Below are 226071 nucleotides of genomic sequence, written 5' to 3' on the forward strand. Positions count from 1 at the left end.
AATGAATACATGGCTCTGCGACAGAACCAGCTCATGACCGCGCTGGAGCAGGCAACCCAGGTCAGCTTGGCCGTGGGTGTCCTCGTCATTCTGGTTCTGGCCGGCTCGGCCCTGTTTTCGGTGCTCAGCATCGCCCGTCCAATCCGGCGCATCGGCGACGTGTTGCTGCAACTCGCCGGCGGCAACAAGGCCGTGGAGATTCCCTATACGGCCCGCGGCGACGAGGTCGGTGACAACGCCCGTGCCGCCCGCACCTTCAGGGACAATCTGATCCGCATCGAGCAGATGGAGGCCGAGCAGAAGGATCAGGAATCCGCAGCCGCCGCGCGGCGCAAGCAGGAAATGGTCCGGTTGGCCGGCGCGTTCGAGGATGCCGTGGGCGGCATCATCAATTCGGTTTCGGTGGCCTCGCAGCAGCTCGAATCCGCAGCCGGCACGTTGTCGGAGACGGCAGAAGAGACCGAGCAGCTTTCCGGAATGGTGGCCGCGGCTTCCGAGGAAGCCTCCGCCAACGTCGGAGCCGTAGCATCCGCCGCCGAGGAAATGAGCGCATCGGTCGTCGAGATCGGCCGTCAGGTCCATGATTCCAGCCGCATCGCCGGCGACGCCGTGAAGCAGGCCGAGCGCACCGACGCGCGAATCAACGAATTGCTCAAGGCCGCGGGCCGGATCGGCGACGTCGTCAAGTTGATCACCGCAATCGCGGAGCAGACCAACCTGTTGGCATTGAACGCCACCATCGAGGCGGCACGCGCCGGTGAATCCGGCCGCGGATTTGCCGTGGTGGCGAGCGAGGTCAAGGCGCTCGCGGCACAGACCGCACGCGCGACCGACGAGATCGGCGCACAGATCGCCGGCATGCAGACGGCGACGCAAGACTCCGTCGGCGCCATCAAGGAGATCGGCGCAACCATCTCCAGGATTTCCGACATCTCGACCACCATCGCGGCCACTGTCGAGGAGCAGGGTGCCGCGACGGCCGAGATAGCACGCAACGTCAGCGAAGCCGCCAAGGGCACGGTCGAAGTCGCAGACAAGATCGCCCAGGTCAGTCATGGCGCCAGCGCCACGGGTTCGGCTTCGACGCAGGTTCTCGCATCCGCGCGCTCACTCTCGACCGAGAGTGGCCGCCTCAAGAACGAGGTCGCAAAGTTCCTCGACACGGTGCGGGCCGCCTGAGGCGCCGCAAATCGCGCGGTCGACCTCAGGCCGGCCGCAAACCACTTTCTGACGCGTCAATCGACCAACGGCTTTGGGAGGCCCCCACGCCGAGCCCCCGCTCGCGCCTGGGTCAAACAAGGTAACTGGGGGACTAAGCGATGATCATCAGCATTGTCGGCGGCGGAGCAACCGGCATCACGATCTTGCGTCATCTGACGGAGCTCGCCGCATCAGAGCGAGACAACGGCAGGATCACCGGAATTCAGCTCTTCGATAAATCCGGCTTCGATGGCGGGGTCGCCTATCGCACGCAAAGCGACCGCCATCTGCTCAACATGAAGGCGTCGACGATGTCGATCCGCCCAGGCGACAGCGAGGAATTCCTGCGCTGGATTCGAGCCCGCGGCCTCACCTGCCACGGCAACAAGCATCTGCCGCGGATGGTCTACAGGGACTACCTCGACGCCGTGCGATTGGCCGCGATCGCGCAGTGCCGCAGCGCTGGTGTGCCGGTTCATGTCGAACATGCCGAAATTGTCCGCATGGGCTTCTCGCCGGGTCGCGATGTCCTGCTAACCACCAACCGCAACGTCACGCATATCTCGTCTGTGCTGATCCTCTGCACCGGTCACAACGCGCCCGACGATCACTACGGACTGGCGGGAAAGCCGAATTACATTCGCGATCCCTATGCCCACTTCACCTTCGCGGATCGCGAGGGCGTCGAGGTCGGCATCCTCGGAAGCGGACTCAGCGCGGTCGATACCGCGGCGGGGCTGGCCAAGACCCACCAGGCCGTCAGGATGACCTGCTTGTCCAGAAGCGGCCTGTTTCCCACGGTGCAGCCGGTGACGATCCCCGCGATCGCATACGACTTCCGCGAGGCCCTTGATCGCTATGTGACCAGCCGTGACCGGATCGAAGCGGACGCCTTTGCCGCCCGCCTGTCTGAGCTGCTGCTGGAGAACACCGGGATTCGCTGCGATCTGTCCTGCAGGAACATCGACGGCGATGCGCTGGCCGATCTCGAGCACAACATCGCGCGCGCCGAGACCGGCGAGCCCAACGTCTACTCCTATCTCGTCAGCGTCATCGACGTCATGTGCCGCGCCTGGAGCCGGATGAGCGATGCCGAGAAGACGCGCTTCATGAACGTCTACAATTCCGGCTGGCTTCGCAACCGTTCGGCGATGCCGCTGGAGAACGCGATCCGGATCCGCGACCTAATGCGGTCGGGCAGACTTTCCGCCCGCGCCCGGCTGCGCAACGTGACCGGCATGGGCGGCGGATTTCGCGCCATCCTGGGCGACGGCGACCATCGCGACGTCGACTACGTCATCGACGCAACAGGACCGTCCTACCGGCTGGACACCAGCCCGCTGTATCAGGATATGCAGCGGCAGGGGCTCATCGCGCTCGACGGGCTCGGCGGGATCCGCTGCGGCTACGACGACAGCCGCGTCCATGACCGCCACGGCACTCCGCATCCGAACGTCTACGCGGTCGGTGGCCCCACCAAGGGAACGCACTTCTATGCCGCCGCCGTCGACATCAACCTGCATCGCGCCGAAGGCGTGATCGATTCCATCCTCAACCCGAAAGGTTCGCAGATGAGCAGCCTCAAGACCTCCGTCGATGAAACCGACCGCCTCGCCGATCTGGTCCGCCGCGACCATCCTTCACTCGACTCGATGGTGCTGGCGATGGACGGCAAGTATCAGACGAGGCCGGCCGCGCTGGACGAGTTGATGTGGGAGGTGAGGGACTGCCTTGGCGAAGCGTTCCGGCACTGGTCTCCTGAGGACTTCCCGACGCTCTACTGCGCGTGGGGTCGCTGCCGCGTCGGCTCGACCGCGCTCACCAATCTGTTCGGCGTCGCCGGAATGCCTTCCTACTTCCAGCCGGTGAAGGTCGTCCTGCGCCATCGTCTCGTCGGGAATGCAGGCGAGCCCTGGGCCGTGCCGACGGCAGCGGAGCAGCCGCATATTTTCAGCAAGGAAATGGCCGGACCGTATGTGCTGGCCGAAAGCCTGTTCCTGCCGCTCCAGCCGCTGATCGAGGCCGGCTGGCCGGCGGAGAAGCTTCACATGATCATGCTCGACCGCGATCCGGCGAGCTCGCTCGCATCGTGGCTCGAGAAATGGTCGGACCGCGTTTCCGAGGACCGCCTGATCCAGAATTACGTGATCTCCACGCTGAACGCGCTTCGCGTCGAGAGCTATGCACGGGAGCACGGCGTGCCGGTCACGCGCTACGTCTATGAAGCCAGCAGGGATGCGACTGGATCGGTGCGAAAGCTGTTCGACCGGCTCGGCCTCGGCGCACGCTTCAGCGAAAGCGCCGTCACCGACTGGAAGGAGCGCGGACAGATCGAATCGAAGGGCTCGGGCGTCACCTTCCTCAGCGAGCCCAAGATCTACACCGTGGTCGGCCTCCACGGATCCGATACCGCCTATCGTTACCGCAGTCGCAAGACGGCGTCGCTCACCGACGCCCAGCTCGAGACGCTGGAGCGCTATCGCATTCACGACATGTACCGCGCCTCCGTCGACGCCTGCGTCCGCGACCTCTCGCTGGATGCCGACACCGCGGCGCGCCTGTTCGGCGATTGCATAGGCACAGCCGCATGATCGGCCAGACCGCCTCCACGATGGCGGCGACCCCGACGCGAACCGCGTCGGGGGACGCTGCCATGCCCGGTGCCGCCAGCCATCTTCGACGGCTGGAGGCGGAAAGCATCCACGTCCTGCGCGAGACGGTGGCCGAGTTCCGCAAGCCTGTGATGCTATATTCCATCGGCAAGGACTCCTCCGTGCTGCTGCATCTGGCGATGAAGGCATTTCATCCCGGCAAGCCGCCGTTTCCGCTGCTGCACGTCGACACGACCTGGAAGTTCCGCGAGATGATCGCGTTTCGCGACCAGCGCGCACGCGATCTCGGCCTCGATCTGATCGTCCATACCAACGACGATGGATTGAGCCAGGGCATCGATCCCTTCACCCACGGCTCTGCCCGCTACACCGACGTCATGAAGACGCAGGCATTGCGGCAGGCGCTGGACCTTCACGGCTTCGACGCCGCGATCGGAGGCGCGCGGCGCGACGAGGAGAAGTCGCGTGCCAAGGAGCGCGTGTTCTCGCACCGGAGCGTGGCGCATCGCTGGGATCCGAAGAACCAGCGGCCGGAGCTGTGGAGCCTTTACAATACGATGCTCGCGCCTGGCGAGAGCATGCGGGTGTTTCCGCTGTCGAACTGGACCGAGCTCGACGTCTGGGACTACATTTTGCTCGAGGACATCCCGATCGTTCCGCTCTATCTGGCAGCTCCGCGCCCGGTGGTCGAGCGCGACGGTGCGCTGATCATGGTGGACGATGAACGGATGCCGCTGCTTGCAGGCGAAGAGCCGCGATGGCGTTCCGTCAGGTTTCGCACTCTGGGCTGTTATCCCCTCAGCGGCGCGACCGTCTCGACGGCGGCAACTCTGCCCGAGATCGTGCGGGAGATGATGGCGTCACGCACCTCCGAACGGCAGGGCCGCATGATCGACCGGGACAGTCCCGCATCGATGGAGCGCAAGAAAGCGGAAGGCTACTTCTGATGTCCTATCACGAGGCTCCCACGATCGCCGCAACCGACGCGCCGCGGCTCGAACAGGACGATCGTCCGACGCTGCGTTTCGTCACCTGCGGCAGCGTCGACGACGGCAAGAGCACGCTGGTCGGCCGCCTGCTCTACGATTCGAAGACGCTCCTCGACGACCAGCTCGATGCGCTCGCCTCGGAAAGCAAAACGGCCGGCACCACCGGCGGCGATCTCGATTTCGCTCTGCTGGTCGACGGTTTGCAGGCCGAGCGCGAGCAGGGCATCACGATCGACGTCGCCTACCGGTTCTTCGCCACCAAGCTGCGCCGCTTCATCGTCGCCGACGCGCCCGGGCATGCGCAGTATACGCGCAACATGGCGACCGGCGCCTCTAACGCCGATCTCGCCGTGGTGCTGGTCGACGCTCGTAAGGGCGTGATCACGCAGACGCGGCGCCACAGCCACATCCTGTCGCTGCTCGGCATCCGCCACGTCGTGCTCGCCGTGAACAAGATGGATCTGATCGGCTTCGACGGGGACCGCTTCGCGGCCATCACCGCCGAATATCTGACCATGGCCGGTCAACTCGGGATCTCCCGGGTCCAGTGCATCCCCGTCGTTGCGCCCGACGGCGACAACATCGTCGCCGCCAGCGCGCGGATGCCCTGGTACACCGGGCCGACCGTCACGGCCTATCTGGAATCGGTGGACGTTGCCGGCGACGTCTCGCAGCGGCCGTTCCGGCTGCCGGTGCAATGGGTCAACCGACCTCATGCGGAGTTTCGCGGCTTCTGCGGGCGGATTGCCAGCGGCACGATCGCGATCGGCGAGAGCATCGCCGTGCAGCCATCGGGACGTCGCACGAAAGTCGCGCGCATCCTCACGCCTGGCGGCGAGCGCGACCGGGCTCTGGCAGGCGAATCGGTGACGCTCACTTTGGCGGACGAGATCGACGTCAGCCGCGGCGACGTGCTGACGGCGGGACCCGCGCCCCTGATCTCGGATCAACTGGCCGCCCATCTCGTCTGGTTCGATGACGAGGCCATGGTCGCGGGCCGGCGCTATTTGCTCAAATGCGGCACGGCCTCGATCGGCGCGGTGATCACGACGCTCAAGCACCGTATCGCCATCGACACCATGGCGCAGGAAAGCGCCGCCACACTCGACGCCAACCAGATCGGCTACGTCCATTTCAGCCTCGACCGCCCGCTGGTGTTCGAGGCCTACCGCGACGACCGCGGCATGGGCAGCTTCATTCTGATCGATCCGATCCGTCACCGCACGGCTGCCGCGGGAATGATAGATCTCTCGCTTCGCCGCGCCACGAACATTCATTGGCAGCGGCTTGCCGTCGACAAATCCGTGCGGGCGCGGCTGAAGCAGCAGCGGCCCTGCGTGCTCTGGTTCACGGGGCTCAGCGGTGCCGGCAAATCGACGATTGCCGATCACGTCGACCGCAGGCTTGCCGAACTCGGACGCCACGCCGCGCTGCTCGACGGCGACAATCTTCGGCACGGCATCAACCGCGACCTCGGCTTTTCCAACGCGGAGAGAATGGAGAACGTCCGGCGCGTCGCGGAGATCGCAGCGCTGTTCGTCGATGCCGGCATGATCGCGCTGGTCGCGCTGATCTCACCGTTCCGCAGCGAGCGCGAGCTGGCGCGCCACCGGCTCGAGGCGGGCGAGTTCATTGAGATCCATGTCGCGACCCCGCTCGCCGAATGCGAGCGCCGTGATCCGAAGGGACTCTATCGCAAGGCACGGGCGGGGGAGCTGAAGGGTTTCACCGGCATCGATGATCCCTACGAGGCACCGCAGGCGCCGGAGATCACCGTCGACACATCGGAACTGTCAACCGACGCAGCCTGCGAGCGCATCATCCGCTATCTCCGGGAGCATGATTATCTGTAGCGGCCGGGACCCGCCTCGTCCGGCATCATCCGGCCGATCCGGCACAGAGCTCAGAAGTCGGAAGCGATGCCCTTGCGTTCCCAATCGCCATAGCGGGTCGGCTCGGGTCCCTTTGGCCCCTGCAACTCCTTTGGCGCCGCCTGGCCGCCGCTTCTGGAATCGCCCTTGGCGTCGTCCCTGGTCTGGACCGCCGCAGCCTGCCGGCGCGCTTCGGCTTCGGCCAGCGCACGCTGGGCGGCCGGCGTGAGCTGCTTGCGATCGGGAACGGGAGGCTGGTCAGTCATGCTCGGCCTTCTAGCGCAGGACGGCCCGCGGCGCGACGCCCAATAACGCATTCCTGAAATTGCTCCGAAAGGGCTGAAAAACCCGGAAGTGATTCTTACATTTGGCATATTCGCGTGCCAGAGATCGCCTTCTCAAGGCATGCGCCCATTGCGGCGAACTGCCGCTCGCTCAGAACCTTGTTTCCGCATGCCATCTCAACGTTTCGCTCCTCCATCCGAAGTGCCCGGTCTTGCGGCGCGGCGGATTGCCGCCGACATCGTCGATGGCGTGCTGCAAAAGCACCGCACACTTGACGAGCAGCTCGACGGCAGCAGCGCCCATCCCGGACTGAAGACGCTCCCCGATCGCGACCGCGCGCTGATGCGGCGCCTCGTCGCCACGGTGCTGCGCCGGCTCGGCACGCTCGGCCATGTGCTGTCGCGCCTGCTCGACAAGGGCATTCCCTCCGATGCGCCGCGCGCGCAGAGCGCGCTGTTGATCGGTGCCGCCCAGATCCTCTGGATGGACGTGCCCGATCACGCCGCCGTCGATCTCTCCGTTCGCCTCGTGCAGTCCGATCGGCGCGCCGCGCGCTATGCCGGCCTCGTCAACGCCGTGCTGCGCCGCTGCGCGCGCGAGGGTAAGGCGCTGGTGGAAGAGGTTGCCGCGCAGTCGCTGGACCTGCCGCCCTGGATGCTCGCGCGCTGGAGCGCGCATTACGGCGAGACAGTCGCAAGGGACATGGCGCTCGCGCTCAGCCACGATCCTTCGCTTGATCTGACCGTGAAGTCGGACGCCGCGCAATGGGCGAGCCGGCTCCATGGCGAGGTGCTGCCGACCGGATCGGTGCGTACCGTGCTGCACGGCGCGGTGACCATGCTTCCCGGCTTCGCCGAAGGACAATGGTGGGTGCAGGACGCCGCCGCCGCGCTGCCGGCCCGGCTGTTCGGCGACATCAAGGACAAATCCATCGCCGATCTCTGCGCCGCTCCCGGCGGCAAGACCGCACAACTGGCCCTATCAGGCGCGCATGTCACGGCCATCGACCGCTCGCCCGCCCGGGTGGCGCGCCTGCGCGAGAATCTGACGCGGTTGTCGCTCCAGGCCGAGACCGTCATCGCCGACGCTGTGGAATGGGCCGGTCCGGCCAATGGTTTCGACGGCATCCTGATCGATGCGCCCTGCACCTCGACCGGGACGATTCGCCGCCACCCCGATGTATCCTGGCTCCGGCAGGAATCCGACATCGCCGCGATGACCGCGCTCCAGCAGCGGCTGCTGCAAAAATCGGTCTCGCTGCTCAAGCCCGGCGGGACGCTGGTCTACTGTACCTGCTCGCTGGAACCCGAAGAGGGCGAGCTTGCCGTAGCCGCCCTGCTGGCCGCAGAGTCCAGGCTTCGCCGGGTCCCGATCGACGCGTCCGAGGTCTCGGGGCTCAGCGAGATCGTCACCGCCGAGGGCGACTTGCGCACCCTGCCCAGCCATCTGCCGAACGCTGATCCCAAGCTCGGCGGGCTCGACGGATTTTTCGCGGCCCGGCTCGTTAAATCCTGATTTTGCACTGGATTTTGCAACCACGGCGCTGATTCGCGTCGTTCAAGGTGGTGTCGGCCGTCCGATTTTGGGATTAATAAGGATTCGTCGGAATCCTCTCCCCCACCAAGGCAAGGCGTGTCGGTCGCTCAACGCAGACGTATCTCGACGCTGGTGATGAACCGCTTCGCACGGAACATGCTCGCGCGCGCAAGCGGTGGTTCCGTCGTCCTGTCGCGGGTCTGGCCCGGTCGCACCGACCGGCTGATCATCGCGCCGCATGATCTGCGCACCGCGGATGCGACCCGCGCCGCCGAGATCTATGCCGGCCGCTTCGTCTTCGCCGGCAAGATCGTCAATTGCCACGGCCGCTCGATCTTCGATCTCGAGCCGCCGTCGGAGGATTGGGAGGTTGCGCTGCTCGGCTTCGGCTGGCTGCGCCATTTGCGCGCCGCCGACACCGCGCTGACGCGGGCCAATGCGCGCTCATTGGTCGAGGACTGGATCGCCAATCCTGCCAACAAGCGCCGTCCCGTCGCGCGGCGCGCCGACGTGCTGGCGCGGCGGGTGATCTCCCTGCTGTCGCAGGCGCCGCTGGTGCTCAACGACACCGACAACAAATTCTACCGCCGCTACCTGCGCGCGCTGGCGCGCGAAATCCGCCTCCTCCGCTACACCATGGTCAATATTCCCGACGGGGTGCCGAAGCTCCAGGTGTTGATCGCGCTGTGCTATGCGGCGCTGTGCCTCGCCAACCAGGCAAGTCACATCCGCAGCGCCTCGAAAAAGCTCTCGGACGAATTGCAGCGGCAGATCCTGCCCGATGGCGGCCATGTCTCGCGCAACCCGGGCGCCCTGATCGAGCTCTTGATCGACCTGTTGCCGCTGCGGCAGACCTTTGCCGCGCGCAACATCGCGCCGCCGCCGGCGCTGCTCAACGCGATCGACCGCATGATGCCGATGCTGCGCTTCTTCCGCCACGGCGACGGCAATTTCGCGCTGTTCAACGGCATGAGCGCGACGCCCTCGGACCTGCTCGCGACGCTGCTTGCCTACGACGACACCCACGGCGCACCGATGGCGAACATGCCGCATACCGGCTTCCAGCGCCTCGATGCCGGCCAAACCACTGTGATCATCGACACCGGCCCGCCGCCGGCGGCCGGCGTCAGCCACGACGCCCATGCCGGCTGCCTGTCATTCGAACTGTCCTCCGGCATCAGCCGCATCGTCACCAATTGCGGCATGCCGACCACCGGCCGCGACAATTGGCGGCCGTTCGCACGCGGGACCGCGGCGCATTCGACGCTGACCTATCACGACACCTCGTCATGCCAGTTCGTCGAGATGTCGGCGATGAAGCGGCTCTTGCACGGCGCTCCCGTCACCAGCGGGCCTGTCGAGGTCGAGAGCTATCGCGAAATCGTGCAGAACGGCACGCTGCTCACGATGTCGCATGACGGCTATCTCGCCAAATTCGGCGCGATCCACCGCCGCGTCCTGATGATCGACAATGACGGCGCGCGCATCGACGGCGAGGACACGCTCTCGCCGCCGCAGGGCGGGCGCTTCAAGGGCGCGGATGCCGATTTCGCAGTGCGCTTCCATTTGCACCCGGCGGTGAAAGCGAGCCGGTTGTCCGATGCCCGCGGTGTCATGCTGGTGCTGCCGAACCGCGACGTCTGGACCTTCGAGGCGCTCGACGACAAGGTGGACCTCGAGGACAGCGTGTTCCTGGCCGGCAATGACGGCCCGCGCCGCACCGCGCAGATCGTGATCCGCCAGGACGCGCGGCAGGCACCCTCGATCCGCTGGAGCTTCGTCCGCTCCACCGCCTCGCCGGCGATCACGAATGCCCGCAGAAATGCGCGGCGGGAGCCGGAACTTCCGCTGTAAACGCGGGCGATTCGGCCCATCTGATCGTTGTGAAAGCGACCGGAAACTGCTATCGAGCCCTCGCTCGCGCGACTGGCGACCTTGGATGGAGCACCATCGGGAAGCGTGGGACATAGCTGCCGCGCGCCTGGGCATTACTCCTTCAGACAGAGGATCTTGCTCATGACTGACCATCCCCGCCGCGTCACCCGCGCCCTTCTCTCCGTTTCCGACAAGACCGGCCTGATCGAGTTCGCAAAGGCGCTCGCCGCGCACGATGTCGAGCTGGTCTCGACCGGCGGCACTGCCAAAGCAATCGCCGCGGCCGGCCTCAAGGTGAAGGACGTCTCCGAGCTGACCGGCTTCCCCGAAATGATGGATGGCCGCGTCAAGACGCTGCATCCAAAGGTGCATGGCGGCCTGCTCGCGATCCGCGACAACAAGGACCATGCGGAAGCGATGAAGGCGCACGGCATCGCGCCAATCGATCTCCTCGTCGTCAATCTCTATCCGTTCGAGGCGACCGTCGACAAAGGCGCAGGCTTCGAGGATTGCATTGAGAACATTGACATCGGCGGCCCCGCGATGATTCGCGCCGCCGCGAAGAACCATGACGATGTGGCCGTCGTGGTCGAGGCTGAGGACTACAAGGCCGTGCTCGACGAGCTCGCCGCCAACAGCGGCGCAACCACGCTGAAATTGCGCCGGCGCCTTGCTGCCAAGGCTTACGCGCGCACGGCCGCCTATGACGCCGCGATCTCGAACTGGTTCAACCGCCAGCTCGAAATCGACGCACCTGATTTCCGCGCCTTCGGCGGCAGGCTGATCCAGTCGCTGCGCTATGGCGAGAATCCGCACCAGACCGCGGCGTTCTATGCGACGCCCGACAAGCGGCCGGGCGTCTCGACCGCGCGGCAGCTTCAAGGCAAGGAGCTCTCCTACAACAACATCAACGACACCGATGCCGCCTATGAATGCATCGGCGAGTTCGACGCCAAGCGCACCGCGGCCTGCGTCATCGTCAAGCATGCCAATCCCTGCGGCGTCGCCGAGGGCTCCGACCTCGTCAGCGCCTATCGCAAGGCGCTGGCCTGCGATTCCACCTCGGCCTTCGGCGGCATCATCGCGATGAACCGCGCGCTCGATGCCGACACCGCGCGCGAGATCACAAAGATCTTCACCGAGGTGATCATCGCGCCCGACGCCAGCGAGGAGGCGATCGCCATCATCGGCGCGCGCAAGAACCTTCGACTTCTGCTTGCCGGGAGCCTGCCCGATCCGCGCGCGCCCGGCCTCACCGCCAAGACGGTGGCAGGCGGTCTCCTCGTGCAGAGCCGCGACAACGCCGTGGTCGACGACATGACCTTCAAGATCGTGACCAAGCGTGCGCCAACCGATGCCGAGATGCGCGATCTGAAGTTCGCGTTCCGTGTGGCGAAGCACGTCAAGTCCAACACCATCATTTACGCCAAGGATCTCGCCACGGTCGGCATCGGTGCCGGCCAGATGAGCCGGGTGGATTCAGCGCGGATCGCCGCGCGCAAGGCCCAGGATGCGGCGGCTGAGCTGAAGCTCGCCGAGCCGCTCACCAAGGGCTCGGTGGTGGCGTCGGATGCGTTCTTCCCGTTCGCGGACGGCATGCTCGCCTGCATCGAGGCTGGCGCCACCGCCGTGGTGCAGCCCGGCGGCTCCATGCGCGACGACGAAGTGATCAAGGCCGCCAACGAACACGGCATCGCCATGGTGTTCACGGGCACACGGCACTTCAGGCACTAACTCTCACGAGAGAGCGTAGCCCGGACGGAGCGCAGCGAAATCCGGGCTACACGACTGCGGCTACTCCCGCACCCGCATCAACAGTCCCAGCCCCGCGACGAAGAACACCACGAGCACGGCCATGCCAGCCTTCTGGCTCGCCGTCACCGCGGTGATCACGCCGATGAGCAGCGGGCCGATGAACGAAGTCACTTTCCCCGTCAGTGCGAACAGACCGAAATACTGCGCGATGCGGTCCTTCGGTGCGAGACGGATCAGGAGCGTGCGTGAGGCGGCTTGCAGCGGACCACCGGCCGCTCCGATCAGGCACCCCAGCACCAGATAAGCGCGTTCGGCCGCAGCGGCGAACAATGCACCGCCGGGCGCGGGCGGCGCGACCTTGATGAAGAGGATCGAATCCTTGTCGACCAGCAGGATCGCCGCCACCGCCAGCAGCAGGATCAGCAGGCTGCCGGCGATCACGCGCTTCGGCCCGAGACGATCGTCCAGCTTGCCGCCAAGCCACGCGCCAAAGGCGCCGGCGATCGCGAGCATGATGCCAAACGTGCCGATCTGGATCGTGTGCCAGCCGAACGTGCCCGCGGCATAGATGCCGCCGAAGGCAAACAGTGACACCAGGCCGTCGGTGTAGATCATGTTCGCGAGCAGAAACGCGGCAAGCGATTTCTGCTTCGGCAGACCCCTGATCGATTGCTTCAGCTCCGACAGACCTTCGTGCAGCGCCTCGCGCACCGGACGCTTCGCCGGATAGTCCGGCGTGAACAGGAACATCGGCGTCACGAAAATGATGAACCAAAGCCCGGTCAACGGTCCCGCGGCGCGGTCGCCCTGACGGCTGACGGGGTCGAGCCCGAACAGAGGCGTGAAACCAAGCAGCGTGCGGCCGGTCTCGGGATTCGCGGCGAGCAGGCCGAGCACGATGATCAGGCTGACGATACCGCCGACATAACCCGTCGCCCAGCCGGTGCCGGAGAGCCGGCCGATACGCTCCGGCGGCACCAGGGTCGGCATCATCGCGTTGTTGAAGAGGGTGGCGAATTCCGCGCCGACGCTAGCGAGCGCGACCGCGGTGAGCAGCGGCGGAATGATCGAGGGATCGCCGGGCTTGCCGATCCACAGCGTGCAGGACGCCAGCACCAGAACTGCGCCAAATCCCGCGATCCACGGCTTCCTGCGGCCCGAAGCATCGGCAATAGCCCCTAGCACCGGCGACATCAGCGCGATCGCGAGGCCCGCGGCAGCCATCGCAAAACCCCACAGCGATTGGCCGATGGCGGGATTCGGCGCAATGCTGGTGGCGAAATAGGGCGCGAACACGAAGGTCGTGATCAGCGTGAAATAAGGCTGCGCCGCCCAGTCGAAGAAGATCCAGCTGACGACGGCGGCGCGCGGCGGATAGGTCCGCCGCGCCTCCACGCGCGCATCCGAGGCAATCGTCGTCATCGTCCAGGCCCCATCACGAACAGTTTTGCCTCTCTTGGCGCAAACCGTATAGCATTACCGTGACGCGTGTGAACTGGCTCGAAGCCACGGCGGAAGTTTGATGATGTCGTCTTTTTCGACACGGCGAACATTTTTCGCCTTCGTTGCCGCTCTGGCGTTCGGTCTCGCGAGCGCGGCCGCGCAGGACGCGCGGCGGGCTTATGTGCCGCCTGCGCTCGACACGGTGCATGCCGTTCCCGCCGAGCACGGCATGGTGGTGGCGCAGGAGAAAATCTCTGCGCAGGTCGGCGCCGACATCCTGCGGCGCGGCGGCAATGCCATCGATGCCGCGGTCGCGACCGGCTTTGCGATGGCCGTGACCTATCCGCGCGCCGGCAATATCGGCGGCGGCGGCTTCATGGTGATTCATTCCGCCGAACGCAACGAAGACATCACGATCGACTATCGCGAGACCGCGCCGGCTGCAACCACGCCGCAGATATTCCTCGGCGGCGACGGCAAGCCCGATGCGGCGAAGTCGCGGGACTCCGCGCTCGGCGTCGGGGTGCCCGGCACCGTCGCGGGTCTTGCGCTGGCCCTGGAAAAATATGGCTCGGGCCGGTTCACGCTGGCGCAACTGCTCGAGCCCGCGATCGCGCTCGCCCGCGATGGCTTCCTCGTCGGCGACGATATGGCCGACACGCTGCCGGGATGGCACCGGCGGCTGGTGCGCTGGCCCTCCTCGGCCGGGATCTTCTCGCGGCCCGATGGAACGCCGCTCGGCGAAGGCGACCGGCTGGTGCAGAGCGATCTCGCCGCAACGCTGTCGGCTGTCGCCGCACAGGGCCCGCGCGGATTCTATGAGGGGCCGGTTGCGGAAAAACTTGCCAAGGCGGTGGTTGACGCGGACGGCATCATGACGCCTGACGATCTCAAGTCCTATCAGGCGGTGATCCGTGCGCCGGTGCGCGGCACCTATCGCGGCTACGACATCGTGTCGATGCCGTTGCCGTCGTCCGGCGGCGTGGTGCTGGTGGAGACGCTCAATATCCTCGAAGGTTTTCAGCTGGCCGATCTGAAGCGGGGATCACCGGCCTCGCTGCATCTGCTGATCGAGGCCATGAAGCGCGCCTATGCGGACCGTGCGCGCTATCTCGGCGATCCCGCCTTCGTCAACGCACCGATCGGGACGCTCACCGCCAAAGACTACGCCGCCAAACTGCGGGCAACCATCTCCGCCGATCGCGCCACGCCATCGAAGCAGCTGGTGTCGAGCGCGACCTCGCCGCGTGAGGGCAGCAACACCACGCATTTTTCCGTCGTCGACGGCAGCGGCAACGCCGTCAGCAACACCTATACGCTGAACTTCAGCTACGGCGTCGGCCTCGTCGCCGACGGCACCGGCGTGCTGCTCAATAACGAGCTCGACGATTTCACCGCAGCGGTCGGCGCTTCCAATGCCTACGGCCTCGTCGGCTTCGAGCCCAATTTGCCCGGGCCCGGCAAGCGGCCGCTGTCCTCGATGTCACCGACCATCGTCCTGAAGGACGGCAAGCCGGTGCTGGTAACGGGCTCGCCCGGCGGCAGCCGCATCATCTCGACCGTGCTCCAGGTGATCGTCAACGTGCTCGATTACCAAATGGACGTTGCCGCCGCCGTGGCCGCACCGCGGTTGCATCATCAATGGTTACCGGACGAGGTGCGCGTCGAGCGCGGCTTTTCCGACAATGTCCTGTCCGAGCTGAAGGCGATGGACCACCTGATCGTCGAGCCGATGGGCCAGACCTCTGCCAATTCGATCGCGGTGACCGCCAACGGGCCGCTCGGCGCGCCGGATCCACGCACCCGAGGCGCGGAGGCGGCGGGGCAGTAGCTCTGACCCTGCATGGCACGAAGGCCGGCCCGTGCTTGCGCAGGCCGCCGCGCGTGCTACCACCGCCCGCATAATAAAATAAACTGCCGGGGAAGCGCACATGACCACGACCGATCCGACCGAGCGCATCGAACGCGCCGAGATCGAAGACACCAGCCTTCTCGCCTTTTATCGCGACATGAACACGCCCGAGCGGCGAACATTCTGGGCCTGCGCCGCGGGCTGGGCGCTCGACGGCATGGATTTCATGATCTACCCGCTGGTGATCGGCACCATTATCGCACTGTGGAAGGTCGATGCGGGATCGGCTGGCCTCGCCGGCACCGTGACGCTGCTGGCCTCCGCCATCGGCGGCTGGCTCGGCGGCTATCTCTCCGACCATATCGGCCGGGTCAGGACGCTCCAGATCACCATCATCTGGTTCTCGTTCTTCTCGCTGGTCTGCGCGGTCGTGCAGAATTTCGACCAGCTCCTGATCGCACGCGCGGTGCTGGGCCTCGGCTTCGGCGGCGAGTGGGCGGCGGGCGCCGTGCTGATGGGAAGCGATCCGGCCGCAATATCGTGGTCGCGCGGTCGGTTCGGTGCAATCGGGCTGGGCGGTGGGCTGGGGCCTCGCGGTGCTGTCGCAGGCGATCCTGTTCTCGGCTTTGCCGGCGGAGACGGCATGGCGCTGGATGTTCGTGATCGGCGCGCTGCCCGCACTGCTGGTGTTCTACATCCGCCGCTCCGTCACCGAGCCGGAGATCGCGGCCGAGGCCCGCGCCAGGCAGGCCGCAAGCGGCAATCGTCCGGCGCTCTGGGAGATTTTCGCGGGCCCGATCCTGAAGACCACGATTCTGGCCTCGCTGATGGCGACGGGCTGCCAAGGCGGCTATTACGCCGTCACCTTCTGGGTGCCGCAGTTTTTGACCAAGGAGCGGCATCTGTCGATCGTCGGCTCGACCGGCTATCTCTCGACGCTGATCATCGGCTCCTTCATCGGCTATCTCACCGGCGCTTGGCTCGCCGACCGGATCGGACGGCGCAATCTGTTCCTGATCTTCTCGATCGGCGCCATCGCGATTGTGCTGCTTTACACGCAGCTGCCGCTCACAAACGAAATCCTGTGGGTGCTCGGCTTCCCGCTCGGCTTTTTCGCCTCGGGCTATTTCTCCGGCGTCGGCGCATTCCTGACCGAACTTTATCCAACGCGACTGCGCGGCTCGGGCCAGGGCTTTTGCTACAATTTCGGTCGCGGCATCGGCGCGCTGTTTCCGTTCCTCGTCGGCTCGCTCTCGGCGACGACGTCACTCGCGAATGCGATCGCGATGTTTGCGGTGGTGGCCTACGCGCTGTTCTTCATCGCCGCCTTCGCGCTGCCGGAGACGCGCGGGCGGATATTGCACGCGGACTGAGGAGGCGGTGAGGAAACTTACCGCCCCACCTGATACGGCCCGCCCTTCTCGAGCGCTCTGGCGTACGCCGGGCGCGCGTGAATGCGCTCCAGGAATGCCATCGCCTTGGGATGGCCGAGTTCGAGCCCGCCACGCGCCTGGGCTGCTTCGAGCGGAAAGCTCATCTGGATGTCGGCCGCGGTGAACTCGCTGCCGGCGAACCACTCGTTCTTGCCGAGCTCGCCTTCCCAATAATCCATGTGTTGCTTGATCTGCGGATTGACCAGCGCAGTGAGCGCAGTGTTCGAGACCTTGCGCACCAGCGGGCGGAGCAACGCCGGCGCGCGTTTCGGCATCAGCGTGAACAGCAGCTTGAGCAGCAGCGGCTGCATCGCCGAGCCTTCCGCGTAGTGCAGCCAATAGGTGAAGCGCAGCCGCTCGGGTGTGTTCGGCCGCGGGACCAGCCGGCCGTTGCCGTAGGTGGCGATGAGATATTCGATGATCGCGCCTGACTCGGCGATGGTGTTGCCGTTGTCGGTAATGACAGGCGACTTGCCGAGCGGATGGATGGCACGGAGCTCCTTCGAGGCGCGCATGTCGGGCTGGCGCTGATAGCGCACAATCTCGTAGGGCACGCCCAGCTCCTCGAGCAGCCACAGCACGCGCTGCGAGCGGGAATTGTTGAGGTGATGAACGGTCAGCATCGCGTGGTCCCCAAGGCTATGCGTGGTGGCTAGGCGTGGTCGATCGGCCGCGCGTTCGTGCCAGCCCGGGAACACAATGTCGAGCCATCCGGTCGGATATTTTCACCCGGGTATATTGACGTGGATAATTTACCCGGGCATTAAAGGCGCCAGCGCAACCAATTATGGTAATGATTCCAATGCAGAAGATTTTCACCGCCTTCCAAGGGCAGCGGCGCCTGGTGTCCGGGCCGGCAGGCGAGGTCGCACTGATCGTCAAGCGAATGGCGGAGCGGCCGGACGAGACCATCATCATCTTCGAGGACGCCACGGGCCGATCGATCGATTTCGATCTGCGCGGCGGGGATCGCGAGGTGCTGGCGCGGTTGGCGAAGCTGATCCCGCCGCCAGTTGAGGAGACCGCAGCACCGAGCGAGCCGCGCGGCCGTGGTCGGCCAAGGCTCGGGGTGGTCGCGCGCGAGGTGACGCTGCTGCCGCGGCACTGGGAGTGGCTCAACACCCAGCCCGGCGGCGCTTCGGTCGCGCTGCGGAAACTTGTCGAAGAGGCGAGACGCGCGAGCGGCGACAAGGACCGTGAGCGGCAGGCACGCGATGCGGCCTATCACTTCATGTCGACCATGGCCGGCAATCTGCCGCAGTTCGAGGAAGCATCGCGCGCGCTGTTTGCCGATGACCGGCGGCGTTTCACCGAACTGATCGCAGGTTGGCCCGCTGACATCCGCGACCACATCGTCAAGCTCGCCTATAGCGACCGCGCTTAGGCGCGGCGCATTCTCAAGATATTATGACCATCATTAGACGGTGGACCTGTAGCGCACCCTGCGCCACAATGCCAAAAAGCGATGTCAGGGAGAACGATTTTGACCCGCACAGCCCCGCAGTTCCTGTTCGATTTCGGCAGCCCGAACGCCTATCTCAGTCATCTCGCGATCCCGGCGATCGAGCAGCGCATCGGCGTCAAGTTTGAATATGTGCCGATCCTGCTCGGCGGCATCTTCAAGTCGACCAACAACAAGTCGCCGGCCGAGACACTTGCCGGCATCAAGAACAAGCGCGAATTCCACGCTGTCGAGACCGAGCGCTTCATCAAGCGTTACAGCGTCCCGGCCTATGTCATGAATCCGTTCTTCCCCGTCAACACGCTGAACCTGATGCGCACGGCGATCGCGGCGCAGCTCGAAGGCGTGTTCGAGACCTATGTCGAGGCCGCCTTTCACCACATGTGGCGCGAGCCGAAGAAGATGGACGATCCTGAAATCGCGGCGAAGGCGCTGGCGTCCTCGGGCCTCGACGCCCAAAAACTGTTCGCCCGCGCGCAAGAGCCCGAAGTGAAGGGCAGGCTGATCAAGAATACCGAAGAGGCCGTCGCGCGCGGCGCGTTCGGCTCGCCGACCTTCTTCGTCGGCAACGAGATGTTCTTCGGCAAGGAGCAGTTGCGTGACGTCGAGGAGATGGTGTCGGGGAAGTAGCCCCCTCATTCTCCAGCGACAGAATGTGATCGCGGCAGCATTCTGGATTGCTTCGCTTCGCTCGCAATGACGACTATAGATAGACCGCCAAGAACAACTGTAAAAACTGCGACAAGCACAACAGCAAGAGCAACAAGGACAATCCCATGCGTATCCTCGTGGTCGGTGCCGGCGCCATTGGCGGGTATTTTGGTGGCAGGCTGTTGCAGGCTGGCCGGGACGTCACCTTCCTGGTCCGGCCGCGGCGCGCCAGCGAGCTCGCGAGCGCAGGCCTCGTCATCAAGAGTCCGAATGGCGACGTGACCTTGAAAAATCCACCGACCGTTCAGGCCGACGCGCTCAAGGACAAGTTCGACGTCGTGCTGCTCAGCTGCAAGGCCTTCGACCTGGACGACGCCATGGAGTCGTTCGCGGCAGCAGTCGGGCCGAACACCGCGATCATTCCCATGCTCAATGGCATGAAGCATCTCGACATCCTCGACGGCAAGTTCGGCAAGGAGTGCGTGCTCGGTGGCCTCTGCGCCATCGCCGCGACGCTGAACGAAAAGCGCGAGGTGGTGCAGCTCCAGCCGATGCAGTCGATCAATTACGGCGAGCGCGACGGCACGCTGTCGGATCGCGTCAAGGCAATCGACGAGGCCTTCAAGAGCGGTATCAATGGTGCGACGGCCAGCCAGAACATCATGCAGGACATGTGGGAGAAGTGGGTGTTCCTCTCCTCGCTGGCGGCGTCCACCAGCCTGATGCGCACCTCCGTCGGCAACATCCTCGCTGCCCCCGGCGGTAGGGATTTCCTGCTCGGCATGCTGGACGAGACCAGCGCAATCGCCACCGCGTCGGGCTACCCGCCGGGCGGACCGTTCTTCGAGCGCGTGAAGGGCAACCTCACCACCGAGGGCTCGCCGATGACGGCCTCGATGTTCCGCGACGTCAAGGCGGGCCTGCCGGTCGAAGCCGATCACGTCATCGGCGACCTCATCGCGCGCGCCGATGCGGCCAAGGTGCCGGTGCCGAAGCTGCGTATCGCGTACACGCATTTGAAAGCGTATGAGAAGCAGCGGGCGAGCTGACCGCAGCTTGCGCTATTTGAAGTACGCGAGGTAGTGCGAGACGGCCGTGATTTCCTCGTCGCTCATGTGGTAGGCGACATCGGCCATCGCAGCGCCTCCGCCGCCGACGCGCTGGCTGCTCTTGTAGTCGTGCAGCGCCTTGACCAGATATTCCTCGCGCTGTCCGGCGAGCCGCGCGATGGCCTTGGTGCCGGCAAAGCTCTCGGTATGGCATGAGGCGCAGCGGCGACCGACGGCAACTTGGGCGCCCTTTTTCGACAGCTCCGGATCTCCGTCTTCCGCTGCCTTCGGCGGCGTCAACGCCGCGAAATAGGCGCCGAGATTGCGGACGTCCTCGTTGGTGATTTCCTCGGCGATGGGCTGCATCTGGTCGTTCTTGCGCGAGCCGGCGCGAAAAAACACCAGCTGCCACTGGAGGAATTGATCGGGCTGGCCAGCGAGCGAGGGGATGTTCTCGGTCTGCGAGATGCCGTTCTCGCCGTGGCAGCCGGAGCAGACAGCGGCCTTCTCCTTGATCGCGGCATTGTCGGCGGCGCTTGTCGGGAGAGAACCGAGCGCGAGGAGCGCAACCACGCTGATTGCGTGCGAGATGAACTGCCGGCGCATGATGGGAATTCCGATCTATCGAACTCGTCGTTCCGGGGCGTGCGAAGCACGAGCTATGATGCGCAATTGCGCATCTGAGAATCCATAACCCTCGTTCGTGGCTATGGGTTCCGACTTGGGCGCAGGCGGGCGCAAGCCCGGAACGACAGCGCGCGAAATTGAAACGAGAAAGGCTGCGGTGCCCCTCGGCACCGCAGCCTCGTGTCATCGTATGCTATTTCTTGCTGTAGCTGATGCGGTAAATCGCGCCGGCCCAGTCGTCGGCGACGAGGATCGAGCCGTCCTTGGCGAGGATGATGTCGTCGGGACGGCCGAGATAGCCCTGGTCGCCCTCGATCCAGCCGGAGGCGAACACCTCCTGCTTGGCGTTCTTGCCGTCGGGCCCGACGATCACGCGCATGATGCGGCCGCCCTGGTACTTGTGACGATTCCAGGAGCCGTGCTCGGCGATCAGGATGTTGTTCTTGTACTCAGGCGGAAATTGATCGCCGGTATAGAACTTCATGCCGAGCGGAGCGACATGCGCGCCGAGGTTCAGCACCGGAGGCGTGAACTCCGAGCATTTGTGGCCCATCGCGAACTTCGTATCCGGCAGGTCACCCTGGTGGCAGTAGGGATAGCCGAAGTGCTCGCCGATCTTGCTGATCATGTTCAGCTTGTCCGAGGGCAGATCATCGCTGATCCAATCGCGGGCATTCTCGGTGAACCAGAACTTGCCGGTGCGCGGATCGACGTCGCCGCCGACCGAGTTGCGAACGCCGAGCGCGTAGATTTCCGCATTGCCGGTCTTGGGATCGACGCGACGGATCTGCGACACGCTGGTCGGGGGAATGCCGATGTTGAAGGGCGGTCCGAACGGAATGTAGAACCAGCCTTCCTTGTCGACCGCGATGTACTTCCAGCCATGCGCGGCATAGGACGGCATGTCGTCATAGACGACCTTGCCCTCGCCGAGATTGTCGAGCTTGCTTTCGACATCGTCGTACCGGATCAGCTTGTCGACCGCGATGACGTAGAGCGCACCGTCTTTTACGGCGAGACCCGTGGGCATGTTGAGGCCCTTCAGGATGGTCTTGACCTCCTTCTTGCCGTTGTTGTCCTTGATGGCATAGACGTTGCCGAGACCGAACGAGCCGACGAACAGCGTGCCCTTTTCACCCCAGGCCATCTGCCGCGCGGCCAGCACACCGGACGCGTAGACCTCCATCTTGAAGCCCGGTGGCAGCTTGACCTTCTTGACGATGTTGGCGAGCTCGGCGTCCGACGCGCCGGTCGGCGGACCCGACGGCGGCGCCAGCCCCTTCTGCGCCTCGGTCTCGTCGCCTAGGAACCAGTCGTCCGGCGGATGGGTCCAGAATTCCTTGGTGCCGGATTCGTATTTCTTCAACGGCTTGTTCTTGTCCTGCTGCTGTGCGTGACCGACGCTTGTCCCCGTGAGAAGGGCAACCGCTGCAAGCGCCAGGGCGGATTGAAAGACGGATTGAAAGACGGTTCGATGGAATTTCATCGCGTCACTCCCCTAAGGCAGCCATCAGGGCTGCACCTTTATTTTGTTTTGCTAGTCGAGAGGCGAAGTTTGGGTCTGTCGAGAGGCAGACGCAAAAAGGTTAGCACATCTGCGAGGGCTGAGAAGCGCGCCGCGTGCGCTGCAGTTGCGCGCAAAAAAAATTGAGACGGAATGTCAACGAAGGCAAACGCCGCGACGACAACGCTCTCGCTGCAGCGCGGAATCAAACGCGCGCTTGGCCAATTTTCAGGCAGCAGGGGGGGGCGGGAACAAAAAACGCGAAAACAACCCCATGCACAGTAGAAGCGCGCAGTCCGTTTTGCTCCCGGGCATTCCGGGTACACAATTGAGGCATCGAGCAAATTAGCAAAGGCGGCGATTACGGGGCGAGGGGATAGGGACCATCGCCAAACACCGTGTCATGATAGCCTTTCGACCCGACCTCACGCGCCAGCGTGCTGCGAAAATCGCGGCCATCGCGAAGGCAATTCAGGACGTGCGCGAAGTCGAATTCGGTCCGCCAGCCCAGCTCGCGCCGCGCGCGCTCGTTGACATAGACACGGTCGATCGCCGGGAATAGGCGCCAGCCGCGCGCCGCATAGAGCTCCGCACAATCCGGATAGAGCTTGCGCACCACTCTGGCCGCGTCGCGCGCCAGTGCCGCGAGATGGCGCGGCTCGAACGGGCTTGTCGCCGATACGATGTAGCGGGCAAACCCGATCTTCGGCGCACGCTCGGCGGCGAGCAGATGGGCGCTCACTGCGTCCGCGATATCGAGCCGGCGATAGAGCAACTCGTTGGCCTGTGCGTTCTCCGACGCGTAAGCCGACCGCATCGCCGGATCGTCATCCTCCTCCGGGAAGAAGCGCGAGGTCCTCAAGACCACGACAGGCAGGCCGTGCTCGCGACAGAACAGCTCGCATAGAGTCTCAGCCATCAGCTTGGTCGTGCCGTAGACGTTCTTCGGGATCGCCGGCAAGTCTTCGGTGACCCACACCGCGGTCTGTCCCGTCTCGGAGCGGAGCTGCGAGCCGAACGCGCTGGTGGTGCTGGTGAAGACAAAGCTGCGCACGCCGGCGGTCACCGCCGCCTCGAGCAGGTTGAGCGTGCCGGTGACGTTGGTGTCGATGAATTCTCGCTTGCTGTGGGTCGCCACATGCGGCTTGTGCAGCGTCGCGGTGTGGATCACCGCGGTGACACCGTCCATCTGGCGCCGCACGAAGTCGGGATCGACGATCGAGCCGACGGCATTGGTGAAGGGCGATGTCTTCAGATCGATCCCACGCACAGGCGATCCGCGCCCGCGGAGCGTGCGGAGAAGGGCCTCCCCGAGATGGCCCGCGCTGCCGGTGACCAGGATTGTCATTCGAGACCCAATGCAGCCGCCGGCGGCGTGGGAAACCACGTACCCGTCCGGCTCGGCTGGATGCTCTGGGAAAAATTGGAGCGGGCGAAGGGGCTCGAACCCTCGACCCCGACCTTGGCAAGGTCGTGCTCTACCACTGAGCTACACCCGCATCCTGTGTCGGTCGCATGACTGCGCCGGCAACGGCTGTCGTATGCCAAAAGCGGGCGCCGAATGCAACAGCTACCGGCGGCATAGATTCGCATCTTCCGGCCCAAATGGACCCCAACCGGGGTAAATTGGCCAAAAATGCCCTGGAACCACCGAATCGGCACGCACGGATTGAAATTCGGCCGTCCCGGCCCAATTTAGGGCCAACAGCGAAGCATATGAATTGGCGACGTGCTAAAGACCCGCCAATTCCAGACATCAGACGAGGGGATCCCGTGACGATCATCGACCAGGGTAACGGAGCAGCGGGACCGGCTGCCGCCGATCTGATCAAGGACACCACCACCCAGGCCTTCGTGAAGGACGTCATCGAGGAATCGAAGCGCCAGCCGGTGCTGATCGACTTCTGGGCGGAGTGGTGCGGTCCCTGCAAACAGCTCACGCCGTTGCTGGAAAAGGCGGTCAAGGCCGCCAAGGGCAAGGTCAAGCTGGTCAAGATGAACATCGACCAGCACCCGGCGATCCCGGGCCAGATGGGCATCCAGTCGATTCCGGCCGTGATCGCCTTCGTCGACGGCCAGCCGGCCGACGGCTTCATGGGCGCGGTGCCGGAGAGCCAGCTCACCGCCTTCATCGAGAAGCTGACCAAGGGCGTGACCGCGCCGGGTGAGCCGAATGTCGCGGAAATCCTGCAAGAGGCCGAGGCCGTGCTCGCCGAGGGCGATGCCGCTGCGGCCGCCCAGATCTACGCGGAAGTGCTGCAGCATGAATCGACCAACATCGCCGCCCTTGCCGGGCTCGCGAAATGCTACGCCGTCTCCGGTGCGATGGAGCAGGCCAAGCAGACGCTCGCCATGGTGCCGGAATCCAAGCGCAACGACCCCGCTGTGAAAGCCGTACAGACCGCGATCGATCTTGCCGAGCAGGCGGAGCAGCTCGGGCCGGTCGCCGAGCTGGAACAGAAAGTCGCCGCAAACCCGCTCGATCATCAGGCCCGATTCGACCTCGCGATCGCGCTCAACGCGCAAGGCAACCGGGCAGCGGCCACCGAGCAGCTGCTCGCGATCATCAAGCGCGACCGCAAATGGAACGACGACGGCGCCCGCAAGCAGCTCGTGCAGTTCTTCGAGGCCTGGGGCGGCACCGATGATGCAACCGTCGAGGGGCGCAAGCGGTTGTCGATCATCCTGTTTTCGTAAAGCGAGCTGGCAACGCCAGGGGGACCGGGCAGATGCCGATCAACATCGAATATCGCGGGCCCGCCGACCTTCCGGAGATTCTTCCGGTGTTTCCGCTGCCCGGCGCGCTGCTACTGCCGCGCGGGCAGATGCCGCTCAACATCTTCGAGCCGCGCTACCTCGAGATGATCGACGATGCCTTCCGCGACGGCCATCGCCTGATCGGCATGATCCAGCCGGACATCGCGCACTCGCCGAAGAATTCCGACAAGCCGGCGCTGTTCCGCGTCGGCTGTGTCGGCCGCATCACGCAGCTCGCCGAATCCGGCGACGGCCGCTACATCCTCGAGCTCACCGGCGTCTCGCGCTTCAAGGTGGTCGAGGAGCTCGACGTGCTCACCGCCTACCGGCAGTGCAAGGTGGATTTCTTCGCCTTCGTCGACGACTTCACGCCGCGCATGGGCGAGGACCAGGTCGATCGCGAAGCGCTGCTGGCGGTGCTGGCGGACTTTTTGAAAGCGAACAATCTCAAGGTCGACTGGGAGGGCGTCGAGAGCGCACCCAACGAAGCGCTCGTCAACGCACTGGCGATGATGTCGCCCTACGGCGTGGCCGAGAAGCAAGCGATGCTGGAAGCGCCGGACCTGAAGACCCGCGCCGAAATTCTGGTCGCGGTGACCGAGATGGACCTCGCCAAGAAGCGCACCAGCGGCGATCCGCCGTTGCAGTGATCGGTGCGGGCGTGCTTACGAGTGACCGCGGATGCGCTTGCGGCCGGTGATCATCGCGCGGATCAGGTTCTCGCGCTGGAGAAGCCCCATCAGCAGCACGCCCAGGACGTGCAGCACGACCAGGACGATGACCGCGTCCGATGAATAGTGGTGGGTGTCCTCGACCCACCAGACCCCGAAAAAAGTCACGGTCACCGACATCGCGCCTGATATCGTCGACACCGCGAGCGAGGCCAGCAGCGCCACCAGCATCAACGTGCCGGCGGGATTGAGCCCGATATAGCGGCCGGTGATGCCGCGGCGCAGATTCCAGAGATAGCCCGGTGCTGCCCGAAGCCGGACGCCGACCATGCGGAAGCGCGAATAGCGGCTTCCCCAAAAACCCCAGACCAGACGGAAGGCAAGAAGGCCGAGCACCGCATAGCCGACGATACGGTGGAGTCCGTCAAAGACGGTGGGCGTGAACCAGGCGGCCAGAACACAAGCCGCGAGCGCCCAATGCCAGAGGCGCAGCGGAAGGTCCCAGACCGCGACTGTCCGCGAAGCGGTTCGATCCGCGGGGGTCCGGTTGGACACCCCGCGCGCTTCCGGTACCGTTTCTTCGATCAAGCGAGGACCACCCTCAGGCGTAACTTTGCGCAAACCGCTTCGCGCGGTCTACTTGGCAATGGTGTGCTTCAGGCTGAGATCTTCGGGGCTGTAGAACAGCTCGTAAAGCTTGCCTTCCTTGACGCCGTAGACCTCGTAGCACGAACCTTCGATCTTGGAGCGCCGCACCTGATAGCCGAGTGCCTTGGCCTTGGCTTCGGCTTCGCCCGCCGGCTTCCATGACGCCTTGTCGAGCTTGGTGCAGTCCTTGAAACCATCGGCCATCGCAGCCGATCCGGTGCCAATCCCGATCGTCAGCGCAATGGCAACAACACGAATGACCTTCACGAACATCTCCTCTTCTGTCGTGCGCGCTGCGCCTGGTGCGCAGCGGGACCGAAGGAAGCAAAGCACATGATGAAGTCAATCGGGATCGGAGGCGGCTGCCTTTAGAGTTATTCTAACGATCCGAAAAAAATCAACGCTCTCCGTATGGAGCCCGCGTTTGCGGTGGCGCTGCGGCCTTACGCCTCACAGATGGGATGAGGCAATGATTGCGATAGGTCGCGCCTAGTAGCCGGCAACCGCCATGACGACGACGGCACTGAGCGCCATCCATCCAAAATGCCGGCCGCGCGTGGCCCAGGCGTTGGCGAAAGCAGAGAAGCCGAACACGCCGGCCATGGTGACCACGATCCAGTGGCGCGCCGGCTCCGATTGCATCCAAGGCGCCGCGATCAGGAGCACGCCACCGCCGACCCAGGCGACCGTCGAGGCCTGCCAGACCAGGCGGATCAGGGTGCGGAGCCGTTCCGGCTCGATGCGGGCGCGGGCAAAGACCTTGGTCTCGCCGAGAATGCCATGGATGACGGCCACGGCAATGGTCACGACGCCGGCACACTGAAGCAGGAGATCACGCACCGTCAAAGCTCCCTGAAGCTTCTCCATACAGTCATGTATGGTGGATAGGCGCTGGCCCGTCGCCTGTCAATACACTAATGTATGGTTTGACTCCGGAACGCGACATGACCGAACAGCTGACCGCCGACGACTGGATCAAAGAGGGCCTGAAGGCGCTCGCTAAAAGCGGCTTCACGGCCCTGAAGGCCGATCCACTGGCGAAAGCCATGGGCGTCTCACGCGGCAGCTTCTATTGGCATTTCGCCGATCTCGGCGCGTTCCACGCTGCCCTCTTGAAGCGCTGGCGCGAGATCGCGGCCGAGCGGATCATCGCCGACGTCGAGGCCGCCAGCGACGAGCCGCTGAAAGCGCTGCTGCGCAGGACTTTTGGCGCGCGGCTCGACCTCGAGCGCGCAGTGCGGAACTGGGCGGCCTTCGATGCGGCGGCGCAAACGGCGGTGCGTGCAATCGACCGGCGCAGGCTCGACTATATCGAGGAGCTGCTGAAGAAGCGCGGGCTCGAGACGGCGACTGCACGAGCCCGCGCGCAAATCCTGTACTGGACGTTTCTCGGCTTCGCCCTGTCGGACCCGCAATTGCCGGCCGCGCGGCTCCAGGGCCTGCTCGGCGAGATCCTGCGGATGGTGTCGGCCAAAGGGACCGCGATGGGCGGCCGCGATTTTCTGTGCTAGAGGCAATCCGATCGCCGGAGACCCCAATGAACGCGCCCACCGAACGCCCCGAAGCCAGCGTCGATCCCAAATTGCTGGAGATTCTGGTCTGCCCGCTGACCAAGGGCCCGCTGGAGTTCGATTCCGCAAAGCAGGAGCTGATCTCGCGCAGCGCCAAGCTGGCCTATCCGATCCGCGACGGCATCCCGATCATGCTGCCGGAAGAGGCGCGCAAGATCGATTGAGAATTGGCACGACGGCCGCGCCATAACCCCAGGGAGGGGTTATCGCGCGAAGCCGGTCACTCCGAGTCTTCGCAAAACTATTGCTGCGGCGTATGGGTCCCGGATCTGCGCTTCGCTTGTCCGGGACGACGGCGGAGTGTGGGGCGCCAGCTAGCGTCCCTCACAACGCCTCGCCCTTCAACAACCGCGGTATCTCACCGGTCAAACCGGCGGCCTGGCGGATGAAGAGGTTCTTCAGGGGCGGGGCGCGGTCGACGAGGCCGAGTCCGATGTCGCGGACGGTGCGCAGCAGCGTCGACTGGTTGGAGAACAGGAAGTTCAGCGAGTTGGTGGCAACGCCCATCGCCATCGTGTCGAAGCGGCGCCAGCGCTGGTAACGCTCGAGCACGTCGGCGCCGCCGATATCCATGCCGAGCCGAGCCGCATCGACGACGACCTCGGCCAGCGCGGCGACATCCTTCAGACCCATGTTGAGGCCCTGGCCCGCGATGGGGTGGATGACATGGGCGGAATCTCCGACCAGCGCGAGGCGCTCGGCGATGAAGGAGCGTGCAACGAAATAGGACAGCGGAAACGCGCGCGGCTTGTCGAGCGCCTTCAGCTCGCCGAGATGCAGGCCGAAGCGTTGCTCGAGCTCGCCGTGAAACTCCTCATCGCTCAATGCAATGATGCGGGCGGCTTCGCTGCGGCGCTCGGTCCATACCAGCGAGGAGCGCCTGCCTGAAAGCGGCAGGATCGCGAACGGACCCGCCGGCAGAAAATGCTCTTCGGCGCGCCCCTCGTGATCGCGTTCATGGCCGACGGTGACGACGATGCCTGACTGATCGTATTCCCAGCCATGGGTGGCGATGCCGGCGCGCTCGCGCAGCTTCGACTTCGCACCGTCGGCCGCGACCAGGAGGCTCGCCGCAATGACGCTGCCGTCACCGAGCGTCACGTCGATGCCCTCGGAACGCGCGTCGTAAGACGACACTGTGGTGGCGCGGAGATCGATGCCCTCGGCCTCGGCGCGCACCACCAGCGCATCGATGAGCCGGCGGTTCTCGATCATATGCGCGAACGGCTCGCCCGGCGCGACGTCGCCGGCGAAGTTGAGGAACGCCGGGCGGGTGGCGTCTTCCAGCTTCGAATCGGTGACGACCATGTCGAGGATCGGCTGCGCCTCGCCCCTGACGTCGTCCCAGGCGCCGATCGCCTCGAACAGGCGGCGGCAGGCAGCCACGATCGCGGTCGCGCGCGGGTCGCGGCTCGGCCGTGTGCTGAGCGCGGGGTCGGCGACGATGACGGGGATCTCGGGGCCGAGCCCCTGGCGCAGCGCCAGGGCCAGCGCAAGGCCCGCAAACGCGCCGCCACCGATGACAATGCTACCCTGTACCGACATACCCAATTCCCGGCTAAGTCTTCGCGTTTTCTTGGTCTTGCTACCAGACTTGAGGTGGGCGAAACAGTGCGGTGAAACAAGGGCGGAACGGCCTCATTCCGTCATTCCGGGGCGCGAGCGCGAACCCGGAATCCAGAGGTCGTCAGCTCGAGATTCCGGGTTCGCACTCCGTGCGCCCGGAATGACGAGGCATTTTGAAAGCACACCATGTCCAAAAGCCTGATCGACCTCATCTCGATCCTCGACCTCGAACAGCTCGAGGTGAATTTGTTTCGCGGCAACAGCCCGAAAACGAGCTGGCAGCGGGTGTTCGGCGGCCAGGTGATCGGGCAGGCGATGGTTGCGGCCTGCCGCACCGTCGAGGGCCGGCTGCCGCATTCGCTGCACTGCTACTTCATCCTGCCGGGCGATCCGCAGATCCCAATCATCTATCAGGTCGAACGCCTGCGCGACGGCAAGAGCTATTCGACCCGCCGCGTCACGGCGATCCAGCACGGCAACGCGATCTTCTCCATCATGGTATCATTCCACGCGGAGGAAGAGACCGCGTTCGATCATCAGGAGAAGATGCCCGACGTACCGCCGCCGGAAAAGCTCACGGCGGAAGAGGTCGCCAAGCAGCCGATGTTCAAGGAGATGCCGGAGTTCATCCGCCGCTACTATGAATCCGATCGGCCGATCGAGCTGCGCCCGGTCGAACTCGGCCGCTATTTCGGCCAGAAGATCGACGACGGCCGCATTCACGTCTGGATCAGGACCGCCGCGAAGCTTCCTGACGATCCGGCGCTGCACATGTGCGCGCTCGCTTACGCCTCGGACTTCTCGCTGCTGGATGCGATCATGGCGCGCTACGGCCGCACCCTGTTCGACAAGCGCATGATGCCGGCGAGCCTCGACCATGCGATGTGGTTTCATCGCCCGTTCCGCGCCGACGAATGGCTGCTCTACGCCCAGGATTCGCCGAGCGCGCAAGGCGGCCGCGGTTTGACCCGCGGCTCGATCTTCAAGCCTGACGGCACGCTGGTGGCTTCCGTCGCGCAGGAAGGCTCCGTGCGCGAACGGAGAGCCTAGGCGGCATAAGCGCGATCGATCGCGCTCATGCCTCTCGAGGTCATGCTCGGAGCGATTCTCGCGGAGCCAGGACAGTCTCCGACGCGAACCAGTTCATGATCCAGCGATACACCCACGGGATCGGGATAATGAAGCCGCAAAGGAATGCGGCCACGATACCCCGCCAGAGAATCCCGAGGCCGCTGCCGTTGAAGACGATCTCGCGCCGCGTGCCTTCGATGCTGCGGCAGAACCAGCGCATCTGGGCTGCGGCGACCCAGGCCCAGCCGATGATGGTGACGATGGAGATCGCAAACAGCAGGCTCCAGCCGACATAGGCCCAGACCGTGCCGGTGAAGCTCAGGCCGAGCGGCTGTCCGTTGGAGGCGAGGTTCGCGACCATCCATTTGATCAGGAGCCAGTAGAGAACGATCTGCGCGATGAACAGCAAATTGCTCAGCAACGGGGCGCCGATCAGGCTGATCGCGATCGCCAGAACGATGAAACCGAAAAACCAGGGCACCAGTGCCATTGCGCTGCCGGTGAAGCTGAGATTGGGCCGTCCGGGGACCTTCACGCAGGACACGATCCATTTCGTGTACCAGACGAACACCCACGGCACCGGGATGATGAAGCACATGCCGATCAGCATCACGATGCTGCGCCAGGTGAACTCGAGGATGCCGAAATCGACCGCCAGCGATCCTCCGCCGCCACCGTAACCTCCGGAGCCCATCATCGGCGGGCCGCCAGCCGGCATCATCGGGGGCGCACCGCCGCCGATCAGGCCGGGGATTTCGGCGGCCTTCTGCCAGCCGGCCATGCCTTCGGACCACACCAGCGTATCCGGGCGCACGATTCCCTGGGCGACGAGGTCGCGGAATTGCCCGTCCGGATAGGGCCCTTGCTGCTTGCCCTCGGATGCGTAGAACCAATTCGCCATGAAGCGTCCCCCTCAAACATAGTTTTGTACCGGCCGGGACACTTGGGTTCACCGCATCCATGCCAAAAACGCATTGTGGAGGATGAACGGCTGCCCTGTACAGAGGCGGCCATTCACATGACCCAACGTTTTTCCGCTTCAATCTGCAACTTTTTTATGCCATTTGCCCGGAAAGATGCCAGATTGACGCTGCGCCGGGGACATACGGCGCAACGCATCCCCGGGGAATAGGCCTGACCATGAAACTCGTCGTCGCGATCATCAAACCCTTCAAGCTCGATGAAGTCCGCCAGGCGCTGACGGCGATCGGCGTCCACGGCATGACCGTGACGGAGGTGAAGGGCTATGGCCGCCAGAAGGGCCATACCGAGATCTATCGCGGCGCCGAATATGTCGTGAATTTCCTGCCGAAGCTGCGCATCGAAATCGCGGTGGCCTCCGATATCGCCGAAAAGGCCGTCGCCGTGATCACCGCGACGGCGCGCACCGGCCAGATCGGCGACGGCAAGATCTTCGTCACGCCGATCGACCACGCGCTCCGCATCCGCACCGGCGAAACCGACAGCGACGCGCTCTAGATTTTTGTTTTGACACGTTTTCCTTACGCGAACCGGCATCCACTTCGCTCGAAAACGCGCTTCTTCTTCGATCGCACCGGGCAACGGCGCCACAGCGTGCGACGCAATCAATAGGCTGGGGGAAACGATATGGCGGGATTGTTGCGCCGCGCGGCTGCTATGGCCGCGCCGATCGGGTGTGTCTTGATCATGGCTTCGCCGGCGCGCGCCGCGGGCTCCGAGATCAACACCGCCGACACCGCCTGGATGATCGTCGCCACCGCGCTGGTGCTGATGATGACGATCCCGGGGCTCGCGCTGTTCTATTCCGGCATGGTGCGCAAGAAGAACGTGCTCGCCACCATGGCGCAAAGCCTCGCCGCAGTGACGATCATCTCCATTCTCTGGGTCGCGTTCGGCTATTCGCTGTGCTTCGTCGGCGACGGCCCGTGGATCGGCACGCTCGACCGCTGGTTCCTCGCCGGCATGACCATGGACAGCGTCAACCCGGCGGCGAAGACGATCCCGGAAGCGCTGTTCATGCTGTACCAGATGACGTTTGCGATCATCACGGTGGCGCTGGTCGCGGGCGCGGTCGCCGACCGCATGCGGTTCTCCGCCTATCTGCTGTTCTCCGTGGCCTGGTTCATCTTCGTCTACATTCCGCTGGCGCATTGGGTGTGGGGCGGCGGCTTCCTCGCCGGCATGGGCGTGCTGGATTTCGCCGGCGGCCTCGTCGTGCATCTGTCGGCCGGCACCGCTGGCCTCGTCGCGGCGAAGGTGATGGGACGCCGTCACGGCTACGGCACCGAAAATCTTTCGCCGTTCGATCTGTCGCTCGCGGTGATGGGCACCGGCCTGTTATGGGTCGGTTGGTTCGGTTTCAACGGCGGCTCGGCGGGCGCAGCCAATTCGCGCGCGGTGCTGGCGATCATCGCGACCCATCTCGCGGCCTGCTCCGGCGCGCTGACCTGGGCCGCGATCGAATGGTCGACGCGGCGCAAGCCGTCCGTGCTCGGCATGATCTCCGGTGCAGTGGCCGGCCTCGGCACCATCACGCCGGCCTCCGGATTCGTGGCGCCCTGGCACGGTATCGTCATCGGTGTGATCGCGGGCCTCGTCTGCTACTGGGCTTGCACCTGGCTGAAGCACCGCTTCAATTATGACGATTCGCTCGACGTGTTCGGGGTCCACGGCATCGGCGGGATGACCGGGACCCTGCTGGCCGGCGTGTTCGCAACCAGCGCCATCGGCGGCACCCCCGGCCTGCTCGAAGGCCATCCGCAACAGCTTCTGGTCCAGCTCTACGGGGTTGCCGTCACCTTCGTCTGGTCGGCGGGCGTGAGCTTCGTCCTGCTCAAGCTGGTCGGCCTGTTCGTACCCCTGCGCGTATCCCGTGAGCACGAGCTCGAAGGACTGGATATTTCGCAGCACGGCGAAGCGCTGCAGTAAGTTGCTGGCGAGTTGCTCGAGCCGCTGCCCAGCCTGAGGTCGTTTCGGGCTTGCGCGACACATAAGCATATGCTTATGTGTCGTCATGATCGAAGCAGACATCTTCAAGGCGCTGGCCGACCCGACGCGCCGAAAGGTCTTTGAAAAGCTCGCTGGCGGAAGCCTGAATGCCAGCGCTTTGCGCGATGGATTGGAGATCAGCCAGCCGGCGATGTCGCAGCATCTCGCAGTGCTGCGCGCGGCAGGCCTGGTGCGTGAACAACGGCAGGGCCGCTTTGTGAACTACGAGGTCGACCCGGACGGGATCGCCACCATCGGGACATGGCTTGCGCGCTACCGCGCCTACTGGCCGAAGCGCATGGATGCCCTCGCCGATCTCTTGAAGGAGATGGATCAATGAGCGACGCCGGGAAGCCTGATCCCTCCGACGCAGACTTGGCGCTCAAAGCAGACTTGGCGCTCGAAACAGATTTGGTGCTCGAATATGAATTCGATGCGCCGCCGGCCAAGGTCTGGCGCGCGGTGACCATTCCGGCCTTGCGCGAGCGCTGGCTGCCGGATTGCGATCTTGCGGGCGCCGAGCCGGAATCATCGATCCCAGGCCAAGAGGTGCGCTACCGGCTTCGCGATTCCGAACCGCCGTTTCGCGAAAGCCATGTCATCTTCCGGATCGAACCGAACGAGGACGGCAGCACCCGCTTCCGCATCATCCAGCAAGCCTGCGATGTCCGTATGAAGCTGCCGCAGCCGGCCAACAGCAATTGCTGCCTGATGCGCGCGGCCGCCTGACACCAACACCACTTCATCACCCGCAGGAATGGAGGTCGCCGATGCGCGACATGCTTCAGCTCGTCCCTATGGTCGTCGAACAATCCGCCCGCGGCGAACGATCCTTCGACATTTATTCGCGCCTGTTGCGCGAGCGCATCATCTTCCTCAACGGCGAGGTCAATGATGCGATGTCCGGACTGGTCTGCGCGCAGCTCCTGTTCCTGGAGGCGGAGAATCCGAACAAGCCGATCAATCTCTACATCAATTCCTATGGCGGCGTGGTCACCTCTGGCCTCGCGATGTACGACACCATGCAATTCATCAAGGCGCCGGTCCATACGCTGTGCATGGGCACCGCGCGCTCGATGGGCTCGTTCCTGCTGATGGCCGGCGAGCCCGGTCACCGCGCCGCCCTGCCCAATGCGAGCCTCCACGTGCATCAGCCGCTCGGCGGCTTTCAGGGCCAGGCGTCCGACATCCTGATCCATGCCACCGAGATGCAGGAAACCAAGCGACGCCTCATCCGGCTCTATGCGCAGCATTGCGGGCGCCCCGAGCCGGACGTGGAACGGACCCTGGACCGCGACCACTTCATGACCGCGCAGCAGGCGGTCGACTGGGGGCTGATCGACAAGGTGTTTGCGGAACGCAGCGCCGCCTGACCTTCGCCGTTAGGCCTCCGCCGCCGTCACCTTCCTCCGGTGGGCAAGTATCTGGTGGGCAAGCCGAGACTCGTCTTGCTCAAGACGTTCGCGCTGCCGGACATGGCCCGCACGGCAGAGCGCGCCAACGAGGCATCACCTTTAATTAGATACCTTTCGACTGCCCGACCCCTGGGCAACATTATGTCGGTAGCCTGTCGTGCCTGCGTTTTGAGCAGCCCTGACCACGTTTTGAGCGCGGCGTAATAGCGCACTGCACCGCAATAGGCGTCAAACGCGAAAACACCCGTTTTCATAGTCCGTTAGGCAACACGCCCGATCTGGCACGGCATTTGATTCTAGGGGTCGTGGCTGTGCCCGCGTAGTGAACTTTCTCCCTCGTGGCGAACCAGTCGAGAAGCGCCCGGCCACGTCCGGACCGGGCCAAGCGGGGATAGGACCATGAAAATTGTTATGGCGATTATCAAGCCATTCAAGCTGGAAGAAGTCCGTGACGCCCTGACCGCCATCGGCGTTCACGGTCTCACGGTGACGGAAGTCAAGGGATATGGCCGCCAGAAGGGCCATACGGAAATCTATCGCGGCGCCGAATATGCCGTGAGCTTCCTGCCCAAGATCAAGATCGAGGTCGCTGTCGCCTCCGACCAGGTCGACAAGACCATCGACGCCATCACGTCCGCCGCGAAAACGGGGCAGATCGGCGACGGCAAGATCTTCGTCATCAATCTCGACCATGCGGTTCGCATCCGCACCGGCGAGGCCGATGCTGCGGCCCTTTGATTTCGCGCTCAATCAGAATTCAATCAGGAGTAAATGAAATGACGTTTAAGCGTCCCTATGGCGCGGGATTGGCGGCTCTCGCAGTCGGCCTGTTCGCTGCGACCGCAGCCTATGCCGAGCCAACGGTCAACAAGGGAGACAACGCCTGGATGCTGACATCGACAGTGCTCGTGCTGTTGATGACGATCCCCGGCCTCGCGCTGTTCTACGGCGGCCTCGTCCGTTCCAAGAACATGCTCTCGGTCCTGATGCAGGTGTTCTACACCGTCTGCGTCGTCACCGTGATCTGGGCCGTGTACGGCTACAGCCTCACCTTCACCGGCGGCTCCGACTTCATCGGCGGCTTCTCCAAGGCCTTCATGATGGGCGTCACCACCGATTCGAAGGCTGCGACCTTCTCGGTCGACGCCAACATCTCGGAGCTCATCTATATGTGCTTCCAGATGACCTTCGCGGCGATCACGCCCGCCCTCATCGTCGGCGCCTTCGCCGAGCGCATGAAGTTCGCGGCCATCGCGCTCTTCATCCCGCTCTGGGTCACGCTGATCTACTTCCCGATCGCGCACATGGTCTGGTACTGGCCCGGCCCGGACATGATCCAGGACGCTGCCAAGGCTCTGGCTGCTGCGACTGACGCGGCGGCGAAGACCGCGGCGCAGGCCAAGCTCGACGAGATCAACGCCGACGCAGGCTGGATCTTCAAGAAGGGCGCGATCGACTTTGCGGGCGGCACCGTGGTGCACATCAACGCCGGCATCGCAGGTCTCGTCGGCGCCCTGCTGATCGGCAAGCGCGTCGGCTACGGCAAGGAGCTGATGGCTCCGCACTCGCTGACCATGTCGATGATCGGCGCCTCGCTGCTCTGGGTCGGCTGGTTCGGCTTCAACGCCGGCTCCAACCTCGAAGCCAACGGCGGCGCAGCCCTCGCCATGACCAACTCCTTCGTCGCCACCGCAGCCGCCGCGCTGTCGTGGATGTTCGCGGAGTGGATCATCAAGGGTCACCCGTCGGTGCTCGGCGTCATCTCCGGCGCTGTCGCGGGCCTCGTGGCCGTCACGCCTGCCGCCGGCTTCTCCGGCGTGATGGGTGCGATCGTCCTCGGCCTCGTGGTCGGCGTGGTCTGCCTGTTCTTCTGTACCGTCGTGAAGAACGCGCTCGGCTACGATGATAGCCTCGATGTGTTCGGCGTGCACTGCGTCGGCGGCATCGTCGGCGCCCTCGGCACCGGCATCCTCGTCAACCCGGCGCTCGGTGGTGCAGGCATCATCGACTACACCGCGATCCCGCCGAAGGTTGCCGATTACGACTTCGCAGCGCAGATGATCTCCCAGATCTGGGGCGTCGGCACCACGCTGGTGTGGTCGGGTATCGGTTCGGCGATCCTCTACAAGGTCGTCGATGTGATCGTTGGCCTCCGCGCCAATGTCGAAAGCGAGCGTGAAGGCCTCGATATCACCGAGCACACCGAGCGCGCCTACAACATGTAAGTCTCCTCCCGGGCGCGGCCTCCTCGGGAGCCGCGTCCACAACTACGGTTTGGGGCACATACCCGGCAATGTCCCGACCGTTGAGGGGCTCCAGCGCAAGTTGGAGCCCCTTTCTTTTTCATCCATCACGTGAAGAAAAAGATTGCCATTCCAGGCAGCCGGCGCAGAAATATCGACCACAACAAAACAACAACCGGGAGGTCGTCATGCGTTTGGAAGGCGGATGCTATTGCGGCGAAGTGCGCTATGTCGCCGAAGGCGAGCCGATGATGCAGGCGCAATGTCATTGTCGCGAGTGCCAGTACATCTCGGGCGGCGCGCCCAACACCTTCATCGCAATGCCGGCGGGCGGCTTCAGCTACATCACCGGGCAGCCCAAGCAGTTCAAGCGCAAGGACCTCGAACGCGCCGTCACGCGCGAATTCTGCGCTGAATGCGGCACCCACCTGGTGACCAGGGCTCCGGGACTGCCGGCCGCGATCCTGAAGGTCGGCACGCTGGACGATCCAAAACAGTTCCATCCGCAGATGGCGATCTACACCTGCGACATGCAGGACTTTCACGCGATCCCCTCGGGCATGGTGACGTTCGAGAAACTGCCGGCGCGCTAGGCGCGCCGCTGCAGCTGCCTGGAGGTCCGGCCCCCTCGACTCTTGTCGAGATGTGCGTCAACGCGGCCATGCATCCCGTTGTTATCCGGCCTCTTTATTCCTGCTCTGGACGGAGGCGGCGACCGATGGTTAATCGCGTCTTAACCTCGCCCTATCTATGGTGAACTGAACCGCTTCCCGCCGGCGCCCTGGTGACCGGCTGTTCCAAGAGTGCTGGCGTCCAGAATGGCTATGACCGCTTCATCCCGTGCGCCGCTGGAAGCTGGAAGCTCCGATAGCGAACGCTCTCCCTTCGTCCGGCTGAACGAGCTGCTGGCGCCGCATCAACCCGGCAAGCCCTTGATTTCGCTTGCGGTCGGCGAACCGCAGCATCCGGTGCCAGACTTCGTCGGCCCGGTGCTTGCCAAGCACATCGCCGATTTCGGCCGTTATCCCGCGAACAAGGGCACCGACCCGTTCCGCAAGGCAGCGGGCGCCTGGCTGTCGTCGCGGTTCAAGCTCCCGCGCACCCTCGACCCCGAGAACGAGATTCTCGTCCTCAACGGCAGCCGCGAGGGGCTGTTCCTCGCCGCGATCGCCGCTGCGCGCTATGTCGGCCCGCGTCCCGGCAAGCCGGCCATCCTGATGCCGAACCCGTTCTATCCGGTCTATGGCGCCGGAGCCGGCGCCGCGGCTTGCGAGCCGGTGTTTCTGCCGACCACCGCCGAAAACGGTTTCCTGCCCGATCTCGACGCCATCGACGAAGCGACGCTGGCGCGCACGGTGGCGTTCTATCTGGCGTCGCCCGCCAACCCGCAAGGCTCGGTCGCTTCGCCCGACTACTTCAGACGCCTGAAGCAGCTCGCGGATCGCTACGGCTTCGTCATTCTCAGCGACGAATGCTATTCGGAGATCTACACCCGCGAAGCACCGGGAAGTGCACTCGAATGCGCGGGCCCTGATTTCACCCGCGTGGTCGCGTTCCAATCGCTGTCGAAGCGCTCCAACCTGCCGGGCATGCGCGTCGGCTTCGCTGCCGGCGACAAAAAGTTCATCGGCATGTTCCTCGAGCTGCGCAACATCGCGGCGCCGCAGGTGCCGGTCCCGCTCCAGCATGTCGCGACCGTCGCTTACGGCGACGAGGCGCATGTCGAGGAGAACCGCAGGCTTTACCGGATCAAGTTCGATCTCGCCGACCAGATCATCGGCAATCGTTACGGCTATCGCCGGCCCGCCGCCGGCTTCTGCGTCTGGCTCAACACGTCGGAAATCGGCGACGACGTGTCTGTGTGTCTGAAACTCTTCAAGGAAGCAGGCGTGCGCGTGGTGCCCGGCAGCTATCTGGCACGGCTCCAGCCCGACGGCTTCAATCCCGGCGCAGGCTACATTCGCCTTGCGCTGGTGCAGGATGGCGAGACCACGGCGCAGGCGTTGCACCGCCTGGTCGAGACTCTGGGTTAGGCGGGGCCCATGAGCATGTCGGCGATCGAACGTGTCATTCCTCTGGTCGGCCATCTGCCGCCCTCGATCCGCGAGGGGCTGGCGCGGCGCGTGCGCGAGCTCAGCGGCCTCGGCCTGATCGCATTGTCCGGCGTCGCCTCGGCGGCGCTGATGACCTGGTCCGTGCAGGATCCCAGCCTCAGCCACGCAACGTCGCGGCCGATCCGCAACATTCTCGGCTATGCCGGCGCGATTGGCGCCGACCTTGCGATGCAGATCCTCGGGCTCGGCGCGATCATGCTGGTCCTGACGATCGCGATCTGGGGCTGGCGCATGCTGACCCATCGCCCGTTCGACCGCGAGGCGCTGCGGCTCGGCTCCTGGATTCTCTGCACGGTGATCGCAGCGGGCTTCGTCAGCTGCTCGCCGCATGGCGGCGCCTGGCCGTTGCCGACCGGGCTCGGCGGCGTGGTCGGTGATGCCTTGGTCCGCGCGCCCGCGGTGATTTTCGGACCAGCCGGGACGATCTACCGCATCGTGCTCGGCACGATCCTGTTCGCCGCAATGGCGGCGACCTTCCTGATCGCCTGCGGCCTTGGCGCACGCGAGCACGACGACGAGCTCGCGGAGATCGAGGATGACGACAAGCCGCTCGACCAGGACGAGGACAGCGATCGCGGTTCGGTGTCGCTGGGCTGGATGTTCCACGCATTGATGAGCACGAAGGCACGGCTGATCTGGTTGCTTGGCGCGGCCTACCGCTCGCTGGTCTCGAGCGGGCCGAAAACCAAGGCGGTTGCATTCAACCGCCACGAGCCGAATCTCGGTGGCGGCCGCGCGGCGCCCCCGATATCGCCGCAGTCGCAAGACGAGAACTACGGCGACGAGCACGAAGAAGACGACGAGGAGGAAGAGGAGGAGCCGGCCGCGCGCGCCCCGCGCAAGAAGGCTGCGCCCAAGGCCGCGGCCAAGAAATCCTCCGACAAGTTCGAGCTTCCGTCCGTGTCCGTGCTGGCCGCGCCGAAGGCCGGCGATCGCCAGCCGCTCAGCAAGGCCGAGCTGGAAACCAATTCGCGCGCACTCGAAGGCGTGCTGCAGGACTTCGGCGTACGCGGCGAGATCGTGAAGGCTCATCCGGGCCCGGTGGTCACGCTGTACGAACTGGAGCCGGCGCCCGGCATCAAGTCGTCGCGCGTGATCGGCCTTTCCGACGACATCGCCCGTTCGATGAGTGCGCTGTCGGCGCGCGTCGCCGTCGTGCCCGGCCGCAACGCCATCGGCATCGAGCTGCCGAACGCCCATCGCGAAAAAGTCTATCTGCGTGAGCTGCTGGTCGCCAAGGAGACCGTCGATTCGGTTGCGAAGCTGCCGCTCTGCCTCGGCAAGACCATCGGCGGCGACCCCGTCATCATCGACCTCGCACGCACGCCGCACATGCTGATCGCCGGCACCACCGGCTCCGGCAAATCGGTCGCCATCAACACCATGATCCTCAGCCTGGTCTACCGGCTACGCCCGGACCAGTGCCGGCTGATCATGGTCGATCCGAAGATGCTCGAACTCTCCGTCTATGACGGCATTCCCCATCTGCTCACGCCGGTCGTGACCGATCCGAAGAAGGCGGTGGTCGCGCTGAAATGGGCCGTGCGTGAGATGGAAGAGCGTTACAAGAACATGGCCAAGCTCGGTGTGCGCAACATCGACGGTTACAACACGCGCCTGCTCGAATTGAAGGCCAAGGGCGAAGAGCCGACGCGCACGGTGCACACCGGCTTCGACAAGGAGACCGGCAAGGCGATCTACGAGGAAGAGAAGCTCTCGCTCGACCCGCTGCCCTACATCGTCATCATCGTCGACGAAATGGCCGACCTGATGATGGTTGCCGGCAAGGACATCGAAGGCGCGGTGCAGCGCCTCGCGCAGATGGCGCGCGCCGCCGGCCTGCACGTGATCCTCGCGACGCAGCGTCCGTCGGTCGATGTCATCACCGGCACCATCAAGGCGAACTTCCCGACCCGCATCGCCTTCCAGGTGACGTCCAAGATCGACAGCCGCACCATCTTGGGCGAGATGGGCGCCGAGCAACTGCTCGGCCAGGGCGACATGCTCTACATGGCCGGCGGCGGCCGCATCAGCCGCGTGCACGGACCTTTTGCCTCCGACGAGGAAGTCGAGAAGGTGGTGCGCCACCTCAAGACGCAGGGACAGCCGGAATACCTCGAAGCCGTCACGGCCGAAGAGCCCACCGAGGACGAGGACGGCGCGGTGTTCGACGCTTCCGCCATGGGCGCGGATGGCGGCGGCGATCTGTTCTCGCAGGCCGTTGCGATCGTCAAGCGCGACCGCAAGGCCTCGACCAGCTACATCCAGCGCCGCCTGCAAATCGGCTATAACCGCGCCGCATCGCTGATGGAGCGCATGGAACTGGAAGGCATCGTCGGCCCCGCCAACCACGCCGGCAAGCGCGAGATTCTGGTCGAGGAAGAAGACAGTCATATGTGAGGCGAGCCGCCTCAAGCCGTCATTGCACGCAAAAACGTTATCTGCTTTTGGCCGAAATCACGCTAAAAGGGCGCCCAGCCACACAGGACGACGCGTTGATCAGACATCCGGACATTCGATTCGCTGCCATCATCGCTGCGCGTAGCGCGCGCGTGGCCAGCGTGATTCTCATCACCGCCGCGATGGTGAGCGCGGCGTCGTTCGCGCAGACCGTTCCCGTGCCGAAGCCCGCGCCGAAGGGCCGCGATGGCGGTCCGCCCTCGGGAGGACCGTCGATCACCGGCGCGACCCAGACGCCGCCGAACCCGGTGATTCCGGATCCGCGCCGCAACGTGCCGAGCAGCATTTTCCAGACTTTCGACGCCAACCAGAAGGCCCAAGCCGCCAAGGTCAGCGCCTACCTGTCGTCATTGTCGACGCTGGTCGGGAATTTCGTCCAGGTCGGTCCCGACGGCAGCAAGACGCAAGGCGATTTCTACATCCAGAAGCCTGGCAAGGTGCGCTTCGAATACGATGCGCCAAGCCCGATCGACATCGTCGCCGACGGCTCCTCGCTGGTGGTGCGCGACCGCAAGCTCGCGACGCAGGACGTCTATCCGCTGTCGCAGACGCCGCTGCGCTTCCTGCTGTCCGATCGCATCGACCTGATGAAGGACACCAACGTCGTCAACGTCTCGGCCGACGACGTCTTCGTCAGCGTCACCATCGAGGAGAAGCAGGCGCTGGTCGGCACCAGCCGCCTGATGCTGATGTTCGGCGCCAAGGACGGCCAGTTGAAGCAGTGGACCGTCACCGATCCGCAGGGCTACGACACCACGATCGCGGTCTATAATCTGGACGCGGGCAAGAAGCTCGATCCCGGCATGTTCAAGATCGACTTCACGAATTACGGCCAGTCGCCGGGTTGAGAACGTTGGTGCCGTACGCGGCAAAGGCGCGCTTGCGCCGTGCCCATCACCATCTCTCCTCCGCGCGATCGGCATGGTGGGCACGCTTCGCTTTGCCCACCCTACGAGACCTGTGGACACGCATTTGCGTACGCCTAATCCATGCTAAGACGCATCTCTCATGCGTTTTTCCCTGACAACCTGGAACATCAATTCGGTGCGGCTGCGCATCGATCTGGTCGCTAAGTTTCTCAAGAGCGCGCGGCCCGACGTGCTGTGTCTCCAGGAGACCAAGTGCATCGACGACGCCTTTCCCCTGAAGCGCTTCAAGCGACTCGGCTACGAGCACGTCGCGCTGAACGGGCAGAAAGGCTATCACGGCGTCGCCATCGTCTCGAAAATTCCGTTCGAGTCCAAGGACATCCGCACCTTCTGCGACAAGGTGGATTCACGCCACATCTCGGTGTCGTTCGGCGAGACGGCCGGCATCGCAAAGCCGCTGGTGGTGCATAATTTCTACGTGCCGGCCGGCGGCGATATTCCCGATCCCGCGCTGAACGAGAAATTCGATCACAAGCTCCGCTTCCTCGACGAGATGAAGGCGTGCGAGCCGTTGCACCCGCGCGGCGAGGATCGCCACATCCTGGTCGGCGATCTCAACGTCGCCCCGCACGAGAACGACGTCTGGTCGCACAAGCAACTTCTGAAAGTGGTTTCGCACACGCCTGTCGAAACCGAGAAGCTGCAAGCCGCGCTCGCCGCCGGCGAGTGGGTCGACGTCGCGCGCGAGCGCATTCCGATGTCGGAAAAGGTCTATACGTGGTGGAGCTACCGCTCCGCCGACTGGACCGTCGGCGACCGCGGCCGCAGGCTCGACCACATCTGGGTCTCGCGCGCGCTGAAGGATACGGTCAGCGACTTCAAGATTCTTCGCGATGCGCGCAGCTGGGAACGGCCGTCCGATCATGTGCCGGTGACGGTGACGCTCGAGGTGTGAGCTCGAAAAAGCTTGCGGCTTGGATGGAGCGCAGGCCTAAGACGTCAACTTCGCACCGGCCATCAGGATATCGCTCGCGATCTGGCTGGAGCGAACCGCGAATTCGTCGCGAAGGCGTACGGCGGCGGCGGGGTCGCTTTCGAGCACGCGCTGAAACAGACTGCGCGCGATGCGGATGACGGAGGCGTGCTCGATCGCGATCGCGCTCGACGGGCGCTTCATCGGCACCACCAGCGCGAGTTCGCCGATCAGCGCACCGGGACCTGCGATCATCTCCGCGCCGGCGCCGTCGTCGACCCGGAAGGCACCGCGCTGGACCACGAAGCCGGCATCGGCAACGTCGCCGAGATTGAACAAGACGTCGCCGCGGACGAAGTCACGCTGCTCGGAACCGATCGCCAGCATGCGCAACGAAGCGTCTCCCAACAGGCGCAGTGTCGGGACACGCTCGAGAAGCGCTACATCGTCGTCGATTGACATTCAGGTCCGGGGCTCAAGGGCACGCGATCTAAAACGATTCGCACCCCCCGAAGCGTATCACGGCACCAGCTTGTAGCCACCGGCTTCGGTGACCAGGATTTCCGGGTTGGCGGCGTCCTTCTCGATCTTCTGGCGAAGGCGGTAGATGTGGGTTTCCAGCGTGTGGGTGGTGACGCCGGAATTGTAGCCCCAGACCTCCTGGAGCAGGGTCTCGCGCGAGACCGGCATCTGGCCGGCCCGGTAGAGGAAGCGGAGGATGGCGGTTTCCTTCTCCGTGAGGCGGACCTTGCGCGCATTGGCGGCGGTCAGCATCTTGGAGCCGGGCCGGAAAGAGTAGGGGCCGACCGAGAACACCGCGTCCTCGCTGGCTTCGTGCTGCCGGAGCTGGGCGCGGATGCGCGCCAGCAGCACGGCGAATCGGAAGGGCTTTGCGACATAGTCGTTGGCGCCGGATTCCAGACCCAAAATCGTGTCGGAATCGGTGTCATGCCCTGTGAGCATGATAATCGGAGCCTTGAACCCGCCCTTGCGCAAGGAGCGGACCACTTCGCGGCCGTCCGTGTCAGGCAGGCCAACATCCATCAGGACGAGATCAGGAGCATTGGCCTTCGCGGCGCTCGCGCCCTTGGCGCCAGTATCGACGGCGGAGGCTTCAAATTCTTCGTGCAGCGACAATTGCTCCACCAACGTATCGCGCAGATCGGTATCGTCATCCACGATCAGGATCTTGCGGGCATTGGCCATAGGGGGTCATCCTTTTGGGGTCCGGCGCGGCGCGCATCCATGCTGCACCCAGCCGAGAGGGAAGTTTAGGGGTCGCCGTTATTATTATTGTTCGTGTTGAAGTAGTGGGCTGTTACCGATTCACAAGCCAGAACCACTCTAACCCAGAATAGCAGGCCGTTTTGATGAATGTCCTGTAATGAATTCGACATCGCACGTTCATATGAAAAACAAAGCTTCGTCAGCTAGTTACACCATGAGGCAAAGCGCAAGGCCGCTCTCGGCGATCCGCGTTAAGGCTGCTGCGGGGAATCCATGCCGGGGCTGGCTGACCGCCGGAGCGCTGACGATTCCGGTGGCGCTCGGACGCGGTGGCATTCTGGCAAACAAGCGCGAGGGCGATGGCGGCACCCCGAGGGGCAGCTTCCGTCCCAAGCGATTGTGGTGGCGGGGCGACCGGCACAGCCGGCCGCAGACCTTCTTGCCGGCCCGGATCATCACCGGCGAGGACGCCTGGTGCGAGGATCCCAAGGACCGTCATTACAACCAGGGAATCCGGCTCGGCGAGGGGCAGGGTGGCGACCGGCTCAAGCGGGCCGACCATCTCTATGACTTCATCGTCGAAATCGACCACAACACGAGGCCGCGGATCGCTGGCCGGGGCAGCGCGGTGTTTTTGCATCTGGCCCGCGACAATTTCGGCCCGACCGCAGGCTGCGTCTCGATGACCAAGGCGGCGATGCGACAATTGCTGCGGCGGCTGGGACCAAGAACAAAAATCATCATCGGGTGAGGACGCATGCTCGACAAGGATCAGATTGCCGCCGCTTCGCAGGTCCTGGTCAGACATTGGCGCGACGGCACCAAGCTTGACGCGCTGGAGCCAGGGTTGCGGCCACAGAGCCGCACCGAGGGTTACGCCGTGCAGGCTGCGCTCAGCGGGACATTGTTCGGCTGGAAGATCGCGGCGACGAGCGAGTCCGGACAGAAGCACATCAATGTCGCGGGACCGCTGGCCGGTCGCATCATGAGCGACACCGTGATCGCCGATGGCGGCACCGCCTCGATGACGGGCAATGCGATGCGCGTCGGCGAGCCCGAGTTCGCTTTCTGCATGGGGCGCGATCTACCGCCGCGCGCGGCGCCGTACACCGTCGACGAGGTGCTCGCGGCCGTCGACACCTTTCATCCCGCGATCGAGATTCCCGATTCGCGCTTTGCCGATTTCGCCAGCGCCGGCGAGGCGCAGCTGATCGCCGACAATGCCTGCGCGCATCTGTTCGTGCTGGGCGCGGCGACGAGTGCGAACTGGCGCGCCATTGATCTTGTCGAGGAGCGGCCCCAGATCACGCTGCGCGGCCAGCGCTATCTCGGCCACGGCAAGAACGTGCTCGGTGATCCCCGAATTGCCCTGGTCTGGCTGGCCAACGAGCTGCGTGGCCTCGGCATCAATTTGCGGGCAGGGGAGGTGGTGACCACGGGCACGTGTCATCCGCCGCTGCCGATCCAGGCCGGCGATCATTTCGCGGCGGATTTCGGCGTGCTGGGGAGGGTGTCGGTGGGGTTCAAATAGGCGCTACGCGCTCCCTCATCGTCCCGGCGATCATTCACCGGTGCCCGAAGATCGCACTTCCCACGCGCACATGGGTGGCGCCGAGCATGATCGCGGTCGCATAATCCGCGCTCATGCCCATCGAGAGCTTCGTCAACCCATTGCGCGCGGCGATCTTGGCGGTGAGCGCGAAATGCGCCGCCGGCGGCTCATCCACCGGCGGGATGCACATCAACCCCGAGATCGTCAGCCCGTAGCTGTCGCGGCAGCTCGCGATGAAAGCATCGGCCTCGCCGGGAGCGATGCCGGCCTTCTGCGGCTCCTCACCGATGTTGATCTGGACGAACAATTCCGGGTGCTTGTTCTGGGATTCGATTTCCTTGGCTAACGCCTGGCAAATGCTCGGGCGGTCGACCGAATGGATGGCGTCGAACAGCGCGACCGCCTCTTTCGCCTTGTTGGATTGCAGCGGCCCGATCAGATGCAGCGCGATATCGGAGTAAACAGAAGTTAACGCGGGCCACTTGCCTTTGGCCTCCTGCACGCGATTCTCGCCGAATACGCGCTGTCCGGCGTCGATGACCGGGGTAATAGCGTCCGCGGCGAAAGTTTTCGAGACCGCGATCAGCGTCACGGAGGCACGCTCGCGCCGCGCATCCTTGCAGGCGCGTGCAATTTCGGCTTCGACCGCGGCGAGCGCATTTGGTGAATGGCCGGTTACCGGCCCGGCGTTGGCTTCAGTCATGATGTCGCATCGGAGCTGGTTGTTGCGGAGCTAGTTCTAATTTTACCGAGTTCAAGAAAGAGTTTTTGAAGCCTTCGCTTTACTTTAGCCGCGGGGTGGGCAGCGAAGATGGCAAACGTCAGTTTCAACCGCAAACGAGCGAAACTCAAGCAGGTTCTCGGAATCCGGGCGCGGCTTGCGTTGCTCGCGGTGATTCTGGTGACGCCTTTGATGCTCGAGCGCATCCGTTCGCTCGAAGACACGCGCGCGCGGCAGATCGCGCAGGCCACGGCCGAATTCACCACCATTGCAAGACACAGCGCCGATGCACAGCGCGAGGTGATCTCGTCGGTCGAGACAATCCTGAAATCGGAAGCATTCATCCGCGCCTCCGCGGGCGGCATCAGCAAGAGCTGTGACGTGCTGCGCGCGAGCCTGCCGTCGAATCTCCCCTGGATCCGCACGCTTCTGATCGCCGGCCAGGACGGACGCATCCAGTGCGCCACCAACAACATGTATGTCGGCCTCGACCTCAGTGACCGGCCGTACTTCCATCAGGCTCAGGAAACCGGCCGCTTCGTGCTGAGCGACTTCATCCTGTCGCGCCCGGTGCTGTCACCGACCGTGATGGCGGCTTACCCTGTATCCGCCTTCAGCGGGGTAGCGGATGCCGTCGTGCTCGCCACCGTCAACCTCGACTGGATGTCGAAGGTCATGAACAATCTGGGTGGACGCGCCGGCATCACGGCCGTGCTGGTCGACAGCGCCGGCACCGTGCTGGCGGCACCAGCCGACCAGCATAGCGCGATCGGTCGTCCGCTCGACAACATGCCCCTGATGTCCGCGATCGCCGACAGGGCGCTGAGATCGGACCAGGACGAAGGCTCACTCTCTTTCCTTGCAGCCGACGGCTCCCGCCGCGCGGTCAGCTACATCCGCATCGCCGGGACCAATGCTCGCCTGATCGCCAGCATCGACGAGGACAAGGTGTCAGCGGCCGTGAGTCGCGACATCCGAACCGCCTATCTCCAGCTCGCTTTCGTCGTCGTATTCGTGCTGCTCGGCGCGCTGATCGCGGCCGAGAAACTGGTGATCAAGCCGATCAGGATGCTCGCCGACATGGCCAAGCGTCTAGGCGAGGGCGATCTGTCGGCGCGCGCCGCGCGCAATCGCCTGCCGGCCGAATTCGTGCCGCTGGCCCGCGCGTTCAACGCGATGGCCGCGCAGCTCAGCCAGCGCGAACGCGAGCTGATGGCGAGCAATGACCGGCTCACGGTGATGGCCTCGATCGACATGTTGTCGGGGCTCGCCAACCGCCGCGGCTTCCAGAGCCGCCTCGACTTCGAATGGATGCGCGCGCAGCAATATGGCAGCGAACTCGCGCTCTTGATGATCGACGTCGACCATTTCAAGCTGTTCAACGATACCTATGGCCATCTCGAAGGCGATTCCTGCTTGACTAGGCTTGGCGAGTCGCTGTCCGGCATCGCCGCCGACACGATGGGCTTCGCGGCCCGCTATGGCGGCGAGGAATTCTGCCTGTTGCTGCCGAACACCGACGTGGCGCGCGCCGTCGAAATCGGCGAGCTCGCGCGCGCGGCCGTGCTGAAGCTGTGCCTGCCGCACATCACCTCCGACCACATGATCGTCACCGTGTCGATCGGCGTTGCCGCGACCAAGCCAAACGAGAGCCTGCGTCCGGGCGATCTGATCGAAGCCGCCGACGCCGCGCTCTACGCCGCCAAGCACCGCGGCCGCAACAATGTTGTCGAGCACGGCATCACCGTGATCGACAACGGCGCGGCGGAAATGATGATGGCGGGTTGAGGGCTAACCCGCGGCCCCAGCTGCATCGAACTCGCTCTCCGTCACCACGCGCCGCTCGGACGTGACGAGCTGAATCCATCGCTCGTCGGGTGCTGTTGGCGGGCGACCTCGCACCAATCCCTTAATCCCCATCCGAACAGGCCGCTCCGTGCTTTTGCGGACCAGCCTTGCGGGGCGATACCGCCAGCGGCAACCCATTGACCGCTTGAGGACTTCTATGGCCTAGTCCGCCGTCTTTAGACGGCCCAAATCCACGAAAACCCAACGATTCCATGACCTCCGAACGCTACAACGCCCGCGACGCCGAACCGCGCTGGCAAGCCGCCTGGGACCAACAGGCGATCTTCGTCTCCAAGAACGACGATTCGCGGCCGAAATACTATGTGCTGGAGATGTTCCCCTACCCGTCGGGGCGCATCCATATCGGCCATGTCCGCAATTACACGCTTGGCGACGTACTGGCCCGCTTCATGCGCGCCAAGGGTTTCAACGTGCTGCACCCGATGGGCTGGGACGCTTTCGGCCTGCCGGCGGAGAACGCCGCGATCGAGCGCAAGGTCGCGCCGAAGGCCTGGACCTACGACAACATCGCCGCGATGAAGAAGCAGCTCCGTTCGATCGGGCTGTCGCTGGACTGGAGCCGCGAGATCGCGACCTGCGATCCCTCCTATTACAAGCACCAGCAGAAGATGTTTCTGGATTTCCTGCGCGAAGGCCTCGCCGAGCGCGAGAAGCGCAAGGTGAACTGGGACCCCGTCGACATGACCGTGCTCGCCAATGAGCAGGTGATCGACGGGAAAGGCTGGCGTTCGGGTGCCGTTGTCGAACAACGGGAAATGAACCAGTGGGTCTTCAAGATCACGAAGTACTCGCAGGAGCTGCTGTCGGCACTGGATACGCTGGACCGCTGGCCGGACAAGGTGCGGCTGATGCAGCGCAACTGGATCGGCCGGTCCGAGGGACTGTTGATCCGCTTCGCGCTCGATGCCAAGACCTTGCCTGAAGGTACGACACCGTCCGGCGAGAGCGAGCTGAAGATTTTTACGACGCGTCCCGACACGTTGTTCGGCGCGAAATTCATGGCGATCTCGGCCGATCATCCGCTGGCGCAGGCAGCTGCGGCCAAAAATCCGAGGCTGGCCGCGTTCATCGGCGAGATCAAGCGGATGGGCACGGCGCAGGAGATCATCGACACCGCCGAGAAGCAGGGTTTTGACACGGGAATCCGCGCGATCCACCCGTTCGACCCCTCCTGGAAACTGCCGGTCTACGTCGCCAACTTCGTGCTGATGGAATACGGCACCGGCGCCATCTTCGGCTGTCCCGCACACGACCAGCGCGACCTCGACTTCGTCAACAAGTACAATCTCGGCAACACGCCGGTGGTGTGCCCCGAGGGCCAGGATCCGAAGACCTTTGTCATCACCGATACCGCTTATGACGGTGACGGCCGCATGATCAATTCGCGCTTCCTCGACGGCATGACCATCGACCAGGCCAAGGACGAGGTGGCGAAGCGTCTCGAGACCGAACTGCGCGGCAACGCGCCGGTCGGCGAGCGTCAGGTCAATTTCCGCCTGCGCGACTGGGGCATTTCACGCCAGCGCTATTGGGGCTGCCCGATCCCCGTCATCCATTGCCCCAAATGCGATGTGGTGCCGGTGCCGGATGCCGACCTGCCCGTCGAACTGCCGGATGATGCGACCTTCGACAAGCCGGGCAACGCGCTCGATCATCATCCGACCTGGAAGCACGTCACCTGCCCGCAATGCGGCGGCAAGGCCCAGCGCGAAACCGACACCATGGACACTTTCGTGGATTCGTCCTGGTACTTCGCGCGTTTTACTGATCCCTGGAACGAGAACGCGCCGACGACGCCCGAGGTCGCGAACCGGATGCTGCCGGTCGACCAGTATATCGGCGGCGTCGAGCACGCGATCCTGCATCTGCTCTACAGCCGCTTCTTCACCCGCGCCATGAAGGCGACTGGACACATCGCGCTGGACGAGCCGTTCGCCGGCATGTTCACGCAGGGCATGGTGGTGCACGAGACCTACCAGAAGGCCGACGGCACCTACGTCCAGCCGGTCGAGGTGAAGGTCGAGACCGGCGCCAATGGCCGCCGCGCCACGCTGCTGACGTCAGGCGAAGACATCCAGATCGGCCCGATCGAGAAGATGTCGAAGTCGAAGAAGAACACGGTCGACCCCGATGATATCATCGAGACCTACGGCGCCGACGTCGCCCGCTGGTTCATGCTGTCGGACTCTCCGCCCGAGCGCGACGTGATCTGGAGCGACGAGCGCGTCCAGGGCGCCTCGCGGTTCGTGCAGCGGCTGTGGCGGCTGGTGAACGACTCCATCGAACCCGGCAAGACCGCGCCGGCGGCCCGGCCGGCCAGCTTCGGCCCGGACGCCACCGCCTTGCGCAAGGCCGCCCATGGCGCGCTGGACAAGGTCACCACCGGGATCGAGCGGCTGCACTTCAACGTCTGCCTCGCCCATATCCGCGAATTCACCAATGCGTTTGCGGAGGTCTTGCAGCGTCCCGGCCAAGCGGGCCCCGATTTGGCCTGGGCGATCCGGGAGGCCAGCCAAATCCTGGTCCAGCTGTTCTCCCCGATGATGCCGCATCTGGCCGAGGAGTGCTGGCAGGTTCTCGGCCACAGCGGGCTGGTTTCCGAGGCCAATTGGCCCCAAATCGAACGCGATTTGCTGGTCGAAGACAGTGTGACCCTGGTGGTTCAGGTCAACGGCAAGAAGCGGGGTGAGGTCACAGTTGCAACAGCGGCCGAGAATCCGGAAATCGAGGCTGCCGTTTTGGCCCTCGATGCGGTAAAACTGGCCCTGGACGGCAAGCCCGTCCGCAAGGTGATTATCGTCCCCAAGAGGATCGTGAATGTTGTCGGCTAGGATCCGCATCGCAGCCCGCTTGCTGGCGGTGGCCGCACTGGCGGCCCTGACCGCCGGCTGCTTCCACCCGATGTATGCCGAGCACACCGACGGCACCCCCGGCCTGCGCGAGAAGCTGATGGGGGTCGACCTGCCCCCGATCGCCAAGGCCAATGCCTCGCGCGAGGCCCGCGTCGGCGTCGAGGTCCGCAACGCACTGGCCTTCAAGCTCTACGGCACCGCCACCGGCATGCCGCCGACCCATCGCCTGGAAATCCGCTTCGCAAGCAGCAAGTCGTCGCTGATCGTCGATCCCAATACCGGCCTGCCGAGCAGCGAAAACTACGGCATCGACGCCCAGTACAATTTGATCGAGGTCGTCAGCGGAAAATCGGTGATGACCGGCACGACGTTCTCGCGCGTGTCCTACGACATGCCCGGCTCCTATCAGCGCTTCAGCCGCAACCGGGCGGTACGTGATGCCGAGGATCGTGCCGCCAACGAGATCGCCGAGAACATCACGACGCGCCTCGCCTCGTTCTTCACCGCGGGCACTTAATTCATCCCGTCATCCCGGGGCGCCCGGAACGACGAACCCCAGGCAACATGGTCGCGCTACGCGGAAAAGAGATCGACGCCTTTCTCGCCCGCCCCGATGGGGGCCGTCCGATCATCCTGCTCTATGGTCCTGACGCCGGCCTGGTTCGCGAACGAGCGGATGCGCTGATCGCCTCGGCCGTCGACGATCCCAACGATCCCTTCTCGCTGGTCAAGCTCGACGGCGACGAGCTCTCCGCCGAGCCGTCCCGCCTGGTCGATGAAGCGATGACGGTGCCGCTGTTCGGCGGCCGCCGCGCCATCCGCATCCGTGCCGGCTCGCGCAGCTTTGCCAGCGGCATCGACACGCTGGCGGAGATGGGCGTCAGGGATTGCCGCATCGTGATCGAGGCCGGCGAGCTGCGCCCGGAATCGCCACTGCGTAAGGCCTGCGAACGCGCCAAGACGGCCGTCGCGATCGCTTGCTATCCCGATACTGAACGCGACCTGGCCAAGCTGATGGAAGACGAGCTCCGGATCGCCAATTTGCGCATCACGCAGGACGCCCGCGCGGCGCTGATGTCGTTCCTCGGCGGCGACCGCCAGGCCTCGCGCAACGAGCTGCGCAAGCTCACGCTCTATGCCCATGGCAAGGGCGAGATCACGCTGGATGATGTGATGGCTGTCGTCGCCGACGCGTCGGAGCTAAAGCTCGACCCGATCGTCGACGGTGCCTTCGCCGGTCGGCCCGAGATCGTCGAGAACGAGTTCGCCAAAGCCATGATCGCCGGCACCTATCCCGGCGTGATTATTTCTGCCGCGCAGCGCCAGGCGGCGTGGCTGCACAAATCGGCGCTCGCAATCGCCGACGGCACGCCCGCTTCCGCGGTGCTCGACGGCGGCTATCCGCGCCTGCATTTTTCGCGAAAGCCCGCGGTCGAGACCGCGCTGCGTAATTTCAGCGTGACGCGGCTCGCCGCCATCATCGAGCAGCTCGCGACCGCCGCGCTCGACACCCGCAAGCAATCCACCCTCGCCGCCGCCATCGCCCAGCGCACGCTGATGGCGATCGCGGCGAATGCGAAACGGCGGGGCTGAGCCGGCAAGCATCTCGCCTCTCGTCATTGCGAGGAGCGCAAGCGACGAAGCAATCCAGAATCCCTCGGTGGAAAGATTCTGGATTGCTTCGCTGCGCTCGCAATGACGGGAGAGGTGCATGCCCCTTACCTGACGAGCGCTTTTCCGCGCATCTCCTCAGGTAAGGATGAGAGAGTGCGAATGACGGCCTACACCGCGCCCTTCGCCAGCCGCCGCATCACCTCGTCGAGCTGATCGAGGTTGCGGTAGTGGATCTGGACCGAGCCGCCGGGATCACGATGGCTCACCGTGACCTTGAGCCCGAGCGCGTCGCTGACGCGCTTCTCCAGGTCGACCGTGTCAGGGTCCTTCTCCTTGACCCCCGTGCGCGCCTTCTGCGGCTTGCGCTCCGGCACGCCCTCTTCATGCGCCAGCGCCTCGGCCTGGCGGACGTTGAGGCCCTCTTCGACGATGCGCTTGGCGGCCGCGAGCGGATCAGGCACGCCGATCAGCGCGCGGGCATGACCGGCGCTCAGCTCGCCGCTCGTGATCAAGGCTTGCACCTCGTCGGGCAGCTTCGTCAGCCGCATCATGTTGGCGATATGGCTGCGGCTCTTGCCGACGACTTTGGCGATGTCATCCTGGCTGCGCTTGAACTCGTTGGCGAGCGCGTGATACCCAAGCGCCTCTTCCATCGGGTTGAGGTCTTCGCGCTGCACGTTCTCGACGATCGCGAACTCCAGCGCATCGCTGTCGCTGATGTCGACGGGGACGATCGGCACTTCGTGCAGGCCGGCCATTTGCGAGGCGCGCCAGCGCCGCTCGCCGGCAATGATCTCGTAGCGGTCCTGCGCGCCCTTCACCGGACGCACCACGATCGGCTGGATCACGCCGTGCTGCCTGATCGAATCGCTAAGCTCCCTGAGCTCGGTCTCCGAAAAGGTGCGGCGCGGGTTGCGCGGATTGGGCTTGATGAATTCGATCGGCACCTTGCGCTGCGCGCGCGGGCGGTCGACATGCTGAGCCTCGCCGCCCACGTCACCGATCAGACTTGCAAGACCCCGGCCCAGTCGCGAACGCGCTTCGTCGGCCATCGCCAGCTCCCTTGGATTCACGGTGCAGCACTCCAGAACTGAATTTCGAATCGTAAGGTGGGTTAGCGTAGCGTAACCCACCTGTGGTTTATCTCAGGCGGCAGACGTGGCGGGTTACGCCTTGCGAACCCACCCTACGCAGCTTCAATGCGCCGTTCGCAGCTCGCGCTCGCGCTGGATCACTTCGGTGGCGAGCCGCAGATAAGCTTCGCTGCCGACGCATTTGAGATCGTACACCAGCACCGGCTTGCCGTAGGACGGCGCCTCCGAGATGCGCACGTTGCGCGGGATCATGGTTTTGTAGACCTTCTCGCCCATGAACTGCCGGACGTCCGCAACGACCTGGTTCGAGAGATTGTTGCGCGAGTCGAACATGGTCAGCACGATACCGTGGATCGACAGGTTCGGATTGAGCGTCGATCGCACCTGCTCCACGGTCTGGAGCAATTGCGACAGACCTTCGAGCGCGAAAAACTCGCACTGGAGCGGCACCAGGATTGCGTCGGAAGCCGCCATCGCGTTCACGGTGATCAGATTGAGCGAGGGCGGACAGTCGATCAGCACATAGGTGTAATCGGCGTCCGGCGAGACGTTGTTGTTGAGCGCGCTGATCGCGTCACGCAGCTTGTACGCACGACCGGGCGTGGTGCCGAGCTCGAGCTCGAGGCCGGAGAGATCCATGGTCGAGGGCGCGATATGCAACCGGGGCACTGCCGTCGACACCACCGCTTCTCGCAGGCTCGCCTCGCCCACGAGAACATCATAGGTCGAGCAGGAGCGGTTGCGGCGATCGATGCCGAGGCCCGTCGAGGCGTTGCCCTGAGGATCGAGATCGACGATCAGGACACGCTCGCCTATCGCCGCGAGCGCCGTGCCGAGATTGATCGCTGTGGTTGTTTTTCCCACGCCGCCCTTCTGATTCGCCAGCGCAAGGATGCGCGGATGGCCCTGTGGGACGGCAGCGGTCTGTTCTTGCTGCGGCTCGTCAATCACGCTCATCGCAAATTCCCCACTCGGCCCCTGACGCCTCACCCGCGCCGTTCGACGGAAGCCAGCTCGACGATCCAACCGTCGCCCGTCCGGCTTTGGTAGAGCTGCGGCTGAATATTCCAATATTTAGTGGCTTCGGTCAATTCAGACTCTACATCTTGACCCTTGAGAAACAACGCCTTTGCGCCTTGGCGCATCAGCGGCTCCGCAAAGCCGATGAGTTGGTGTAGCGGAGCCAGCGCACGCGCGGTGACGCAATCGACCGGGCCGGTGATTCTATCCACATTATCCCCGATCTCAGCGAGATGTACGACTCCCGGCGAGGTCGTGACGCGGATCGCTTCGCGCAGGAAGGCCGCCTTCTTGGCGATTCGCTCGACCAGATGGACGCTCGCCCCGACCCTCCCCGCCATGGCGCAGGCCAGCACGATTCCGGGAAAGCCGCCGCCGCTGCCGAGGTCGGCCCAGCGTTTGGCCGACGGGGCGAGAGCAACGAGCTGAAGCGAATCGGCGATGTGCCGGGTCCAGAGATGCGGCAACGTCGAGGGGGCGACGAGGTTGGTCTTGGCTTGCCATTCCCTGAGCAGCGCGATGTAGCGATCGAGCCGGGCTTCCGTTTCATGTGAAACGGGCGCGAGCTTCAGCGCTGCGATCTTGTCGGCCGCGATGACGGAGTCCAGCGATCGATCGTTGGCGTTGGCCTTGTCGATCTTCGGTCTGGTCGGCACCGGTTCGGCGCGGCGAGCGGCGCCCTCGCCCACCGGGGGTTTTCCTGATGACGATCTGCCGCCGCCCGGCCCGCGCTGTTTCACGTGAAACGCCTATGCGATTGCTTTGGAAGTCTTCCGCGCTTCGCGGCGGAGATAGGCCGCAAGGATGCCAAGCGCCGCCGGCGTCATGCCATCGATTCGGCCAGCCTGGCCAACGGTGAACGGCCGCGCCTTCTCCAACTTGGCTCTCACCTCATTGGAGAGACCGGGGACCTGCTGGTAGTCGACTTCCGACAGCACCATCCCCTCGTCCCGCCTGAAGCCTTCGACGTCGGCGCTCTGGCGCTCCAGATAGACATCGTATTTGGCGTCGATCTCAAGATGGATGGCAATGACGGGGTCAATGGTAGCGAGTTCCGGCCAGATCGCACGGATCTGGCTCCAGCCGATGTCCGGATACGTCATCAGCTCGAAGGCCGACCGCCGCTGGCCATCCCGATTCAGGGACAGCCCGTGCTTGATGGCCTCGTTCGGAGTGATCGTCAGCGATTTCGATAGCACTCGGGCCGCGTTCAGGGCGTCCATCTTGGCCCGATGATGCCGGGTCCGGGCGTTACCGACGCAACCGAGCGCAATCCCCTTCTCGGTCAGACGCTGATCTGCATTGTCAGCCCGCAGCGTCAGCCGATACTCGGCCCGCGACGTGAACATCCGGTATGGCTCGCTGATGCCGCGGGTGACGAGGTCATCGATCATCACGCCGAGATAGCCATCCGCCCGGTCGAACACCGTCAGTGCGGTGCCGCTTGCAGCCAATGCCGCGTTCAGGCCCGCCAGAACGCCCTGGCCGGCGGCTTCCTCATATCCGGTGGTGCCGTTGATCTGCCCGGCCAGGAACAGGCCGCGCAACCGCTTGGTCTGGAGGGTCGGATCGAGCTCCCGGGGATCGACATGGTCGTATTCGATGGCATAGCCCGGCCGAACCATCTTCACCCGCTCCAGGCCGGGAATCGTCGCGAGGATGGCGAGCTGGACCTCCTCCGGCAGTGACGTCGAGATGCCGTTGGGATAGACGGTGCTGTCGTCGAGCCCTTCCGGCTCCAGGAAGATCTGGTGGCCGTCACGGTCGCCGAAACGGACGATCTTGTCCTCGATCGAGGGGCAATAGCGCGGTCCGGAGCTCTTGATCTGGCCGGAGTACATCGGCGAGCGATGGACGTTGGCCCGGATCATATCGTGGGTCGCGGAATTGGTCCGGGTGATCCCGCACTGGATCTGCCGCGTGGTGATCCGTTCGGTCATCACCGAAAACGGCTCGGGAGGCTCGTCCCCCGGCTGCAACTCGACAGCCGACCAGTCGATCGTGGTCCCGTCCAGACGCGGTGGAGTCCCCGTCTTGAGCCGTCCGAGGGTGAACCCGGCGCGTTCGAAGGAGGTCGAAAGGCCCATCGCAGGCGCCTCGTCAACCCGCCCGGCCGGCCAATTCTTCTCGCCAAGGTGGATCAGACCGCGCAGGAAGGTGCCCGTGGTGACGACGACAGCCCCTGCGCGAAGCTTGCGGCCATCTGCCAGGCGGAGGCCAGTCACCCGTCCCTCGACCACGAACAGTTCGTCCGCCTCGCCCTCGACAACGGAAAGGCCCTCGGTCTCCCGGATCGCCGCCTGCATCGCCGCGGCATAGAGCTTCCGGTCGGCCTGCGCGCGCGGACCACGGACCGCCGGGCCCTTCCGGCGATTGAGAACGCGAAACTGGATCCCGCCGGCGTCGCCGATCCGGCCCATCAGACCATCGAGCGCATCGACCTCACGCACCAGATGGCCCTTGCCGAGACCGCCGATGGCGGGATTGCAGGACATCGCGCCCACCGTGGAGAAACGGTGCGTCACCAAAGCGGTCGCCGCGCCCATCCGGGCAGAGGCAGCCGCGGCCTCACAGCCGGCATGACCGCCGCCAATCACGATGACGTCGAAGCTCTCTCGCTCTGTTCGCATGGCCGGACTTGTATCCCAGAGGCTAATATGCCGGAAGTGTAAATTGGATGAGACGCTGTTTCACGTGAAACAACTACGAGGGCAGAACGCGTTCCGTGAAAACAACCCCATGCACAGTAGCCAGTGCCTTGTACCGCCTCCTGTTTTCACGAACAAACATGAGCCAAGATGTTTCACGTGAAACACGTGGAACTCGGCCTTTCGCACCTGAAGCAAATGGTGGGACAAAGGCTAGTTCTACAATGAAGAACTAGCGCTACTTTCCGATACAGAATTTCTGGAAAATGGCCCCAAGGACGTCCTCGACATCCACCCGGCCCAACAGCCGGCCCAAGGCATAGGCCGCGGCACGCAGCTCTTCGGCGGCAAGCTCCTCGCCCTCTTCTATAAGCTCCAGGCTCCGGAGCAAGCTATCGGATGCCCGGCGCAGCAGATCGCGCTGGCGGGCCCGGGTCACCAATGCGCCCTCCGTCGTTCCGAAGAAGTTGGCGGCGAATTTCACGAGGGCATCGACCAACTCGGGAATGCCATCGCCTCGACTGGCCGAGATCCCGAACTCGCCGCGCGGCCCGGCGTCCTCGCCCCCGCCGAGATCGACCTTGTTGCGCACGATCCAGATTGAGTCGCCCGAGGGAGTGCTCCCGTCGCCGGACTTCCCCAACGACCGCATCGCGTCCGGATCGACAGCACGCCCACCCTCCACCAGCCACAACACCAGGTCGGCGTCTTCGGCTCGAGCTCGCGCCCGGCGAACCCCCTCCTGCTCGACCGGATCGTCGGTCTCGCGAATGCCGGCGGTGTCGATCACCGTGACGGGATATCCATCGAGATCGAGCTGCACCTCGATCACATCGCGCGTTGTGCCGGCATGCGGCGAGACGATCGCGACATCGCGGCGCGCGAGCTGGTTGATCAGCGTCGACTTGCCGACATTCGGCTCGCCCGCGATCGCCACCACCAGGCCGTCGCGCAGGCGTTCAGCTTGTCCCTGTGCCGCAAGGACTTCTGCAATTTCGCCGTGCAGGGCCTCGATCGCCTTGACCGCAGGCGCCCTCAACTCGGCGGGCACATCGCCCTCGTCGGAGAAATCGATGCCGGCCTCGATCAACGCCGAGGCCTCGATGATGCGCTCGCGCCAGTCGCGCGCGCGATGGCCCAGCAGGCCCTGCAGCTGCCGCAGCGCCTGGCGGCGCTGGCGGTCGGTGTCGGCATGAATGAGATCGTCGAGGCCCTCCGCCTCGGTCAGATCGAGCTTGCCGTTTTCGAAGGCGCGCCGCGTGAATTCGCCGGGCTCGGCGGTCCGCGTGTTCGGAATTACGGAAATTGCGGTGAAAAGCGCAGCCAGCACCGCGCGGCCACCATGGACGTGGAATTCGGCGACGTCCTCGCCGGTGGCGCTGGCCGGCCCCGGAAACCACAGCACGACGGCATCGTCGATCGGCTGGCCGGCGCCGTCATGAAGGAGCCGGCGGCTGGCTTGTCTCGGCGCCGGCAACTTGCCTGCCAGGGTCGTCAGCACCCGGCTGGCGCCGGGTCCGGAGATGCGCACCACCGCGAGCGCGCTCGGCGGACGGCCGGACGACAGCGCAAAGATGGTGTGGTCTCGCGGATGCATGGCCTATTTGTCCGGCTGAAGGGAAAAAGGCAAACGTCCGTTTCGGCGGCCGACAGCGTTGCTTTGCTGCACGAGTTCCCGCAGCAGAACCTATGATGCAATGCAGCATATCCGAGCTCGTTTGCTGCAAAAATTACTCGCTGCTGATCGAGAGACGCTCCAAACGAAGTTATTCTGAAACCAAATCAACAGCTTAAAAGAGGTTAGGCCCAAGCGGTAAAGCCCCCGACATGCTGCAGCTCTGCTGCACCAAGGCCGCACAAAGAAAAAGGGCGCCCGAGGGCGCCCTTTGATTTCATGCTGCACCCTAACTCAGGTGTTCATCGAGTCGAAGAACTCGGAATTGCTCTTGGTCGAGCGCAGCTTGTCGAGCAGGAAGTCGATGCCGTCCATCGTACCCATCGGATTCAGGATGCGGCGGAGCACGTACATCTTCTTCAGGACCACCGGATCGGTGATCAGCTCCTCCTTGCGGGTGCCGGAGCGCGAAATGTCGATCGCCGGGAAGGTCCGCTTGTCCGAAACCTTGCGGTCGAGGATCAGCTCGGAGTTACCGGTGCCCTTGAACTCTTCGAAGATGACTTCGTCCATGCGGCTGCCGGTATCGACCAGCGCGGTCGCGATGATGGTCAGCGAGCCGCCCTCTTCGATGTTGCGGGCGGCGCCGAAGAAGCGCTTCGGCCGCTGCAGCGCGTTGGCATCGACACCACCGGTCAACACCTTGCCGGACGACGGCACCACGGTGTTGTAGGCGCGGCCGAGACGCGTAATCGAGTCGAGCAGGATCACGACGTCGCGGCCATGCTCGACCAGACGCTTGGCCTTTTCGATCACCATCTCGGCAACCTGGACGTGGCGCACCGCCGGCTCGTCGAAGGTCGATGAGACGACCTCGCCCTTCACCGAGCGCTGCATGTCGGTGACTTCTTCCGGACGTTCGTCGATCAAGAGCACGATCAGATAGCACTCGGGATGATTATGCGCGATCGAGTGCGCGATGTTCTGCATCAGCACGGTTTTACCCGTGCGCGGCGGCGCGACGATCAGCGCGCGCTGGCCCTTGCCGATCGGCGCGACGATGTCGATCACCCTTGCAGAAAGGTCTTTCCGCGTCGGATCGTCGATTTCCATGCGGAAACGCTGATTCGGAAATAGCGGCGTGAGGTTGTCGAAATTGACCTTGTGCTTGGCCTTTTCCGGGTCCTCGAAATTGAGCGTGTTGACCTTCAGCAGCGCAAAATAGCGCTCGCCCTCTTTCGGGCTGCGGATGTGGCCTTCGATGGTGTCGCCGGTGCGCAGGCCAAAACGGCGGATCTGCGAGGGCGAAACGTAGATGTCGTCCGGACCCGGCAGATAATTCGCGTCGGGCGAGCGGAGGAAGCCGAAGCCGTCGGAGAGAACCTCGACCACGCCCTCGCCGACGATGTCGGTCTCGGCGAGCGCAAGCTGCTTGAGGATGGCAAACAGCAGCTCCTGCTTGCGCATGGTGCTGGCATTCTCGACCCCGTTCTCTTCCGCAAACGAGACGAGCTCGGCCGGCGTCTTCGACTTGAGGTCCTGGAGTTTAATTTCCCGCATTGGGGTGGTCCTGTGGGGTAACCTGGGGAGGGGTGCGAGGAGGCTCTGAAATGCGGACGCGAGAAGGTAAGGTCCGCAGGTCTGGCAAGGAGAGCGCCGGTGAGGCTTCAAACCTGATGGGGTGTCCGGCCTCTGGAAAGCTCAGACACAACCACATCCGCCTGCGTTGGGTGGGATTTTGCTAATATAGAAAATCGCCTCACACTCCGCAAGCCGAAGCGCTGAGCGATCGTTCGCGATCCTTGCCTAGAACGGCTTCACGATCACCATGATGACGATCAAAATCATCAAGGCGGTGGGTACCTCGTTGATAATCCGATAGAATTTCTGGCTTCGGGGACGCCGGTCCGCGGCGAAATCCTTCAGCCAGCGCGAAAAAAAGCCGTGGACCGCCGACATCGCCAGGACCAGTGCCAGTTTTACGTGCAGCCAGCCGAAGGTGAACCAGTGGCCGGCCCAAGCGAGATAGAGCCCGGCGAGCCAGGTGACGATCATGGCGGGGTTGATGATCGCCTTGAACAGCCGCCGCTCCATGATCTTGAACGTTTCCGACTGCTTCGAGCCGATTTCGGCCTCGCAATGATAAACGAACAGCCTTGGCAGATAGAGCATGCCCGCCATCCACGAGATGACGGCGATCACATGCAGCGCCTTGATCCAGAGATAGACGTCTTCGAACATGTTTCGCGTCCGGATTTCTGCCGAGGCATGGGAACTGGGGATAGTAAGAACCCGTTAAGGTCTTGCCTGCACACTTATCCGTCCGTAGCGCCCTTCTCCAATAAGAATCTTAGATTCTTAAGGTTTGAGTTTATGTGACGGTGAATTGGACTCACAAGATTCCATCCGCCCGTTCACACGCGCTTGTTCACATCCATCAACATATCCCTGATCGCTCTGGCCGCTTTCGATAAGTCGGTCAGCTTCAAAGGCTTGCGCGTTTCTGTCCGCAGCTTATCAAGGGAGTTATCGACGCAATCCCGTTTCCCTTTCGGCAGGGTGTCGAACTTGTTCTCACGGGCAGTGGTGTGAAGAAAATTGCCAGTTGTCCCGCCCCCGCTGTCGCACATCCCTTTCCGAGCGGTTAAGGTCCACAGAAATCCACAAACCACACCGCCTTCATACAAAGGGCTTTTGTGCCGACCTCGAGCAATTATTTCCATCTGCACCTCGTCTCCGATTCCACCGGTGAGACGCTGATCACGGTCGCGCGCGCCGTCGCCGCCCAGTACGCCAATGTCACCCCGGTCGAGCACGTCTATCCGCTGGTGCGCAGCCAGAAACAGCTCGATCGCGTGCTCGATGAGATCGAGGAGGCGCCGGGAATCGTGCTGTTCACGTTGCTCGAGAAGGATCTGGTCGCCAGGCTCGAGGACAAGTGCAAGGGGATCAATGTTCCGAGCCTGTCGATCATCGGCCCGGTGATGCAATTGTTCGAGGCGTATCTCGGAGCTGCCACGACCGGCCGGGTCGGCGCCCAGCACGTGCTCAATGCCGAATACTTCAAGCGCATCGACGCACTGAACTACACGATGATCCATGACGACGGCCAGCACGTCGAAGGGCTCGACGACGCGGACGTGGTGCTCGTCGGTGTCTCCCGCACTTCCAAGACACCCACATCGATTTATCTCGCCAATCGCGGCATCCGTACTGCCAACGTGCCGCTGGTTCCGGGCATTCCGGTGCCCTCACAATTGGAAACGTTGACACGACCGCTGGTGGTGAGCCTGCATGCGACGCCGGAACGCTTGATCCAGGTGCGCCAGAACCGCCTGCTTTCCATGGGCGCCGATTCCAGCAGCGACACCTATACCGACAGACAGTCAGTCGCCGAGGAGGTCGCGTTTGCCCGCAAGCTGAGTGCCAAGCACGATTGGCCGCTGCTCGACGTCACGCGGCGCTCGATCGAGGAAACCGCCGCGGCGATCATGAAACTCTACAGCGATCGCCAGCGTAACCGGCCTTCTGAATAGTCTTGGGAATTGAATAGTCTTGGGAATAATTTGCGATGGGTCTGTGGCTCGGCAAATCTTCGTTGATCCTGGCCTCGCAGAGCAGCGCGCGAAAGATGCTGCTCGCCAATGCCGGGCTCGAGTTCAAGGCGATCACGGCCGACATCGACGAGCGCGGTACGCAGGCCGCCTCCGGGCTCTCAAGTCCGCGCGAGATCGCCCTGCTGCTGGCGTGCGAAAAGGCAAAGGCAGTCTCGGCCCATCACGCTGGAAGCTATGTCATCGGTGCGGATCAAACGCTGGCGCTCGGCGATCGCCTCTTCAACAAGCCTGCCGGCCGTTCCCAGGCGTTGGCGCAACTGCGCGATCTCTCCGGCCACAGTCATGAGCTGAATTCCGCCGTGGCGATCGCACGCGATGGCGAGATCATCTTCGAAGACGTCTCGGTCGCGCGCCTGGCCATGCGGCAAATGAGCGAGGCCGAGCTTTCGGCCTATCTCGACACCGCCGGCGATGCCGTCACCACCAGCGTCGGCGGCTATCAGCTCGAAAGCCTGGGGATCCATTTGTTCGAGCGCATTGAAGGCGACCACTTCACCATTCTCGGCCTGCCGCTGCTGCCGCTGCTTGCGTTCCTGCGGCGCGAGCGGCTAATTGCGGTGTGAATGATAGTATGGCTGCGCGCTGATGCGGATCCTAGGACTGACCGGCTCGATCGGGATGGGCAAATCCACCACCGCCAAATTGTTCGCGGAGGCCGGCGTCCCCGTCTACGATGCCGATGCGGCCGTCCATCAGCTCTATGAGGGCGAGGCTGCGCCCGCGATCGAGGCCGCCTTCCCCGGTACCACCGCGAATGGCAAGGTCGATCGGCCGAAACTGTCGGCGCGTGTGGTGCACGATGCTGCCGCGATCAAGCAGCTCGAGCAGATCGTCCATCCGATGCTCGGCGCTTCCCGGAAAAAGTTCTTCGCCGACGCGGAAGCGGCCAACGCGCCGGTCGTGGTGCTGGACATCCCGCTGTTGTTCGAGACCGGCGGCGAGACGCGGGTGGATGCCGTGGTCGTCGTGACGGCGTCGCCGGAACTGCAGCGCGAGCGGGTGCTGGCGCGCGGCACGATGGACGAGGCCAAGCTCGACGCCATCATCGCCAAGCAGACGCCCGACGCGGAAAAGCGCAAGCGCGCCGATTTCGTGGTGGATACGTCACACGGACTCGATCCGGTGCGCGCCCAAATCGCGCACATCCTCGACGAGGTCGTTAAGATGCCGCAGCGGCGACCTGATTCGCCGCCGGACACGGCTTCTTGAATCATGCGCGAAATCGTTCTCGACACCGAAACCACCGGCCTCGACCCGCTGCGCGGAGATCGCCTGGTCGAAATCGGTTGCGTCGAGATGCTCAATCGCATGCCGACGGGGCAGAGCTTCCACGTCTACATCAATCCCGAAAGGGACATGCCGGCGGAAGCCTTTGCGGTGCACGGACTGTCGGCCGAGTTTCTGGCGACCAAGCAGCTGTTTCACGAGATCGTCGACGAGTTTCTGGAGTTCATCGGCGACGCGCCGCTGGTGATCCACAACGCCTCGTTCGACATCAGCTTCATCAACGCCGAGTTGGACCGGATCAAGCGCGCGGCGATCCCGCGTGAGCGGCTGGTCGATACGCTGCTGCTGGCGCGGCGCAAGCATCCCGGCGTGTCGAACCGGCTCGACGATCTCTGCTCGCGCTATGCGATCGACAATTCACGCCGCACCAAGCACGGCGCATTGCTCGACGCCGAGTTGCTTGCGGAAGTCTATGTGGATCTGGTCGGGGCGCGGCAATCGCAGCTGCTGCTGGCTTCCGAATCCGAGGAAACTCGCGCCAACGGGGCTGCCGATGCGCCACGGCGGCAGCGGCCGGCGCCGCTCACACCGCGGATTTCAGACGCCGAGCGCGAAGCCCACCGGGCCTTCATCGCAACGCTCGGCGACAAGGCGATCTGGAACGAGTTCCTGCCCGTTCCAGCCGCCCTTTCGGCCGGTTAGGCCTGACCGCTCGGCTGAGCGGCCATTTGCCGCTCCATGTTCTGACGATAGAGACCGACGAAGTCGACCGGATCCAGCATCAGGGGCGGGAACCCGCCGTCGCGCACGGCAGTCGCAATGATCTCGCGGGCGAACGGGAACAGCAGGCGCGGGCATTCGATCATGACCAGCGGATGCAGATTGTCCTTCGGCACGTTGGAGATGCGGAACACGCCGGCATAAGCGAGTTCGAACGAGAACATGATCTTGCCGGCGGTCTCGGCCTTGCCTTCGACCGACAACGTCACCTCGAACTCCTGTTCGCTGAGGTTATTGGCGCTGACATTGATCTGGATGTTGATCTGGGGCGGCTGGCTCTGCTGCTGGAGCGAGCTGGGCGCGTTCGGATTTTCGAACGAGAGGTCCTTGGTATATTGCGCCAGGACGTTGAGCTGGGGAGCCTGGGCCGCCTCGGGAGGGGTGCCGTTACCGTTGGTCATTAGAGTGTCTCCTTACCCGATCGGGGCTGAATTTCGCGGCGGTTGGCTAACATGAGGGCGCCTCGTTCCACAAGGACGAACGGCCCCGGATGGGGAATTCCGGCCGCGCCCACAACTGTGACGTTCACCTGCCCGGTCCAGTGAAACTGCGCCTTAAACGATTGAAGATGCGCGATTTCCGGGCAGGATCCGGTTTCCCCTTAAGCATAAAACGCGCTACACTCGGTGCTGTGCCAAAAGGCGCCATTGGCCGGGCAAGATTTCGTGCCTACATCCCACGGACCTGACGCGCGGACCTAAAACGGTGATGTAGACTTGCCGTTTCCGTGTGGAACGGTCTACTGGCCGGATCGATTTCCCGGCAACGACCCCTTCGGGACGGCCCCTTTCTACAGAAGACCAGAAAGCGAATACGACGTGGACATCTACACCATTATCTTCCTGGCGCTGGCGGTCTTCATCTTTCTGAGGCTGCGCAGCGTGCTGGGGCAGCGCACGGGCAACGAGCGGCCACCGTTCGACCGCAACGCGCTCCAGGGCGCCCAGGACAAGAACGTCGTCACCATGCCGGGCAAGGTCATCGATCAGGCCCCGTTGGCGCCGACGGCCGAGCCGACCCCGCCCTCCGACCGTTGGAAGGGCCTGACCGAGCCCGGCACCGTGCTCGCTCAGGGTCTCGACGCCATCGTCGAAAAGGATTCCACCTTCGATCCGCGCCATTTCATCTCCGGCGCTCGCGGCGCCTATGAGATGATCGTGCTGGCCTTTGCCAATGGCGACCGGCGCGCGCTCCGCGATCTGTTGTCGTCGGAGGTCTATGAAAGCTTCGACGCCGCGATCAAGGAGCGCGAGAAGAACGAGCAGAAGACCGAGACGCGCTTTGTCTCGATCGACAAGGCCGAGCTCGTCGGCGCCGAGCTGCGCGACCGCACCGCCCAGCTCACGATCCGCTTCGTCTCGCAGATGATCTCGGCCACCCGAGACAAGGCCGGCAACATCGTCGACGGCAGCGCCGACACCGTCGCCGACATCACCGACATCTGGACTTTCGCCCGCGACATCACCTCTCGCGATCCGAACTGGAAGCTGGTTGGCACCGGAAGCGCGACTTAAGGCTTTCCTCAAGACCAGCGCGACGGCGCTTTGCGCAGGTGTCGTCGCGCTGTCGTCGTTTTCGCTCGGCGCCGAGGCGGCGCGGCGCCACTATCGCAGCCATCACCATCATCTCCCGGAATTGCCCGCCGCGCCGCTACGGGCCTTGCCGTATCCGCAGCTTCCCCTGCCGCTCGAAATTGCCGGCGCGCAATATCTGCCGCTGGCCTGGGCCGACGTGAAGGGCTGGAGCGACGACGATCATCTCGCCGCCTACAAGACCTTTCGCGCGAGCTGCCGTCCGATCAACGCGCAGACCGGCGCTCCCGAACCCAAGGCTTTGGGCGCCTCGCTGAGCGAACCCTGCCGGGTCGCCAAATCGCTCGAGCTGACCGACGACGCCAGGGCCAAGACCTTCTTCGAGGAGAATTTTGCGCCGCTGCGGATCTCGCGCCTCGGCGAGCCCGACGGTTTCGTCACCGGCTATTACGAGCCGGTGCTGGAGGGATCGCGCACGCAGACCGACGTCTACAACGTGCCGGTCTATCGCCGCCCCTCGAACCTGTTCGTGCGCGGCTACAAGCAGGATTCGGTCAGCCTGCCCAACAAGGGCCCGGTGTATCGCAAGATCGGGCGCCGCAAGCTCGTGCCCTATTACGACCGCGCCGAGATCGAGGACGGCAAGATCGCCGGCCGCGGACTGGAGATTGCCTGGCTGAAGGACCCGACCGACCTGCTGTTCGCCCAGATCCAGGGCTCGGCTCGGATCAAGTTCGACGACGGCGGCACGGTCCGGCTCAATTACGACGCCTATAACGGCTATCCCTACACGGCGGTCGGTCGCATCCTGATCGAGCGCGGCATCATTCCGAAAGAAGAGATGTCGATGCAGAAGATCAGGGAGTGGATGGCGCAGACGCCGGATGGTGCCAAGGAGCTGCGGCGCCAGAACCGCTCGTACATCTTCTTCCGCGAGGTCAATCTCTCCGACAAGGAGGAGGCGGTCGGCGCGCAAGGTATTCCGCTGACGGCCGGCCGCTCGATCGCGGTCGACAAATCGCTCCATGTCTACGGCACTCCGTTCTTCATCGAGGGCGAGCTGCCGATCGATTCCGAACGCGCGAAGACGCCGTTCCATCGGTTGATGATCGCGCAGGACACCGGCTCGGCCATTATCGGTCCGGCGCGCGCCGATCTTTATTTCGGCGCGGGCCAGGAAGCCGGCCGGGTCTCAGGGCGGCTGCGCCATGCCATGCATTTCGTGATGCTGGTGCCGAAGGGCCTCGATCCCACCGCGCGCGGCGCGCGGCTCCCGGTGCCGGATCCGCGGCCCTCGGAGAAGATCGCAAAGCTGTTTCCGCAAACGGAGCCTGCGAAGTCCGCTGCTCCTGCCGCAGCTGTCGCGCCGAACAAGAGCGAGACCGTCGCTATCGCCGGCCCGGTGCCGCTGCCGGCGCCGCGTCCCGTGATAGAACCTGTCCGCGAACCGCGCCGGCACCCGAAGAGTCGTTCCCACCCGCAATGAAGCGATCGTCCCGTCCGCCCGTGCTGGATCCTCCACGTCCCTCGCCGCGCCGGCGCGCGCTCAGCGAGGAAGACCGCGAACTGTGGGACCTCGTCGCAAAGCAGGTCAAGCCGCTGAGAAAGCATCGCGCGACGAAGCTGCACGCTGCGCCGCGCGCCGCGCCTTCGCCCGCAACGCCTGTCGCCAAACCCGCGCCGTCCGCGCGGCCATCGGCTGCCGCGTCCGCGCCGCGCGTGGCAAAACCGGCAATGCCGCCTTTGGCGCCGCTCGGCAAGCGCGAGCGGACAAAACTGTCGCGCGGGCGCAGCGAGATCGAGGCGCGGCTCGATCTGCACGGCATGACCCAGATGCGCGCCCATCGCGCCTTGACCGGCTTCCTGCACCGCGCCCATCACGACGGCCTGACCTTCGTGCTCGTCATCACCGGCAAGGGCCGAAGCGGCGGCGAAAGCGGCGTGCTGCGCCGCCAGGTGCCGGAATGGCTGAGCCTGCCGGAATTCCGCGCCTTCGTCGTGGGATTTGAAGAGGCCGGTATCGGCCATGGCGGCGAGGGCGCGCTTTACGTGCGGATTCGTCGGGCGAGGTTTTAGGGAGCATAATCCGGAAAAGTGGGTAGCGGTTTTCCGACCAGATCATGCTCAGCTAAAAAGGCCGCACGATTCCGACGCGCGGGATCAGCGTGAGGACCAGACCGAAGATGTTTGCCTTCTGATCCTCAGCCGGCATCAGCGGCGTCTCGCGTGCGGCGGGCAGCATCTTCACCGCGTGCAGAATGAGGAACATGCAGACCGCCCAGTTCGAGATCCAACGCGAATAGTCGAACACCATCGCGAACATCACGAGATAGGCGAGGCTGACGCCGATGAGCGCCGCGATCACGACACGGCGGTGCGTGTCTTTTTCGAGCGCACCGATCAGGTTCGCGTAATAGCGCAACAGCGGCGTATGCAGCCAGATCAGCAGCGCGAACATGGGCACGCCGAGAATGTTGTGGGGCAGGCGGCCCCAGGTGTCGGATATCTCCTTCGCCAGCGGTTGGTACCAGATGTAGGAAAATTGCAGCAGGTCGGTCCGCGACGGATCGGCCATCCGGCTTTTCAGGTAGGCAACGAAATCCGCTTCCGGAATCGGCATCGTTCCCAAAAACTGCGCCGCAAAGAACAGCAGGCTAACGCAAAGCAGCGCCACCAAACCGAACACGACGCCCGTTCTGTCGATGCCATAAGCGAGGTAGTGCCTGATCACGACGATGGTGATGATGGTTGGCACATACATCAAGAGATGAATGTGGTGGATCAGCACCAGGACGATCGAGAACAGCGCGGCCAAAGCCACGAACAGCAGCGAGCCCGCCGGCATCAGCAGCAGGATGATCGCCAGCGCGCAGCCATAGATGTCGAAATGGCCGAGCGTGTGCATGAAGTTCTTGAGGAAGAACGGCGAGCCCGCGATGACGACGAACAGCGGCAATGTCTTCGCGGTGAAGCCGAATGTCTTCTGAAATAGTCTTGCGTAGAGACCCAGCGTCACCAGCCACGTCGCGCCGCCGAGCGCGAACACTGTCCATACCGGCACCTTGTCGGTGAACAGCGCGACGATCGCCCCGATCAGCGCGCGCTTGATGAAGCCGAAATGGTAGTCGACCAGAAGATGAATGTAGGGGACATAAGGCGGCAGCTGGATCTTGTGAACGAAGACGCCGACGAGCACGGCGGCGTTGATCGCGAGCAGAAGTCGCCAGGGATTTTGCAGGATGCGTGCGTTCACGCCGCATCAATAGCGCGGGTGCCCGAAATTACAAAATGAACCGGCTCAAATCGGCGTTCTTGGCGAGGTCGCCGACGTGCTTCTGCACGAAATCCGCATCGACCCGGACGGTCTCGCCGCTGCGGTCGGGGGCAGTGAAGGAGATCTCGTCCAGCACCCGCTCCATCACGGTTTGCAGGCGCCGCGCGCCGATGTTCTCCACGGTGGAATTCACGGCCACCGCGACGTCGGCGAGCGCGTCGATGGCGTCGTCGGTGATGTCGAGCGTGACGCCCTCGGTCTGCATCAGCGCGACATATTGCTTGATCAGCGAGGCCTCGGGCTCGGTCAGGATGCGGCGCATGTCGTCGCGGGTCAGCGCCTGCAGCTCGACGCGGATCGGCAGGCGGCCCTGCAATTCCGGCAACAAATCGGACGGCTTGGCGACGTGGAAGGCGCCCGAGGCAATGAACAGGATGTGGTCGGTCTTCACCGCGCCGTGCTTGGTCGAGACCGTGGTGCCCTCGATCAGCGGCAACAGGTCGCGCTGCACGCCCTCGCGCGAGACGTCGCCGCCGGCGCGGCCTTCACGGGCGCAGATCTTGTCGATCTCGTCCAGGAACACGATGCCGTTGTTCTCGACCGCACTGATCGCCTCCAGCGTCAACTGATCGCTGTCGAGCAGCTTGTCGGATTCCTCGTTGATGAGGATCTCGTGCGAGCTCTCCACCGTCAGCCGCCGCGTCTTGCTGCGTCCGCCGAGCTTGCCGAAGATGTCGCCGATCGAAACCGCGCCCATCTGCGCGCCGGGCATGCCGGGGATCTCGAACATCGGAAAGCCGCTGCCGCCGCCTTGCGTCTCGATCTCGATTTCCTTGTCGTTGAGCTCGCCCGCGCGCAGCTTCTTGCGGAAGGAGTCCCGCGTCGCGGCGCTGGAATTGGCACCGACCAGGGCATCGAGCACGCGCTCCTCGGCGGCGAGCTGCGCGCGTGCCTGCACGTCCTTGCGCTTGCGCTCACGGACCTGGGCAATCGCGACCTCGACGAGATCGCGCACGATCTGCTCGACGTCGCGGCCGACATAGCCGACCTCGGTGAATTTCGTCGCCTCGACCTTCAGGAACGGCGCGTTGGCAAGCTTGGCGAGCCGCCGCGCGATCTCGGTCTTGCCGACGCCGGTGGGGCCGATCATCAGGATGTTCTTCGGCAGCACTTCTTCGCGCAAGGAGCCTTCGAGCTGCTGCCGCCGCCAGCGGTTGCGCAGCGCGATCGAGACGGCGCGCTTGGCATCGGCCTGGCCGACGATGAAACGGTCGAGTTCGGAAACGATTTCGCGGGGAGAAAAGTCTGTCATGGGACCTTAGCTAGGATCAGATGCGGGGCGGGACAAGCCGCTTTTTGCCGTCAGATGATCGGCGGACCCGATTGCCATTGTTTCACGGCCTCGATCGGATGGATCAGCATCAGGATATTGAGCGTCAGATTGTCGCGAATATGGAGCGCCAGCATGATTTCGAAGGCGAGCCCGAGCAGGACGGTCACCGATACAGGCAGCAGGCGCGCCGCGAGGAAGCCCAGCATCATGGACAGATTGTCAGAAACCGAATTGGCGATGCTGTCGCCGAAATAATCCAGCGAGATCGTTCCGGCGCGGTAGCGTTCGATGATGAAAGGCGAGTTCTCGACGATCTCCCAGGCACCTTCGATCAGCATCGCGATGATCAGCCGCGCGGGCCAGGACAGAGACACGAATGGCAGCCGCGCGAACAGCAGCCAGGTCAGTCCATAGAACAGGAAGCCGTGCAGGATGTGCGAGAAGGTGTACCAGTCGGCGATGTGCTGCGAATTTTCGGAGCTGTTCACCACGCCATGCCACAGCTTGACATAGCCGCAGGTGCAGATCGGCACCCGCCCCATCGCGAACAGGATCGAGGCCTGCAGCGCCAGCAGCAGCAACGCGATGCCGACCCAGTAGGCCGGCGGAAACGCCGTCTTGGCTTTTTCTGAAATCGCGAGCGTCATGAATTGCGCATCATCAGCAATGGAGGATCATCGGCAGTAAGGCAGAAATGGAAGTCATTTTCCATGGGCCATCACGTCCGTCATTGCGAGGAGCGGAGCGACGAAGCAATCCAGAATCTCTCCACGGAGCCAGTCTGGATTGCTTCGCTTCACTCGCAATGACGCGGAGAGCGCAGTTTTTGTTGTCGCAGCCTGAGCCTAGCCGGTCGCCAGGCTTTCGACCGTCAGATTGCGGTTGGTGTAGACGCAGATGTCGGCGGCGATGTCGAGGGAGCGGCGGACGATGGTCTCGGCGTCCTTGTCGGTGTCGAGCAGGGCACGCGCAGCCGCCAGCGCGTAATTGCCGCCGGAGCCGATGGCCATCACCCCGGCCTCGGGCTCCAGCACGTCGCCGGTGCCTGTCAGCACCAGGGAGACGTCCTTGTCGGCCACGATCATCATGGCCTCCAGCCGCCGCAGATAACGGTCGGTGCGCCAGTCCTTGGCGAGCTCGACGGCGGCCCGGGTCAATTGCCCCGGATATTGCTCGAGTTTGGCTTCCAGACGCTCAAACAGCGTGAAGGCGTCGGCGGTGGCGCCCGCAAAGCCGCCGATGACGTCGCCCTTGCCCAGTTTCCGGACCTTTTTGGCATTGGACTTGATCACGGTCTGGCCGATCGAGACCTGGCCGTCGCCGCCGACCACCACCTTGCCGCCCTTGCGGACTGTCAAAATCGTGGTGCCGTGCCAGCCCGGCGAGCCGCTCTGGGAATCCTGCATGAATGATCCTCGTTGTCCGGGCTGATTTAGGCGGTCGGGAGCGGGGGCACAACGGGCCACTCCGGGCCCAATTTCGCTCACCATAGGCAGAAGTAGAGGCCCGGCCAGCCGCTCCCGCAGTAGCGAAGGCGTCATTTGGCTGTTAAAAGACCGGCGTTTTCGGCCCCGAACCTGGATGGAAGCGTGTTTTGATGCGCACCGCGACGATCAAGCGCAAGACCAAGGAAACCGACATCGAGGTCACCGTGAACCTTGATGGCACCGGCGTGTCCAATATCGCGACCGGCATCGGCTTTTTCGACCATATGCTCGATCTTCTCGCCCGCCATTCCCGGATCGACCTCACGGTCAAGGCGGTGGGCGATCTGCACATTGATCATCACCATACCACCGAAGACACCGGCATCGCGCTCGGCCAAGCCCTCAAGCAGGCGCTCGGCAACATGGCGGGCATCACCCGCTATGCGGGCGTGCACATGCCCATGGACGAGACGCTGTCGCGCGTGGTCATCGACATCTCGGGCCGCCCGGTCCTGGTGTTCAAGGTCGACTTCCCCCGCGACAAGATCGGCGAGTTCGATACCGAGCTGGTGCGCGAGTGGTTCCAGGCCTTCGCCATGAACGCCGGCGTGACTCTCCACGTCGAGACCCTATATGGCGATAACAGCCACCATATCGCCGAGTCCTGCTTCAAGGGTCTGGCACGGGCGCTGCGCACCGCCGTCGCAATCGATCCGAAGGCGGCGGGCGAAATCCCGTCGACCAAGGGCTCGCTCGGCGGCTGACATCTCGGGCCGGCGGCACGCGCCGCTTGCGGTATCACTGAATCTAGGGAACGGGGCATCACCATGCCTGTCTACACAGTTCATGCTCCTTCCCCTGCCGGAGCCGATCTGCGCGCGACCGACAAGTTCGTCTTCGTGCGCGACGGCTTCCATTTCTGGGCGATGATCTTCGGCCCGCTCTGGCTGCTGTGGAATCGGCTGTGGCTGGCGCTGATCGGCTGGGTAATCTTCGTCGCCGCGTTCAACGCCGGGCTGTCCGGCCTCGGCGTCGGCCGTTCGTCGATCTTCTTCGCCGATGCCATCGTCGCGCTGCTGATGGGACTAGAGGCCTCCAGCCTGCGCCGCTGGACGCTGTCGCGCGGTAAATGGCGGCAGCTCGATGTGGTGATTTCCGACGACGAGGACACCGCCGAGCGCCGCTTCTTCGAGCGCTGGAGCCAAAAGCAGCGCGGCATCGTCAACGATCAATGGGCCGTCGATCGCGGCGGCCCGCCGCCGACGCGCAACGTGCCGGGTCAGCAATTCTCCAGCCCGCCGCCGATGCCGGCGGGCGGCATCATTGGTTTGTTTCCAGAACCGGGAGGGTCAAGATGAGCGTCGCCATCATCGATTACGGTTCCGGCAATCTGCATTCGGCCGCCAAGGCGTTCGAGCGCGCCGCGCGCAGCATGGAGAACCCGCAAAAGGTCTTCGTCACCAGCGATCCGGACCAGGCTTACAGCGCCGACCGTCTGGTGCTGCCGGGCGTCGGCGCCTTCGCCGATTGCCGGCGCGGGCTCGATGCGGTCAACGGCATGGTCGAAGCCATCACCGAGGCCGTGCGCGTCAAGGCGCGGCCGATGTTCGGCATCTGCGTCGGCATGCAGCTGTTCGCCACCCGCGGCAAGGAGCATGTCATCACGCAAGGGCTGAACTGGATCGGCGGCGACGTTGAGAAGATCACGCCGCGCGACGAAAGCCTGAAGATCCCGCACATGGGATGGAACACGCTCGACGTCCTGCGCGAGCACCCGGTGCTGGACAAGCTGCCGCTCGGCCCCAAGGGCCAGCACGCCTATTTCGTGCACTCCTATCACCTCAACGCCGCCAACGAGGCGGACGTGCTCGCGCGCACCGATTACGGCGGGCCTGTTACCGCGATCGTCGGCAAGGACACGGCCATCGGCACGCAGTTTCACCCCGAGAAGAGCCAGCGCTTTGGTTTGGCCCTGATCTCGAACTTTTTGCGATGGAAGCCGTGATTCTCTTTCCCGCGATCGACCTCAAAAACGGCCAATGCGTGCGCCTCGAACAGGGCGACATGGCGCGCGCGACCGTGTTCAACCTCCATCCCGCCGCGCAGGCCGAGAGCTTCGTCGCGCAGGGCTTTGAGTATCTCCACGTTGTCGATCTCGACGGCGCGTTTGCCGGCAAGCCGGTGAACGCGCAGGCTGTCGAGGCGATGCTGCAGACGATCAGGATTCCGGTGCAGCTCGGTGGCGGCATTCGCGATCTCGCGACCGTCGAAGCCTGGCTCGAAAAGGGCATCACGCGCGTCATCATCGGCACCGCCGCGGTGCGCGATCCTGAATTGGTGAAGGCTGCCGCAAGGAAATTCCCCGGCCGCGTCGCGGTCGGGCTCGATGCACGTGACGGCAAGGTCGCGGTCGAAGGCTGGGCCGAGACCTCGCAGGTGACGGTACTGGAGATCGCCCAGCGTTTCGAGGATGCCGGCGTCGCCGCCATCATCTTCACCGATATCGCGCGCGACGGCCTGCTCAAGGGCCTGAATCTCGATGCGACCATTGCGCTGGCGGATGCCATCTCCATTCCCGTGATCGCCTCCGGCGGCCTCGCCTCGATCGAGGACGTCAAGGCAATGCTGACGCCGCGCGCGAAAAGGCTCGCCGGTGCGATCGCCGGCCGCGCGCTTTACGATGGCCGCCTCGAACCGGCAGCCGCCCTCACATTGATCCGCGACGCGCGCGCTGCCTAGGAGCCGACACATGTTCAAGGTGCGCGTGATCCCCTGCCTCGACGTCAAGGACGGCCGCGTCGTCAAGGGCGTCAACTTCGTCGACCTGCGCGATGCCGGTGACCCCGTCGAAGCGGCGATCGCCTATGACGCTGCCGGCGCCGACGAGCTCACTTTCCTCGACATCACCGCGACCCATGAGAATCGCGGCATCATGCTGGACGTGGTCCGGCGCACCGCTGAAGCCTGCTTCATGCCCGTGACCGTCGGCGGCGGCGTCCGTGAGGTCAACGACATCAAGACCCTCCTGCGCGCCGGCGCCGACAAGGTCTCGATCAACAGCGCCGCGGTGTCGCGGCGTGAGTTCGTCAAGGAAGCCGCCGAGAAATTCGGCGGGCAGTGCGTGGTGGTCGCGATCGACGCCAAGCGGGTCAAGCGCGCCGGTGGCGGAGAGCGCTGGGAGATCTTCACCCATGGCGGCCGCAACTCGACCGGGATCGACGCCATCGAATATGCCCAGGAGGTGGTCTCGCTCGGCGCCGGTGAAATCCTGCTCACCTCGATGGACCGCGACGGCACTCGGCAGGGTTTTGACATCCCGCTGACCCGGGCGATCGCTGACAGCATTCCCGTTCCCGTGATCGCCTCGGGCGGCGTCGGCAATCTCGACCACCTCGTCGACGGTATTCGCGACGGCCACGCCACCGCCGTGCTGGCCGCCTCGATCTTCCATTTCGGGGAATTCACCATCCGCGAAGCCAAGGAGCACATGTCCCGGCGCGGGCTGCCCATGCGCCTCGATGCCTGACGACTCCCGTCCATAAAAATGCTACATGATTGGCGGGGACGGGCTCATCCCGCCGGATAGATGGCCAATACCGGCCGAGGCGCGTTTTCCGAGTATTGTATGCCGCGTTTCACGATCCACGACCTAGCCGAGACCATCGACGCCCGCGCGGCAGCGGGTGGCGAGGCGTCCTATACCCGCAAGCTCCTCGACAAGGGTGCCGAACATTGCGCCAAGAAGTTCGGTGAGGAAGCAGTCGAAACAGTAATCGCAGCAGTCGAAAACGATCGCGCGCATCTGATCACCGAAGGCGCCGACCTGCTTTATCATTTCCTTGTGCTGCTCAAGGTCCGCGGCGTAAAGCTGGAAGAGGTCGAAGCCGCGCTGGACAAGCGGACGAATATGTCAGGGTTGGAAGAAAAGGCGTCGCGCAAAAGCGGCAACTAGCCGAGGTGGAAAGATCGCGTCATGGATATCCGCGCACCCGAGCAGCAGTATAATCCGTACCGCGTCTATACGCGCGAGGAGTGGGCGCGGCTGCGCGACGACACGCCGATGACGCTGGAGCCGGGCGAGTTCGACCGGCTGCGCTCGCTGCACGACCGGCTCGACTTGCAGGAGGTTGAGGACATCTACCTGCCGCTGTCGCGCCTGCTGTCGATCTATGTCGATGCGATGCAGCGGCTCTACTACGCGGAGCGCCAGTTCCTCAACATCCGCGACCGCAAGATGCCCTACATCATCGGCGTCGCCGGTTCGGTGGCGGTTGGGAAATCCACCACGGCTCGCGTGCTTCAGGCGCTGCTGGCGCGCTGGTCGCCGCGTCCCAAGGTCGAGCTGATCACCACCGACGGATTTCTGTATCCCAACGCCGTGCTCGAGCGGCAGGGCATCATGCAGAAGAAGGGTTTTCCGGAGAGCTACGACCTGCCGCTGCTGCTCAGCTTCCTCTCCGACATCAAGGCCGGCCGCCGCCATGTGCGCGCGCCGGTCTATTCGCATTTGACTTACGACATCGTGCCGAACGAGTGGGCCGAGATCGACCAGCCCGACATCCTGATCGTCGAGGGCGTCAACGTGCTGCAAACAGGCAAGCTGCCGCGCGACGGCAAGGCGGTGCCCGTGGTCTCCGATTTCTTCGATTTCTCGGTCTATATCGATGCCGACGAAGCCGCGCTGCGACAGTGGTACATCCGGCGTTTCCTGTCACTGCGCGACACGGCGTTCACCAATCCGAAATCCTACTTCAACCGCTACGCGCTGTTATCGGACGAGGAAGCCACCGCCACAGCGATCGCGATCTGGGAGCGTACCAACCTCGCCAATCTCGAGGACAATATCCTGCCGACCCGCCCCCGCGCGACGCTGATCCTGAAGAAAGGCGCCGACCACACGGTGGCGAGCGTGGCGCTCAGGCGGCTGTAGTTGCGTCCTGCAGCGCGATCAATCATGGCGTTGGAAGTCGGAATGAAGCGTCCAAGATACCTCCCGACCGCCGCATTTCTGGCAACCGCTCATCTCTTGTTGGCGTTGAGCACTCTTCTCATCAGTCATTCCTTGGCGATGGGACGCTTCGACTCGGCTGGCAATATCAGCCAAGCCGAAAGTCTGGCCAGGGCACTGACAGACACGCTCTTTTGGCCCGTCTCTCACGTCCAGACCAAGGGATTACCGGCTGCGCTACAGTGGGCAGCTGTTCTTGGAAACAGCATCCTTTGGGGAGCTGTCCTTGCGGTGCCCGTGTGGCGATTGGGACGATCGCTGAGCGGTCAAGGTGCTGGCCTCCAACGACGCGTTTGAGTGGCTTGGGATACATCGCGGGCAGCGTCTAATCGCAGAATCTCGCGGATAACACCTCGCCCGGCCGCCCGCATGGTGCTCCGGCCGGTATGTCGCTCTTGCTCCAGCCGTCACTTGCCTGCCTTCGCGTTCCAATCGGCAGGCTTGATGCGCCCCACGAAAGCCGCCGCACCGGCGGCGCTTGGCCGGTAGGCGAAGGCTTCGCCCTCCTGCACGTCGCCGGCGTCCTTGCCGAAGGCATCGGCGATGTTGGTCTTGTGCGTGACGAGGAAGGTGTTGGTGCCGGCCTGCGAAGCCGCATCGACGAGCTGACGCACCGCCTGTCCGGCTTTCGCATTTGCACCGGTCGGGTTTGCCATTCCCGATGCGCTGGCGTTGCTGCTGTCCGTCAATGCGTCGACCGGCTTGACCTCGCGGCCGGAGATCAGCTTGCCCGCCTCGATCGCGCGGTTCAACCGGCTGGTATAGACATCGCCGATCGGGATCGCGAGTTCCCTGATCGCCGCCCCGATCTGGCGCGCCATGTCCCGGCCCTTTTCACTGAGCTGACGCTGGGCGCTCATGTCGTCGAATTTGAAAGGGTAAACATCCTTTTGGCTGTCGTCGGTGGCGGTGTGGCGAAACACCAGCACGTAGCCGCCCTGCTTGAGCGAGGCGACCAAGTCCCGCGTATCGGCTGCAACGGCTTGGCTGGAACCACAGAGAAGGGATATGACGGCGAGGCGGCAAAGCACGTTCATGTGCGAAATCCTCCGTTGCAAATGCCCCGGAGGATGGTGACGCGCGACGCGGTCGATTTCAATTATCGATTGCCGGCCGATCAGGTTCCCATGAAATTCCGGATCAGACTGCCAGATGCCGCGACGCCGCCAGCCCCGCCAGCGCCTCCTCCAGCTTCTCGCGATCCAGTGGCTTGATCAGAAACCCGTTCATGCCAGCTTCAAAGCAGGCGTAGCGATCTTCCACCAGCGTATTGGCGGTGAGCGCCAGAATCGGCGTGTGGTGGCCGCCTTTGGCTGCCTCATGCGCACGGATGCGCTTTGTCGTTTGGATGCCGTCGAGTTGCGGCATCTGGATGTCCATCAGCACGAGATCATAGGGCGTGCCGGCCGATGACGCGCCGAGCCAGGATTCCAGCGCGGCCTCGCCATGGACGGCGATGACGACATCGTGGCCGAGTTTCGTCAGCAGCGAGCGCATCAACAGCGCGTTGATCTCGTTATCCTCGGCGACGAGAATTGAGAGGCCTTTCGCCGGTACCGCGCCGGTGGATTGGGCCGACGGCTCCGGCGCGAGATCGGATGAGGCGACCTCCGGGGTCAAGGCGAGGCGTGCGGCGAGCGAGGCCGCGCGTAGCGGCTTCACCAGGAAGCCGGTGAAGGCCGGCGAGACTTTCTCGTGGCGCGAGCCCGAGGTCAGCAGCACGAGGCGTTGCAGCGCGTGCCTGCGCGCAGCTTCGCCGAGGCGGTCGGTGATGCCCGCGCCAAGCGCACGATCAATCAACACCGAATGCCATGAGCGTTCCGGCAGCAGCGCTTCCGCCACCGCCGCATCCGTCACCATGCAGGTCTGGCCACCCCAGCGCTCCAGCCGCCACGCGATCAGCGAGGCCTCGATACCGTCGGCGATCAGCAGGATCGACTTGCCGGCAAGATCGGGACTTCGGAACGCGGTCGGTTCTGCGCCGGCGTGTGATGACGCGAGCGGAATCGCGACCTCGAAGGTCGAACCCTTGCCCGGCTCGCTGGTGAGCGTGATGCGGCCGCCCATGCGCTTGACGATGCGCTCGCTGATGGCGAGACCGAGGCCGGTGCCGCCATAGGTGCGCGCGACGCGCTCGTCGGCCTGCTCGAATTCGCGGAAGATGCGCTGCTGCGCTTCCGGCGCGATGCCGATGCCGGTGTCGCGCACCAGAAAGCTGATTTCGTTCGGCCAGATGCCGGGCTCGACGATCAGCGCAACGCCGCCGCTTGAAGTGAACTTGATGGCATTGCCGGCGAGGTTGAGCAGCACCTGGCGCAGGCGCGCGGCGTCGCCGACCACCTCGAGCGGCAGGCGCTCGTCGACATAGGCGGCGATTTCGAGCTTCTTCGCCTGTGCGCGGGGCGCGAGCAACTCGGTGATCTCCTCGATCAGAACCGAGAGCGCGAAGGGACGTTGCTCGAGATCGAGCTTGCCGGCTTCGATCTTGGAATAGTCCAGCAACTCCTCGATCAATGCCATCAGCGCTTCGCCGGAGGTCTTCACGGCCCTGGCGTATGTCGACTGCTCCGGCGTCAGCGTGGTGTCGAGCAGCAGCCCGCCCATGCCGATGATGCCGTTGAGCGGCGTGCGTATCTCGTGCGAGGCCATCGCCAGGAAGCGCGATTTGGCGCGGTTGGCGGCGTCCGCCTGGTCGCGGGCCTCGGACAGCGCGCGCTCGGTCTCGGTGCGGTCGGTGACGTCGCGTCCGACGCTCTGCAATTCGGCGGGCTGGCCGGCGTCGAGGCGGACATAGCCTTCGCGCCAGGCAATCCATCGCGCGCCGAGCGGGGTCGCGATCTTCTGGTCGTGAATGCGTGTGCCGTTGCTCTCGCGGGCGCTATCACCCTGCTCCAGCACGTCGAAATCAAAGCGCGTGCCGACCAGTGCGCCGCGCGCCTGGCCTGCGAGGGCGCAATAGGCCTCGTTGGCAAAGGTGATGCGGCCGTTCGTGTCGCGCAGCACGATCAAATCGCCCTGCTGTTCGAACAGGCTGCGGGCGCGCTCTTCCGCTTCCTTCAGCTCCCAATTGCGGTCGATCAGCGCTTCGTTGTGGTTGGCCAGCGCACGCATTCGCTTGTTGACGAAGCGCAGGCGCATGCTGAGCGTGGCGAGGCCGAGGCAGGCGAGCGCGAACAGGAAGCTGGCGCCGATCGCGAATGCGTTGGGATCGTAGCCGGAATTCTCGGACCGGCTACCCGAGACAAAGCCATAGGCGCCGCCGAAGGTCGCCGAGAAGATCATGAAGGAGCGGATCGCGAAGGCGATTTTGGGGTACTGCCGCCTGAAGCGGCGCATGCGCACCTTGATCCGGAACGTCCGACCCATCGCTACCGACCCGACTCTGTGTCTTAAAACCGTGCGCTCGCTGTAAACGACGATGTCCCGCCCACCTTGCGAACAGTTTGAGGTATCGCGACCGCTTCCAAACAGGGTTGACGAGGCGTTAACGGTTCAAAGTGGGGCGGCTCAAAGCGAAGCAGCCTGGAGATGACGGTGGCTGCCGCGGGCGCCGACGATCAGCGCCGCCGCTTCGCGCTGCGAGAATGTCTTCGAGCGCACATAGACGCGGTAATCCGCGGGCCCTTCGGTGGAGAGATAGATCACCTGACCGCCGTCGACGGGCTGGGCCGCAATCGAGATCAGGCGCGTCGAAGAATTGGCCTGGCAGGATTCCGATTCCGAACCGAGGCCGTCGTCGACGACGGCGAAGTCTGCAGCGTCCGCATCCTCGGTGATCTGAACCCGCACCGTGGCGCGAGCGGGATCATCGGTGAAGGCGACATGCACCCCGGCGGTCCAGAACAGCGACGTCAGCTCGACCGAGGTGTCGCCCAAGGCGATGCAGGGATGCGAGACCGATCCGATCTCGTTGCGGGCAAACACTGCTGCCGCGAGCAGGGGAATAACCGAGGCCAGGATTTTGAAACGCAACATGACACGCTACTCGCCGGGCCCGGGGAACTCGTCGCGGCAACTTGTGGGCCTTATGGTTTGCAGAGCGTAAAGGAAACTCGTTACCGCCGGGTTGACGCGCGCGACGCTCACGCCAACTGGCGCACATCCTCTGCGAGCGCGCGGTAGGACAGCGCCTCGGCGAGATGCAGCCGGCCGATCTTGTCGGCACCGTCGAGATCGGCGAGCGTGCGCGCCACCCGCAGCACGCGGTGATAGCCCCGCGCCGACAGCCGCATGGTCTCGGCGGCGTCGCGCAGCAGCTTCTGGCCTTGCGCGTCCGGCTTGGCGATCTCCTCCAGCACCGAGGCCGGCGCTTCGGCATTGGTGCGAACCTTCGGCAGGCCGGCATCCGCGTAGCGCGCAAGCTGGATGTCGCGCGCGGCGGCCACGCGCGCGGCGACTTCGGCCGAGCCCTCTGCCGGCGGCGGCAGGATCAAATCGGCCGCGGTCACGGCGGGAACCTCGATACGCAAATCGATGCGATCCATCAGTGGCCCCGAGATGCGGGCCTGGTAGTCGCTCGTGCAGCGATCGATGCGGCCGCGCTTGCAGGCATAGCCGGGCTCGAACGCATTGCCGCAGCGGCAGGGATTCATCGCCGCGACCAGCATGAAGCGCGCGGGATAGGTGACGCGATGGTTGGCGCGGGACACCGAGACCTCGCCGTTCTCCAGCGGCTGACGCAGCGAATCCAGCACGCGCGGATCGAATTCGGGGAGCTCGTCGAGGAACAGCACGCCCTGATGCGCGAGCGAGATCTCGCCGGGCCTTGCGCGCATGCCGCCGCCGGTGAGCGCGGCCATGCTGGCGGAATGATGCGGCGAGCGGAACGGCCGCCGCGCCGTCAGCGCGCCGCCCTCGATCTCGCCAGCGACGGAGGCGATCATCGACACCTCCAGTAGCTCGCCCGGTGACAGCGGTGGCAGGATCGAGGGCAGGCGTGCCGCCAGCATCGATTTGCCGGCGCCGGGTGCGCCGATCATGAGCAGATGGTGACCGCCGGCGGCCGCGATCTCCAGCGCTCGCTTGGCGCTCTCCTGTCCCTTGATGTCGCGCAGGTCGAGCGGCGAGGCCGCGGCTTCATGCACCTTCGGCACAGGCCGCGACAGCACCTGCGTTCCCTTGAAGTGGTTGGCGATCTGGATCAGCGAACTTGCGGCGATGATCTCGATGTCCGGGCTCGCCCATGCCGCTTCCGAGCCGCAAGCCGCCGGACAGATCAGCCCCTCCTCGCGCACATTGGCGCCGATCGCGGCAGGAAGAACACCGGCCACCGGCGCGATCGATCCGTCGAGGCCAAGCTCGCCCAGAACGGTGAAGCCGGTCAGCGCATCCGGGGGAATCGCGCCGATCGCCCCCATCAGCCCGAGCGCGATCGGGAGATCATAATGGCTGCCCTCCTTGGGCAGGTCGGCGGGCGCGAGATTGACCGTGATCCGCCGCGCCGGCAGCGCCAGCCCCGAGGCGATCAGCGCGGAGCGGACCCGCTCGCGCGCCTCCGACACCGCCTTGTCCGGCAGACCGACGATCGCGAAGGCCGGCAGACCCGGCGCGACCTGCACCTGCACGTCGACCGCGCGGGCCTCGATCCCCTCAAAGGCGACGGTAGAAACCCGCTGAACCATGCCCGAACCAGCCTGCCCATTTGCACAATTAGGGGTAGCAGAGCGGGACAGCTCTTGCAAGAACAATACGGGAACGCTTTGTAGCGGGCTGAAACCCCCTAACGAACCGTAAACACGACCAAGACACTACGCCTCGAATGCCAGCGGCTCTCCTCAGCACATTCCAACGAATGTCCGCTACTTCTAGGGCTGCGGGATGGGCCGTGGTCTAATGGGTGAAGAATTCAAATGCTTGCAAATCGCCGGAGAAGCGAACGACGGATGTGCACCCGGCTCGCCAAGATTCATTTTGGCTCGGGTTCGCTGCCGCGGGACTGCACGATTACGGATATCTCGGATGGCGGCGTGAAAGTGGTTGCGGAATTTCTGGAAGTGCCGCCGCAATTCACCATCATCTTCGCGCCCGACTATTCCCGCCAATGCCGCCTGCGCTGGCGTATCGGCTGCGAATTCGGCGCTGAATTCACTGACTAAGCGAGCATGATCCGGAAAAGTGTGAAGCGGTTTTCCGAAAAGATCATGCTTAAACAATAGACGGAAGTGCCCCGCCTTAACGGGACCTTAGCGTTATTCGGTAAGCATCTCTGATCAGTCGCCGAGTGATCAGAGTATGTCCAAGCGTTTGTCCGTTGCCTCTCCTCCGGCGAGATATGTGTTTTCCGCGCTTCTGGTCCTGGCTTTGGGCGGCTGTCAGACCACTGGCATCGAGGACATCACCGGCGCGCTCGGCGGAAAGTCGGAAACGGCTGGCAAGGCCGACGCCAGGGCGGACATGAAGCCGGACATGGACGCGCTACGCGAGCGCTATCGCGCCAAGCCTGGCGACCCCAACGTCGCGCTCGAATACGGCCAGGCGTTGCGCCGGACCGGCCAGCGCGCGCAGGCGCTTGCGGTGCTGGAGCAGGCCGTGCTCGCCCATTCCAAGAACAAGGCGCTACTCGCCGGCTATGGCCGCGCGCTCGCCGACAGCGGCAGCTTCCAGCAGGCGTTCGACGTCCTCGGTCGTGCGCATACGCCGGAGGATCCCGACTGGCATATCCTGTCGGCGCAGGGCGCCGCGCTCGATCAGCTCGGCCGCAATGAGGAGGCGCAGCAATACTACGCCGCCGCGCTGAAGATCGTGCCGGACGAGCCGTCGGTGCTGTCCAATCTCGGGCTGTCCTACATGCTCCAGAACAATCTGCTGAGGGCAGAGGAAACCATGCGCCGGGCGCATGAGCGCAATCCCACCGATTCCCGCGTGCGTGCCAATCTCGCGCTCGTGCTGGGACTGGAAGGAAAGCAGGCCGAGGCCGAAACCATCGTGAAGGCGGACCTGCCGCCGGATGAGGCGGCGGCCAAGGTGACGGCGCTGCGGCAGTTGCTGGTGAAGAAGCAGCAGCGGGCGGAGAAGTAATCCGCCAAAGCGCAATGAGATCGGGAGAACCGTCTTCGCGCTTCAGGTTGTTTTTTTGAGCATGATCCTAGTCGGACAGCCGCTGCGCACTTTTCCGGATCATACTTTGGCGCGCTTACGATGCCTTACGATGCGGGGCTGACGGGCGCCCCGACCTGCCCTTCAGCTTCTTCAGGAGCGGTCCTAGCAGCGAGCGCTTCGGCTTCTTCACCTCGCCGCGCCCGGCAAGGCGGTTCGCCATGTTCTGGAACAGCTCGGTGGTGCGGTGGCTCTTGGAGACCTCCGCGATCATCTGGCCGTTGTTGGCCGCCGTCGAGAACAGCTTCGAATCGAACGGGATCACCGCGATCGGCTGGCTCTCCATGGTCTTGGCGAATGCCTTGACCTCGATCTCCGCGCGCTTGGGCATGCCGACCTGGTTGATGCAGTAGAGCGGCGGCCGGTCGTTCGGCCGCGCCGCCTTCAACACGTTCAGCATGTTCTTGGTGTTGCGCAGGTTCGCAAGATCGGGCTCGGCCACGATCACGATGTCGTCCGCGTTGACCAGCGCGCGCCGCGTCCAGCCCGACCATTGGTGGGGAACGTCGAGCACGATGCAGGGCGTGGTCATGCGCAGCGTGTCGAACACCGCGTCGAAGGCCTCCGCGCCGAAATCATAGACGCGGTCGAGCGTCGCGGGCGCGGCGAGCAGGCTCAGCCGCTCCGTGCATTTGGAGAGCAGGCGCTCCATCAGGGCCGTGTCCGGCCGGTCCTGCGACAGCACCGCGTTGGCGATGCCCTGCACCGGATCCTGGTTGTAGTCGAGACCCGCGGTGCCGAAAGCGAGATCGAGATCGATCACGACGGAATCGAGCGCGAGGTCACGGGCGATAGTCCAGGCCACATTGTGCGCGACGGTGGAGGCGCCGACGCCGCCCTTGGCGCCGACCACCGCGATGACGCGGCCGGTGATGATGGCTTCGGATGCCGAGAACAGGCTGCAGATCGAGCGGACGACGTCGAGCGTTTCGACCGGTCCCACCACGTAGTCGTTGACGCCGCGGCGGACCAGCTCGCGATAGGGCGCGGTGTCGTTGGGATTGCCGATCACGACCACACGGGTGCCGGGATCGCAGACGCCGGCGAGGTCGTCGAGGCCTTCGAGGATGTCGCGCGTGCCGTCGGATTCGATCACGATGACGTTCGGCGTCGGCATCGTTTCATAGACTTCGATGGCCGCCGCGAGGCCGCCGTCCTTGGCGGTGAGATGCGCCTTGGCGAGCCGGCGATCCTGCCCGGCCGCGGTCATCGCGGCGAGCGTCTGCTCGGTCTCGCAAAAGGCCTGCACGGAGATGCGAGGAACCGGCGCGATGTGTTCCTCGGGATGCTGCGGATCGTCCGCTTCTTCGTCGTGAACGCGTGTCATCTGCCTGTGTCGCTGAGTTTGGCCTTGTCGGCCTCTGGATTGGCGGTCGCGATCGGCGTGCCTTTGCGGTAGCGCTCGAAGGCCATGTCACGCCGTGCGTTATAGACCGGCGTTTCCGACCGCGGCTGCTCGAGGTCAGCGGGATTGTCGATCATTGCCGCGAGGTTGCGCTGGCTGGCGCAGCCCAAATTGAAGTAGGGCCGGTTCTCGTTGTAGCCGGGGTCGAGGATGGAGGGGCCGATATCTTCCGGCCAGAGCCCGCAGGGACCGGCGACCGCGGCGATCCGGGAATAGCTCAGGCGGATGGTGGGCAGCAGTCCGGGATCCTCGGGCCGATAGGGATGCTGGACGATCGCACGCGAGGGCACACCGACGGATGCGAGCACGGAACGGATTTCGTGATAGGTCGCTGCCGCCGCGCGCGAATTGGCGGCGTTGACGGGAACGTCGACCACGACCGAGCCGGTGCCTTCGCGCACCCAGTCCCTGGCAATGCCGGCGACGTCCGAATGCTGCGCGGCCGAGAGGCCGCCGCGAGCCTTGCCGACGAAGATCACGATCGACTTCTTGGCTTCCTCGACCGCGATCGGGTGACGCTGGCGATAGTCGGTCGGCACCGTCTGGGTGACGATTTCGCCGGTGGTGTTGCAGGCGCCCAGCATGACGGAGAGCCCCGTCAGTGCCAGCGCGATGCTCAACTTGCGACGTCGATCGGCCATGGTCTTCGTCATCGCTTCATCCCCTCTTGCCCCGTCTCTCGCCCGTCTCTTGCCCCGTTCCCCAAGCAGTCCGCTCGTCATCAGTCGATGATGAAGCCGAAATCGCCGGGGGTGCCTGCGACCGGATCGACGCGGCGCGCGATGCCATAGAGGCGGTTCATGCGGCCGAGCAGCGCCGTCTGGGCGTCAGATGCCGGTGCGAAGCCGTCGTCTGGCCGGGACAGTTCCTTCTGAGCCACCGCGCGGACCACGTAGGGCGTCACGATCACCATCAGCTCGGTCTCGTTGTTGACGAAGTCCTGGCTGCGGAACAGCGCGCCGATGATCGGCACCTGGTCGACGCCGGGCAGGCCGTTGATGGCCTGTTTGGTCTGCTGCTGAATCAGGCCGGCCATCGCCATCGAGCCGCCCGAGGGAATTTCCAGTGTCGTTTCGGCGCGGCGGGTCTGGATCGAGGGGATAGTGATCGAGTTGGTCGAGCTCGAGGACAGCGCCTGCGTGACCGTGATGGCGCTCTGGTTCGACAGCTCGGATACCTCGGTCATCACGCGCAGGCTGATCCGGCCCTCGCTCAGTACGACCGGAGTAAAGTTCAGGGAGATGCCGAACTTCTTATAGGTGATCTGGGTGGTACAAACGTGGGTGACCGGATCGCAGGCATAGCCCGATGGAATGGGGAATTCGCCGCCGGCGATGAAGGTGGCGGACTCGCCGGAGATCGCGGTCAGGCTCGGCTCGGCGAGCGTGCGCATGACACCGGCACTTTCCATCGCGCGCATCGTGGCGCTGACGGTGGCGAAGCCCTTGGTGAGGCCGGCAACACCGAGCCCGTTGTTGCTGACGATCGGTCCGCCGCTGACCGCGAACGGGTTGGAGTTGTTGAAGTTCACCACCGCGGTGCCGGCGTTCAGGCTGGCGCTGAGATCGACGCCCAGCTGCTTGACGATATCGCGGCGCACTTCGCCCACGACGACCTTGAGCATCACCTGATCGCGGCCGCGCACGACGATGTTGTTGACGACCTTCTCGGAGCCGCCGACCAGTTTCGCGGCGACGTCGCCGGCCTGCTGGGCCTCGACCGGACTCGAGACCGAGCCGGTCAGCATCACGCTGTCGCCGACGCCTTCGATCTGCACGCCCGGCAGCGACTGACGCAGCGCCGTCCGCATGCCGTTGAGGTCGCGCTTCACCGCGATGTCGTAGGCGGCGACCTGCTGGCCGTCGGCGGCGAAGAACACGACATTGGTCTGGCCGACCTGTCCGCCGATGATATAGGCGCGCTGGGCCGAGCGGATCACCGCATTGGCGATCTTGGGATCGGCTACCAGCACGTCCTTGACCTCGCGCGGCAGGTCGATGACGGCGGACTTGCCGACGCCGAGCGACAGGAAGCGCGTCCTCGCGGGCGCGATCGTCGCGACCGGCGACAGATCGAGATCCGCGGCCTGCATCGGCGCCTGGTCGCCGACCGGTGCATCTGCGGCGCTGGCGCTGTCGGGGGCTGCGATGAGCCCCAGTATCAGCATCGTCCCCGTCCAGAACGAGCGCGCGCGCTTCCCCCGAAGGCGCATGCCCGTCCGATCATCCCCGTAGTTCATCATGTCCCCATCATCACTTCTGTGACGTCAGTTGCCGTGCCTGCACGCCATAGCGAATCACGTTGACCCCGCCGGGACGCTTGATCGCCTGGTCCTCGGGCGTGCTGTCGACCGAGTTGGCATCGACGATGCTGCGCAGCGCGAGCATCAGCGTGCCGCCCTGGCGCGCTGCCGATAGCGTGGCGACCTGGTCGGGCTTGAGCTCGAGCGTGACCGTCTTGCCGACGACTGCGTTCTGGCCGTCCTTTTCCTTCGGCGCCTGGTCAATCGCGAGCACGCGGATATTGGTGAGGATGACCTCGGAGAGGACGAGGTCGTTACCGGCCGCGCCGTCCGGATTCTTCACTCGGCGGGTCAGCACGATGTCGACGCGGTCATTCGGCAGGATGAAACCGCCGGCGGCGGTCTCGGCTGAAATCTCGGTGGAGACGGCGCGCATGCCCGACGGCAGGATCGCGGCCATGAAGCCGGAGCCTTCGGCCTTGACCAGCTTCTGCTCACGGATCGGCTCGCCCTGCATCAACGGCACGCGTGCGATCGAGCCTGCGATCTGGGTCTGCGCCTCCGGCCTGTTGTCGCGGCGAATGAAGGCGCTGCTCGCGGTCGCCGCCGGCCAGGCCTGCCATTGCAGGTCCTCGGGCTTCACGGCTTGACCGAGCTGGATGTCGTTCTTGGCGACCAGGACGTCGACCGTCGGCAGCTTCTCGGCGACGGGGAGCACAGGCGCGGGCCTGCTATCATAGCCGCTCGCCAGATACGCAGCGACGCCGCCGGCGCCCAGTGCGATGACGAGAACGACAATGCGTGCGGTGTTCATACGCTTCTACTCTTACGCGGGGTACTCGAACCGCACCTGGCGGGTTCCCCGACGTCGATGAGTAGGGAGTAAAAGTATAAGGGGTGTTGCGAGGCCGGACGCGATGACCGGCCGCGTTGCTGGTTCTCCGCAGATGGTGAACGCGGCGTTAGCTGGTCGGCCAGCGGCCCCGTAGTTTCACGCAGCCCGGCCGCTGCGTTCGAATGATGCGCGCCGCGTCATGGTGAATGGGTGGTTAGTGATCTGTGCGTTGCAGCCGCGCGCGTAGTACGTAGCCCGGATTGAGACTTACTTCGCCCGCTTCTGCTCGATCACGTCCCAGACCTTCGCCGCCACGTCCGGACCGCCGAGCTTTGCAATGGCACGGATGCCGGTCGGCGAGGTCACGTTGATCTCGGTGAGGTTACCGTTGATGACGTCGATGCCGACGAACAACAGCCCGCGCTCGCGCAGCGCCGGCCCGACGGCGGCGCAGATCTCGCGCTCGCGCGGTGTGAGCTCGGTCTCCTGCGCTGCGCCGCCGCGCACCATATTGGAGCGGAGGTCGTCGGCGGCGGGCACGCGATTCACCGCGCCGGCAAACTCGCCGTTGACCAGGATGATGCGCTTGTCGCCGTGCTTTACCTCGGGAATGAACTGCTGGATCACCCAGGCTTCCTTGAATGTCACCGAGAACATGTCAAACAGCGAGCCGAAATTCATGTCCTGCGGCATCACGCGGAACACCGCCGCGCCGCCATGGCCGTGCAGCGGCTTCATCACGACGGCGCCATGTTGGTCGCGAAAAGCGTTGATCTCGTCGAGGTCGCGCGAGATCAGCGTCGGCGGCATCAACTGCGGAAAGTTCATCACGAACAGTTTTTCCGGCGCATTGCGCACGGACGCGGGATCGTTGACGACCAGTGTCTTCGGATGGATGCGCTCGAGAAGATGCGTCGAGGTAATGTAGGCAAGGTCGAACGGCGGATCCTGGCGGAGCAGCACCACGTCGAAGCCGTTGAGCGCCTCGCGCCTGGGCTCGCCCAGGGTAAAATGATTGCCGGGCTCGTCGCGCACGGTGAGCAGCTGAACCGGAGCGACGATCTCCTCGCCGACCATCGAGAGCTTGTCGGGCGTGTAATAGGACAGGCCGTGGCCGCGCTTCTGCGCCTCCAGGAGCAGCGCAAAGGTGGAATCGCCCTTGATGTTGATGCGGGCGATGGGGTCCATCTGGACGGCGACGTTCAGTTTCATGGTCTGCCTTTCAGGTCGAGGCGTCGAATGCCGCCAACACATGGCGTGGAAGTCGTTTCGGCGCAATCAGCATGGCGTCGAATCGCAATTCGAATTCGGCATGCTCGGGATGCGCCACGAGCCAGCCTTGTGCGGCGTCGATGATGCGCCGCTGCTGGCGCGGCGTCACGGCGAAGGCGGCGTCGTCCAGCGTCGCGCGCGCCTTGACCTCGACGAAGGCGATCAGATTGCGGCGGCGCGCCACGATGTCGATCTCGCCATGCGGCGTGCGGTAGCGTTTGGCGAGGATGCGGTAGCCCGTGGCCATGAGATAGGCCGCGGCGCGGCTTTCCGCGGAGATGCCGGTGCGGAACGCGGCGACGCGCGCGGGCGAGGCGATTTTCGGTTCCGCTGGGATCTCATTCTTCGTCATCGCCGCCCCGCAGATGCTTGTGCAGGCTCTTGTGCAGGTTCTTGGCAAGCTCGAGCGCGCGGGCATAGACCTCGCGGCGCGGCCGGCCCGAGAGCGCGACCGCATGCGCAACCGCATCCTTGACGCTGTTCGCGGCGAGCTGCTCGCGCAGGACGTCGTCGAGCGCATCCGATGTCAGCATCTCGGCATCCGCCGCAGGCGGAGCGATCACCAGCACGAATTCGCCGCGCGTCTCCAGAGTGTCGGCGCCGCGCGCCAGCTCAAGCAGCGTCGCGCGCGAAATCTGCTCGTGCAGTTTCGTCAGCTCGCGGCATATCGCGGCTTCGCGGGTCCCCATGATCTCGGCGAGGTCGGCGAGCGTGTCCTGCACGCGGTTGCCGGAGTCGAACATCACCAGCGTCGCATCGATCCGCGCGAGCTCGGCCAGGCGCGACCGCCGCGCGGCCGATTTCGCCGGCAAAAAACCCTCGAAGAAGAAGCGGTCGGTCGGCAGCGCGGCGACCGACAGCGCCGCCAGCACCGAGGACGGGCCGGGCAGCGCGTAGACCGCGTGGCCGGCGGCGCAGACCTCGCGCACCAGCTTGAAGCCGGGATCGGAGATCAGCGGCGTGCCGGCGTCCGACACCAGCGCGACCGAGCCGCCCTGCCCCAGCGCTTCCAGGATCTTTGGACGGGCCGCCTCCGCGTTGTGCTCGTGATATTGTTTGAGCTGCCCCGCGATGGCGTAGCGCTCTGTCAGGCGCCGCGTGATGCGGGTGTCCTCGCAGGCGATGACATCCACCCCGGCGAGGGTCTGCAGCGCCCGCAGCGTGATGTCACCGAGATTGCCGATGGGGGTCGCGACCAGGTGCAAGCCCGGCGCGGCCTTTGGCGCCGCAACCCGGTGGGCGTCGATCGAGAAACCGCGCGAGGCGGGATCCGTAGTCTCAGGTGTATTTATCGGGGAGGGCTTTGCGCGCATAATGAAACGAACTTAGGCATGATCCCGGGGGCTGGGAACCGGTCCTCGGAAAAAGATCGTGCCTGGGTAGGGGGCGAGGAAGGACTGGAACGTGATCCATCCGGCATCACATTCCCGATGGAATGAAGCGTCAGCGCCACATTCGCGGCGGAAACGCCGCCTTGATGCTGGGTGACGGACGGCGGACAGCGAGCCAAACTTGAGGTGGAGCCGCGTTAAGCGGGCATTATCCTTTTGTTTGAGTTAACTATTTGCCGACAATATGCCTGAATCCACGGCCGGTGTCGTGGAAAGAATGCCGTGACCGGCTGGCGACGGTCGGTCGGAAGAGAAGCTGTCATGACGGGCCCACGTGATCCCAGATCTTCCTTTTCGGAGGAGTCTCCCGTTCAGGGGCCCCTGATATCAGGGGCGACCCGGCGGAGCGCGCTCGGCCTGTTGCTCGGCACGCCGCTGCTGTCGGCCTGCGCCGGCGTGCAGCAGAGCCTGAGCCAGTTCTCCAATCCGTTCAGCAGCTCCTCCCCGTCTCCGGCCCAACCGGTCGGCCCGCCGCAACAGGCGACGACCGCCGGCACCGGCGGGGTGAAGGTTGCCGTGATCCTGCCGCTCTCGGCATCCGGAAATGCGGGTCTTGCCGCGCAGTCGATGCGCAACGCCGCCGAGATGGCGCTGGCCGAGTTCCAGAATCCCAACATCCAGCTCCTGATCAAGGACGACAATGGCAGTCCGCAGGGCGCACAGGCGAGTGCGCAGCAGGCGGTCGACGAGGGCGCCGAGATCATATTGGGGCCGCTGTTCGCGCAGTCGGTGCCTGCGGTGGCCCAGATCGCGCGCACGCGCGGCATCCCGGTGATGGCGTTCTCGACCGACTCCAGCATCGCCGGGCGCGGTGTCTATCTGCTGAGCTTCCTGCCGGAGTCCGACGTCAACCGCATCGTCGAATATTCCGCCAGCATCGGAAAGCGCTCCGTCGCCGTGCTGGTGCCCGACAATGCCTATGGCAATGTGGTCGAGGCCGCGGTGAAGGCGGCTGTGCCGCGCCGCGGCGGGCGCATCGTCGCGTTCGAGAAATACGGCGCTGATCGCGCCACGCCGGCGAGGACCGTGGCGCAGCAGCTCGGCAGCGCCGATGCGCTGTTCATCGCCGATGATGGCGACGCCGTCGTCGCGGTCGCCGACGCGATGAGCGCGGCGGGTGCGAATCTGCGCAATATCCAGCTGCTCGGTACCGGCCTGTGGGACAGTCCGCGCGTCTATGCCAGCTCAAGCTTGCAAGGCGGCCTCTACGCCGCGCCGGACCCGGCCGGCTTCCGCGCCTTCTCCGGCCGCTATCGCACCAAATACGGCGCCGAGCCCGTGCGCACCGCAACGCTCGCTTATGACGCGGTTGCCCTGGTCGCCGCGCTGGCGCGCACGCAAGGCACCACGCGCTTCTCGCCGGACGTGCTCACCAATCCCTCCGGCTTTGCCGGCATCGACGGCCTGTTCCGCTTCCGGCCTGACGGCACCAACGAGCGCGGGCTCGCGGTGATGAAGGTGACGACCGGCGGCGGTGTGGCGGTCGCGGGTTCGCCGAAGAGTTTTGGCGCCTGACGGTTTCGCAGAACTCGTTACGCGGCCAGATCCGCAACCACTGCGTCCAGCACCGGAAAGCCGCTGCTCGTCACGCGCAGCCGTCCCGTTGCGTCCACAGTGATCGCGCCCTCTTCGCGCAGCAGCGTGATCCGCTTGGGATCGAGCGAACGGCCCGACAGCGCGCGGTAGCGCTCGGGGTCGATGCCCTCATTGAGGCGCAACCCCATCAGCAGGAATTCGTCGGCGCGCTCTTCGCTGTTGAGGAGATCGTCGGTGACGACGCCGTGGCCATTGGTCTCGACCCGCATCAGCCAGGCTTCGGGGCGCTTCTCGGTGGCGGTGGCGTGCCTGATGCCGTCGATGTCGAGGCGGCCATGGGCGCCGGGACCGATGCCGGCATATTCCTCGCCGCGCCAGTAGACCAGATTGTGCCGGCATTCGGCGCCGCGCCGCGCGTGATTTGAAATCTCGTAGGCGGGCAGGCCGAGCTTGTCGCAGGTTTCCTGCGTGACGTCGTAGAGCGCGCGCGCCACCGCTTCGTCCGGCGTCTTCAGCTTGCCGGCCTGATGCAGGCCGAAGAACGGTGTGCCCTCTTCGATCGTCAATTGATAAAGCGACAGATGCTCGGCCGCCTCCTCAATTGCGAGACGCAATTCATCGGCCCACATCGCCGGCGTCTGGTCGGGACGGGCGTAGATCAGGTCGAACGAATAACGATCGAACGAGCGGCGCGCGATGGCGACCGCATCGAGTGCCTCGCGCGCGCTGTGCATGCGGCCCAGCGCTTTCAGCGAGGCATCGTCGAGCGCCTGCACGCCAAGCGAGACGCGGTTGACGCCGGCGCTGCGATAACCGGCAAAGCGCGTGGCTTCGACACTGGTCGGGTTTGCCTCCAGCGTGACTTCGACGTCTTTCGCCACAGTCCAGTGCTTGCCGATGGCGTCGAGCACGGCGCCGACGGTTGCAGGCTGCATGAGCGAGGGCGTACCGCCGCCAAGAAAGATCGAGGTGACGTCGCGGCCGGGCGCGCGTTGCGCGGTCGTTTCGATTTCACGTGCGAACGCCGACGCAAAACGCGCTTCGTCGATCGCGACATGGCGGACATGGCTGTTGAAGTCGCAATAGGGGCACTTCGACAGGCAGAACGGCCAGTGCACATAGACGCCGAAGGCTTCGTTAGCGCGGCTCAAGGCAGATCTCCGCCAGTTTCACGAAGGCGCGGGCACGATGCGACAGGCCAAGACCGAGCGGCGGCAGGCCGTGCTTCTCGATGCTCTCCATCTCGCCGAAGGTGCGGCTGTGGCCGTCGGGCAAGAACATCGGATCGTAGCCGAAGCCCGCGGTGCCGCGCGGCGGCCACACCAGCGTGCCGTCGACGCGCGCCTCGACCTCTTCGAGATGATCGTCGGGCCATGCAACGCAGAGCGCGGAAACGAAGTGCGCCTTGCGCTTGGCGGGCGTGGTTGCGCCACGCTCCTGCAACAGCCGTTCGATCTGCGCCATCGCCGCGGCAAAATCCTTGTTCGGACCGGCCCAGCGCGCCGAGTAGATGCCGGGCGCGCCATCGAGCGCGTCGACCACGATGCCGGAATCATCGGCGAAAGACGGAAGCTTGGTCGCCTGCGCTGCCGCAATCGCCTTGATCGCAGCATTGCTGCGGAAATCAGTTCCGGTTTCGTCCGGCTCGGGAAGGCCGAGCTCGCCGGCCGACACCGCATCGATGCCGTAAGGCGCGAGCAGCTCCTTCATCTCGGCGAGCTTGCCGGGATTGTGGGTCGCGATGACGAGCTTTCCGGTGATTCGGCGGTGCATTGGCCTATTGACTACGCTACCGCCAGTTTCTGCAAGTCCACGAGACGCGCGACGCCCTTGCGCGCCAGCGCCATCAGCGCCAGGAACTCGGCCTCGGTGAACGGTTCGCGTTCCGCGGTGCCCTGGACTTCGATGATGCGGCCATCGCCGGTCATGACGAAATTGGCGTCGGTGTCGGCTTCGGAGTCCTCGGCATAGTCGAGGTCGAGCACGGGCGTGCCGTTGTAGATGCCGCAGGAGATCGCGGCGACGTTGTCGCGCAACACGTTGGCCTTGACCATGTTGCGCGCCTTCATCCAGGTGATGCAGTCGGCGAGCGCGACCCAGGCACCGGTGATCGAGGCCGTGCGGGTGCCGCCGTCGGCCTGGAGCACGTCGCAATCGACCGTGATCTGGCGCTCACCGAGCGCTTCGAGGTTGATGATGGTGCGGAGCGAGCGGCCGATCAGGCGCTGGATTTCGACGGTGCGGCCGCTCTGCTTTCCAGCGGAGGCCTCGCGGCGGGTGCGTTCCGAGGTCGCGCGCGGCAGCATGCCGTATTCGGCGGTGACCCAGCCGCGGCCCTGACCCTTCAGCCATGGCGGCAGGCGGTCTTCCAGCGTCGCGGTGACCAGCACATGCGTGTCGCCGAATTTCACCAGGCAGGAGCCTTCCGCATATTTGACCACGCCGCGCTCCAGCGTCACGGGGCGCAATTCGTCGGGCGCACGGCGGCTTGGCCGCATGGAATCCTCCAAAACTCTCGGAAAAGGGCTGTTCGCGGTGCTTGTAGGTGGGGTGAGGGTGGGCGGCAAGGGGGAAGATCGAGGCCTTATTCACCCCCGATTTTCGATCCGCGAACGCCACGCTTGTCAGAACCGTCCGGCATAGACAAATTACCTGTATCTTAGAGGAGTTACCGTCTGTGGCCCATCACGATCCGATCCATCTGATCGCGCCGCGCGCGGGCCTCGCCCAGCTCAACGAGCGTTCCCGCGACATCTTTCGTCAAATCGTCGAAAGCTATCTTGCGACCGGAGAGCCGGTGGGCTCGCGCAATATTTCGCGCCTAATCGCCATGCCGCTGTCGCCCGCTTCGGTCCGCAACGTCATGGCCGACCTGGAACAGCTCGGCCTGATCTACGCCCCGCATACCTCCGCAGGCCGCCTGCCGACGGAACTCGGCCTGCGCTTCTTCGTCGATGCTCTGATGCAGGTCGGCGACCTCAATGACAGTGAACGGCAGGCGATCCAGAGCCAGTTGACCTCCGTCGGCCACGCGCAATCGGTCGAGGCTGCGCTCGAGGAGGCATTGACGCGGCTCTCCGGCCTGACCCGCGCGGCCGCCGTCGTTTTGACGCCGAAATCGAATGCGCGGCTGAAACATATCGAATTCGTCCGGTTGGAACCGGAAAAGGCATTGGTGATCCTGGTCGGTGAGGACGGGCAGGTGGAAAACCGCGTGTTGACGTTGCCGCCGGGGGTTCCATCCTCAGCGTTGACCGAAGCCGGCAATTTCCTCAATGCGCGTATCCGGGGCCGGACCCTGGCCGAGGCGCGGCTGGAGCTCGAGACCGCGCTCGGAGAGGCGCGCACCGAGCTCGATCAGCTGACGCACAAGGTGATCTCGGCCGGCATCGCCAGCTGGTCCGGCGGCGAGAATGAAGACCGCCAGCTCATCGTCCGCGGCCACGCCAATCTGCTCGAAGATTTGCACGCGCTGGAGGATCTCGAGCGCGTTCGCCTGCTGTTCGACGATCTCGAGACCAAGCGCGGCGTGATCGACCTGCTCGGCCGGGCCGAGACCGCGGAAGGCGTGCGGATCTTCATCGGCAGCGAGAACAAGCTGTTCTCGCTGTCGGGCTCGTCCACCATCATATCGCCCTATCGGGACGCCGCCGGCCATATCGTCGGCGTTTTGGGCGTAATCGGGCCCACGCGGCTGAATTATGCCCGGGTGATCCCGACCGTGGACTACGCCGCCCGCATCGTCAGCCGCCTTCTCGGAGGCTGACCGGCATCTGGGCCGATCACGGGCGCTTGATTTTCGGCGCCCGAAGCACGATATGCGGGCCAGAAAACCCCTGAGACGAATGCGAAAAGAGAGCCGATGACCGATCAAGACCGGCAACCCGAAGACACGACTGCTGCGACGCCCGAGCCCGTGGTGTCAAAACCCTACATCATGCCGGACGATCCCGAGCCCGGCTCGGTCGAGGTGTTGCAGAAGGAAGCCGCCGAGGCGCGCGATCGCATGCTGCGGACGCTGGCCGAGATGGAGAACCTGCGCAAGCGGACCACCAAGGAGGTTGCGGATGCGCGTCTCTACGGCATTACCGGCTTTGCCCGCGACGTGCTCGACATCGCCGACAACCTCCAGCGCGCGCTCGATGCCGTTCCGGCCGAAGCCCGCGCGGCGGCCGATGCCGGCCTGGCCTCGCTGATCGAGGGCGTCGAGCTGACCGAGCGCTCGCTGCTCAGCGCGCTGGAAAAACACGGCGTGAAGAAGTTCGACCCCTCGGGCCAGAAGTTCGACCCGAACTTCCAGCAGGCGATGTTTGAGGTGCCTGATGCGTCGGTGCCCGCGGGCACCGTCGTGCAGGTCATGCAAGCCGGCTACACCATCGGCGAGCGTGTGCTGCGTCCCGCTTTGGTCGGGGTCGCCAAGGGTGGCGCGAAGGCCGCGCCCGCCAACAGCAACGAGCCGAACGGTGCGGCCAACTGATCCTCATGGTGCAGAGGCGCGAAGCGCCGTCTCGGACCATTGCAGATCCGCCCGTCGCAGCTGGGCCTTTATGCTTCGAGACGCGCGCGAAGGGCGCGCTCCTCAGGAATGAGGGTCTGGCAGCTCAATTACGCCTCTTACGCGCTCGCCGCGATATCCGCAGACTGAATCCGCTTCACGCCGGCCTTGGCCATATCGGCCCAGGCTTTTGCCAGCGAGCCCTGATTGTCGATGCCGCGGCAGGCGTCTTCCACGACGTAGACCTCGAAGCCCGCCTTGCGCGCGTCGAGCGCGGTCCAGGCGATGCAGAAATCCGTCGCCAGCCCCGCGACGAAGACGCGCTTGATCTTGCGCGCCTTCAGATAACCGGCAAGGCCGGTCGAGGTCTTGCCGTCGGCTTCGAGGAAGGCCGAATAGCTGTCGACGTCCTTGTGAAAACCCTTGCGGATGATGAGTTCGGCGTGCGGGATCGCAAGGTCTTTCGACAGTGCGGCGCCGTCGGTGCCCTGCACGCAATGGTCGGGCCACAGCACCTGCTTGCCGTAGGGAAGATCGACGGTCTCGAACGGCTTCTTGCCGGAGTGTGTTGACGCAAACGAAACATGGCCTTGCGTGTGCCAGTCCTGCGTTATCACCACGTTCGAAAACGCTTTGGCCATCTTGTTGATGACGGGCACCACCTGCTCGCCTTCCTTCACCGCGAGGCTGCCGCCGGGCAGGAAGCAGTTCTGCACGTCGATCACGAGCAGCGCGGACGCATCGTCCGGCTTGATCGATGCAGCCGCAAAGAGCGCATTTGGAGCGAGGGTCGCGAGCGCCGTCGTTCCAAGCGCCGTCAAGATGTGTCGCCGATCCAGCATGGTCCGCCTCCCTCCAGATTGAACGGGGAGAGCGTAGTTCCGCTTGTGTACGAACAGAAGCCCGAAAATGCAGCCGGTTCTGGCGAATGGCTGGGCTAGCCCTTCGGCTGGATACCGTCGCGGACCGCGCGGAAACGGGTGAAGGCGGTCGGCCACTGCTCGCGCGGGGCGCTGGCGATGATGCGCAGCGAGGCGCCGCCGCTGCTGAAGCGGATCCACTGCACCACGGTCACCGGCGTCTTGTCCTTGCCGCTGATGCCGTCGATCCGGGTCTCGAAGCCCTGCTGGCCGCTGATGCGGATCGGCTCGGACATGGTGACGCGCGACTCGCGCACGCCGGGAATCTGGAGCGCCGCCTCCTGGGCGAAGCGGGCGCGATCGTCGGCCTGCTGCGGAGTGGCGCCGATCACGCCGAGGATCATGAACGGCTTCGACTCATAGCCGGTGCTCTCGTCGCCGTCGGCCAGGATGATGCTCGAGCCCGGCGCCAGCGTGCGGACGTCCTTGAACTCGGCCAGATCGGTGATCTTGAACGGCATCAGCGCGATCTGCTCGTCGGCCGAGACCTGCTTGCGGGTGACGACGCTCGCAAACATCTGCCGCACCGCCTCGTCGGTGTAGATCTTGATCGCGTTCTCCGGAATCTGCACCGCGACATAGCCGGAGAAGCCGGCGCCCGGCACGATCATCGAATAGCGCCTCACGGGGGTCTCGCCGGCCTTGCCGCTCTCGGTGGTAAAATAGGCAAGTCCTGCCGGGGTCTCGATCTTGTCCTGCTTGACGCCGTTGGTGCCGGCGGGATTGGAATTGAAGGCGCTCACGACCTCGCCATAGGCGGCCGGCGGCAGCTCGGTGATCAGCACCTTGACGCTGCCGTCCTCGGTCTCGAAGCCGGGAAAGGTCTTGGCCGTGCTGAGGCCGACCAATGGCACCATGCCGAGGCGCAAGCCGGGCGGGAAAACGGCGTCGGCAGCCAGAGCCGGAAGTGCGGAGGCGACGAGGAGGGCGAGCGCAGCGAGGGGGCGGATCAGCTTCATGGGCACTCTGATTGGTTCACATTGAGGCCGTTCGATGGTCGGCGACCGGTCCGCTTTGTCGCGCGGCGCGCCCCGATGACGAGGCCGGTCGGCCGCCGCCTTTTAGCGGGTTTGGTCTTGCCGCAACAGGGCGGGGCCGAAGGCGGTGGCGGATGCGGGCCGATCGCCGGACCTGTTAATAATTCCTCACCCGCAAGGGCGGTTCAGCCCCGATATGTTCTTCCAAAACCCGATGTTTTCACGGCCGAAACTTGCGTTCGGTCCTTGCGGGCCCCTCCCCCCCTCCTATATGACCCCCAGCCATCGCAATATCGCGAATGTTTGATCTTAGGGGGTTTCGGTTCGGGTGCCTTCTGGGCCCAACCAGCCTGCCGCAAAAACAAGGATACAGGACCATGGGAAAGGTCATCGGAATCGACCTCGGCACCACGAATTCGTGCGTCGCCGTAATGGATGGCAAGAACGCCAAAGTGATCGAGAATTCCGAAGGCATGCGCACGACGCCTTCGATCGTCGCCGTGACGGACGACGGTGAGCGCCTCGTCGGCCAGCCGGCCAAGCGCCAGGCCGTCACCAATCCCGAGCGCACCTTCTTCGCAGTGAAGCGCCTGATCGGCCGCCGCTACGACGACCCGATGGTCGAGAAGGACAAGAAGCTCGTTCCGTACAAGATCGTGAAGGCTTCCAACGGCGATGCCTGGGTCGAGGCCGACGGCCAGACCTACTCGCCCTCGCAGGTCTCGGCGTTCATCTTGCAGAAGATGAAGGAGACCGCGGAAGCTCATCTCGGTCAGAAGGTCGAGCAGGCCGTCATCACCGTTCCCGCCTACTTCAACGACGCCCAGCGCCAGGCGACCAAGGACGCCGGCAAGATCGCGGGCCTTGAAGTGCTGCGCATCATCAATGAGCCGACCGCGGCCGCGCTCGCCTATGGCCTCGACAAGACCAAGGCCGGCACGATCGCCGTGTACGATCTCGGCGGCGGCACCTTCGACATCTCCATTCTCGAAATCGGCGACGGCGTGTTCGAGGTGAAGTCGACCAACGGCGACACCTTCCTCGGCGGCGAAGACTTCGACATGCGCCTGGTCGGCTATCTGGCCGACGAATTCCAGAAGGAGCAGGGCATCAACCTGCGCAACGACAAGCTCGCGTTGCAGCGCCTGAAGGAAGCCGCTGAAAAGGCCAAGATCGAGCTGTCGTCGACGACGCAGACCGAGATCAACCTGCCCTTCATCACCGCGGACCAGACCGGCCCGAAGCATCTGACGATGAAGCTCACCCGCGCCAAGTTCGAGGCGCTGGTCGATGACCTCGTCCAGAAGACCGTCGAGCCCTGCCGCAAGGCGCTCAAGGATGCCGGCCTCACCGCCGCCGAGATCGGCGAAGTGGTGCTGGTGGGCGGCATGTCGCGCATGCCGAAGGTCCAGGAAGTCGTGAAGCAGCTGTTCGGCAAGGAGCCGCACAAGGGCGTCAACCCGGATGAAGTCGTGGCGATCGGCGCCGCGATCCAGGCCGGCGTGCTTCAGGGCGACGTCAAGGACGTGCTGCTGCTCGACGTGACCCCGCTGTCGCTGGGCATCGAGACTCTGGGCGGCGTGTTCACCCGTATCATCGACCGCAACACCACGATCCCGACCAAAAAGAGCCAGGTGTTCTCGACCGCCGAGGACAGCCAGAACGCGGTCACCATCCGCGTCTTCCAGGGCGAGCGTGAAATGGCGGCCGACAACAAGATGCTCGGTCAGTTCGACCTGATGGGCATTCCGCCGGCCCCGCGCGGCATGCCGCAGATCGAGGTGACGTTCGACATCGACGCCAACGGCATCGTCAACGTCTCGGCCAAGGACAAGGCCACGGCGAAGGAGCAGCAGATCCGCATCCAGGCCTCCGGCGGTCTGTCGGAAGCCGACATCGAGAAGATGGTCAAGGACGCCGAGGCCAATGCCGAGGCGGACAAGAAGCGCCGCGAGGCCGTGACTGCCAAGAACGAGGCGGACGGTCTGGTGCATTCGACCGAGAAGGCGCTGGCCGAGCACGGTTCGAAGGTCGCCGAGAACGAGCGCCGCGTCATCGAGGATGCCGTCAGCGACCTCAAGGAAGCGCTGAAGGGCGACGATGCCGAGGCGATCAAGGCCAAGACCCAAACGCTGGCCCAGGCGTCGATGAAGCTCGGCGAGGCCATGTACAAGCAGCAGGCCGAGGCCGACGCCAAGAAGGATGCGGCCAAGGACGACGTCGTCGACGCGGAATTCACCGAAGTCGACGACGACAAGAACAACAAGAAGTCCGCCTGAACCCGCGAGGGTGATGATGCGGACGGCTTGGACCCCACACGCGCCAACGGCCTCCTCCCTCGCGGGGGAGGCCATCGTGTCGGGCTCGACGGGCCAAGACTCTGGCCAAGACTCTGTCAGAGTCGGCCCCGTTACGAACGATCAATCCCCAGCCGTTATTCTGAACGCTGCCATGCAATCCTCTGCCGCGAAGCGGAAGGGTGCTTATATCGTCGCATGGCGACGTTGCTTCGCTCCGACTTGAAACGCGATCGGATAGACCGAGTTCATCATGTCCACGTCCACCAAGCGCTGCTACTACGAGACGCTCGAGGTCGAACGCGATGCCGACGATTCTGCGTTGAAATCGTCGTTCCGCAAGCTGGCGATGAAGTTTCACCCCGATCGCAATCCCGGGGACAACACCAGCGAAGTCAAATTCAAGGAAATCAACGAGGCCTACGAAGTCCTGAAAGACAAGGACAAGCGCGCCGCCTATGACCGTTACGGCCATGCCGCCTTCGAGCAGGGTGGCGGCGGCGGCGCGGGTTTCGGCGCGGGCTTCGCGTCCTCTTTCTCCGACATTTTCGAAGATCTGTTCGGCATGGCCGGACAACGCGGCGGCCGCGGCGGCCGCGAGCGCGGCGCCGACCTGCGCTACAACATGGAAATCACGCTCGAGGAAGCTTTTGGCGGCAAGACCGCGCAGATCGAGATTCCGGTCTCGGTCACTTGCGAGGCCTGTTCGGGCATCGGGGCCAAGGCCGGCACCAAGCCGAAGACCTGCTCGACGTGCGGCGGCGCCGGACGCGTAAGGCAGTCGCAGGGCTTCTTCACGCTGGAGCGCACCTGTCCGGGCTGCCAGGGGCGCGGCCAGATGATCGAGGACGCCTGCCCGTCCTGCTCGGGTCAGGGACGCGTCACCCGCGAGCGGACGCTGTCGGTCAACATTCCCCCGGGCGTCGAGGACGGCACCAGGATCAGGCTCGCCGGCGAGGGCGAGGCCGGGGTCCGCGGCGGCCCGCCCGGCGACCTCTACATCTTCCTGTCGCTGGCCCAACACCAGCTCTTCCAGCGCGACGGTGCCGATCTGCATTGCCGCGTGCCGATCTCGATGGTGACGGCGGCGCTTGGCGGTGAATTCGAGGTCCCGACCATCGACAGCGGCAAAACCAAGGTGAAGGTGCCCGCCGGCACCCAGTCCGGCCACCGATTCCGCATCGCATCAAAAGGCATGCCGGTGCTGCGCTCGCGCCAGATGGGCGACATGTACGTCCAGGTCGCGGTCGAGACCCCGCAGAACCTCACCAAGAAGCAGCAGGAATTGCTGGCCGAATTCGAAAAGCTGTCCTCCGGCAATACCCAGCCGGAATCCATCGGCTTTTTCACCAAGGTCAAGGATCTCTTCAGTAATCGGGCGAACTGACTCGTCTTGACCGTACCGAATTCGGTCTATACCTGTTTATGACCATTTTCTGACACGCCGCGGTCACGCGGTCCCGGCCGGTCCCGACATGCCATTGCCATCGTCCGCGCGTGCGTTGAAGAAGCCCCGTCTCGATGACGAGGTGCGTTTTCTCCGGTCATGGATCGAAAAGCCCCTCCACATGGGCGCGGTGATGCCGTCGGGCAAGCTGCTGGCCCGGACCATGGCCCATTACGTCGACGTCAATTCGGACGCACCGGTGGTCGAGCTCGGGCCCGGCACCGGCGCCATCACCTCGGCCCTGGTCGAGCGCGGCGTCGACCAGAAGCGCCTTGTCCTCGTTGAATACAATCCGGGCTTCTGCGCCCTGCTGCGCGACCGCTACCCGCAGGCCAAGGTGGTGCAGGGCGATGCCTATCGCCTGCGCGACACGCTCTGGAATGTCTTGAGCGCGCCGGCCTCTGCGGTCGTCTCGGGCCTGCCGCTGGTCACAAAACCGATGCTGACCCGGCTGCGGCTCATCCGCGACGCCTTCACGGCGCTCGCGCCTGGCGCGCCCTTCGTGCAGTTCACCTATGCGGTGGTGCCGCCGATTCCGAAATCGCTGCCCGGCGTGTCCACAGAAGCCTCGGAACGGATCTGGATGAACCTTCCGCCGGCCCGCGTCTGGGTGTATCGCAAGGACTAATTCCGCCGGCATTCCTGTTTGCGTGGCGGGCTCGTTTCGCCGAACGCATGGAAGCGGATGTCCGCACCCAAAATCCTGGTCATTCCCGGCTCGCTGCGCACCGGCTCGCACAATGCGAAGCTGGCGGCGCTCGCCGCCCATGAATTCGACCAGGCCGGCGTCGACGTCACCCGCATCTCGCTCGCCGATTTTCCGCTGCCGATCTATGACGGCGACCTGCAGGCCAAGTCCGGCGTGCCCAAGCACGCGATCAATCTCAAGCGCATGATCGGCGCGCATCACGGCGTGCTGATCGTCTCGCCCGAATACAATGCCTCGGTGCCGCCGCTGCTGAAGAACGCGATCGACTGGGTCAGCCGCGTGCATGAGCTGCACGAGCCGCGCGGCGAGGTGTTCCGCAGCCGCGTCTTCGCACTCGCCGGCGCCTCGCAGAGCCGGCTCGGTGCGGCTCGCGCGCTGCAGGCGTTACGGCTGATCCTGACCTCCTGCCACGCCAATGTGATTGCCAGCCAGCTCACGCTCGCCTTTGCCGATCAGGCCTATGACGATATGGACAGGCTGAAGCACGAGGGCGATGTCGCCGCGATGAAGGAGCTGGTGCGGCAGTTGATCGATTTTTCCCAACGCATGATGTGAGGTGACATGACGCCAGCTGAGATCGCCCCGAAAGACCGCCTGATCGTCGCGCTCGATCTGCCCAGCGTTGATGCCGCGGAAGCGATGGTCGACAGGATCGGCGAGAGCGTCTCCTTCTACAAGATCGGCTATCGACTCGCTTATGCCGGCGGCTTGCCGCTGGTCGGCAAGCTCGCCGACAGGGGCAAGAAGGTCTTTCTCGATCTCAAGCTGCACGACATCGGCAACACCGTGGCGCAAGGCGTCGAGAGCATCACCAGGCTCGGTGCGACTTTCCTCACGGTGCACGCCTATCCGCAGACCATGAAGGGCGCTGTCGAAGGTCGCGGCAGCTCGAACCTGAAGATCCTCGCCGTCACTGTTCTGACCTCCTACAACGAGGACGATCTGCACGCGGCCGGTTTCCGGCTCGGTGTCTCCGAGCTCGTCGAAGCGCGTGCGCAGCAGGCGCAGGTGCTCGGCATCGACGGGCTGGTCTCGTCACCCGAGGAAGTCGGAGCCTTGCGCAAGCTCGTCGGTCACCAGATGAGCCTCGTTACACCCGGCATCCGGCCGGCGGGCGCGGCGAGCGGCGACCAGAAACGCATCATGACGCCGGGCCGTGCGATCACTGCCGGCGCCGATTATCTCGTCATCGGGCGGCCGGTGGTGGAAGCCACCGACCCCAAGGCGATTGCGGACGCCATCCAGGCTGAGATCGCGCAGGCGCTCGGAGCATGATCCGGAAAAGTGTGCAGCGGTTTTCCGATCAGATCATGCTCAAATAGAAACCACAGCAAGGGAGAAGAATAATGGCGAAGGGCTACTGGATCGGGCGCGTCGATGTGAGCAATGACGAGGGCTACAAGCCCTATGCCGTCGCCAACGGTCCGATCTTCAAGAAATGGGGTGGCCGCTTCGTGGTCCGCGCCGGCAAGTTCACCACCGTCGAAGGCGCCAGCCGCACCCGCAATGTCGTGATCGAATTCCCGGACTACGAGACCGCGATCGCCTGCTACAACTCGCCGGAATACCAGGCCAACATCAAGGTGCGCCAGCCGCACTCCATCGCCGACCTGATCATCATCGAGGGCTATGACGGCCCGCAGCCGTCCGACGGCTGAGGTCAGCGCGACCCTTGCCCGGATTCCCCTCGGTTGCCGGAACTGCGTCCCCCCGCTACAACGGCCGTGAGAGGATCACACCATGTCGGACATGCGCTTGATTGTTGCTGGAGCCGGCGGCCGGATGGGCCGGGCGCTGACGCGGGCGATTGCCGAGAGCAAAGGCGCGGTGCTGGCGGGTGCGCTGGAGGCGCCGGGCTCGGAGCTGCTCGGCAAGGATGCCGGCGTACTCGCAGGCCTGCCCGCAAACGGCGTCAAGCTCTCCGGCGATCTCTGGGCGCTGTCGAAGGACGCCGACGGCATTCTGGATTTCACCGTGCCCGCGGCGACCCTCGCCAATGTCGCGATCGCCGCCGAGCGTGGCCTCGTGCACGTCGTCGGCACGACCGGGCTGTCGGGCTCCGACAACGCCGTGATCAAAAGCGTCACCAACCGTGCGGTGGTGGTGCAGTCCGGCAATATGAGCCTGGGCGTCAATCTGCTCGCCGCCGTGGTCAAGCGCGTCGCCAAGGCACTCGATGCGAGCTTCGACATCGAGATCGTCGAGACCCATCATCGCATGAAGATCGACGCGCCGTCCGGCACGGCGCTCATGCTGGGCCAGGCCGCCGCAGCCGGCCGCGGCATCGCGCTCGACGAGCATGCGGACCGCGGCCGCGACGGCATCACCGGCGCGCGCAAGCCCGGCGATATCGGCTTTGCGTCATTGCGCGGCGGCACCGCGGCCGGCGATCACAGCGTGAGCTTCCTCGGCCCGTTCGAGCGCCTGACGCTGTCGCATCACGCGGAGGACCGCATGCTGTTCGCCCACGGCGCGCTGAAGGCCGCGCTCTGGGCGCATGGCAAGAAGCCGGGGCACTACTCCATGGCCGACGTGCTCGGCCTGTCTGACATCTGAACGAAGCATGATCCGGAAAAGTGTGAAGCGGTTTTCCGACAAGATCATGCTTGAACAGCGAACGAAACGGAAAGCAGTCAATGAGCGAACGTCTTCTCGTGCTGGTGCGGCACGGCCAGAGCGAATGGAATCTGAAGAACCTGTTCACCGGCTGGAAGGACCCTGACCTCACCGAGCTTGGCGTCAAGGAGGCAACCGAAGCCGGCCGCAAGTTGAAGGCGCAGGGCCTCGTGTTCGACGTCGCCTACACCTCGGTGTTGACGCGCGCACAGCACACGCTCGATCTCATTCTCGGCGAGCTCGACCAGAAGGGCCTGCCGACGGCGAAGGACCTCGCGCTGAACGAGCGCGACTATGGCGATCTCTCCGGCCTCAACAAGGACGATGCCCGCAAGAAATGGGGCGAGGACCAGGTGCTGATCTGGCGCCGCTCCTACGACGTGCCGCCGCCCGGCGGCGAAAGCCTGAAGGACACCCTCGCGCGCGCACTGCCGTATTACGTTCAGGAGATCCTGCCGGGCGTGCTCAACGGCAAGCGCACTTTGATTGCCGCTCACGGCAACTCGCTGCGCGCGCTCATCATGGTGCTGGAAAAGCTTTCGCCCGAGGGCATTTTGAAGCGCGAGCTCGCCACCGGCGTGCCGATCATCTACCGCCTCAATGCGGATTCGACGGTGGCGTCGAAGCTGGATCTGGCGGGGTAGGCTTCGCCGCAGATCCTAAGCCGCAGGGTGGGCAAAGCGTAGCGTGCCCGTCCCTACGGCAGCGTTGTCACTGCACCCCCAGCTGTCCGGCTTCCCAGCCCAGCATCGCCTGCTTGCGGGTGATGCCCCAGTGATAGCCGGTGAGCGTGCCGCTCTTGCCGAGCGCGCGGTGGCAGGGCACGACGAAGGACACCGGGTTCTTGCCGACGGCAGCGCCGACGGCGCGTGAAGCTTTCGGGCTGTTGATGTTGCAGGCGATGTCCGAATAGGACACCGCGCGGCCCATCGGGATCTTCAGCAGCGTCTCCCACACCCGGACCTCGAAATCGGTGCCGATCATCACCACGCGCAGCGGCTGATCCGGCCGCCACAATTTTGTGTCGAAGATGCGCTGCGCCAGCGGTGCGGTGCCTTCGTGATCCTCGACATAGGTTGCGTTCGGCCAGCGCCGGGTCATGTCGGCGAGCGCGACCTTCTCCTCGCCGTGATCGGCGAAGGCGAGGCCGGAGAGGCCGCGATCGGTTGCGATCACGATGGCCGTGCCGAACGGCGAGGAATGGAAGCCGTAGCGCAAGATCAGACCTGCGCCGCCGTTCTTCCATTCGCCCGGCGACATCGCTTCATGCGTGACAAAGAGATCGTGCAGCCGGCCCGGACCCGAAAGGCCCGAGTCGAGCGCCGCATCGAGGATGCTTGCGGAATCCCTGAGCAGGCCCTTGGCATGATCGAGCGTGAGCGCCTGCATGAACGCCTTCGGTGTGATCGAGGCCCAGCGGCGGAACAAATGGTGCAGCTCGTCCGGGGTGACGCCGGCCGCATCCGCCATCGCCTCGATGGTCGGCTGTGCCCGCCACTTCTCGGAAATGAAGGCGATCGCCCGGCGCACGGAATCGTAGTCGCGCATCGCGGCGTTCTGGGAGCCCGGCCCGGCCAGGCGCTGGTCATGTATCGCGAGTGTCATCATGACCACAAATGTAAGAGAGGGCGGGACGCGAAACCACCCGATTTCCGATCCGCAAATCAGTTGACCGGATTGTAGGTCGGACCGCGCCTGGCGGCATTTAGCGCCTCAACCAAACCTTTGTAAAAGCTTGCCTTTTCGTCCGGTCCCAGAAACCGGGCGATCTGGATCTGATGGCCCCGCGAGATCAGATAGAGATGTTCGATGCCAAAATCCTCGTCGATTTCCATGTCGAGCCGGACCCAGAGCGGATTGAAGGTCCACTCGACGATCTGGCCGCGCGGGCTGACGCGCCGCACGCGTAATTCAGATGGCGTAACCACGATCTCCTCGCTGGCCCGCGCGCTGCGGAAATTGGCCTTGAAGGCCCACCAGATCACTAGCACATCGAGGCCGAAGAAGCCGAACACCGGCCACGCGCCCATCATCAGGAAGACAAGGCCGGTGACGAAGCTGACGGCGCTCAGGAACAGCATCACGGCGAGGAAGCCGGTGCGGTTTAGCGAGCGGTGCGGCGTCAGCCGCGCGGAAAAGATCTGAGGCTCAGCGTCGCTTGCAGATCGTTCGCGCTCAATTTCGTTGCCTGTGCTCATCGTCCCTCAGTATATCCCGATCATGGCGAAAATCACCCGCAAGACGGCCCTGCGCAAAGCGCCCGTGCTGAAGAAAAAGGCAAAGCCGGCCGCGGCAAAATCGAAGCCGCCGTCGAAGAAATCGCTTAAGGCCATGAAGCCTTGGACGCCGCCCGAAGTCCGCGAGGCCTTCAGCCGTTTCCGTAAGGCCAATCCGGAGCCGAAAGGCGAGCTCGAGCACGTCAATCCGTTCACGCTGCTGGTTGCCGTGGTGCTGTCGGCGCAGGCGACTGACGCCGGCGTCAACAAGGCGACGCGCGCGCTGTTTGAGATCGCTGACACACCGCAAAAGATGCTCGACCTCGGCGAGGAACGCCTGCGCGAGTACATCAAGACCATCGGCCTCTACCGCACCAAGGCCAGGAACGTCATTGCGCTGTCGGCGAAGGTGCTCAACGAGTTCGGCGGCGAGGTGCCGCGCACGCGCGCCGGAATCGAGTCGCTGCCCGGCGCCGGGCGCAAGACCGCCAATGTCGTGCTCAACATGGCGTTCGGCGAGCACACCATGGCGGTCGATACGCATGTCTTCCGCGTCGGCAATCGGACCGGACTTGCGCCCGGCAAGACGCCGCTGGAGGTCGAGCTTGGTCTCGAAAAGGTGATTCCGGCCGAGTTCATGCTGCATGCACATCATTGGCTGATCCTGCATGGCCGCTATACTTGCCTCGCGCGCAAGCCGCGCTGCGAGGTCTGCCTGATCAACGATCTCTGCCGGTGGCCGGAGAAGACCGTTTGAGCAGCGACCAAGCCATTGACCAAGTCATTCCAGATCCGGTGCGTCGGACCGTCACGGAAAGGCGGCGGTGAAAGCGAAGCAGGTTGGGTAATCTCGTGAATCAGCAGGAACAAATCTCGTCGCCACCGCCGGCCGGGGCACCACGCCCAAAGCCGTCGCAGCCACCGGCCAGCTCGCTGTGGAGCCGGCTCGCAATACCGCTGTTCGCGGTGATCGTCGCGCTCGGCTTCGTCGCGTTGGCAACGCAGCGCTTCGACGAATGGGTTGGCAACGCCGTGGTCCAGACCACCAACGACGCTTATGTGCGCGCCGAGCTGACGCGGCTTGCCAGTCGCGTCTCCGGCGAAGTGCTGACGGTCGGGGTCACCGATTTCCAGCGCGTCAAGGCCGGCGATCTCCTGATCCAGATCGATCCTGCCGACTATGAGGCGCAGGTCGCGCAGTCCGAAGCCGCGGTCGCCGCCGCGCAAGCGGTGCTCGACAATCTGGCCAATCAGATCGAGCTGCAATATGCGACGATCGCGCAGGCGCAAGCCGCGCGGCTCTCCGCCGAAGCCGTGGAGGTCGAGGCGCGGCAGGAGCAGGAGCGTCAGCAATCGCTGACGCAGACCGAGTCCGGCACGCGGCAGCGGTTCGAGCAGGCGGTCGCAGGCTATGCCAAGGCGCAGGCCGACGTGCGCGCGAGCCGCGCCGTGATCGCGGCCCAGCAGCACCAGCTCGAAGTCCTGCAAGGCACCAAGAAGCAGCGCGCCGCGGATGTCGAGGCCGCCAAGGCGACGCTTGCGGGCACCAAGCTGAAGCTTGGTTACACGAAGATCACGGCGCCGTTCGACGGCGTCGTCGGCGAGCGCCAGGTGCAGCCCGGCGACTACGTCAACATCGGCACCAACCTCATCAACGTCGTACCGTTGCCGAAGGTCTATGTGATCGCGAACTACAAGGAGACCCAGCTTACTCACGTCGCACCGGGGCAGCCGGTCGAGATCACCGTCGACAGTTTCCCGCGTGAGAAGCTGCGCGGCCGGGTCGAGCGTATTGCGCCCGCGACCGGCGCGCAGGTCGCGCTGCTGCCGCCGGACAACGCCACCGGCAACTTCACCAAAGTCGTGCAGCGCCTTCCCGTGCGCATCCTGTTCGAAGACAACCAGCCGCTGCTGGTGCGGCTGGTGCCGGGCATGTCGGTCGTCACCAGCATCGACACCAAGGCCGCGAATGGCGGAAAATGACGATTCCAGTCGCGGCCCGCTCTCGCGCGGCGGCGTCGCCTCGCAGCCGCTGTTTGCGGTGGCGGCGGTGCTGCTCGGCTCGTTCCTCGCCAATTTCGACAGCCGCCTGACCACGGTTGGCCTGCCCGATTTGCGCGGCGCGTTCTCGCTCTCGTTCGACGAGGGCGCCTGGCTCTCCACCGCAGGCATCGGCTCGCAGATCTTCATCGCACCGGCAGTGGCCTGGCTCGCCACCGTATTCGGCCTGCGCCGCGTGCTCGGCATCCCCAGCCTCGTCTATGCCGCGGTCTCGCTGATCATCCCGTTCGTGCACGATTATCCGACATTACTCGCGCTCAGCGTCGTGCATGGCCTCCTGCTCGGCACCTTCGTGCCGGCGACGCTGATGATCGTGTTCCGCAATCTGCCGATCCGCTGGTGGCTCCCGGCGATCTCGATCTATTCGATCCGTGTCGGCTTCGCGCTGGACACGTCGAGCTCGCTGGTCGGCTTCTATGTCGACCATCTCGGCTGGCAATGGCTGTACTGGCAGAGCGTCGTGATCGCGCCCCTGATGGGCCTGATGGTTTATTGGGGTACGCCGCACGAGCCGGTGAATCGCGCGCTGCTGCGCGATGCCGATTGGGGCGGCATGCTGCTGCTCGGCGCCGGCGTTTCGATGATCTATGCCGGGCTCGACCAGGGCAATCGGCTGGACTGGCTGGGGTCGGGGACGGTGATGGCGTTGATCACCGCCGGCGCGGTGCTGTTCGCGGGCTTCCTCGTCAACGAGGCCCTGGTGCGACAGCCATGGGCGCATATCAGCGTGCTGTTCTCGCGCAATATCGGCCTGGGGCTGGTCTTGATCCTGCTCTACACGCTGACCAGCCTGTCCAACGCCTCGCTGGTGCCGAATTTCCTCGCCGCCATCACCTTGCTCAGGCCGGAGCAGAGTGGCCTCTTGCTGCTCACCTATGGCGCGTTGCCGATGTTCGTGCTGGTGCCGCTCTCGATCTGGCTGCTGCGGCATTTCGATACGCGGACAGTGGTGGTCGTGGGATTTGGCTGCTTCGCCGCCGCCAGTCTGTGGGGCACGCAGCTCAGCCATGATTGGGCGCGCGAGGATTTCGCCGGCATCGTGCTGCTCCAGGCGATCGGGCAGTCGCTGACCTTGCTGCCGCTGATCATCACGCTGCTGTCCAACTCCGATCCGAGCCGCGCGACTTCGTTTGCCGCCTATATCCAGATCATGCGGCTCGGCGGTGCCGAGATCGGCGTGGCGGTGATGGGGACGTGGCTGCGCGTCCGCGAGCAGGTCCATTCCTTCTATCTCGGCCAGAATCTCGGCGTCGGTGATGCCGATGTCGTCCGCGTGCTGAAGCAGCTCGCCGACCATTTTGCGGCCCATGGTGCGGGCTCGGCGCAAGCACGCGCGATCGGCACGCTCGCAGGCCTGGTCCAGCGCGAGGCCAATGTGCTCGCCTATATCGACGGCTTCTGGCTGTGCTTCTGGATGGCCATGGCCGCGCTCGGCGTCGTCGCAATGATCACCCGTGCTCCGCCGGGCCCGTTCACGCCGGCGCCATTCGGCTTCGCCAGGATGCTGTTGCGCAAATGCGGGATGCCTCTGACGTAGGTCCAGGATCCGAACGGACCCACGCGCCGAGCGACGGTCGGGTGTTGTTCCGATTATAGCGCAAGCCCGCAAGCCTGACGGATGGCGATCTGAACTGGCGACGGGGGCAGTGCCGGGTCGAACTCGCCTCTCGGCAGCAGCGGTGGCTGTGCCATGAAGCGCGGCCGCTTCCCTCGGTGAGGTTGCGCGGCGTGGACCAGGAATGGATGGCACAGATAAACGGTACCTGCTGCACCGATTGCCAGTTCGATCTCGCAATCTTCCGTGGAAGCATAACCATTGGCAGAGATCTGCTTCAGCGTCGCGCCCGCGTCGCCGTAGGGCAGTAACTCCCGGGCAATGGTGGCATGCGAACCTTTCCGTATCCTTGTTGGTGCGTCATCAGGGCCGACGTCCGAGAACAGGAAGAGCATCAGCAATGCGCGGCCGCTGCTCTTCACATTGGCGCGCCACTCCATCAAATCCGGATTGTCCAAGCCAAAGCTCATGTCCACATGCCAGCCATCATCACCTGGGGATTCCGGTGAGGGAAAGCGGATCGGAAAAGTCCCCAAGCCTCCGGGCATGAGCCAGCGGCCATCACCCGCGAGTTGATCGTAGGCCTGGCGGAGGGTCGGCGTGTTGGCGGCTCCGATGAATGGCGGCGAAGCCTTGGCTCCGACCCGAACAACGGGCTGAATCCAGTTCTCGGGCTCGTCTGGCGACAGACCAATATCGGCCCACAGTTCGTCCCGGCATTGTTTCGCAAGGTGCGTGCTGAAGGCGTTCTCGATCCTGACGAAACCGTCGTCGATGAAGTCCCGGATCTGACTGGAGGTCACGCCGATGCGCTCGGTTTTGGGCATTGCACATTCTCCATTCGGCCATCGCGTCAGCGCAGCCGTTTTGATCTGATTGGCGCGGTGCGCCGAAACGACTCGGTCGCTCAGATCAGCGGGAAGAATGTGGACGTGAAAATCATGCCGCGAACGTATACCGAGGCGGAGAGCCGAATCAAGATGCGGCGGACCAGAGCATTCCGACCAAGGCGGGCCGTATGATCGCGCCGCGAGGTTTGCTCGTCCGACCTGTGCCCTACCGCATCTGCCGCGCCGGCTCGATCAGCTCGGGCCGCGGGCCTGACAGACGCTTGTGCATGTGGACCATGAAGGCCATGGCGAAGATCGGCGTCGCCAGATTGACGATCGGGATCGAGACGAAGGCCGCGATGAACAGGCCGGCGGTGAAGATGGTGGCGGCGTTGTCGCGCCGCATCGCCTTGGCGTCCTCCGGCGAGCGGAAGCGCATCGCGGCGAGCTCGAAATATTCGCGGCCGAGCAGCCAGGCGGCGGCGAGGAAGAAGACGAGGAAGCCGGCGCCGGCGAAAAGCACCAGCGGCAGCGCGATCAGATAGACCAGGATCGTCAGCAGCGCGGTCTTGATGCCCTCGTAGATCGCTTGGCTGAACGGCAGCGCGACGCCCGGCCGCTCGGCCGGATAGTGCTCGCGCTCGACGATCTCGGCGACGTCGTCGACGAACAGGCTCGCCACCAGCGAGGTGATCGCGGGCATCAGGAAGACACTGCCGAACACCACGCCAAGACCCGCGGCGATGGAGATGATCCAGGCGAGCACTTCGAGCGACGAATGCCAGCCCGGACCGAGCAGGCCTTCGAGCCAGAGCTCGCCATAGGTCGCAAACCAGCTCAACAGCCGCTGCAAGCCGATCGCGAGCACGATGATCAGCACCAGTCCGACGCCAATCGACCGCCACAGGATCGAGCGCATCGGCGGCGAGATCATTTGCGACAGCGCCTTTACGGCGGCATCCAGCATGGGAGTACCTCTCGGGAAAACCACCCGCGAGAGGTAGACACAAGAGGCCCGTTCGGCAAGGGAGACCGACGGCACGGGCGCAGCGGCGCTGCTGATAGCCGGATTGACCGTTCGCTTCAACGAAGCCACGATGAAGAAATTCGGCAAGACTGTCGGCTTCATCCACCCGCTTGAGAAAAAGTGGAACCAGCCGGGCAAAGGAACAGGCGCATATGGCAATGGAAGAACCGGCGGCCGGATTGCCGCTTGCAGGCGTGCGCGTCGTCGAGATGACCCATATGGTCATGGGCCCGACCTGCGGCATGATCCTCGCACAGCTCGGGGCCGACGTGATCAAGGTCGAGCCGCCCGCGGGCGACAAGACCCGCAGCCTGGGGGGCATGGGCACCGCCTTCTTCCCGTTGTTCAACCGCGGCAAGCGCAGCGTGGTGCTGGATTTCGAGAAGCCGGAGGATCGCGACACCATGCACCGGCTGCTGGCGACGGCCAACGTGTTCCTAGAGAATTTTCGCGACGGCCAGCTCGAGAAGCAGGGGCTTGGCGCGGACGAATTGCGCCGGCGGCATCCGGATCTGATCATCGCCGGTCACAAGGGTTTCCTGTCCGGTCCCTACGAGCATCGCCCCGCGCTGGATGAGGTCGTGCAGATGATGGCGGGCCTTGCCGCCATGACCGGCACCAGCGAAAAGCCGCAGCGTGTCGGCTCGTCCGCCAACGACATCATGGGCGGCATGTTCGGCGTGATCGCGATCCTCGCGGCGCTCTATCAGAATCGCGGGGGAAAACGCGACGGCGCCGACATCCGCATCGGCCTGTTCGAGAACTGCCTGTTCCTGGTCGCCCAGCACATGGTCGAATACGAGATGACTGGCAACAAGCCGCGCTCGATGCCGGAGCGCGAGCATGCCTGGCCGATCTACGACATCTTCGAGACTGCCGGCGGCGAGCGCATCTTCATCGGCGTCGTTACCGAAGGCCATTGGCAGAGTTTTTGCCGCGAGTTCGGGCTGACTGAATTCCTCGATGATCCTGCCTTGCGCACCACCACCGATCGCATCCTGGCGCGCGGGCGGATCATTCCGCGCGCCGCCGGGATCATCAGGCAGTGGGACGTGGCAAAACTGTCGCAGAGGCTCGATGCGCTCAACATCTGCTTCTCGCCGATCAACCGGCCCGAGGATCTGTTCGCAGATCCGCATGTGCTGCGGCCGGGCGGGCTCGTCAACAATTTCACCGCTGACGGCAAGCCGTTCCGGGTGCCGGCGCTGCCGATTGAATGGAACGGCAGCAATATCGGCGAAGGCCTGAAGGTCGCGCCGCTCGGCGCCGACACCGCGGCCGTTCGCGCCGAGATCGACAATGAAGACGTCACGTCAAAAACGACAGGGAGGCGCGCATGAGCCGGATTCAGGAAATTTATCCCGCAGAGCGCGTCAGCCTGCGCGAGGTGGGGCTGCGCGACGGGCTCCAGCTCGTGAAGAAAATTCCGTCGACCGACGCCAAGCAGCGCTGGGTGCGTGAGGAATACGCCGCAGGCGTCCGGCATTTCGAGGTCGGCTCGTTCCTGCCGGCAAAGACCTTCCCGCAATTCGTCGACGTTCGTGACGTCGTCGCGACCGTCGCGGCATTGCCGGGCGCGCACGGCATCGCGCTTGCGCTCAACGAGCGCGGCGTGAATGAGGCCCTTGAGTCCGGCGTCGGCGAGATCGCCTCGGTCGTCTCCGCGACGGAAGAGCACAGCCAGGCCAATGCGCACCGCTCGCGCGAATCCGCGATCGCCAATTTGAAGCGCCTGTGCGAAATGCGCGATGCGAGCCCCCACAAGCCGCTCGTGAACGCGGCGATCTCGATGGCGCTGGGCTGCTCGATCACCGGGGCGGTTGACCCCGCAGAAGTGCTGCGGCTGGTCGATAAATGCCTCGCGGCCGGCGTCGATTTCGTCGGCATCGCCGACACCGTCGGCTATGCCGGGCCGAAGCAGGTGGCGGAGCTGACACGCGCCGCGGTGAAGCTCGCGGGGAAAAAGCCGATCTGCATCCATCTCCACGACACCCGCGGCATGGGCATCGCGAACGCGGCCGCGGCGCTCGACGAAGGCGCGCGGATCCTTGACGGCTCGCTCGGCGGTCTCGGCGGCTGCCCTTTCGCCCCGGGCGCGACCGGCAATGTCGTGTTCGAGGATCTCGTGTTCCTGTGCGAGAGCAAGGGCTTTGCGACCGGCATCGATTTGGAGAAGTTGATCGCGGTGCGCAGGATCCTGCGCGAGGAGATGCCCGACGAAGCGCTCTACGGCGGCGTCGCGCGCGCGGGCCTGCCGTGCGGGAGCGCGAAGGCGGCGTGATCTCTTTCTTTCCTTCTCCCTTATGGGAGAAGGTGGCGCGAAGCGCCGGATGAGGGGTATCTATCAGCGCACGCGACCGCGAGACGGTCGCTCGCGGAGAGAAAGCCCTCACCCGTCTCGCCGCTTTTGCGGCGAGCCACCCTCTCCCACAAGGGGAGAGGGGCGCGCACCGTTTATGTGGCTCGCCTACTCCTGCCGGTGCCCCTGCTTGCGCGCTTTCGCCTGCTTGCCTTCACCTATCGGGATCATCACCACACGGCCGTAGCGAACGCCGCGTTCGGCGATGATATGGTCGGCGAAATGTCTGACCTCGCCGGCGTCGCCGCGCAGTGCCGTCATCTCCATGCAATTGTTGTCGTCGAGATGGACATGCAGCGTCGCCAGCGCGAGGTCGTGGTGGCCATGGAATTCTTGCACCAGGCGTTTTGAGAGATCGCGGGCGGCGTGGTCGTAGACATAAACGAGGCCGGCGACGCAGGGGCCGGTCTGCGCGGTGTCCTCGCTGCTCTGCTGCAAGCCGGCGCGCGCGAGATCGCGGATGATCTCGGAGCGGTTCTGGTAGCCGCGCGCTTCCGCCGCCGCGTCGATCTCCGCCAGCAGATCGTCCTCGATCGTGATCGTAATTCGCTGCATCAGGCGTCCTCGGTGCGTGCCGCTTCGTTCGTTGCAGCGTAGCCCGGATGGAGCGAAGCGCAATCCGGGACAGTTTCGCTATGTGGACAGAACCCGGATTTCGCTTCGCTCCATCCGGGCTACGGGCATCCCACCTTGGTCCGCAAGCGGAGAGAGGGAGTGCACCTTCACAGCCGCGTGGCCCGCAGCCGCAGCGCATTTCCAACGACGCTCACTGAGGACAGCGCCATCGCAGCTGCGGCAATGATCGGCGAGAGCAGCACGCCGAAGGCCGGATAGAGGATGCCGGCGGCGATTGGAATGCCGGCTGCATTGTAGATGAAGGCAAAGAACAGGTTTTGTCGGATGTTGCTCATCGTCGCCTGCGACAGTTTTCGCGCACGGACGATGCCGGTGAGGTCGCCCTTGAGCAGCGTGACGCCGGCACTCTCCATCGCCACGTCCGTGCCGGTGCCCATGGCGATGCCGACTTCGGCAGCTGCCAGCGCCGGCGCGTCGTTGACGCCATCGCCGGCCATCGCAACGCTGCGGCCCGCCTTTTGCAGCTTTGTCACCACCGCGCTCTTCTGGTCCGGCAGCACCTCGGCCTCGACCTCGGCGATGCCGAGCCTGCGCGCCACCGCCTCCGCCGTGGTGCGGTTGTCGCCGGTCAGCATAATGACCTTGATGCCTTCGGCCGCCAGTGCCTTCAGCGCCTCCGGGGTCGAGGCCTTGACCGGATCGGCGATCGCGAACAGGCCGGCAAGCCGGCCGTCGACGGCCATGTTGATCACCGTCGCGCCATCGCCGCGCAGCCGTTCAGCCTCGCCATCAAGCGTTTTGGTCTCGATGCCGATCGACGTCAGATATTTGGCATTGCCGAGCACGATGGTTTTGCCGTCGACCTTGCCGGTCGCGCCCTTACCCGTGGGCGAATCGAATTGCTCGACCTGGCCCAGCGCAAGCTGCCTCTCCTTCGCCGCGCGCACGATGGCATCGGCCAGAGGATGCTCGCTGGAGCGCTCGACGCTGGCGGCCATGCGGAGGATGTCATCTTCCGCAAACCCCGCCGTCGGCACGATCGCAACCACCTTGGGCTTGCCCTCGGTCAGCGTGCCGGTCTTGTCGACCACCAGCGTGTCGATCTTCTCCATCCGCTCCAGCGCCTCGGCGTTCTTGATCAGCACGCCTGCCTGCGCACCGCGGCCGACGCCGACCATGATCGACATCGGGGTGGCGAGTCCGAGCGCGCAGGGACAGGCAATGATCAGCACGCTGACGGCGGCGACGAGGCCGAAGGCGAGCCGCGGCTCAGGTCCGAGCCAGGCCCAGGCACCAAATGCAACGACGGCAACGACGATGACGATCGGCACGAACCAGCCGGCGACCTGATCGGCGAGGCGCTGGATCGGCGCACGCGAGCGCTGCGCGTCGGCGACCATCTGCACGATCTGCGACAGCAGCGTCTCGCGTCCGACCTTGTCGGCGCGCATGATGAAGCTGCCGGATTGGTTGAGCGTGCCCGCGATCACTTTCGCGGCGGCCTCCTTGGTGACGGGCATGGATTCGCCTGTCACGAGCGACTCGTCGAGCGAGGAACGGCCTTCCAGAATAACGCCGTCGACCGGCACTTTCTCGCCGGGACGAACGCGCAAGCGGTCACCGGCATGAAGTGCGTCGATCTCCACCTCGTGCTCGCCGCCATCAGGCTCGATGCGCCGCGCGGTCTTGGGGGCGAGTTGCAGCAGCGCCTTGATCGCGCCCGACGTCGCGTCGCGGGCGCGCAGCTCCAGCACCTGCCCGAGCAGCACCAGCACGGTGATAACCGCGGCAGGCTCGAAATAAATCGCGATCGCGCCTTCATGGCCGCGAAACGTGGCAGGGAAAATCTGCGGCGCGATGGTGCCGATCACGCTGTAGACATAGGCAACGCCCGTGCCCATCGCGATCAGCGTGAACATGTTGAGGTTGCGCGTCTGCAGCGACTGCCAGCCGCGGACGAAGAACGGCCAGCCAGCCCACAGCACCACGGGCGTGGCGAAGACAAGCTGGATCCAGTTCGACAGCGTCGGATCGATCCAGTTATGCGGGCCTGCGAGATGGCCGCCCATCTCCAGCACCACGGCCGGCAAGGCCAGCGCGCCGCCGATCCAGAATCGCCGTGTCATGTCGGCGAGTTCGGGGTTGGGGCCAGTCTCCAGGCTCGCCACTTCCGGTTCCAACGCCATGCCGCAGATCGGACAGGTGCCGGGTCCGACCTGGCGGATCTGCGGATGCATCGGGCAGGTGTAGATCGTGCCCGCGGGTATCTCGGGCTCGGGTGTCTTCTCCTTGGTGAGATATTTTGCGGGATCGGCGGCGAATTTGGTGCGGCAGCCGGCCGAGCAGAAATGGAAGGCCTCGCCGTGATGCTCGAACCGGTGTTTTGAGGTCGCGGGATCGACCGTCATGCCGCAAACGGGATCGCGGACTTTTGCCGCGGCGGCGCCATGGTCGTGAGCGTGATCGCCGTGCGCGCCGCAGCAGGAGGCCGCTGCGGGCTTGTCGACCGGAGCAGCCTTGCTGGAACAGCCGCATCCGGAATGCGTTTCCGGCTTGTGATGGTGTCCGTGTTCGGCGTCGTTCATTGCCACGCTCCGGCCTTGCAAGAAATACCCCTAGGGGGTATATAGGCGGCATGCGCAAGGACATCAAGACATCTGTCGGAAAACGCCTCGGCCGGATCGAGGGGCAGGTCCGCGGCCTCTCGAAAATGGTTGAGGAGGACCGCTATTGCATCGACATCGTCACGCAGATTTCGGCGGTGCGCGCCGCTCTGCGCCGGGTCGAGGAAGAGGTTCTGAAAGATCACGTCGCCCATTGCGTCGAGCACGCGATCGCGAGCGGCGACAAGGCCGACCAGCGCGAGAAGATCGCGGAGCTGATGGCGGTGATTGGGCGGTCGGAGCGGTAGGTTTACTCTTTTCGTTCCGGCCTACGCCGCCCTCTCGCGCGTCCGACCGCGCCGCCTTGGGCGGTACATGGCCAGCTTCTTCAGAAGCCGGAAGTGCTCCGAGACGGTGACGCGCTCGACTATCTCTGCCGGCTGCGCGGACGTACCGCCCATCACTTCCTCAGCCGGAATTTCACCCGCCGCCTCTTCGTCAATCGCTTCAGGAACGAGCGGCGGCGCACGGAGCGTTTCTGGAAACACACTGAATGTGCCGGCTACCTCCTCGAGCGGCTTCTGCTTGTCGGCCCAGTGCAAGGCGGTGTAGTCGAAGCCGTGCACGATGGTGGGTTTGACGACTTCGAAATAGGGCGAGATGTCGAAGTCGCGGGGCATGTAGAGCGAGGAATCGCGGATATGCAGTATCTCACGGCGGGCAGCACGGCTGCCGGCCTTGGTGATCTTGGGCAGGATCGGATAACGCACGGCGTCGAAGGCCTGCGCGATCAGCGCCGAGCAGATGATCTTGGTGGGATCGCCCGAGCCGATCGAGATCATGCGGCGCCGCCAGCGCTGCGGGATCGGCAGCGGAAATAGAAAGCGCATCAGGTCGACGATGTTCTTGGTGTCGTAGCCGAAGCCGATGCGGTTGATCGCATAGCGGCAGACCGTGGTGCGGTCCTCGTAGGACAGTCCGACCGGGCGACAGACCCTGGTATGATAGGGGAAATATTTCGACAGCGGCGCGGAGGTGACACCTTCTCCGATATTGGCCTCGATCAGCACGTGCGGCTCGCCGTCAGGCTCTTCCGCGCCCTCGATCGGGCCGACATAGAGTGCGCCGTGGGACCAGGTCGACTGGGTCAGATATTTGATAATGCCGGAGATGCGGTTGTTGCCCTCGACCAGCAGCACGTCGCCCGGCTCGATGATGCCGCGCAGATGCTCGGGATCGCTCGGCGTGAACGGCTCATAACCCGGCACCTCCTTCGAGAGGTACGCGGCAATCAACTTGCCGACCGAGTCCAGGACCGTCCCCATTTCAAAACTCCCCCACGGCCTTTTCCGGCCGTCTTTTTCTCTTCTCTAGCATGGTTGGAACATGTTGCAATTCGGTTCATCACTCTGTGACATCAAGCACGATTGATTCACCATGATGGTTGCCGTGCAACATCAGATACGGCAAGGTTCGCTAGCTGTTCCCGTTTGCCGCAAGTCTCCGGAAACCATGACATGACAATCACGCGCCGCAGCTTCCTATCGGCATCGGCGGGCCTTGCCGCGATGCCGGTCCTGCGCGCAACCGCCGCGCCCCTGCCGCGCGAGGCTGACATCGTCGTGATCGGCGCGGGCGCAGCCGGAATTGCCGCGGCGCGGCGCATCATGGCGGCCAATCGCAGGGTCGTGGTGGTGGAAGCTGGGTCGCAGATCGGCGGGCGCTGCATCACGGACACGGCGACCTTCGACACGCCGTTCGATCGCGGCGCACGCTGGATGCATAATCCCGACACCAATCCGATGATCCGGCTGGCGCGCAGTGCCGGGCTCGACGTGCTGCCGGCGCCATCGGGCCAGAAGATGCGCATCGGCCGCCGCAACGCACGGGCCGGCGAGACCGAGGAATTCCTGGCGGCGCTGGTGCGCGCCAACCGCGCCATCGACGAGGCCGCGCGCGGCAAGCTCGATACCGCCTGCGCCTCGGTGCTGCCGAAGGATCTCGGCGACTGGGCCGGCGCGGCGGAGTTCATGCTCGGCGCCAGCTTTGCGGGCAAGGACCTGAAGGAACTGTCTGCAATCGACAAGGCGCGCGCGCAGGACCGCAATGCCGCAATCGCATGCCGCCAGGGCCTGGGGACCCTGATCACCAAGCTCGGTGAGCAGGTGCCGGTCGCGCTGTCGACGCCGGCAAGCCGGATCGTCTGGAGCAATCGCGACGTCAGCGTGGAGACGCAAGCCGGCAGGATCGCCGCACGCGCCGCCATTATCACGGTCTCGACCAATGTGCTGACCTCGGGCGCGATCAAGTTTGGGCCTGACATTCCGAAACGCACGCTCGATGCCGCCTCGAAGCTCACGCTCGGAAGCTACGATCACATCGTGCTGCAAATGCCCGGCAATCCGCTGGGCCTGGCGCGCGACGACATCCTGATCGAGCAGAGCAACTCGACGCGGACGGCGTTGATGTTCGCCAATATCGGCGGCTCCTCGCTGTGCTCGATCGATGTCGGCGGCTCGTTCGGCCGCGATCTGTCGCAGCAGGGCGAGAAGGCGATGACGGCTTTTGCCAAGGAGTGGATTACAAAGCTGTTCGGCAGCGAAGTCGCCGCCGCCGTGCAGAAAGTCAGCGCAACGCGCTGGAACGCATCGCCTTTCGTGATGGGGGCGATGTCGGCGGCCTCCCCAGGCGGTCAGCTCTCGCGAAAAATCCTGACCGAGCCGATCGGCAACATGTTCCTCGCCGGCGAAGCCACCCACGAGACGCTCTGGGGCACCGTCGACGGCGCCTGGGAAAGCGGCGAGCGTGCCGCGGACGCGGCGCTCCGCAAGATCGGTGCGCTGAAGGACGAGCCGGCCGACGTGCCGACGCAATCGACGAAGAAGCGGCGCGCTCCGCGACAGCAGGGCAGCAACTAGCGCAAAATCCCATCCAGCACCGGCAGCCCGGCGATCACCGCGATCGCGATCAGCCCGTAGCAAATCGCGCGGAACACTTTCTCGCTGGCACGACCGAACAGCGAGGCCCCGAAGGCGACGCCGATCGCATAGACCGGACCGACGATCAGCGAGAGCACGAGCGATTCGCGCGAGATCAGTCCTGTGGTTGCATAGCTGACCATTGAGAAGAAATCCGATGCGCCAAAAAACAGCAAGATGTTGGCGCGCGCGATGATCGGGGCGATGGGACGGCCGAGCCAGTAGCCGACGATCGGCGGGCCGCCGGTCTGTGCGAGGCCGCTACAGAAGCCGGAGAGGCCGCCGATGCCGACCGAGAGCCAGGCGTGGTCCCTGCCGCGATAACGCCAGCCCGACAGCAGCAGAAGCAACAGCGCCGCGACGAAGCAGGAGATGATCCAGCGCGTGGTGACGGGCTCGAGCACGCTGAGGAAATAGGTGCCGGCGGGTACGCCGACCAGCGCGCCCAGCACGATCACCGCGGTGGCCTTGCGGTCGGCCTTGCGCCAAGCGTCGGGCAGCAGCGGCGCGGCCGCGACGAAATCGATCACGAGGAGCAGCGCGGCAACCAGACGCGGCGCCGCGATGCTGCTCGCCAGCGGCATGAAGATCAGCGCCGAGCCGAAGCCGGAGAAGCCGCGCGCGGTGCCCGAAACGAAAGCGACGGCGCAGAGCGCCACCTCAACGGTGAGGCTGACGTTCTGCGGGAGGAAATCGGCGAGATTCATCCCCGCAACACGCCGCCGGTCTTCTTCGTCACCTCCGCCACAATTTTCGCGGCGACCGCGTCGATCTCCTGGTCGGTCAGGGTCTTCTCGCGCGGCTGGATCGTCACCGCGATTGCGATCGACTTCTTGTCGTCGTCGATGCCCTTGCCCTCGTAGACGTCGAACACGTTCACCGCGGTGATCAGCTTCTTGTCGACGCTCTGAGCCGCGCGCACGATGTCGCCGCCCTTCACGGTGCGGTCGACGATGAAGGCGAAATCGCGCGAGACCGGCTGGAATGCCGACAGTTCGATCACGGGTTTGGCACGGGTCGGCTTCTTCTTCGCCTCGGGGACGCGGTCGAGGATCACCTCGAACACCATCAGCGGGCCGCCGGCGCCGAGCGCCTCGAGTGCGCGCGGATGCATCTCGCCGAAATAGCCGAGCACGTTCTGCGGCCCGATCTGGATCGTGCCGGAGCGCCCCGGATGCAGCCAGGACGGGCCGCCCGCGACGATCTGAAGGGCCTGCATCGGCGCGCCGGCCGCGGCGAGCACCGCGAGCGCGTCGGCCTTGGCGTCGAACAATTCAGCCTGCGCCGAGCCCGACCAGTGCCGGCCGAAGCCCTGCGACGATGCAAGGCCGCGGCGGACGCCGCTTGCGGCCATGTACTGATCTTGCGGGCGGTCGCCCTTGAACACTTGCCCGACCTCGAACAGCGCGACATCGCCAAAGCCGCGATCGGCATTGGCCTGCGCCGCCACGATCAGGCCCGCCAACAGCGTCGGGCGCATGTCGGACAAATCCGCCGCGATGGGGTTGGCGACCTCGAGTTCGCGCTGCCCGCCGCCGAACAGTTTTGCGGCAGACTTGGTGATGAAGGACCAGGTCACCGCTTCGATGATGCCGCGGCTCGCCAGCGCGCGCCTGGCGCGGCGGGTGCGGAGCTGGAGCGGGGTCAGCACCGATTTGCGTGCGTCCTCGCCGCGCTCGAACGGCGTCATCGGCACCTTGTCGACGCCGTAGATGCGGACGACTTCCTCGACGATGTCGGCCTTGCCGTGCACGTCGGTACGCCACGACGGCACCGCGACCTTCACGACGGGTCCCGGGCCCGCCATCATGAAGCCGAGATGGGTCAGGATGCGCTTCATCTCCGGCATCGGCACCTCGATGCCCGAGAGCCGCTTGACCTCGGTGACCGGAAAATCGATCACACGGTCGTCGCCGAAGGTCTTGCCGACCACGACGTTTTCGGACGGCGTGCCGCCGCACATCTCCATCACCAGCCTGGTTGCGAGCTCCAGCCCGGGGACCATGAAGGCCGGATCGACACCGCGCTCGAAGCGGTAGCGCGCATCCGAATTGATGCCGAGCTTGCGGCCGGTCTGGGCGATGTTGATCTCGTTCCACAGCGCCGATTCGATCAGCACGTCCGTGGTGTTCTCGTCGCAGCCCGAGGCCTCGCCGCCCATGATGCCGGCGAGCGATTCGACGCCGTGCTCGTCCGCGATCACGCAAGTCGCGGGATCGAGATTATAGCTGCGGCCGTCAAGCGCGAGCAGCGTCTCGCCGTCACGGGCGCGGCGCACCACGAGATTGCCCTTGACCTTCTTCGCATCGAACACATGGAGTGGTCGTGCGCGATCATAGGTCATGAAGTTAGTGATATCGACCAGCGCGTTGATTGGGCGCAGGCCGATCGCGGTCAGCCGCTTCTGCAGCCATTCCGGCGACGGGCCGTTCTTGACGCCGCGCACGAGACGCAGCGCAAAGCCCGGGCACAGCGCCGCGTCTTCGACCGTGACCTTCACCGGGCAAGGGAATTCGCCCTTGATCGGCTTGATGGTGGGGTCCTTGAACTTGCCCATGTCGGCGGCGGCGAGATCGCGCGCGATACCGTGCACGCCGGTGCAGTCCTGCCGGTTCGGCGTCAGATTGATCTCGACCACGGGATCGCCGAGGCCGGCCCATGCAGCGTAGGCAGCGCCGATCGGCGCATCCGCGGGCAATTCCATGATGCCGTCATGGTCGTTGGATATCTGCAATTCAGCCGCCGAGCACAGCATGCCGCGGCTCTCGACCCCGCGGATGGTGCCGATTCCGAGCGTGATGTCCTTGCCGGGAATATAGGTGCCGGGCGGCGAGAACACGCTGACGAGACCCGTCCGCGCATTCGGCGCCCCGCACACGACCTGCACGGGCGCGCCACCGTCACCAGTGTCGACCATGCAGACGCGCAGGCGATCCGCATTCGGATGCTGCTCGGCGGATATCACCTTGGCGATGGTGAAAGGCTTCAGCGCCTTCGCCTTGTCCTCGATGTTCTCGACCTCGAGACCGATCATGGTGAGCTTCTCGGCGAGCTTGTCCAGCGGCTCGTCGGTGTCGAGATGTTCCTTCAGCCAAGAGAGGGTGAATTTCACGAGCTCAGCCCTCCCGCCAGCGTCGGCACTTCCAGCGGCTTGAAGCCGTAATGGGACAGCCAGCGGACGTCGCTGTCGAACAACTGGCGCAGATCGGCGATGCCGTATTTCAGCATGGCGATGCGGTCGATGCCCATGCCCCAGGCAAAACCCTGGTACTCGTCGGGATCGATGCCGCAGGCGCGCAGCACGTTTGGATGCACCATGCCGCAGCCGAGAATCTCGAGCCAGTCTTCGCCCTCGCCGAAGCGGATCTCGCCCTTGTCGCGGCGGCACTGGATGTCGACCTCCAGCGAGGGTTCGGTGAACGGGAAGAACGAGGGCCGGAAGCGCATGTTGATGTGATCGACCTCGAAGAACGCCTTGCAGAACTCGTGCAGGATCCATTTGAGGTGGCCGAGATGCGAGTGCTTGTCGATGACGAGGCCTTCGACCTGGTGGAATTGCGGCGTGTGGGTGGCATCCGAATCGATGCGATAGGTGCGGCCCGGGCAGATCACGCGGATCGGCGGCTTCTCACTCAGCATGGTGCGCACCTGCACCGGTGAGGTGTGGGTGCGCAACAGCATGCGCGAGCCGTCCTCCTTCGGATGGAAGAAGAAGGTGTCGTGCATCTCGCGCGCGGGATGGCCTTCGGGAAAATTCAGCTTGGTGAAGTTGTAATCGTCGGTCTCGATATCGGGACCTTCGGCGACCGAGAATCCCATGTCGGCGAAGATCGTGGTCAGCTCGTCCCAGACCTGGCTCAGCGGATGGATGCGGCCGGCTTCGGTCGGCGCATCGCGCAGCGGCAGGGTGACGTCGATGGTTTCCGACGCAAGCCGCGCGTCGAGCGCCGCCGATTTCAAGACGTCGCGCCGCGCGGCGAGTGCCTCGGTGACCTTGTCCTTGGCCTGGTTGATCGCGGCGCCTTGCGTCTTGCGTTCGTCCGGCGACATTTTTCCGAGCGTGGCAAGAAGTGCCGAGATCGAGCCCTTCTTGCCGAGGGCTGCGACGCGCACGGCTTCGAGGGCGGCCTCATCGGCGGCGGCAGCGATCTGGTCGAGGATGGATGTTTCGAGCGTTGCGAGGTCGGACACGGTCAAATCCCTGCTGCCAAATTCGGCTGGGTTGTCGCCGCCCGAAGGCCGTAACGTCAAGCGAAAAGCCGGTCATTTCGGGCTGACGAACGGCTGGATTGAACCTCGCGCGGGGGCCTGGCACCAAGGCAATGCGAGGAGGCTTCGCGATGCTCTCAAGATCCTGTCTGGCTGTTCTGGCCGTCGTTCTCTCGGTCGCCAGCACCCCGGCGCGTGCCATGGTCTGCATGGACACGTCGATGACGCTGGACGAGGTCGCCGACACCATCGGTGCCCAGAAGAGCTGCGAAAGCGCGATGAAGGTGTTTCAGGATTGCCAATTGACCGCGAGCGGCGATGTCCAGCTCGGCGCCGCCGTCGAGAAGAAATGCGAAGCGGACTTCATGCCCGGCCTCAGCACCGCGCAGAAACAGGCCTACCAACGCGAGATGCGCGTGTGCGACCGAAAGTACCGGAATAAATCCGGCACCATGTATCTGTCGTTCACGGCATTCTGCCGGGCGGAGGTCGCCCAGCGTTACTCGCAACGCGCGCCGAAGGCCGGCGGAGCCGGCCGCTAGCTCAGGCCGCCAGAGCGGCTTTGGCCTTCTCGGCGATCGCCTGGAACGACGCGGGCTCGTTGATCGCGAGATCCGACAGCACCTTGCGGTCCACGGTGATCCCGGACTTGGCCATGCCGTCGATAAAGCGGCTGTAGGTCAGGCCGAACGGACGGACGGCCGCGTTGATGCGCTGGATCCAGAGCGCGCGGAACGTCCGCTTCTTGCGCTTGCGATCACGGAAGGCATACACGAGAGCTTTGTCGACCGCCGGCTTGGCGGTGCGGATCGTGTTCTTGCGGCGGCCGCGGAAACCCTTGGCGGCCTTGTAGACTTTCTTGTGCTTGGCGTGGGCGGTCACACCGCGTTTGACGCGAGCCATGACAAAAATCCTTCGAAAGATGACTTGATGTTCGGATCGCCGCGAAAGCTGCGGCGCGGGTGGCAATGATCGTGGACGCGATCAGGCGTTCGGCAAGAAGTACTTCTTGACGTTGTCGCCGTCGGTCTTGAACAGCACGGCGGTGCCGCGCAGCTGACGGATCTGCTTCTTGGTCCGCTTGATCATGCCGTGACGCTTGCTGCGATGAGCGAACATCACTTTGCCGGTGGCAGTCACCTTGAAGCGCTTTTTAGCGCCCGATTTGGTCTTCAGCTTGGGCATTTGGCTCTCCTAATGGCCACAGAAATCCGCCCGCGAAGGCGGCTGGCCGTCAAAATGCTCGTTAGAGCGTTGATTGTGCTCAGGTTTTACGAACAAGCGCGAAACCCGCACGGACACCGCCACGGCAGCCCTTAATCAGCCGGGCAATGAAGGCTGGGCTTATGACAGAGGACGGGCCAATTGGCAACGATGAACCCGTGGAACTTGCCTGGCGACTATCCGTAATTGCTATCCTGATGTCGAAGACGTGTCGCGCGGAGCAGGACCAGAATGTCCCATTTTTCCCAATCGCTTTTCGCTGATGTCGCTCGTCCGCGCTGCCTGGCGCTGTTGGCCGTGCTCGCCATGGCTGCGTTTCCGTCGACTGCCGGTGCTCGCATCCGCGGCTATGACGGCGTCTGGAACGTCACCTTCGCCACCACCCGCGGCAATTGCAGCTCCGGCTACAGCGTTCCCTTCACCGTCGCCGGCAGCCGGGTATCGTCCGCCGGCGGTGGCCGGGTCTCCGGCAAGGTCAATCGCAGCGGTGCCGTCGCGGTCCAGGTTTCGGTCGGAGCGTCCCACGCCAGCGGCGGCGGCCGGCTCGCCGCCGGGGCCGGGAGCGGCTCCTGGCACGGCATCATCTCCGGCGACCGCTGCAGCGGCATCTGGCAGGCCACAAGGACGTAATTTGACTCTTCTATGGAGGTACGCTCCCGCTCCCGAGCGATGTTTCCGCCGGCTCGCACAATACAAAACGGCCCGCCGGAAATCCGGACGGGCCGTTGAATTCGCTAGTTCAAAGTATCGACGTCAGCGCGGCGCCAGCACCATGACGACCTGACGGCCTTCGAACCGCGCGTCCTGCTCCACCTTGGCGAGCTCGGCGACGTCGGTCTTGATCTTGTCGAGCAGCTTGGTGCCGATCTCCTGGTGCGCCATTTCGCGGCCGCGATAGCGCAAGGTGATCTTGACCTTGTCGCCCTCTTCGAAGAACCGCTGCATTGCGCGCATCTTCACTTCGTAATCGTGGTCGTCGATCATCGGGCGGAGCTTGATCTCCTTGATCTCGACGATCTTCTGCCGCTTGCGGGCTTCGGTGGCTTTTTTCTGCGCGGCGTACTTATACTTCCCGTAGTCCATGATCTTGCATACGGGAGGGCTGACGTTCGGCGAGATCTCGACCAGATCCATGCCGGCTTCCTGGGCCAGGCGGATAGCCGCGACGGTCTCGATCGTGCCCTTGTTCTCACCGGTCTGATCGATCAGCTGGATCTGCGCATTGCGAATATCGTCGTTGATGCGCGGCCCGTCTTTGGCGGCAGTGGGCGGAGCTTTATTGGGACGGCGAATGGGTGGTTCTCCAAAGTTATGAAAAGAGGCGGCTATTTTGCAGGAAGATACGGTTGCCGGCAAGCAATCGCTCGTGCGGCGGTCGAAAAAGCCTCAAATGCGAGGCAATTTGGCCACGGCGGGGCACGCAGAGGGACATAGACACCTTGCTTCTATTCCGCAAGCGTCCCAAAGGGCCAATGCCGACGTCCGGCTGCGCTGCGGAACAGGTCCGGACGGCTCAAATCGCACAGCCGGAGTAAACGTTCCATGACTGCTGCAATTCCCGATGCCGTGCTCGACTTCATCGATGTGGGCGAGGGCCCGTCCGCACGCCGAATCGCGGTGCGCAGCCGGCGCGGACAGGGGCTCGAGCAAGGTCCCGGGCTGGTCTGGCTCGGCGGGTTCAAATCGGACATGCAGGGCAGCAAGGCCGTCGCACTGGACGAATGGGCTCGGGATCACGGGCGCGCCGTGGTCCGGTTCGATTATTCGGGCCACGGCGAATCCGGTGGCGATTTCGCCGACGGAACCATCGGGCGTTGGCTTGAGGAAAGCGTCGCGGTGTTCGAGCGATTCTGCGACGGCCCGCAGATCCTGATTGGCTCGTCCATGGGCGGCTGGATGGCGCTGCTGCTCGCGCGCGAGATCAAAAAGCGTTCTGGCAAGGCGTCGCTGGCCGGCCTGGTGCTGATCGCGCCGGCACCCGACTTCACCGAGGAGCTGATGTGGAAGAATTTTCCGGCCGCGGTGAAGAAAGAGATCGAGACGAAGGGCCTGTGGCTCAGACCGTCGGACTATGGCGACGGCTCGCCCTATCCGATCACGCGGAATCTGATCGAGGAGGGACGCAACCACCTCGTGCTCGGCAGCGCGATCGATCTCGGCTGTCCCGTCCGCATCCTGCAAGGCGCGCAGGATCCTGACGTGCCCTGGCAGCACGCGTTCGCGCTGACACATCGCCTGCCGGCCGACGACGTCGTGCTGACCATGATCCAGGACGGCGATCACCGCCTCTCGCGCCCGCAGGACATCGCCCGCATTCTTGCCGCAGTGGCCGAGATCGGGTGAAGTGCTTTCTTCCTTTCCCCTTTGAGCAATAAGAGCAATTGGGAGGCGCTATGACGACCACCGCCATGCTGCGCGCTTTCTGCGACGCCGTCGAACAGCGCAACGGAAAAGCCTTCGCTGATCTCTTCACCGAAGACGGCGTCTATCATGACGTATTCTACGGTGCCTTCGCCGGCCGCGAGAAGATCGCCGCGATGATCGAGGACTGGTTCTATCGCACGGCGACCGATTTTCGCTGGGACATGCACGATCCGGTGTCGAACGGCACCACGCTCTATGCGCGCTACACGTTCAGCTATCGCTCGACCTTGCCGGAAGCGAATGGCGCACGGGCGATGTTCGAGGGCGTCGCGATCATGACGCTGCGCGGCGGCAAGATCGCCGGCTATCACGAGGTCGCGAACACCGCGCCGGCGTTTGTCGATTTGAAGTTTGCGCCGGAGCGGATCGCGAAGATCGCCGCCAGGCAGGGCGCGGAGCTCAAGGCGCGGCCGGAGATGAAGCGGCATTTGGGCTAGCCGTCATTCTTGCGTGCTTACCGTTTCGATGGATTGACCATCGGCTTGCGCTGCGCCAGCGCCGCGACCGTGGCGGTGCCGATCGGGCCCGCTTCGTCGTAGAGCCAGCATTCGCCGATCGCCACACCGTCGGTGGCGTGATGGTTCACCACCTCGAAGCCGATCCAGTTCGTCACGGGCAGGCGGTGCAGATAGATCGTGACGTCGCTGTTGATGTAGCCGAGCCCCTTGTCGCCGGCGTTCGCGAACGGACTGGCGAAATCCGCGCCGGTGGCGACATGGACGAACGGCGTCATCGGCGCGCCCGCGACCAGCTCGCGCACCTCGCTCATCCAGAGTTTTCGCGGGCCCAATGAGCCCATGTGACCGACGATCGGCCGTGTGGTCCATTTGCCGTTCATGCCGAGCCTGGGATCGGTGGGCTTGGGAATGTCGGCCGGCTTCGGCACGTCCCAGTTCGGCGGCGACCAGACGTTGCCTTCCGGATTCTGTGTCCGCCGCAACAGGTGGCACGAGGCGCGCGCCATGCCGACGCCGCCGGAGAAGAACTCCGCTTCCACGACGCGGATGCGCATCCCGTCGCGCACCAGCCGTGTCGTCACCTCGATCGGCTTGTCGATGGTCGGCAGCCGAAACATATCGACGGTCAGCCGCACCGGCACGAATTCAGGGCCGGAATGCCGCTCCTCGATGGCGAAGCCGAGCAGGCCGATGATGACGCGTCCGTGCAGCGATTTCGGATCCCACGGGCCGTTGGCGACTTCCGTCGGATGGAATGTGTCGCCGTCGCGGGTGAAGAAAGGGATGTTTGTCATGACGCGCGAGCTTGAAGGAACGTGTGGGGAAATCAAGGTGCTCAATCCTCATGGTGAGGAGGCGCGAAGCGCCGTCTCGAACCATGCAGGCCCGCTGCAGCCGCTCGGCCTCGATCCTTCGAGACGCGCGCGAAAAGCGCGCTCCTCAGGATGAGGGGAAGGAGCGGGATGCTAGGACGCCAGCTCCCACTCCTGACGCACACCTTGATCGCTCTCTCCGGCAATCGCGTTCGTCCTGATCGCCGCGAACTCATCCCGCGACAGCAACTGCCTCAGCGCCCACACCGCAGCGCCACGCACCAGCGGGCTCGCATCGCCGAGCAATCGCCGCGCTTCCTCTGCAAGTGCCGCATCGCCGGAGTTGCCGATCGCGATCAGTACGTTGCGCAAAAAGCGGTCGCGGCCGATGCGCTTGACGGGCGACTTCGTGAACAGCGCGCGGAACGCAGCGTCGTCGAGCCGTGCGAGTTCGGCAAGACCTGGCGCGCGCAATTCGCTACGCGCTGCGAGCTTGGCCTCACGGCCCTCCTGCGCGAACTTGTTCCAGGGACAGGCGGCGAGGCAATCGTCGCAGCCATAGATGCGGTTGCCGATGCTTTTGCGAAATTCGCGCGGGATCGGCCCCTTGTTCTCGATGGTGAGGTAGGAGATGCAGCGCCGCGCATCGAGCTTGTAGGGCGCGGGGAAGGCCGCGGTCGGACAGATGTCGAGACACGCCCGGCACGAGCCGCAATGATCGATCTCGGCGTCGTCGCGCGGCAGCTCGAGTGTGGTGTAGATCGCGCCGAGAAACAGCCACGAGCCAAATTCGCGCGAGACCAGATTGGTGTGCTTGCCCTGCCAGCCCAGATGCGCGGCCTGCGCCAGGGGTTTCTCCATCACGGCCGCGGTATCGACGAACACTTTCACTTCGGACGGTGCGGCCGCGACCAGCCATCGCGCCAGTGCCTTCAGGCGCTTCTTGATCAGGTCGTGATAGTCGTCGCCCTGCGCATAGACCGAGATCGCCGCGCGCGTGCGCTGCTTCAGGATCGCGAGCGGATCCTGGTCGGGGCCGTAATTGACACCGAGCATGATGACGCTGCGCACGTCCTGCCACAGCCCGCGCGGATCGACCCGGCGTTCCGGCTGCGCGGCGAGCCAGTCCATGTCGCCATGGCCGCCGGATGCGATGAATTCGAGGAAATGCTGTCCGGCGCTTTCGATCGTGCCGGGCTCTGTAATGCCAATGCAGTCGAAGCCGAGCGCGCGTGCCTCGTTTGCAAGCGCCGTCTTCAGTTCGGTCAGATCGGAGTTCAGAAGTCGAGGTCCACGTAGGTCCGCGACGCCGGCACGCCCGCCAGCCATTCGCTCAGCAGCGGACGGAACGACGGGCGGGATTTCACCCGCGCGTACCACGCCTTTGCTGCGTCGTCCTCGCTCCATGGCACGTCGCCCAGATAGTCGATCGCCGAGAGATGCGCCGCGGCGGCGAGATCCGCGTAACTGAGCCGGTCGCCGGCGAGGAAATTACGCGTCTGCGCCAGCCAGCCGATATAGGCCAGATGATAGCGCACATTGGCCTTGGCGGCGCGCATCACGTCGGCCGAGGGCGGGCCGCCGCCATTCTCCTCGCTCATGAATCGCTTGTAGATACGTTCGGTGACGAGCGGGTGGGAGACTTCCTCGAAGAACTTTTCGTTGAACCAGGCCATCAGCCGGCGCACTTCGACGCGTTCGCCGATCGTCTCCGGCATCAGGCGCTTGAGGCCCATATCGTAACCATAGGACTCGTCGAGATATTCGGCGACGATCGCCGCGCCCGGGATCGGCGGCTGCTCGTCGTCCACCAGGACGGGCGTCGTGCCCGCCGCATTGAGCAGCAGAAACGCTTCGCGCCGCTCCCAGCTGCGCTCTTCGACCAGCTTCAGCTCAAGCCCGTATTCTCCCGCGATCAGGCGGATGAACCGCGAATGCGGACAGAACGGATGATGAAACAGCGTAAACATGAAGCCTTTGACTATTTGATGGTGCTTAAGAATCCATCAATGTTTGTGCGGCGCCACACTAGTCATTCAAAACCGCGAGGCAAGGGCGCGACGCCGCATTTTGCGATTGCAGCAAGGGAGCGGATGGGCGAGAAGAGCCCCGCTTTTCCAGCCGAAATGGACCGTAAATATGTCAGATGCAATACGGGCAGTGATCCTCGGCATCATCGAGGGTGTGACCGAGTTCCTTCCCGTTTCGTCGACCGGCCATTTGCTGCTTGCGGAGCGCTTCTTCCATCTCGGCGAGGGCGCGTTCTGGGATTCGTTTACGGTCCTGATCCAGCTCGGCGCGATCCTCGCGATCGTCGTGTTGTACTTCAAGAAATTGTGGGACGTCGCGATGGGCATGTTCACGGGCGACGCCTATGCGCGCCGCTTCGTGATCGGTGTGCTGGTGGCGTTCCTGCCCGCTGTCGTCGTGGGTCTCGTCGGCGGCAAATATATCAAGAGCCTGCTGTTCAATCCCTGGGTGGTTTGCTTCTCGCTGATCGTCGGCGGCGCCATCCTGCTCTGGGTCGACAAGCTCGATCTCAAGGCGCGCGAGCACGACGCCACAAGGTTTCCGCTGCTGATGTATCTTTACATCGGCATCGCGCAGTGCGTCGCGATGATCCCGGGCGTGTCGCGCTCCGGCGCAACCATCGTCTCGGCCATGCTGCTCGGGGCCGACAAGCGCGCGGCGGCGGAGTTCTCGTTCTTCCTCGCCATTCCCACCATGATCGGCGCGTTCGCCTACGATTTCTACAAGAACCGCTCCGAGATGACGATGGACCACATGGGCATCGTAGCGATCGGCTTCGTGGTGTCGTTCATCACCGCGGTCATCGTGGTGAAGGCGTTCCTCGGATACGTCACCCGCCACGGCTTCGTGGTGTTCGCCTGGTGGCGCGTGATCGTCGGCACGCTCGGCCTGATCGCGCTGGCGCTGGGGCGGTAGATCCGAAGCTCAAACGACTGCAGTCCGGGCGTTGAAGCTCGTCATACCCGGTCTTGTGGCGGGCACCCACGTTCTTGGCGATCATCGAGAAAAGACGTGGATGGCCGGGACGAGCCCGGCCATGACGGCGGGATGATTACGCGCTCTTGCGCTGGAATTGCCCGGCGGCGCGGAAACGCCAGAGATATTGCGGGGCGATCGCTTCGAGCGAGTCGGGGGCAATGCCGAGGCCTTCCAGCGTGAGGCCGGCGGCCTTCGCCGCATCCGACACGACATTGTCGCGCGCGAGCAGCGTGACCTGGTCGGGCGTCAGCTTCATTGCGCCGGGCGCGAATTGCAGGAAGTTGGCCTTGAAGCGGGCCAGCCCGAACGGCAGCGGCACCAGCATCCGCTTGCGATCGGCAATGGCGAGAATGGCCTCGATGATCTCGCGCATGGTCAGCACTTCCGGCCCGCCGAGCTCGTAGGTGGCGCCCGCCTTGGCCTTGCCGTCGACGGCATCGGCGATCGCGGTCGCGACGTCGCCGACATAGACCGGCTGCATCCGGGTCTCACCGCCGATCAGCGGCAGCACCGGCAACATCCGGGCCAGTGCCGCGAAGCGGTTGGTGAACTGGTCCTCGGGGCCGAACATCACGGAAGGGCGGAAGATCGTCGCCGACGGCACCGCGGCCAGGACCGCCGCTTCGCCGGCCGCCTTGGCCCTGGCATAGCGCGAGGGCGAGTCCGCGTCGGCGCCGATCGCCGAGACATGGATCAGCTCGCTACCTGCGGCTGCAGCCGCCTTGGCGACGGTCTCGGCGCCCTTGGCCTGGACGGCATCGAAGCTCTGCGCGCCGCCCTCGGCGAGGATGCCGACCAGATTGATCACGACCTGCGAATCACGCAGCGCCGCCTCGACCGAGGCCGGATAGCGCAAATTCGCCTGCACGGTGTGGACCTGTCCGACCTTGCCGGACGGCTGGAGGTGCCCGGCCAGCTCCGGCCGCCGCACCGCGACCCGGACCCGGTAGTCGCGCCGGCACAGCGCGCGGACGACATTCCGGCCCAAAAACCCCGATCCGCCGAAAACCGTGACGAGCGTGTCCAGATTCGATGCCATGGAGGTCCATTCCTGCGGGGAGAGTGCGTGTTATCAGGCTTGTATCGGGCCGGTTTGCGATGCGCAATCCGCATCCGGAAGCGGCGTTCAAGCATGAATTGACAACCGCGTCACCGAACCGTAGTAACCGCCTCCGTGCCCAACCGGCATGCCCAGGTGGTGGAATTGGTAGACGCGCTGGCTTCAGGTGCCAGTGGCTTAACGGCCGTGAAGGTTCGAGTCCTTTCCTGGGCACCATCTTCTTCAGCAGCTCTTTGACGTGACGGCAGAATCGGCGCCGGACCGGCGTCTCTTCGCCGTCCCGCCCCCTGCTGCTGGCGCGCTCTGCGCCCCGCCGTCTCCGAGCGGACCAAACCACCGCGAGGCGTGGAAATTGCGGTTCTGACGGTCTAGAGCCGCCCGGTTGCATCCGGCCAAACCCCATCGATTGCACCCTTCGAATTTACTCCACTTTAGACAACTTGGCCCTAAGTCAGCGGTCAGGCTCGCATCCGGCGATCGGCGGGCGCGGAGCCATCAGGCTCGCTTTGTCGTGAGGGAAGCGGTGGATCAGCACCAGGTCTGGCACGAGCCGGCATTCGACAAGGTTGCGAACGCGATCAGCCCGTTGTTCCTGAGATCGGGAGTTTATCTGTTCCTGATCTCGTTCATCTGTCTGTTCTACGTCTTGAACGCGCCGTTTCTGCTCGGTCATTACGATCTGGGCTGGCATCTGGCGGCCGGAGATCTCATTCGGGAACGCAACGCCATCCCGCTTCAGGATCCCTGGTCGTTCACCCACGGCGACAAGCCATGGTTCAATCTGTCCTGGCTCTGGGACGCACTTGCCAGTGCGACGTTTCAATACGCGGGCTTTGGCGGCCTCGTCCTGTCGACGGTGGCCTGTGGCGCAGCGATCGCCGGCATCCTGACTGCGATCTCGCTTGGCTACGGTGCGTCGGCGGTCGCGGTTTGCGTTTCGGTCTTCTTTGGCTGCCTGCTCTATCCCGCTTACGAAGCTGCGCCGAACATGTATCTCGCGGTCTCGCCGAATACATGCACGATGTTGTTCTGCGTCGTCTTCTATCGCGAATGCCTGAGACGAACGCGATGGTTCGTGCTTCCCGTGCTGATGGCGCTTTGGGCCAATCTGCACGGCGGTTTTCTGCTCGGCTTTTTCGTGATCGGCGTCTTCTTCGGCGCCGCCTTGCTCAGAGGGGCCTGGGCCGACCTCAGGATGCTTGCTCTCGCGGGGATCGGGTGCCTTGCTGCGACATTCGTCAATCCGCTCGGCTGGAATATCTATGCCGGTGCCGCCGCGACGATGGGGCACTTCGTCCAGGGCAACATTACCGAATGGCTGTCCTACTATGACAACATGGAAATGCCAGGCAGCCTTCCCGGCATCCTGTACATGCTGGCCTTCGTCGCGCTCGAGCTTCGCTACCGAAACTCCAGACCGGTGCCGCTCGAACCGAGATTGATGTCCTGGCTGTTCCTGATTCTGGGACTGTATCAGTTCAGGTACATCGCCTTCTTCTTCATTTTCTCGACCGCGCCGATGGCGCTTCACCTCAGCCGCTTGCTGCCTCGGCGTCTCACCGCTCGTGACATGCGTGGATCGTTGCTGGCCGCCGGCATCGTCGGTCTCTGCACGCTGCCGATGGCCTATTTGCACGTTGCGCCGGCGCTCGCACTTCCGCCGATGCTGTCGGCCGAAGATGCCGGCTATCTACAAAAGCATCTCGCCGGTGCGCGGATCCTGAACCATTGGAACGTGGGCGGCTACCTGATTTTCAGGACGCACGGCACCGTTCGCCCGTTTGTCGATGGCCGCGCCGCGACCGCCTATCCGGACGATTTGCTGCGCGACTATTTCAAGCTGGTGAGCTGGGAGGTCGACGACGCCGCGTGGGACATGGTGCTCGATGGATACCGGATCGACGCCGTGCTGTGGGTCAAGGCGCACGAACAGCTGCGGAAATTTCTCGTGGAGCGGCGAGGCTGGCGCGAGCAATACAGCGGCGCTTACGAGACCGTTTACGTCAGGCCCCAATCCGGTTTGGCCGGCGAAGCCGAAAGACAATGACGACCAGCGCCGCAGCTCTGCCCGCCATCGCACCCGCGACCAAAGCCGAAAGCTTTGCGGCGCGGTACGGCGCCTTGTGCGCATTGCTGCTGCTGGCTGCGGCAGTCCGGCTGCCGCTCGCCTTCTGGCCGAATATCGTTCACGTCGACGAGATCTATCAATATCTGGAGCCGGCCTGGCGCCTGCTTGGCCACCAGGCGGTCGTCACCTGGGAATGGCGCGACGGCATTCGGAGCTGGTTTCTTCCGACCTTGTTCGCAGGGCCGGTCGCTCTGGGAGACTGGATTGCGCCGGGCGGGTGGGGCGCCTTCGTCGTGCCTCGCCTGGTGGTCGGGCTCGCTTCGCTGTCGATCGTCGTGACGGCCTGGCATTTCGGCGAACGAATCTCTCGATCGCATGCCGTCGTTGCGGCGTTTGCCGCCGCGATCTGGTTCGAGCTGGTGTACTACGCGCCCCACACGCTGAGCGAGCCGCTAGCGACGGCGGTGATCCTGCCGGCGGCTTATCTGCTGACGGGCGAACTCGCGCGCAACCGGCTCTTCATCGCAGGCGCACTGCTTGCTCTCGCCTGTGTCTGGCGCTTTCAATATGTGCCGGCTTGCGCGGTGTTTGTGTTGGCGGCGTGCTGGCGGGACCTGCGAAACGCGATTGCCCTGGTCGCGGGCGGATGCGTCGTCCTGGTGCTGTCCGGCGCCGTCGATATGGCCCACGGCTCGGCGCCGTTTGCGTGGCTCGTCCGGAACATTCAGCAAAACCTCCTGCATGACCGCGCATCTGAATTCGGTGTTGCGCCGGCGGCCGCTTACGTTCTGCAGGCTTCAATCCTGTGGTCGGGCGCGACGCTGCTGATGCTGCTGGCGCTCTGGCGCGGCTGGCGACATGCCCCCCTGCTGATCGTCGCGGCCGTCGTGAACGTCGCGTTTCACAGCATGATCGTGCACAAGGAATACCGGTTCATTTTCCTGTCGGTCGCCCTGCTGATCATCGCTGCGGGACTTGGCTCCGCCGATTGGGTCCAGGCGATGCGCGGGCAAAGCGCGTGGCGCGCCCGGGCACTTCCTGTCCTATGTGGCGGGTGGCTGCTGCTCTCGCTCGGTCTGTCGGGCGCTTCGCTCATCATGCGCGACAACTGGATGCGCGGTATCGGCGTGGCCCAGCTGATGGCGGAGCTCGAGGCCGATCCTGAGTTCTGCGGTCTGGCCCTGTACGCAATCAGCTATCCCTTTGTGCCCGGACGTGGGCAGCTCGCGGCTCGCATGCCGATCTATTCCTTTTATCGGGACGATCCCCTCGCCAAGGGACGGCTTCCGGCTCTGGTGAAGACGCACCAGGCCGAGTTCAACCGCATCATCGGCCCGGCGAGCCTGGCAAGCGAATTGCCGGCGGATTTCTCGCGACGAAGTTGCGCAATGACGAGCGATGAGAAGCCGGCCTGCGTCTTCGCGCGGCGCGGCGCTTGCGATGCGGGCGCCAGCCCCTTCGGTGTGAACGACGTGCTCGTGCGCCTGAATTACTAGCCGCGCCTGATGCTTGCGCCGGCGGCCGCCAGCGGATACATCGCGGCCGGCCCTCGCCAGCGTCTGTCCCGGGTATTAGCCTGCCAAAGCGCACCGATTCGATTGAGGTTTGAAACGCCATGACCGTACGCCTGCACCGCGGCGACCTGCCCGATCTGTCCCGCTACTCCGGACCGGTGGCGATCGACACCGAGACCATGGGCCTGAACCCGCACCGCGACCGGCTCTGCGTGGTGCAGCTCTCGCCCGGCGACGGCAGCGCGGACGTGGTGCAGATCCCCAAGGGGCATACCGACGCGCCGAACCTGAAGGCCCTGCTGGCCAATCCCGCGATCACGAAGATCTTCCACTTTGCGCGGTTCGACGTCGCGGTGCTGTACCAGACCTTTGGTGTCATGACCGGACCGATCTACTGCACCAAGATCGCCTCCCGCCTGATCCGCACCTATACCGACCGCCATGGCCTCAAGGACCTCGTCCGCGAGGTGCTCAATGTCGACCTCTCCAAGCAGCAGCAATCGAGCGATTGGGGTTCCGACAGCCTGACCGAGCCGCAGCTCGCCTACGCCGCCTCCGACGTGCTGCATCTGCACGGCTTGCGCGAGAGGCTCGATGCCATGCTGGCGCGGGAAGGCCGCACCGCGCTGGCCAAAGCCTGTTTCGACTTCCTGCCGACCCGCGCCCTGCTCGACCTCCAGGGCTGGGCCGAAGAGGACATTTTCGCGCATTCTTAGAGTTTCGCGTGGCGGCCGGGTTGGGCGGTCGCCCCGTTTCAGACACTTTCGCAACGGCCTGTCACTGGCTGCATATTTTGGCGTTGCCGGCTACAATGGGGCGCCCGTCAACCGGACAAGACGAGCGACACCTCAGGAGCCCAGGTGAATTCGGCCCATAATCCGACCTATGACGCCGCGCTTGCGGCGAAGTTCGCCAGCGCGGCGCGCCACAGCCGCCTGGTACGGATTCTGCGCATCGCGGTGCCGACGACCGTGGCTGCGGCCATGGGCTTGCTCGTCCTCATATCGACCATTTTCAACCCCTTCCAGATTCCCGTGAAGCTCGACTCCGGAAACCTCGTGGTGACAGGCACCAAGATCACGATGGAATCGCCGCATATGTCCGGCTTCACCCCGGACCAGCGGCCCTACGAGCTCTGGGCCAAGACCGCGACACAGGACATCACCGACCCCGATCATGTCGATCTCCATGATCTGCGCGCGAAAGTGCTGATGGAAGACCAATCGACCCTGTTCCTCGATGCCCACACCGGAAGGTTCGACAACAAGCAGCAGCAGCTCGACCTGCACAAGGACATCTTCCTGCGCACCTCGACCGGCTACGAGGCGCGGCTGAACTCGGCCTTCGTCGACATGGGCAAGGGCACGGTTTCCTCGGATGAGCATGTCGACGTCAAGCTGACCAACGGGACGCTGACCGCCGATCGGCTGCGGATCACGGAAGGCGGCGACGTCATCCGCTTCGAAGGCAATGTGGTGATGCACCTCGACAAGCTGGACGACCCCGCAGCCGCGCAGCCTGCGCCCGCCGAGCCCGCTGCGCCAGCGAAGACACGTACGCCCCAGAACAAGTCTGCCAATTCAAAGTGATTTTCATGTCGAAGTTTTTTCCGCGCAACGACGGCGAGCGCAGCGCCATCCTCAATCTGGCCGCGCTTGCCGCTGTCGTGCTCGTCGCAACGGGTGCCGCCATCGCGCAGAGCACGATGCAAGGCGTGCCCAACGCGATGCAGGGCTTCTCGCAGAACCGCGATCAGCCGATCCAGATCGAAGCCGCCTCGCTCGAGATGCGCGACAAGAAGAAGGAGGCGACCTTCTCCGGCAATGTGAAGGTCATCCAGGGCGACACCACCATGACCTCGAAGACGCTGGTGGTGTTTTACGATTCGGGCGGCGACAAGCCCGCTACGCCGCAGCCTGCGAAGGGGACAAAAGCCGCGCCGATGCAGTCGGCGACGCCGGGGCCGGGCGGCAGCTCCTCGATCAAGCGGCTGGAGGCGCGCGGCAATGTCGTCGTCACCCAGAAGGACCAGGTGGTGACGGGCGAGACCGCCGTGTTCGACACCAGGACCAACCTCATCACCATGCTTGGCGGCGTCGTCTTGACGCAGTGCAAGAACGTGCTGCGCGGCGATCGGCTGGCGGTCGACATGACCACCGGCGTGTCGCGTGTGGAATCCGACAGCGGCCGGGTGCAGGCGCTGCTGCCGCAGGGCGGCGGAAATGATTGCGGATCCGGAGGCCCGGCCAAGCCCGGTGCAGGGCCTCTGCAATTGCCTGGCGCAAATAAGCCCAAGTAAGCCAAGTAAGCCAAGTAAGCCAAGTAAGCCAAGTAAGCCAAGTAAGCCAAGTAAGCCAAGTAAGCCAAGTAAGCCCAAACAAGCCAAAGTAAATTCGAAGAATGATTTCAAAAGCTTGGGTCGAGTGCTCCCGATCCGAGGTTGAAGCTTGCCCGCCGAGACTGTATCTAGCGTGAAGGGCTTTCGAAGCGGGGTTCGCCGCTTTTCGGGCGTGTTTCACTGGGCATGAGACATCCCTTCAATCATGCTGCGTCGGCGAATCCTGAGGCCGGCGCGGCAGATCGCGCGAATACCGCGCAGGATCGTCGCGCAGAATCGTCGCGAAAGGCTAGAAGGCGGGGATGGTCGATCTCTTCAGCATGTTCCGTCGGCGCCCTGCCAAACGCGGCCGGCCAGGATTTGCGCGTCAGGACATCACCGCGCTCGGTGACAGCGTCGGCGGTCTCGTGGCCAGCCCGGTCCGGGATGCGCCGCCGATCGCCCGTAACCAGCCGATGCATGCACCCGATCAGTTCCAGGCCGATCAGTTCCAAGCCGAGCAGCCCCGGGCCCAGGCGGTTCACCCCGTGAGGGCTGCCAGCAGACCTAACGGTTCCGGCGGGCCTCAGCTCTTGAAGCGCCCGGGCTTCCTCGCTGTGCATAGCGTGGAAAAGAGTTTTGGCAGCCGCCAGGTCGTGCGCGGCGTCAGCATCTATGTGCGCCGCGGTGAGGCGGTCGGCCTGCTCGGTCCCAACGGCGCCGGCAAGACCACCGTGTTCTACATGATCACCGGCCTGATCAAGGCCGATCGCGGCGCGATCGAGCTCGACGGCCACGACGTCACCAAGCTGCCGATGTATCAGCGCGCGCGGCTCGGCATCGGCTATCTGCCGCAGGAGGCCTCGATTTTCCGCGGCCTCACCGTCGAGCAGAACATCCGCGCCGTGCTCGAAGTGGTCGAGCCCTCGCGCAAGAAGCGCGAGCAGCAGCTCGACTCGCTGCTCGACGAATTCAACATCACGCGCCTGAGGAAATCGCCGTCGATCGCGCTGTCCGGCGGTGAGCGCCGCCGCGTCGAGATCGCGCGTGCGCTGGCGACCCGTCCGAATTACATGCTGCTCGACGAGCCCTTCGCCGGCATCGATCCGATCGCGGTCGGCGACATCCAGGACCTCGTCCGCCATCTCACCAACCGCGGCATCGGCGTGCTGATCACCGACCACAATGTCCGCGAGACGCTCGGCCTCACCGATCGCGCCTACATCGTCTATGCCGGTGAAATCCTGACCGAAGGGAGCCCGGATGAGATCGTCGCCGATCCGGACGTGCGCCGCCTTTACCTTGGCGAGGAATTCCGCCTCTAGCTCGTTTTTCCAGTTCGTCAAGCCGTGTACATCGAGCTCGGACTAGGATAAGCAAAAATCGGACCAACTTTTGGGATCGGTTCTTGCTTTATGGCGCTTTCGCAGAGATTAGAGTTCCGGCAATCGCAGTCGCTGGTCATGACGCCGCAATTGATGCAGGCGATCAAGCTGCTGCAATTGTCCAATCTCGATCTCACGACGTTCGTGGAAGAGGAGCTCGAGCGGAACCCCCTGCTGGAACGGGCCAATGACGAGCCGCCCGCGGGCGAGGCCCCGGCCGAAACCGGCCAGTTCAACGACAGCGACGGCGGTCACAACGACGAGCCGGGCGGCGGTCCGGGCGAGGCCTTCGAGCCCGGCCAGGAAGAGTGGATGAGCAAGGATCTCGGCACCCGCGCCGAGATCGAGCAGACCCTGGATACCGGGCTGGACAACGTCTTCTCCGAGGAACCGGCCGAGGCGGCTGCGCGCAACGCCCAGGACGCGGCGCCGACCACCTACACCGAATGGGGCGGCGGCGCCTCCGGTGACGAGGACTACAATCTCGAAGCCTTCGTCGCCGCGGAGACCACGCTGGGCGACCATCTCGCCGAGCAGCTCTCGGTTGCCTTCACCGGGGCCGCGCAGCGCATGATCGGCCAGTACCTGATCGACCTCGTCGATGAGGCCGGCTATCTGCCGCCGGATCTCGGCCAGGCCGCCGAGCGGCTCGGCGCATCGCAAAAGGACGTCGAGAACGTTCTTGCCGTGCTGCAAAAATTCGATCCGCCCGGCGTCTGCGCGCGCAATTTGAGCGAATGCCTGGCGATCCAGCTCCGCGAGCTCGACCGCTACGATCCCGCGATGCAGGCCCTGGTCGAGCATCTCGACCTCCTTGCCAAGCGCGACATCGCAGCCTTGCGCAAGCTCTGCGGCGTCGACGACGAGGACATCGCCGACATGATCGGCGAGATCCGCCGGCTCAATCCCAAGCCCGGCGTGAAGTTCGGCTCGGCCCGGCTCCAGACCATAGTGCCTGATGTCTATGTCCGCCCGGGTCCCGATGGCGGCTGGCATGTCGAGCTCAACAGCGACACCTTGCCGCGCGTGCTGGTCAACCAGACCTACTATTCGCAACTGTCGAAGAAGATCGGCAAGGACGGCGACAAATCCTATTTCACCGATGCGCTCCAGAACGCGACCTGGCTGGTGCGCGCGCTGGACCAGCGCGCCCGCACCATCCTGAAAGTCTCAACCGAGATCGTGCGCCAGCAGGACGGCTTCTTCACCCATGGCGTGGCGCACCTGCGGCCGCTGAATCTGAAGGCCGTCGCCGACGCCATCCAGATGCATGAATCCACGGTGTCCCGCGTCACCGCCAACAAATACATGGCGACCAATCGCGGCACGTTCGAGTTGAAATATTTCTTCACGGCCTCGATCGCCTCGGCCGATGGCGGCGAGGCGCATTCGGCCGAAGCCGTGCGCCATCACATCAAGCAGCTGATCGATGCCGAGGCGCCGTCCGCGATCCTGTCAGACGACACCATCGTGGAACGCTTGCGCGGCTCGGGCATTGATATTGCCCGCCGCACGGTCGCGAAGTACCGCGAAGCCATGCGCATTCCTTCCTCGGTGCAACGCCGCCGCGACAAACAGAGCGCTCTTGGTAACGTCCTCTCCACCGCCCTGGCCGATCGCTCCCGCAATCCCGAACCAGCCTGATTGCGCCGGCGCCAAATCGCGCTACTCTCGATCTGCTATCGGGCCCAATCTAGGCCAGGCACGAACCAAGTGAGGTTCACATGACTCTCCGTATCTCGGGAAAGAGCGTCAGCGTCGGCGAGGCCCTGCGCGGCCGCGTTGCCGAGCGCACCGAAGAGGTCCTGCGCAAATATTTCGACGGCAATTACTCCGGTCACATCACGCTGAGCAAGGACGGCTTTGGCTTCCGCACCGACTGTGCGCTGCACCTTGATTCTGGGATCACGCTCGAGGCAGATTCGAACGCTCCGGACGCCTATGCCAGTGCCGACCAGGCGCTGGTGATGATCGAGAAGCGGCTCAAGCGCTACAAGAGCCGGCTCAAGGACCGCTCGGCCCGCAAGGCCCATGTCGCCTCCGCGGCGCTGGCCGCCATGGATGCCACAAGCTACGTGCTGGAGGCGCCGGGCGAGGGTGAGGACGAAGACGAGGTCACCGGCTACAGTCCCGTCATCATCGCCGAAGCAACCACCTCGCTGAAGCCGCTGTCCGTCAGCGAAGCGGTCATGGAACTCGACCTCAGCGGGGCGCCCTGCCTGGTGTTTCAGCACGGCTCCTCGGGCCGGGTGAATATCATTTACCGTCGGGCGGACGGCAATGTCGGCTGGATCGACCCCCCAGGGGCCAAGACGGACGCTGAGGCGGACGCTAAGGCGGGCGGCAAGGCCTGAGAGGCCATTGGGCACACCTTGGAACCAGCCTAGGCTGGCCCCTTGCCGCCTTAACAATGACCGGGGCAAAGCTGCACGCGGGAGTTGGCACCGGGATTGCGTTGGAGTAGAAGCCCCCCACATCAGGGACGAGCTAAGTCCGCCTCCTGCTTCATCTTCTTGACGTCGGCCCGCCCAGGTTCTCTGTCCAGGCTGGCCAATTCGGAACCTGACGTTTTCATTCACCTCGGAAGACTTCTATGCCGATTACCGATCTGGTCGCGCCCGAGGCGATTCTCCCGGCATTGAAGGTCAACAGCAAGAAGCAGGCGCTCCAGGAGCTCGCGGCAAAGGCCGCCGAGCTGACCGGGCAGAACGAACGTTCCGTGTTCGAGGTGCTCCTGCAACGCGAGAAGCTCGGCACCACCGCGGTCGGCTACGGCGTCGCCATTCCCCACGGCAAGCTGCCCAAGCTGGAAAAGATCTTCGGCCTGTTCGCCCGTCTCGATCGTCCGATCGATTTCGAGTCGATGGACGGTCAGCCGGTCGATCTCGTCTTCCTGCTGCTCGCCCCCGAAGGCGCCGGCGCCGATCATTTGAAGGCGCTGGCCCGCATCGCCCGCCTCCTGCGCGACCAGGACATCGCCAAGAAGCTCCGCGCCTCGCGCGACGCCCAGGCGATCTACTCGGTACTGGCCCTGCCGCCGGCGACCGCGGCGTAAAGCGACCGCTTGCACTATAGCTTGGAGATTGCTTCGAGCGTCACGGGTGGCCGCACGAGCGTCTTGTTGCCATTGCGGTAGAACTTGTGCGTCCATGGATCAAACACCGGCACGCGCGCTTCGACGAATTCGTTGATATCACGTGTAACCACGGCAAGATCCTGCAAAGCGGCGATGGCCGCTATGAACAGGTCTGGCTGCCCGAACGTGTGGCGGCGCTTGCGGCCTTCAACGACCATCGTTTTCCACCGCACGATTACATCTTCGGTGATGGCGAGTAGCCGGCCCGCGAACAGCGGTCTAAGCATGTTGTCCAGCCACGATTGAAGATCCGCGCGTCTGGCGGGATCGGACAGTTGTTCGATGCCATAGACGATTTCGGCGAACGTGACCTCGGTGACATAGAGATCGTCGCCGTTTTGGCTGGCGACAAAATCGGCAACGCCAAGGTTAGGCTTGGGCCTGCGTAGTTCCGAAACCACGTTGGTATCGAGCAGCCACCCTCTCAAAGCTCGACGTCCCGAACTTTGGATTTGATCGTCAGGCGTTCAAACTCCACGTCGCCTAACGGGGATTTGGCAAGGACCGTAACGATGTCACGGCCACTCACGGGACGTTTGAGGCGGTCGAATTCCTCTGCCGCGATAATAACCGCGGCGTCTTTCCCGTGCAGCGTAACGCGCTGCGGTCCGGTGCGCTGGGCCTCTCTGACAATCTGGCTCAGGTGAGTTTTGGCATCCTGAAGGCTCCATCGCCCGGATTGAGAGCGCTTCTTCGACGAGGGACGCTTTGCCGTCATGCTGTGCTTTCTAGTCGGATCAACCAGAATTTAGAGTATCCGAATTCGGCCGCCAAAGCAAAACGGGCACGCCTTCGTCCGAAGGCGTGCCCGTTGAAACTCTAATCGTGCGACGTGCGCGTGCTCAGTGCACGCTCACCGCTTGCAGCTCGTTGCTCCAGGCGTTGGCGATCGCGGCTTCGCGGCTGTCGGTCAGCATGATCGGCGTGCCGTCGGCGGCGTGGAGCGCGAAGAGCTTGAGGCCCGGCGCGATCTTCGGCGCTTCGGGAAACAGGCCCGGCACATCTTCGGAGCGGATCTGCTTCACATAGGCGATATGGCCTTCGCCGAGGGTTGCCAGCGTCTCTGGCGAGACGTTCTTGGCTTCGTATTCGAACGCAACGTGACCTTCACTCATGGTCTCGACTCCTCTGGGAAACTAAGCGGTCGAGTCCGCTACTCGTTCCATTATTCGTGCTCATTGATAGCGATTGTCTTAACGATCCTCTCCGGTTCCGGCCGGGCAAGATCGATCGCCAGCAATCCGTTCTTCAGATCCGCACCCAGCACCAGCATCCCCTCCGCCAGCACGAAGGTGCGCTGGAAGTGACGCGCGGCGATGCCGCGATGGATGTATTGCCGGGTCTTGTCGTCCTGCTGCCGTCCGCGAATGACGAGCTGGTTTTCCTCAATGGTTACATCGAGTTGGTCGCGGGTGAATCCGGCGACCGCCAGCGTGATTCGCAAACGCTCGGGCTGGCCGTCCGACCGGTCGCACCTCTCGATATTGTAGGGAGGGTAACCGTCGGCGCCTTTGACGACACGATCGAGCACGCGCTCGATCTCGTCGAAGCCCAGAAGGAACGGACTGGAAAGCGTGGGAACACGAGACATAGTTTACAAAGTCCTCTCGAAGCGACTTTGGCGCATCAGGGCCCGTCAAGGCACCCCTTGATCAGCAATATGGGCATATCCGCGTGTGGGTTCAAGGACGTAGCGGGGGCTGTGGATTGGCCATCCCTACGCTGCTCACCCACAGCTCAATCGCGGAGAGATTGTCATGGCGGGTGCGTCCCGGCGATCCGCGGCCTTCCTTGCGGCGGTCAGAAGGGGATGCGCGGACAAGCCTGGGCACGACGAATTTGCGAGCGAATTATCGCAATGAAAACAGGCACCCCGCTACTGTGCATGGGGTTGTTTTCGCGGTTTGATCGACGCGACCTGCGGAACTGGTCAGGCCTCGATGCGTGTCCGCCCGTCGCCGCTGAACAGATGCAGCTTTTGGCGCACCGCTGCGACGCGGATTTTTTGGCCGATCGGCGGCGCCTCGGAACCGGGGATGCGGACGATGACCTCGCCGGGCGGCAGCTCGCCGGGGTTGGCGGCGATGCGCTGTTCGTCCTGCTTCCGCGTGCCGTAGATGAAGGTTTCGGCCCCGACGCGCTCGATCGCTTCCACCGTCAGCGGCAATGCGACGCCGCCGGCGGGCGTCTCGTCGGTGATGACGAAGTCTTCCGGGCGGATACCGAGGATGCCGGCATCGGCCGCGGTGCTGCCAGCGAGCTGAGAGCCGATCTCCTCGGGCCGCGTCGACATCAAATTCATCGGCGGCGCGCCGATGAAGGAGGCGACGAACGTCGTCGCCGGCTTCTCGTAGATCGCCAGGGGATTGCCGACCTGCTCGACCTGGCCGCCATTCATCACGACGAGAACGTCGGCGAGCGTCATCGCTTCGAGCTGGTCGTGGGTGACGTAGATCGACGTGGTGTTGAGCCGGCGCTGCAATTTGCGGATCTCGACCCGCATCGCGATGCGCAGCTTTGCGTCGAGGTTGGACAGCGGCTCGTCGAACAAGAACACTTTTGGCTGGCGCACGATGGCGCGGCCCATGGCGACGCGCTGGCGCTGGCCGCCGGAGAGCTGGCGCGGCTTGCGCTCCAGCATCGACGTCAGCTCGAGCACGCGTGCGGCTTCGTCGACGCGGGTCTTGACCTCGTCCTCCTTCATGCCACGGTTGCGCAGGCCGTAGGCCATGTTGTTGAAGACGCTCATATGCGGATAGAGCGCGTAATTCTGGAACACCATCGCGATGTCGCGGTCAGCGGGCTCGATCTGGTTGACGATTCGGCCACCGATGTCGATCTCGCCCCCGGTGATGGTTTCGAGCCCTGCGACCATGCGCAGCAATGTCGACTTGCCGCAGCCGGAGGGACCGACCAGCACGCAGAATTGTCCGTCGCCGACATCGACGTTGACGCCCTTGATGGCCTCGAAGCCGCCGAGATAGGTCTTGCGGACGTTGCGGAGGGTGACGTTAGCCATGAAAACTCACTTCTAAAAACCTACTTCCAAGAACCTACTTCCAAGAACCTACTTCCAAGAACCTACTTCTCAGTCTCGACCAGGCCGCGCACGAACAGTTTCTGCATAACGACCACGACGAACACCGGCGGCAGCATCGCGAGCACGGCGGTGGCCATCACGATCGGCCATTCGGTCAGCGCGTCGGTGGTGGTGATCATCTTGCGGATGCCGACCTGGATGGTCTGCATGTCGTCGCGGGTGGTGATCAGCAGCGGCCAGAGATACTGATTCCAGCCGAGAATGAAGAGGATCACGAACAGCGCCGCCATGTTGGTCCGCGACAGCGGCAGCAGCGTGTCCCAGAAGAAGCGGAACGGGCCGGCGCCGTCGATGCGCGAGGCCTCCAGCAGCTCGTCCGGCACCGTCATGAAGAATTGGCGGAACAGCAGCGTCGCGGTGGCCGAGGCAATCAGCGGCAGTGACAGACCGGCGTAGCTGTCGAGCATGTGCAGATCGGCGACGATCTTGTAGGTCGGGTAGATGCGCACCTCGACGGGCAGCATCAGGGTGACGAAGATGATCCAGAAGATCGGCATCCGGAACGGAAAGCGGAAATAGACGATCGCGTAGGCCGAGATGATCGAGATTGCGATCTTGCCGACTGCGATCAGCAGCGCCATCACCAGCGAGTTCAGCATCATGTTGCCGACGGGCTCGCGGGTCGAGCCGCTCGTGCCGACGAAGATGGTTTGGTAGTAGACCTCGAAGAAATGCCCGCCCGGCAGCAGCGACATCTGCCCGTTGGCGATCAGCGCGTTGTCCTGGGTGGAGGCCACGATCGCGATGTAGACCGGGAACGCGACGATGGCGATCCCGACCCAGAGGATGAAATGAGCGACGTAGCGCCGAAAGCCCTCTTCCTCGACCATCAGTAGGTCACCTTGCGTTCGACGAAGCGGAACTGGATTCCCGTCAGCACGATGACCATGACCATCAGGATCACCGATTGCGCGGCCGAGCTGCCGAGATTGCCGCCGAGCAGGCCGTCGGAATAGACCTTGTAGACCAGCGTCTCCGTCGACTTGCCTGGACCGCCGCGGGTCATGGTGTCGATGATGCCGAACGTGTCGAAGAAGGCATAGACGATGTTGACCACCAGCAGGAAGAAGATGGTCGGCGACAGCAGCGGGAACGTCACGGTCCAGAACCGCCGCATCGGGCGCGCGCCGTCGATCGCGGCGGCCTCGAACACGGATTTCGGGATGGCCTGCAGACCGGCGAGGAAGAACAGGAAATTATAGGAGATCTGCTTCCACGCTGCGGCGAGGATGATCAGCGCCGCGGCCTGGTCGCCGTCGAGCAGTGGATTCCAGTCGATCCCCATTCCGCGCAGATAGCGCGAGAGCACGCCGAGCGAGGGATGCAGCATGAAAATCCAGAGCACGCCAACGACCGGCGGCGCCACCGCGTAGGGCCAGATCAAGAGCGTGCGGTAGAGCATCGAGCCGCGCAGCGGCTTGTCCGCCATCACGGCGAGCAGCAGCGCGAGCGATAGCGACGAGACCGCAATGGCAAACGAGAAGAAGAAGGTCCGGAGGATTGCCTCGAAATAGGCTGCGTCCTTGAACAGCTCGATATAGTTCTCGAACCACACAAAGGTCGTCGACAGACCGAAGGCATCCTGGAGCAGGAACGACTGGATCACCGCCTGCAAGGCCGGCCAGTAAAAGAAAATCAGGACGATCGCGAGCTGCGGCGCAACCAGCGCGTAGGGCAACAGCTTTGTTTGGAAAATCGCTTGCTTTTGCATGATGCCAGCAGAGCGGCAGGCCGGGTCGCGGCCTGCCGCTCATTGCCTCACTTGACGGCGGTCTTTTCGAACTGCCGCAGCATCGTGTTGCCGCGCTCGACGGCGGCATCCAGCGCCTGCTTGGCGGTCTTCTTGCCGGCCAGCGCCTGCTCGATCTCTTCCGACCAGACATCGCGGAGCTGAACCATGTTGCCGAGGCGCAGACCGCGCGAATTCTCGGTCGGCTCCTTGTTGGTCAGCTCGAGCAGCGGGGTCTCGAGATAGGGCTGATCCTTGTAGAAGCCCTCTTCCTTCGCCTTGGCGTAGGCCGCCTTGGTGATCGGCAGATAGCCCGAAGCCTTGTGGATATAGACCTGGCGATCGGTGTCCGAGAGGAAGGTCAGGAATTTTGCGACGCCCTTGTATTCGTCGGCCGATTTGCCGCCCATGACCCAGAGCGAAGCGCCGCCGATGATCGAGTTCTGCGGTGCGCCCTTCACGTCCGGATAATACGGCATCGGCACCGCGGTAAAGTTGAACTTGGCCTGCGCCTTGACGTTGCCGAAGAAGGCCGACGAGGTCAGGTAGATCGGACATTCGCCCGACGTGAAGCGGCCTTCGCCGGTGTTGGTGCGGCCGGCATAGTCGTAGACCTTGGTCTTCTGAAGCTCGACCAGGGATTCGAGATGCTTGACCTGAAGCGGCCCATTGAACTCCAGCACCGTGTCGAAACCGTCGAGGCCGTTGGCCTTGCTGGCGAGTGGCACGTTGTGCCAGGCGGAGAGCTGCTCGAGATTGACCCAAGTGACCCAGGAGCCGGAGAAGCCGCAGGTGTCATGACCGGCAGCCTTCAGCTTCTTGGCGGCCTCGAACGTTTCGGGCCAGGTCTTCGGGATCTCGACATTCGCTTTCTTCAGCTCGTCGAGGTTGACCCACATCACGGTGGACGACGAGTTGAAGGGGAAGGACAGCATCTCGCCCTTCGATGTCGAGTAATAGCCGGTGATGGCCGGCAGGTAGATCTTGGGATCGAACTTTTCGCCGGCGTCGGCCATCAGCTTGTAGACGGGCTTCACGGCGCCGGTCGCAGCCATCATGGTCGCGGTGCCGACTTCGAACACCTGCATGATGTGGGGCGCGTTGTTGGCACGGAAGGCCGCGATGCCCGCGTTCATCGTGTCGGCATAATTGCCCTTGTAGGTCGGGACGACCTTGAAGTCAGGCTGCGACGCGTTGAAGTCGGTGGCGAGCTTGACGATGACGTCGTTGTTGGCGCCGGTCATCGCGTGCCACCACTGGATTTCGGTCACGGCCAAGGCCGGTGAGGCCGACATTCCAACTGTGAGTGCAATAGCGGCAGCCGCTCCAAAGTGTCGAAGAGCCATCAAGTAAACCTCCCTTGGGCCGTCAAAAATGATCGCTTGCGCTAGCAGCGCCATATGACGTTCACATGACTGTGTAAGCGGCCGAAACGAAAGCGGCAAGCGCTGGAAAAGGGAAGCCGTCAAATAGGCGAATGCCGAGCGCGCAGCGTCGAACGTTCGCGGTGCACAGAGCGCCCGCGCCGCAGTGCGGCATTGCCGTCGGATGTAGAAGGCGAGGGACCTAGCGCTTGCGCTCGGGTCCGCAGACCGTGCCTTGCTCGACCATCGCGTCGATCTCGGACCTGGAGTAGCCGAATTCGCCCAGCACCTCGGCGGCGTGCTGGCTGAATTTCGGCGGCAGGCGACGCAGGCTCGGCTTGCTGCGATCGAGCCGGATCGGGGACGCGACGCCCTTGTACCAGTCCTTTTCGATAATATCGCCGCGCGCGATCGTGTGCGGGTTGGTCAATGCCTGGTCGATCTTCTGCACGGGGCCTGCGGGCAGCCCTGCGGCAAGCAGGCGATTGCACAGCGGCTCAGCCTCGTGCTGGCTGAACACCGCGGCGAGCTCGGCCCGCAGCGCCTCGCGATTGGCGATGCGATCCTTGTTGCGGGCAAAGCGCGGATCGGTGCCGAGTTCGGGCTTGCCGATCTCCTTGGCCAGCTTGCGGAAGGTGCCGTCATTGCCGACGCCGATGAAGATGTTGTCGGTCTTGGTCGGGAAGATCGCATAGGGCACGAGGTTGGGATGCTCGTTGCCCGTGAGCGACGGCGGCCTGCCATGCATGAAATAATTCGCGGTGTGCGGATGCATGATGGCGAGACCCGTCTCGTACAGCGTCGTCTCCAGGAATTGGCCCTGGCCCGAGCGCTGCCGCTCCGACAGCGCCATCAGGATGCCGATCGCCGCATAGAGGCCGGTGCCGATGTCGACCAGGGGCACGCCGATCCGCATCGGCCCGCTATCGGGCGAGCCGGTCGCAGCTATCATGCCGGTCATCGCCTGGATGATGGCGTCATAGCCGGGATTGCCGCCGCGCGGGCCGTCGGCGCCGAAGCCGCAGATCCGGCAATGCACAAGCCGCGGGAATTTTTCGCGCAGCACCTCGTTGCCGATGCCCCATTTCTCCAGCGTGCCCGGCTTGAAGTTCTCGATCAGGACGTCGGCGCTCTCCAGCATCTTGAGCAGCACGGTCCGGCCGCCCTCGGAGGCGAGGTCGAGGCCGATCGAGCGCTTGTTGCGGTTGATGCCGATGAAATAGGCCGCGTCATCCTCGTGGAAGGGAGGGCCCCAGTCGCGGACCTCGTCGCCTGCGGGCGGCTCGACCTTGATCACGTCGGCGCCGTGGTCGGCGAGGATCTGGGTGCAATAGGGACCGCCGAGCACGCGGGTGAGATCGATGACGCGCAGGCCGCTCATTGCGCCCGTGGCAGCTCCGGAACTGGCGGCTTCAGTCATGCCTACGCTTCTCCTGTGGCGGCGCTCGAACACAGGCCTAGCGAGGTTTTTTTGCCCCAGCAATGGCTTGCCGCGTGGGGGCCGCATGCAGCGCGAGCCGCAATCCCGCGGCATGGCAAATGACGGCTTGGCAAATCAAACAGAATTGGCCGGCCCGAGGGGGATCCCGGGCCGGCCAATCCGCGCATGATCAGACGACCGTCAGGCGAACGTCGACATTGCCGCGCGTCGCGTTGGAATACGGACACACCTGGTGCGCCTTCTCCACCAGCGCCTCGGCTTCCGCACGGGCGAGGCCCGGCAGCGAGACGGCAAGGTCGATGTCGAGGCCGAAACCGCCTTCGGAGCGCGGGCCGATGCCGACGGTCGAGGTCACGGAGGCGTCAGCCGGAACCTTCGGCCCGCCCTGCGAGGATACGAACTTCATCGCGCCGATGAAGCAGGCGGCATAGCCCGCCGCAAACAGCTGCTCGGGATTGTTGCCGGCGCCGCCTCCGCCGCCGAGCTCCTTCGGCGTGGTGAGCTTGACGTCGAACGCGCCGTCGAGGGTCGCAGCATGGCCGTCGCGGCCGCCGGTGGCTTTTGCGCTGGTCTTGTAGAGGACGTTCACTGACATTTTCGTCTCCCTGAGTTTTCGGTGGGGCGCGATCTTTATGGCAAACAATTAGATTGTGCGCAATTGAAATTATAGCGCCTCACATTTAATTGTTCGCAATTGAATGTGCCGCCGGCCGGCCCCAGAATGGAGCAGGTCCTGTGAGATTCTCCATGCCCCGGAAACATTCGGCAGCGGACGCCCCGCTGCGCCTCGACAACCAGATCTGCTTCGCGGTCTATTCGGCCGCGCACGCCTTCAACCGCGTCTACAAGCCGCTGCTGGACCGGCTCGGCCTGACCTATCCGCAATATCTGGTGATGCTGGTGCTGTGGGAGCGCGACGACGTGCCGGTCAAGGACATCGGCGAGAAGCTGTTCCTGGATTCGGGCACATTGACGCCGCTGCTCAAACGGCTCGAAGCCGCTCACCTCGTCAAGCGCACGCGTTCGAGCGAGGACGAGCGTCAGGTGCTGATCGCGCTGACCCCGCAGGGCCACGCCTTGAAGGACAAGGCGCGCGCCGTGCCGCAATCGATCCTGGCGGCATCGGACTGCTCGGTCTCGGAACTGGTCGCGATGAAAGACGAAATTGTCGGGTTGCGCGATAGGTTGAACGCGGTGATCGGGGAGTAGGGGGCTTTACGCGCTTAGGACAGCCGTTTCTTTGCGAAGGCCCGGCCGGAGTGAGACTTCAAGTATGCCTCAAAAGCCAGCGCTTTGTACTTGTCAGGGAAGGCGCAGTACCAGATCAGTTTCCAAGGCTTGAATTTGGCGGTGTGGCTGGATTTGCCCGCGTTGTGCTCTGGAATCCGCCGCTTGAGATTTTCAGTGGCCCCAACGTATTCCTGCTCGGGAAATTCGATGCTGCGCAGGATGTAGACGTACCACATTGACGATTATCGCCTGAGCAACCGCTGCGTGGGAACCTCACCAGTCCGTCTTCGCCCTTCGGGCTTCGCCGGACACCACGCTTCACCCTTCGGGCTGTGCGCGGCTGCGCCACGCGTAGCCCGAAGGGCGAAGCGTGGTGGAGCCAGGCGGGATCGAACCGCCGACCTCTTGCATGCCATGCAAGCGCTCTCCCAGCTGAGCTATGGCCCCTTAACCGTCCGACGCGCCTTGGGCGACGCGTCGGGAAAGACCCAGAACCACAGTTCTGGAATTATCTCAAGTCTCTTCGTCGCCGCCGACATCACCAATGATGTCGGTGACGTCCTCATCGCCCTCTTCGTCGTCGGCGATAAAGGTGGAATCATCGTCGTCATCGTCCTCGATGGTCTCATCGACTTCGATGTCGTCCTCGGATTCGGGCACGACGGCCTTGACCTTGCCGGTGTTCTCCTCGGCATCGGCCTCCTCAAGCGAGACCTCCTCGACCTCCGCCGGCTCCGGCGTGGCGTCGGCGGCAGCCGCTGCGTGGCGGGCTTCGGCGCCACGCGGTGCGCGAGCCGGTGCAATCGGCGCGATCGGCACGACTTCTCCGGTATAGGGCGAGATCACCGGATTCTTGTTGAGGTCATAGAACTTTTTGCCCGTGGTCGGGCAAATACGTTTAGTTCCGAGTTCGGACTTGGCCACGGCAGAGGAATCCTGGGAATGTCTGAAAAGCGGTGCTTCACTTGGCTAGTTGGCGGCCCGCTGTCAATAGCGCATTACGGGAGAACGACATGCCCGTGACGGCGGGGAGACCATGTGGTACCTGCCCCGCGAGTCCCGCAGGGATGCTTCGGGCCTATCCAAGGACACAAACTTGACCGATTCCGACAAGCCGACGCCGCTCCGGTCGCGCGCCAGCGGTCCCCTGACCGGGAAAGTACGGGTGCCCGGGGATAAGTCGATCTCCCATCGCGCCCTGATCCTCGGCGCGCTCGCAGTCGGAGAGACGCGGATTTCGGGCCTCCTGGAGGGCGAGGACGTCCTCAACACCGCCAAATCCATGCAGGCGCTTGGCGCCAGGGTCGAGCGCACCGGAGAGTTCGCCTGGAAGGTGAACGGTGGGGGTGTCGCGGGCTTCGCCCAGCCCAAAGCGCCGCTGGATTTCGGCAACTCCGGGACCGGCTGCCGGCTCGTCATGGGCGCTGTCGCCGGCTGCCCGATCTCGGCGATTTTCGACGGCGATGCCTCGCTGCGCAGCCGGCCCATGCGCCGGATCCTGGATCCCCTGGAAAAGATGGGCGCGAAGGTCCTCTCCGGCGGCGAAGGCGGCCGTCTGCCGCTGACCGTGCAGGGTGCGCGCGATCCGCTGCCGATCATCTACCAGACGCCGGTCGCTTCCGCCCAAATCAAGTCCGCCGTGCTGCTCGCGGGGCTCGCCGCGCCGGGAACCACAACCGTCATCGAGACCGAGGCCAGTCGCGACCACACCGAGTTGATGCTCAAGCATTTTGGCGCCGAGATCACCTCGACGCGGGAGGGTCAGCACGGCCGCCGGATCACGCTGGTGGGGCAGCCTGAGCTGCATGGCGCCAATGTCGTCGTACCCGCCGATCCCTCATCGGCGGCGTTCCCCATCGTTGCCGCGCTGATCGTCGAAGGCTCCGACATCGTCCTGTCCGACGTCATGACCAATCCGCTGCGGACCGGTCTTTTCACCACGCTGCGCGAAATGGGTGCCTCGATCGAGGAGAGCGAGGTTCGGGGCGACGCCGGCGAGCCGATGGCGAAGCTGCGCGTACGCGCCTCGAAACTGCGCGGCGTCGCAGTGCCGCCGGACCGCGCACCGTCGATGATCGACGAATATCTGGTGCTGGCAGTGGCGGCCGCCTTCGCCGAGGGCACGACCATCATGCGTGGCCTGCAAGAGCTGCGCGTCAAGGAATCCGACCGCCTGGAAGCCACCGCCGCCATGCTCCGCGTCAACGGCGTCAAGGTCGAGGTCTCCGGCGACGACCTAATCGTTGAGGGCCGCGGCCACGTCCCTGGCGGTGGCACTGTGGCCACCCACATGGACCACCGCATCGCGATGTCCGCGCTGGTGATGGGCTGCGCCTCCGATCAGCCCGTGACAGTCGACGACACCGCCTTCATCGCCACCAGCTTTCCGGATTTCATCCCGATGATGCGTTCGCTTGGGGCCGACTTTTCATGATCATCGCCATCGACGGGCCCGCGGCGTCGGGCAAGGGCACGCTCGGCAAGCGTCTTGCCCACCATTACGGCTACCGTCATCTCGATACCGGCGTGATCTATCGCGCGGTGGCCTATTCCCTGATGCAGTCCGGTCATGATCTCCGGGACGAGGCGGCGGCGGTCGCTGCGGCGCTGGAACTCGACCCCGAAAAGTTCGGCAATCCCGCCCTGAAGACCCAGAAGGCCGGCGAGGGTGCCTCCATCGTCTCGGCGATCCCCAGAGTCCGGGAGGCCCTGGTCAATTTTCAGCGGCAATTCGCCGCCGATCCGCCTGGCGCGGTGCTCGATGGCCGGGATATTGGAACCGTGATCTGCCCCCATGCCGACGTGAAGATATTCGTCGTCGCCGATCCCAGGGTCCGCGCCCGCCGCCGGACCATGGAGGCCAAGGCGCGGGGCGAGGAGGCCGACGAGGCGGCTGTGCTCGCCGACATCATCCAGCGCGACGAACGCGACAAAAACCGGCCGATCGCGCCCCTCAAACCCGCCCCCGATGCTTACTTGCTAGATAACTCCCAACTGGATATAGAAGGCGGCGTCCGGGCCGCCATCGACATTATCGAGGCCGTCCGAGCGGGCCGGTCGCGGGGTTAAGCCGCAGCCGTCATTGGAGGAAGCGCCCGCTCCCGCTCTTTGAGGTCGATACCCTCGGTCCCTGTTCGGGGCCGGCGCGATCCAGGCTCCGGACAAAGATTTCCACGTATCGAACGCGCGGGCCTCAGCCGGCCCGCTTCCGCTGTTCCGCCTTAAGGTCGGAGCAACGAGCGGTCGCTCGAAGGTTCTGCGGACCTTCCGACACTGCGCGTGCGATGCGCCCATGAACCCAACGGCCGGCACGACATCCGCAACTGGAGAACAAATGGCTTCGACTTCTGCTGATACCTATAGCCCGTCGCGCGACGATTTCGCCGCGATGCTCGACGAGTCCTTCGCAGGTGGCAACCTGCAGGAAAGCTCCGTCATCAAGGGCAAAGTTGTTGCAATCGAAAAGGACATGGCCGTCATCGACGTCGGCCTGAAGACCGAGGGCCGCGTTGCCCTGCGCGAATTTTCCGGCCCCGGCCGTGACAGCGAGCTCAAGGTCGGCGACGAGGTGGAAGTGTTCCTCGATCGGATCGAGAACGCGCTGGGCGAAGCCGTGCTGTCGCGCGACAAGGCGCGCCGCGAGGAGAGCTGGGGCAAGCTCGAGAAGGCGTTCCAGAACAACGAGAAGGTCAACGGCGTCATCTTCAACCAGGTCAAGGGCGGCTTCACCGTCGACCTCGACGGCGCCGTGGCCTTCCTGCCGCGCTCGCAGGTCGATATCCGTCCGATCCGCGACGTTGCGCCGCTGATGAACAACTCGCAGCCGTTCCAGATCCTCAAGATGGACCGTCGCCGCGGCAACATCGTCGTCTCGCGCCGCACGGTTCTCGAAGAGACCCGCGCCGAGCAGCGTCAGGAGCTGGTGCAGAACCTCGAAGAGGGTCAGGTCATCGACGGCGTGGTCAAGAACATCACCGATTACGGTGCGTTCGTTGATCTCGGCGGCATCGACGGTCTGCTGCACGTCACCGATATCGCGTGGCGCCGCGTCAACCATCCGACGGAGGTGCTCTCGATCGGCCAGACCGTGAAGGTCAAGATCATCAAGATCAACCACGAGACGCACCGCATCTCGCTGGGCATGAAGCAGCTGCTGGACGATCCGTGGCAGGGCATCGAAGCCAAGTACCCGCTGGGTGCCCGCTTCACCGGTCGCGTCACCAACATCACCGACTATGGCGCGTTCGTCGAGCTCGAGCCGGGCATCGAAGGCCTGATCCACGTCTCCGAGATGTCGTGGACCAAGAAGAACATGCACCCCGGCAAGATCGTTTCGACCTCGCAGGAAGTCGAAGTGCAGGTGCTGGAAGTCGATTCCGTCAAGCGCCGCATCTCGCTCGGCCTCAAGCAGACCATGCGCAACCCGTGGGAGGTCTTCGTCGAAGGTCATCCGACCGGTTCGACGGTCGAGGGCGAGGTCAAGAACAAGACCGAGTTCGGTCTGTTCCTGGGCCTTGAGGGCGACGTCGACGGCATGGTCCATCTCTCCGACCTCGACTGGAAGCTTCCGGGCGAGCAGGTGATCGACAACTACAAGAAGGGCGACATGGTGAAGGCCGTGGTGCTCGATGTGGACGTCGAGAAGGAGCGCATCTCGCTCGGCATCAAGCAGCTCGAAGGCGACCCATTCGCCGAGCCGGGCGATGTCAAGAAGGGCGCGGTCGTGACCTGCGAAGTGCTCGAAGTGAAGGAGAGCGGCATCGAGGTGAAGATCACCGGGACCGACTTCACCACCTTCGTGAAGCGCTCGGAGCTCGCCCGTGACCGCAACGATCAGCGCGCCGAACGCTTCGCCGTCGGCGAGAAGGTCGATGCCCGCGTGATCCAGTTCGACAAGAAGGCCCGCAAGGTCCAGGTGTCGATCAAGGCGCTCGAAGTCGCCGAAGAGAAGGAAGCCATCGCGCAATACGGCTCCTCCGATTCGGGAGCGACGCTCGGCGACATCCTCGGCACCGCGCTCAAGAATCGCGACACCAAGTAAGCGAAACGTACGTTTCGCTGCATCAAAGCCCCGGCGGAAGCCGGGGCTTTTTTGTTGCATATGTCGGCCGGCTACGCGGCCTCCGCCGAGCCAGGCCTTGTTTTCTTCAAATTGCGCCGCAATTGATGTATCCAGATAAGCCGATGGTCACGCTGTGACGGCACAACGCGCCTTGTCTTTCATTTGGAGATATTCCGATGTCGCTCGATTCGGACATCATCGTCGATCGCCGCAGGATCCGCCGCAAGCTGACATTCTGGCGCGTGCTGGCCGCGCTGATCGCGATCGCGGCGATCGCAGGCTTCGCGCTGGTCGCGACACCGGGTGCGCGCGGCACTTTCGCGGCTGCCGGCTCGATCGCGCGGGTCCATATCGACGGCCTGATCCGCAGCGATTCCGATCGCACGCAGGCGCTGGAGCGACTGGAGAGTTCGCAGGCTGCCGCCGTCATCGTCCACGTCAACTCGCCGGGCGGCACCACTGCCGGCTCCGAGCAGCTCTATGATTCGCTTGTCCGGCTGAAAGCAAAGAAGCCGCTCGTCGTCGTGGTCGAAGGCCTCGCCGCCTCCGGCGGCTACATCACCGCGATCGCCAGCGACCACATCATCGCCCAGCAGAGCTCGCTGGTTGGCTCGATCGGCGTGCTGTTCCAGTTTCCGAACGTCACGGAGCTGCTGAGGACCGTCGGCGTCAAGGTCGAGGAGGTGAAGTCCACGCCGCTGAAGGCCGCGCCCAACGGTTTTGAGCCGACCAGCCCCGAGGCGCGGGCCGCGCTCGATGCGCTGGTGAAGGATTCCTACGCCTGGTTCAAGGGACTGGTGAAGGAAAGGCGTGGCATGGATGACACGCAGCTTGAGAAAGTGGTTGATGGCCGTGTCTTCACCGGACGCCAGGCGATCGATCTCAAGCTGATCGACCAGATCGGCGACGAGAAAACCGCCGTGACCTGGCTGGTCGAGCAGAAGGGCGTCAAGAAGGGACTCTCCGTGCGCGATTACAAGCTCGAGCCGCGCTTCAGCGATCTGCCGTTCCTCAAGACGGCGGCCGCCGTCACGCTGGAAGCGCTGGGTTTGGGCTCGATTGCGCATCAAATCGGCCAAACCGGCGTGGTGCAGGCGGTTGATCGGCTCGGAATGGATGGAATGCTGGCGTTGTGGCAGCCGGCGGCGTCGAACTGACCGGAACCGGGCGAGCCCCAGAGGTTTTTCCCGTTCGACGCGTGCGGGGCCAGCCCGCTTTTTCGGCATTTGTCACGCATTTTCACGACGCTCGACCTTCATTTAGCGTCTTGACAGATCAAGGTATTTTCACGGAAATGGTCATCCGCACGCTCCCGGGTCCTATCTCTCGATGATCAAATCCGAACTTGTTCAGCGTATCGCCGAGCACAACCCGCATCTGTACCAGCGGGATGTCGAGAACATTGTGAATGCGATTCTCGAAGAGATCGTAGCGGCTCTCGCGCGCGGTGATCGCGTCGAGTTGCGCGGCTTCGGTGCCTTCTCGGTCAAGCATCGCCCTGCGCGCGCAGGGCGCAATCCGCGCACCGGCGCCCATGTGCCCGTCGACCAGAAGAGCGTTCCGTTCTTCAAGACCGGCAAGGAAATGCGCGAGCGGCTGAATCGCGACCACCCGGATCCAGGCGCGCCAGACTGAGGCCGACCTCAGGGTTTTCCGCGGTCGCAGCGATGCGGCCGCAAGCTTGATTCAAGGCGAGCGAGCCGAGATGCGAAAGTTCCTGACCGCGCTGATCGTGATTCCGCTGGGCCTGATCCTGATGGTCTTCGCCGTCGCCAACCGGCATTTCGTCACGGTCTCGTTCGATCCCTTCGTTTCCAACGACCCGTCATTCTCGGTCACGCTGCCGCTGTTCCTGCTCCTGATCGTGGTGGCTGCGCTCGGGGTCCTCGTGGGCGGTTGCGCCGTCTGGTTCGGTCAGCGGCACTGGCGGCGTGCGGCGCGCCGGCATGACGCGGATGCCCGGGCCGCGCGGCGCGAACTGGCCGATCTGCGGGCCCAGGCGGCCGCAGCAAAGCCCGAGTCCCAGCGCCTTCCCGTTCCCTCCGGGGTCGGCCTTTACGGGCCCGTCGGGCGAGACAAGCAGCGCGCGACGTTGTAGAAGCGGCCGCAACCGAAAAGCCCGTTTTCCGGCCGCGGACCCGCGGTCTCCATTTGCTTTGAGCCCACATCCCTCGAGAACATGTCCCTGCTCGTCAAAATCTGCGGCCTGTCCACGCCCGAGACGCTCGAAACTGCGCTCGAGGCGGGTGCCGACATGGTTGGGTTCGTGTTCTTCCCGCCGTCGCCGCGGCATTTGTCGCTGGAAGTCGGCCGGAAACTCGGCGGGCAGGTGAAGCGGCGCGCGCTCAAGGTCGCGCTCACCGTCGATGCCGACGATGCCACGCTCGACAACATCATGGACGCGCTGTCGCCGGACATTTTCCAGCTTCATGGCACGGAGAGCGTGGCGCGGCTGCGCGACATCAGGCAGCGGTTCGGTCGGCCGGTGATGAAGGTCGTGCCGGTCGCAACGTCAGCCGATCTCGCTGTGCTGGCTGGTTACGCCGCTGTCGCCGATCGCGTCCTGTTCGACGCGCGCGCGCCGAAAGACGCGACCCGGCCCGGCGGCCTGGGTGCACCGTTCGATTGGCACCTGCTCGAAAACCTTGAGCTTGCGCTGCCGTATATGGTTTCGGGCGGACTGCATGCAGGGAACGTCGCCGAAGCCGTTCGCGTGACCCGCGCCGGTGGTGTCGACGTCTCCTCCGGTGTCGAGAACGCCCCGGGCGTGAAGGACCCCGAGATGATCAAGGCCTTCATTCGCGCCGCGCGCGCAAGCCAAGATGCAAATCAAGAGTTGAGCGTCCGATGAATGTCGTAAAACCCAATTCCTATCGCAGCGGCCCCGACGAGCGCGGCCATTTCGGCATTTTCGGCGGACGCTTCGTGGCCGAAACCCTGATGCCGCTGATCCTCGATCTGGAGAAAGCCTACACCGAGGCCAAGGCCGATCCGGCGTTTCAGGCCGAGATGAACGGTTATCTCAAGAATTATGTCGGCCGGCCCTCGCCGCTCTATTTCGCCGAGCGTCTGACCGAGCATCTCGGCGGCGCAAAAATCTATCTCAAGCGCGAAGAGCTCAATCATACCGGCTCGCACAAGGTGAACAACGTGCTCGGCCAGATCATGCTGGCGCGGCGCATGGGCAAGAAGCGCATCATTGCCGAGACCGGCGCCGGTCAGCACGGTGTGGCCACCGCGACGCTGTGCGCGCGCTTCGGTCTCGACTGCGTGGTTTATATGGGCGCCGTCGACGTCGAGCGGCAGCAGCCCAACGTCATCCGCATGGAGATGCTGGGCGCAAAGGTGGTCCCGGTGCAATCGGGCACGCGCACGCTGAAGGACGCCATGAACGAGGCGCTGCGCGACTGGGTCACCAACGTGCACGACACCTTCTACTGCATCGGCACCGTCGCGGGGCCGCATCCTTATCCGACGCTGGTGCGCGACTTCCAGGCGATCATCGGCAACGAGACCAAGGCGCAGATGCAGGAGGTCGAAGGCCGCCTGCCGGATTCGCTCGTCGCCTGCATCGGCGGCGGCTCCAACGCGATGGGCCTGTTTCATCCGTTCCTCGACGATTCCACGGTCGAGATCTTCGGCGTCGAAGCTGCGGGCCACGGGCTGACGCAACTGCATGCGGCCTCGATCGCGGGCGGCCGTCCCGGCGTGCTGCACGGCAACCGTACCTATCTCTTGATGGACGCGGACGGCCAGATCCAGGACGCGCATTCGATCTCTGCGGGCCTCGACTATCCTGGCATCGGTCCCGAGCACTCATGGCTGCACGAGATTGGCCGCGTGAACTATCTCTCCGCGACCGACGACGAGGCGCTCGCAGCGTTCCAGCTGCTGTCGAAGCTCGAAGGCATCATCCCCGCGCTCGAGCCGGCACATGCCATCGCCAAGGTGATGGAGCTCGCGCCGAAGCGGACAAAAGATCACCTGATGGTCGTCAACCTCTCCGGCCGCGGCGACAAGGACGTCCCGCAGGTCGGCGACATCCTGAGGGGCAAGAGCAAGTGACCACGCGTATCGACACCCGTTTCGCCGAGCTGAAGAAAGCCGGTCGCTCGGCCTTCGTCACCTTCCTGATGGCCGGCGATCCCGATCCGGCGACCTCGCTCGAGATCATCAAGGCGCTGCCGAAATCTGGCGCCGACGTGATCGAGATAGGCATGCCCTTCACCGATCCGATGGCCGACGGTCCGTCGATCCAGGCGGCAGGCCTGCGCGCGCTCAAGGCCGGCATGACGCTGAAGAAGACGCTCGATCTCGTGCGCGGCTTCCGCAAGGACGACAACACGACGCCGATCGTGCTGATGGGCTATTACAACCCGATCTACATCTATGGCGTCGACAAATTCCTGGTCGATGCGAAGAGTGCCGGCATCGACGGCCTCATCATCGTCGATTTGCCGCCGGAAGAGGACGACGAGCTCTGCCTGCCCGCGATGAAGGCCGGCCTCAACTTCATCCGGCTTGCAACGCCGACCACCGACGACAAGCGGCTGCCGGCCGTGCTCGCCAACACGTCGGGCTTCGTCTACTACGTCTCTATCACCGGCATCACCGGCGCTGCGGCCGCGGACTCCACGGCCGTCGGCGAGGCGGTTGCCCGCATCAAGCGGCACACAAAGCTGCCGGTCTGCGTCGGCTTTGGCATCCGTACACCGGAGACCGCCCGCTCCATCGCGTCGCATGCCAATGGCGCCGTGGTCGGCACCGCGCTGGTCGATGCCCTCAAGAACAGCCTCGATGCGGACGGGCACGCCACCGGCAAAACCGTTAACGCAGTCGCCGAGCTGACGGCGGCTCTGGCCCAGGGCGTCAAAGGCGCGCAACAGGCGGCGGAATAAGCCTTAATTCCGCTGCCAAGTCCGATGAGCAAGGCGGACGACACGGCGGCTTGCCGGGATGTGGCCCGGCCGCCATATATCCCTTCAGGCGGTCCCCAGGCGGGATCGCACATCGGAGCAAACCATGAACTGGCTTACCAATGTGGTCCGGCCGAAGATCCGCAACATGCTGCGGCGGGAGACGCCGGAGAATCTGTGGATCAAGTGCCCGGATTCCGGACAGCTCGTGTTCTACAAGGACGTCGAGGCCAACCAGTTCGTCATCCCCGGCTCGAACTACCACATGCGCATGAACGCGGTGGCGCGTCTGAAGTCGATTTTCGACAACGAGACCTGGTACGACGTCGCGCTGCCTGACGTCACGCCCGATCCGCTCAAGTTCCGTGACGAGAAGAAGTACGTCGACCGTATCAAGGATGCCCGCGCGCGGACCAATCTGAACGACGCGGTCAAGGTCGGCTACGGCAAGCTCGAAGGTGCCGCCGTCGTCGTCGCCGTGCAGGATTTCGACTTCATGGGCGGTTCGCTCGGCATGGCCGCGGGCGAGGCTCTCGTGCGCGGACTGGAGCTTGCGGTCGAGAAGAAGTCGCCGTTCATCGTGTTCGCCGCCAGTGGCGGCGCGCGGATGCAGGAAGGCATCTTGTCGCTGATGCAGATGCCGCGCACCACGGTCGGTGTGCAGATGCTGCGCGAGGCAAAGCAGCCCTACATCGTCGTGCTGACCAACCCGACCACCGGCGGCGTCACCGCGTCCTATGCGATGCTCGGTGACGTGCAGATCGCCGAACCCGGCGCGCTGATCGGTTTTGCCGGCGCGCGCGTGATCGAGCAGACCATTCGCGAAAAACTCCCCGAGGGTTTTCAGCGCGCCGAATATCTCAAGGAGCACGGCATGGTCGACATGGTCGTGCATCGCCACGAATTGCGCCCGACCCTGGCGCGGCTCTGTCGGCTGTTGACCAGGGCGCCGGCGCATGAGACCGCCTCGAAACCGGTGCAGCCGGTCGTGAGCCCGGCGCAGATTGTATCGGCTCCTGAGACGGCGCCGGCCGCGCCGCACGCGTGAACGCTTCCTCTGACAGCGCAAAGCCGTCGCTCGGCGAATTGATCGGGCGGCTGTCGGCCCTGCATCAGAAGCGCATCGATCTCGGGCTGGAGCGGATGCATCGTCTGCTCGAGCGGCTCGGTCATCCCGAGCGCAAGCTGCCGCCGGTGATCCATATCGCCGGCACTAACGGCAAGGGCTCGACGCTCGCTTATCTGCGCGCGACGCTGGAGGCCGCGGGCCTGCGCGTCCACGCCTACACGTCGCCCTATCTCGTCCGCATCAACGAATGTTTCCGGCTCGGCCGCGTCAGTGGCGGCGTGCTGGTCGGTGACGACGAGCTGCGTGCGGCGCTGGAAGAGGTCGAGCGTGTCAATGCCGGCGAGGCGGCAACCGTGTTCGAACTCAAGACGGCGGCTGCGTTTCACCTGTTCGCGCAGAACCCGGCCGATGTGGTTCTGCTGGAGGTCGGCCTTGGTGGCCGGCTTGATTCAACCAACGTGGTCGATACACCAGCGGCCTGCGTGATCACGCCCGTCAGCATGGACCACATGGACTTTCTGGGCGACACGCTGACGTCGATCGCGGGCGAAAAGGCCGCGATCATCAAGCGCGGCGTACCCGTCATCTGCGCCGAACAGCCGGGCGAAGCGATGGCGGTGATCGAGGCGCAGGCCAAGCGCATGCGCGCGCCGTTGTTCGCCGCAGGTGAGAGCTGGCATGTCAATGTCGAGCGCGGGCGGCTGGTCTATTCCGATGAGCGCGGCTTGATGGATCTCACGGCGCCGCGCCTGTTCGGCCGCCACCAGTTCGACAATGCCGGCCTCGCGATCGCGACGCTGCGAGCCACCAACGCCTTCAAGATCAACCAGGCGGCGTTCGAGGCCGGGATCGTCGGCGCGGAATGGCCGGCGCGGATGCAGCGCATCGCTTCGGGCGAGCTGCTCTCCTGGGGGCCGCAGGGATCGGAGATCTGGCTCGACGGCGGCCACAATGCGGAAGGCGGCCGTGTCGCGGCGGCCGCGCTCGGCGATCTCGAGGAGCGGGTGTCGCGGCCGCTGGTCGTCATCGCAGGCATGATGGCCAACAAGGACGCGCAGGGTTTTCTCGCCAACTTCGCCGGTCTGACCCGTCACATCATCGCGGTGCCGATTCCCGACACCGACAACGCGATGCCGGTCGACCGCCTCGCGGATGCCGCCCGCAGCCTCGGCATGCGCGTCGAGCCCGCGCCCGGCATCGAGGCCGCACTGCGCGCCTTGGCGAAGCTCGCCTACGAAGTGCCGCCGCGCATCCTGATCACCGGCTCGCTCTATCTCGCCGGCCACGTGCTCGCCCTCAACGGCACGCCTCCTGCATAAGGGCTAGGGTGACCAACATGCGTTTTGCCGCGATTGCCGACGTTCACGGAAACAATCTCGCGCTGGAAGCTGTGCTCGCCGACATCCGCGCGCAAGGCGTCGCCGACATCGTCAATCTCGGCGACATGCTGAGCGGTCCGCTCGATGCGCGCCGCACGATCGAGATCCTGATGAAGCTCGAGGCCGTGCACGTGCTCGGCAATCACGACCGCTATCTGCTCGACCGTCCGCCGGAGAAGATGGGCGCGTGGGATCGTCCCGCCCATGCGCAACTCGATGCTGCGCAACTCGACTGGCTGCGCGCGCAACCGATGACGCGGGTCTTTCGCGATCAGGTGTTCCTCTGCCACGCGACGCCCGACAATGACGAAGTCTATTGGCTCGACACCGTGCATCCCGATGGCGCGGTGGCGCTGTCGCCCCTCGATCGCATCGAGCAATTTGCGCAAGGCATCACGCAATCGCTGATCCTGTGCGCCCACACCCATCTCGCCCGTGCGGTGCGACTTCGCGACGGTCGGCTGATCGTCAATCCCGGCAGCGTCGGCGGCCCCGGCTATCGTGACAAGCATCCGTTCCCGCATGTGGTGGAGGCTGGCACGCCGCACGCGCGCTATGCGATCCTCGAGCTAGCCGATGGTGCCTGGCAGGCCACGTTCCGCCACGTCGTCTACGATCATGAGGAGATGGCCGCGCTCGCGCGCCGCAACGGCCAACCGGAGTTGGCAAACGCGCTGGCGACGGGATGGATTGCCTAGCGGCTACGGCTACATCTGTTTCAACATCTTCATCGGGTCGGCCACTTTCTGCTTCAACTGCTCGAAGCTGCATTGCCGCGGTGCCTTGTCAGGGCGCCAGCGCAGGATCGAGGTGCCGTGGCGGAAGCGCTCACCGCTGAAATGATCATAGCAGACCTCGATCACCAGCTTCGGCTTGAGCGGACACCATTTTGCCGACCGCTCGGTCGACCAGCGACTCGGCCCGCCCGGCGCGTTGCCGGTGAAGCCCGGTTCGCCGATCAGCGCCTCCAGCCGATCGGTCAGATCAGGTTTTTCCGTCGCCTTGATCGCCGAGGTGAAGCCGACATGATGCAGCAGACCTTCGTCATCGTAGAGCCCGAGCAGCAGCGAGCCGACCACGCTGCGGCCGGAGAGCTTGTTGGTGGCATAGCGGAAACCGCCGACCACGCAATCGGCGCTGCGAAATTTCTTGATCTTCTGCATGCCGTCGCGATTTCCGGCCTGATAGGGTAGGTCGCTGCGCTTGGCGATAACGCCGTCCGAGCCGCCGCCGGATTGCGCCAGCCATTTTTTCGCAATGGCGTAGCTCGTTGTCGCCGGGGAGAGGCGGAAGATGCTGCCTTTCAGATTGGCTTTGGCAAACGCTTCCAGCGCCTGCCGCCGCTCGCTCAGCGGCTGCTCGGCAAGCTGCTTCTCCCTGGCCGTCGCGAGCAGATCGAAGGCGAGATAAAGCGCCGGCGTTTCCTGAGAGAGCTTGTTCACGCGGCTTGAAGCGGGGTGAATACGTTGCAGCAGCGCGTCGAAAGAAAAGCCCTTGCCGTGCGGCACGACGATCTCGCCGTCGAGCGTGAAGCGGTCCGCCTTCAGCTTCAGCGCCGCGCCGACGATCTCGGGGAAATAGCGGGCGAGGTCCTCGCCGGATTTCGAGCGCAGATCGACGCTGCTGCCGTTGCGCGACAGCAGGCAGCGGAAGCCATCCCATTTCGGCTCGTACTGCCACTCCTTGCCGCGCGGGATCGCGTCGACCGAGCGCGCCTCCATGGCCACCAGAGAGGTCGATTTTCGCGCGCGCTTTGCGGGGGGAGGCACGGCTGGGACTCGTCTTACGCTGGACATGCCTCATCAACGCAAAACGGCCGGCTTTCGCCGGCCGTTTCAAAAATAAACTCGTGCGAGCCAGCTCAGACCGCGGAGGTGATCCACTGCTGCAGCTTCGCCTTCGGCGCCGCGCCGACTTGACGGGAGGCCATCTCGCCGCCCTTGAAGATCATCAGGGTCGGGATCGACATCACGCCATACTTGGACGCGGTCTTCGGGCTCTCGTCGACGTTGAGCTTCACGATCTTCACCTTGTCGCCCATGGCGCCGGCGATCTCGTCGAGCGCGGGTGCGATCATGCGGCAGGGGCCGCACCATTCGGCCCAGAAATCGACGACCACGGGGCCGTTTGCCTTGAGCACTTCGGCTTCGAAATCAGTGTCAGAAACCTTACCAACGGCCATGGGAGTACCTCGTACCTGAGAGAACGGCGCGACGGGAATCGCGCCAAGATCATGGCGTCAACCTATGAATGGCTCCTTGCCGGGTCAAGGACGCTCACGCCGAGATGAAGGGATGCCAGCGCCGCGTCCAGCGCGGGAGCCGAAATCTCCATATATTCAAGGGCCTCGGTCCAGAGCAGAACGGCGCGGACAGGCTTTTGGGGATAAAGCCTCGATAGCACCGCCCGGTACAGCGCAAGCTGCCGGACATAAGCGGCGGGCGCCGCACCGACGCTCCCGGGGGCCGCCTGATTGGTCTTGAAATCGACGATCAGGACCTCATCCGGGCGAACCACCAGCCGGTCGATCTGGCCGGACACCAGCGCGGGGGCGCGGCCCGGCCGCTCCAGCCTGCCGACGATCGCGACCTCCGCCCGGCTGCCGGCGGCAAACACCGGCGCGAATCGTGGCTCGGCGATCAAGGCGAGCACCTTGTCGGCCAGCGCGGCGCGGTCGGCCTCCGCCCAGTCCGCGGCGTTGCGTGCCATGAAGCCGAGCGCGGCCTCGCGCCGGCGCTCAACGGCGATGTCGGGCAGGGATTGCAGCAGCCGGTGCACCAGCGTGCCGCGTTGCAGCGCCAACGCGCGGGACCGCACTGATTCGCCTGACAGCACCGGGCGGCCCTCCCCGGACGGCTGGCCGGAGGGACGCAACGGATCGTCGTCGACCGTCTCGTGCGGCGCCGGCGTCCGCAGCCAGTCCGGGAGTGCGGTCGCCTGGTCCAACGAAGCCGCGGGCGTGCCTAGCGCCACGACATCCTCCGGACGGGAGAAGCGCGTCACCTTGCCGAGCGGCGTCTCGATTGTCTCTTTCGACAGGCTCGAGCCCGCGAGCCCGGTGTCGACCAGGTCGTACCAGCTCAGCTTGCGGACTACCTTCCTGTTACCGGGCATGCAGCCGCCGACGATCAGCCGGTCGGCCGCGCGTGTCATCGCCACGTACAGCAGGCGGCGGTACTCGTCCTCGGTCTCCTCGAGCATCGCGTTGCGTGCGTCGGCGACGGGCTTGGGATCATCCGCCTTGCGTCCGGCCCAGACTACGACCTCGCCGCCATTGCCGCGCGGGACGTGGATCAGTTGCAGCCGTTGGCTGTCGGAGGGCGAAGAGGTCGTATCGACCATGAACACGACCGAGGCCTCCAAGCCCTTGGCGCCGTGCACGGTCATCACCCGCACCTCGTCGCGCGAGATCTCCATGTCGCGCTTCACCTCGGTGTCGGCCGAGCGCAGCCAGGCCATGAAACCTTGCAGCGAGGCCGGCGCCTTGCGCTCGTAGTTCAGCGCCAGCTCCAGAAATTCGTCGAGGGCGTCGTTGGCCTCGTGGCCGAGCCGGCGCAGCATGCGCGCCCGTCCGCCGTCGCCGCCGAGCAGCCAGGCGTAAAAGGCGAACGGCGTTTCCTCGCGCGCACGCATCTCGCAGGCTTCGAGCCGTCGCAATGCCGCAGCGAACTTCTCGCTTGTGCCCGCATGTTCGCCGAGCGCGCGGCGCAGCGATCCCTTGCGATCCCAGGCAAGCTGGAACAGGTCGTCGTCATCGAGTCCGAACAGCGGGCTCTTCAACGCGACCGCAAGCGCGAGATCGTCCTGCGGCAACAGCAGCGCATCGGCAAGGTTCATCAGGTCGATGATCGCGATGTGCTCGGTGAGCTTCAGCCGGTCGGCGCCAGCGACCGGAACGTTGGCGTGCTTCAGCGCCTGGATCACGGCATCGAACGCATTGCCGCGCCGGCGCACCAGGATCAGCATGTCGCCGTAGCGCAGCGGACGCCGCTCGCCCTCGTGGCCCGTCAGCGTGCCGCTCTCGACCAGCCGCTTGATCTCGGTCTGGATCCGGCGCGCGAGCTTGACCTCGGGGCTGGTGGCGGCGACGCCGTCGAACGGCGCGCGCCAGCCCTCGATCTCCTGCCTTTCGTCGGCTTCCGCAAGGTCCCACAACTCGATCACGCTCGGGCCAGCATCGCCGAGCGCATTGTGCAGGGGATGGCCGGTCTCGACCGAATGGATGCTCTTGTAGATCGCGGGCTCGCGGAAGACGTGGTCAACCGAATGCAGGATCGCGGCGCCGGAGCGGAACGAATAGGTGAAGGCAACCGGATCGAATTTCAGCCCGGCCGCCGTGAACTTGCGGTGCAGCTCGCGCCGGCGTGCATCGAACTCTCGGGGCTGAGCACCCTGAAAGGAGAAAATCGATTGCTTCTCGTCGCCGACCGCGAAGACGGTGCGGTTGAGCCCTTCGCGCGCGCCTTCGCCGGCGGTGAACTCCGAGATGATGTGCGCGACGATGTCCCATTGCCGCGGACTGGTGTCCTGGGCTTCGTCGATCAGCACGTGATCGACGCCGCGATCGAGCTTGTAATGCACCCAGCCCGAGGAAACGCGGTCCAGCATCGCCAGCGTCTTGTCGATGAGGTCGTCATAGTCGAGCAGCCCGCGCTCCTGCTTCTCGCGGCGGTAGTTCGCGGCAGCCGCGGTCGCGATATGCAGCAGGGCGGCGGTGCGATCGCGCGTGGTGATTGCGCGGCGCGTCTCGATCAATCCGCTGACGCGCTGTGCCTCGTTCTCGAACAGGCGAGCGACGGACGGGTTGTGATCGCAAAACTTTTTGGTCAGCACCGCCTTGCGCGGCAGCTTTTCGTCGGTGAGGAAAACGCAGAGATAGGCATCGACTTGCGCGCTGCCCGAAAAAACTTTTGCCTCGCGAAGCCGGCTGGCCTGGTCGTTGTCGGACTTACTGCCGTCCTCCAGCGCAAGGGCAATGTCGTCCCAACGCGATCGCGGCAGGAACGGACCGTCGAGAATCTCCGTCTCGACGTCCTCAATGCGATCGCTCGCGTCCACTCCCAGCGCGGCTGCCATCTGCGTGACGGCAAGCTCAGCGCTGCCGGCCTCATCGGTCCAGGCCATGAAGTGGTCGCGGCTCAGACAGGCCTCGCGCACCACCTCCTTGAAGGTGACGTCGGCGGCGCTCGCCATCGCAGTCAGCAGCGCCCGGCCGGTAACGCTGTCAGGGTCGCGCGCGGCCTCCAGCAGCACCTTCAGATTGGCGCGCTCCATCATGTCGGTCTGGTCGCGCTCGTCGATCACGGCGAAGCGCGCCGGAACGTTGGCCTCGAACGGAAACTGCTGGAGCAGGCGGGTGCACAGCGCGTGGATGGTCTGCACCTTCAGCCCGCCCGGCGTCTCCAGCGCACAGGCGAACAGCTTTCGTGCTTCTCGCCGCAATTTTCGATCGGGATGGGGGATGCCGACCGCCTTGATCGCTGCATCGAGCGCGGTGTCGTCCAGCGTCACCCAATGGCCAAGCGTGGTGAACACGCGCTCGGCCATATTGGCGGCAGCCGCCTTGGTGAAGGTGATGCAGAGGATCTTTTCCGGCGGCACGCCCGAGAGCAGCAGGCGGATCACCCGTTGCACCAGCACATGCGTCTTGCCCGAACCGGCATTGGCCGAAACGAAGGCCGATGCGGTCGGGTCCGATGCGCGCGCTTGCCTGGCGCGCACCTCATCCGGGATGGGGCGCGGTGCCTTCACCATTCCTCGATCCCCAATCCGCCGGCCGCGGACCATTCCTTGATCCGGGCGAGGTCGTCATAAGTGCCGTAGCGGTTGGTCCACATCGGCAGGTTCAAGGAGGTATAGGGCTGGTTCTCGTCCTCGAAGGCGCGGATCAGCGCCTCGAGCTTGGCGCGGGCCTCAGCGGCCGCCGTGTCCGGCGGCTGCGGCTCGTCGCCTTGCCTAAACTTGAGCTCGAGAATGCGTTCTTCGCCTGGCGGATTGTTGCCGCTCAGACGAACATAGACGAGCTGGTTCACGGACGCGCCGGCGTCGATATCGGGGAAACCGCCCTCGCGCAGGATCGCGGCTTCCAGCGTGAGCTGCGGCGACAGGCCCATGCGGACCTGTTTGCCGGTCGGTGGCTGGCCGGTCTTGTAGTCGAGGATGGCGTAGCCGCCGCCCTGCCGGCGTTCGATGCGGTCGGCGCGGGCGGAGAGACGGAAGCTGCGCCCATGGTCGAGCGGGATCGATATCTCGCCGCGGGTTTCCGCGGTGATCGCCTCGATCACGCCGCGCCGCGCCGTCTCCCATTCGCCGAACCAGCGCGCGATGCGCTGGAAGCGCGGCCACCACAGCGCCCGCGCCTCGGGTCGCTCCATAAGCGGCTCAAAATATTTCTCGCCGATCGCGCGCAGCACGCGCGCGGGATCATCGGGCAGATTCGTGGCGTAGCGCTCGGTGAACTCGCCGAGCGCATCGTGGATGGCCGAGCCGCGGTCGGCGGCCGACAGCGGCATGTCGACCGGGTCGAGCGCGTCCAGCCGCAGAATGTGTTTTGCGTAAATGGTGTAGGGATCGCGCAGCCAGTCCTCGATCGAGGTCACGGACATCCTGAGCGGCCGGGTCGCGCGTGGCGGTCGCGGCTCGGGCTGTTTGATCGGCCTGACCTGGTCGGGCTGGTCCAGTGCGGCTGCGAACTGCACGTACTTTTCGCCTGCGCGAATTGCTGCCTTCCAGTGCGCATCGCCCGCGACCGCCTCCAGCCGGTGCAGGAAGCGCGAGGCGACCGCCGGCGCGCCACCGGCCTTGGCGGAATGGGTGAGGATGACCTCGTCGCCGCCGAGCAGTTGCGCAAAATCATGCGCGGAGAGGCCGATACGGCGTTCCGGCAGATCGAGGCCGAGCTGGTGCCGCATCGGTCGGCTCAGCCACGGATCGATCCGCGGCGCCGGCGGCCAGACGCCCTCGATCAGCCCGCCGACGATGATTCGGTCGGCCTGCATCAGGCGTGATTCCAGCGGGCCGTAGATCTGGAGCCGTGCGCCCGGTCTGTCTCGTCGCCGCACCGCGCGATCGCTGAACGCGGTCTGGAACACGTCTGCGTAGTCGGGCAGCGTGACCATCAGTCCGCTGGTGGTGCCGCCGCGCAGGAGGTCGTCGAAGGCGCTCGCGAGCGCAAGGCCCTCGCGCTCCTCGAACGCCAGCGGGATCCCCTGCTCGTCGCGCGACAGCTCGATCATGATCTCGCGATGCCGATAAGCGAGTTCGGCGAAGTCAAACGGTTTCGATGACGCCAGGCTCTCGATCGGCGCCAACGCTTGTCGCAAGCCATCGATCAGCGCCTGAATGCGATCGAGGTCTTCCGCTTTGAGACGTGCGCGCGGCTCGGCCCTATGCAGTGCGGAGACCTCGCTGCGCCACAGCTTTGCCAGCTCCTCGCGAAAGCGATTGAATTCGCGCAGCAGCCCGGCGGTGCCTGCAGGCGGGCGCGTGCCGCGCAACAGGGCGAGCTCCAGGCCCTCGATCGCTGTCTTCCATGCGCCGGGCACCCGACCGAGCCGGCACAGCGGATGTTTCAGCATCGCCAGCAGCGTCGGCGGCTCCAATCCCCTGGTCGCAGCCTCTGCCGTCAGTCGCGCAAAGACGCCGGCGGACGTGTCCATCAAGACGTCGCCGCCGGAATCGTCGAACGCAAGATCCCACCGGGTCAGCGCGGCCATCACCCGACGCGCCAGTGCGCGATCGGGCGTGACAAGCGCCGCGGATTTGTCGAGATGCCGCGCCTCGCGCATCGCGATCGCGATCGCGAGCGCCTCCATCTCGGGATTGGGGGCTTCGACAACTGCGAGGTTCTTCATGCCGCCGGCGATCTTCGCGGCCACATCCGGCTGCTTCAGCCGGTCGTGCCAGATCTCGGTCTTGACCGATGGCCGCATCGATTCGGAGGCGAGCAGGTCGCGGCCGCCTTCCGCCGGAGGCTGGAGGATATCGACGTCGCTGCGCTTGATGCCAAAGCGATCCAGCAGCGCGTGCATCGCATATTGCGGATGGTTCGAGACCGGATGCTCCGCGAACGTGCCGAGCGAGTCGCGTACGCCGCCGATGCTGCGCCAGGCATCGTCGTCGAGATCAGTGTCGAGGCCGGGCAGCACCACGGCGCCATGCGGCAGCGAGGCGACTGCATGGAGAAATCTTGCCGTGGCCGGCATCGAGCCGGTCGAACCGGCCGCGATCACGGGGCCATGGTGATGCGCGGTCAGCCGCTTGGCTTCGGCATCGATCAGGAGGTCGCGGCGGGCAGCGGGCTCGATGCGTTTGATTTCGGCGAGGTGACCGGGCCAGGCGATGCGCGCGATGCGCAAAAATTCAAGCGAGTGCTGCCAGTATCGGTCGAGCATATCAGGCACGAGGCCATCGAGCGCGCTCCAGTCGACGCCGCGCGTGACCATGTCGTCGATCAGCCGCGCGAGATCGGACGCCAGCGCCAGCGTCGAGGCGGGGCCTCCGACGACCAGCGGAGACAGCACCGGGCCCTTGGCCCATGCCGCGACCAGCTGCGCCAGCGTCAGCCGCCGTTCGAGTTCGCCGAGCCGCGGCGGAATATCGAGCGGCGTTGCGCCCGAAAATTGTTCGCCTTCATCGGCGAAAGCGAGCTCATCCTCGTCGATGTCGCCGAGCGCGACGATGCGCGGCAGCACGACTGCGTCCGCCTTCATCTCGTCGAGGAAAATCTCGCGGACGATGCGCATGGCACGCCGTGTCGGTAAATACAGCGTGGCATCCGCCAGCCGTGCCGGTTCCTTGCGCGCCTCGAAGCCGTCGACCAGCCGGCCGTCGAGCAGGCTTGCGACGACGGTGCGCAGGAACGGAACTGAGACTGGAACGCTGAAAACGCGCATGAGCTGCCTGATTCGGGAATCAGGCGCCAATATAGGGACGCGAACTCAAATGGTCATGGCCCGCGGCGAGGTCTTCCCCGCTGTTTGCGGCATCATTGTTCTCGTGCTCCGGACGCGGCCTACGCCACGCTTTCCAGAAACGCCTCTTCCGCGGCGTGCACGGCGTCGGGCGTGCCGACATGCATCCAGACGCCGTCGAGGCGGAGGCCGAACAGCCGCTCCTGCTCGTCGGCGCGGTCGAACATTTTGGTCAGCGAGAACTCGCCCGTCGGGGCATCGGCGAAGATCGACGGCGACAGGATCGCCGCGCCGGCATAGACGAACGGAACGACCTCTTTTTCCTTGCGCTTGCGCAGGGCGCCGTCGGCCAGCATGCCGTAATCGCCGCGGCCGCTATAGCCGATGCTGGTCGCGGTCGGCGCCATCAGCAGCAAAATGTCCATCCGCTCGGGATCGAAGTTTTCGGCGAGCCGCGTCAGATTCGAGCGCACGCCGTCGATCCACAACGTGTCGGAATTGACGTGAAAGAACGGTGCGTCCCCGAGCAGCGGCAGCGCCTTGACCACGCCGCCGCCGGTGCCGAGCACCTGGTCGCGCTCGTCCGAGATGATCACGCGAGGATGCTGGCGCGATGCGGTGTGGTCGATGATCTGGTCCGGCAGATAGTGCACGTTGACCACCGCCTCGCTCACGCCGGCCCGGCCGAGCTTGTCGAGCACGTGGTCGAGCAGCGGCTGGCCGGCCACCGGAACCATCGGCTTCGGCATTTTGTCCGTCAACGGACGCATGCGCAGGCCGAACCCCGCGGCGAGCACCATGGCTTTGGTCGGTTTGACGGACATCCTTCGCTTTCTCAGACCTACTGATCTTGCGTTCGCAGCAATCCTAACATGAGGTTCGACTGACCGCACCGCGTCTTGACCGCCTTAAACACCTGTCGTGACGCTTGTACGACGAGTGTTGCCGTTACGCCCCGATGGATGTGGAACGCGCCTTTTTCTTCTTGTCGCCGAGCTTGAGGAAATTGACGCCGATCTGGTCGCCATTGACCCAGGCGAGCTCGCAGCGCCGGTACGCAAGTCCTGTGGACGACAGCAGCAGAAAAAACTCCTTCAGATGTAGGCCTTCGACCGAGCCGTCGATGGTCAGCTTGGCGCCGCTCTCGGAGACGTCCTCCATGATGCAGTCGCGCCGCCAGGTGCCGTCGATACCCATCATCTGGGCCGCGATCCCGCGCTCGAAAACAACCCGGCTGTTGCCGCGCTGGTCCGTCTTCACCGCCATCTGCCCTGCTCCAGCCCCGCAATATCTGGCTGCCTCGCCGTCAGATTACCGGTGTCTTGGCTAACAGCCGGTAAATCAGGCTCCGAATCAGCCTTATCGGCCTCTATCAGCCATTTCAGCCTTGGGCCGGTTTTTGGGGCGGCGGGACGTTGGCGAGATACCAGTCGCGCAGATGGACGAGCGCGGGATGCGCCAGGGAGCGCTGGAGATAGGTCCAGATCCGCGGCTGGTGACGCAGATAATGCGGCTTGCCGTCGCGGCGGTTGAGGCGGGCGAAGGTGCCGAGCAGACGCGTGTTCCGCTGCGCCGACATGATGGCGTAGAGCTCGGCGAAGTCGGCCGCGTCGAAGCTTGCGTCGCTGGCGCGGCGCGCCTTGATGTAGCGCGACAGCAGCGTCAGCTCGATCGCCTCGGGCACGTCGATGCGGGCGTCCTGGAGCAGCGACACCACATCGTAGGATTGCGGCCCCAGCACGGTGTCCTGGAAATCGATCACGCCGACGCGCCCGATGCCGGTGCGATTCCCGAGCCAGATCAGGTTCGGCGAGTGATAGTCGCGGATGATCCACGTCTTCGGCGCCGCAAGCGGCTTCTTCAGCAGCTCGCGCCACATCACGAAAAACTCGGCGCGCTTCTCGTCGTCCAGCGGCGCGTTGCGATCGGGCAGATACCATTCCGGCATCAACCCGATTTCAATCAGCAGCGCCTCGGTATCGAAGACAGGAATGGCGTAGGTCTGCCCTCCGAGCGGCAGCGTCTCCGGCAGCGTCTTGCCGTGCAGCATGGCCAGCAAATCGGTTGCGGCTTCGTAGCGCCCGGCGATCGGGCGCGGCGGATCGCCCTCAACCACGCCTTCGCTGCCGAAGTCTTCGCTGATCAGGAATCCGTGGTCGAGGTCGGAATGATGGATCGCGGGTGCGGAGATTCCTTGCGCGCGCAGGCCTTCGTCGATGGCGACGAAGGGCTTGATGTTTTCGGCGAGGTGCACCGCGGCGCTGTAGGATTTTCCGTTGTACATCGCAGCACCATCCGGGCGCTGCGGAGAGTTCATGAGGATGACGATCTCGTCGTCGCGCAGCAGCCGCGCATAGGAGCGGGTCGAGGCATCGCCCGGCATGCGCCTGCGCGTTGCATCCATGTAACCGGATGCATCGAGGAATTCGCGCAGCGCCTTCAGCCGCGCGATGGTGGCGGCAGCCTTGCCATAGCCGGTGATGTCGGCGGCGCGTGCATTCGAGCCCAGCGCCGGCCGGTGCGTCAGCGCGATGTCGATGCGGTCTTGGGGCATCGCCGACGGCGCGCGCTCCGGCCATTCGATCAGGACGAGGGTTGCTTCCGGCAGCGGCGACAGCCCGATCTCTTCGAGCTCGCTCTCGTCCTCGACGCGGTAGAGGTCGGCATGCACCACCGGGAATGGCGGCAGATCGTAGCCTTGCACCAGCGTGAAGGTCGGGCTCGGCACTTCCAGCGCCTCGTCGCCGGCCAGGTAACGGATCATGGCCCGCGCTGCCGCGGTCTTGCCGGCCCCGAGATCGCCGGTCAGCGTTATGACATCGCCGGGGCCGACCAGCAGCGCGACGTCGGCCATCAATTGCGCAGTGGCCGCCTCGTTGTGAAGCGCGACGGAGAATGTGGTTGCCGCCGTCATTCGGCGGCGTCGCGATGCGCCGCCTGCTCGGTCGGGAAATCGCAGATCACGACCGTGCCCCTGCCGACCATGGAATCCACCCGGATCTTGCCGCCATGCAGCTCGACGAAGGAGCGCACCAGCGACAGGCCGAGCCCGGCGCCGCGGTGACGCGAGCCCTGCGAGCGGCTTTCGAACCAGTTGAACACCTTGTCCTTCATGTCGGCAGGTATTCCAGGCCCGGAATCTGTCACAGTGAAGACGACGCTGTGTTCGGTGCGGCGGGCGCTGATGCCGACGCTGGAATCCTGTGGAGAAAACCCGACCGCGTTGGCGAGGAGGTTATAGAGCACCTGCACCACGCGCTTCTCGTCGCCGGTGAAGCTGCCGACATCGGGCGCGATCTCGACCTTGAGGCGGATGCGGTCGGTGGCGAGCCGGTCCTGGATACCCTCGGCGGCAAGCTCGATGGCCTTGCTGACGTCGACCGGGCCGAGTTCCAGCTTCATCGCGCCGGCGTCGATGGTGGCGAGATCCAGGATGTTGTTGGTCAGCGCCAGCAGCGCATTGGTCGATTTGGTGACGTAGTCGAGATATTCGGCCTGCTTCGGCGTCAGCGGCCCGGTCGAGGGGTCGCTGAGGAAATGCGCGAAGCCGATGATGGTGGTGAGCGGCGAGCGCAGCTCGTAGGAGACGTGGTGGACGAAATCCACCTTCATCTGGTCGGCGGCCTCCAGCGCCTCGTTGCGCTCGCGCAGCGCACGCTCGACATTCTCGGTGTCGGTGATGTCCTGGAATGTCAGCATGGTCGCGCCGTCGTGCAGGGGCCGGATCATGCCGTCGAGCACGCTGCCGTCCTTGCGCTCCAGCTTCAGCGGAACGTCGGCACGGCTCTCGATCGAGGTGACCGCCTCGCGGATCTGCCGCCAGACGATCGCGTCGTCGAACAGCTGATGGCACCAGGCTTCGACCGTCTGGATGTGCGGCTCGTCGCGCATGGCGTCGGCGGACAGCTTCCACATCCGGACAAAAGCCGGGTTGAATAGCTGCGCCTTGCCGTTGCTGCCGAACACGGCGACGCCTTCGGCGAGGCTGTCCAGCGTCTCGCGCTGGACGCGGATCATGCCGTCGAAGCGGCGGGCGAGCTCGAGGCTCTCGGTGACGTCGTCGAACAGATAGGTGACGCCGCCTTCCGGATTGGGCGTGGTGACGACGGAGAGCGCGCGGCCGTCGGGCAGGTACCAGGTGTCCTTGGCGGTCTCGACCGCGCGATAGGCCTCGTGCAGCTTGGCCTTCCAGGCGCGGAAGTCCGGCTGCTCCGGCAATTTGCGCGACGCGCGGAGCTTGTCGAGCACGCTGGAATCATCGGGATTGGCGTCGAGGAAGGTGCGGTCGAGGTCCCACAGCCTGCGGTAGGAATCATTGTAGAAGGCGAGCCGGCGCTGGCCGTCGAACACGGCAACGCCGGAGGAAAGCTGGTCGAGCGTGCGGCGATGCGCCTCCGCCATCCGCACCAGCGCAGAACTCAGCGCATCCGGCTCGCTGGCATCGATGGCAACGCCGACATTGCCGCCGCCGACATTGACGGCGCGCACGTCATAGATGCGCCGCTCGCCGCCGATCACGATCGGAAGCCGCGAGTTGAAATTGGCCGCATCCTTCAGCCCCCGCTCCATCGCGGTCCGGTCGGCGCTGTCGAGCAGCTCGAGCTTGCGCTCCTGGGCGTCGGTGATGCTGGCCGCCTCGGTCGCGCGGACATAGGCGGGATTGGCGTAAGTCAGCGCGCCGTTCTCGCCCTTGGCCCAGATCGGCCAGGGCGCGGCGGCGGCGAAGCCGCGCAGCATCTCGGTCTCGTCGGAGAGTGCCTTGTAGCGCAGATTGGTCTCCGCCAGATCGCGGCGCAGCCCTGAGAGTTCGCGAATTCTGACGATGGCCTGGCCGCCGATGGCGCGGCCGATCGCCTCCAGCGTGTGGCCATGCGCGGTGGTGAGCGTCAGCTGGAACCCGTCGCCGTGGTCGCGCAGCGCGTCGACGGCATGATCCATCTGGAGCGCCGGTTCCGGCGGCAGCCAGGTTCCAAACGCGAGCACGCGCTGTGGAGAGGAGTCACGCGGCAGCACCATGGAAATGTCGCCGGAAATCTGCGCGCGATTGTCACCGGCGGGCCAGGAGATCAGGATCTGCGGCTCGGCGAACAGCAGTGCGCCGAAGCGGTCGGCCTGGAGCTGGAGTTCCCCGACCCGGGCGCGCAGCCGCGCCTCGTTCTTCGCCGTGCGCACACGCGTGCGCATCAAGAGGATCGCGGCGACCACAGAGAAGCCGAGCAAGGCCAGCGCGGTGGCCAGCACCGCGAGTTCCTGCCGGTTGAAATCCAGCAAAGTTGAGAGTGTGTCGACGAGGTCGGCGGCCTCAGCCGGCGCAGCCGGCAGCAGCGCCGCGAGAGCGCTTCCCAACAAGCCGTTGCGCACGAGCGATGTGCACGACAGCAGCGTCCGACGCATCGACACGATCACGCCTGACATAGTTGCCCCAAGATCGCACGGATTTGCGCGCGGCGACCCCCGTCGCGCGCGAATCAAAAGACAATACCCTCACCGTGACTCCGCCGGTAAGAGTCCAGATCGTGAACGCAAAGGCGGCCCCAAAAAAATGCCGGCCGCGGTGTTCCAATGTTCCTCGGGTGATTCGGCTGTATGTGCCGTGCGTTAGCGGCCGGTCGAGCCGAATCCGCCGGCGCCGCGGTCGGTCGGCGATAATGTGGCAACCGGAACCAGCGCGGCCTGCACCATTGGCGCGATCACCATCTGCGCGATGCGCTCGCCGCGCTTGATCACGAAGGCGGTCTGGCCGTGATTGATCAGGATCACCTTGATCTCGCCCCGATAGTCCGCGTCGATCGTGCCCGGTGAGTTCAGCACGGTGACGCCGTGCTTGGCCGCAAGCCCCGAACGCGGCCGCACCTGCGCCTCGTGCCCGGGCGGCAACGCGATCGCGAGGCCCGTCGGCACCAGCGCGTAGCGGCCGGGCGCGAGCGTCAGCGGCTCGTTCTCGGCCACCGCCGCCATCAGATCGAGACCGGCGGCCTCGGTTGTCTGGTAGGCGGGCAGGGGCAGCCCCTCCCCATGGGGCAGCCGTTGCAGTTCGACCGTGACTTTCGTGTTCAAGATGCGGGCTCCAGGAATTTGCCGCTCACGCTCTTTGATATACGAGCGACCAGTTCAATGGCGACCTGTTCCTTGGTCATTACCGGCCAGGAATCAACTGCGATCTCGCCATCCTTGTCGCCGTTCCTTTCGCGATTGTTGCGGCTGATGAGGTGCACCGTGTTGCGGTCCCCGCCCATCACGCCGGTGGCGGGGGAGACGTCGTTGGCAACGATCCAGTCGCAACCCTTGCGCGCAAGCTTCGACTTGGCGTTGTCGATGAGATGCTCGGTCTCGGCGGCAAAGCCGATCACCAGTGGCGGACGTTTGTCGGACAGCTTGGCGATCGTCGCGAGGATATCGGGGTTCTCGACCAGCTGCAGCGGCGGCATGCCGGCCGAGGTCTTCTTCAGCTTCTGCTCGCCTTCATTGGCGACCCGCCAGTCGGCGACGGCGGCGGCGAAGATCGCGATGTCAGCGGGAAGCGCGGCCTGCACCTGCTCCAGCATCTGCCGTGCCGATTCCACATGCTTCACCGTCACGTCCGGGGGATCGCTGAGATCGACCGGGCCGCTGACCAGGATCACTTCGGCGCCTGCGGCCTGTGCGGCGGCAGCGATCGCAAAGCCCTGCTTGCCGGAGGACCGGTTGGCGATGTAGCGCACCGGATCAATCGGCTCGTGGGTCGGACCTGCGGTGATCAGCACGCGTTTGCCGGCGAGTGGGCGCGGCACCGGCGGCCGCAGCAGGCGCTCGGCGGCGGTCGCAATTTCGATTGCCTCGGACATGCGGCCGATGCCGGCCTCACCTGCTTCGGCCATCTCGCCGGAATTCGGCCCGATCAGCATCACGCCATCGCGCTGAAGCTGCGCGACATTGCGCCGCGTGGCCGCGTTGTTCCACATCAGCGGATTCATCGCCGGCGCGAGCAGGATCTTGCGGTTGGTCGCGAGCAGGACGGCGCTGGCGAGATCGTCGGCGTGGCCATTGGCCATCTTGGCCATCAAATCGGCGGTGGCAGGCGCCACCACGATCAGGTCGCACTCGCGCGCGAGGCGGATATGGCCGGCGTCGAACTCGCTCTGGGGATCGAACAGGTCGGTGTACACGCGCTCATGCGAGAGCGCGCTCACGGCCAGCGGCGTGACGAATTGCTGCGCCGCCTTGGTCAGCACGCAGCGCACCTCGATCCGCCGCTCCTTGAGCCTCCGGATCAGGTCGAGCGATTTGTAGGCCGCGATTCCGCCGCCGATGATCAGGGTGATGCTGGCCTCGGGCGGAGCGCCGCTGCGTTGGGGCATGGGGGTGGTGGAGGGTGCTGGAGGCGCCGTGAACGGCGTCAGCGGCTCCTCGCGACCCTCGATCAGCTCTCCGAGGATGACCCGGACCTCTTCCTCGACCGACCTGCGGTTCTTGGCCGAGCGCAGCCTGAGGTAAGTTTTGATGCCTTCGTCGAGCTTGCGAATGGTCAGGCTCGCCATGGCGCCCTCCAGTACGAATGATAGCGATGCTATCATTCGTGTGATTGCACTGCAATCAAAGATTCCGGACGGCGATCAGGATGCCGATGAAGGTCGCGGCGATGATCCAGAGCGCCACGGTGCGCCCACGGGTCTTGCGGCCCTCGCTGCGGCCCATCGCCGCGATGCTCTCCGGCGACAGCCGGATGCCCTCCCGGGTCATCGTCTCCAGCTGTTCGAGCACAGCAACCGAGCGCGCGGCGATGTCAGGCAGACGCATCAGGATGCGCGCGAGATCGCCGGTGCCAGAGATCGCGCCCTGGACCCGGCCGATCGGACCGAGGTTGCGCTCGATCCATTCCCGCACCACGGGGTCGGCGACCTTCCAGATATCGAGCCTGGGGTCGAAGCCGCGTGCCACGCCCTCGACCACCACCATGGTCTTCTGGAGCAGGATCAGCTCGGGCCGCGTGGTCATGTCGAAAAGGCCGGTGACCTCGAGCAGCAGCGTCAGCAGCCGCGCCATCGAGATCTCTTCCGCCGTGCGGTTGTGAATGGGCTCGCCGATGGCGCGGATCGCTTGCGCGAAGTTCTCGACCGAGTGATGCGCGGGCACATAGCCTGCCTCGAAATGCACTTCCGCGACACGGCGATAGTCGCGAGTGATGAAGCCGAGCAGGATTTCGGCGAGGAAGCGCCGCTCCTTCATGCCGAGCCGGCCCATGATGCCGAAATCGACCGCGACAAGGCGGCCCGCGTCATCCAGGAACAGATTGCCCGGATGCATGTCGGCGTGGAAGAAGCCGTCGCGTAGCGCGTGGCGCAGGAAGCTCTGGATCACCTTGCGGCCGAGATCAGGCAGGTCGACCTGCGACTCAGCCAGGCGCTTGTGATCGTTCAGCGCGATACCGTCGATCCACTCCATCGTCAGCACGTTGTGCGTGGTGCGGTCCCAGTCGACGGTCGGTACGCGGAAATCAGGATCGTCGCGCGTGTTCTCCGCCATCTCCGACAGCGCAGCGGCCTCGAGCCGCAGGTCCATCTCCATCGCGACCGAGCGCGACATGGTGTTGATGACCTCGATGAGGCGCAGGCGCCGCGCCTCGGACGAATAGGATTCGGCCTTGTATGCGACGAAGAAGAAGTCGGAGAGGTCGCGGCGGAAGCGTGCGGCCACGTTGGGTCGCAGCACTTTCACGGCGACAGCCTTGGGGATTCCGTCGCGTAAGACTTCGCCACGATGCACCTGTGCGATCGAGGCTGCTGCGACCGGCGCACTGAGGCTCACAAACACATCGGTCAGCGGCCGTTCCAGCGAGGTCGCGATCGCAGCTTCCGCCTCGGCTTGCGAGAACGGCGGCAGGCGGTCCTGGAGGCTTTCGAGGTCCCGCGCCATGATGACGCCGACGACGTCGGGGCGGGTCGCCAGAAATTGCCCAAGCTTGAGATAGGCCGGGCCCATCCGGGTCAGCGCACGCGACAGCCGCGGCCCGTGCTTCGGACCGCGCCGTTCGATGATGCGCGCAAGCTTCAGCGCGAGCTGTCCGGGCGGCGGCACCAGACTCGGATCGACGGCGCCGAACACGCCCTCGCGCGCAAAGACGAACGCGGCGCGGATCAGGCGCGCGATGTGGGTGACGGCAGAAATCACAAACGCCAGCCCGAATGCAGTGCGACGATGCCGCCGGACAACATCTGCCAGTTGACGCGGGCGAAGCCGGCGTCGCGGATCATGTCGGCGAAGGCGTTGGGTCTTGGGAACTTGCGGATCGATTCGACCAGATATTGGTAGGACTCGGCGTCACCCGTGATCATGCGGCCGAGCGGCGGGATCACCTTGAACGAGAACAGGTCATAAAGGCGATCGAGCCCGGGCATTTCGACGGTGGAAAATTCCAGGCAAAGGAAGCGGCTGCCTGGCTTGAGCACCCGATAGGCCTCGGCCAGCGCGAGATCGATCCGCGGCACGTTGCGAATGCCGAAAGCGATCGTATATGCGTCGAAGCTGCGGTCGGCGAAGGCGAGCGCTTCGGCATTGCCTTCGACGAAATCGACTTTGGTCTCGAGCTGCCGCTTTGCGGCACGCTCGCGGCCGACCGCCAGCATCTGGGTGTTGATGTCGCAGACGGTGGCATGGAAGCCCGCGCCTGCCGCCTTGGCGGCGCGGAACGAGATATCGCCGGTGCCGCCGGCAACGTCGAGCAGCGCGAACGGCCGGTCGCTCTTGGGCGGGTTGAGCGCGTTCATCATGATGTCCTTCCAGACCCGGTGCAGGCCACCGGACATCAAATCGTTCATCAAATCATAGCGCGACGCCACGCTGTGAAACACATCGTTCACCAACGTCTGCTTGTCGCCCAGGGGGACGTCCCTGAAGCCAAAATGCGTGGTTTCGCCCGGCCGATCCATTACTCTACTCCAAGAGGCGGACCATAGCGGGCCCGCCGCAATGGCGCTATCACACCGCCCTCATAAGGTGAATGCCTGACCATGCCCGAATTGCCCGAAGTCGAGACCGTCCGCCGCGGCCTCCAGCCCGTCATGGAGGGTGCAAAAATCCTGGTCGCGGAAGCCCGCAGGCCCGATTTGCGCTTTCCCTTCCAGCCGGATTTCGTGGCCCGGCTGAAGGGGCAGGTCGTCACGGGGCTTGGGCGCCGTGCAAAATATCTCATGGCTGATCTCGCCTCCGGCGACGTGCTGTTGATGCATCTGGGCATGTCGGGCTCGTTTCGCGTCATCAAGCGGGACAACGAGGCGGTGCCCGGCGAGTTTCACTATCCGCGCGCCAAGGACTCCACGCACGACCACGTGCTGTTTCGGATGTCCTCCGGCGCCGACATCGTCTTCAACGATCCGCGTCGTTTCGGTTACATGAAAGTGATCGCGCGCAGTGCGCTCGACGAGGAGCCGCTGCTGCGTGGGCTCGGCCCGGAGCCGCTAGGCAACGAATTTGACGCCGCAATGCTGGCGCGGTCCTGCGCCGGCAAGACCACGAGCCTGAAAGCCGCGCTGCTCGATCAGCGCGTGGTCGCCGGGCTCGGCAATATCTATGTCTGCGAAGCCCTGCATCGCTCGCATCTGTCGCCGCGCCGGATCGCGGCGACGTTGTCAACGAAGAAGAGCGAGCCGACCGATCATGCGAAAAGACTGGTCGGGGCGATCCACACCGTGCTGAATGACGCCATCAAGGCCGGCGGCTCCAGCTTGCGGGACCATCGCCAGACCTCGGGCGAGCTCGGCTATTTCCAGCACTCGTTCAAAGTCTACGACCGCGAAGGCGAGACCTGCAAGACGCCGCGCTGCGGCGGCATCGTGAAGCGCTTTACCCAGAACGGCCGGTCGACCTTCTGGTGTCCGAAATGTCAGAAGTGAGCGTCATTGCGAGGAGCCCTTGCGACGAAGCAATCCAGAATTCCTCCGCGGAAAGATTCTGGATTTGCTTCGCTACGCTCGTAATGACGGCGGGGATAGCGCGTTCGCAAAAAAAACGCGAAGCGAAGCAATCCGGCCGGGCTGGTGGCCGGATTGCTTCGTCGCTGGGCCCTTCCGGATGGTGAAGGGCCGGCTGGCGTCTGAGCGATTGCCCCGCTCAGGACGCCAGTGTCGTGGTCTCGTCGGGCGCAAGCTCGGTGGCAACGTGCAGCATGCCGTCCGCGGCCGGGATGACCTGGTCGATCATGACATTGGCCGTGGCGGCAAGTTCGAGCCTGGTCTCGATCCAACGCCAGAGGCTGCGGATCTCGTCGGTCGACTTGCCGTTCGGCGCGAATTCGCTCACCGCGAGGCCGCTGGCGAGCGAGTCCTGGTGGTCATTGCGCATCACGATCAGGGGACGCGCGAGGACTTCGCTGAGATCGAGCGCGGCTTCCTCGACGAGCGTGTTGGCTGCGTTGTCGATGCGCTGGCCGCGGATCGGGGTCTGGTTCAGCACGAAGCTGTAAGGCCGCTTCCAGGCGCGCGCGACGCTCAGCGTCGAGGCGGTCGCCTCGATGTCGGCGACGTTCGGGCGCGCGGGGATCAGGCAGAGGTCGGAATGGCGGATCGCAGCCGTGGTCGCGGCGCTGAGGCCGGCCGCGGTATCGACGATCGCAAGCTGGAGGCCACTGTCGGCCAGCATCTTCAGGCGCGGCTCGATGTCGGCGGCGTGATAGATCGGCTCGACGACGAGATCGTCGGTAGCGCGGCGGCGCTGCCAATTGGACAATGTGCCCTGCGGGTCGGTTTCGATCAGGCGGATGGTGAAGCCGGCCTGCTTGGCTGCGAGCGCGAGGCCGATGGCGAGCGTGCTCTTGCCGCTGCCACCCTTTTGGGTGGCCAGTACGATCGTGTGCATTGAAGATCAATCCTTTGGAGTGCTTGGGTCAGGGAAACGCCACGCGAACGTGCATCGATCTCGATGCTGAGCTCTTCTCGCTCAGGACGTGCCGGCCCGATCCAAAGGGGATCGCGGAGGTCCGAATCAGCAGTCACGATGATGGCGGAATCGGGAATGCCAGCGAATCCGTACCATTACCGGACCCGTAGTGGTACGTGTGATGGCGCTCGCCGCTGAGTTGATCTCGCGCCCCGGACGACACGGGAGAGAGTGATCGCCGCGCGGACCTACTTCCGCACGCAGATCACGCGCACGACAGCCGCCCTGGCATCCGTCGACGTGCCGTTCGCGGTGACGGCGTTCGCCTTCAGGAAATCATGTACGGTTTCCGCGGAGACCATCACCGCCTGCGACGCCGGCACCGATGTTGCGGGGCCCGCAACCATCGTCGGCTTCAACAGCGCGATGCCGGCGAACTTGCCGTCGCCATCGATGGCGGCACCGCCGGAAAATCCGACCGCCGGCGGCGGTGTTAGCGCGGAATCGCCGCCACCGACGGATGCCAACGCGGCCCTGAGGCTCGACGCACCGGCCGCTCCGCCCTGGCTCTGCGGATCCGCGATACCGATGACATCGATACTCGTCTTCGCCGCGCCGGCGGCGAGGCTGAACGGCTTCAGGCCGCGAGCGCCGTAGATGTGCAGCAGCGCGAGATCATGTTCCTTGTCCTCGGCGAGTCGGTCGGCGCTGCCGTATCCGGCGATCGTGATCGCGAGGCAGGAATCGGTGATGAGGCGGTCGGTGACGATCGCACCATCGTCGCTGACAACGAGGCCGGTGCCATATTCGACGGTCTTGCGCGGCGGCGGCCCGGCCTGTGGTCCCGACGGGAATGCATTGAACGCGCTCGACATCGCGATCACGACCGGCTCGACCGTGTTCTCGGTCGCCTGATCGTAGAGAATCGTCATGATGCGGACCTCGTCGCCCCTGGAGGTGCCGCGCAAATAGAATTTCTTCAGGCCCTGCAAACCCGACAGCACGAAGAAGTCGGGCTTCACCACGGTGTAGTCGATCTTGCGACCCGGCTCCTTCTTCTCCGCTTCGGCAAGCTTGGCTGTGGTCGGGTTCGCCTCCTTGCGGCGACTCAGCAGCACCTGCACCGTGCCGGTCGGCGAGGTCCATTTCGAGCCGTTGCCGTCGGTCGCCTGCTGTGGCACCAATTTTGAGGGAATGCCGAGCCGCGCGCCGCTGGTCATCTCCGTCACGATCTTCCAGCCGACGCTCTCCTGCTTCCGCCGCGCGGTCTCGGCGAGCGCGGCGCGTTCCTGCGGATTGAGCACGCCGGTCGGCTTGCCGCCCTTCAGCTTCTGGTATTCCTTGATCGCATCGACCATGCGCGCGCTGACGTCGCCGGTGATGGCGCCGTTATACTGGCCGACCCAGGCGAGGTCGGACTGCAGCAACAGCCGCTCCGCCTGCGCCATGGCATCAGCCGTCGCGGCTGGCGTCTGCAGGGCGGGAGGCCGGATCGGAACGGTCTGCACCGGCTTTGGCTTGGTGCCGGGGATCTGCGGCGTCGTCATCTGGGCGTTCGCGCCTGTCGCAGCCGCAAACATCAGTGTTGCCGCAAGCATCGATCTCATGACAAATCCAGCCAGCCCATTGAACGCGATGCCATTGAAGCACATCTCGTTGGTCGCGAACAATGTTGGGGTGGTTCAGAGTGGCAGGAGAGGTCTAGCTCCTCATCCTGAGGAGACGGCGCTTCGCGCCTCCTCACCATGAGGGGAGGATCTGGAAGGACGATGATGCTGAGCCCGGACGAACTCGAACGTTATGCCCGTCATATTGTGCTGCGCGATGTCGGTGGCCCCGGCCAGGCTGCGCTGAAGCGGGCCTCCGTGCTGGTGATCGGCGCCGGCGGCCTCGGTGCGCCAGCCTTGATGTATCTGGCGGCCGCCGGTGTCGGTACGCTTGGCGTGGTCGATGACGATGTGGTGTCGCTATCGAACCTCCAGCGCCAGGTCATTCACACCACGCCCGATATCGGCCGGCACAAGGTCGAGAGCGCGGCCGAACGGATTTCGGCGCTCAATCCGCATGTCCGCTTCGTTGGCCATGCCACTTGGCTCAACGCCGACAACGCACTCAACCTGATCGGCGACTACGATCTCGTGCTCGACGGCTCCGACAATTTCTCGACGCGTTATCTGGCCTCGGATGCCTGCTTCTTCGCCAAGCGGCCGCTGATCACGGCCGCGCTCGGCACCTTCGACGGCTCGCTCACCACCATCCGCGCGCATGAGAAGAACGAGCAGGGCGAATTCAATCCGACTTATCGCTGCCTGTTTCCGGAGGCGCCGCCGCCCGGGACCGTGCCGGCGTGTGCGGAAGCCGGCGTCATGGGCGCGCTTGCGGGCGTGATGGGCTCGATGATGGCACTGGAGGCGATCCGGGAGATCGTCGGCTTTGGCGACGGCTTGGTTGGCCGTCTCCTGATGATCGATGCGCGCGCGATGCGCTTCGAGACGTTGCGCTATGCGCGCGATCCGGCCAATCCGCTCAACGGCGATGGGCCGGTCATGACTGACCTGAGTGCCCATCGCACCTGATTGCCGCGGTTACGCCGTAGCCGCTTTCTCGCTGTCGAGATGCGCCATCTGCTCGGCCGCGTAACGCGTGCCGGCGGCGACATCGGGCGGGAAGGCCTTTGCCAGCACCGCGAGATGAGCCGGCGTCAGCGTGACCTTGGCCGCACCAAGTGCCTCGCTGAGGCGGTTGCGGGTGCGGGCGCCGACCAGCGGCACGATCTCCTTGCCCTGCGCCGCCACCCAGGCGATCGCGACCTGCGCCGGCGTGGCGCCGATCTCGGCGGCGATCGCACGGAGGGATTCCACCAGCGCGAGATTGGCATCGAGGTTCGCGCCCTGGAAACGGGGCGTCATCAGCCGGTAGTCTCTGCCGGCTTTGCCGCTGTCCTTCGTCCAATGGCCACTGATCAGTCCGCGCGCGAGCACGCCGTAAGCCGTGATGCCGATGCCGAGCTCGCGGCAGGTCTTGAGGATATCGCGCTCGATGCCGCGCTCGATCAGCGAATATTCGATCTGGAGATCGACGATCGGATGCACGGCATGGGCGCGGCGGATGGTGTCGGAGCCGACCTCGGACAGGCCGATATGCCTGATGTAGCCGGCCTTCACGAGATCGGCGAGGCCGCCGATGGTCTCCTCGATGGGCACATTCGGATCGAGCCGCGCCGGGCGATAGATGTCGATATAGTCGGTGCCGAGGCGTTGCAGTGAATAGGCGAGGAAGTTTTTGGTCGCGGCCGGCCTCGTGTCCATTCCCGCGAATTCGCCGGCGGGACCACGCAGCGCGCCGAACTTCACGCTGATCTGGAGTTTTTCGCGTGAGACATCCTTCAGCGCCTCGCGAACCAGCATCTCGTTGTGACCCATCGCGTAGAAATCACCGGTGTCGAGCAGCGTGATGCCGGCGTCGAGCGCCGCGTGGATGGTGGTGATGCTCTCGCCGCGATCGGCGGGGCCATAGACTTCGGACATGCCCATGCAGCCGAGGCCGAGGGCGGAGACGGTGGGGCCGGTTGAACCGAGTTTGCGCTGTTCCATGATGGCTCTCCTCGAAAGGCGGCTGACTGCCGCGTGACAAGGCCAGATATGCTCCTGCTCGATTGCGCCGATAAGATAGACAATCGAGAATAGCTTGTTCACAATGGCGAACAATGGTTGAGCCTGATCTGCGCGATCTCGATGTCTTCGTGGCGGTCGCCCGCACCCGCAATTTCCGGCGTGCCGCGATCGAAATGCGTGTGTCCGTGTCGAGCCTTAGCCAACGTCTGCGAGACCTGGAGGAGCGCCTCGGCGTCCGTCTGATGAACCGCACCACCCGCAGCGTCGCCCTGACCGAGGCAGGCGAACTGCTGCTGTCGCGTGTGGCGCCGGCGCTGCGCGATGTCGGCGATGCGCTCGATCAGGTGCGGGGCCTGCGGGAGGTCGCCTCGGGCCGCCTGCGCATCAACGCGCCGCCGCCCGCGGTCGATCTCGTGCTGGCGCCGATGGCCGGGCCGTTTCTCGCAGCGTATCCGCAGGTCGATCTCGACATCGTCTCTGAGAGCGGCTTCGTCGACATCGTCAGCGCCGGCTTCGATGCCGGTGTGCGCTATGGCGAGCATCTCGCGCAGGACATGGTGGCGATCCCGCTGAGTGGCCCGCAGCGCTATGTCGTCGTCGCATCGCCTGCCTACCTCGCGCGCCGCGGCAGGCCGAACCATCCGAAGGATCTGCTCGAGCATGATTGCATCCGCGCCCGCTATTCGAGCGGCGTCATGCACGATCTGGAATTCGAGAAAGCCGGCCAGGTCGTGAAGGTCGATCCGCCCGCAAAGCTGATCTCGACGAATATGACCTTGGCCATGCAGGCCGCGCTCGACGGCGCCGGCATCTGGGCAACGATCGATGGCTATGTCGACGAAGCCCTGAAGTCCGGCGCCCTGATCAGCCTGATGGAAGATTGGTGCGAGCCGTTCCCGGGCCCGTTCCTGTATTATCCGAGCCGGCGGCAAACGCCGCCCGCGCTGCGCGCCTTCATCGATTTCGTCGCCGACTGGCGGAAGCGCGAAACGCGCAGATCCTAGATCCTCATGGTGGGGAGGCGCGAAGCGCCGTCTCGAATCATGCAAGGTCCGGCTCTCGCCCGCGGCCATCCTTCGAACGACCGCTGTGCGGTCTCCTCAGGATGAGGGGACGAGTTCGTGGCGCGGGGAGATTAGAGACTCAGAGCATGCTCGGCAGCACGCGATCCGGCGGCTTGTGCGCGTCGAGGAAGGTGCGGATGTTGATGATCACCTTCTCGCCCATCTCGACGCGGCCCTCGATCGTGGCCGAGCCCATATGCGGCAGCAGCGTCACCTTGCCGGCCTTGGCGAGCCGCACCAGCTTCGGGTTCACCGCGGGCTCGTGCTCGTAGACGTCGAGGCCGGCGCCGCCGATCTCGCCGCCTTCGATCAGCTTGATCAGCGTGTCCTCGTCGGTGACCCCGCCGCGCGCGGTGTTGACGATGTAGGCGTCCTTGCGGATCAGCTTCAGCCGGCGCGCCGAGAGCAGATGATAGGTCGCCGGCGTGTGCGGACAGTTCACGGAGATGATGTCCATCCGCGCCAGCATCTGGTCGAGGCTTTCCCAATAGGTCGCGCCCAGCTCTTCGGCGATCTTCGGCGCCACGGGCCGGCGGTTGTGATAGTGGATCTGCAGGCCGAAGGCGCGGGCGCGGCGCGCGACCGCCTGGCCGATGCGGCCCATGCCGATGATGCCGAGGCGCTTTCCCCCGATGCGATGACCGAGCATCCAGGTCGGCGACCAGCCGGGCCAGGGTTTTCCTTCCGTCAGGATCGAGGCGCCTTCGATCATGCGCCGCGGCACGGCGAGGATCAGCGCCATGGTCATGTCGGCGGTGTCTTCGGTCAGAACTTTTGGCGTGTTGGTGACGGTGATGCCGCGGGCGTGCGCGGCCTCGACATCGATGTTGTCGACGCCGTTGCCGAAATTCGCGATCAGTTTCAGCTTGCAGTCGGGCTGGTTGACGATGTCGGCGGAGATGTGATCGGTCACGGTCGGAACCAGCACGTCGGCGGTGCGCGCGGCTTCCGCGATCTGCTCGGCCGACATCGGCGTGTCGTCGAGATTGATCCGCGCGTCGAACAGCTCGCGCATCCGGGTCTCGATCGAGTCCGGAAGCTTGCGCGTCACCACGACGAGGGGCTTTTTCTTCACCGACATGTCCTGCCCTCATGAGGCGTTGCAAGCCGCCTCTGTCGCCAAAGGCCGGCCGTTGAGGCCTCATTAACCCGGTTGTTCGACACTGCCCTTGCCGTGTCGTCCCCGGCGTTTCCTTCAAGCTCTCCCGACATTTCCGGCCGGAAAATCGGGACAAACCGGTTGTTCAGATGTCCGTCCTCTCTAGCAGAAGGCCGGGCCAAGACAAGAACCACGGGCAAAGGGGCCGGGAACACCCGCCTGGGGCGGGTCAGGGGCGACAGCGGCATGGTTTTGGAATTTTGGGGTCAGGGCCCGGCTTGGCCGGACCTTCGACAGGAGACGGGTTGATGGCGTTGGGGCGTTTTTGTTCGGTGATGGCGCTCGTTTGCACCTGGTTGAGCGCTTCGGTCAGCCCCGGGTATTCGGCAAAGGACAGCACACCCCAGACTGCCTCGGGCCTCCCGGTGCCGCGCTACGTCAGCCTCAAATCGGATCACGTCAACGTCCGCGCCGGCCCGACCAAGGACAATGACGTCGCCTGGGTCTACACCCGCTCCGGCCTGCCGGTCGAAATCACCGCCGAGTTCGAGAACTGGCGCCGGGTGCGCGATTCCGAGGGCGCCGAGGGCTGGGTCTATCACTCGCTGCTGTCGGGCCGCCGTACCGCCGTCGTCACCATGAAGCACAAGGACGATCTCGCACCGATCTACGACCGCGCCGATCCCGACAGCGCAGTTGCAGCCAGGCTCCAGGCCGGCGTCGTCACGCAGGTGAAGAAGTGCACCGCAAACTGGTGTCACGTCGTCGGCAACGGCTTTGACGGCTGGATCCAGCAAGAGCGCCTCTGGGGCGTCTACTCGGACGAGCAGGTGAACTGACATTGGGCGGGAGCGGAGCTGTTGCTCAACCGTCATGCCCGGGCTTGTCCCGGGCATCCACGTACTTTCAGACCCAAGAACGTGGATGGCCGGGACAAGCCCGGCCATGACGACTAGATCAGCAGTTTAGGATCGATCTCAGCGCTTCTTGCGCAACCGCACGACCATGTCGATGCGGGCGATCTCGTAACCGGCGGGCACCTCCGGCATCTTCGACAGCGCCAGATGCGGATCCTCGATGTCGACCAGCTCATGGCTGTTCTCGAGGTAGTAGTGATGGTGGGTCGTGACGTTGGTGTCGAAATAGGTCTTGGTGCCGTCGACGCTGACCTGACGGAGCAGGCCGGCATCGGTGAGCTGGTTCAGCGTGTTGTAGACGGTCGCGAGCGAGACCGGCACCTTGGCCAGCGTCGCTTCTTCGTAGAGCATTTCAGCTGTGAGGTGACGTGCACCCTTGCCGAACAGGAGCCAGCCCAGCGCCATTCGCTGGCGCGTCGGACGAAGCCCTGCGGACTGAAGCATTTCGTTGACGTCGTGCCACGGGCAACCGGTCAAGGCCGGCTGGCGGCCCGACAGAAGGGCCGTGGAATGGACGTCGTCGTCGTGGCGGGTGGCGCTGTTTTCAGTCATTTCCAAAATCGGGCACGCGTGGACGCTATCTCTCTGCAACATATATGGAGAGATAGATGCAGATGCAAGTTTCTCGCAACTAGAGTGGTTCTAATTAGCCGGGAACCGGGCCGCCGCCCCGTCATTTTACCTTCATGAGAGCGCTTTGCTACCCGAAATGGCCTGTGTTAGAGAGCCCGCGGTTCCGCTTAACCGATTTTGACGCGGCCAAGCATTGAGGACCGCTCGCCATCCATCCGGATCCTTCGGTATTCTCGTCTTAATACAATGGCAACTGGCGTTGCTTTTCGAACAAGATGGGCCCCGTTTGCCGGAAACGCCGCCCAATCGGGGTTAGAACACAAAGGCTTCCGCATGCTGAACAGGCGCAACGGTTACGAATATGAAGATCTGCTGGCATGTGCCCGCGGCGAGATGTTCGGCCCCGGCAATGCGCAGTTGCCGCTGCCGCCGATGCTCATGTTCGACCGCATCACCGACATCAGCGAGACCGGCGGCGAATTCGGCAAGGGAGTGGTGCGCGCCGAGCTCGACGTGAAGCCCGACCTCTGGTTCTTCGGCTGCCACTTCAAGAACGATCCGGTGATGCCCGGCTGCCTCGGGCTCGATGCGCTGTGGCAAATGGTCGGCTTTTATCTGGGCTGGAGCGGCGGTGAAGGTCGCGGTCGCGCGCTTGGCCTGAACGAGCTGAAGTTCAGCGGCCAAGTGCTGCCCGAGGCCCGCAAGGTTGTGTACAACATCGATATCAAGCGCGTGATGCGTTCAAAGCTGGTGCTCGGTATCGCCGACGGATGGCTTTCGGTCGATGACCAGATTATCTATCGCGCGAAGGATCTGAAGGTCGGCCTGTTCAAGCAGGGCACGAGCCTGGGCTGAGCGCATCACCACGAAGACAACGATTGAGGCGAGGCTGTCATGAGGCGGGTTGTGGTCACCGGGATGGGCATTGTCTCTTCCATCGGAAGCAACACCCAGGAAGTGCTTGCGAGCCTTCACGAGGCGAAGTCGGGCATTTCGCGGGCTGAGAAATATGCCGAACTCGGCTTCCGTTCGCAGGTGCAGGGTGCGCCGACGCTCGATGCTTCGACGGTGGTCGACCGCCGCGCCATGCGTTTCCTCGGTCAGGGCGCGGCGTGGAATCACGTCGCGATGGAACAGGCGATCCAGGATTCCGGTCTGTCGCCTGACGAAATCTCCAACATCCGCACCGGCATCATCATGGGCTCCGGCGGCCCGTCCGCTCGCACCATCGTCGAGGCCGCCGACATCACCCGTACCAAGGGGCCGAAGCGCGTCGGACCGTTTGCAGTGCCGAAGGCGATGTCCTCCACGGCCTCCGCGACGCTTGCGACCTGGTTCAAGATCAAGGGCGTGAACTATTCAATCTCGTCGGCCTGCGCCACGTCGAACCATTGCGTGGGCAACGCCTATGAGACGATCCAGATTGGCAAGCAGGACGTCATCTTTGCCGGCGGCTGCGAGGAGCTGGACTGGTCGCTGTCGGTGCTGTTCGACGCCATGGGCGCGATGTCCTCGAAGTACAACGACACGCCCGCCACGGCCTCGCGTCCCTACGACATCAACCGCGACGGCTTCGTGATTGCCGGCGGCGCCGGCGTGCTGGTGCTGGAAGAGCTCGAGCATGCCAAGGCGCGCGGCGCGCGCATTTACGGCGAGATCGTCGGCTACGGCGCGACCTCCGACGGCTACGACATGGTCGCACCCTCCGGCGAGGGCGCCGAGCGCTGCATGCGCATGGCGATGTCGACGGTGAAGACCAAGGTCGACTACATCAATCCGCACGCGACATCGACGCCGGCCGGCGATCCGCCGGAGATCGACGCGCTCCGCAGGGTGTTCGGAAGCGGCGAGAAGTGCCCGCCGATCTCCGCGACCAAGGCGCTGACCGGTCACTCCCTGGGCGCAACTGGGGTGCAGGAAGCGATCTACTCGCTGCTGATGATGAACAACGGTTTCATCTGCGAGAGCGCACACATCCAGGAGCTCGATCCCGCGTTCGCCGACATGCCGATCGTGCGCAAGCGCATCGATAATGTCAAAATCGGTACCGTGCTGTCGAACTCCTTCGGCTTCGGCGGCACCAATGCCACGCTGGTGTTCAGCCGCCTGGATGCGTGACATCCTTGCGGACGCGCTGGTAATTTTCTCCTCATGGCCGGGCTTGTCCCGGCCATCCCCGTCTTGGCACGTCTTGGCCCCGGCTTCGAAGGGCGTGGATGCCCGGGACAAGCCCGGCCATGACGACAGCGGAAAGTGATCGAAACGATGCAGGAATTGATGAAAGGCAAGCGCGGTCTGATCATGGGCATCGCCAATGATCATTCGATCGCCTGGGGCATGGCGAAGACGCTGCATGCCCACGGCGCCGAGCTCGCCTTCACCTTCCAGGGCGAGGCGCTGGGCAAGCGCGTCAAGCCGCTGGCGGAGCAGCTTGGCGTCGACATGGTGCTGCCCTGCGACGTCGAGGATATCGCCAGCGTCGATGCCACCTTCGCTGCGCTACGCGAGAAATGGGGCCGGCTGGACTTCGTGATCCACGCGATCGGCTTCGCCGACAAGAACGAGCTCAAGGGCCGTTACGCCGACACCAGCCGCGAGAACTTTTCCCGCACCATGGTCATCTCCTGCTTCTCCTTCACGGAAGTGGCAAAGCGCGCCGCCGAGCTGATGACGGAGGGCGGCAGCATGATCACGCTGACCTTCGGCGCCTCGATGCGCGCGATGCCGAACTACAACGTGATGGGCGTGGCCAAGGCGGCGCTGGAAGCATCGGTGCGCTATCTCGCCTCCGATTTCGGGCCGCGCGGCATCCGCGTCAACGCGATCTCCGCAGGCCCCATCCGCACGCTCGCCGGCTCGGGCATCGGTGAGGCGCGCGCGATGTTCGCCTTCATGCAAAAGCATTCGCCGCTCCGCCGCGGCGTCACGCTCGACGAGCTCGGCGGCTCGGCGCTGTATCTGTTGTCGGATCTCTCCGGCGGCGTGACCGGCGAGATCCATTATGTCGATTCCGGCTACAACATCGTCCTGATGCCGAAGCCTGATGATTTGAAGACGGAAGACTGAAGTGTGGGCATGATCTTTTCGGAAAACGGCTGCACACCTTCCCGGATCATGCTCTAACCCGCCGCGATCTTCTCCGCGCGCTGGAACGCCGGCCTCGCCATGCAACGCGCGAGATAGGCGTCGAAGGCCGGCCGCGACGGCACCATCTTGAACAGGCGCACCGCAAAGTTCAGGCCTGATCCGATCGTGATGTCGGCGGCCGAAAACTCCTCGCCGAGAATCCACGGCCCTTTCGCGAGCGCGGCTTCCAGGACGTCGAACACCTGCGTCGCGCTGCCCCAGGCGGCGGTCGAGGTCGGAATCTCGATCTTGGTGAAGATCTGGATGATGGCGGGCTCAATGCAGCCCGGCGAAAAGAACAGCCATTGCAGATAGCGCGCGCGCCGCGGATCGGCCACGTTTGGCGCAAGCCTCGTCGCGGGATAGCGGTCGGCGATGTAGGCGCAGATCGCGGCCGCTTCGCCCAGCGCGGCATCGCCGTCACTGAGCGCCGGCACCTTGCCCATCGGATTGACCTTGAGGAAATCCGGCGCTTTCTGCGCACCGGTCGTAATGTCGGTCAATACGCGCTCATACGGCAGGCCACTCTCTTCCATCAGCCAGAGTGTCGTGAACGAGCGCGAGCGGGGCGACCAATAGAGCTTGATCATGGCAAGGAACCTTCCATCGGCGGGAGGTGAGCGAGGCGCATTTATCGCGGGTCTGCTTCGAAATCGCAACGCACTACGCCTAGGCGGACGCCGCGTTCCGCGAGCGGCATCTTGGTCAAATTGAATGAGTCTTGCAGACGGAGCGCGTCAGTCATCCTTGATAGCCGGGAAATCCCGATCGAGCCTGCGGACCGCCCCCGTAAGCACAATCTACGTCATCTTCTTCCACCGATAATATTTCATCACAAACCCGTTCGAGGGCTCGATCTCCTCCTTCTCGAACACAAAGCCCTCGCGCTCGTACCAGCGCCAGGCTTTTTCGTTCTCGCGGACGCAGCGCAGATACATCTCGTCCGGCATTTGCGTGCGCGTGAAGGCGAGCAATTGGCGGCCGAGCGATTGGCCCTGATAGGCGGGTGCGACGAACAGCATGTCGAGATAGAGGTTTGGGACATGCAGCGCCAGCATCGCCGCGATCGTGCCGTTGTGGTCGGCGACGAACAGGCTCCAGCCGTCCTCAGTCTCGCGCCGGATGCGTGCACGCAGGTTTGCCAGCAGGAAGTCGCTCGCCTCGCCGAGCCCGGTCGAGACCCAGCTCTCCATCCAGACGCGGCCGATCTCGTCGTATTCGTCGGCGCGAGCCGGGCGGATGATGGCATGGGACATCGGGGACTCAGGTCGGCTTGCCGCGCGCGGATGGCCGTGCGCGCACCTTGCCGGCCGACAGACACACCACCTCGGAGATCTGAAGCAGTTGGCGCGCCAGCGGGCTGGTCTTGCGCCAGACCATGCCAATGGTGCGCGACGGCTGCGGGTCGCGGAAGCGCGCAAGCGAGACCGAGGCCGATCGCGTCTCCACCGCCACCGCCATCTCCGGGATCAAGGTGACCCCGATGCCGGCGCTGACCATCTGGACCAGCGTCGACAGTGAATTGGCATCCAGCATCTCGCGTGGCGGCGCCGATTGCATGTTGCAGAACGACAGCGCCTGATCGCGGAAGCAGTGCCCCTCTTCGAGCAGCAGCAGCCGCATCTCGCGCATCATCTCCCGCGATGGGGCTGGCGTGCCCTCATCCGCGCCCGGCCGCACCAGCAGGAACTTCTCCTCGAACAGGGCGACCTCGGTGAGCGAGGGCTCGGACACCGGCAACGCAACGATGGCGGTGTCGAGCCGGCCTTCCACCAGTTCCTGGATCAGCCGTGGTGTCATCGTCTCGCGCACGCGGATGTCGAGCTCGGGATGCATGCGCGTGAGATTTTTGGTGATCGTGGGCAGCAGATAGGGCGCGATCGTCGGGATCATGCCGATGCGCAGCCGTCCGGAGAACCGGTCCTGCGAGGCGCGGGCGAAATCGCCGAGCTCGTCGACCGAGCGCAAAATATCGCGGACGCGCTGCGCGAGCTCCTCGCCGAATCGGGTCAGTGCCACCTGCCGGGCGCTGCGCTCCAGCAGCAGGCCGCCGAGCGCCTCCTCCATCTCCTTGATCTGCATCGACAAGGCCGGTTGCGAGATGGAGCAGGACTCAGCCGCGCGGCCGAAATGGCCGTGACGCGCCAAGGCGTCGAAATACCGGAGCTGGCGCAGTGTCAGATTTATCATCAGAAAAACTTATCGCAGCGATCATTAAAGTCAACTTCCCCTGATCGAACGCGAAGCTTAGAGTGCTTCTACCTGGTCAAAGGCGCGAGTTCGACGCCACCAGAGGAGGTATTCATGGACGACACTTCAAAGTGCCCGTTTTCGGGTGGAAAACGCGTGCCGGCGAACCGCGATTGGTGGCCGACCCAGCTCAGCATCGAGATGCTGCACAAGAATTCCCCCAAGTCCGACCCGATGGACAAGGACTTCGACTACGCCAAGGAATTCAAGTCGCTCGACCTGAACGCGGTCATCAAGGACTTGACCGCACTGATGGCCGAATCGCAGGAATGGTGGCCGGCCGACTTCGGTCACTATGGCGGCCTCATGATCCGCATGGCCTGGCACAGCGCGGGCACCTATCGCATCACGGACGGTCGCGGTGGCGCCGGCGCCGGTCAGCAGCGGTTTGCGCCGCTCAACAGCTGGCCCGATAACGCCAACCTCGACAAGGCGCGCCGTCTGCTGTGGCCGATCAAGCAGAAATACGGCCGCAAGATTTCCTGGGCCGATCTGATGGTGCTCGCCGGCAACGTCGCGCTGGAATCGATGGGCTTCAAGACGTTTGGCTTTGCCGGCGGCCGCGCCGACGTCTGGGAGCCGGAAGAGCTGTATTGGGGTCCGGAAGGCACGTGGCTGGGCGATGAGCGCTACAGCGGCGAACGCCAGCTCGCCGAGCCGCTCGGCGCGGTGCAGATGGGCCTCATTTATGTCAATCCGGAAGGCCCGAACGGCAAGCCGGATCCGATCGCCGCGGCCAAGGACATCCGCGAGACCTTCTTCCGCATGGCGATGAACGACGAGGAAACCGTCGCGCTGATCGCCGGCGGCCACACCTTCGGCAAGACCCATGGTGCCGGCGATCCGTCGCTGGTCGGACCGGAGCCGGAAGCGGGCGCGCTCGAGGATCAGGGCCTCGGCTGGAAGAGCAAGCACGCTTCGGGCATTGGCGGCGATTCCATCACCAGCGGTCTCGAGGTGACCTGGTCGCAGACCCCGACGAAGTGGAGCAACAACTTCTTCGAGAACCTGTTCAACTTCGAGTGGGAGCTGACCAAGAGCCCGGCCGGTGCGCAACAGTGGACTGCCAAGAACGCGGAAGCCATCATTCCCGATGCCTTCGACAAATCGAAGAAGCATCGGCCGACGATGCTGACCACCGACCTCTCGCTGCGCTTCGATCCGGCCTATGAGAAGATCTCGCGCCGCTTCCTAGAGAATCCCGATCAGTTCGCGGACGCCTTCGCCCGCGCCTGGTTCAAGCTCACCCACCGCGACATGGGTCCGGTCGTGCGCTATCTCGGCCCGCTCGTGCCGAAGGAGACGCTGATCTGGCAGGATCCCATCCCGGCCGTGAATCACGAGCTGGCTAACGAGCAGGATATCGCCTCGCTGAAGGCGAAGATCCTGGCCTCGGGTCTGTCGGTGTCTGAACTGGTCTCGACCGCCTGGGCGTCGGCCTCGACGTTCCGCGGCTCGGACAAGCGCGGCGGCGCCAACGGCGCGCGCATCCGCCTTGCTCCGCAGAAGGATTGGGAGGTGAACGAGCCGGCTCAGCTCGCGAAGGTCCTGGGCAAGCTCGAAGCGATCCAGAAGGACTTCAACGCGTCATCCGGTGCGAAGAAGGTCTCGCTGGCGGACCTCATCGTGCTCGGCGGCACCGCCGCGGTCGAGAAGGCCGCGAAGGATGCCGGCGTCGACGTGAAGGTCGGCTTCACGCCGGGCCGGATGGATGCCTCGCAGGAGCAGACTGACGCTGCTTCCTTCGCTCCGCTGGAGCCGCGGGCCGATGGCTTCCGCAACTTCATCGGCAAGCGGCATCAGTTCATGATGCCCGAGGAAGCCCTGGTCGATCGTGCGCAGCTGCTCCGGCTTACCGGCCCGGAGATGACGGTGCTCGTCGGCGGTCTTCGCGTGCTCGGCGCCAATGCGAACGGTTCGAAGAACGGCGTCCTGACCTCGAAGGTGGGAACGCTGAGCAACGACTTCTTCGTCAACCTGCTCGACATGAGCACGCAGTGGACGCCGGCCGACACTGACGGCAGCTACGAGGGCCGCGATCGCAAGACCAACGCGGTCAAGTGGACCGGCACGCGCGTCGACCTGATCTTCGGCGCGCACTCGCAGCTTCGCGCCTACGCCGAGGTCTACGCCACGTCGGATTCCAAGGAGCAGTTCGTCAAGGACTTCGCCAAGGCCTGGACCAAGGTGATGAACCTCGACCGGTTCGACCTCGCGGCCTGAGTTGTTGCACCTCTCCCGCTTGCGGGAGAGGTCGACGCGCTCCGGGCGATGCGACGCATCGTGCCGCGCGGCGGGTGAGGACTCTCTCCTCATTGGGAGTCTCTCTGTGGAAATACCCTCTCCCCAACCCTCTCCCGCAAGCGGGAGAGGGAGCGCATATCGACCGGAGCAGGCGCCAAACACCTCAAACAAAAAGGGCGGCCGCGAGGCCGCCCTTCGTGTTTCTGGCAGAGCGAGATTTACTCGCCGGCCGCCTCGCGTGCGGGCTGCTGGTTCTCGCCCTTGCCCTCGAGGTCCTCGCCGGTCTCCTGGTCGACCACCTTCATCGACAGGCGGGTCTTGCCGCGGTCGTCGAAGCCGAGCAGCTTGACCTTGACCTTGTCGCCTTCCTTGACGACGTCGGAGGTCTTCTGCACGCGCGCCGAGGCGAGCTGGCTGATGTGGACGAGACCGTCCTTGGAGCCGAAGAAGTTCACGAAAGCGCCAAACTCCATCACCTTGACGACGGTGCCGTCATAGATCTGGCCGACTTCCGGATCGGACGCGATCGACTTGATCCACTTGATCGCGGCCTTCATCGCCTCACCGTCGTTGGAAGCGACCTTCACGGTGCCGTCGTCCTCGATATTGACCTTGGCGCCGGTCTTCTCGACGATCTCACGGATCACCTTGCCGCCGGTGCCGATCACTTCGCGGATCTTGTCGGTGGCAATCTTGAAGGTCTCGATGCGCGGCGCGTATTCGCCGAGCTCGGCACGCGCATTGGTGAGCGCCTTCGACATCTCGCCGAGGATGTGGATACGCCCATCCTTGGCCTGGCCGAGCGCGACCTTCATGATCTCTTCGGTGATGCCCTCGATCTTGATGTCCATCTGGAGCGAGGTGATGCCCAGCTCGGTACCGGCGACCTTGAAGTCCATGTCGCCGAGATGGTCCTCGTCACCGAGGATGTCCGAGAGAACCGCAAAGCGCTTGTCTTCGAGGATCAGGCCCATCGCGATGCCCGCCGTCGGCCGCTTCAACGGCACGCCGGCGTCCATCAGCGCGAGCGAGGCGCCGCAGACCGATGCCATCGACGAGGAGCCGTTGGACTCGGTGATCTCCGACACCACGCGCGTGGTGTAGGGGAATTCGTGGTGCGGCGGCAGCACCGGGTGGATCGCGCGCCAGGCGAGCTTGCCGTGGCCGATCTCGCGGCGCTTGGTGCCGCCGAGACGACCGGTTTCACCGACCGAGTAGGGAGGGAAGTTGTAGTGCAGCAGGAACGTCTCTTTGTACGTTCCCGACAGCGCGTCGATGTACTGCTCGTCCTCGCCGGTGCCGAGCGTGGTCACGACCAGCGCCTGGGTCTCGCCGCGGGTGAACAGCGCCGAGCCGTGGGCGCGGGGCAGCACGCCGACTTCGGCGACGATGTTGCGCACGGTCTTGGAATCGCGTCCGTCGATGCGCTTGCCGGTGTCGAGAATGTTCCAGCGAACGATCTTGGCTTCGAGCTCCTTGAACACGCCGCCGATGCGCAGCTTGTCGTATTTCGGCTCCTGGCCTTCCGGGAAATAGTGGGCGATCACCTTTTCCTTGACCTTGCCGACCGCGGCGTAGCGATCCTGCTTGACCGGAATGGCGTAGGCGGCGCGCAGTTCCTGCTCGACCATGCCGAGCATTTCCTTTTCGAGCGCCGAATTGTCGATCGTGGTGACCTCGCGCGGCTCCTTCGCGGCCTTCTCGGCGAGCTCGATGATCGCGTTGATCACCGGCTGGAAGTGGCGGTGACCGAACATCACGGCGCCGAGCATGATCTCTTCGTTCAGCTCCTTGGCTTCCGATTCCACCATCAGCACGGCGTCGGCGGTGCCGGCGACGACGAGGTCGAGCTGGGTGTCGACCATCTCGTCGAGCGTCGGGTTGAGGATGAACTCGTCATTGGCGAAGCCGACACGCGCGGCGCCGATCGGGCCCTTGAACGGAGCACCCGACAGGGTCAGGGCAGCCGATGAGGCCACCAGCGCGACGATATCCGGATCGTTTTCCATGTCGTGCGAGAGCACGGTGACGATCACCTGGGTCTCGTTGCGCCAGCCGTCGACGAACAGCGGACGAATCGGACGGTCGATCAGGCGGGAGACCAGCGTTTCCTTCTCGGTCGGACGACCCTCGCGCTTGAAATAGCCGCCGGGAATGCGGCCGGCTGCGTAGGTCTTCTCCTGGTAGTCGACGGTCAGCGGCAGGAAGTCGACGCCTTCGCGCGGGGTCTTTGCCGCGACGACGGTGGCGAGCACCACGGTCTCGCCGTAGGTCGCGACGACGGCGCCGTCGGCCTGGCGGGCGATCTTGCCGGTCTCCAGCTTGAGAGGGCGTCCACCCCAGTCGATCTCGACTGAATGCTTATTGAACATAGAGGTCTTCTTTCATGGGTTCTCGAAAGAAGGACGCGTCGAAAAACAAAAACCATGCGCAAGATTGCGGGACGTTGATCGAAGCGGGCGATCAGCGTCCTGCGATCCTGCCATGGTTTTTGGATTTCGGATGGCGTCCATCCTTTCGGGTCATACGGGCGCCTTGCCCGTTGTGCCCAGCCGCCGGATTGCTGCTGGACTGTCAGTCGGCACGAACGCGAATACCGAAGCGCGGTGTTCGCCCATCATGCCCGGATGCTCGCCCTCAACGGCTCGCATCCGACGCGCACGCAGCCTCGACGAAAAACCTTTAAGCAAACGCTTTCGTTCGAAATCACGTGCGAAAACGCGCGCCGGTTGGCGCGCGCAAGAACTCTTAACGACGAATGTTGTGCTTTTCGAGCAGCGCCTTGTAGCGCGCCTCGTCCTTCTTCTTCACATAGTCGAGGAGCGAGCGGCGGGTCGACACCAGCTTCAAGAGGCCGCGACGCGAATGGTTGTCCTTCACGTGGGTCTTGAAATGGTTGGTGAGGTTGGCGATGCGTTCCGAAAGGATCGCGACCTGAACCTCTGGCGAGCCGGTGTCGCCGGCTTTGTTGGCATTCGTCTTGATGACTTCCGCTTTGCGTTCTGCGGCAATCGACATCGTCAATTTCTCTCGTTGCGAACGGCGCTGGCAGTCAGGCCGGTCAGGTTGAACACACGCTTGGGGATGATTTCGCCATTGCCGACTTCGGCAAGCGCGAGAAGCCGGCCTGCCACCGTGACATAGACTGTGCCGCTACAAGTGGGCGCATCCCGTCCGCGCAACAAAACGGCCTGGCCCCGATGGAGCCTTGCCGCATCAGCCCGAGTGACGGCCAGTGCCGGGATGTCGTCCAGCGCGGTCTCAACGGGCATAAGCGCGTCGGCGAGGCTGCCCTCGCCGGACGCGGCTCTATCGCACAAAGCCTCCAGCTGATCCAGCGGAATCATGTCGTTCTCGCCAAATGGGCCGACAAGGGTCCGCCGCAGCGCGCAGATATGGCCGTAAGTGCCGAGAATCCGGCCCATATCGCGGGCCAGCGCGCGGACATAGGTGCCCTTGCCGCACTCGGCCTCGAACACGGCATGGTCGCTATCTGGCTGATCAACAAGGCTTAAACGGTGAATCTCGACCGGACGGGGGGCCAATTCCACGATCTCGCCGTCGCGGGCGAGGTCGTAGGCGCGCTCGCCCTGGACCTTGATCGCGGAATAGCGCGGCGGGATCTGCTCGATCACCCCGGTGAAACGGGGCAGCAGGGCCTCGATGGCCTCCCGGGTCGGGCGCTGGTCGGAGGTTGCGGTGGCCCGGCCCTCGATGTCGTCGGTGTCGCGCTCCTCGCCCCAGCACACCGTGAACTGGTAGCGCTTGCGGCCGTCCATGACGAAGGGGACGGTCTTGGTGGCCTCGCCGAGCGCGATCGGCAGGCCGCCGGAGGCGAGCGGATCGAGCGTGCCGGCATGGCCGGCGCGCTTGGCGTTGAACAGGCGCTTGAGCACGGCAACGGCCTGCGTCGAGGTCATGCCGATCGGCTTGTCGAGCACGACCCAGCCGTGGACGTCGCGGCGGTCGCGGCGCGGCTGGTTGCCCTTCTGCTTGTTGGCGCGGGGATCGTTGTTGACGCGGCGCGGCTCCTGATGCGGCTCGGAATTGCCGCTGATGTCCGCAAAATTATTTTTCTTCACGTCGCGCTGATCGGCCTCTTCGCCGCCGATCGTGGCCTGAGCCGGGTCCATCGTCATCGTTCTTCTTCCCGATCCGAATCCGGATCCTGTTCCAGGTCCTTCTGCACCGCCGGTGTTCGCAAAAGCTTCTCGATCCGTTCCGCTTCATCGAATCGTTCGTCGACGCGGAAGCGAAGGTCAGGTGCAAATTTCAGGTTAACGCGCCGCGCGACTTCGCCGCGCAGGAATTTCTTGTTACGCTCGAGCGCAGCGATGACGACCTCGGTGTCGCGGCCACCGAGCGGCATCACATAGACTGTTGCGAGCTTCAGGTCGGGCGACATCCGTACCTCCGGCACGGTGATGATGTGACCTTCGAAGTCAGCATCATGCACGCTGCCTTGCGCCAGAATCTCGGCTATCGCATGGCGAACCTGCTCGCCGACGCGCAACTGACGTTGCGAGCCGCCGGGCGCGGAACTCTTTTTCTGATGATGGCGGGGCATGGTCTGGAAATCACCTCGTCATGCCCGCGTTTGGGGCACGGGCATTGTCATTGTCCTGTTGAAACGAAGAAGGGTGGATGGCCGGAAAAAATCCGGCCATCGCACTCCCGCAATTCAGTTCAAAAAAGATCCGGGCGCTTCGGTAAGATTTGGACTTACAGGGAGCGCTGGATCGTCTCCACGCGGTAACACTCGATCACGTCACCGGCGCGCATGTCGTGGTAGTTCTCGAAGGCCATGCCGCATTCCTGACCGGACTGGACTTCCTTCACTTCGTCCTTGAAGCGCTTCAGCGTCGACAGCTTGCCTTCGTGCACGACGACGTTGTCGCGGATCAGGCGCACGTTGGCGCCGCGTTCCACGGTGCCGTCGGTGACGCGGCAGCCGGCGACCTTGCCGACCTTGGAGATGTTGAAGATCTCCAGGATCGCGGCATTGCCGAGCATGGTTTCGCGCAAGGTCGGCGCGAGCAGGCCGCTCATGGCCTTCTTCACATCGTCCACGAGGTCGTAGATGATGTTGTAGTAGCGGATCTCGATGCCGTTGCGCTTGGCGGCCGCAGCGGCCTCCTTGTTCGCACGAACCGAGAAGCCGATGATCGCGGCGTTGAAGCCTTCCGCAAGCGTGACGTCCGATTCCGAGATGCCGCCGACACCGGCATGCAGGATACGCGCGGCGACTTCGTCGGTGCCGAGCTTCTCCAGCGAGCCGAGGATCGCTTCCAGCGAGCCCTGCACGTCGGCCTTGATGATCAGCGGGAATTCCTTGCGGCCCGCCGTCTTCAACTGCGACATCATCTGCTCGAGCGAGCCGCGCATGCCGGAGATCGAGGCAGCCGCGTTCTCGCGCTTCTGGTGCGCGCGGTAGCTGGTGACCTGGCGGGCGCGGGCTTCGTTCTCGACCACGGCGAGACGATCGCCGGCTTCCGGCGGACCGTTGAAGCCGAGCACTTCGACCGGCACCGAGGGACCGGCTTCCTGAACCGTCTCACCCTGATCGGAGATCAGCGCGCGGACACGGCCCATCTCGGCGCCGGCGACGATGATGTCACCGACACGGAGCGTGCCGCGCTGGACCAGCACGGTCGCGACCGGACCACGGCCGCGATCGAGCTTGGCTTCGATCACGGTGCCTTCGGCCGGGCGCTCCGGATTGGTCTTCAGGTCGAGGATGTCGGCCTGGAGCGCGATCATCTCGAGCAGCTTGTCGAGATTGGTCTTGTTCTTGGCCGACACTTCGACGTCGACGACTTCGCCGCCGAAGGATTCCACCTGCACCTCGTGCTGGAGCAGCTCGGTGCGCACGCGCTCGGGCTTGGCATCGGGCTTGTCGATCTTGTTGATGGCAACGATGATCGGCACCCGCGCCGCCTTGGCGTGGTTGATGGCTTCGATCGTCTGCGGCATCACGCCGTCGTCGGCCGCAACCACCAGCACCACGATGTCGGTCACCTTGGCGCCGCGGGCGCGCATCGCGGTGAACGCGGCGTGGCCGGGCGTGTCGATGAAGGTGATCTTCTTGCCGCTCTCGGGCGACAGCACCTGATAGGCGCCGATATGCTGGGTGATGCCGCCGGCCTCGCCGGAGACGACGTTGGCATGACGGAGCGCGTCGAGCAGCGAGGTCTTGCCGTGGTCGACGTGGCCCATCACGGTCACCACAGGCGAACGCGGCTCGGTGTCGGTGGAATCCTCGACCTGGTCGAACAGACCCTCTTCGACGTCCGACGCGGCAACGCGCTTGACGGTATGACCCAGTTCTTCGGCGATCAGCTGCGCGGTGTCGGAGTCGATCACGTCGGTGATCTTGTGCATCGCGCCCTGCTTCATCAGCATGCGGATGACGTCGACCGCTCGCTCGGCCATGCGGTTGGCGAGCTCCTGGATGGTGATCGCTTCCGGAATGATCACCTCGCGGATGAGCTTTTCCTTCGGCTCGTTCGAGGCGTGGCCCTTCAGGCGCTGGGTGCGGCGGCGGAAGGAGGCAATCGAGCGCTCGCGGACGTCGTCGGCATTGAACGCGGTGACGACGGTCAGGCGGCCGCGCTCCTTCTGCGGGCCGGGCTTGTGGGTGGGCTTGGGGGCTACCACAGGCCGCGCAGCGCCGCCGGGACCGCGACGGATCTGGCGCGGACCCTCGTCCTCGTCCGGTCCGGCTGCGACAGCGGGGGCGCGGCCCAAGGGGCCTCCCGGCCGCTGCGTCGTCGTTCCCGGCCGCGCGGTCGTTGTTCCCGGGCGTGCCGTGGTGGTGGTGCCGGGTCGCGCGGCGGGCGCTCCGGGCCGCGGTGCAGGAGCGGCCGAGGCCGTCGTTGCAGGGCGCGCCGCAGATTGCGGCTGCTCACCCTCGCCAAAACGCTTCTTGGCCTCGGTTTCGGCCTTCCGCTTGGCTTCCTCTTCGTGGCGGTGACGCTCATCCTCGGCCTTGCGGCGGGCTTCGGCAGCCTCGCGATCGGCGCGCTCAGCGGTTTCGCGGACAGCGCGGCGCTGGGCCTCTTCCTCGGCATGGCGGCGCTCTTCGACTTCGCGCACCTTGGCATCAGCCAGCGCGCTGGCGCGCGCGGAACGCTCGTCCTCGGTCAGCGTGCGCAGCACCACGCCGGAGCCGGCATTGCGCGGCGGCGCCGGGCGTGTCGGAGCAGGCTTGGGCGCGGCGGCCGGCGCGGGCTTCGCCGCCTCGGCCACCTGTGGCTCGGGGCTGCCGTCGACGCGGCGCTTGCCCCGCTTCTCGACCACGACCTGCTTGCTACGGCCATGGCTGAAGCTCTGGCGCACGGTGCCCGTTTCGACGCGCGGCTTGAGCGATAGCGTCTTGCTCGGAACGCTCAGCTTCTTGTCGCCAGGGGTCTTGGTATCAACCATTCAGCAGTCCTAATCCTGATCTGTTTGCATTGTGCGTTGCCGCACCGTCCGATTGGGTGGTCGTTGTCTCTCAGAAATCCTGGCCGGGCTTTTCGGCAGTCTTGTCAGCGTCCGCCATCCGGTATCGGACCAGCATCTGGCTACGTGACAGGAATGACTTGCTCGCCGGGCCCGCGAGCAGGGCAGCATGTATCACATTTGACCGGGTAAGTGCCAAATCCAATTCTATTGATTTCAGTGCGGTGATGACGGGAATCTGCGGCTTGGCGCCACGATTCCCCTCATTTTGACGCGCCAGCATGTCCAATTTGCGGATTCCGTCCGCGGCCCCGTCGCTGGCATGGATCAGGACCTCGACCGTACCTTCCCGGAGCGCACTTTCGACCTTGCCGAAACCGGCCACGATCTGACCCGCCTTGGCGGCAATCCCAAGGACCTCGGTCACGCTCCGGACCAGGAGCGCCTCGAGGTCGGTGGGAAGCGTCTGGGGGATGCGCAGCTCGCGCTTGAAGGCTTTGGTAAATTGGTGACGCCGAACGGCTTCCGCAACCACCTCGCGCGAGGCGGTCACCCACATGCCACGTCCGGGCAGCTTGCGCTTGAGATCGGGAACTATGTGTCCTTGCGGTGAGACGACGAAGCGGATCAGCTCGTCGATCGGCCGGACCTCGCGGCTGACCGCACACATCCGCATGGTCGCGGACCTTTCGGTCCGCGGTCCATGGTCGAGTTCGGGGTCAGTATCGGCGAGCATCCGGGTGACATCCTCCTTCGCCCTAAGCCGGCTGATCTTCGGTCGCCTCGGCCTCTTCCGCGGGCTTGGCGAGATCGGCCTCGGTGATCCAGCCGGCCTTGACGCGGGCCTGCATGATCATCGCTTCAGCGTCGTCACGGGAGATATCGAGGCCGTCGAGCGCGCCCGGATATTTGGTCTGCTCGCCGCCTTCCTTGCGCTCGGTCCAGCCGACCAGATCGTCAGTGGCGCAGCCGGCGAGGTCGTCGACCGTCTTGATGTCGTTCTCGCCGAACTTCACCAGCATCTTCGAGGTGACGCCGGGCACGTCCTTGACGGCGTCCTCGACGCCCAGTTCCTTGCGCCTGGCTTCGATCTCGGCTTCCAGCTGCTCGAGATATTCGCGAGCGCGGTTCTGGAGTTCCTGCGCGGTCTCCTCGTCGAAGCCCTCGATGCCGGCGAGCTCCTTGAGGTCCACCATCGCGAGTTCCTCGACCGAAGTGAAGCCTTCGGACGCCAGCAACTGGCCGACCACTTCGTCGACATTGAGCGATTCCATGAAGACGCGGGTGGAGTTCTCGAAGTCGGCCTGGCGGCGCTCCGATTCCTCTTGCTCGGTCAGGATGTCGATGTCCCAGCCGGTGAGCTGCGAGGCCAGACGCACATTCTGGCCGCGGCGGCCGATCGCCAGCGAGAGCTGGTTGTTGGTGTCGGGCACGACGACCTCGATGCGCTCGCGGTCTTCGTCGATGACGACCTTGGAGACTTCGGCCGGCGCCAGCGCGTTGACCACAAAGGTCGCGATGTCGGGCGACCAGGGGATGATGTCGATCTTCTCGCCCTGCAGTTCGTTCACCACCGCCTGCACGCGCGAACCGCGCATACCGACGCAGGCGCCGACCGGGTCGACCGAGGAATCGCGGGAAATCACGCCGATTTTCGCGCGCGAGCCGGGATCGCGGGCGACCGCCTTGATCTCGACGATGCCGTCATAGATCTCGGGCACTTCCTGCGCGAACAGTTTTGCCATGAACTGCGGATGGGTGCGGGAGAGGAAGATCTGCGGGCCACGGGTCTCGCGGCGGACGTCGAAGATGTAGGCGCGGACGCGGTCGCCGTTGCGGAACACTTCGCGCGGCAGCATCTCGTCGCGGCGGATGATGGCCTCGCCGCGACCGAGATCGACGATCACGCTGCCATATTCGACGCGCTTGACGACGCCGTTGACGATGTCGCCGATGCGATCCTTGAATTCCTGATATTGCCGGTCGCGCTCGGCTTCGCGCACCTTCTGCACGATCACCTGCTTGGCCGATTGCGCGGCGATGCGGCCATATTCCAGCGGCGGCAGGGTGTCGGCGATGGTATCGCCGACCTGGGCACCGGGATTGGCGCGCTGCGCATCCACCAGCGAGATCTGGTTGGAATGATTTTCAACGGTCTCGACCACCAGCATGTGGCGCGACAGCCGCAGCTCGCCCTTCTTCGGGTCGATCTCGGCGTGAACATCGGTTTCGCTGCCGTAACGGGCCCGCGCCGCCTTGGCGATAGCGTCCTCCATCGCCGCGATGACGATGCCGCGGTCGATCGATTTCTCGCGCGCAACGGCGTCGGCGATCTGGAGCAATTCAAGTCGATTGGCGCTGACTGCCATGGCTAGTCTCCTTCGTCAGGATCGATCTCGCCCCGTCGCGCGCGTTCGGCGGCCAGGCGATGTTTCTTGGTATTGGTCGGAGCCGGCTTTTTAGGAGTGGTCGGCGCCGGCTTCTTTGTCGGTTTCGTGTTCTTGGTCGTTTTCTCGCTGATGGCAGCATGCGGTGCGGCCGGCGGCTCCAGGCCAAGATTGCGGCGCATCTCGCGCGCCTGGGCCTTGCCGCGGCGCATGGATTCCGCGATCAGTTCGTCCGTCAGCACCAGCCGTGCCTCGGCAATATCCTCCATCGTCAGGAGAACGTCGGCAGCCTCGGCCGCCTTGACGTCGTCCCGATGCAGATGCACGCGGTCGCCTTCGACGGGACCGATGGTGCCGCGGAACCGCTTTCGCCCCTCATGGGCGACCGCCATCTCGATCTTCACCAGATGCCCGGCATATCGCTCGAAATCGGAGCGGCGCACCAGCGGGCGGTCGATCCCCGGCGAGGAGATTTCCAGCCGGTAGGCGCGATCGACGGGGTCGGCGACGTCGAGCACGGGCGACAGCGCCCGCGAGATGGCCTCGCAATCCTCGATCTGCATCGAGCCGTCCGGCCGCTCCGCCATCACTTGCACGGTGCAGCCAGATTCCCCGGAAATGCGGATCCGCACCAGGCGGTAACCCATGCCTTCGAGAACCGGCCCTGCGACCGCGGACACCCGTGCCGCCACGCCCGGCTCGACCACGAGCCTCGGCTCGGCCAGCAATTCGGCATCCGTGGAACCAGGGTTCGGTTCGGTCATGTCAGGGGTCAAGGCGCTCGATATGGTTAAGGCTTGGTTTAAGATTTCAAAGCCCGCTTCGGAACTCTCCCGACAGATCGCCGGGCCGCACGTCTTCCACCAAGCCGCGTTCAGGTAATAAAAAAGAGCGGGTCCTTGCGGGCCCACTCTCACTACGCGGATCGTATGAGAAGATGAATTGGCGCTGATATAGCCCTTTCGGCCCTCTCGGACAAGGCCCATTGCAGGGCGTGCGATGCCTTTTTGCGCCCGCTCCGCGAGCCGCCGCGCAACGCTTCCTTCACCTCCGGGGCCTAAATTCCCTGATTGTGGGGCGGCTTGGACCAGGGCGCACCCGCGGCGTGCCCCATACGAGTTTGCGTTTTCATGACCGTTGCCACGTCGCTCATTTCCGGACTGGACGATATCGTCAAACGCGGCGACCCGCGGCGTCGCGGCGAGATTGCGCGCGCCATCTCCCAATTGTTCTTCCAGGACGCCGAGAAGCTCCGTCCCGATCTGGTCGATCTCTTCGACAATCTGCTGATCGATCTCGTCCCGCATGCCGAGCTCGCCTCGCGCGTCGATCTCGCCGAACGCTTCTCGCGCCTGAACAACGCGCCGCGGCATCTGGTGAGCCAGCTCGCGCGCGAAAACGAAATCACGGTGGCGGGCCCGGTGCTGCGCCATTCCCCCGTGCTCGACGACGCCGCTCTCGTCGAGATCGCGCGGCTGAAGGGCCAGGGTCATCTGCTGGCGATGACCGAGCGCCCGACGCTGTCGGCTGTCATCACCGACGTGCTGGTCGAACGCGGCGATCGCGACGTGGTGCGTCGCGCCGCGGGCAACGCCGGCGCGGTGTTCTCGCCCGGGAGCTATTCCGAGCTGATCAAGCGTGCCGCGAAGGACGGCGTGCTGACGCTCAAGATCGGCCAGCGCAACGATCTTTCGGGCGAGCACCTCAAACAGCTTCTCGACGGCACGCTCGACGTCATTCGCCGTCGCCTCTCGAGCGTGGTCAATCCCGTGCGCCAGGTCGAAATCAAGCGCGCCATGGCGGCCATCGAGGAAGCCACGCTGCCGCCGGGCCCGCGTCGCGATTTCTCGGGGGCACAGCGCACCGTGCTGGCCTTGCATCGCGAGGGCCATCTTGGCGAAAGTGCGCTGCTTGGCTTCGCCAAGGCGCACAAATACGAGGAGGCGATCGCTTCGCTCTCGGCGATGTCCGGCGTCCGCCTCTCGATCCTCGACCGCCTGATCACGGGTGACCGCTACGATCCAATTCTGGTTCTGGGGCGCGTGCTGAATCTCGGCTGGCCGACTGTGCGTGCGCTCATTCTGCTCTGGTACGGGCCGCACCGCACGCCAGCCGATGCCGATCTCGAGGCCGCGCGCGCCAATTTCACGCGCCTGATGCCGACGACCGCCGAGCGCGTCGTGAATTTCTGGCGCAACCGGCAGACGATCTAGACTCGTCTAAATCGCAGATACGCCGCCTTGCGTCCCTCGCGCGCAGCCTTCCGGCCGTACCGCGTCATGGTATAGCCGGCCCAGGGCTGCCGGAAATCGTCGGCGCGCTCCGCCAGCCAGATGAAATCCGCCGAGCGCGCCAGATGCGACAGCGTCCAGGCGCAGTAATCGTCGATGTCGCAGACGAAACGGAATTCGCCGCCGGCTTTCAGCACGCGCGCCATCGCGGCGATGGTACGGTCCTGGACGAAGCGCCGCTTCCAGTGCCGCCGTTTCGGCCAGGGATCGGGATGGATCAGGTCGATCCGCGATAGCGAAGCCTTCGGCAGCCAGGCCAGGAGCTCGGCGGCGTCGCCTGCGAACAGACGGATGTTGCCGATGCTGGCGGCCTCGATCTGCGCGAGGATCTTCGCCATGCCGTTAACGTAGGGCTCGCAACCGATGAAGCCGGTCGCGGCGAAGTTCTGCGCTTCCGCCACAAGATGCTCGCCGCCGCCGAAGCCGATCTCGAGCCGCACATCGTCCGTCGCGGGGACGAAGATCTCGCGGGCATCCGCCGGTGCTTCGCTGTCGATGGCGAGCGCAAGACGCGGCAGCAAATGATCGATCAGCTCGGCCTGGTGCTGCCGCAGCTTGTGGCCCTTGCGGCGTCCGAAGAAGGCGCGCTCGCTGTCCTCGCGATCGGGATCTGATTTGCGCTCACTCATCGTAGCGTCTGGTAGAGGCGATGGAGCAGCCGCGCGCGCGGTTCGAGCGACGAGACATAGAGCTGCTCATAATGAGTGTGCGCGCCCTTGCCGTCGACGCCGAGCCCGTCGAGCGTCGCGGTGTGGGCGGCGGTGAAGTTACCGTCCGAGCCGCCGCCGGTGTGAACGTCGATCAGCTCGAAGCCGATCTCCGTGGCAACCGTCTTCGCATGTTCGTACAGCGAGGCGCCGGCGTTGCTCTTCTCGTAAGGCGGACGATTGAGCCCGCCCGTGACCTTGACGGTGACGCCATCCGTCTTCGATGTCAAAGCGAGGATCTTGCCGACGAATTCATCCGCGTCCTTGAGGCTCAGCACGCGCAGATCGATTTCGGCATGGGCTTCTTCCGGCGTCACGTTGGGCCGCGTGCCACCGCGCACCACGCCGACATTGACGGTGACGCCGCGCGCCAGATCGTTCATCGCTTCCAGCACGAGGATGACGTTGGCGAGCTCGCGGATCGCGCTGCGGCCATCCTGGGGCCGCGTGCCGGCATGCGCGGGCACGCCCTTGATGAACACTTCGAATCGCCCGACGCCCTTGCGGCCGGTCACGATCTTGCCGCCGTCGCGCGCCGGCTCGGTCACCAGCACGTATTTGGCCTTGCGCCCTTCGGTCTCGATGAGTGCGCGCGAGGTAGGGCTGCCGATCTCCTCGTCGGAGGTGAACAGGTGGGTGATGCCGAGCGGCGAGCGATCGGCCGTGGCGCAAAGCGCGCGAAAGGCGTGATGGGCGATGTAGGCGCCGCCCTTCATGTCGTAGATACCGGGACCGAACGCGCTGTCGCCTTCGACCTTGAACGGCAGGCGCTCGATGAATCCCATGGGATGGACGGTATCGAGGTGGCTCAGCACCAGGACGCCCGGCCGGTCCTGGCCCCAGGACGAGCGCGCCACGAGATGATCGCCGCAGCCATCGACGCCGGCGATGCGCTCGAGCGCAACAGGGAGGCCGCGGTATTGCTCCGCGACGATCGAGACCAGCTTGTTGACTTGTTCAGGCGCTTCCGTTGGCGTCTCGACCTCCACCCAGCGGCGGATGCCATCGAGAATAGTTTGGGAATCGAACCAATTGGAGCCGGTCATGGGCGCATCTGTGCCTTTGAATCGCATCGTCGAGGAGGGCGCGCATCAAAGCGCGACCGCAAATGACGACATAGGCCAGATTTGACGCCGTCTCAAATCGGATTGAGATGGCGCGTCAACGCTTGTCGGGGCCTTCGCGGGCCGCGATCTGCTCGACGAGATCGACGATCGAGCGGCGCATCTTCGAATCGGCGATTCGGGTGAAGGCCTTGGTCAAAGCGAGTCCTTCGGAGGTCGCAAGGAAGTCCGATACATAAGACGGCGATGCGCCTTCGCTGAAGCCCTCCGGACCCGGCACGCCGCTCGGACCGCCCTCGAACAGGAACGATACCGGCACCTGGAGAATTTCGGAAATTTGCTGGATGCGGCTCGCGCCGACCCGGTTGGTGCCCTTCTCGTATTTCTGAACCTGCTGGAAAGTCAGGCCTAAAGCTTCACCGAGCTTTTCCTGGCTCATGCCCAACATGATGCGGCGCATCCGCACGCGACTGCCGACATATTTGTCAACAGGGTTGGGCGCTTTCGACATTTCCTCAGCCCTCCAAACATCACCTTCGGCGCAATCAGGAATGCCTCAGGTGTAAGCAACTCAAAATCAGACCCTGTTATTGGGAAACATTGCGGAGAAATTTAGCAATACCCACTGTCTTTTGCAGCCGGTGCAGAATGAGGAGGCCGCGTGCAGTCTGTCAACCGTGGGACTACGGTTGTCAAAAGTTTCCGGCCGCATCGGCAGCGACGGCGTGATCAGGGGTGCCGTTTGGCAACACGTCGGCGGACCGCCAGAAACACGGCCAGCGCGACGAGCATGGCGGCGGGTACATCGCCCACCCGCGCGTAGATGGTCGGCGGGATCGCGGCGGGCAGTTTTGCATCCAAAATGCCTTCGATCCCGAGACCGAGACTGGCGACGGTGCGCCCCATGGGATCGATCACTGCTGAGACGCCGGTATTGGCGGAGCGGACCAGCGGCAATCCGAGTTCGATCGCGCGCAGCCGCGCCTGTTCGAGGTGTTGATAGGGGCCGGTCGAGATTCCGAACCAGCCGTCATTGGTGAGATTCACGATCCAGCCCGGACGTTCATTGCGTCCAGCCACCTCGCCGGGAAAGATTGCTTCATAGCAGATCAGCGGCAGCGCGGACGGCGCCCCGGGGATCGCCAGCGCATGCCGCACGGTGCCGGGAATGAAGCCGCCGCGCACACGCGTGAGTTGCTCGAAACCGAGCTTCTCCATCAGACCCTGGTAGGGAAGAAATTCGCCGAACGGTACCAGATGCAGCTTGTCGTACACCGCGAGCACGCTGGCATCGTGGTCGATTACGTAGATCGAGTTATAGGCACGGGTGATCGGTGTGCCCCGCGGCAGGTCGGGCGCGCGAACCGAGCCCGTGATCAGCACCGTGCCCTTGGGCAGAAGCTCGGCGATTTGTGCCATCGCGTCGGCTTCGCGGGTCAGGAAGAACGGAAAGGCGGATTCCGGCCAGATCAGGATGGTGGCATCGCGCACGCCGGTCGATTGCGGTCCGGAGGCGCGGTCCGACAAGGCCAGATATTTCTTCATCACCTCCGCCTTGGCGGCGTAGTTGAACTTCGCGTCTTGCTGGAGATCCGGCTGCATCAGGCGCAACTTGGTGCCCGCGACCATCGTGGTCGGATGCAGCGACAGGCGGATCGCGCCGAAGATGCTCATGACAAGCAGGAGCGCGACGGCTGCGGCCGGCGCGCGCCACGCCAGGCGACGATCGGGCGTGCGGTCGATCAGCGCCGCAGGGCTCGCGAAGATCGCAATCGCCAGGAACGTCATGCCCCAAAGGCCGATCAGCGAGGCCGTCTGTGCCAGCGGCAGCGGTTCGGAGAGCGCATAACCGAACGCGTTCCAGGGAAAGCCGGTCAGCGCATGGCCGCGCAGCCATTCGGTGATGGTGAGGCTTGCCGCGAGCGCAAGCACGCGCGTCGCGTTCTTGGTCCAGAGCAGGCGCGCGAGCGCAAAGCCCATCGCCGTGAAGATGGAAAGATAGGCCGGCAGGCCCAGCACGGCGAACGGCGTCAGCCAGGCGAATACATCGGCGTCGACGAAAAAGGCATAGCCGATCCAGTAGAGGCCGGGGACGAAATAGCCGAGCCCGAACCAATAGCCGGTCAGCGCCGCCGCGGGGACGCCGCGGTATCGTCCGGCGCCGGCGCCGTCGATCAGCCAGACCAGCACCGGGAACGTGATGAACAGTACCGGGAAGACGTTGAACGGCGCCAGCGCCAGCACCGAGAGCGCCCCGGCGACCAGCGCGACGAGCGCGCGCTTCCAGCCCCAGGTCAGGATGATGGCAAGCGCGATCTGGCGAAGTCGCTGTAACGGGCTCACTGCGGACCGGTCCCGTCGCTTGGCGGCGGGGTGGGCGTGTCGCTGGCCGCCGGTTGGCTGCCATCCGGCGCAGTCTCGCGGCGCCGGCTCTCGCGTTGGGTGCGTGGCGCGGGACGCTCCTTCCGCGTCGCGATCCGCAGCCGCTTGACCCGGCGCGGATCGGCATCGAGCACTTCGATCTCGTAATGGCCGGGGCCCGAGATCACCTCGCCGCGCACCGGAAGGCGCCCGACGAAGCTGACGAGATAGCCGCCCAGTGTCTCCACTTCCTCGCCGGCCTCGCCGGTGACGAAGTCCTCGCCGATCACGGTGCGGACGTCGTCGAGGCTGGCGCGGGCGTCGGCGATGAAGGCGTTGTCGGGCAGCCGCACGATCGAGGGCGGCTCGTCGCTGTCATGCTCGTCGTCGATCTCGCCGACGATCTGCTCGACGATGTCCTCGAGCGAGACCAGCCCGTCGCTGCCGCCATATTCGTCGACCACCAGCGCCAGATGAATGCGGGTGGCCTGCATCTGCGCGAGCAGGTCGATCGCCCGCATCGAGGGCGGAACGTAAAGCAGCTTGCGGATGATGCGCGCCTCCTCGAGCGGCAGCGCGAGATCGACCGTACGCAGATCGAGCCCGGCCGGGAGCGGCTTCTTGCGCTTGGTTTTCGTGACCTCCGACACGCGTGCACGCGCGGTCATGAAAGCGAGCAAATCGCGGATGTGGACGATGCCGACGGGATCGTCGAGCGTCTCGTTGTAGACGACCAGGCGCGAATGGCCGGCGCTCTCGAACCGGTCCATCAACTCGCCGAGCGGGATGTCGCGCTTCACGGCGATGATGTCGGCGCGATGCACCATGACGTCGGCGATGCGACGCTCGTGCAGGCCGAGGATGTTGCGCAGCATGGTGCGCTCGACCGTCGAGAAGCCGGTGTCGTCGGGCGTCGATGCATCGAGCACGACCTGGAGATCGTCGCGCACCGAACCCGCCTTCCAGCCGAACAACGTCCGGATGGCGCGCAGCAGCCAGCCGTCGGCGGTCGGACGCAGCGCCTCGCCTGATGTCACGACGGCCGGCAAATTGGCCGTGTTGCGCGGATTGTCGTGAATTGGGTCGGAATCCGGCATCTCAATGCGTCCCTGGGCGGTCGGCATAGGGGTCGGGAATGCCGAGATGAGCCAGGATCTCTCGTTCGAGCGCTTCCATTTCCTCTGCGTCGTCTTCGTTTTCGTGGTCGTAGCCGACCAGATGCAGGAAGCCGTGCACGGCGAGATGGCTCAAATGATGATCGAACGGCTTTTGTTCCTCGTCCGCCTCACGCCGCATGGTTTCGTAGGCGATCGCGATGTCGCCGAGCATGCGCGGCGCATCGCCTGGCTTCCAATCGCCTTCCGGCTGGAGCGCGGGAAACGACAGCACGTTGGTCGGCTTGTCGATGCCGCGCCAGTTGCTGTTCAGCGTGCGGATGCCGGCATCATCGGTCAGCATCACCGCCACTTCCGCCTCCGCAACGTCTTCGTCGACATTCTCGGCGGCGGCCGCCACGGCGCGCTGGATAACGGCTTCGGAATCCGGCTCCCGCTGCCAGCAATCGGCGACGACGAGGACCTCGGTGATGGGAAGGTTGGGGTGTGACATTGTCCTTGTTCGGAACGAAGGGGCGCCGTGTCCGCGCCCGTATGGTCCGGTTGCTGTCTCGTCAGGATTTACCGACGGCCGGCCGCTGCGGCGACCCTTCGTAGGCGGAGACGATCCGCGCCACGAGCTCGTGGCGGATCACGTCTTCGGCCTTGAAATGAACTTGCGCAATGCCTTCGACGCCGCTCAGCAGGCGCGTCGCCTCGGCGAGGCCCGAGGTCTGGCCGTTCGGCAAGTCGATCTGCGAGGGATCGCCGGTTACGATCATGCGGCTGTTCTCGCCGAGGCGGGTCAAAAACATCTTCATCTGCATTGACGTGGTGTTCTGCGCCTCGTCCAGGATGATGGCCGCATTAGTCAGCGTGCGGCCGCGCATGAAGGCGAGCGGCGCGATCTCGATCTCGCCTGTCTGCAGCGCGCGTTCGACGATGCGCGCGTCCATCAGGTCGTAGAGCGCGTCGTAGATCGGGCGAAGATAAGGGTCGACCTTTTCGCGGAGATCGCCCGGCAAAAAGCCGAGTCGCTCGCCGGCTTCCACTGCCGGGCGCGACAGGATGATCTTGTCGACTTCCTTGCGCTCAAACAGTTGCGCGGCATGCGCGACCGCGAGCCAGGTCTTGCCGGTGCCGGCGGGGCCGATGCCGAACACCAGCTCGTGGCGCTTCAGCGCGCGGATGTAGGAATCCTGCGCCGCCGTGCGCGCGCGCACCGGGCGCTTGCGCAAATTGATGCTGTCGAAGGCGGATTTGGCCGACTTGGCGTCGAACTCGAACAGCGAGCCCTGCGCGATGACGGCGCGGATCGCGCCCTCGACCTCGCCCTGGTCGAGATCCTGCCCCTTCACGGCCTGTGCGTAGAGGGTCTCCAGCACGCGGCGTGCGGCATCGCAGCCGTCGCGCGAGCCGCCGATCGTGATGTGATTGCCCTTGGAATCGACGACGACGCCGAGCCGCCGTTCGATCTGCGCCAGATGCTGGCCGTAAGGCCCGACCAGCGCGGACGCGGCGCGGTTGTCGTCGAAGTCGATGACGACCTGGGTCTCGGGCGGAACCTGCATGTCGCGGTCAAATTTGCGGTTGGGAGCGATAGTGGACGAATCCGATGCGCTTTTGGGCAAGGGTTCAGGCTCCAGTGGCGATGGACGATAAAGCGGGCACGCGCGCCATGGCGAGCTCGCCGAGGAAGCTGTAGCGTTCGAGGCTGTCGATCCGGACCGGCAGGATTTGTCCGATGATGTCGGGCGAGGCCATCACATGCGCGGGCTGGAGGAATGCGGTGCGGCCGACGATCTGGCCGTCCTTGCGGGCCGGACGCTCGAACAGCACATCGACCGTTGAGCCAATCGCAGCCTTGTTGAAGGCCGATTGCTGGCTGTCGATCAGTTCCTGGAGCCGCTCCAATCGCTGGTCCATCTCGGAGGGGGACACCGTCTCCTGCATGTCCGCGGCCGGCGTTCCCGGCCGGGCGGAGTATTTGAACGAATACGCCGCAGCGTAGCCGATTTGCGTGACAAGCGCGAGGGTGGCGAGAAAATCCTGCTCGCTCTCGCCGGGGAAGCCGACGATAAAATCTGATGAAAAAGCAATACCTTGGCGTGCGGACCGGAAACGGTCGACGACACGCCGATAATCATCGGCGGTATGTTTCCGGTTCATGGCGGCCAAAATCCGGTCCGAGCCCGACTGTACCGGCAGGTGCACGAACGGCATCAGCTCGCCGAGATCGCGATGGGCTGCAATCAAACTGTCATCGACGTCGCGGGGATGGCTGGTCGAATAGCGCAGCCGCGCGATGCCCGGGAGCGCCGCGAGGTGCTCCAGCAGCCTGCCCAGCGGCCAGCTTTTTCCGTCAGGCCCCTCGCCGTGATAGGCGTTGACGTTTTGTCCGATCAGCGTGAGCTCGCGCACGCCATTGTCGGCGAGCCGCTTCACGTCATCGACGATCCTTGCCACCGGCCGCGAGACTTCCGAACCACGGGTGTAAGGCACGACGCAGAAGGTGCAGAATTTGTCGCAGCCTTCCTGCACCGTGACGAAAGCGGAAATGCCGCGGGCGCGGATCGCGTCGGGCTTGGGCTGGGCGAGGAAGCCGAACTTGTCCTGAGCAGGGAATTCGGTCTCGATGGCGCGGCCTTCATGGCCGGCGCGTTTCAACAGCTGCGGCAAATGATGATAGCTCTGCGGTCCCACCACGACGTCGACCGCGGGTGCGCGGCGCACGATCTCCTCGCCTTCGGCCTGCGCCACGCAGCCCGCGACCGCGATCTGCATGGTGCGCCCATCGCGCGCGGCAGCGTCCTTGGCGACGCGCAGGCGGCCGAGCTCCGAATAGACCTTTTCCGAGGCCTTCTCGCGGATATGGCAGGTGTTCAGGATGACGAGGTCGGCGTCATCGGCGCTGGCCGTCTCCACGAATCCTTCCGAGGCCAGCGTGTCCACCATGCGCTGGGCATCGTAGACGTTCATCTGGCAGCCATATGATTTGATGTGCAGCTTGCGCGGCGGCGTCATGGAACCCGGAATGAGGTGGGAGGACCGCCCTCAGATATAGGCTGGGGCCGCGAAAATCCAGCGATTGGAGCCCGTTGGGCTGTCATTCCGCGGCGAGCGCCAGCGGAAAGCACGGAATACCGCCAAAATCTCTGGATTCCGGGTTCACGCGCCCCGGTTGCCGGCGAGTGGACTGAACAAGTGCCCTGAATCAGCCCGCCAGGGCGTCCGCCGCGACCCGCCGGACCAGTTCCGACAATTGCCGCATATCATCGAACGTCAATCCGGCCCCAGCCGCCTTTAGTCTTTCAGCGTGGCCGGGTGGGCAATGGCTGCCACCGTGAAAGCCCAGCACGGTCATCCCGGCGGCATGTGCGCCGGTCACCCCGGGGACGCTGTCCTCGATCACGAGGCACCGCTCCGGGGCGACCTTCATCTGTGCGGCGGCGAACAGAAAAAGATCGGGCGCGGGCTTGCCGCGTGCGACCTGGCTCGCGGAAAAGATGTTCGGAGCGAGCAGATCGTAGAGACCAGCGCAAGTGAGGCCGTGGTGGATCTTCTCCGGCGTGCCGCTCGACGCGACGCATTTGGGCACATCGATTGCGCCAATCGCTGCGGCCACGTGGTTGATCGGCTGCAAATCGCTGGCATAAAATTGCAGCGTCGCCGCATTCACTTGGCTCTCGAGATCGTCGGGAAGAGTGCGGCCGATCTCCTGTTCGACCATTCGCCGTGCATCTTTCTCGGACACGCCGAGGAAGCGGACCAGCACCTGCTCCGATGTGATCGGATAGCCGTGCCTGGACAGCACATCCGCATGCGCGCGACAGGAGATCACCTCGCTGTCCACGAGCACGCCGTCGCAATCGAAGATGATCAGATCGATGGACACTAAGGTATGATCCGGAAAAGTGTGGAGCGGTTTTCCGACAAGATCATGCCACTTAGGACGTGGGTTTGTCGTCGTCGAGCGGGACGCAATAGAGTTCGAGCCGATGATCGACCAGCTTGTAGCCGAGCTTGCGGGCGATCTCCGCCTGGAGCTTCTCGATCTCCTCGGAGGTGAACTCGATCACCTTGCCGTCGCGCAGGTTGATGAGGTGGTCGTGATGGCTGTCGCGCATCTGCTCGTAGCGCGCGCGGCCTTCGCGGAAATCATGGCGCTCGATGATGCCTGCATCCTCGAACAGTTTGACGGTGCGATACACGGTCGAGATCGAGATCTTGTCGTCGACCGCAACGCAGCGGCGGTATAGTTCCTCGACATCGGGATGATCGACGGCCTCCGCGAGCACGCGGGCGATGACACGGCGCTGCTCGGTCATGCGCATGCCGGTGGCGGCACAGCGCGCCTCGATGCCGGACGCCTTGGATGCGGGGGAAGGTTTAAGTCCAGTCATGTGATGTCTGCCTGACGGGGCGCTTTCTGCCATCAATGTTACGACAAGTCACGTCGCATCAGAAGTGCGTTCAATTGTTCCCCGTTCGGCTGCTTATAGTAGCGTTCGCGGCGTCCGACCACCATGAATCCGGTGCGGTCGTAGAGCCGCCGCGCCGGCTGGTTATTTTCCTCAACCTCGAGAAATATTGTGCGCACGCCGCGTCCTGCCAAGTGGCCGAGATGGGTCATCAGCAGCGTGCGAGAAAGGCCGCGACCGCGATGGGCCTGGTCGACCGCGATCGAGAGGATCTCCGCTTCGTCCGCGCCGATCCGCGACACAGCGAAGCCGACGATCTTGCGGCCGAGGCGCAACCGGTGCACCAGCGTGTTGCGCTCGCTGAGCATGCTCTCGAACTCGCTTTCACCCCAGCCGCGCGCGAACGAGGCGCCGTGGAGCTGCG

At 64.5% G+C, this 226071-nt stretch carries 215 protein-coding genes, 3 tRNA genes, 1 pseudogene and 1 riboswitch (2 of these 220 only partly in view); of the genes and pseudogenes, 106 read left to right on the plus strand and 113 right to left on the minus strand.

What is annotated here, in order from left to right; all coding sequences use genetic code 11:
* The 4 genes from IVA88_RS04295 to cysC form a co-directional block, all read left to right on the plus strand.
* Window positions 1-1179: the 3' portion of a methyl-accepting chemotaxis protein gene (locus IVA88_RS04295; protein ID WP_247496050.1), read on the plus strand. 852 nt of this gene lie to the left of the window's left edge; the window shows 1179 of its 2031 coding nt (coding positions 853-2031); its start codon lies off the left edge, out of view; the stop codon is at window positions 1177-1179.
* Between the two features lie 140 nt (window positions 1180-1319).
* On the plus strand, window positions 1320-3791 hold the full coding sequence (locus tag IVA88_RS32555) for an FAD/NAD(P)-binding protein (RefSeq protein ID WP_346657555.1): 2472 nt from the start codon (window positions 1320-1322) through the stop codon (window positions 3789-3791).
* A gap of 20 nt (window positions 3792-3811) precedes the next feature.
* Entirely contained in the window at window positions 3812-4759 is a 948-nt protein-coding gene (gene cysD / locus IVA88_RS04310; protein WP_247496274.1) for a sulfate adenylyltransferase subunit CysD, read from the plus strand.
* Window positions 4759-6654: an adenylyl-sulfate kinase gene (gene cysC, locus IVA88_RS04315; protein WP_247496051.1), complete on the plus strand. Its 1896-nt coding sequence runs from the start codon at window positions 4759-4761 to the stop codon at window positions 6652-6654. The genes cysD and cysC overlap by 1 nt, the downstream gene beginning before the upstream one ends.
* Window positions 6655-6704: 50 nt before the next feature.
* Here the strand turns inward: cysC and IVA88_RS04320 are convergent, their stop codons facing one another.
* Window positions 6705-6938, minus strand: a complete 234-nt coding sequence (locus IVA88_RS04320) for a DUF1674 domain-containing protein (protein ID WP_247496052.1) — start codon at window positions 6936-6938, stop codon at window positions 6705-6707.
* 187 nt (window positions 6939-7125) lie between these two features.
* Between IVA88_RS04320 and IVA88_RS04325 the strand changes: the two genes are divergently transcribed.
* From IVA88_RS04325 to purH, 3 genes are all read left to right on the plus strand, one after another.
* Window positions 7126-8472 (plus strand): RsmB/NOP family class I SAM-dependent RNA methyltransferase, encoded by a 1347-nt coding sequence (locus IVA88_RS04325; protein WP_247496053.1) that lies wholly within the window; start codon window positions 7126-7128, stop codon window positions 8470-8472.
* Between the two features lie 156 nt (window positions 8473-8628).
* Window positions 8629-10347: a heparinase II/III family protein gene (locus IVA88_RS04330; protein WP_247496054.1), complete on the plus strand. Its 1719-nt coding sequence runs from the start codon at window positions 8629-8631 to the stop codon at window positions 10345-10347.
* A gap of 58 nt (window positions 10348-10405) precedes the next feature.
* A riboswitch (ZMP/ZTP riboswitch) is annotated at window positions 10406-10487 on the plus strand.
* A gap of 22 nt (window positions 10488-10509) precedes the next feature.
* Entirely contained in the window at window positions 10510-12102 is a 1593-nt protein-coding gene (purH, locus tag IVA88_RS04335; protein WP_247496055.1) for a bifunctional phosphoribosylaminoimidazolecarboxamide formyltransferase/IMP cyclohydrolase, read from the plus strand.
* A 60-nt stretch (window positions 12103-12162) separates the two neighbouring features.
* Here the strand turns inward: purH and IVA88_RS04340 are convergent, their stop codons facing one another.
* Window positions 12163-13545, minus strand: coding sequence for an MFS transporter (locus tag IVA88_RS04340; protein ID WP_247496056.1), 1383 nt, complete (start codon window positions 13543-13545; stop codon window positions 12163-12165).
* A gap of 100 nt (window positions 13546-13645) precedes the next feature.
* Here IVA88_RS04340 and ggt point away from each other — a divergent pair, with 100 nt between their 5' ends.
* On the plus strand, window positions 13646-15397 hold the full coding sequence (gene ggt / locus IVA88_RS04345) for a gamma-glutamyltransferase (protein WP_247496057.1): 1752 nt from the start codon (window positions 13646-13648) through the stop codon (window positions 15395-15397).
* Between the two features lie 100 nt (window positions 15398-15497).
* Window positions 15498-16791: pseudogene (locus IVA88_RS04350) on the plus strand (MFS transporter).
* Between the two features lie 17 nt (window positions 16792-16808).
* On the opposite strand, the gene IVA88_RS04355 reads toward IVA88_RS04350, so the two are convergent.
* The gene (locus IVA88_RS04355) at window positions 16809-17474 is read right to left on the minus strand and encodes a glutathione S-transferase (RefSeq protein WP_247496058.1); all 666 of its coding nucleotides are present in this window, start codon (window positions 17472-17474) and stop codon (window positions 16809-16811) included.
* Between the two features lie 164 nt (window positions 17475-17638).
* On the opposite strand from IVA88_RS04355, the gene IVA88_RS04360 reads away from it, so the two are divergent.
* The 3 genes from IVA88_RS04360 to panE all read left to right on the plus strand — a co-directional run bounded on the left by IVA88_RS04360 (window position 17639) and on the right by panE (window position 20013).
* Window positions 17639-18235, plus strand: a complete 597-nt coding sequence (locus tag IVA88_RS04360; protein WP_247496059.1) for a DUF2239 family protein — start codon at window positions 17639-17641, stop codon at window positions 18233-18235.
* 99 nt (window positions 18236-18334) lie between these two features.
* Window positions 18335-18943 carry a 2-hydroxychromene-2-carboxylate isomerase gene (locus tag IVA88_RS04365; RefSeq protein ID WP_247496060.1) on the plus strand — a complete coding sequence of 203 codons (609 nt, stop codon included), beginning with the start codon at window positions 18335-18337 and terminating at the stop codon, window positions 18941-18943.
* Between the two features lie 146 nt (window positions 18944-19089).
* On the plus strand, window positions 19090-20013 hold the full coding sequence (panE, locus tag IVA88_RS04370) for a 2-dehydropantoate 2-reductase (RefSeq protein WP_247496061.1): 924 nt from the start codon (window positions 19090-19092) through the stop codon (window positions 20011-20013).
* A gap of 12 nt (window positions 20014-20025) precedes the next feature.
* Here the strand turns inward: panE and IVA88_RS04375 are convergent, their stop codons facing one another.
* The 4 genes from IVA88_RS04375 to IVA88_RS04390 all read right to left on the minus strand — a co-directional run bounded on the left by IVA88_RS04375 (window position 20026) and on the right by IVA88_RS04390 (window position 23643).
* Complete coding sequence (locus IVA88_RS04375; RefSeq protein ID WP_247496062.1) at window positions 20026-20619, minus strand: c-type cytochrome; 594 nt, start codon at window positions 20617-20619, stop codon at window positions 20026-20028.
* A gap of 214 nt (window positions 20620-20833) precedes the next feature.
* Window positions 20834-22126, minus strand: coding sequence for a PQQ-dependent sugar dehydrogenase (locus IVA88_RS04380; RefSeq protein WP_247496063.1), 1293 nt, complete (start codon window positions 22124-22126; stop codon window positions 20834-20836).
* A 379-nt stretch (window positions 22127-22505) separates the two neighbouring features.
* A complete protein-coding gene (locus IVA88_RS04385) occupies window positions 22506-23492 on the minus strand; it encodes an NAD(P)-dependent oxidoreductase (protein ID WP_247496064.1) in 987 nt (328 codons plus the stop codon).
* A 76-nt stretch (window positions 23493-23568) separates the two neighbouring features.
* A tRNA-Gly gene (locus IVA88_RS04390) sits at window positions 23569-23643 on the minus strand.
* 274 nt (window positions 23644-23917) lie between these two features.
* Here IVA88_RS04390 and trxA (IVA88_RS04395) point away from each other — a divergent pair.
* On the plus strand, window positions 23918-24841 hold the full coding sequence (gene trxA / locus IVA88_RS04395) for a thioredoxin (protein WP_247496065.1): 924 nt from the start codon (window positions 23918-23920) through the stop codon (window positions 24839-24841).
* Window positions 24842-24873: 32 nt separating this feature from the next.
* Window positions 24874-25551, plus strand: coding sequence for an LON peptidase substrate-binding domain-containing protein (locus IVA88_RS04400; RefSeq protein WP_247496066.1), 678 nt, complete (start codon window positions 24874-24876; stop codon window positions 25549-25551).
* A gap of 15 nt (window positions 25552-25566) precedes the next feature.
* Here the strand turns inward: IVA88_RS04400 and IVA88_RS04405 are convergent, their stop codons facing one another.
* The 3 genes from IVA88_RS04405 to IVA88_RS04415 form a co-directional block, all read right to left on the minus strand.
* Complete coding sequence (locus IVA88_RS04405) at window positions 25567-26160, minus strand: cytochrome b/b6 domain-containing protein (protein WP_247496067.1); 594 nt, start codon at window positions 26158-26160, stop codon at window positions 25567-25569.
* Between the two features lie 48 nt (window positions 26161-26208).
* Window positions 26209-26487, minus strand: a complete 279-nt coding sequence (locus IVA88_RS04410) for a PepSY domain-containing protein (protein ID WP_247496068.1) — start codon at window positions 26485-26487, stop codon at window positions 26209-26211.
* Between the two features lie 222 nt (window positions 26488-26709).
* Window positions 26710-27060, minus strand: a complete 351-nt coding sequence (locus IVA88_RS04415; RefSeq protein WP_247496069.1) for a hypothetical protein — start codon at window positions 27058-27060, stop codon at window positions 26710-26712.
* A 104-nt stretch (window positions 27061-27164) separates the two neighbouring features.
* Here IVA88_RS04415 and IVA88_RS04420 point away from each other — a divergent pair, with 104 nt between their 5' ends.
* Both IVA88_RS04420 and IVA88_RS04425 read left to right on the plus strand, forming a co-directional pair.
* Complete coding sequence (locus IVA88_RS04420) at window positions 27165-27731, plus strand: TetR/AcrR family transcriptional regulator (RefSeq protein ID WP_247496070.1); 567 nt, start codon at window positions 27165-27167, stop codon at window positions 27729-27731.
* 26 nt (window positions 27732-27757) lie between these two features.
* On the plus strand, window positions 27758-27955 hold the full coding sequence (locus IVA88_RS04425) for a Trm112 family protein (protein WP_007598651.1): 198 nt from the start codon (window positions 27758-27760) through the stop codon (window positions 27953-27955).
* Window positions 27956-28115: 160 nt separating this feature from the next.
* Here IVA88_RS04425 and IVA88_RS04430 read toward each other — a convergent pair whose 3' ends face one another.
* Entirely contained in the window at window positions 28116-29336 is a 1221-nt protein-coding gene (locus tag IVA88_RS04430; RefSeq protein ID WP_247496071.1) for a ubiquinone biosynthesis hydroxylase, read from the minus strand.
* A 207-nt stretch (window positions 29337-29543) separates the two neighbouring features.
* On the opposite strand from IVA88_RS04430, the gene tesB reads away from it, so the two are divergent.
* Window positions 29544-30407, plus strand: coding sequence for an acyl-CoA thioesterase II (tesB, locus tag IVA88_RS04435; RefSeq protein WP_247496072.1), 864 nt, complete (start codon window positions 29544-29546; stop codon window positions 30405-30407).
* A 40-nt stretch (window positions 30408-30447) separates the two neighbouring features.
* Here the strand turns inward: tesB and IVA88_RS04440 are convergent, their stop codons facing one another.
* On the minus strand, window positions 30448-31329 hold the full coding sequence (locus tag IVA88_RS04440) for a DUF4339 domain-containing protein (protein WP_247496073.1): 882 nt from the start codon (window positions 31327-31329) through the stop codon (window positions 30448-30450).
* Window positions 31330-31568: 239 nt separating this feature from the next.
* Here IVA88_RS04440 and IVA88_RS04445 point away from each other — a divergent pair, with 239 nt between their 5' ends.
* The 12 genes from IVA88_RS04445 to xth all read left to right on the plus strand — a co-directional run bounded on the left by IVA88_RS04445 (window position 31569) and on the right by xth (window position 43454).
* The gene (locus tag IVA88_RS04445) at window positions 31569-31907 is read left to right on the plus strand and encodes a P-II family nitrogen regulator (RefSeq protein ID WP_247496074.1); all 339 of its coding nucleotides are present in this window, start codon (window positions 31569-31571) and stop codon (window positions 31905-31907) included.
* Window positions 31908-32036: 129 nt separating this feature from the next.
* The gene (locus IVA88_RS04450) at window positions 32037-33338 is read left to right on the plus strand and encodes an ammonium transporter (RefSeq protein ID WP_247496075.1); all 1302 of its coding nucleotides are present in this window, start codon (window positions 32037-32039) and stop codon (window positions 33336-33338) included.
* Window positions 33339-33423: 85 nt separating this feature from the next.
* Entirely contained in the window at window positions 33424-33738 is a 315-nt protein-coding gene (locus tag IVA88_RS04455; RefSeq protein ID WP_247496076.1) for a metalloregulator ArsR/SmtB family transcription factor, read from the plus strand.
* The gene (locus IVA88_RS04460; RefSeq protein ID WP_247496077.1) at window positions 33735-34127 is read left to right on the plus strand and encodes a hypothetical protein; all 393 of its coding nucleotides are present in this window, start codon (window positions 33735-33737) and stop codon (window positions 34125-34127) included. Before IVA88_RS04455 ends, IVA88_RS04460 begins: the two co-directional genes overlap by 4 nt.
* A gap of 41 nt (window positions 34128-34168) precedes the next feature.
* A complete protein-coding gene (locus IVA88_RS04465; RefSeq protein WP_247496078.1) occupies window positions 34169-34771 on the plus strand; it encodes an ATP-dependent Clp protease proteolytic subunit in 603 nt (200 codons plus the stop codon).
* 441 nt (window positions 34772-35212) lie between these two features.
* Window positions 35213-35551, plus strand: a complete 339-nt coding sequence (locus tag IVA88_RS04470) for a P-II family nitrogen regulator (RefSeq protein WP_008142813.1) — start codon at window positions 35213-35215, stop codon at window positions 35549-35551.
* A 38-nt stretch (window positions 35552-35589) separates the two neighbouring features.
* Entirely contained in the window at window positions 35590-37038 is a 1449-nt protein-coding gene (locus IVA88_RS04475; protein ID WP_247496079.1) for an ammonium transporter, read from the plus strand.
* Between the two features lie 206 nt (window positions 37039-37244).
* Window positions 37245-37649, plus strand: a complete 405-nt coding sequence (locus tag IVA88_RS04480; RefSeq protein ID WP_247496080.1) for a GFA family protein — start codon at window positions 37245-37247, stop codon at window positions 37647-37649.
* A gap of 225 nt (window positions 37650-37874) precedes the next feature.
* Window positions 37875-39089 carry an aminotransferase class I/II-fold pyridoxal phosphate-dependent enzyme gene (locus IVA88_RS04485; RefSeq protein WP_247496081.1) on the plus strand — a complete coding sequence of 405 codons (1215 nt, stop codon included), beginning with the start codon at window positions 37875-37877 and terminating at the stop codon, window positions 39087-39089.
* Between the two features lie 9 nt (window positions 39090-39098).
* Window positions 39099-41570: a DNA translocase FtsK gene (locus IVA88_RS04490; RefSeq protein ID WP_247496082.1), complete on the plus strand. Its 2472-nt coding sequence runs from the start codon at window positions 39099-39101 to the stop codon at window positions 41568-41570.
* 152 nt (window positions 41571-41722) lie between these two features.
* On the plus strand, window positions 41723-42478 hold the full coding sequence (locus IVA88_RS04495; protein WP_247496275.1) for an outer membrane lipoprotein carrier protein LolA: 756 nt from the start codon (window positions 41723-41725) through the stop codon (window positions 42476-42478).
* A 160-nt stretch (window positions 42479-42638) separates the two neighbouring features.
* Window positions 42639-43454 (plus strand): exodeoxyribonuclease III, encoded by an 816-nt coding sequence (xth, locus tag IVA88_RS04500; protein ID WP_247496083.1) that lies wholly within the window; start codon window positions 42639-42641, stop codon window positions 43452-43454.
* 36 nt (window positions 43455-43490) lie between these two features.
* Here the strand turns inward: xth and IVA88_RS04505 are convergent, their stop codons facing one another.
* Together IVA88_RS04505 and IVA88_RS04510 are read right to left on the minus strand one after the other, a co-directional pair.
* On the minus strand, window positions 43491-43934 hold the full coding sequence (locus tag IVA88_RS04505) for a cyclic nucleotide-binding domain-containing protein (protein WP_247496084.1): 444 nt from the start codon (window positions 43932-43934) through the stop codon (window positions 43491-43493).
* 57 nt (window positions 43935-43991) lie between these two features.
* Window positions 43992-44678, minus strand: a complete 687-nt coding sequence (locus IVA88_RS04510) for a response regulator transcription factor (RefSeq protein ID WP_007598630.1) — start codon at window positions 44676-44678, stop codon at window positions 43992-43994.
* Window positions 44679-44913: 235 nt separating this feature from the next.
* Here IVA88_RS04510 and IVA88_RS04515 point away from each other — a divergent pair, with 235 nt between their 5' ends.
* Window positions 44914-45450, plus strand: a complete 537-nt coding sequence (locus IVA88_RS04515) for a L,D-transpeptidase family protein (RefSeq protein WP_247496085.1) — start codon at window positions 44914-44916, stop codon at window positions 45448-45450.
* Between the two features lie 6 nt (window positions 45451-45456).
* Entirely contained in the window at window positions 45457-46230 is a 774-nt protein-coding gene (locus tag IVA88_RS04520; protein ID WP_247496086.1) for a fumarylacetoacetate hydrolase family protein, read from the plus strand.
* 34 nt (window positions 46231-46264) lie between these two features.
* On the opposite strand, the gene IVA88_RS04525 is transcribed toward IVA88_RS04520, so the two are convergent.
* On the minus strand, window positions 46265-46954 hold the full coding sequence (locus IVA88_RS04525) for a YggS family pyridoxal phosphate-dependent enzyme (RefSeq protein ID WP_247496087.1): 690 nt from the start codon (window positions 46952-46954) through the stop codon (window positions 46265-46267).
* 108 nt (window positions 46955-47062) lie between these two features.
* On the opposite strand from IVA88_RS04525, the gene IVA88_RS04530 reads away from it, so the two are divergent.
* The 4 genes from IVA88_RS04530 to holA all read left to right on the plus strand — a co-directional run bounded on the left by IVA88_RS04530 (window position 47063) and on the right by holA (window position 53286).
* Complete coding sequence (locus IVA88_RS04530) at window positions 47063-48760, plus strand: diguanylate cyclase (RefSeq protein ID WP_247496088.1); 1698 nt, start codon at window positions 47063-47065, stop codon at window positions 48758-48760.
* Window positions 48761-49032: 272 nt separating this feature from the next.
* A complete protein-coding gene (leuS, locus tag IVA88_RS04535) occupies window positions 49033-51672 on the plus strand; it encodes a leucine--tRNA ligase (protein ID WP_247496089.1) in 2640 nt (879 codons plus the stop codon).
* Window positions 51659-52210, plus strand: a complete 552-nt coding sequence (gene lptE, locus IVA88_RS04540) for an LPS assembly lipoprotein LptE (RefSeq protein WP_247496090.1) — start codon at window positions 51659-51661, stop codon at window positions 52208-52210. The genes leuS and lptE overlap by 14 nt, the downstream gene beginning before the upstream one ends.
* A gap of 47 nt (window positions 52211-52257) precedes the next feature.
* Window positions 52258-53286, plus strand: a complete 1029-nt coding sequence (gene holA / locus IVA88_RS04545) for a DNA polymerase III subunit delta (protein ID WP_247496091.1) — start codon at window positions 52258-52260, stop codon at window positions 53284-53286.
* Window positions 53287-53474: 188 nt separating this feature from the next.
* On the opposite strand, the gene IVA88_RS04550 is transcribed toward holA, so the two are convergent.
* From IVA88_RS04550 to IVA88_RS04585, 8 genes are all read right to left on the minus strand, one after another.
* Entirely contained in the window at window positions 53475-54359 is an 885-nt protein-coding gene (locus tag IVA88_RS04550) for a ParB/RepB/Spo0J family partition protein (RefSeq protein WP_247496092.1), read from the minus strand.
* 144 nt (window positions 54360-54503) lie between these two features.
* On the minus strand, window positions 54504-55358 hold the full coding sequence (locus IVA88_RS04555; protein ID WP_247496093.1) for a ParA family protein: 855 nt from the start codon (window positions 55356-55358) through the stop codon (window positions 54504-54506).
* Window positions 55359-55387: 29 nt separating this feature from the next.
* The gene (gene rsmG, locus IVA88_RS04560; RefSeq protein WP_247496094.1) at window positions 55388-56161 is read right to left on the minus strand and encodes a 16S rRNA (guanine(527)-N(7))-methyltransferase RsmG; all 774 of its coding nucleotides are present in this window, start codon (window positions 56159-56161) and stop codon (window positions 55388-55390) included.
* A 9-nt stretch (window positions 56162-56170) separates the two neighbouring features.
* Window positions 56171-58051, minus strand: coding sequence for a tRNA uridine-5-carboxymethylaminomethyl(34) synthesis enzyme MnmG (mnmG, locus tag IVA88_RS04565; RefSeq protein ID WP_247496095.1), 1881 nt, complete (start codon window positions 58049-58051; stop codon window positions 56171-56173).
* 256 nt (window positions 58052-58307) lie between these two features.
* Window positions 58308-59666, minus strand: coding sequence for a tRNA uridine-5-carboxymethylaminomethyl(34) synthesis GTPase MnmE (gene mnmE / locus IVA88_RS04570; RefSeq protein WP_247496096.1), 1359 nt, complete (start codon window positions 59664-59666; stop codon window positions 58308-58310).
* Window positions 59667-59978: 312 nt separating this feature from the next.
* Window positions 59979-61244, minus strand: a complete 1266-nt coding sequence (rho, locus tag IVA88_RS04575) for a transcription termination factor Rho (RefSeq protein WP_007598612.1) — start codon at window positions 61242-61244, stop codon at window positions 59979-59981.
* Between the two features lie 246 nt (window positions 61245-61490).
* A complete protein-coding gene (hemJ, locus tag IVA88_RS04580; protein WP_007604072.1) occupies window positions 61491-61925 on the minus strand; it encodes a protoporphyrinogen oxidase HemJ in 435 nt (144 codons plus the stop codon).
* 173 nt (window positions 61926-62098) lie between these two features.
* Complete coding sequence (locus tag IVA88_RS04585; protein ID WP_247496097.1) at window positions 62099-62407, minus strand: hypothetical protein; 309 nt, start codon at window positions 62405-62407, stop codon at window positions 62099-62101.
* On the opposite strand from IVA88_RS04585, the gene IVA88_RS04590 reads away from it, so the two are divergent.
* From IVA88_RS04590 to dnaQ, 4 genes are read left to right on the plus strand one after another with little or no spacing between them, the layout of a single operon-like run.
* Window positions 62381-63220, plus strand: coding sequence for a pyruvate, water dikinase regulatory protein (locus IVA88_RS04590; RefSeq protein ID WP_247496098.1), 840 nt, complete (start codon window positions 62381-62383; stop codon window positions 63218-63220). The two genes, IVA88_RS04585 and IVA88_RS04590, sit on opposite strands and share 27 nt — an antisense overlap.
* 35 nt (window positions 63221-63255) lie before the next feature.
* Complete coding sequence (locus IVA88_RS04595; protein ID WP_247496099.1) at window positions 63256-63864, plus strand: Maf family nucleotide pyrophosphatase; 609 nt, start codon at window positions 63256-63258, stop codon at window positions 63862-63864.
* Window positions 63865-63886: 22 nt separating this feature from the next.
* Window positions 63887-64510: a dephospho-CoA kinase gene (gene coaE, locus IVA88_RS04600; protein WP_247496100.1), complete on the plus strand. Its 624-nt coding sequence runs from the start codon at window positions 63887-63889 to the stop codon at window positions 64508-64510.
* Window positions 64511-64513: 3 nt separating this feature from the next.
* Window positions 64514-65230, plus strand: coding sequence for a DNA polymerase III subunit epsilon (dnaQ, locus tag IVA88_RS04605; protein ID WP_247496101.1), 717 nt, complete (start codon window positions 64514-64516; stop codon window positions 65228-65230).
* On the opposite strand, the gene secB is transcribed toward dnaQ, so the two are convergent.
* Window positions 65227-65709 (minus strand): protein-export chaperone SecB, encoded by a 483-nt coding sequence (secB, locus tag IVA88_RS04610; RefSeq protein ID WP_007598595.1) that lies wholly within the window; start codon window positions 65707-65709, stop codon window positions 65227-65229. The genes dnaQ and secB overlap by 4 nt on opposite strands.
* Window positions 65710-66126: 417 nt before the next feature.
* Here secB and IVA88_RS04615 point away from each other — a divergent pair, with 417 nt between their 5' ends.
* From IVA88_RS04615 to IVA88_RS04625, 3 genes are read left to right on the plus strand one after another with little or no spacing between them, the layout of a single operon-like run.
* Window positions 66127-66822, plus strand: a complete 696-nt coding sequence (locus tag IVA88_RS04615; protein WP_247496102.1) for a Tim44/TimA family putative adaptor protein — start codon at window positions 66127-66129, stop codon at window positions 66820-66822.
* The gene (locus IVA88_RS04620; RefSeq protein WP_247496103.1) at window positions 66800-68326 is read left to right on the plus strand and encodes an MltA domain-containing protein; all 1527 of its coding nucleotides are present in this window, start codon (window positions 66800-66802) and stop codon (window positions 68324-68326) included. The genes IVA88_RS04615 and IVA88_RS04620 overlap by 23 nt, the downstream gene beginning before the upstream one ends.
* The gene (locus IVA88_RS04625) at window positions 68323-68916 is read left to right on the plus strand and encodes a Smr/MutS family protein (protein ID WP_247496104.1); all 594 of its coding nucleotides are present in this window, start codon (window positions 68323-68325) and stop codon (window positions 68914-68916) included. The genes IVA88_RS04620 and IVA88_RS04625 overlap by 4 nt, the downstream gene beginning before the upstream one ends.
* Window positions 68917-68968: 52 nt before the next feature.
* On the opposite strand, the gene IVA88_RS04630 is transcribed toward IVA88_RS04625, so the two are convergent.
* From IVA88_RS04630 to hslV, 4 genes are all read right to left on the minus strand, one after another.
* Window positions 68969-70093, minus strand: coding sequence for a hypothetical protein (locus tag IVA88_RS04630; RefSeq protein ID WP_247496105.1), 1125 nt, complete (start codon window positions 70091-70093; stop codon window positions 68969-68971).
* A 28-nt stretch (window positions 70094-70121) separates the two neighbouring features.
* Window positions 70122-71426 carry an ATP-dependent protease ATPase subunit HslU gene (gene hslU / locus IVA88_RS04635; RefSeq protein ID WP_247496106.1) on the minus strand — a complete coding sequence of 435 codons (1305 nt, stop codon included), beginning with the start codon at window positions 71424-71426 and terminating at the stop codon, window positions 70122-70124.
* Between the two features lie 50 nt (window positions 71427-71476).
* Window positions 71477-72094, minus strand: coding sequence for a DUF2585 domain-containing protein (locus tag IVA88_RS04640; RefSeq protein ID WP_247496107.1), 618 nt, complete (start codon window positions 72092-72094; stop codon window positions 71477-71479).
* A gap of 198 nt (window positions 72095-72292) precedes the next feature.
* The gene (gene hslV, locus IVA88_RS04645) at window positions 72293-72853 is read right to left on the minus strand and encodes an ATP-dependent protease subunit HslV (protein WP_247496108.1); all 561 of its coding nucleotides are present in this window, start codon (window positions 72851-72853) and stop codon (window positions 72293-72295) included.
* Between the two features lie 191 nt (window positions 72854-73044).
* On the opposite strand from hslV, the gene hisB reads away from it, so the two are divergent.
* The 7 genes from hisB (at window position 73045) to coaA (ending at window position 77804) form a co-directional block, all read left to right on the plus strand.
* Window positions 73045-73638 carry an imidazoleglycerol-phosphate dehydratase HisB gene (hisB, locus tag IVA88_RS04650; protein WP_247496109.1) on the plus strand — a complete coding sequence of 198 codons (594 nt, stop codon included), beginning with the start codon at window positions 73045-73047 and terminating at the stop codon, window positions 73636-73638.
* A gap of 63 nt (window positions 73639-73701) precedes the next feature.
* The gene (locus IVA88_RS04655; protein ID WP_247496110.1) at window positions 73702-74232 is read left to right on the plus strand and encodes a DUF2628 domain-containing protein; all 531 of its coding nucleotides are present in this window, start codon (window positions 73702-73704) and stop codon (window positions 74230-74232) included.
* The gene (gene hisH, locus IVA88_RS04660; protein WP_247496111.1) at window positions 74229-74879 is read left to right on the plus strand and encodes an imidazole glycerol phosphate synthase subunit HisH; all 651 of its coding nucleotides are present in this window, start codon (window positions 74229-74231) and stop codon (window positions 74877-74879) included. Before IVA88_RS04655 ends, hisH begins: the two co-directional genes overlap by 4 nt.
* Complete coding sequence (gene hisA / locus IVA88_RS04665; protein WP_247496112.1) at window positions 74867-75613, plus strand: 1-(5-phosphoribosyl)-5-[(5-phosphoribosylamino)methylideneamino]imidazole-4-carboxamide isomerase; 747 nt, start codon at window positions 74867-74869, stop codon at window positions 75611-75613. Before hisH ends, hisA begins: the two co-directional genes overlap by 13 nt.
* A gap of 10 nt (window positions 75614-75623) precedes the next feature.
* On the plus strand, window positions 75624-76400 hold the full coding sequence (gene hisF / locus IVA88_RS04670; RefSeq protein WP_007604055.1) for an imidazole glycerol phosphate synthase subunit HisF: 777 nt from the start codon (window positions 75624-75626) through the stop codon (window positions 76398-76400).
* A gap of 99 nt (window positions 76401-76499) precedes the next feature.
* Window positions 76500-76826, plus strand: coding sequence for a phosphoribosyl-ATP diphosphatase (locus tag IVA88_RS04675; RefSeq protein ID WP_247496276.1), 327 nt, complete (start codon window positions 76500-76502; stop codon window positions 76824-76826).
* Between the two features lie 21 nt (window positions 76827-76847).
* Complete coding sequence (coaA, locus tag IVA88_RS04680) at window positions 76848-77804, plus strand: type I pantothenate kinase (RefSeq protein ID WP_247496113.1); 957 nt, start codon at window positions 76848-76850, stop codon at window positions 77802-77804.
* A 485-nt stretch (window positions 77805-78289) separates the two neighbouring features.
* On the opposite strand, the gene IVA88_RS04685 is transcribed toward coaA, so the two are convergent.
* The 4 genes from IVA88_RS04685 to IVA88_RS04700 all read right to left on the minus strand — a co-directional run bounded on the left by IVA88_RS04685 (window position 78290) and on the right by IVA88_RS04700 (window position 83503).
* Window positions 78290-78919, minus strand: coding sequence for a histidine phosphatase family protein (locus tag IVA88_RS04685; RefSeq protein WP_247496114.1), 630 nt, complete (start codon window positions 78917-78919; stop codon window positions 78290-78292).
* A 103-nt stretch (window positions 78920-79022) separates the two neighbouring features.
* The gene (locus tag IVA88_RS04690) at window positions 79023-81248 is read right to left on the minus strand and encodes an ATP-binding protein (protein WP_247496115.1); all 2226 of its coding nucleotides are present in this window, start codon (window positions 81246-81248) and stop codon (window positions 79023-79025) included.
* A 141-nt stretch (window positions 81249-81389) separates the two neighbouring features.
* Window positions 81390-81857, minus strand: a complete 468-nt coding sequence (locus tag IVA88_RS04695) for a hypothetical protein (RefSeq protein WP_247496116.1) — start codon at window positions 81855-81857, stop codon at window positions 81390-81392.
* A gap of 107 nt (window positions 81858-81964) precedes the next feature.
* Window positions 81965-83503 (minus strand): YifB family Mg chelatase-like AAA ATPase, encoded by a 1539-nt coding sequence (locus IVA88_RS04700; protein WP_247496117.1) that lies wholly within the window; start codon window positions 83501-83503, stop codon window positions 81965-81967.
* A gap of 228 nt (window positions 83504-83731) precedes the next feature.
* Here IVA88_RS04700 and IVA88_RS04705 point away from each other — a divergent pair, with 228 nt between their 5' ends.
* Window positions 83732-83977, plus strand: a complete 246-nt coding sequence (locus tag IVA88_RS04705; protein WP_247496118.1) for a PilZ domain-containing protein — start codon at window positions 83732-83734, stop codon at window positions 83975-83977.
* A 136-nt stretch (window positions 83978-84113) separates the two neighbouring features.
* Window positions 84114-84899: a tetratricopeptide repeat protein gene (locus IVA88_RS04710; protein WP_247496119.1), complete on the plus strand. Its 786-nt coding sequence runs from the start codon at window positions 84114-84116 to the stop codon at window positions 84897-84899.
* Window positions 84900-85014: 115 nt separating this feature from the next.
* On the opposite strand, the gene IVA88_RS04715 is transcribed toward IVA88_RS04710, so the two are convergent.
* The 7 genes from IVA88_RS04715 to rsmI all read right to left on the minus strand — a co-directional run bounded on the left by IVA88_RS04715 (window position 85015) and on the right by rsmI (window position 92044).
* The gene (locus IVA88_RS04715) at window positions 85015-86304 is read right to left on the minus strand and encodes an AAA family ATPase (protein ID WP_247496120.1); all 1290 of its coding nucleotides are present in this window, start codon (window positions 86302-86304) and stop codon (window positions 85015-85017) included.
* The gene (locus tag IVA88_RS04720; protein WP_247496121.1) at window positions 86301-87035 is read right to left on the minus strand and encodes a CpaD family pilus assembly protein; all 735 of its coding nucleotides are present in this window, start codon (window positions 87033-87035) and stop codon (window positions 86301-86303) included. Before IVA88_RS04720 ends, IVA88_RS04715 begins: the two co-directional genes overlap by 4 nt.
* Before the next feature lie 68 nt (window positions 87036-87103).
* Window positions 87104-88621 (minus strand): type II and III secretion system protein family protein, encoded by a 1518-nt coding sequence (locus IVA88_RS04725; RefSeq protein ID WP_247496277.1) that lies wholly within the window; start codon window positions 88619-88621, stop codon window positions 87104-87106.
* Between the two features lie 13 nt (window positions 88622-88634).
* Window positions 88635-89438, minus strand: a complete 804-nt coding sequence (gene cpaB, locus IVA88_RS04730) for a Flp pilus assembly protein CpaB (protein WP_247496122.1) — start codon at window positions 89436-89438, stop codon at window positions 88635-88637.
* A 288-nt stretch (window positions 89439-89726) separates the two neighbouring features.
* The gene (gene gshB / locus IVA88_RS04735) at window positions 89727-90671 is read right to left on the minus strand and encodes a glutathione synthase (RefSeq protein ID WP_247496123.1); all 945 of its coding nucleotides are present in this window, start codon (window positions 90669-90671) and stop codon (window positions 89727-89729) included.
* A 10-nt stretch (window positions 90672-90681) separates the two neighbouring features.
* On the minus strand, window positions 90682-91083 hold the full coding sequence (locus IVA88_RS04740; RefSeq protein ID WP_247496124.1) for a YraN family protein: 402 nt from the start codon (window positions 91081-91083) through the stop codon (window positions 90682-90684).
* A complete protein-coding gene (gene rsmI / locus IVA88_RS04745; protein WP_247496125.1) occupies window positions 91070-92044 on the minus strand; it encodes a 16S rRNA (cytidine(1402)-2'-O)-methyltransferase in 975 nt (324 codons plus the stop codon). The genes IVA88_RS04740 and rsmI overlap by 14 nt, the downstream gene beginning before the upstream one ends.
* A 339-nt stretch (window positions 92045-92383) precedes the next feature.
* Here rsmI and IVA88_RS04750 point away from each other — a divergent pair, with 339 nt between their 5' ends.
* Window positions 92384-93637 carry a penicillin-binding protein activator gene (locus IVA88_RS04750; protein ID WP_247496126.1) on the plus strand — a complete coding sequence of 418 codons (1254 nt, stop codon included), beginning with the start codon at window positions 92384-92386 and terminating at the stop codon, window positions 93635-93637.
* Window positions 93638-93654: 17 nt separating this feature from the next.
* Here IVA88_RS04750 and hemW read toward each other — a convergent pair whose 3' ends face one another.
* From hemW to rph, 3 genes are read right to left on the minus strand one after another with little or no spacing between them, the layout of a single operon-like run.
* Entirely contained in the window at window positions 93655-94809 is a 1155-nt protein-coding gene (gene hemW, locus IVA88_RS04755; protein WP_247496127.1) for a radical SAM family heme chaperone HemW, read from the minus strand.
* The gene (gene rdgB, locus IVA88_RS04760) at window positions 94796-95431 is read right to left on the minus strand and encodes an RdgB/HAM1 family non-canonical purine NTP pyrophosphatase (protein ID WP_247496128.1); all 636 of its coding nucleotides are present in this window, start codon (window positions 95429-95431) and stop codon (window positions 94796-94798) included. The genes hemW and rdgB overlap by 14 nt, the downstream gene beginning before the upstream one ends.
* 11 nt (window positions 95432-95442) lie before the next feature.
* Window positions 95443-96156 (minus strand): ribonuclease PH, encoded by a 714-nt coding sequence (gene rph / locus IVA88_RS04765; RefSeq protein WP_247496129.1) that lies wholly within the window; start codon window positions 96154-96156, stop codon window positions 95443-95445.
* A 179-nt stretch (window positions 96157-96335) separates the two neighbouring features.
* Here rph and hrcA point away from each other — a divergent pair, with 179 nt between their 5' ends.
* Complete coding sequence (gene hrcA, locus IVA88_RS04770; RefSeq protein WP_007598483.1) at window positions 96336-97424, plus strand: heat-inducible transcriptional repressor HrcA; 1089 nt, start codon at window positions 96336-96338, stop codon at window positions 97422-97424.
* Between the two features lie 96 nt (window positions 97425-97520).
* Entirely contained in the window at window positions 97521-98135 is a 615-nt protein-coding gene (grpE, locus tag IVA88_RS04775) for a nucleotide exchange factor GrpE (RefSeq protein WP_247496130.1), read from the plus strand.
* Window positions 98136-98272: 137 nt separating this feature from the next.
* Here grpE and pncA read toward each other — a convergent pair whose 3' ends face one another.
* Together pncA and IVA88_RS04785 are read right to left on the minus strand one after the other, a co-directional pair.
* A complete protein-coding gene (pncA, locus tag IVA88_RS04780; RefSeq protein WP_247496131.1) occupies window positions 98273-98995 on the minus strand; it encodes a bifunctional nicotinamidase/pyrazinamidase in 723 nt (240 codons plus the stop codon).
* Window positions 98996-99090: 95 nt separating this feature from the next.
* A complete protein-coding gene (locus tag IVA88_RS04785) occupies window positions 99091-100032 on the minus strand; it encodes a hypothetical protein (RefSeq protein WP_247496132.1) in 942 nt (313 codons plus the stop codon).
* A gap of 395 nt (window positions 100033-100427) precedes the next feature.
* On the opposite strand from IVA88_RS04785, the gene dnaK reads away from it, so the two are divergent.
* From dnaK to IVA88_RS04825, 8 genes are all read left to right on the plus strand, one after another.
* Entirely contained in the window at window positions 100428-102329 is a 1902-nt protein-coding gene (gene dnaK, locus IVA88_RS04790; RefSeq protein WP_247496133.1) for a molecular chaperone DnaK, read from the plus strand.
* A 271-nt stretch (window positions 102330-102600) separates the two neighbouring features.
* A complete protein-coding gene (dnaJ, locus tag IVA88_RS04795) occupies window positions 102601-103734 on the plus strand; it encodes a molecular chaperone DnaJ (protein WP_247496134.1) in 1134 nt (377 codons plus the stop codon).
* Between the two features lie 88 nt (window positions 103735-103822).
* The gene (locus IVA88_RS04800) at window positions 103823-104422 is read left to right on the plus strand and encodes an rRNA adenine N-6-methyltransferase family protein (protein ID WP_007598495.1); all 600 of its coding nucleotides are present in this window, start codon (window positions 103823-103825) and stop codon (window positions 104420-104422) included.
* Between the two features lie 57 nt (window positions 104423-104479).
* Window positions 104480-105058: an NAD(P)H-dependent oxidoreductase gene (locus IVA88_RS04805; RefSeq protein ID WP_247496135.1), complete on the plus strand. Its 579-nt coding sequence runs from the start codon at window positions 104480-104482 to the stop codon at window positions 105056-105058.
* A 6-nt stretch (window positions 105059-105064) separates the two neighbouring features.
* Window positions 105065-105778 (plus strand): orotidine-5'-phosphate decarboxylase, encoded by a 714-nt coding sequence (pyrF, locus tag IVA88_RS04810; RefSeq protein ID WP_247496136.1) that lies wholly within the window; start codon window positions 105065-105067, stop codon window positions 105776-105778.
* Window positions 105779-105849: 71 nt separating this feature from the next.
* Window positions 105850-106161 (plus strand): DUF1330 domain-containing protein, encoded by a 312-nt coding sequence (locus tag IVA88_RS04815; protein WP_106947328.1) that lies wholly within the window; start codon window positions 105850-105852, stop codon window positions 106159-106161.
* A gap of 82 nt (window positions 106162-106243) precedes the next feature.
* Complete coding sequence (gene dapB / locus IVA88_RS04820; protein WP_247496137.1) at window positions 106244-107059, plus strand: 4-hydroxy-tetrahydrodipicolinate reductase; 816 nt, start codon at window positions 106244-106246, stop codon at window positions 107057-107059.
* An 80-nt stretch (window positions 107060-107139) separates the two neighbouring features.
* A complete protein-coding gene (locus IVA88_RS04825; protein ID WP_247496138.1) occupies window positions 107140-107763 on the plus strand; it encodes a 2,3-bisphosphoglycerate-dependent phosphoglycerate mutase in 624 nt (207 codons plus the stop codon).
* Between the two features lie 67 nt (window positions 107764-107830).
* Here the strand turns inward: IVA88_RS04825 and IVA88_RS04830 are convergent, their stop codons facing one another.
* On the minus strand, window positions 107831-108727 hold the full coding sequence (locus IVA88_RS04830; protein ID WP_247496139.1) for a bifunctional helix-turn-helix domain-containing protein/methylated-DNA--[protein]-cysteine S-methyltransferase: 897 nt from the start codon (window positions 108725-108727) through the stop codon (window positions 107831-107833).
* 56 nt (window positions 108728-108783) lie between these two features.
* Complete coding sequence (locus IVA88_RS04835) at window positions 108784-109317, minus strand: DUF2244 domain-containing protein (protein ID WP_247496140.1); 534 nt, start codon at window positions 109315-109317, stop codon at window positions 108784-108786.
* Between the two features lie 22 nt (window positions 109318-109339).
* On the opposite strand from IVA88_RS04835, the gene nth reads away from it, so the two are divergent.
* The 3 genes from nth to IVA88_RS04850 all read left to right on the plus strand — a co-directional run bounded on the left by nth (window position 109340) and on the right by IVA88_RS04850 (window position 112933).
* A complete protein-coding gene (gene nth / locus IVA88_RS04840) occupies window positions 109340-110092 on the plus strand; it encodes an endonuclease III (RefSeq protein ID WP_247496141.1) in 753 nt (250 codons plus the stop codon).
* Between the two features lie 95 nt (window positions 110093-110187).
* Entirely contained in the window at window positions 110188-111318 is a 1131-nt protein-coding gene (locus IVA88_RS04845) for an HlyD family secretion protein (RefSeq protein WP_247496142.1), read from the plus strand.
* A complete protein-coding gene (locus tag IVA88_RS04850; RefSeq protein WP_247496143.1) occupies window positions 111305-112933 on the plus strand; it encodes an MFS transporter in 1629 nt (542 codons plus the stop codon). Before IVA88_RS04845 ends, IVA88_RS04850 begins: the two co-directional genes overlap by 14 nt.
* Window positions 112934-112986: 53 nt before the next feature.
* On the opposite strand, the gene IVA88_RS04855 is transcribed toward IVA88_RS04850, so the two are convergent.
* On the minus strand, window positions 112987-113778 hold the full coding sequence (locus IVA88_RS04855) for a phytanoyl-CoA dioxygenase family protein (RefSeq protein ID WP_247496144.1): 792 nt from the start codon (window positions 113776-113778) through the stop codon (window positions 112987-112989).
* Window positions 113779-114007: 229 nt separating this feature from the next.
* The gene (locus tag IVA88_RS04860; RefSeq protein ID WP_247496145.1) at window positions 114008-114748 is read right to left on the minus strand and encodes a sulfate transporter family protein; all 741 of its coding nucleotides are present in this window, start codon (window positions 114746-114748) and stop codon (window positions 114008-114010) included.
* Between the two features lie 212 nt (window positions 114749-114960).
* On the opposite strand from IVA88_RS04860, the gene IVA88_RS04865 reads away from it, so the two are divergent.
* Window positions 114961-116148, plus strand: a complete 1188-nt coding sequence (locus IVA88_RS04865) for a CoA transferase (RefSeq protein WP_247496146.1) — start codon at window positions 114961-114963, stop codon at window positions 116146-116148.
* Window positions 116145-117089 carry a hydroxymethylglutaryl-CoA lyase gene (locus tag IVA88_RS04870; RefSeq protein WP_247496147.1) on the plus strand — a complete coding sequence of 315 codons (945 nt, stop codon included), beginning with the start codon at window positions 116145-116147 and terminating at the stop codon, window positions 117087-117089. The genes IVA88_RS04865 and IVA88_RS04870 overlap by 4 nt, the downstream gene beginning before the upstream one ends.
* A gap of 186 nt (window positions 117090-117275) precedes the next feature.
* Here IVA88_RS04870 and nikR read toward each other — a convergent pair whose 3' ends face one another.
* Both nikR and IVA88_RS04880 read right to left on the minus strand, forming a co-directional pair.
* Window positions 117276-117722: a nickel-responsive transcriptional regulator NikR gene (gene nikR, locus IVA88_RS04875; RefSeq protein WP_247496148.1), complete on the minus strand. Its 447-nt coding sequence runs from the start codon at window positions 117720-117722 to the stop codon at window positions 117276-117278.
* A 167-nt stretch (window positions 117723-117889) separates the two neighbouring features.
* Window positions 117890-120328 carry a heavy metal translocating P-type ATPase gene (locus tag IVA88_RS04880; RefSeq protein ID WP_247496149.1) on the minus strand — a complete coding sequence of 813 codons (2439 nt, stop codon included), beginning with the start codon at window positions 120326-120328 and terminating at the stop codon, window positions 117890-117892.
* A 50-nt stretch (window positions 120329-120378) separates the two neighbouring features.
* On the opposite strand from IVA88_RS04880, the gene IVA88_RS04885 reads away from it, so the two are divergent.
* A complete protein-coding gene (locus IVA88_RS04885; RefSeq protein ID WP_247496150.1) occupies window positions 120379-120654 on the plus strand; it encodes a metal-sensitive transcriptional regulator in 276 nt (91 codons plus the stop codon).
* 21 nt (window positions 120655-120675) lie between these two features.
* Here the strand turns inward: IVA88_RS04885 and IVA88_RS04890 are convergent, their stop codons facing one another.
* Window positions 120676-121671, minus strand: a complete 996-nt coding sequence (locus IVA88_RS04890; RefSeq protein ID WP_247496151.1) for a YiiX/YebB-like N1pC/P60 family cysteine hydrolase — start codon at window positions 121669-121671, stop codon at window positions 120676-120678.
* Window positions 121672-121863: 192 nt separating this feature from the next.
* On the opposite strand from IVA88_RS04890, the gene IVA88_RS04895 reads away from it, so the two are divergent.
* Window positions 121864-123264 (plus strand): FAD-dependent oxidoreductase, encoded by a 1401-nt coding sequence (locus IVA88_RS04895; RefSeq protein WP_247496152.1) that lies wholly within the window; start codon window positions 121864-121866, stop codon window positions 123262-123264.
* On the opposite strand, the gene IVA88_RS04900 is transcribed toward IVA88_RS04895, so the two are convergent.
* The 3 genes from IVA88_RS04900 to pheS are packed head-to-tail and all read right to left on the minus strand — an operon-like array spanning window position 123261 to window position 127515.
* Window positions 123261-124031, minus strand: coding sequence for a sulfite exporter TauE/SafE family protein (locus IVA88_RS04900; RefSeq protein WP_247496153.1), 771 nt, complete (start codon window positions 124029-124031; stop codon window positions 123261-123263). The two genes, IVA88_RS04895 and IVA88_RS04900, sit on opposite strands and share 4 nt — an antisense overlap.
* A complete protein-coding gene (pheT, locus tag IVA88_RS04905) occupies window positions 124028-126436 on the minus strand; it encodes a phenylalanine--tRNA ligase subunit beta (RefSeq protein WP_247496154.1) in 2409 nt (802 codons plus the stop codon). Before pheT ends, IVA88_RS04900 begins: the two co-directional genes overlap by 4 nt.
* Window positions 126433-127515, minus strand: coding sequence for a phenylalanine--tRNA ligase subunit alpha (pheS, locus tag IVA88_RS04910; RefSeq protein ID WP_247496155.1), 1083 nt, complete (start codon window positions 127513-127515; stop codon window positions 126433-126435). The genes pheT and pheS overlap by 4 nt, the downstream gene beginning before the upstream one ends.
* A 149-nt stretch (window positions 127516-127664) precedes the next feature.
* Between pheS and IVA88_RS04915 the strand changes: the two genes are divergently transcribed.
* Window positions 127665-128075 carry a hypothetical protein gene (locus IVA88_RS04915; protein ID WP_247496156.1) on the plus strand — a complete coding sequence of 137 codons (411 nt, stop codon included), beginning with the start codon at window positions 127665-127667 and terminating at the stop codon, window positions 128073-128075.
* 1 nt (window position 128076) lies between these two features.
* Here the strand turns inward: IVA88_RS04915 and rplT are convergent, their stop codons facing one another.
* Window positions 128077-128436 (minus strand): 50S ribosomal protein L20, encoded by a 360-nt coding sequence (rplT, locus tag IVA88_RS04920; protein WP_247496157.1) that lies wholly within the window; start codon window positions 128434-128436, stop codon window positions 128077-128079.
* Window positions 128437-128517: 81 nt separating this feature from the next.
* Complete coding sequence (rpmI, locus tag IVA88_RS04925; RefSeq protein ID WP_007598540.1) at window positions 128518-128718, minus strand: 50S ribosomal protein L35; 201 nt, start codon at window positions 128716-128718, stop codon at window positions 128518-128520.
* Between the two features lie 270 nt (window positions 128719-128988).
* Between rpmI and IVA88_RS04930 the strand changes: the two genes are divergently transcribed.
* Window positions 128989-129387 carry a hypothetical protein gene (locus IVA88_RS04930; RefSeq protein WP_247496158.1) on the plus strand — a complete coding sequence of 133 codons (399 nt, stop codon included), beginning with the start codon at window positions 128989-128991 and terminating at the stop codon, window positions 129385-129387.
* A gap of 123 nt (window positions 129388-129510) precedes the next feature.
* Here IVA88_RS04930 and infC read toward each other — a convergent pair whose 3' ends face one another.
* The gene (gene infC, locus IVA88_RS04935; RefSeq protein ID WP_247496278.1) at window positions 129511-130050 is read right to left on the minus strand and encodes a translation initiation factor IF-3; all 540 of its coding nucleotides are present in this window, start codon (window positions 130048-130050) and stop codon (window positions 129511-129513) included.
* Between the two features lie 249 nt (window positions 130051-130299).
* On the opposite strand from infC, the gene IVA88_RS04940 reads away from it, so the two are divergent.
* Window positions 130300-131100: an alpha/beta hydrolase gene (locus IVA88_RS04940; RefSeq protein WP_247496159.1), complete on the plus strand. Its 801-nt coding sequence runs from the start codon at window positions 130300-130302 to the stop codon at window positions 131098-131100.
* 50 nt (window positions 131101-131150) lie between these two features.
* The gene (locus IVA88_RS04945; protein WP_247496160.1) at window positions 131151-131618 is read left to right on the plus strand and encodes a nuclear transport factor 2 family protein; all 468 of its coding nucleotides are present in this window, start codon (window positions 131151-131153) and stop codon (window positions 131616-131618) included.
* A gap of 17 nt (window positions 131619-131635) precedes the next feature.
* Here IVA88_RS04945 and IVA88_RS04950 read toward each other — a convergent pair whose 3' ends face one another.
* The 3 genes from IVA88_RS04950 to IVA88_RS04960 all read right to left on the minus strand — a co-directional run bounded on the left by IVA88_RS04950 (window position 131636) and on the right by IVA88_RS04960 (window position 134421).
* Window positions 131636-132433 (minus strand): acyl-CoA thioesterase domain-containing protein, encoded by a 798-nt coding sequence (locus tag IVA88_RS04950; protein ID WP_247496161.1) that lies wholly within the window; start codon window positions 132431-132433, stop codon window positions 131636-131638.
* A 171-nt stretch (window positions 132434-132604) separates the two neighbouring features.
* Window positions 132605-133780 (minus strand): tRNA epoxyqueuosine(34) reductase QueG, encoded by a 1176-nt coding sequence (gene queG, locus IVA88_RS04955; RefSeq protein ID WP_247496162.1) that lies wholly within the window; start codon window positions 133778-133780, stop codon window positions 132605-132607.
* Complete coding sequence (locus IVA88_RS04960) at window positions 133729-134421, minus strand: glutathione S-transferase family protein (RefSeq protein ID WP_247496163.1); 693 nt, start codon at window positions 134419-134421, stop codon at window positions 133729-133731. Before IVA88_RS04960 ends, queG begins: the two co-directional genes overlap by 52 nt.
* 169 nt (window positions 134422-134590) lie before the next feature.
* On the opposite strand from IVA88_RS04960, the gene IVA88_RS04965 reads away from it, so the two are divergent.
* On the plus strand, window positions 134591-135397 hold the full coding sequence (locus IVA88_RS04965; protein WP_247496164.1) for an undecaprenyl-diphosphate phosphatase: 807 nt from the start codon (window positions 134591-134593) through the stop codon (window positions 135395-135397).
* A 136-nt stretch (window positions 135398-135533) separates the two neighbouring features.
* On the opposite strand, the gene IVA88_RS04970 is transcribed toward IVA88_RS04965, so the two are convergent.
* A complete protein-coding gene (locus IVA88_RS04970; protein ID WP_247496165.1) occupies window positions 135534-136499 on the minus strand; it encodes a complex I NDUFA9 subunit family protein in 966 nt (321 codons plus the stop codon).
* Between the two features lie 150 nt (window positions 136500-136649).
* Between IVA88_RS04970 and IVA88_RS04975 the strand changes: the two genes are divergently transcribed.
* The 10 genes from IVA88_RS04975 to ptsN all read left to right on the plus strand — a co-directional run bounded on the left by IVA88_RS04975 (window position 136650) and on the right by ptsN (window position 146859).
* Window positions 136650-136736, plus strand: a tRNA-Leu gene (locus tag IVA88_RS04975).
* Between the two features lie 307 nt (window positions 136737-137043).
* Window positions 137044-138567: a hypothetical protein gene (locus tag IVA88_RS04980; RefSeq protein ID WP_247496166.1), complete on the plus strand. Its 1524-nt coding sequence runs from the start codon at window positions 137044-137046 to the stop codon at window positions 138565-138567.
* Window positions 138564-140084 carry a 4-amino-4-deoxy-L-arabinose transferase gene (locus IVA88_RS04985; protein WP_247496279.1) on the plus strand — a complete coding sequence of 507 codons (1521 nt, stop codon included), beginning with the start codon at window positions 138564-138566 and terminating at the stop codon, window positions 140082-140084. Before IVA88_RS04980 ends, IVA88_RS04985 begins: the two co-directional genes overlap by 4 nt.
* 119 nt (window positions 140085-140203) lie before the next feature.
* A complete protein-coding gene (locus IVA88_RS04990; protein ID WP_247496167.1) occupies window positions 140204-140818 on the plus strand; it encodes a ribonuclease D in 615 nt (204 codons plus the stop codon).
* A gap of 144 nt (window positions 140819-140962) precedes the next feature.
* Window positions 140963-141691: an LPS export ABC transporter periplasmic protein LptC gene (gene lptC, locus IVA88_RS04995; protein WP_247496168.1), complete on the plus strand. Its 729-nt coding sequence runs from the start codon at window positions 140963-140965 to the stop codon at window positions 141689-141691.
* 5 nt (window positions 141692-141696) lie between these two features.
* Window positions 141697-142401: an LptA/OstA family protein gene (locus tag IVA88_RS05000; protein WP_247496169.1), complete on the plus strand. Its 705-nt coding sequence runs from the start codon at window positions 141697-141699 to the stop codon at window positions 142399-142401.
* Between the two features lie 341 nt (window positions 142402-142742).
* On the plus strand, window positions 142743-143744 hold the full coding sequence (lptB, locus tag IVA88_RS05005; RefSeq protein WP_247496170.1) for an LPS export ABC transporter ATP-binding protein: 1002 nt from the start codon (window positions 142743-142745) through the stop codon (window positions 143742-143744).
* Window positions 143745-143834: 90 nt separating this feature from the next.
* Window positions 143835-145448: an RNA polymerase factor sigma-54 gene (rpoN, locus tag IVA88_RS05010; protein WP_247496171.1), complete on the plus strand. Its 1614-nt coding sequence runs from the start codon at window positions 143835-143837 to the stop codon at window positions 145446-145448.
* Between the two features lie 80 nt (window positions 145449-145528).
* On the plus strand, window positions 145529-146158 hold the full coding sequence (gene raiA / locus IVA88_RS05015; RefSeq protein WP_247496172.1) for a ribosome-associated translation inhibitor RaiA: 630 nt from the start codon (window positions 145529-145531) through the stop codon (window positions 146156-146158).
* A 239-nt stretch (window positions 146159-146397) separates the two neighbouring features.
* Complete coding sequence (gene ptsN, locus IVA88_RS05020; RefSeq protein WP_027514736.1) at window positions 146398-146859, plus strand: PTS IIA-like nitrogen regulatory protein PtsN; 462 nt, start codon at window positions 146398-146400, stop codon at window positions 146857-146859.
* A gap of 14 nt (window positions 146860-146873) precedes the next feature.
* Here ptsN and IVA88_RS05025 read toward each other — a convergent pair whose 3' ends face one another.
* The 10 genes from IVA88_RS05025 to IVA88_RS05070 form a co-directional block, all read right to left on the minus strand.
* Entirely contained in the window at window positions 146874-147368 is a 495-nt protein-coding gene (locus IVA88_RS05025) for a type II toxin-antitoxin system VapC family toxin (RefSeq protein ID WP_247496173.1), read from the minus strand.
* Window positions 147365-147658, minus strand: coding sequence for a type II toxin-antitoxin system Phd/YefM family antitoxin (locus IVA88_RS05030; protein ID WP_247496174.1), 294 nt, complete (start codon window positions 147656-147658; stop codon window positions 147365-147367). Before IVA88_RS05030 ends, IVA88_RS05025 begins: the two co-directional genes overlap by 4 nt.
* A 124-nt stretch (window positions 147659-147782) precedes the next feature.
* Complete coding sequence (locus IVA88_RS05035; protein WP_007598581.1) at window positions 147783-148055, minus strand: DUF1150 domain-containing protein; 273 nt, start codon at window positions 148053-148055, stop codon at window positions 147783-147785.
* Window positions 148056-148105: 50 nt separating this feature from the next.
* The gene (locus IVA88_RS05040) at window positions 148106-148531 is read right to left on the minus strand and encodes an Hsp20 family protein (protein WP_045004840.1); all 426 of its coding nucleotides are present in this window, start codon (window positions 148529-148531) and stop codon (window positions 148106-148108) included.
* A gap of 339 nt (window positions 148532-148870) precedes the next feature.
* Window positions 148871-149959 carry a sn-glycerol-3-phosphate import ATP-binding protein UgpC gene (locus IVA88_RS05045; protein WP_247496175.1) on the minus strand — a complete coding sequence of 363 codons (1089 nt, stop codon included), beginning with the start codon at window positions 149957-149959 and terminating at the stop codon, window positions 148871-148873.
* A 62-nt stretch (window positions 149960-150021) separates the two neighbouring features.
* Window positions 150022-150870, minus strand: a complete 849-nt coding sequence (ugpE, locus tag IVA88_RS05050) for a sn-glycerol-3-phosphate ABC transporter permease UgpE (RefSeq protein ID WP_247496176.1) — start codon at window positions 150868-150870, stop codon at window positions 150022-150024.
* A complete protein-coding gene (ugpA, locus tag IVA88_RS05055; RefSeq protein WP_247496177.1) occupies window positions 150870-151751 on the minus strand; it encodes a sn-glycerol-3-phosphate ABC transporter permease UgpA in 882 nt (293 codons plus the stop codon). Before ugpA ends, ugpE begins: the two co-directional genes overlap by 1 nt.
* Window positions 151752-151798: 47 nt before the next feature.
* Window positions 151799-153115, minus strand: coding sequence for a sn-glycerol-3-phosphate ABC transporter substrate-binding protein UgpB (gene ugpB, locus IVA88_RS05060; RefSeq protein WP_247496178.1), 1317 nt, complete (start codon window positions 153113-153115; stop codon window positions 151799-151801).
* 220 nt (window positions 153116-153335) lie between these two features.
* Window positions 153336-154553, minus strand: coding sequence for a CaiB/BaiF CoA-transferase family protein (locus IVA88_RS05065; protein WP_247496179.1), 1218 nt, complete (start codon window positions 154551-154553; stop codon window positions 153336-153338).
* A gap of 190 nt (window positions 154554-154743) precedes the next feature.
* On the minus strand, window positions 154744-155169 hold the full coding sequence (locus IVA88_RS05070) for an organic hydroperoxide resistance protein (RefSeq protein WP_247496180.1): 426 nt from the start codon (window positions 155167-155169) through the stop codon (window positions 154744-154746).
* 152 nt (window positions 155170-155321) lie between these two features.
* Between IVA88_RS05070 and IVA88_RS05075 the strand changes: the two genes are divergently transcribed.
* On the plus strand, window positions 155322-155783 hold the full coding sequence (locus tag IVA88_RS05075; protein WP_247496181.1) for a MarR family transcriptional regulator: 462 nt from the start codon (window positions 155322-155324) through the stop codon (window positions 155781-155783).
* Window positions 155784-155797: 14 nt separating this feature from the next.
* Here the strand turns inward: IVA88_RS05075 and IVA88_RS05080 are convergent, their stop codons facing one another.
* The 3 genes from IVA88_RS05080 to IVA88_RS05090 form a co-directional block, all read right to left on the minus strand.
* Window positions 155798-156040 (minus strand): GIY-YIG nuclease family protein, encoded by a 243-nt coding sequence (locus IVA88_RS05080; RefSeq protein WP_247496182.1) that lies wholly within the window; start codon window positions 156038-156040, stop codon window positions 155798-155800.
* Between the two features lie 135 nt (window positions 156041-156175).
* A tRNA-Ala gene (locus IVA88_RS05085) sits at window positions 156176-156251 on the minus strand.
* A 66-nt stretch (window positions 156252-156317) separates the two neighbouring features.
* The gene (locus tag IVA88_RS05090) at window positions 156318-156728 is read right to left on the minus strand and encodes a TIGR02300 family protein (RefSeq protein WP_007598417.1); all 411 of its coding nucleotides are present in this window, start codon (window positions 156726-156728) and stop codon (window positions 156318-156320) included.
* 172 nt (window positions 156729-156900) lie between these two features.
* On the opposite strand from IVA88_RS05090, the gene aroA reads away from it, so the two are divergent.
* From aroA to IVA88_RS05150, 12 genes are all read left to right on the plus strand, one after another.
* Window positions 156901-158238, plus strand: a complete 1338-nt coding sequence (gene aroA / locus IVA88_RS05095; RefSeq protein WP_247496183.1) for a 3-phosphoshikimate 1-carboxyvinyltransferase — start codon at window positions 156901-156903, stop codon at window positions 158236-158238.
* Window positions 158235-158873 (plus strand): (d)CMP kinase, encoded by a 639-nt coding sequence (gene cmk, locus IVA88_RS05100; protein ID WP_247331477.1) that lies wholly within the window; start codon window positions 158235-158237, stop codon window positions 158871-158873. Before aroA ends, cmk begins: the two co-directional genes overlap by 4 nt.
* A gap of 265 nt (window positions 158874-159138) precedes the next feature.
* Window positions 159139-160845 (plus strand): 30S ribosomal protein S1, encoded by a 1707-nt coding sequence (gene rpsA / locus IVA88_RS05105; protein WP_247496184.1) that lies wholly within the window; start codon window positions 159139-159141, stop codon window positions 160843-160845.
* Between the two features lie 197 nt (window positions 160846-161042).
* Complete coding sequence (gene sppA, locus IVA88_RS05110; protein ID WP_247496185.1) at window positions 161043-162023, plus strand: signal peptide peptidase SppA; 981 nt, start codon at window positions 161043-161045, stop codon at window positions 162021-162023.
* 172 nt (window positions 162024-162195) lie between these two features.
* Window positions 162196-162501, plus strand: a complete 306-nt coding sequence (locus IVA88_RS05115; RefSeq protein WP_007598410.1) for an integration host factor subunit beta — start codon at window positions 162196-162198, stop codon at window positions 162499-162501.
* Window positions 162502-162571: 70 nt separating this feature from the next.
* Window positions 162572-162964 (plus strand): lipopolysaccharide assembly protein LapA domain-containing protein, encoded by a 393-nt coding sequence (locus tag IVA88_RS05120; protein ID WP_247496186.1) that lies wholly within the window; start codon window positions 162572-162574, stop codon window positions 162962-162964.
* Between the two features lie 81 nt (window positions 162965-163045).
* Entirely contained in the window at window positions 163046-163717 is a 672-nt protein-coding gene (locus tag IVA88_RS05125) for a phosphoribosylanthranilate isomerase (protein WP_247496187.1), read from the plus strand.
* On the plus strand, window positions 163714-164931 hold the full coding sequence (trpB, locus tag IVA88_RS05130) for a tryptophan synthase subunit beta (protein WP_247496188.1): 1218 nt from the start codon (window positions 163714-163716) through the stop codon (window positions 164929-164931). Before IVA88_RS05125 ends, trpB begins: the two co-directional genes overlap by 4 nt.
* Entirely contained in the window at window positions 164928-165764 is an 837-nt protein-coding gene (trpA, locus tag IVA88_RS05135) for a tryptophan synthase subunit alpha (RefSeq protein WP_247496189.1), read from the plus strand. Before trpB ends, trpA begins: the two co-directional genes overlap by 4 nt.
* Window positions 165765-165888: 124 nt before the next feature.
* A complete protein-coding gene (gene accD / locus IVA88_RS05140) occupies window positions 165889-166830 on the plus strand; it encodes an acetyl-CoA carboxylase, carboxyltransferase subunit beta (protein WP_247496190.1) in 942 nt (313 codons plus the stop codon).
* A complete protein-coding gene (locus IVA88_RS05145; protein WP_247496191.1) occupies window positions 166827-168170 on the plus strand; it encodes a folylpolyglutamate synthase/dihydrofolate synthase family protein in 1344 nt (447 codons plus the stop codon). Before accD ends, IVA88_RS05145 begins: the two co-directional genes overlap by 4 nt.
* A gap of 17 nt (window positions 168171-168187) precedes the next feature.
* Entirely contained in the window at window positions 168188-168928 is a 741-nt protein-coding gene (locus IVA88_RS05150) for a metallophosphoesterase family protein (protein WP_247496192.1), read from the plus strand.
* A 9-nt stretch (window positions 168929-168937) separates the two neighbouring features.
* Here the strand turns inward: IVA88_RS05150 and IVA88_RS05155 are convergent, their stop codons facing one another.
* From IVA88_RS05155 to ubiE, 12 genes are all read right to left on the minus strand, one after another.
* Window positions 168938-169951: an ATP-dependent DNA ligase gene (locus IVA88_RS05155; protein WP_247496280.1), complete on the minus strand. Its 1014-nt coding sequence runs from the start codon at window positions 169949-169951 to the stop codon at window positions 168938-168940.
* A gap of 140 nt (window positions 169952-170091) precedes the next feature.
* Window positions 170092-170412 (minus strand): thioredoxin, encoded by a 321-nt coding sequence (gene trxA, locus IVA88_RS05160; RefSeq protein WP_007598398.1) that lies wholly within the window; start codon window positions 170410-170412, stop codon window positions 170092-170094.
* Window positions 170413-170474: 62 nt separating this feature from the next.
* The gene (addA, locus tag IVA88_RS05165) at window positions 170475-173984 is read right to left on the minus strand and encodes a double-strand break repair helicase AddA (RefSeq protein WP_247496193.1); all 3510 of its coding nucleotides are present in this window, start codon (window positions 173982-173984) and stop codon (window positions 170475-170477) included.
* Window positions 173978-177124 (minus strand): double-strand break repair protein AddB, encoded by a 3147-nt coding sequence (gene addB / locus IVA88_RS05170; RefSeq protein WP_247496194.1) that lies wholly within the window; start codon window positions 177122-177124, stop codon window positions 173978-173980. Before addB ends, addA begins: the two co-directional genes overlap by 7 nt.
* Window positions 177125-177243: 119 nt before the next feature.
* Window positions 177244-177966, minus strand: coding sequence for a nucleotidyltransferase family protein (locus IVA88_RS05175; RefSeq protein ID WP_247496195.1), 723 nt, complete (start codon window positions 177964-177966; stop codon window positions 177244-177246).
* Window positions 177967-178090: 124 nt separating this feature from the next.
* A complete protein-coding gene (locus IVA88_RS05180; RefSeq protein ID WP_247496196.1) occupies window positions 178091-178408 on the minus strand; it encodes a PilZ domain-containing protein in 318 nt (105 codons plus the stop codon).
* 115 nt (window positions 178409-178523) lie between these two features.
* Window positions 178524-180056, minus strand: coding sequence for a tRNA (adenosine(37)-N6)-threonylcarbamoyltransferase complex ATPase subunit type 1 TsaE (tsaE, locus tag IVA88_RS05185; RefSeq protein WP_247496197.1), 1533 nt, complete (start codon window positions 180054-180056; stop codon window positions 178524-178526).
* On the minus strand, window positions 180053-182557 hold the full coding sequence (locus IVA88_RS05190) for a PAS domain-containing sensor histidine kinase (RefSeq protein ID WP_247496198.1): 2505 nt from the start codon (window positions 182555-182557) through the stop codon (window positions 180053-180055). The genes tsaE and IVA88_RS05190 overlap by 4 nt, the downstream gene beginning before the upstream one ends.
* A gap of 183 nt (window positions 182558-182740) precedes the next feature.
* Window positions 182741-183199: a dUTP diphosphatase gene (gene dut, locus IVA88_RS05195; RefSeq protein WP_247496199.1), complete on the minus strand. Its 459-nt coding sequence runs from the start codon at window positions 183197-183199 to the stop codon at window positions 182741-182743.
* Complete coding sequence (gene coaBC / locus IVA88_RS05200) at window positions 183196-184659, minus strand: bifunctional phosphopantothenoylcysteine decarboxylase/phosphopantothenate--cysteine ligase CoaBC (protein WP_247496200.1); 1464 nt, start codon at window positions 184657-184659, stop codon at window positions 183196-183198. The genes dut and coaBC overlap by 4 nt, the downstream gene beginning before the upstream one ends.
* Before the next feature lie 55 nt (window positions 184660-184714).
* Window positions 184715-186289: a 2-polyprenylphenol 6-hydroxylase gene (gene ubiB, locus IVA88_RS05205; protein WP_247496201.1), complete on the minus strand. Its 1575-nt coding sequence runs from the start codon at window positions 186287-186289 to the stop codon at window positions 184715-184717.
* Complete coding sequence (ubiE, locus tag IVA88_RS05210; RefSeq protein ID WP_247496202.1) at window positions 186286-187047, minus strand: bifunctional demethylmenaquinone methyltransferase/2-methoxy-6-polyprenyl-1,4-benzoquinol methylase UbiE; 762 nt, start codon at window positions 187045-187047, stop codon at window positions 186286-186288. Before ubiE ends, ubiB begins: the two co-directional genes overlap by 4 nt.
* A gap of 81 nt (window positions 187048-187128) precedes the next feature.
* On the opposite strand from ubiE, the gene mutM reads away from it, so the two are divergent.
* On the plus strand, window positions 187129-188010 hold the full coding sequence (mutM, locus tag IVA88_RS05215; RefSeq protein WP_247496203.1) for a bifunctional DNA-formamidopyrimidine glycosylase/DNA-(apurinic or apyrimidinic site) lyase: 882 nt from the start codon (window positions 187129-187131) through the stop codon (window positions 188008-188010).
* Between the two features lie 217 nt (window positions 188011-188227).
* Here mutM and IVA88_RS05220 read toward each other — a convergent pair whose 3' ends face one another.
* Window positions 188228-188971 carry a ParA family protein gene (locus IVA88_RS05220; protein WP_247496204.1) on the minus strand — a complete coding sequence of 248 codons (744 nt, stop codon included), beginning with the start codon at window positions 188969-188971 and terminating at the stop codon, window positions 188228-188230.
* Window positions 188972-189240: 269 nt separating this feature from the next.
* Entirely contained in the window at window positions 189241-190599 is a 1359-nt protein-coding gene (locus IVA88_RS05225; RefSeq protein ID WP_247496205.1) for a serine protease, read from the minus strand.
* A 165-nt stretch (window positions 190600-190764) separates the two neighbouring features.
* Between IVA88_RS05225 and moeB the strand changes: the two genes are divergently transcribed.
* Complete coding sequence (gene moeB / locus IVA88_RS05230; RefSeq protein WP_247496281.1) at window positions 190765-191568, plus strand: molybdopterin-synthase adenylyltransferase MoeB; 804 nt, start codon at window positions 190765-190767, stop codon at window positions 191566-191568.
* Between the two features lie 9 nt (window positions 191569-191577).
* Here moeB and IVA88_RS05235 read toward each other — a convergent pair whose 3' ends face one another.
* Complete coding sequence (locus IVA88_RS05235; RefSeq protein WP_247496206.1) at window positions 191578-192585, minus strand: aldo/keto reductase; 1008 nt, start codon at window positions 192583-192585, stop codon at window positions 191578-191580.
* 113 nt (window positions 192586-192698) lie between these two features.
* On the opposite strand from IVA88_RS05235, the gene IVA88_RS05240 reads away from it, so the two are divergent.
* On the plus strand, window positions 192699-193610 hold the full coding sequence (locus IVA88_RS05240; RefSeq protein ID WP_247496207.1) for a LysR family transcriptional regulator: 912 nt from the start codon (window positions 192699-192701) through the stop codon (window positions 193608-193610).
* A gap of 139 nt (window positions 193611-193749) precedes the next feature.
* Here the strand turns inward: IVA88_RS05240 and IVA88_RS05245 are convergent, their stop codons facing one another.
* A complete protein-coding gene (locus IVA88_RS05245; RefSeq protein ID WP_247496208.1) occupies window positions 193750-194751 on the minus strand; it encodes a D-glycerate dehydrogenase in 1002 nt (333 codons plus the stop codon).
* 326 nt (window positions 194752-195077) lie between these two features.
* Here IVA88_RS05245 and IVA88_RS05250 point away from each other — a divergent pair, with 326 nt between their 5' ends.
* The gene (locus tag IVA88_RS05250; RefSeq protein ID WP_247496209.1) at window positions 195078-195608 is read left to right on the plus strand and encodes an SH3 domain-containing protein; all 531 of its coding nucleotides are present in this window, start codon (window positions 195078-195080) and stop codon (window positions 195606-195608) included.
* A gap of 138 nt (window positions 195609-195746) precedes the next feature.
* Here IVA88_RS05250 and irrA read toward each other — a convergent pair whose 3' ends face one another.
* Window positions 195747-196238 (minus strand): iron response transcriptional regulator IrrA, encoded by a 492-nt coding sequence (irrA, locus tag IVA88_RS05255; protein WP_247496210.1) that lies wholly within the window; start codon window positions 196236-196238, stop codon window positions 195747-195749.
* A gap of 354 nt (window positions 196239-196592) precedes the next feature.
* On the opposite strand from irrA, the gene fabA reads away from it, so the two are divergent.
* From fabA to fabI, 3 genes are all read left to right on the plus strand, one after another.
* Window positions 196593-197114 carry a bifunctional 3-hydroxydecanoyl-ACP dehydratase/trans-2-decenoyl-ACP isomerase gene (gene fabA, locus IVA88_RS05260; protein WP_007603915.1) on the plus strand — a complete coding sequence of 174 codons (522 nt, stop codon included), beginning with the start codon at window positions 196593-196595 and terminating at the stop codon, window positions 197112-197114.
* Between the two features lie 39 nt (window positions 197115-197153).
* The gene (fabB, locus tag IVA88_RS05265) at window positions 197154-198377 is read left to right on the plus strand and encodes a beta-ketoacyl-ACP synthase I (RefSeq protein WP_247496211.1); all 1224 of its coding nucleotides are present in this window, start codon (window positions 197154-197156) and stop codon (window positions 198375-198377) included.
* 147 nt (window positions 198378-198524) lie between these two features.
* Window positions 198525-199325: an enoyl-ACP reductase FabI gene (gene fabI, locus IVA88_RS05270; RefSeq protein ID WP_247496282.1), complete on the plus strand. Its 801-nt coding sequence runs from the start codon at window positions 198525-198527 to the stop codon at window positions 199323-199325.
* Window positions 199326-199378: 53 nt separating this feature from the next.
* Here fabI and IVA88_RS05275 read toward each other — a convergent pair whose 3' ends face one another.
* The 3 genes from IVA88_RS05275 to IVA88_RS05285 all read right to left on the minus strand — a co-directional run bounded on the left by IVA88_RS05275 (window position 199379) and on the right by IVA88_RS05285 (window position 201575).
* On the minus strand, window positions 199379-199975 hold the full coding sequence (locus tag IVA88_RS05275; RefSeq protein ID WP_247496212.1) for a glutathione S-transferase family protein: 597 nt from the start codon (window positions 199973-199975) through the stop codon (window positions 199379-199381).
* Window positions 199976-200185: 210 nt separating this feature from the next.
* Window positions 200186-200641 (minus strand): GNAT family N-acetyltransferase, encoded by a 456-nt coding sequence (locus IVA88_RS05280; RefSeq protein WP_247496213.1) that lies wholly within the window; start codon window positions 200639-200641, stop codon window positions 200186-200188.
* A 7-nt stretch (window positions 200642-200648) separates the two neighbouring features.
* Window positions 200649-201575: a hydrogen peroxide-inducible genes activator gene (locus tag IVA88_RS05285; protein WP_247496214.1), complete on the minus strand. Its 927-nt coding sequence runs from the start codon at window positions 201573-201575 to the stop codon at window positions 200649-200651.
* Between the two features lie 114 nt (window positions 201576-201689).
* Here IVA88_RS05285 and katG point away from each other — a divergent pair, with 114 nt between their 5' ends.
* Window positions 201690-203858: a catalase/peroxidase HPI gene (katG, locus tag IVA88_RS05290; RefSeq protein ID WP_247496215.1), complete on the plus strand. Its 2169-nt coding sequence runs from the start codon at window positions 201690-201692 to the stop codon at window positions 203856-203858.
* Window positions 203859-204097: 239 nt separating this feature from the next.
* Here the strand turns inward: katG and pnp are convergent, their stop codons facing one another.
* The 8 genes from pnp to rimP form a co-directional block, all read right to left on the minus strand.
* Complete coding sequence (gene pnp / locus IVA88_RS05295; RefSeq protein WP_247496217.1) at window positions 204098-206251, minus strand: polyribonucleotide nucleotidyltransferase; 2154 nt, start codon at window positions 206249-206251, stop codon at window positions 204098-204100.
* Window positions 206252-206627: 376 nt separating this feature from the next.
* Window positions 206628-206897, minus strand: a complete 270-nt coding sequence (rpsO, locus tag IVA88_RS05300; RefSeq protein ID WP_007598346.1) for a 30S ribosomal protein S15 — start codon at window positions 206895-206897, stop codon at window positions 206628-206630.
* A 2-nt stretch (window positions 206898-206899) separates the two neighbouring features.
* Window positions 206900-208018 (minus strand): tRNA pseudouridine(55) synthase TruB, encoded by a 1119-nt coding sequence (gene truB / locus IVA88_RS05305; protein WP_247496218.1) that lies wholly within the window; start codon window positions 208016-208018, stop codon window positions 206900-206902.
* Window positions 208015-208446 carry a 30S ribosome-binding factor RbfA gene (gene rbfA / locus IVA88_RS05310; protein ID WP_247496219.1) on the minus strand — a complete coding sequence of 144 codons (432 nt, stop codon included), beginning with the start codon at window positions 208444-208446 and terminating at the stop codon, window positions 208015-208017. Before rbfA ends, truB begins: the two co-directional genes overlap by 4 nt.
* 155 nt (window positions 208447-208601) lie before the next feature.
* Window positions 208602-211304, minus strand: coding sequence for a translation initiation factor IF-2 (gene infB / locus IVA88_RS05315; RefSeq protein WP_247496220.1), 2703 nt, complete (start codon window positions 211302-211304; stop codon window positions 208602-208604).
* Between the two features lie 70 nt (window positions 211305-211374).
* Complete coding sequence (locus tag IVA88_RS05320) at window positions 211375-212058, minus strand: RNA-binding protein (protein ID WP_247496222.1); 684 nt, start codon at window positions 212056-212058, stop codon at window positions 211375-211377.
* Between the two features lie 22 nt (window positions 212059-212080).
* The gene (nusA, locus tag IVA88_RS05325; protein ID WP_247496223.1) at window positions 212081-213691 is read right to left on the minus strand and encodes a transcription termination factor NusA; all 1611 of its coding nucleotides are present in this window, start codon (window positions 213689-213691) and stop codon (window positions 212081-212083) included.
* 2 nt (window positions 213692-213693) lie between these two features.
* Window positions 213694-214473 (minus strand): ribosome maturation factor RimP, encoded by a 780-nt coding sequence (rimP, locus tag IVA88_RS05330; RefSeq protein WP_247496283.1) that lies wholly within the window; start codon window positions 214471-214473, stop codon window positions 213694-213696.
* Between the two features lie 366 nt (window positions 214474-214839).
* On the opposite strand from rimP, the gene IVA88_RS05335 reads away from it, so the two are divergent.
* Window positions 214840-215922, plus strand: a complete 1083-nt coding sequence (locus IVA88_RS05335) for a DUF2336 domain-containing protein (protein WP_247496225.1) — start codon at window positions 214840-214842, stop codon at window positions 215920-215922.
* Here IVA88_RS05335 and IVA88_RS05340 read toward each other — a convergent pair.
* The 11 genes from IVA88_RS05340 to rimI all read right to left on the minus strand — a co-directional run.
* On the minus strand, window positions 215919-216629 hold the full coding sequence (locus IVA88_RS05340) for a tRNA (guanine(46)-N(7))-methyltransferase TrmB (RefSeq protein ID WP_247496226.1): 711 nt from the start codon (window positions 216627-216629) through the stop codon (window positions 215919-215921). The two genes, IVA88_RS05335 and IVA88_RS05340, sit on opposite strands and share 4 nt — an antisense overlap.
* The gene (locus tag IVA88_RS05345) at window positions 216626-217753 is read right to left on the minus strand and encodes a M20 family metallopeptidase (protein ID WP_247496227.1); all 1128 of its coding nucleotides are present in this window, start codon (window positions 217751-217753) and stop codon (window positions 216626-216628) included. Before IVA88_RS05345 ends, IVA88_RS05340 begins: the two co-directional genes overlap by 4 nt.
* A 115-nt stretch (window positions 217754-217868) precedes the next feature.
* Window positions 217869-218282 (minus strand): helix-turn-helix transcriptional regulator, encoded by a 414-nt coding sequence (locus IVA88_RS05350; protein ID WP_247496228.1) that lies wholly within the window; start codon window positions 218280-218282, stop codon window positions 217869-217871.
* A 218-nt stretch (window positions 218283-218500) separates the two neighbouring features.
* A complete protein-coding gene (gene lnt / locus IVA88_RS05355; protein WP_247496229.1) occupies window positions 218501-220114 on the minus strand; it encodes an apolipoprotein N-acyltransferase in 1614 nt (537 codons plus the stop codon).
* Complete coding sequence (locus IVA88_RS05360; protein WP_247496230.1) at window positions 220111-221229, minus strand: hemolysin family protein; 1119 nt, start codon at window positions 221227-221229, stop codon at window positions 220111-220113. The genes lnt and IVA88_RS05360 overlap by 4 nt, the downstream gene beginning before the upstream one ends.
* Window position 221230: 1 nt before the next feature.
* The gene (ybeY, locus tag IVA88_RS05365) at window positions 221231-221740 is read right to left on the minus strand and encodes an rRNA maturation RNase YbeY (RefSeq protein WP_247496231.1); all 510 of its coding nucleotides are present in this window, start codon (window positions 221738-221740) and stop codon (window positions 221231-221233) included.
* Between the two features lie 61 nt (window positions 221741-221801).
* Window positions 221802-222797: a PhoH family protein gene (locus tag IVA88_RS05370; RefSeq protein WP_247496232.1), complete on the minus strand. Its 996-nt coding sequence runs from the start codon at window positions 222795-222797 to the stop codon at window positions 221802-221804.
* A gap of 64 nt (window positions 222798-222861) precedes the next feature.
* A complete protein-coding gene (gene miaB, locus IVA88_RS05375; protein ID WP_247496233.1) occupies window positions 222862-224250 on the minus strand; it encodes a tRNA (N6-isopentenyl adenosine(37)-C2)-methylthiotransferase MiaB in 1389 nt (462 codons plus the stop codon).
* Between the two features lie 190 nt (window positions 224251-224440).
* Window positions 224441-225121: an HAD family hydrolase gene (locus IVA88_RS05380; RefSeq protein WP_247496234.1), complete on the minus strand. Its 681-nt coding sequence runs from the start codon at window positions 225119-225121 to the stop codon at window positions 224441-224443.
* A 52-nt stretch (window positions 225122-225173) separates the two neighbouring features.
* A complete protein-coding gene (locus IVA88_RS05385; RefSeq protein WP_007598312.1) occupies window positions 225174-225629 on the minus strand; it encodes a Fur family transcriptional regulator in 456 nt (151 codons plus the stop codon).
* A 38-nt stretch (window positions 225630-225667) separates the two neighbouring features.
* Window positions 225668-226071, minus strand: the 3' portion of a protein-coding gene (gene rimI, locus IVA88_RS05390; RefSeq protein WP_247496235.1) for a ribosomal protein S18-alanine N-acetyltransferase. The gene runs 82 nt beyond the window's last position; only the last 404 of its 486 coding nucleotides appear in the window; the start codon falls outside the window, past its right edge; the stop codon is at window positions 225668-225670.

It is taken from the genome of Bradyrhizobium sp. 149 (assembly GCF_023073915.1).
Lineage (GTDB): Bacteria > Pseudomonadota > Alphaproteobacteria > Rhizobiales > Xanthobacteraceae > Bradyrhizobium.

Excerpts from the sequence above, each read along its gene's own strand:
- IVA88_RS05150 (WP_247496192.1), top strand. The coding sequence starts at position 168,188 with ATGCGTTTTGCCGCGATTGCCGACGTTCACGGAAACAATCTCGCGCTG.
- trxA (WP_007598398.1), bottom strand. The coding sequence starts at position 170,412 with ATGGCCGTTGGTAAGGTTTCTGACACTGATTTCGAAGCCGAAGTGCTC.
- IVA88_RS04520 (WP_247496086.1), top strand. The coding sequence starts at position 45,457 with ATGCTCGACAAGGATCAGATTGCCGCCGCTTCGCAGGTCCTGGTCAGA.
- xth (WP_247496083.1), top strand. The coding sequence starts at position 42,639 with ATGCGTTTTTCCCTGACAACCTGGAACATCAATTCGGTGCGGCTGCGC.
- pnp (WP_247496217.1), bottom strand. The coding sequence starts at position 206,251 with ATGTTCAATAAGCATTCAGTCGAGATCGACTGGGGTGGACGCCCTCTC.
- fabA (WP_007603915.1), top strand. The coding sequence starts at position 196,593 with ATGCTGAACAGGCGCAACGGTTACGAATATGAAGATCTGCTGGCATGT.
- IVA88_RS05280 (WP_247496213.1), bottom strand. The coding sequence starts at position 200,641 with ATGTCCCATGCCATCATCCGCCCGGCTCGCGCCGACGAATACGACGAG.
- IVA88_RS04800 (WP_007598495.1), top strand. The coding sequence starts at position 103,823 with ATGCCATTGCCATCGTCCGCGCGTGCGTTGAAGAAGCCCCGTCTCGAT.
- mutM (WP_247496203.1), top strand. The coding sequence starts at position 187,129 with ATGCCCGAATTGCCCGAAGTCGAGACCGTCCGCCGCGGCCTCCAGCCC.
- IVA88_RS04860 (WP_247496145.1), bottom strand. The coding sequence starts at position 114,748 with ATGCTGGATGCCGCCGTAAAGGCGCTGTCGCAAATGATCTCGCCGCCG.
- hisH (WP_247496111.1), top strand. The coding sequence starts at position 74,229 with ATGAGCGTCGCCATCATCGATTACGGTTCCGGCAATCTGCATTCGGCC.
- purH (WP_247496055.1), top strand. The coding sequence starts at position 10,510 with ATGACTGACCATCCCCGCCGCGTCACCCGCGCCCTTCTCTCCGTTTCC.
- rimP (WP_247496283.1), bottom strand. The coding sequence starts at position 214,473 with ATGACCGAACCGAACCCTGGTTCCACGGATGCCGAATTGCTGGCCGAG.
- IVA88_RS05220 (WP_247496204.1), bottom strand. The coding sequence starts at position 188,971 with ATGCACACGATCGTACTGGCCACCCAAAAGGGTGGCAGCGGCAAGAGC.
- ptsN (WP_027514736.1), top strand. The coding sequence starts at position 146,398 with ATGCCGATTACCGATCTGGTCGCGCCCGAGGCGATTCTCCCGGCATTG.
- IVA88_RS04870 (WP_247496147.1), top strand. The coding sequence starts at position 116,145 with ATGAGCCGGATTCAGGAAATTTATCCCGCAGAGCGCGTCAGCCTGCGC.
- lptE (WP_247496090.1), top strand. The coding sequence starts at position 51,659 with ATGTTGTCGGCTAGGATCCGCATCGCAGCCCGCTTGCTGGCGGTGGCC.
- IVA88_RS05360 (WP_247496230.1), bottom strand. The coding sequence starts at position 221,229 with ATGCCGGATTCCGACCCAATTCACGACAATCCGCGCAACACGGCCAAT.
- IVA88_RS04685 (WP_247496114.1), bottom strand. The coding sequence starts at position 78,919 with ATGAACGTGCTTTGCCGCCTCGCCGTCATATCCCTTCTCTGTGGTTCC.
- ybeY (WP_247496231.1), bottom strand. The coding sequence starts at position 221,740 with ATGTCACACCCCAACCTTCCCATCACCGAGGTCCTCGTCGTCGCCGAT.
- katG (WP_247496215.1), top strand. The coding sequence starts at position 201,690 with ATGGACGACACTTCAAAGTGCCCGTTTTCGGGTGGAAAACGCGTGCCG.
- IVA88_RS04865 (WP_247496146.1), top strand. The coding sequence starts at position 114,961 with ATGGCAATGGAAGAACCGGCGGCCGGATTGCCGCTTGCAGGCGTGCGC.
- tsaE (WP_247496197.1), bottom strand. The coding sequence starts at position 180,056 with ATGACGGCGGCAACCACATTCTCCGTCGCGCTTCACAACGAGGCGGCC.
- IVA88_RS04550 (WP_247496092.1), bottom strand. The coding sequence starts at position 54,359 with ATGGCCGACGAAGCGCGTTCGCGACTGGGCCGGGGTCTTGCAAGTCTG.
- IVA88_RS05350 (WP_247496228.1), bottom strand. The coding sequence starts at position 218,282 with ATGTCGAAAGCGCCCAACCCTGTTGACAAATATGTCGGCAGTCGCGTG.
- truB (WP_247496218.1), bottom strand. The coding sequence starts at position 208,018 with ATGACGATGGACCCGGCTCAGGCCACGATCGGCGGCGAAGAGGCCGAT.
- coaA (WP_247496113.1), top strand. The coding sequence starts at position 76,848 with ATGGATATCCGCGCACCCGAGCAGCAGTATAATCCGTACCGCGTCTAT.
- cysC (WP_247496051.1), top strand. The coding sequence starts at position 4,759 with ATGTCCTATCACGAGGCTCCCACGATCGCCGCAACCGACGCGCCGCGG.
- IVA88_RS04835 (WP_247496140.1), bottom strand. The coding sequence starts at position 109,317 with ATGAGCACAGGCAACGAAATTGAGCGCGAACGATCTGCAAGCGACGCT.
- IVA88_RS05125 (WP_247496187.1), top strand. The coding sequence starts at position 163,046 with ATGTCCCTGCTCGTCAAAATCTGCGGCCTGTCCACGCCCGAGACGCTC.
- pncA (WP_247496131.1), bottom strand. The coding sequence starts at position 98,995 with ATGCTGGATCGGCGACACATCTTGACGGCGCTTGGAACGACGGCGCTC.
- IVA88_RS05180 (WP_247496196.1), bottom strand. The coding sequence starts at position 178,408 with ATGGCGGTGAAGACGGACCAGCGCGGCAACAGCCGGGTTGTTTTCGAG.
- hslU (WP_247496106.1), bottom strand. The coding sequence starts at position 71,426 with ATGACAGACTTTTCTCCCCGCGAAATCGTTTCCGAACTCGACCGTTTC.
- cmk (WP_247331477.1), top strand. The coding sequence starts at position 158,235 with ATGATCATCGCCATCGACGGGCCCGCGGCGTCGGGCAAGGGCACGCTC.
- IVA88_RS05370 (WP_247496232.1), bottom strand. The coding sequence starts at position 222,797 with ATGCAGGTTCCGCCCGAGACCCAGGTCGTCATCGACTTCGACGACAAC.
- hisF (WP_007604055.1), top strand. The coding sequence starts at position 75,624 with ATGTTCAAGGTGCGCGTGATCCCCTGCCTCGACGTCAAGGACGGCCGC.
- hisA (WP_247496112.1), top strand. The coding sequence starts at position 74,867 with ATGGAAGCCGTGATTCTCTTTCCCGCGATCGACCTCAAAAACGGCCAA.
- ubiE (WP_247496202.1), bottom strand. The coding sequence starts at position 187,047 with ATGGATCGGCCGGGCGAAACCACGCATTTTGGCTTCAGGGACGTCCCC.
- IVA88_RS32555 (WP_346657555.1), top strand. The coding sequence starts at position 1,320 with ATGATCATCAGCATTGTCGGCGGCGGAGCAACCGGCATCACGATCTTG.
- panE (WP_247496061.1), top strand. The coding sequence starts at position 19,090 with ATGCGTATCCTCGTGGTCGGTGCCGGCGCCATTGGCGGGTATTTTGGT.
- IVA88_RS05040 (WP_045004840.1), bottom strand. The coding sequence starts at position 148,531 with ATGTCTCGTGTTCCCACGCTTTCCAGTCCGTTCCTTCTGGGCTTCGAC.
- cpaB (WP_247496122.1), bottom strand. The coding sequence starts at position 89,438 with ATGAACACCGCACGCATTGTCGTTCTCGTCATCGCACTGGGCGCCGGC.
- nikR (WP_247496148.1), bottom strand. The coding sequence starts at position 117,722 with ATGCAGCGAATTACGATCACGATCGAGGACGATCTGCTGGCGGAGATC.
- IVA88_RS05190 (WP_247496198.1), bottom strand. The coding sequence starts at position 182,557 with ATGTCAGGCGTGATCGTGTCGATGCGTCGGACGCTGCTGTCGTGCACA.
- queG (WP_247496162.1), bottom strand. The coding sequence starts at position 133,780 with ATGGCTGGCGGGCGTGCCGGCGTCGCGGACCTACGTGGACCTCGACTT.
- IVA88_RS04970 (WP_247496165.1), bottom strand. The coding sequence starts at position 136,499 with ATGGCATCGAATCTGGACACGCTCGTCACGGTTTTCGGCGGATCGGGG.
- IVA88_RS04475 (WP_247496079.1), top strand. The coding sequence starts at position 35,590 with ATGACGTTTAAGCGTCCCTATGGCGCGGGATTGGCGGCTCTCGCAGTC.
- IVA88_RS04510 (WP_007598630.1), bottom strand. The coding sequence starts at position 44,678 with ATGGCCAATGCCCGCAAGATCCTGATCGTGGATGACGATACCGATCTG.
- ugpE (WP_247496176.1), bottom strand. The coding sequence starts at position 150,870 with ATGGTCGAGGAAGAGGGCTTTCGGCGCTACGTCGCTCATTTCATCCTC.
- IVA88_RS05045 (WP_247496175.1), bottom strand. The coding sequence starts at position 149,959 with ATGGCTAACGTCACCCTCCGCAACGTCCGCAAGACCTATCTCGGCGGC.
- IVA88_RS04885 (WP_247496150.1), top strand. The coding sequence starts at position 120,379 with ATGCGCAAGGACATCAAGACATCTGTCGGAAAACGCCTCGGCCGGATC.
- IVA88_RS04805 (WP_247496135.1), top strand. The coding sequence starts at position 104,480 with ATGTCCGCACCCAAAATCCTGGTCATTCCCGGCTCGCTGCGCACCGGC.
- tesB (WP_247496072.1), top strand. The coding sequence starts at position 29,544 with ATGTCCAAAAGCCTGATCGACCTCATCTCGATCCTCGACCTCGAACAG.
- IVA88_RS04930 (WP_247496158.1), top strand. The coding sequence starts at position 128,989 with ATGTCCCATTTTTCCCAATCGCTTTTCGCTGATGTCGCTCGTCCGCGC.
- IVA88_RS04400 (WP_247496066.1), top strand. The coding sequence starts at position 24,874 with ATGCCGATCAACATCGAATATCGCGGGCCCGCCGACCTTCCGGAGATT.
- secB (WP_007598595.1), bottom strand. The coding sequence starts at position 65,709 with ATGACCAACGGTAACGGCACCCCTCCCGAGGCGGCCCAGGCTCCCCAG.
- leuS (WP_247496089.1), top strand. The coding sequence starts at position 49,033 with ATGACCTCCGAACGCTACAACGCCCGCGACGCCGAACCGCGCTGGCAA.
- IVA88_RS04440 (WP_247496073.1), bottom strand. The coding sequence starts at position 31,329 with ATGGCGAATTGGTTCTACGCATCCGAGGGCAAGCAGCAAGGGCCCTAT.
- IVA88_RS04640 (WP_247496107.1), bottom strand. The coding sequence starts at position 72,094 with ATGACGCTCGCGATTTCAGAAAAAGCCAAGACGGCGTTTCCGCCGGCC.
- IVA88_RS04585 (WP_247496097.1), bottom strand. The coding sequence starts at position 62,407 with ATGGAAATAATTGCTCGAGGTCGGCACAAAAGCCCTTTGTATGAAGGC.
- IVA88_RS04740 (WP_247496124.1), bottom strand. The coding sequence starts at position 91,083 with ATGACGAAGAATGAGATCCCAGCGGAACCGAAAATCGCCTCGCCCGCG.
- IVA88_RS05030 (WP_247496174.1), bottom strand. The coding sequence starts at position 147,658 with ATGACGGCAAAGCGTCCCTCGTCGAAGAAGCGCTCTCAATCCGGGCGA.
- IVA88_RS04505 (WP_247496084.1), bottom strand. The coding sequence starts at position 43,934 with ATGTCAATCGACGACGATGTAGCGCTTCTCGAGCGTGTCCCGACACTG.
- IVA88_RS04525 (WP_247496087.1), bottom strand. The coding sequence starts at position 46,954 with ATGACTGAAGCCAACGCCGGGCCGGTAACCGGCCATTCACCAAATGCG.
- IVA88_RS04695 (WP_247496116.1), bottom strand. The coding sequence starts at position 81,857 with ATGTTGCGTTTCAAAATCCTGGCCTCGGTTATTCCCCTGCTCGCGGCA.
- IVA88_RS04715 (WP_247496120.1), bottom strand. The coding sequence starts at position 86,304 with ATGACACGCGTTCACGACGAAGAAGCGGACGATCCGCAGCATCCCGAG.
- IVA88_RS04990 (WP_247496167.1), top strand. The coding sequence starts at position 140,204 with ATGACCGTACGCCTGCACCGCGGCGACCTGCCCGATCTGTCCCGCTAC.
- IVA88_RS04700 (WP_247496117.1), bottom strand. The coding sequence starts at position 83,503 with ATGGTTCAGCGGGTTTCTACCGTCGCCTTTGAGGGGATCGAGGCCCGC.
- rpsA (WP_247496184.1), top strand. The coding sequence starts at position 159,139 with ATGGCTTCGACTTCTGCTGATACCTATAGCCCGTCGCGCGACGATTTC.
- IVA88_RS04915 (WP_247496156.1), top strand. The coding sequence starts at position 127,665 with ATGCTCTCAAGATCCTGTCTGGCTGTTCTGGCCGTCGTTCTCTCGGTC.
- dnaK (WP_247496133.1), top strand. The coding sequence starts at position 100,428 with ATGGGAAAGGTCATCGGAATCGACCTCGGCACCACGAATTCGTGCGTC.
- hemJ (WP_007604072.1), bottom strand. The coding sequence starts at position 61,925 with ATGTTCGAAGACGTCTATCTCTGGATCAAGGCGCTGCATGTGATCGCC.
- IVA88_RS04355 (WP_247496058.1), bottom strand. The coding sequence starts at position 17,474 with ATGCTGACCGTTCATCACCTCAACAATTCCCGCTCGCAGCGCGTGCTG.
- grpE (WP_247496130.1), top strand. The coding sequence starts at position 97,521 with ATGACCGATCAAGACCGGCAACCCGAAGACACGACTGCTGCGACGCCC.
- IVA88_RS04360 (WP_247496059.1), top strand. The coding sequence starts at position 17,639 with ATGGTAATGATTCCAATGCAGAAGATTTTCACCGCCTTCCAAGGGCAG.
- rpoN (WP_247496171.1), top strand. The coding sequence starts at position 143,835 with ATGGCGCTTTCGCAGAGATTAGAGTTCCGGCAATCGCAGTCGCTGGTC.
- IVA88_RS05155 (WP_247496280.1), bottom strand. The coding sequence starts at position 169,951 with ATGGAGGCGCGCTCGGTCGACGCGATCCCGCGCGGCAAGGAGTGGCAG.
- rph (WP_247496129.1), bottom strand. The coding sequence starts at position 96,156 with ATGCGGCCAAGCCGCCGTGCGCCCGACGAATTGCGCCCCGTGACGCTG.
- IVA88_RS04750 (WP_247496126.1), top strand. The coding sequence starts at position 92,384 with ATGACGGGCCCACGTGATCCCAGATCTTCCTTTTCGGAGGAGTCTCCC.
- IVA88_RS05075 (WP_247496181.1), top strand. The coding sequence starts at position 155,322 with ATGCCCCGGAAACATTCGGCAGCGGACGCCCCGCTGCGCCTCGACAAC.
- fabB (WP_247496211.1), top strand. The coding sequence starts at position 197,154 with ATGAGGCGGGTTGTGGTCACCGGGATGGGCATTGTCTCTTCCATCGGA.
- IVA88_RS04530 (WP_247496088.1), top strand. The coding sequence starts at position 47,063 with ATGGCAAACGTCAGTTTCAACCGCAAACGAGCGAAACTCAAGCAGGTT.
- IVA88_RS04420 (WP_247496070.1), top strand. The coding sequence starts at position 27,165 with ATGACCGAACAGCTGACCGCCGACGACTGGATCAAAGAGGGCCTGAAG.
- nth (WP_247496141.1), top strand. The coding sequence starts at position 109,340 with ATGGCGAAAATCACCCGCAAGACGGCCCTGCGCAAAGCGCCCGTGCTG.
- IVA88_RS04850 (WP_247496143.1), top strand. The coding sequence starts at position 111,305 with ATGGCGGAAAATGACGATTCCAGTCGCGGCCCGCTCTCGCGCGGCGGC.
- IVA88_RS05240 (WP_247496207.1), top strand. The coding sequence starts at position 192,699 with ATGGTTGAGCCTGATCTGCGCGATCTCGATGTCTTCGTGGCGGTCGCC.
- lptB (WP_247496170.1), top strand. The coding sequence starts at position 142,743 with ATGGTCGATCTCTTCAGCATGTTCCGTCGGCGCCCTGCCAAACGCGGC.
- mnmE (WP_247496096.1), bottom strand. The coding sequence starts at position 59,666 with ATGCATCCGCGAGACCACACCATCTTTGCGCTGTCGTCCGGCCGTCCG.
- IVA88_RS04825 (WP_247496138.1), top strand. The coding sequence starts at position 107,140 with ATGAGCGAACGTCTTCTCGTGCTGGTGCGGCACGGCCAGAGCGAATGG.
- nusA (WP_247496223.1), bottom strand. The coding sequence starts at position 213,691 with ATGGCAGTCAGCGCCAATCGACTTGAATTGCTCCAGATCGCCGACGCC.
- IVA88_RS04895 (WP_247496152.1), top strand. The coding sequence starts at position 121,864 with ATGACAATCACGCGCCGCAGCTTCCTATCGGCATCGGCGGGCCTTGCC.
- hisB (WP_247496109.1), top strand. The coding sequence starts at position 73,045 with ATGCGCACCGCGACGATCAAGCGCAAGACCAAGGAAACCGACATCGAG.
- ugpA (WP_247496177.1), bottom strand. The coding sequence starts at position 151,751 with ATGCAAAAGCAAGCGATTTTCCAAACAAAGCTGTTGCCCTACGCGCTG.
- IVA88_RS05235 (WP_247496206.1), bottom strand. The coding sequence starts at position 192,585 with ATGGAACAGCGCAAACTCGGTTCAACCGGCCCCACCGTCTCCGCCCTC.
- IVA88_RS04325 (WP_247496053.1), top strand. The coding sequence starts at position 7,126 with ATGCCATCTCAACGTTTCGCTCCTCCATCCGAAGTGCCCGGTCTTGCG.
- IVA88_RS05285 (WP_247496214.1), bottom strand. The coding sequence starts at position 201,575 with ATGATAAATCTGACACTGCGCCAGCTCCGGTATTTCGACGCCTTGGCG.
- IVA88_RS05070 (WP_247496180.1), bottom strand. The coding sequence starts at position 155,169 with ATGTCAGTGAACGTCCTCTACAAGACCAGCGCAAAAGCCACCGGCGGC.
- IVA88_RS04710 (WP_247496119.1), top strand. The coding sequence starts at position 84,114 with ATGTCCAAGCGTTTGTCCGTTGCCTCTCCTCCGGCGAGATATGTGTTT.
- IVA88_RS04705 (WP_247496118.1), top strand. The coding sequence starts at position 83,732 with ATGCTTGCAAATCGCCGGAGAAGCGAACGACGGATGTGCACCCGGCTC.
- IVA88_RS05035 (WP_007598581.1), bottom strand. The coding sequence starts at position 148,055 with ATGAGTGAAGGTCACGTTGCGTTCGAATACGAAGCCAAGAACGTCTCG.
- rdgB (WP_247496128.1), bottom strand. The coding sequence starts at position 95,431 with ATGCACCGCCGAATCACCGGAAAGCTCGTCATCGCGACCCACAATCCC.
- IVA88_RS04880 (WP_247496149.1), bottom strand. The coding sequence starts at position 120,328 with ATGAACGACGCCGAACACGGACACCATCACAAGCCGGAAACGCATTCC.
- IVA88_RS04460 (WP_247496077.1), top strand. The coding sequence starts at position 33,735 with ATGAGCGACGCCGGGAAGCCTGATCCCTCCGACGCAGACTTGGCGCTC.
- IVA88_RS04855 (WP_247496144.1), bottom strand. The coding sequence starts at position 113,778 with ATGCCCAAAACCGAGCGCATCGGCGTGACCTCCAGTCAGATCCGGGAC.
- IVA88_RS04815 (WP_106947328.1), top strand. The coding sequence starts at position 105,850 with ATGGCGAAGGGCTACTGGATCGGGCGCGTCGATGTGAGCAATGACGAG.
- IVA88_RS05175 (WP_247496195.1), bottom strand. The coding sequence starts at position 177,966 with ATGTCCGTCAAACCGACCAAAGCCATGGTGCTCGCCGCGGGGTTCGGC.
- IVA88_RS04555 (WP_247496093.1), bottom strand. The coding sequence starts at position 55,358 with ATGAGCGTGATTGACGAGCCGCAGCAAGAACAGACCGCTGCCGTCCCA.
- IVA88_RS04380 (WP_247496063.1), bottom strand. The coding sequence starts at position 22,126 with ATGAAATTCCATCGAACCGTCTTTCAATCCGTCTTTCAATCCGCCCTG.
- IVA88_RS04830 (WP_247496139.1), bottom strand. The coding sequence starts at position 108,727 with ATGATGACACTCGCGATACATGACCAGCGCCTGGCCGGGCCGGGCTCC.
- IVA88_RS04340 (WP_247496056.1), bottom strand. The coding sequence starts at position 13,545 with ATGACGACGATTGCCTCGGATGCGCGCGTGGAGGCGCGGCGGACCTAT.
- coaE (WP_247496100.1), top strand. The coding sequence starts at position 63,887 with ATGCGGATCCTAGGACTGACCGGCTCGATCGGGATGGGCAAATCCACC.
- IVA88_RS04785 (WP_247496132.1), bottom strand. The coding sequence starts at position 100,032 with ATGAAGCTGATCCGCCCCCTCGCTGCGCTCGCCCTCCTCGTCGCCTCC.
- IVA88_RS05115 (WP_007598410.1), top strand. The coding sequence starts at position 162,196 with ATGATCAAATCCGAACTTGTTCAGCGTATCGCCGAGCACAACCCGCAT.
- IVA88_RS05080 (WP_247496182.1), bottom strand. The coding sequence starts at position 156,040 with ATGTGGTACGTCTACATCCTGCGCAGCATCGAATTTCCCGAGCAGGAA.
- rsmI (WP_247496125.1), bottom strand. The coding sequence starts at position 92,044 with ATGCGCGCAAAGCCCTCCCCGATAAATACACCTGAGACTACGGATCCC.
- IVA88_RS04455 (WP_247496076.1), top strand. The coding sequence starts at position 33,424 with ATGATCGAAGCAGACATCTTCAAGGCGCTGGCCGACCCGACGCGCCGA.
- IVA88_RS04720 (WP_247496121.1), bottom strand. The coding sequence starts at position 87,035 with ATGACGAAGACCATGGCCGATCGACGTCGCAAGTTGAGCATCGCGCTG.
- moeB (WP_247496281.1), top strand. The coding sequence starts at position 190,765 with ATGCTGAGCCCGGACGAACTCGAACGTTATGCCCGTCATATTGTGCTG.
- hslV (WP_247496108.1), bottom strand. The coding sequence starts at position 72,853 with ATGCAGGATTCCCAGAGCGGCTCGCCGGGCTGGCACGGCACCACGATT.
- IVA88_RS04385 (WP_247496064.1), bottom strand. The coding sequence starts at position 23,492 with ATGACAATCCTGGTCACCGGCAGCGCGGGCCATCTCGGGGAGGCCCTT.
- coaBC (WP_247496200.1), bottom strand. The coding sequence starts at position 184,659 with ATGGCGAGCCTGACCATTCGCAAGCTCGACGAAGGCATCAAAACTTAC.
- IVA88_RS04960 (WP_247496163.1), bottom strand. The coding sequence starts at position 134,421 with ATGTTTACGCTGTTTCATCATCCGTTCTGTCCGCATTCGCGGTTCATC.
- gshB (WP_247496123.1), bottom strand. The coding sequence starts at position 90,671 with ATGAAACTGAACGTCGCCGTCCAGATGGACCCCATCGCCCGCATCAAC.
- rpmI (WP_007598540.1), bottom strand. The coding sequence starts at position 128,718 with ATGCCCAAGCTGAAGACCAAATCGGGCGCTAAAAAGCGCTTCAAGGTG.
- IVA88_RS04965 (WP_247496164.1), top strand. The coding sequence starts at position 134,591 with ATGTCAGATGCAATACGGGCAGTGATCCTCGGCATCATCGAGGGTGTG.
- IVA88_RS05120 (WP_247496186.1), top strand. The coding sequence starts at position 162,572 with ATGCGAAAGTTCCTGACCGCGCTGATCGTGATTCCGCTGGGCCTGATC.
- IVA88_RS05245 (WP_247496208.1), bottom strand. The coding sequence starts at position 194,751 with ATGTCGGTGAAGAAAAAGCCCCTCGTCGTGGTGACGCGCAAGCTTCCG.
- IVA88_RS05250 (WP_247496209.1), top strand. The coding sequence starts at position 195,078 with ATGGCGTTGGGGCGTTTTTGTTCGGTGATGGCGCTCGTTTGCACCTGG.
- IVA88_RS05385 (WP_007598312.1), bottom strand. The coding sequence starts at position 225,629 with ATGACTGGACTTAAACCTTCCCCCGCATCCAAGGCGTCCGGCATCGAG.
- IVA88_RS04900 (WP_247496153.1), bottom strand. The coding sequence starts at position 124,031 with ATGAATCTCGCCGATTTCCTCCCGCAGAACGTCAGCCTCACCGTTGAG.
- IVA88_RS04465 (WP_247496078.1), top strand. The coding sequence starts at position 34,169 with ATGCGCGACATGCTTCAGCTCGTCCCTATGGTCGTCGAACAATCCGCC.
- IVA88_RS04675 (WP_247496276.1), top strand. The coding sequence starts at position 76,500 with ATGCCGCGTTTCACGATCCACGACCTAGCCGAGACCATCGACGCCCGC.
- rbfA (WP_247496219.1), bottom strand. The coding sequence starts at position 208,446 with ATGCCCCGCCATCATCAGAAAAAGAGTTCCGCGCCCGGCGGCTCGCAA.
- IVA88_RS04595 (WP_247496099.1), top strand. The coding sequence starts at position 63,256 with ATGGGTCTGTGGCTCGGCAAATCTTCGTTGATCCTGGCCTCGCAGAGC.
- IVA88_RS04485 (WP_247496081.1), top strand. The coding sequence starts at position 37,875 with ATGGCTATGACCGCTTCATCCCGTGCGCCGCTGGAAGCTGGAAGCTCC.
- IVA88_RS05345 (WP_247496227.1), bottom strand. The coding sequence starts at position 217,753 with ATGACCGGCTCCAATTGGTTCGATTCCCAAACTATTCTCGATGGCATC.
- IVA88_RS04940 (WP_247496159.1), top strand. The coding sequence starts at position 130,300 with ATGACTGCTGCAATTCCCGATGCCGTGCTCGACTTCATCGATGTGGGC.
- trpB (WP_247496188.1), top strand. The coding sequence starts at position 163,714 with ATGAATGTCGTAAAACCCAATTCCTATCGCAGCGGCCCCGACGAGCGC.
- sppA (WP_247496185.1), top strand. The coding sequence starts at position 161,043 with ATGTCGCTCGATTCGGACATCATCGTCGATCGCCGCAGGATCCGCCGC.
- IVA88_RS05225 (WP_247496205.1), bottom strand. The coding sequence starts at position 190,599 with ATGAGATCGATGCTTGCGGCAACACTGATGTTTGCGGCTGCGACAGGC.
- miaB (WP_247496233.1), bottom strand. The coding sequence starts at position 224,250 with ATGACGCCGCCGCGCAAGCTGCACATCAAATCATATGGCTGCCAGATG.
- cysD (WP_247496274.1), top strand. The coding sequence starts at position 3,812 with ATGGCGGCGACCCCGACGCGAACCGCGTCGGGGGACGCTGCCATGCCC.
- IVA88_RS05335 (WP_247496225.1), top strand. The coding sequence starts at position 214,840 with ATGACCGTTGCCACGTCGCTCATTTCCGGACTGGACGATATCGTCAAA.
- IVA88_RS04320 (WP_247496052.1), bottom strand. The coding sequence starts at position 6,938 with ATGACTGACCAGCCTCCCGTTCCCGATCGCAAGCAGCTCACGCCGGCC.
- IVA88_RS04985 (WP_247496279.1), top strand. The coding sequence starts at position 138,564 with ATGACGACCAGCGCCGCAGCTCTGCCCGCCATCGCACCCGCGACCAAA.
- dnaJ (WP_247496134.1), top strand. The coding sequence starts at position 102,601 with ATGTCCACGTCCACCAAGCGCTGCTACTACGAGACGCTCGAGGTCGAA.
- IVA88_RS04945 (WP_247496160.1), top strand. The coding sequence starts at position 131,151 with ATGACGACCACCGCCATGCTGCGCGCTTTCTGCGACGCCGTCGAACAG.
- rpsO (WP_007598346.1), bottom strand. The coding sequence starts at position 206,897 with ATGTCGATTGCCGCAGAACGCAAAGCGGAAGTCATCAAGACGAATGCC.
- IVA88_RS04690 (WP_247496115.1), bottom strand. The coding sequence starts at position 81,248 with ATGGGTCGGACGTTCCGGATCAAGGTGCGCATGCGCCGCTTCAGGCGG.
- infB (WP_247496220.1), bottom strand. The coding sequence starts at position 211,304 with ATGGTTGATACCAAGACCCCTGGCGACAAGAAGCTGAGCGTTCCGAGC.
- IVA88_RS04430 (WP_247496071.1), bottom strand. The coding sequence starts at position 29,336 with ATGTCGGTACAGGGTAGCATTGTCATCGGTGGCGGCGCGTTTGCGGGC.
- IVA88_RS04470 (WP_008142813.1), top strand. The coding sequence starts at position 35,213 with ATGAAAATTGTTATGGCGATTATCAAGCCATTCAAGCTGGAAGAAGTC.
- IVA88_RS04445 (WP_247496074.1), top strand. The coding sequence starts at position 31,569 with ATGAAACTCGTCGTCGCGATCATCAAACCCTTCAAGCTCGATGAAGTC.
- IVA88_RS04950 (WP_247496161.1), bottom strand. The coding sequence starts at position 132,433 with ATGACAAACATCCCTTTCTTCACCCGCGACGGCGACACATTCCATCCG.
- pyrF (WP_247496136.1), top strand. The coding sequence starts at position 105,065 with ATGACGCCAGCTGAGATCGCCCCGAAAGACCGCCTGATCGTCGCGCTC.
- IVA88_RS04890 (WP_247496151.1), bottom strand. The coding sequence starts at position 121,671 with ATGGGGACGGTCCTGGACTCGGTCGGCAAGTTGATTGCCGCGTACCTC.
- fabI (WP_247496282.1), top strand. The coding sequence starts at position 198,525 with ATGCAGGAATTGATGAAAGGCAAGCGCGGTCTGATCATGGGCATCGCC.
- accD (WP_247496190.1), top strand. The coding sequence starts at position 165,889 with ATGAACTGGCTTACCAATGTGGTCCGGCCGAAGATCCGCAACATGCTG.
- dapB (WP_247496137.1), top strand. The coding sequence starts at position 106,244 with ATGTCGGACATGCGCTTGATTGTTGCTGGAGCCGGCGGCCGGATGGGC.
- IVA88_RS05000 (WP_247496169.1), top strand. The coding sequence starts at position 141,697 with ATGTCGAAGTTTTTTCCGCGCAACGACGGCGAGCGCAGCGCCATCCTC.
- dnaQ (WP_247496101.1), top strand. The coding sequence starts at position 64,514 with ATGCGCGAAATCGTTCTCGACACCGAAACCACCGGCCTCGACCCGCTG.
- ggt (WP_247496057.1), top strand. The coding sequence starts at position 13,646 with ATGATGTCGTCTTTTTCGACACGGCGAACATTTTTCGCCTTCGTTGCC.
- addA (WP_247496193.1), bottom strand. The coding sequence starts at position 173,984 with ATGGTGAAGGCACCGCGCCCCATCCCGGATGAGGTGCGCGCCAGGCAA.
- irrA (WP_247496210.1), bottom strand. The coding sequence starts at position 196,238 with ATGACTGAAAACAGCGCCACCCGCCACGACGACGACGTCCATTCCACG.
- IVA88_RS04480 (WP_247496080.1), top strand. The coding sequence starts at position 37,245 with ATGCGTTTGGAAGGCGGATGCTATTGCGGCGAAGTGCGCTATGTCGCC.
- addB (WP_247496194.1), bottom strand. The coding sequence starts at position 177,124 with ATGCGCGTTTTCAGCGTTCCAGTCTCAGTTCCGTTCCTGCGCACCGTC.
- IVA88_RS04425 (WP_007598651.1), top strand. The coding sequence starts at position 27,758 with ATGAACGCGCCCACCGAACGCCCCGAAGCCAGCGTCGATCCCAAATTG.
- IVA88_RS04655 (WP_247496110.1), top strand. The coding sequence starts at position 73,702 with ATGCCTGTCTACACAGTTCATGCTCCTTCCCCTGCCGGAGCCGATCTG.
- IVA88_RS05340 (WP_247496226.1), bottom strand. The coding sequence starts at position 216,629 with ATGAGTGAGCGCAAATCAGATCCCGATCGCGAGGACAGCGAGCGCGCC.
- IVA88_RS04490 (WP_247496082.1), top strand. The coding sequence starts at position 39,099 with ATGAGCATGTCGGCGATCGAACGTGTCATTCCTCTGGTCGGCCATCTG.
- rho (WP_007598612.1), bottom strand. The coding sequence starts at position 61,244 with ATGCGGGAAATTAAACTCCAGGACCTCAAGTCGAAGACGCCGGCCGAG.
- raiA (WP_247496172.1), top strand. The coding sequence starts at position 145,529 with ATGACTCTCCGTATCTCGGGAAAGAGCGTCAGCGTCGGCGAGGCCCTG.
- mnmG (WP_247496095.1), bottom strand. The coding sequence starts at position 58,051 with ATGCGAACAGAGCGAGAGAGCTTCGACGTCATCGTGATTGGCGGCGGT.
- IVA88_RS05275 (WP_247496212.1), bottom strand. The coding sequence starts at position 199,975 with ATGATCAAGCTCTATTGGTCGCCCCGCTCGCGCTCGTTCACGACACTC.
- IVA88_RS04450 (WP_247496075.1), top strand. The coding sequence starts at position 32,037 with ATGGCGGGATTGTTGCGCCGCGCGGCTGCTATGGCCGCGCCGATCGGG.
- rplT (WP_247496157.1), bottom strand. The coding sequence starts at position 128,436 with ATGGCTCGCGTCAAACGCGGTGTGACCGCCCACGCCAAGCACAAGAAA.
- IVA88_RS04375 (WP_247496062.1), bottom strand. The coding sequence starts at position 20,619 with ATGCGCCGGCAGTTCATCTCGCACGCAATCAGCGTGGTTGCGCTCCTC.
- IVA88_RS04330 (WP_247496054.1), top strand. The coding sequence starts at position 8,629 with ATGAACCGCTTCGCACGGAACATGCTCGCGCGCGCAAGCGGTGGTTCC.
- holA (WP_247496091.1), top strand. The coding sequence starts at position 52,258 with ATGGTCGCGCTACGCGGAAAAGAGATCGACGCCTTTCTCGCCCGCCCC.
- IVA88_RS05320 (WP_247496222.1), bottom strand. The coding sequence starts at position 212,058 with ATGCTCGCCGATACTGACCCCGAACTCGACCATGGACCGCGGACCGAA.
- IVA88_RS04515 (WP_247496085.1), top strand. The coding sequence starts at position 44,914 with ATGAGGCAAAGCGCAAGGCCGCTCTCGGCGATCCGCGTTAAGGCTGCT.
- ugpB (WP_247496178.1), bottom strand. The coding sequence starts at position 153,115 with ATGGCTCTTCGACACTTTGGAGCGGCTGCCGCTATTGCACTCACAGTT.
- IVA88_RS04725 (WP_247496277.1), bottom strand. The coding sequence starts at position 88,621 with ATGAACTACGGGGATGATCGGACGGGCATGCGCCTTCGGGGGAAGCGC.
- IVA88_RS05065 (WP_247496179.1), bottom strand. The coding sequence starts at position 154,553 with ATGACTGAAGCCGCCAGTTCCGGAGCTGCCACGGGCGCAATGAGCGGC.
- IVA88_RS04625 (WP_247496104.1), top strand. The coding sequence starts at position 68,323 with ATGAAGCGATCGTCCCGTCCGCCCGTGCTGGATCCTCCACGTCCCTCG.